At 58.1% G+C, this 230,686-nt stretch carries 207 protein-coding genes and 4 tRNA genes (2 of these 211 only partly in view); 126 read left to right on the forward strand and 85 right to left on the reverse strand.

The window, feature by feature from the left end; all coding sequences use genetic code 11:
- From HF945_RS06085 to HF945_RS06110, 6 genes are all read left to right on the forward strand, one after another.
- On the forward strand, positions 1-1,919 hold the 3' portion of the coding sequence (locus HF945_RS06085; protein ID WP_290524854.1) for an NAD-glutamate dehydrogenase. The gene continues 2,881 nt to the left of window position 1, outside the view; the window shows 1,919 of its 4,800 coding nt (coding positions 2,882-4,800); its start codon lies off the left edge, out of view; it ends in the stop codon at positions 1,917-1,919.
- 98 nt (positions 1,920-2,017) lie between these two features.
- Entirely contained in the window at positions 2,018-3,058 is a 1,041-nt protein-coding gene (locus HF945_RS06090; RefSeq protein WP_290524855.1) for a PA0069 family radical SAM protein, read from the forward strand.
- An 82-nt stretch (positions 3,059-3,140) separates the two neighbouring features.
- Complete coding sequence (locus HF945_RS06095) at positions 3,141-3,917, forward strand: SDR family oxidoreductase (RefSeq protein WP_290524856.1); 777 nt, start codon at positions 3,141-3,143, stop codon at positions 3,915-3,917.
- Complete coding sequence (locus HF945_RS06100) at positions 3,914-4,531, forward strand: TetR family transcriptional regulator (protein ID WP_290524857.1); 618 nt, start codon at positions 3,914-3,916, stop codon at positions 4,529-4,531. The genes HF945_RS06095 and HF945_RS06100 overlap by 4 nt, the downstream gene beginning before the upstream one ends.
- Positions 4,528-5,181 carry an alpha/beta family hydrolase gene (locus HF945_RS06105; RefSeq protein ID WP_290524858.1) on the forward strand — a complete coding sequence of 218 codons (654 nt, stop codon included), beginning with the start codon at positions 4,528-4,530 and terminating at the stop codon, positions 5,179-5,181. The genes HF945_RS06100 and HF945_RS06105 overlap by 4 nt, the downstream gene beginning before the upstream one ends.
- Before the next feature lie 21 nt (positions 5,182-5,202).
- Positions 5,203-6,600: a DUF4013 domain-containing protein gene (locus tag HF945_RS06110; RefSeq protein ID WP_290524859.1), complete on the forward strand. Its 1,398-nt coding sequence runs from the start codon at positions 5,203-5,205 to the stop codon at positions 6,598-6,600.
- Between the two features lie 202 nt (positions 6,601-6,802).
- On the opposite strand, the gene HF945_RS06115 is transcribed toward HF945_RS06110, so the two are convergent.
- Complete coding sequence (locus HF945_RS06115) at positions 6,803-8,149, reverse strand: rhomboid family intramembrane serine protease (RefSeq protein WP_290524860.1); 1,347 nt, start codon at positions 8,147-8,149, stop codon at positions 6,803-6,805.
- Between the two features lie 137 nt (positions 8,150-8,286).
- A complete protein-coding gene (locus tag HF945_RS06120) occupies positions 8,287-8,754 on the reverse strand; it encodes a hotdog fold domain-containing protein (protein WP_290524861.1) in 468 nt (155 codons plus the stop codon).
- A 148-nt stretch (positions 8,755-8,902) separates the two neighbouring features.
- Here HF945_RS06120 and HF945_RS06125 point away from each other — a divergent pair, with 148 nt between their 5' ends.
- Together HF945_RS06125 and HF945_RS06130 are read left to right on the forward strand one after the other, a co-directional pair.
- Positions 8,903-11,833 (forward strand): DUF748 domain-containing protein, encoded by a 2,931-nt coding sequence (locus HF945_RS06125; RefSeq protein ID WP_290524862.1) that lies wholly within the window; start codon positions 8,903-8,905, stop codon positions 11,831-11,833.
- Between the two features lies 1 nt (position 11,834).
- Complete coding sequence (locus HF945_RS06130; RefSeq protein WP_290524863.1) at positions 11,835-12,581, forward strand: hypothetical protein; 747 nt, start codon at positions 11,835-11,837, stop codon at positions 12,579-12,581.
- 99 nt (positions 12,582-12,680) lie between these two features.
- Here the strand turns inward: HF945_RS06130 and HF945_RS06135 are convergent, their stop codons facing one another.
- Positions 12,681-14,594 (reverse strand): transglycosylase SLT domain-containing protein, encoded by a 1,914-nt coding sequence (locus HF945_RS06135; RefSeq protein WP_290524864.1) that lies wholly within the window; start codon positions 14,592-14,594, stop codon positions 12,681-12,683.
- Between the two features lie 208 nt (positions 14,595-14,802).
- On the opposite strand from HF945_RS06135, the gene HF945_RS06140 reads away from it, so the two are divergent.
- Complete coding sequence (locus HF945_RS06140) at positions 14,803-15,777, forward strand: methyltransferase (protein WP_290524865.1); 975 nt, start codon at positions 14,803-14,805, stop codon at positions 15,775-15,777.
- Between the two features lie 69 nt (positions 15,778-15,846).
- Here the strand turns inward: HF945_RS06140 and HF945_RS06145 are convergent, their stop codons facing one another.
- Positions 15,847-16,827 (reverse strand): NAD-dependent epimerase/dehydratase family protein, encoded by a 981-nt coding sequence (locus HF945_RS06145; RefSeq protein ID WP_290524866.1) that lies wholly within the window; start codon positions 16,825-16,827, stop codon positions 15,847-15,849.
- A 116-nt stretch (positions 16,828-16,943) separates the two neighbouring features.
- On the opposite strand from HF945_RS06145, the gene HF945_RS06150 reads away from it, so the two are divergent.
- The 10 genes from HF945_RS06150 (at position 16,944) to HF945_RS06195 (ending at position 25,341) form a co-directional block, all read left to right on the forward strand.
- Positions 16,944-17,017 (forward strand) — tRNA-Gly (locus tag HF945_RS06150).
- A 104-nt stretch (positions 17,018-17,121) separates the two neighbouring features.
- Positions 17,122-17,592, forward strand: a complete 471-nt coding sequence (locus HF945_RS06155; protein WP_290524867.1) for a L,D-transpeptidase — start codon at positions 17,122-17,124, stop codon at positions 17,590-17,592.
- Positions 17,593-17,611: 19 nt separating this feature from the next.
- On the forward strand, positions 17,612-18,631 hold the full coding sequence (gene nagZ / locus HF945_RS06160) for a beta-N-acetylhexosaminidase (RefSeq protein WP_290524868.1): 1,020 nt from the start codon (positions 17,612-17,614) through the stop codon (positions 18,629-18,631).
- Entirely contained in the window at positions 18,628-19,785 is a 1,158-nt protein-coding gene (locus HF945_RS06165) for a mechanosensitive ion channel family protein (protein ID WP_290524869.1), read from the forward strand. The genes nagZ and HF945_RS06165 overlap by 4 nt, the downstream gene beginning before the upstream one ends.
- Complete coding sequence (locus HF945_RS06170) at positions 19,772-20,359, forward strand: hypoxanthine-guanine phosphoribosyltransferase (protein ID WP_290524870.1); 588 nt, start codon at positions 19,772-19,774, stop codon at positions 20,357-20,359. The genes HF945_RS06165 and HF945_RS06170 overlap by 14 nt, the downstream gene beginning before the upstream one ends.
- Position 20,360: 1 nt before the next feature.
- Positions 20,361-21,101 carry an S-methyl-5'-thioinosine phosphorylase gene (locus HF945_RS06175; protein WP_290525396.1) on the forward strand — a complete coding sequence of 247 codons (741 nt, stop codon included), beginning with the start codon at positions 20,361-20,363 and terminating at the stop codon, positions 21,099-21,101.
- Positions 21,102-21,155: 54 nt separating this feature from the next.
- Complete coding sequence (locus HF945_RS06180) at positions 21,156-22,199, forward strand: CNNM domain-containing protein (RefSeq protein ID WP_290524871.1); 1,044 nt, start codon at positions 21,156-21,158, stop codon at positions 22,197-22,199.
- A 32-nt stretch (positions 22,200-22,231) separates the two neighbouring features.
- Positions 22,232-23,200: a cysteine synthase A gene (gene cysK, locus HF945_RS06185; RefSeq protein WP_290524872.1), complete on the forward strand. Its 969-nt coding sequence runs from the start codon at positions 22,232-22,234 to the stop codon at positions 23,198-23,200.
- A 318-nt stretch (positions 23,201-23,518) separates the two neighbouring features.
- Positions 23,519-24,709, forward strand: coding sequence for an NAD(P)/FAD-dependent oxidoreductase (locus HF945_RS06190; protein ID WP_290524873.1), 1,191 nt, complete (start codon positions 23,519-23,521; stop codon positions 24,707-24,709).
- Between the two features lie 20 nt (positions 24,710-24,729).
- Positions 24,730-25,341 (forward strand): DNA-3-methyladenine glycosylase I, encoded by a 612-nt coding sequence (locus HF945_RS06195; protein ID WP_290524874.1) that lies wholly within the window; start codon positions 24,730-24,732, stop codon positions 25,339-25,341.
- Positions 25,342-25,353: 12 nt separating this feature from the next.
- On the opposite strand, the gene HF945_RS06200 is transcribed toward HF945_RS06195, so the two are convergent.
- Positions 25,354-25,644, reverse strand: coding sequence for a hypothetical protein (locus HF945_RS06200; RefSeq protein WP_290524875.1), 291 nt, complete (start codon positions 25,642-25,644; stop codon positions 25,354-25,356).
- A 326-nt stretch (positions 25,645-25,970) separates the two neighbouring features.
- Here HF945_RS06200 and umuD point away from each other — a divergent pair, with 326 nt between their 5' ends.
- Together umuD and HF945_RS06210 are read left to right on the forward strand one after the other, a co-directional pair.
- On the forward strand, positions 25,971-26,369 hold the full coding sequence (umuD, locus tag HF945_RS06205) for a translesion error-prone DNA polymerase V autoproteolytic subunit (protein ID WP_290524876.1): 399 nt from the start codon (positions 25,971-25,973) through the stop codon (positions 26,367-26,369).
- A 1-nt stretch (position 26,370) separates the two neighbouring features.
- On the forward strand, positions 26,371-27,633 hold the full coding sequence (locus HF945_RS06210) for a Y-family DNA polymerase (RefSeq protein ID WP_290524877.1): 1,263 nt from the start codon (positions 26,371-26,373) through the stop codon (positions 27,631-27,633).
- A 261-nt stretch (positions 27,634-27,894) separates the two neighbouring features.
- Here the strand turns inward: HF945_RS06210 and HF945_RS06215 are convergent, their stop codons facing one another.
- The 7 genes from HF945_RS06215 to HF945_RS06245 form a co-directional block, all read right to left on the reverse strand.
- On the reverse strand, positions 27,895-29,352 hold the full coding sequence (locus tag HF945_RS06215) for a DUF3336 domain-containing protein (protein ID WP_290524878.1): 1,458 nt from the start codon (positions 29,350-29,352) through the stop codon (positions 27,895-27,897).
- Positions 29,353-29,972: 620 nt separating this feature from the next.
- The gene (locus tag HF945_RS06220) at positions 29,973-30,332 is read right to left on the reverse strand and encodes a hypothetical protein (RefSeq protein WP_290524879.1); all 360 of its coding nucleotides are present in this window, start codon (positions 30,330-30,332) and stop codon (positions 29,973-29,975) included.
- A 91-nt stretch (positions 30,333-30,423) separates the two neighbouring features.
- Positions 30,424-30,831, reverse strand: a complete 408-nt coding sequence (locus HF945_RS06225; protein WP_290524880.1) for a roadblock/LC7 domain-containing protein — start codon at positions 30,829-30,831, stop codon at positions 30,424-30,426.
- Positions 30,828-31,385 carry an ATP-binding protein gene (locus HF945_RS06230; RefSeq protein WP_290524881.1) on the reverse strand — a complete coding sequence of 186 codons (558 nt, stop codon included), beginning with the start codon at positions 31,383-31,385 and terminating at the stop codon, positions 30,828-30,830. Before HF945_RS06230 ends, HF945_RS06225 begins: the two co-directional genes overlap by 4 nt.
- A gap of 2 nt (positions 31,386-31,387) precedes the next feature.
- Entirely contained in the window at positions 31,388-32,347 is a 960-nt protein-coding gene (locus tag HF945_RS06235) for a hypothetical protein (RefSeq protein ID WP_290524882.1), read from the reverse strand.
- Between the two features lie 266 nt (positions 32,348-32,613).
- The gene (locus HF945_RS06240; RefSeq protein ID WP_290524883.1) at positions 32,614-33,639 is read right to left on the reverse strand and encodes an AraC family transcriptional regulator ligand-binding domain-containing protein; all 1,026 of its coding nucleotides are present in this window, start codon (positions 33,637-33,639) and stop codon (positions 32,614-32,616) included.
- A gap of 7 nt (positions 33,640-33,646) precedes the next feature.
- A complete protein-coding gene (locus HF945_RS06245; protein WP_290524884.1) occupies positions 33,647-34,339 on the reverse strand; it encodes an SIMPL domain-containing protein in 693 nt (230 codons plus the stop codon).
- A gap of 169 nt (positions 34,340-34,508) precedes the next feature.
- Between HF945_RS06245 and apbC the strand changes: the two genes are divergently transcribed.
- Positions 34,509-35,594, forward strand: a complete 1,086-nt coding sequence (gene apbC / locus HF945_RS06250) for an iron-sulfur cluster carrier protein ApbC (protein ID WP_290524885.1) — start codon at positions 34,509-34,511, stop codon at positions 35,592-35,594.
- A 252-nt stretch (positions 35,595-35,846) separates the two neighbouring features.
- A complete protein-coding gene (gene dcd, locus HF945_RS06255; RefSeq protein WP_290524886.1) occupies positions 35,847-36,416 on the forward strand; it encodes a dCTP deaminase in 570 nt (189 codons plus the stop codon).
- Here the strand turns inward: dcd and HF945_RS06260 are convergent.
- From HF945_RS06260 to purM, 4 genes are all read right to left on the reverse strand, one after another.
- Positions 36,397-37,179 (reverse strand): DUF3108 domain-containing protein, encoded by a 783-nt coding sequence (locus HF945_RS06260; protein WP_290524887.1) that lies wholly within the window; start codon positions 37,177-37,179, stop codon positions 36,397-36,399. The genes dcd and HF945_RS06260 overlap by 20 nt on opposite strands.
- Positions 37,180-37,181: 2 nt before the next feature.
- Positions 37,182-37,907, reverse strand: a complete 726-nt coding sequence (locus HF945_RS06265) for a DUF3108 domain-containing protein (protein WP_290524888.1) — start codon at positions 37,905-37,907, stop codon at positions 37,182-37,184.
- Positions 37,867-38,523, reverse strand: coding sequence for a phosphoribosylglycinamide formyltransferase (purN, locus tag HF945_RS06270; protein ID WP_290524889.1), 657 nt, complete (start codon positions 38,521-38,523; stop codon positions 37,867-37,869). Before purN ends, HF945_RS06265 begins: the two co-directional genes overlap by 41 nt.
- Before the next feature lie 72 nt (positions 38,524-38,595).
- A complete protein-coding gene (gene purM / locus HF945_RS06275; protein WP_290524890.1) occupies positions 38,596-39,639 on the reverse strand; it encodes a phosphoribosylformylglycinamidine cyclo-ligase in 1,044 nt (347 codons plus the stop codon).
- Positions 39,640-39,846: 207 nt separating this feature from the next.
- On the opposite strand from purM, the gene HF945_RS06280 reads away from it, so the two are divergent.
- The 3 genes from HF945_RS06280 to HF945_RS06290 all read left to right on the forward strand — a co-directional run bounded on the left by HF945_RS06280 (position 39,847) and on the right by HF945_RS06290 (position 46,170).
- A complete protein-coding gene (locus tag HF945_RS06280; RefSeq protein WP_290524891.1) occupies positions 39,847-40,830 on the forward strand; it encodes a DUF2066 domain-containing protein in 984 nt (327 codons plus the stop codon).
- Positions 40,831-40,833: 3 nt separating this feature from the next.
- A complete protein-coding gene (gene hda, locus HF945_RS06285) occupies positions 40,834-41,523 on the forward strand; it encodes a DnaA regulatory inactivator Hda (protein ID WP_290524892.1) in 690 nt (229 codons plus the stop codon).
- Between the two features lie 156 nt (positions 41,524-41,679).
- Positions 41,680-46,170, forward strand: coding sequence for a choice-of-anchor Q domain-containing protein (locus HF945_RS06290; protein WP_290524893.1), 4,491 nt, complete (start codon positions 41,680-41,682; stop codon positions 46,168-46,170).
- Here HF945_RS06290 and HF945_RS06295 read toward each other — a convergent pair.
- Positions 46,141-46,431 (reverse strand): hypothetical protein, encoded by a 291-nt coding sequence (locus HF945_RS06295; protein WP_290524894.1) that lies wholly within the window; start codon positions 46,429-46,431, stop codon positions 46,141-46,143. The genes HF945_RS06290 and HF945_RS06295 overlap by 30 nt on opposite strands.
- A gap of 114 nt (positions 46,432-46,545) precedes the next feature.
- Here HF945_RS06295 and sthA point away from each other — a divergent pair, with 114 nt between their 5' ends.
- Positions 46,546-47,943: a Si-specific NAD(P)(+) transhydrogenase gene (gene sthA / locus HF945_RS06300; protein WP_290524895.1), complete on the forward strand. Its 1,398-nt coding sequence runs from the start codon at positions 46,546-46,548 to the stop codon at positions 47,941-47,943.
- 157 nt (positions 47,944-48,100) lie between these two features.
- Here sthA and smrA read toward each other — a convergent pair whose 3' ends face one another.
- Positions 48,101-48,694 carry a DNA endonuclease SmrA gene (gene smrA / locus HF945_RS06305; RefSeq protein WP_290524896.1) on the reverse strand — a complete coding sequence of 198 codons (594 nt, stop codon included), beginning with the start codon at positions 48,692-48,694 and terminating at the stop codon, positions 48,101-48,103.
- Between the two features lie 103 nt (positions 48,695-48,797).
- Between smrA and HF945_RS06310 the strand changes: the two genes are divergently transcribed.
- Complete coding sequence (locus HF945_RS06310; RefSeq protein ID WP_290524897.1) at positions 48,798-49,121, forward strand: hypothetical protein; 324 nt, start codon at positions 48,798-48,800, stop codon at positions 49,119-49,121.
- Between the two features lie 192 nt (positions 49,122-49,313).
- On the opposite strand, the gene HF945_RS06315 is transcribed toward HF945_RS06310, so the two are convergent.
- Together HF945_RS06315 and HF945_RS06320 are read right to left on the reverse strand one after the other, a co-directional pair.
- A complete protein-coding gene (locus tag HF945_RS06315; protein WP_290524898.1) occupies positions 49,314-49,472 on the reverse strand; it encodes a hypothetical protein in 159 nt (52 codons plus the stop codon).
- A 651-nt stretch (positions 49,473-50,123) separates the two neighbouring features.
- Positions 50,124-50,882, reverse strand: coding sequence for a glutathione S-transferase N-terminal domain-containing protein (locus tag HF945_RS06320; RefSeq protein ID WP_290524899.1), 759 nt, complete (start codon positions 50,880-50,882; stop codon positions 50,124-50,126).
- Between the two features lie 247 nt (positions 50,883-51,129).
- Here HF945_RS06320 and HF945_RS06325 point away from each other — a divergent pair, with 247 nt between their 5' ends.
- Both HF945_RS06325 and HF945_RS06330 read left to right on the forward strand, forming a co-directional pair.
- Positions 51,130-52,341: an acetyl-CoA C-acetyltransferase gene (locus tag HF945_RS06325; RefSeq protein ID WP_290524900.1), complete on the forward strand. Its 1,212-nt coding sequence runs from the start codon at positions 51,130-51,132 to the stop codon at positions 52,339-52,341.
- Between the two features lie 27 nt (positions 52,342-52,368).
- Positions 52,369-54,531 carry a 3-hydroxyacyl-CoA dehydrogenase NAD-binding domain-containing protein gene (locus HF945_RS06330; protein ID WP_290524901.1) on the forward strand — a complete coding sequence of 721 codons (2,163 nt, stop codon included), beginning with the start codon at positions 52,369-52,371 and terminating at the stop codon, positions 54,529-54,531.
- A 154-nt stretch (positions 54,532-54,685) separates the two neighbouring features.
- Here HF945_RS06330 and HF945_RS06335 read toward each other — a convergent pair whose 3' ends face one another.
- Both HF945_RS06335 and HF945_RS06340 read right to left on the reverse strand, forming a co-directional pair.
- On the reverse strand, positions 54,686-55,669 hold the full coding sequence (locus HF945_RS06335) for an IS110 family transposase (RefSeq protein ID WP_290522779.1): 984 nt from the start codon (positions 55,667-55,669) through the stop codon (positions 54,686-54,688).
- A 469-nt stretch (positions 55,670-56,138) separates the two neighbouring features.
- A complete protein-coding gene (locus HF945_RS06340) occupies positions 56,139-56,558 on the reverse strand; it encodes a VOC family protein (protein WP_366492714.1) in 420 nt (139 codons plus the stop codon).
- A gap of 68 nt (positions 56,559-56,626) precedes the next feature.
- On the opposite strand from HF945_RS06340, the gene HF945_RS06345 reads away from it, so the two are divergent.
- Positions 56,627-57,457 (forward strand): PPK2 family polyphosphate kinase, encoded by an 831-nt coding sequence (locus tag HF945_RS06345; protein WP_290524902.1) that lies wholly within the window; start codon positions 56,627-56,629, stop codon positions 57,455-57,457.
- A gap of 83 nt (positions 57,458-57,540) precedes the next feature.
- Here the strand turns inward: HF945_RS06345 and HF945_RS06350 are convergent, their stop codons facing one another.
- On the reverse strand, positions 57,541-57,903 hold the full coding sequence (locus tag HF945_RS06350) for a response regulator (RefSeq protein WP_290524903.1): 363 nt from the start codon (positions 57,901-57,903) through the stop codon (positions 57,541-57,543).
- Positions 57,904-58,169: 266 nt separating this feature from the next.
- Here HF945_RS06350 and HF945_RS06355 point away from each other — a divergent pair, with 266 nt between their 5' ends.
- Complete coding sequence (locus HF945_RS06355; protein ID WP_290524904.1) at positions 58,170-59,186, forward strand: AraC family transcriptional regulator; 1,017 nt, start codon at positions 58,170-58,172, stop codon at positions 59,184-59,186.
- Positions 59,187-59,219: 33 nt separating this feature from the next.
- Positions 59,220-60,092: a formyltetrahydrofolate deformylase gene (purU, locus tag HF945_RS06360; RefSeq protein WP_290524905.1), complete on the forward strand. Its 873-nt coding sequence runs from the start codon at positions 59,220-59,222 to the stop codon at positions 60,090-60,092.
- Positions 60,093-60,161: 69 nt separating this feature from the next.
- Here the strand turns inward: purU and HF945_RS06365 are convergent, their stop codons facing one another.
- The gene (locus HF945_RS06365) at positions 60,162-60,821 is read right to left on the reverse strand and encodes an outer membrane beta-barrel protein (protein WP_290524906.1); all 660 of its coding nucleotides are present in this window, start codon (positions 60,819-60,821) and stop codon (positions 60,162-60,164) included.
- A gap of 101 nt (positions 60,822-60,922) precedes the next feature.
- On the opposite strand from HF945_RS06365, the gene rlmM reads away from it, so the two are divergent.
- The 3 genes from rlmM to tusA all read left to right on the forward strand — a co-directional run bounded on the left by rlmM (position 60,923) and on the right by tusA (position 63,553).
- The gene (rlmM, locus tag HF945_RS06370) at positions 60,923-61,984 is read left to right on the forward strand and encodes a 23S rRNA (cytidine(2498)-2'-O)-methyltransferase RlmM (protein ID WP_290524907.1); all 1,062 of its coding nucleotides are present in this window, start codon (positions 60,923-60,925) and stop codon (positions 61,982-61,984) included.
- Positions 61,984-63,216, forward strand: coding sequence for an MFS transporter (locus HF945_RS06375; RefSeq protein ID WP_290524908.1), 1,233 nt, complete (start codon positions 61,984-61,986; stop codon positions 63,214-63,216). The genes rlmM and HF945_RS06375 overlap by 1 nt, the downstream gene beginning before the upstream one ends.
- Positions 63,217-63,322: 106 nt before the next feature.
- The gene (gene tusA, locus HF945_RS06380; RefSeq protein ID WP_290524909.1) at positions 63,323-63,553 is read left to right on the forward strand and encodes a sulfurtransferase TusA; all 231 of its coding nucleotides are present in this window, start codon (positions 63,323-63,325) and stop codon (positions 63,551-63,553) included.
- Positions 63,554-63,694: 141 nt separating this feature from the next.
- Here the strand turns inward: tusA and HF945_RS06385 are convergent, their stop codons facing one another.
- The 3 genes from HF945_RS06385 to HF945_RS06395 form a co-directional block, all read right to left on the reverse strand.
- Positions 63,695-65,179, reverse strand: coding sequence for an NAD(P)/FAD-dependent oxidoreductase (locus HF945_RS06385; protein WP_290524910.1), 1,485 nt, complete (start codon positions 65,177-65,179; stop codon positions 63,695-63,697).
- A 236-nt stretch (positions 65,180-65,415) separates the two neighbouring features.
- Positions 65,416-66,108: a hypothetical protein gene (locus HF945_RS06390; RefSeq protein ID WP_290524911.1), complete on the reverse strand. Its 693-nt coding sequence runs from the start codon at positions 66,106-66,108 to the stop codon at positions 65,416-65,418.
- Positions 66,109-66,386: 278 nt separating this feature from the next.
- Positions 66,387-67,775: an MATE family efflux transporter gene (locus HF945_RS06395; RefSeq protein WP_290524912.1), complete on the reverse strand. Its 1,389-nt coding sequence runs from the start codon at positions 67,773-67,775 to the stop codon at positions 66,387-66,389.
- Between the two features lie 73 nt (positions 67,776-67,848).
- Here HF945_RS06395 and HF945_RS06400 point away from each other — a divergent pair, with 73 nt between their 5' ends.
- Entirely contained in the window at positions 67,849-68,379 is a 531-nt protein-coding gene (locus HF945_RS06400) for an elongation factor P hydroxylase (RefSeq protein WP_290524913.1), read from the forward strand.
- Between the two features lie 468 nt (positions 68,380-68,847).
- Here HF945_RS06400 and betT read toward each other — a convergent pair whose 3' ends face one another.
- The 10 genes from betT to arsC all read right to left on the reverse strand — a co-directional run bounded on the left by betT (position 68,848) and on the right by arsC (position 80,110).
- Positions 68,848-70,887, reverse strand: coding sequence for a choline BCCT transporter BetT (gene betT / locus HF945_RS06405; RefSeq protein ID WP_290524914.1), 2,040 nt, complete (start codon positions 70,885-70,887; stop codon positions 68,848-68,850).
- Positions 70,888-72,005: 1,118 nt separating this feature from the next.
- Positions 72,006-73,313: a DUF58 domain-containing protein gene (locus HF945_RS06410; protein WP_290524915.1), complete on the reverse strand. Its 1,308-nt coding sequence runs from the start codon at positions 73,311-73,313 to the stop codon at positions 72,006-72,008.
- Positions 73,310-74,281, reverse strand: coding sequence for a MoxR family ATPase (locus tag HF945_RS06415; RefSeq protein ID WP_290524916.1), 972 nt, complete (start codon positions 74,279-74,281; stop codon positions 73,310-73,312). Before HF945_RS06415 ends, HF945_RS06410 begins: the two co-directional genes overlap by 4 nt.
- A complete protein-coding gene (locus HF945_RS06420; RefSeq protein ID WP_290524917.1) occupies positions 74,278-75,597 on the reverse strand; it encodes a DUF4350 domain-containing protein in 1,320 nt (439 codons plus the stop codon). Before HF945_RS06420 ends, HF945_RS06415 begins: the two co-directional genes overlap by 4 nt.
- Positions 75,590-77,098: a DUF4129 domain-containing protein gene (locus HF945_RS06425; RefSeq protein WP_290524918.1), complete on the reverse strand. Its 1,509-nt coding sequence runs from the start codon at positions 77,096-77,098 to the stop codon at positions 75,590-75,592. The genes HF945_RS06420 and HF945_RS06425 overlap by 8 nt, the downstream gene beginning before the upstream one ends.
- Positions 77,079-78,068: a stage II sporulation protein M gene (locus HF945_RS06430; RefSeq protein ID WP_290524919.1), complete on the reverse strand. Its 990-nt coding sequence runs from the start codon at positions 78,066-78,068 to the stop codon at positions 77,079-77,081. The genes HF945_RS06425 and HF945_RS06430 overlap by 20 nt, the downstream gene beginning before the upstream one ends.
- Complete coding sequence (locus tag HF945_RS06435; protein WP_290524920.1) at positions 78,065-78,745, reverse strand: RDD family protein; 681 nt, start codon at positions 78,743-78,745, stop codon at positions 78,065-78,067. The genes HF945_RS06430 and HF945_RS06435 overlap by 4 nt, the downstream gene beginning before the upstream one ends.
- On the reverse strand, positions 78,735-79,076 hold the full coding sequence (locus HF945_RS06440; RefSeq protein WP_290524921.1) for a DUF2069 domain-containing protein: 342 nt from the start codon (positions 79,074-79,076) through the stop codon (positions 78,735-78,737). The genes HF945_RS06435 and HF945_RS06440 overlap by 11 nt, the downstream gene beginning before the upstream one ends.
- The gene (gene wrbA / locus HF945_RS06445) at positions 79,076-79,672 is read right to left on the reverse strand and encodes an NAD(P)H:quinone oxidoreductase (RefSeq protein ID WP_290524922.1); all 597 of its coding nucleotides are present in this window, start codon (positions 79,670-79,672) and stop codon (positions 79,076-79,078) included. Before wrbA ends, HF945_RS06440 begins: the two co-directional genes overlap by 1 nt.
- An 81-nt stretch (positions 79,673-79,753) precedes the next feature.
- A complete protein-coding gene (arsC, locus tag HF945_RS06450; protein ID WP_290524923.1) occupies positions 79,754-80,110 on the reverse strand; it encodes an arsenate reductase (glutaredoxin) in 357 nt (118 codons plus the stop codon).
- A gap of 139 nt (positions 80,111-80,249) precedes the next feature.
- Between arsC and HF945_RS06455 the strand changes: the two genes are divergently transcribed.
- The 11 genes from HF945_RS06455 to HF945_RS06505 all read left to right on the forward strand — a co-directional run bounded on the left by HF945_RS06455 (position 80,250) and on the right by HF945_RS06505 (position 88,869).
- Positions 80,250-81,548, forward strand: coding sequence for a YihY family inner membrane protein (locus HF945_RS06455; protein WP_290524924.1), 1,299 nt, complete (start codon positions 80,250-80,252; stop codon positions 81,546-81,548).
- A complete protein-coding gene (locus tag HF945_RS06460; protein ID WP_290524925.1) occupies positions 81,538-81,807 on the forward strand; it encodes an acylphosphatase in 270 nt (89 codons plus the stop codon). The genes HF945_RS06455 and HF945_RS06460 overlap by 11 nt, the downstream gene beginning before the upstream one ends.
- A complete protein-coding gene (locus tag HF945_RS06465) occupies positions 81,804-82,688 on the forward strand; it encodes an alpha/beta hydrolase (RefSeq protein ID WP_290524926.1) in 885 nt (294 codons plus the stop codon). Before HF945_RS06460 ends, HF945_RS06465 begins: the two co-directional genes overlap by 4 nt.
- Before the next feature lie 297 nt (positions 82,689-82,985).
- Positions 82,986-84,509, forward strand: a complete 1,524-nt coding sequence (locus HF945_RS06470) for a fumarate hydratase (protein WP_290524927.1) — start codon at positions 82,986-82,988, stop codon at positions 84,507-84,509.
- Between the two features lie 486 nt (positions 84,510-84,995).
- Entirely contained in the window at positions 84,996-85,322 is a 327-nt protein-coding gene (locus HF945_RS06475; RefSeq protein WP_290524928.1) for a hypothetical protein, read from the forward strand.
- Positions 85,323-85,375: 53 nt separating this feature from the next.
- Complete coding sequence (locus HF945_RS06480; RefSeq protein ID WP_290524929.1) at positions 85,376-86,092, forward strand: DUF4304 domain-containing protein; 717 nt, start codon at positions 85,376-85,378, stop codon at positions 86,090-86,092.
- Positions 86,093-86,409: 317 nt separating this feature from the next.
- Complete coding sequence (locus HF945_RS06485) at positions 86,410-86,898, forward strand: hypothetical protein (RefSeq protein ID WP_290524930.1); 489 nt, start codon at positions 86,410-86,412, stop codon at positions 86,896-86,898.
- Between the two features lie 72 nt (positions 86,899-86,970).
- Positions 86,971-87,390 carry a hypothetical protein gene (locus HF945_RS06490; RefSeq protein WP_290524931.1) on the forward strand — a complete coding sequence of 140 codons (420 nt, stop codon included), beginning with the start codon at positions 86,971-86,973 and terminating at the stop codon, positions 87,388-87,390.
- Positions 87,391-87,678: 288 nt separating this feature from the next.
- Positions 87,679-88,080 (forward strand): DUF6713 family protein, encoded by a 402-nt coding sequence (locus HF945_RS06495; protein ID WP_290524932.1) that lies wholly within the window; start codon positions 87,679-87,681, stop codon positions 88,078-88,080.
- Between the two features lie 91 nt (positions 88,081-88,171).
- Positions 88,172-88,417, forward strand: coding sequence for a DUF2164 domain-containing protein (locus HF945_RS06500; RefSeq protein WP_290525397.1), 246 nt, complete (start codon positions 88,172-88,174; stop codon positions 88,415-88,417).
- Between the two features lie 158 nt (positions 88,418-88,575).
- Positions 88,576-88,869: a hypothetical protein gene (locus HF945_RS06505; protein ID WP_290524933.1), complete on the forward strand. Its 294-nt coding sequence runs from the start codon at positions 88,576-88,578 to the stop codon at positions 88,867-88,869.
- A gap of 316 nt (positions 88,870-89,185) precedes the next feature.
- Here the strand turns inward: HF945_RS06505 and HF945_RS06510 are convergent, their stop codons facing one another.
- The 3 genes from HF945_RS06510 to HF945_RS06520 all read right to left on the reverse strand — a co-directional run bounded on the left by HF945_RS06510 (position 89,186) and on the right by HF945_RS06520 (position 93,840).
- Positions 89,186-90,406 carry a hypothetical protein gene (locus tag HF945_RS06510; protein ID WP_290524934.1) on the reverse strand — a complete coding sequence of 407 codons (1,221 nt, stop codon included), beginning with the start codon at positions 90,404-90,406 and terminating at the stop codon, positions 89,186-89,188.
- 324 nt (positions 90,407-90,730) lie between these two features.
- Positions 90,731-93,376, reverse strand: a complete 2,646-nt coding sequence (locus tag HF945_RS06515) for an MMPL family transporter (protein ID WP_290524935.1) — start codon at positions 93,374-93,376, stop codon at positions 90,731-90,733.
- Between the two features lie 29 nt (positions 93,377-93,405).
- Complete coding sequence (locus tag HF945_RS06520) at positions 93,406-93,840, reverse strand: SRPBCC family protein (protein WP_290524936.1); 435 nt, start codon at positions 93,838-93,840, stop codon at positions 93,406-93,408.
- 162 nt (positions 93,841-94,002) lie between these two features.
- Here HF945_RS06520 and HF945_RS06525 point away from each other — a divergent pair, with 162 nt between their 5' ends.
- Entirely contained in the window at positions 94,003-95,028 is a 1,026-nt protein-coding gene (locus HF945_RS06525) for an AraC family transcriptional regulator (RefSeq protein WP_290524937.1), read from the forward strand.
- Between the two features lie 488 nt (positions 95,029-95,516).
- Positions 95,517-96,578 carry a transporter gene (locus HF945_RS06530; protein WP_290524938.1) on the forward strand — a complete coding sequence of 354 codons (1,062 nt, stop codon included), beginning with the start codon at positions 95,517-95,519 and terminating at the stop codon, positions 96,576-96,578.
- A gap of 413 nt (positions 96,579-96,991) precedes the next feature.
- Here HF945_RS06530 and HF945_RS06535 read toward each other — a convergent pair.
- From HF945_RS06535 to HF945_RS06560, 6 genes are all read right to left on the reverse strand, one after another.
- A tRNA-Thr gene (locus HF945_RS06535) sits at positions 96,992-97,067 on the reverse strand.
- 59 nt (positions 97,068-97,126) lie between these two features.
- Positions 97,127-98,638, reverse strand: coding sequence for a 4-hydroxyphenylacetate 3-hydroxylase N-terminal domain-containing protein (locus tag HF945_RS06540; protein ID WP_290524939.1), 1,512 nt, complete (start codon positions 98,636-98,638; stop codon positions 97,127-97,129).
- Between the two features lie 415 nt (positions 98,639-99,053).
- Positions 99,054-99,473, reverse strand: coding sequence for a peptide-methionine (R)-S-oxide reductase MsrB (gene msrB, locus HF945_RS06545; protein ID WP_290524940.1), 420 nt, complete (start codon positions 99,471-99,473; stop codon positions 99,054-99,056).
- Positions 99,473-100,096, reverse strand: a complete 624-nt coding sequence (gene msrA / locus HF945_RS06550; protein ID WP_290524941.1) for a peptide-methionine (S)-S-oxide reductase MsrA — start codon at positions 100,094-100,096, stop codon at positions 99,473-99,475. Before msrA ends, msrB begins: the two co-directional genes overlap by 1 nt.
- Before the next feature lie 68 nt (positions 100,097-100,164).
- Positions 100,165-101,307, reverse strand: a complete 1,143-nt coding sequence (locus tag HF945_RS06555; RefSeq protein ID WP_290524942.1) for a CaiB/BaiF CoA-transferase family protein — start codon at positions 101,305-101,307, stop codon at positions 100,165-100,167.
- 81 nt (positions 101,308-101,388) lie between these two features.
- Complete coding sequence (locus HF945_RS06560) at positions 101,389-101,994, reverse strand: hypothetical protein (protein WP_290524943.1); 606 nt, start codon at positions 101,992-101,994, stop codon at positions 101,389-101,391.
- Between the two features lie 411 nt (positions 101,995-102,405).
- Between HF945_RS06560 and HF945_RS06565 the strand changes: the two genes are divergently transcribed.
- The 4 genes from HF945_RS06565 (at position 102,406) to HF945_RS06580 (ending at position 107,933) form a co-directional block, all read left to right on the forward strand.
- On the forward strand, positions 102,406-103,500 hold the full coding sequence (locus HF945_RS06565; protein ID WP_290524944.1) for an OmpA family protein: 1,095 nt from the start codon (positions 102,406-102,408) through the stop codon (positions 103,498-103,500).
- An 11-nt stretch (positions 103,501-103,511) separates the two neighbouring features.
- Positions 103,512-104,954 carry a thrombospondin type 3 repeat-containing protein gene (locus HF945_RS06570; protein WP_290524945.1) on the forward strand — a complete coding sequence of 481 codons (1,443 nt, stop codon included), beginning with the start codon at positions 103,512-103,514 and terminating at the stop codon, positions 104,952-104,954.
- Positions 104,955-105,413: 459 nt separating this feature from the next.
- Positions 105,414-107,519 carry a transporter substrate-binding domain-containing protein gene (locus HF945_RS06575; protein ID WP_290524946.1) on the forward strand — a complete coding sequence of 702 codons (2,106 nt, stop codon included), beginning with the start codon at positions 105,414-105,416 and terminating at the stop codon, positions 107,517-107,519.
- Positions 107,520-107,645: 126 nt separating this feature from the next.
- Positions 107,646-107,933, forward strand: a complete 288-nt coding sequence (locus tag HF945_RS06580; protein WP_290524947.1) for a hypothetical protein — start codon at positions 107,646-107,648, stop codon at positions 107,931-107,933.
- A gap of 57 nt (positions 107,934-107,990) precedes the next feature.
- Here HF945_RS06580 and HF945_RS06585 read toward each other — a convergent pair whose 3' ends face one another.
- Positions 107,991-108,917: an alpha/beta fold hydrolase gene (locus HF945_RS06585; protein WP_290524948.1), complete on the reverse strand. Its 927-nt coding sequence runs from the start codon at positions 108,915-108,917 to the stop codon at positions 107,991-107,993.
- 65 nt (positions 108,918-108,982) lie between these two features.
- Here HF945_RS06585 and HF945_RS06590 point away from each other — a divergent pair, with 65 nt between their 5' ends.
- The 9 genes from HF945_RS06590 (at position 108,983) to HF945_RS06630 (ending at position 120,625) form a co-directional block, all read left to right on the forward strand.
- On the forward strand, positions 108,983-109,621 hold the full coding sequence (locus tag HF945_RS06590) for a hypothetical protein (protein ID WP_290524949.1): 639 nt from the start codon (positions 108,983-108,985) through the stop codon (positions 109,619-109,621).
- Positions 109,622-109,702: 81 nt separating this feature from the next.
- Complete coding sequence (locus HF945_RS06595) at positions 109,703-111,499, forward strand: PDZ domain-containing protein (RefSeq protein ID WP_290524950.1); 1,797 nt, start codon at positions 109,703-109,705, stop codon at positions 111,497-111,499.
- A gap of 117 nt (positions 111,500-111,616) precedes the next feature.
- The gene (gene hrpA / locus HF945_RS06600; protein WP_290524951.1) at positions 111,617-115,501 is read left to right on the forward strand and encodes an ATP-dependent RNA helicase HrpA; all 3,885 of its coding nucleotides are present in this window, start codon (positions 111,617-111,619) and stop codon (positions 115,499-115,501) included.
- A gap of 122 nt (positions 115,502-115,623) precedes the next feature.
- Positions 115,624-116,754, forward strand: a complete 1,131-nt coding sequence (locus HF945_RS06605) for a beta-ketoacyl-ACP synthase III (RefSeq protein WP_290524952.1) — start codon at positions 115,624-115,626, stop codon at positions 116,752-116,754.
- 227 nt (positions 116,755-116,981) lie between these two features.
- Positions 116,982-117,275 (forward strand): hypothetical protein, encoded by a 294-nt coding sequence (locus HF945_RS06610; protein ID WP_290524953.1) that lies wholly within the window; start codon positions 116,982-116,984, stop codon positions 117,273-117,275.
- Between the two features lie 12 nt (positions 117,276-117,287).
- The gene (locus tag HF945_RS06615) at positions 117,288-118,133 is read left to right on the forward strand and encodes a DUF692 domain-containing protein (protein ID WP_290524954.1); all 846 of its coding nucleotides are present in this window, start codon (positions 117,288-117,290) and stop codon (positions 118,131-118,133) included.
- Positions 118,130-118,897, forward strand: a complete 768-nt coding sequence (locus HF945_RS06620) for a putative DNA-binding domain-containing protein (protein WP_290524955.1) — start codon at positions 118,130-118,132, stop codon at positions 118,895-118,897. Before HF945_RS06615 ends, HF945_RS06620 begins: the two co-directional genes overlap by 4 nt.
- A gap of 187 nt (positions 118,898-119,084) precedes the next feature.
- Entirely contained in the window at positions 119,085-119,738 is a 654-nt protein-coding gene (locus HF945_RS06625; RefSeq protein ID WP_290524956.1) for a DoxX family protein, read from the forward strand.
- A gap of 119 nt (positions 119,739-119,857) precedes the next feature.
- On the forward strand, positions 119,858-120,625 hold the full coding sequence (locus tag HF945_RS06630; RefSeq protein ID WP_290524957.1) for a VacJ family lipoprotein: 768 nt from the start codon (positions 119,858-119,860) through the stop codon (positions 120,623-120,625).
- Between the two features lie 160 nt (positions 120,626-120,785).
- On the opposite strand, the gene HF945_RS06635 is transcribed toward HF945_RS06630, so the two are convergent.
- The 3 genes from HF945_RS06635 to dusA all read right to left on the reverse strand — a co-directional run bounded on the left by HF945_RS06635 (position 120,786) and on the right by dusA (position 123,465).
- Positions 120,786-121,229 (reverse strand): TerB family tellurite resistance protein, encoded by a 444-nt coding sequence (locus HF945_RS06635; RefSeq protein WP_290524958.1) that lies wholly within the window; start codon positions 121,227-121,229, stop codon positions 120,786-120,788.
- A gap of 9 nt (positions 121,230-121,238) precedes the next feature.
- Positions 121,239-122,198, reverse strand: coding sequence for a transaldolase (locus HF945_RS06640; protein ID WP_290524959.1), 960 nt, complete (start codon positions 122,196-122,198; stop codon positions 121,239-121,241).
- Positions 122,199-122,472: 274 nt separating this feature from the next.
- Positions 122,473-123,465, reverse strand: coding sequence for a tRNA dihydrouridine(20/20a) synthase DusA (gene dusA, locus HF945_RS06645; protein WP_290524960.1), 993 nt, complete (start codon positions 123,463-123,465; stop codon positions 122,473-122,475).
- 164 nt (positions 123,466-123,629) lie between these two features.
- Here dusA and HF945_RS06650 point away from each other — a divergent pair, with 164 nt between their 5' ends.
- Positions 123,630-125,111, forward strand: a complete 1,482-nt coding sequence (locus HF945_RS06650) for a SulP family inorganic anion transporter (protein WP_290524961.1) — start codon at positions 123,630-123,632, stop codon at positions 125,109-125,111.
- A gap of 16 nt (positions 125,112-125,127) precedes the next feature.
- On the forward strand, positions 125,128-125,964 hold the full coding sequence (locus HF945_RS06655; RefSeq protein ID WP_290524962.1) for a universal stress protein: 837 nt from the start codon (positions 125,128-125,130) through the stop codon (positions 125,962-125,964).
- 58 nt (positions 125,965-126,022) lie between these two features.
- On the opposite strand, the gene HF945_RS06660 is transcribed toward HF945_RS06655, so the two are convergent.
- Positions 126,023-126,556: a DUF4399 domain-containing protein gene (locus tag HF945_RS06660; RefSeq protein ID WP_290524963.1), complete on the reverse strand. Its 534-nt coding sequence runs from the start codon at positions 126,554-126,556 to the stop codon at positions 126,023-126,025.
- A gap of 180 nt (positions 126,557-126,736) precedes the next feature.
- Here HF945_RS06660 and gltX point away from each other — a divergent pair, with 180 nt between their 5' ends.
- From gltX to HF945_RS06675, 3 genes are all read left to right on the forward strand, one after another.
- Positions 126,737-128,221 (forward strand): glutamate--tRNA ligase, encoded by a 1,485-nt coding sequence (gene gltX / locus HF945_RS06665; RefSeq protein WP_290524964.1) that lies wholly within the window; start codon positions 126,737-126,739, stop codon positions 128,219-128,221.
- 303 nt (positions 128,222-128,524) lie between these two features.
- Positions 128,525-128,600: transfer RNA gene (locus tag HF945_RS06670), tRNA-Ala, on the forward strand.
- 5 nt (positions 128,601-128,605) lie between these two features.
- A tRNA-Glu gene (locus tag HF945_RS06675) sits at positions 128,606-128,681 on the forward strand.
- 590 nt (positions 128,682-129,271) lie between these two features.
- Here the strand turns inward: HF945_RS06675 and HF945_RS06680 are convergent.
- A complete protein-coding gene (locus HF945_RS06680) occupies positions 129,272-129,976 on the reverse strand; it encodes an RES family NAD+ phosphorylase (protein ID WP_290524965.1) in 705 nt (234 codons plus the stop codon).
- Positions 129,967-130,374 (reverse strand): MbcA/ParS/Xre antitoxin family protein, encoded by a 408-nt coding sequence (locus HF945_RS06685; protein ID WP_290524966.1) that lies wholly within the window; start codon positions 130,372-130,374, stop codon positions 129,967-129,969. Before HF945_RS06685 ends, HF945_RS06680 begins: the two co-directional genes overlap by 10 nt.
- A 172-nt stretch (positions 130,375-130,546) precedes the next feature.
- Here HF945_RS06685 and HF945_RS06690 point away from each other — a divergent pair, with 172 nt between their 5' ends.
- On the forward strand, positions 130,547-131,581 hold the full coding sequence (locus HF945_RS06690; RefSeq protein ID WP_290524967.1) for an amidohydrolase family protein: 1,035 nt from the start codon (positions 130,547-130,549) through the stop codon (positions 131,579-131,581).
- A 61-nt stretch (positions 131,582-131,642) separates the two neighbouring features.
- Here the strand turns inward: HF945_RS06690 and HF945_RS06695 are convergent, their stop codons facing one another.
- From HF945_RS06695 to gltA, 3 genes are all read right to left on the reverse strand, one after another.
- Positions 131,643-132,518: an NAD(P)-dependent oxidoreductase gene (locus tag HF945_RS06695; protein WP_290524968.1), complete on the reverse strand. Its 876-nt coding sequence runs from the start codon at positions 132,516-132,518 to the stop codon at positions 131,643-131,645.
- Positions 132,515-133,600: an SMP-30/gluconolactonase/LRE family protein gene (locus HF945_RS06700; protein WP_290524969.1), complete on the reverse strand. Its 1,086-nt coding sequence runs from the start codon at positions 133,598-133,600 to the stop codon at positions 132,515-132,517. The genes HF945_RS06695 and HF945_RS06700 overlap by 4 nt, the downstream gene beginning before the upstream one ends.
- A gap of 381 nt (positions 133,601-133,981) precedes the next feature.
- Entirely contained in the window at positions 133,982-135,265 is a 1,284-nt protein-coding gene (gene gltA / locus HF945_RS06705; protein ID WP_290524970.1) for a citrate synthase, read from the reverse strand.
- Positions 135,266-135,741: 476 nt separating this feature from the next.
- Between gltA and sdhC the strand changes: the two genes are divergently transcribed.
- From sdhC to sucD, 9 genes are all read left to right on the forward strand, one after another.
- On the forward strand, positions 135,742-136,116 hold the full coding sequence (gene sdhC / locus HF945_RS06710; RefSeq protein WP_035229153.1) for a succinate dehydrogenase, cytochrome b556 subunit: 375 nt from the start codon (positions 135,742-135,744) through the stop codon (positions 136,114-136,116).
- Positions 136,110-136,481, forward strand: coding sequence for a succinate dehydrogenase, hydrophobic membrane anchor protein (gene sdhD / locus HF945_RS06715; RefSeq protein WP_290524971.1), 372 nt, complete (start codon positions 136,110-136,112; stop codon positions 136,479-136,481). Before sdhC ends, sdhD begins: the two co-directional genes overlap by 7 nt.
- A 3-nt stretch (positions 136,482-136,484) precedes the next feature.
- Positions 136,485-138,260 (forward strand): succinate dehydrogenase flavoprotein subunit, encoded by a 1,776-nt coding sequence (gene sdhA, locus HF945_RS06720; RefSeq protein ID WP_290524972.1) that lies wholly within the window; start codon positions 136,485-136,487, stop codon positions 138,258-138,260.
- Between the two features lie 14 nt (positions 138,261-138,274).
- Positions 138,275-138,991 (forward strand): succinate dehydrogenase iron-sulfur subunit, encoded by a 717-nt coding sequence (locus tag HF945_RS06725; RefSeq protein WP_290524973.1) that lies wholly within the window; start codon positions 138,275-138,277, stop codon positions 138,989-138,991.
- Between the two features lie 385 nt (positions 138,992-139,376).
- On the forward strand, positions 139,377-142,211 hold the full coding sequence (locus HF945_RS06730) for a 2-oxoglutarate dehydrogenase E1 component (RefSeq protein WP_290524974.1): 2,835 nt from the start codon (positions 139,377-139,379) through the stop codon (positions 142,209-142,211).
- 13 nt (positions 142,212-142,224) lie between these two features.
- Complete coding sequence (gene odhB, locus HF945_RS06735; RefSeq protein ID WP_290524975.1) at positions 142,225-143,469, forward strand: 2-oxoglutarate dehydrogenase complex dihydrolipoyllysine-residue succinyltransferase; 1,245 nt, start codon at positions 142,225-142,227, stop codon at positions 143,467-143,469.
- A 67-nt stretch (positions 143,470-143,536) separates the two neighbouring features.
- On the forward strand, positions 143,537-144,979 hold the full coding sequence (lpdA, locus tag HF945_RS06740; protein WP_290524976.1) for a dihydrolipoyl dehydrogenase: 1,443 nt from the start codon (positions 143,537-143,539) through the stop codon (positions 144,977-144,979).
- A 66-nt stretch (positions 144,980-145,045) separates the two neighbouring features.
- Complete coding sequence (gene sucC / locus HF945_RS06745) at positions 145,046-146,215, forward strand: ADP-forming succinate--CoA ligase subunit beta (RefSeq protein ID WP_290524977.1); 1,170 nt, start codon at positions 145,046-145,048, stop codon at positions 146,213-146,215.
- Entirely contained in the window at positions 146,212-147,087 is an 876-nt protein-coding gene (gene sucD / locus HF945_RS06750; protein WP_290524978.1) for a succinate--CoA ligase subunit alpha, read from the forward strand. Before sucC ends, sucD begins: the two co-directional genes overlap by 4 nt.
- Positions 147,088-147,614: 527 nt before the next feature.
- Here the strand turns inward: sucD and HF945_RS06755 are convergent.
- On the reverse strand, positions 147,615-147,851 hold the full coding sequence (locus HF945_RS06755; RefSeq protein ID WP_290524979.1) for a PA3496 family putative envelope integrity protein: 237 nt from the start codon (positions 147,849-147,851) through the stop codon (positions 147,615-147,617).
- A 478-nt stretch (positions 147,852-148,329) separates the two neighbouring features.
- On the opposite strand from HF945_RS06755, the gene HF945_RS06760 reads away from it, so the two are divergent.
- The 5 genes from HF945_RS06760 (at position 148,330) to HF945_RS06780 (ending at position 154,784) form a co-directional block, all read left to right on the forward strand.
- On the forward strand, positions 148,330-149,952 hold the full coding sequence (locus tag HF945_RS06760) for a hypothetical protein (RefSeq protein WP_290524980.1): 1,623 nt from the start codon (positions 148,330-148,332) through the stop codon (positions 149,950-149,952).
- The gene (locus tag HF945_RS06765; protein WP_290524981.1) at positions 149,949-150,848 is read left to right on the forward strand and encodes a TIGR01777 family oxidoreductase; all 900 of its coding nucleotides are present in this window, start codon (positions 149,949-149,951) and stop codon (positions 150,846-150,848) included. Before HF945_RS06760 ends, HF945_RS06765 begins: the two co-directional genes overlap by 4 nt.
- 389 nt (positions 150,849-151,237) lie before the next feature.
- Positions 151,238-153,100 carry a molecular chaperone HtpG gene (gene htpG / locus HF945_RS06770; RefSeq protein ID WP_290524982.1) on the forward strand — a complete coding sequence of 621 codons (1,863 nt, stop codon included), beginning with the start codon at positions 151,238-151,240 and terminating at the stop codon, positions 153,098-153,100.
- A gap of 182 nt (positions 153,101-153,282) precedes the next feature.
- Positions 153,283-154,311, forward strand: coding sequence for an NAD(P)H-dependent glycerol-3-phosphate dehydrogenase (locus tag HF945_RS06775; RefSeq protein WP_290524983.1), 1,029 nt, complete (start codon positions 153,283-153,285; stop codon positions 154,309-154,311).
- The gene (locus tag HF945_RS06780; protein WP_290524984.1) at positions 154,308-154,784 is read left to right on the forward strand and encodes a histidine phosphatase family protein; all 477 of its coding nucleotides are present in this window, start codon (positions 154,308-154,310) and stop codon (positions 154,782-154,784) included. Before HF945_RS06775 ends, HF945_RS06780 begins: the two co-directional genes overlap by 4 nt.
- 267 nt (positions 154,785-155,051) lie before the next feature.
- Here HF945_RS06780 and HF945_RS06785 read toward each other — a convergent pair whose 3' ends face one another.
- From HF945_RS06785 to xthA, 4 genes are all read right to left on the reverse strand, one after another.
- The gene (locus tag HF945_RS06785; RefSeq protein ID WP_290524985.1) at positions 155,052-156,281 is read right to left on the reverse strand and encodes a serine/threonine-protein kinase; all 1,230 of its coding nucleotides are present in this window, start codon (positions 156,279-156,281) and stop codon (positions 155,052-155,054) included.
- A gap of 47 nt (positions 156,282-156,328) precedes the next feature.
- Positions 156,329-156,823, reverse strand: a complete 495-nt coding sequence (locus HF945_RS06790; RefSeq protein WP_290524986.1) for a response regulator — start codon at positions 156,821-156,823, stop codon at positions 156,329-156,331.
- A gap of 121 nt (positions 156,824-156,944) precedes the next feature.
- Positions 156,945-157,976 carry an ion transporter gene (locus tag HF945_RS06795; RefSeq protein WP_290524987.1) on the reverse strand — a complete coding sequence of 344 codons (1,032 nt, stop codon included), beginning with the start codon at positions 157,974-157,976 and terminating at the stop codon, positions 156,945-156,947.
- Positions 157,973-158,788 (reverse strand): exodeoxyribonuclease III, encoded by an 816-nt coding sequence (xthA, locus tag HF945_RS06800; protein ID WP_290524988.1) that lies wholly within the window; start codon positions 158,786-158,788, stop codon positions 157,973-157,975. The genes HF945_RS06795 and xthA overlap by 4 nt, the downstream gene beginning before the upstream one ends.
- A gap of 137 nt (positions 158,789-158,925) precedes the next feature.
- On the opposite strand from xthA, the gene HF945_RS06805 reads away from it, so the two are divergent.
- From HF945_RS06805 to HF945_RS06830, 6 genes are all read left to right on the forward strand, one after another.
- Entirely contained in the window at positions 158,926-159,741 is an 816-nt protein-coding gene (locus HF945_RS06805; RefSeq protein ID WP_290524989.1) for an alpha/beta hydrolase, read from the forward strand.
- Positions 159,738-160,589: an alpha/beta hydrolase gene (locus HF945_RS06810; RefSeq protein ID WP_290524990.1), complete on the forward strand. Its 852-nt coding sequence runs from the start codon at positions 159,738-159,740 to the stop codon at positions 160,587-160,589. The genes HF945_RS06805 and HF945_RS06810 overlap by 4 nt, the downstream gene beginning before the upstream one ends.
- A 136-nt stretch (positions 160,590-160,725) precedes the next feature.
- Entirely contained in the window at positions 160,726-161,187 is a 462-nt protein-coding gene (locus HF945_RS06815) for a MaoC family dehydratase (RefSeq protein WP_290524991.1), read from the forward strand.
- 367 nt (positions 161,188-161,554) lie between these two features.
- Positions 161,555-162,508, forward strand: a complete 954-nt coding sequence (locus HF945_RS06820) for a hypothetical protein (RefSeq protein ID WP_290524992.1) — start codon at positions 161,555-161,557, stop codon at positions 162,506-162,508.
- Positions 162,501-163,583: a diguanylate cyclase gene (locus tag HF945_RS06825; RefSeq protein ID WP_290524993.1), complete on the forward strand. Its 1,083-nt coding sequence runs from the start codon at positions 162,501-162,503 to the stop codon at positions 163,581-163,583. The genes HF945_RS06820 and HF945_RS06825 overlap by 8 nt, the downstream gene beginning before the upstream one ends.
- Entirely contained in the window at positions 163,580-164,089 is a 510-nt protein-coding gene (locus HF945_RS06830; protein ID WP_290524994.1) for a DUF2505 domain-containing protein, read from the forward strand. Before HF945_RS06825 ends, HF945_RS06830 begins: the two co-directional genes overlap by 4 nt.
- Positions 164,090-164,091: 2 nt before the next feature.
- Here HF945_RS06830 and HF945_RS06835 read toward each other — a convergent pair whose 3' ends face one another.
- Positions 164,092-164,895 carry an SDR family NAD(P)-dependent oxidoreductase gene (locus HF945_RS06835; protein WP_290524995.1) on the reverse strand — a complete coding sequence of 268 codons (804 nt, stop codon included), beginning with the start codon at positions 164,893-164,895 and terminating at the stop codon, positions 164,092-164,094.
- A gap of 111 nt (positions 164,896-165,006) precedes the next feature.
- Here HF945_RS06835 and HF945_RS06840 point away from each other — a divergent pair, with 111 nt between their 5' ends.
- Positions 165,007-165,207, forward strand: coding sequence for a hypothetical protein (locus HF945_RS06840; RefSeq protein WP_290524996.1), 201 nt, complete (start codon positions 165,007-165,009; stop codon positions 165,205-165,207).
- Here the strand turns inward: HF945_RS06840 and HF945_RS06845 are convergent.
- The 5 genes from HF945_RS06845 to HF945_RS06865 all read right to left on the reverse strand — a co-directional run bounded on the left by HF945_RS06845 (position 165,192) and on the right by HF945_RS06865 (position 169,598).
- The gene (locus HF945_RS06845) at positions 165,192-166,514 is read right to left on the reverse strand and encodes a dicarboxylate/amino acid:cation symporter (RefSeq protein WP_290524997.1); all 1,323 of its coding nucleotides are present in this window, start codon (positions 166,512-166,514) and stop codon (positions 165,192-165,194) included. The two genes, HF945_RS06840 and HF945_RS06845, sit on opposite strands and share 16 nt — an antisense overlap.
- Before the next feature lie 158 nt (positions 166,515-166,672).
- Positions 166,673-167,290 (reverse strand): hypothetical protein, encoded by a 618-nt coding sequence (locus tag HF945_RS06850; RefSeq protein WP_290524998.1) that lies wholly within the window; start codon positions 167,288-167,290, stop codon positions 166,673-166,675.
- Positions 167,287-168,582, reverse strand: coding sequence for an ammonium transporter (locus tag HF945_RS06855; protein ID WP_290524999.1), 1,296 nt, complete (start codon positions 168,580-168,582; stop codon positions 167,287-167,289). Before HF945_RS06855 ends, HF945_RS06850 begins: the two co-directional genes overlap by 4 nt.
- A gap of 153 nt (positions 168,583-168,735) precedes the next feature.
- Entirely contained in the window at positions 168,736-169,218 is a 483-nt protein-coding gene (locus HF945_RS06860; protein WP_290525000.1) for an EVE domain-containing protein, read from the reverse strand.
- Positions 169,215-169,598 carry a hypothetical protein gene (locus HF945_RS06865; protein WP_290525001.1) on the reverse strand — a complete coding sequence of 128 codons (384 nt, stop codon included), beginning with the start codon at positions 169,596-169,598 and terminating at the stop codon, positions 169,215-169,217. Before HF945_RS06865 ends, HF945_RS06860 begins: the two co-directional genes overlap by 4 nt.
- Before the next feature lie 83 nt (positions 169,599-169,681).
- Between HF945_RS06865 and prmB the strand changes: the two genes are divergently transcribed.
- From prmB to HF945_RS06885, 4 genes are all read left to right on the forward strand, one after another.
- A complete protein-coding gene (prmB, locus tag HF945_RS06870) occupies positions 169,682-170,608 on the forward strand; it encodes a 50S ribosomal protein L3 N(5)-glutamine methyltransferase (protein ID WP_290525002.1) in 927 nt (308 codons plus the stop codon).
- Between the two features lie 44 nt (positions 170,609-170,652).
- Positions 170,653-171,750, forward strand: coding sequence for a chorismate synthase (aroC, locus tag HF945_RS06875; RefSeq protein ID WP_290525003.1), 1,098 nt, complete (start codon positions 170,653-170,655; stop codon positions 171,748-171,750).
- Positions 171,747-172,928: an MFS transporter gene (locus tag HF945_RS06880; protein WP_290525004.1), complete on the forward strand. Its 1,182-nt coding sequence runs from the start codon at positions 171,747-171,749 to the stop codon at positions 172,926-172,928. The genes aroC and HF945_RS06880 overlap by 4 nt, the downstream gene beginning before the upstream one ends.
- Positions 172,929-173,130: 202 nt before the next feature.
- Positions 173,131-174,393 (forward strand): MHYT domain-containing protein, encoded by a 1,263-nt coding sequence (locus HF945_RS06885; protein ID WP_290525005.1) that lies wholly within the window; start codon positions 173,131-173,133, stop codon positions 174,391-174,393.
- Positions 174,394-174,564: 171 nt separating this feature from the next.
- On the opposite strand, the gene HF945_RS06890 is transcribed toward HF945_RS06885, so the two are convergent.
- Positions 174,565-175,434, reverse strand: a complete 870-nt coding sequence (locus HF945_RS06890; RefSeq protein WP_290525006.1) for a LysR family transcriptional regulator — start codon at positions 175,432-175,434, stop codon at positions 174,565-174,567.
- Positions 175,435-175,606: 172 nt separating this feature from the next.
- On the opposite strand from HF945_RS06890, the gene leuC reads away from it, so the two are divergent.
- The 21 genes from leuC (at position 175,607) to HF945_RS06995 (ending at position 200,360) form a co-directional block, all read left to right on the forward strand.
- Positions 175,607-177,025, forward strand: coding sequence for a 3-isopropylmalate dehydratase large subunit (gene leuC / locus HF945_RS06895; RefSeq protein WP_290525007.1), 1,419 nt, complete (start codon positions 175,607-175,609; stop codon positions 177,023-177,025).
- A gap of 21 nt (positions 177,026-177,046) precedes the next feature.
- The gene (gene leuD / locus HF945_RS06900; protein ID WP_290525008.1) at positions 177,047-177,685 is read left to right on the forward strand and encodes a 3-isopropylmalate dehydratase small subunit; all 639 of its coding nucleotides are present in this window, start codon (positions 177,047-177,049) and stop codon (positions 177,683-177,685) included.
- Positions 177,686-177,729: 44 nt separating this feature from the next.
- Complete coding sequence (locus HF945_RS06905) at positions 177,730-178,170, forward strand: hypothetical protein (protein ID WP_290525009.1); 441 nt, start codon at positions 177,730-177,732, stop codon at positions 178,168-178,170.
- 37 nt (positions 178,171-178,207) lie between these two features.
- Positions 178,208-179,284 carry a 3-isopropylmalate dehydrogenase gene (leuB, locus tag HF945_RS06910; protein WP_290525010.1) on the forward strand — a complete coding sequence of 359 codons (1,077 nt, stop codon included), beginning with the start codon at positions 178,208-178,210 and terminating at the stop codon, positions 179,282-179,284.
- A gap of 68 nt (positions 179,285-179,352) precedes the next feature.
- Positions 179,353-180,465, forward strand: a complete 1,113-nt coding sequence (asd, locus tag HF945_RS06915) for an aspartate-semialdehyde dehydrogenase (RefSeq protein WP_290525011.1) — start codon at positions 179,353-179,355, stop codon at positions 180,463-180,465.
- Between the two features lie 173 nt (positions 180,466-180,638).
- The gene (locus HF945_RS06920) at positions 180,639-181,652 is read left to right on the forward strand and encodes an aspartate-semialdehyde dehydrogenase (RefSeq protein WP_290525012.1); all 1,014 of its coding nucleotides are present in this window, start codon (positions 180,639-180,641) and stop codon (positions 181,650-181,652) included.
- A gap of 164 nt (positions 181,653-181,816) precedes the next feature.
- Entirely contained in the window at positions 181,817-185,005 is a 3,189-nt protein-coding gene (locus HF945_RS06925) for a FimV/HubP family polar landmark protein (protein ID WP_290525013.1), read from the forward strand.
- Between the two features lie 505 nt (positions 185,006-185,510).
- A complete protein-coding gene (gene truA / locus HF945_RS06930) occupies positions 185,511-186,317 on the forward strand; it encodes a tRNA pseudouridine(38-40) synthase TruA (protein WP_290525014.1) in 807 nt (268 codons plus the stop codon).
- A gap of 191 nt (positions 186,318-186,508) precedes the next feature.
- Positions 186,509-187,162: a phosphoribosylanthranilate isomerase gene (locus HF945_RS06935; RefSeq protein WP_290525015.1), complete on the forward strand. Its 654-nt coding sequence runs from the start codon at positions 186,509-186,511 to the stop codon at positions 187,160-187,162.
- A 13-nt stretch (positions 187,163-187,175) separates the two neighbouring features.
- Positions 187,176-188,387, forward strand: coding sequence for a tryptophan synthase subunit beta (gene trpB, locus HF945_RS06940; protein ID WP_290525016.1), 1,212 nt, complete (start codon positions 187,176-187,178; stop codon positions 188,385-188,387).
- A gap of 13 nt (positions 188,388-188,400) precedes the next feature.
- The gene (gene trpA / locus HF945_RS06945) at positions 188,401-189,204 is read left to right on the forward strand and encodes a tryptophan synthase subunit alpha (protein ID WP_290525017.1); all 804 of its coding nucleotides are present in this window, start codon (positions 188,401-188,403) and stop codon (positions 189,202-189,204) included.
- A 10-nt stretch (positions 189,205-189,214) separates the two neighbouring features.
- Positions 189,215-190,099, forward strand: a complete 885-nt coding sequence (gene accD / locus HF945_RS06950; protein ID WP_290525018.1) for an acetyl-CoA carboxylase, carboxyltransferase subunit beta — start codon at positions 189,215-189,217, stop codon at positions 190,097-190,099.
- Positions 190,086-191,339 (forward strand): Mur ligase family protein, encoded by a 1,254-nt coding sequence (locus HF945_RS06955; protein WP_290525019.1) that lies wholly within the window; start codon positions 190,086-190,088, stop codon positions 191,337-191,339. Before accD ends, HF945_RS06955 begins: the two co-directional genes overlap by 14 nt.
- Entirely contained in the window at positions 191,332-191,928 is a 597-nt protein-coding gene (locus tag HF945_RS06960) for an SPOR domain-containing protein (RefSeq protein ID WP_290525020.1), read from the forward strand. Before HF945_RS06955 ends, HF945_RS06960 begins: the two co-directional genes overlap by 8 nt.
- Before the next feature lie 274 nt (positions 191,929-192,202).
- A complete protein-coding gene (locus HF945_RS06965; protein ID WP_290525021.1) occupies positions 192,203-192,697 on the forward strand; it encodes a CvpA family protein in 495 nt (164 codons plus the stop codon).
- An 11-nt stretch (positions 192,698-192,708) separates the two neighbouring features.
- Positions 192,709-194,232 carry an amidophosphoribosyltransferase gene (gene purF, locus HF945_RS06970; protein WP_290525022.1) on the forward strand — a complete coding sequence of 508 codons (1,524 nt, stop codon included), beginning with the start codon at positions 192,709-192,711 and terminating at the stop codon, positions 194,230-194,232.
- Positions 194,233-194,389: 157 nt separating this feature from the next.
- Positions 194,390-195,601 carry an O-succinylhomoserine sulfhydrylase gene (locus HF945_RS06975; RefSeq protein ID WP_290525023.1) on the forward strand — a complete coding sequence of 404 codons (1,212 nt, stop codon included), beginning with the start codon at positions 194,390-194,392 and terminating at the stop codon, positions 195,599-195,601.
- 64 nt (positions 195,602-195,665) lie between these two features.
- The gene (locus tag HF945_RS06980; protein WP_290525024.1) at positions 195,666-196,577 is read left to right on the forward strand and encodes a MoxR family ATPase; all 912 of its coding nucleotides are present in this window, start codon (positions 195,666-195,668) and stop codon (positions 196,575-196,577) included.
- Between the two features lie 75 nt (positions 196,578-196,652).
- Positions 196,653-197,540 carry a DUF58 domain-containing protein gene (locus tag HF945_RS06985; RefSeq protein WP_290525398.1) on the forward strand — a complete coding sequence of 296 codons (888 nt, stop codon included), beginning with the start codon at positions 196,653-196,655 and terminating at the stop codon, positions 197,538-197,540.
- Positions 197,540-199,573 (forward strand): DUF3488 and transglutaminase-like domain-containing protein, encoded by a 2,034-nt coding sequence (locus tag HF945_RS06990; protein ID WP_290525025.1) that lies wholly within the window; start codon positions 197,540-197,542, stop codon positions 199,571-199,573. The genes HF945_RS06985 and HF945_RS06990 overlap by 1 nt, the downstream gene beginning before the upstream one ends.
- A gap of 52 nt (positions 199,574-199,625) precedes the next feature.
- Positions 199,626-200,360, forward strand: coding sequence for an iron-containing redox enzyme family protein (locus tag HF945_RS06995; RefSeq protein ID WP_290525026.1), 735 nt, complete (start codon positions 199,626-199,628; stop codon positions 200,358-200,360).
- A 49-nt stretch (positions 200,361-200,409) separates the two neighbouring features.
- Here HF945_RS06995 and HF945_RS07000 read toward each other — a convergent pair whose 3' ends face one another.
- Positions 200,410-200,976 (reverse strand): hypothetical protein, encoded by a 567-nt coding sequence (locus HF945_RS07000; protein ID WP_290525027.1) that lies wholly within the window; start codon positions 200,974-200,976, stop codon positions 200,410-200,412.
- A 135-nt stretch (positions 200,977-201,111) separates the two neighbouring features.
- Here HF945_RS07000 and hrpB point away from each other — a divergent pair, with 135 nt between their 5' ends.
- Positions 201,112-203,550, forward strand: a complete 2,439-nt coding sequence (gene hrpB / locus HF945_RS07005) for an ATP-dependent helicase HrpB (protein ID WP_290525028.1) — start codon at positions 201,112-201,114, stop codon at positions 203,548-203,550.
- 553 nt (positions 203,551-204,103) lie between these two features.
- Here the strand turns inward: hrpB and HF945_RS07010 are convergent.
- The 9 genes from HF945_RS07010 to HF945_RS07050 form a co-directional block, all read right to left on the reverse strand.
- Positions 204,104-205,075, reverse strand: coding sequence for an AgmX/PglI C-terminal domain-containing protein (locus tag HF945_RS07010; protein ID WP_290525029.1), 972 nt, complete (start codon positions 205,073-205,075; stop codon positions 204,104-204,106).
- Complete coding sequence (locus HF945_RS07015; RefSeq protein WP_290525030.1) at positions 205,072-205,572, reverse strand: biopolymer transporter ExbD; 501 nt, start codon at positions 205,570-205,572, stop codon at positions 205,072-205,074. Before HF945_RS07015 ends, HF945_RS07010 begins: the two co-directional genes overlap by 4 nt.
- Complete coding sequence (locus tag HF945_RS07020) at positions 205,569-206,099, reverse strand: biopolymer transporter ExbD (protein WP_290525031.1); 531 nt, start codon at positions 206,097-206,099, stop codon at positions 205,569-205,571. Before HF945_RS07020 ends, HF945_RS07015 begins: the two co-directional genes overlap by 4 nt.
- 41 nt (positions 206,100-206,140) lie before the next feature.
- Entirely contained in the window at positions 206,141-206,827 is a 687-nt protein-coding gene (locus tag HF945_RS07025; protein WP_290525032.1) for a MotA/TolQ/ExbB proton channel family protein, read from the reverse strand.
- 160 nt (positions 206,828-206,987) lie between these two features.
- Positions 206,988-207,284 carry a hypothetical protein gene (locus HF945_RS07030; RefSeq protein ID WP_290525033.1) on the reverse strand — a complete coding sequence of 99 codons (297 nt, stop codon included), beginning with the start codon at positions 207,282-207,284 and terminating at the stop codon, positions 206,988-206,990.
- Positions 207,284-208,048: a tetratricopeptide repeat protein gene (locus HF945_RS07035; protein ID WP_290525034.1), complete on the reverse strand. Its 765-nt coding sequence runs from the start codon at positions 208,046-208,048 to the stop codon at positions 207,284-207,286. Before HF945_RS07035 ends, HF945_RS07030 begins: the two co-directional genes overlap by 1 nt.
- Positions 208,029-210,977 (reverse strand): tetratricopeptide repeat protein, encoded by a 2,949-nt coding sequence (locus tag HF945_RS07040; RefSeq protein WP_290525035.1) that lies wholly within the window; start codon positions 210,975-210,977, stop codon positions 208,029-208,031. Before HF945_RS07040 ends, HF945_RS07035 begins: the two co-directional genes overlap by 20 nt.
- A complete protein-coding gene (locus tag HF945_RS07045; protein WP_290525036.1) occupies positions 210,974-212,890 on the reverse strand; it encodes a hypothetical protein in 1,917 nt (638 codons plus the stop codon). Before HF945_RS07045 ends, HF945_RS07040 begins: the two co-directional genes overlap by 4 nt.
- Positions 212,887-213,405, reverse strand: coding sequence for a hypothetical protein (locus tag HF945_RS07050; protein WP_290525037.1), 519 nt, complete (start codon positions 213,403-213,405; stop codon positions 212,887-212,889). The genes HF945_RS07045 and HF945_RS07050 overlap by 4 nt, the downstream gene beginning before the upstream one ends.
- A 171-nt stretch (positions 213,406-213,576) precedes the next feature.
- Between HF945_RS07050 and HF945_RS07055 the strand changes: the two genes are divergently transcribed.
- Both HF945_RS07055 and HF945_RS07060 read left to right on the forward strand, forming a co-directional pair.
- Positions 213,577-214,431 (forward strand): fructosamine kinase family protein, encoded by an 855-nt coding sequence (locus HF945_RS07055; RefSeq protein WP_290525038.1) that lies wholly within the window; start codon positions 213,577-213,579, stop codon positions 214,429-214,431.
- Between the two features lie 19 nt (positions 214,432-214,450).
- A complete protein-coding gene (locus HF945_RS07060; protein WP_290525039.1) occupies positions 214,451-215,566 on the forward strand; it encodes a 4-phosphoerythronate dehydrogenase in 1,116 nt (371 codons plus the stop codon).
- Here HF945_RS07060 and HF945_RS07065 read toward each other — a convergent pair.
- Positions 215,541-215,723, reverse strand: a complete 183-nt coding sequence (locus HF945_RS07065; protein WP_290525040.1) for a PA1571 family protein — start codon at positions 215,721-215,723, stop codon at positions 215,541-215,543. The two genes, HF945_RS07060 and HF945_RS07065, sit on opposite strands and share 26 nt — an antisense overlap.
- A gap of 92 nt (positions 215,724-215,815) precedes the next feature.
- Between HF945_RS07065 and HF945_RS07070 the strand changes: the two genes are divergently transcribed.
- The gene (locus tag HF945_RS07070; RefSeq protein ID WP_290525041.1) at positions 215,816-216,958 is read left to right on the forward strand and encodes an ATP-NAD kinase family protein; all 1,143 of its coding nucleotides are present in this window, start codon (positions 215,816-215,818) and stop codon (positions 216,956-216,958) included.
- 144 nt (positions 216,959-217,102) lie between these two features.
- Here the strand turns inward: HF945_RS07070 and htpX are convergent, their stop codons facing one another.
- Positions 217,103-217,990, reverse strand: a complete 888-nt coding sequence (gene htpX / locus HF945_RS07075) for a protease HtpX (RefSeq protein ID WP_290525042.1) — start codon at positions 217,988-217,990, stop codon at positions 217,103-217,105.
- A gap of 109 nt (positions 217,991-218,099) precedes the next feature.
- Between htpX and HF945_RS07080 the strand changes: the two genes are divergently transcribed.
- On the forward strand, positions 218,100-219,035 hold the full coding sequence (locus tag HF945_RS07080; RefSeq protein ID WP_290525043.1) for a class I SAM-dependent methyltransferase: 936 nt from the start codon (positions 218,100-218,102) through the stop codon (positions 219,033-219,035).
- Between the two features lie 236 nt (positions 219,036-219,271).
- Here HF945_RS07080 and HF945_RS07085 read toward each other — a convergent pair whose 3' ends face one another.
- Together HF945_RS07085 and HF945_RS07090 are read right to left on the reverse strand one after the other, a co-directional pair.
- Positions 219,272-219,781, reverse strand: a complete 510-nt coding sequence (locus HF945_RS07085; RefSeq protein WP_290525044.1) for a hypothetical protein — start codon at positions 219,779-219,781, stop codon at positions 219,272-219,274.
- 32 nt (positions 219,782-219,813) lie between these two features.
- A complete protein-coding gene (locus tag HF945_RS07090) occupies positions 219,814-221,043 on the reverse strand; it encodes a pyridoxal phosphate-dependent aminotransferase (protein ID WP_290525045.1) in 1,230 nt (409 codons plus the stop codon).
- A 156-nt stretch (positions 221,044-221,199) separates the two neighbouring features.
- Between HF945_RS07090 and HF945_RS07095 the strand changes: the two genes are divergently transcribed.
- From HF945_RS07095 to djlA, 5 genes are all read left to right on the forward strand, one after another.
- A complete protein-coding gene (locus HF945_RS07095) occupies positions 221,200-221,868 on the forward strand; it encodes a DNA-3-methyladenine glycosylase I (RefSeq protein ID WP_290525046.1) in 669 nt (222 codons plus the stop codon).
- A gap of 427 nt (positions 221,869-222,295) precedes the next feature.
- Positions 222,296-224,209: a cytochrome c/FTR1 family iron permease gene (locus HF945_RS07100; protein WP_290525047.1), complete on the forward strand. Its 1,914-nt coding sequence runs from the start codon at positions 222,296-222,298 to the stop codon at positions 224,207-224,209.
- A gap of 118 nt (positions 224,210-224,327) precedes the next feature.
- Positions 224,328-225,239 carry an NAD(P)-dependent oxidoreductase gene (locus tag HF945_RS07105; protein ID WP_290525048.1) on the forward strand — a complete coding sequence of 304 codons (912 nt, stop codon included), beginning with the start codon at positions 224,328-224,330 and terminating at the stop codon, positions 225,237-225,239.
- Positions 225,239-226,015, forward strand: coding sequence for a hydroxypyruvate isomerase (gene hyi / locus HF945_RS07110; protein ID WP_290525049.1), 777 nt, complete (start codon positions 225,239-225,241; stop codon positions 226,013-226,015). Before HF945_RS07105 ends, hyi begins: the two co-directional genes overlap by 1 nt.
- A gap of 49 nt (positions 226,016-226,064) precedes the next feature.
- Entirely contained in the window at positions 226,065-226,901 is an 837-nt protein-coding gene (gene djlA, locus HF945_RS07115; protein ID WP_290525050.1) for a co-chaperone DjlA, read from the forward strand.
- A gap of 410 nt (positions 226,902-227,311) precedes the next feature.
- Here the strand turns inward: djlA and HF945_RS07120 are convergent, their stop codons facing one another.
- On the reverse strand, positions 227,312-228,256 hold the full coding sequence (locus tag HF945_RS07120; protein WP_290525051.1) for an oxygenase MpaB family protein: 945 nt from the start codon (positions 228,254-228,256) through the stop codon (positions 227,312-227,314).
- A gap of 276 nt (positions 228,257-228,532) precedes the next feature.
- Between HF945_RS07120 and HF945_RS07125 the strand changes: the two genes are divergently transcribed.
- Complete coding sequence (locus tag HF945_RS07125; protein WP_290525052.1) at positions 228,533-228,775, forward strand: DUF465 domain-containing protein; 243 nt, start codon at positions 228,533-228,535, stop codon at positions 228,773-228,775.
- Between the two features lie 163 nt (positions 228,776-228,938).
- On the opposite strand, the gene HF945_RS07130 is transcribed toward HF945_RS07125, so the two are convergent.
- Positions 228,939-230,204, reverse strand: coding sequence for a hypothetical protein (locus HF945_RS07130; protein ID WP_290525053.1), 1,266 nt, complete (start codon positions 230,202-230,204; stop codon positions 228,939-228,941).
- A 79-nt stretch (positions 230,205-230,283) separates the two neighbouring features.
- A protein-coding gene (locus HF945_RS07135; RefSeq protein WP_290525054.1) for an acetoacetate--CoA ligase crosses the window boundary here: on the reverse strand, positions 230,284-230,686 show its 3' portion. 1,538 nt of this gene lie beyond the right edge of the window; only the last 403 of its 1,941 coding nucleotides appear in the window; its start codon lies off the right edge, out of view; the stop codon is at positions 230,284-230,286.

Below are 230,686 nucleotides of genomic sequence, written 5' to 3' on the forward strand. Positions count from 1 at the left end.
AAGGCAAGGATATCCAGCAGGCCCCCTTCACGGTGGTGGGTATTGGTGACATGGGCGGTGATGTGTTCGGCAACGGCATGTTGTTGTCATCACAGATTCGCCTGGTCGCCGCCTTCAACCACATGCATATCTTCGTTGATCCGGATCCGGATCCTGCCCGTACCTTCAAGGAGCGACAGCGGCTGTTCACCACCCGGGGCTCAACCTGGGACGATTTTGACCGTGACTGCCTCTCCGAAGGTGCGGAAATCTATTCCCGCTCGGCCAAGAATATCCGCCTCAGTTCCCAGGCCTGTGAGGCGCTGGGGGTCGAACACGACAGCCTGACCCCTGCCGAGCTGATACAGGCCATCCTCAAGGCGCCGGTGGAACTGCTCTGGAACGGTGGCATTGGCACCTACGTCAAGGGCAGCAATGAGAGTCATGCCCAGGTGGGAGACCGGGCCAATGATGCTATCCGTATCAATGGGCGTGAATTGCGTTGCCAGGTGGTCGGTGAGGGCGGCAACCTGGGCCTGACCCAGTTGGGGCGGGTGGAGTTTGCTCTGCAGGGTGGGCGCATTAATACCGATGCCATTGATAACTCCGGCGGTGTGCACAGTTCTGACCGGGAAGTAAATATCAAGATTCCGCTCAACCAGATGCTCAAGGCGGGAACCCTCACCCATTGCGAGCGGGACCCCCTGCTCGAAGCCATGACCGATAATGTGGCCGAGGCGGTGCTGCGAGATAACTATGTTCAAAGCCTGGCGCTGAGTTTGCTGGAATACGATGCGGCAAGTCGTCTTGAGGAGCACGCCAGCCATTTGCGCATGCTGGAGCGCCAGGGCGTGCTCACTCGTTCGGTGGAATTCCTGCCTGATGACGAGAGCCTTACCGAGCGGCGCTCCCGCGGCAAGGGATTGACCCGTCCCGAGCTGTCGGTGCTGCTGTCCTATACCAAGAATGCCCTGTTTGATGCCTTGCTGGCTTCCCGGGTGCCAGACGATCCATTCTTTGACCGGGATGTGCTTCACTACTTCCCGTCCATGCTGGTTGAACAATACAGCGAGGCATTGCTCAACCATGGCTTGCGGCGGGAATTGATTGCCACGGTGCTGGCCAATGCGGTGGTGAACCGGATGGGCTTTGCGTTCGTTCACCGTACCTGCGATGAGCATGGGCTCTCACCGCATAGACTGGTGAAGGCCTATGCCATGGCCCATGCCGTATTCGATGCGGATGGCTACTGGCAGACCGTGGATCAACTGGATGGTGTTGTCGATAGCCAGGTGCAGTTGCGCCTCTATGGCCGGGTAATTGGTTTGCTCAAACACATGACCACCTGGTTGCTGTTCTACAAGTGGGGACGCCGTCCGGTGGCGGAAGCCATGGAGCGTTTCCATGCCGCCATTGTCGAGCTGGAACAGCTGCTGCCGGACATCCTGCCAGGTGGTTACCGTGAGGATTGGCAGCAGGCAATCACAGGGATGGGCGACGATGGCATCCCCGAAAAGGAGGCCCGCATCCTGGCCAACACCATGGTGCTCGGAAGCGGGCCTGATATCGCGGAGCTTGCCTCCCAGGCCCAGGTACCCTTGAAGTTGGCGGCGCAGGTGTATTTCACGGTTGGCGATCGGCTCAACATTCTCTGGTTACTGTCTGCCATCGTTGATCTCAACGTGAATGGTAAATGGCAGGCCCTGGCAAGGGCCAATCTGCGCGAGGATTGTTATCGTCTCCATCGTCAGGTGGCGGCCAGGGTGCTGGAGCAGGACGGTGACAATGCAGAACAACGCTTTGCGGCCTGGCAGAACAATGCCAGCAACAAGGTGGAGTTCAGTATCCGGCGCCTGCACAGCCTTCAGGCTGACAGCCAGCATGACTTCATGACGTTGGCGGTGGGGGTGCGGGAACTTCGCAAATTAAGGCTGCTATAGCCTAATAACCGCCAGTGTCTGGTGGGCAGTCAAAATCATTGAGTCTGCAGGCCTGTTGATATACTGTACATAATGACAGTATATCAACAGGAGTCGGTATGCCTGCCGTAAACCGGGGAACGCTGAGCCAGATGCCAGGCCGCTTTGCCGTGTCGCACAGTGACATGCATGACGGCCCGGTGAATCGTCCCACCCGCTATCACCGTGAATTGGCACGAAGCATTATCGTGACCAACCGCAGCCCGGACTTGCCGTTTGCACAAAGTATCAATCCCTATCGGGGGTGTGAGCACGGCTGTATCTATTGTTACGCACGGCCCAACCATGCCTATGTGGATCTTTCCCCGGGCCAGGATTTCGAAAGCGAGATTTTCTGCAAGGAGAATGCAGCGGAGGTGTTGCGCGACAGTCTGCGCAAGCCCGGCTACCGCTGTCAGCCTGTGGTGCTTGGAACGGCCACGGACCCCTATCAACCGGCAGAGCGGGAACGCAAACTTACCCGGGAAGTCCTTCAGGTACTGGCGGATTGTCAGCACCCCTTCAGCCTGATTACCAAGAGCACGTTGGTGCTGCGGGATCTGGATCTGATCGTCCCCATGGCCCGGGCGGGGAGAGCCACCGTGACGGTATCGGTGACCACACTGGATAACCGGCTAAAGGGGCAACTTGAGCCCCGGGCCAGCGGCGGCAAGGAGCGCCTGCGCGCGGTTAGGGAGTTGAGCCGGGCAGGGGTGCCGGTGTCGGTGCTGGTGGCCCCGGTGATTCCCTTTATCAATGACCATGAGCTGGAGGACATTGTGGGGCAGGTGGCACAAGCCGGCGCTGAGCACGCCGGTTATGTGGTGTTGCGTTTGCCCCATGAAGTCGGGCCGCTGTGGCAGGAATGGCTGGATACTCACTATCCGGACCGGGCGGAGAAGGTGATGTCTGTGATGAGGGACCTGCACGGTGGTGCGATTTACAACAGTCGCTGGCATCAGCGTCAGAGCGGGCAGGGCGCCTGGTCCCATCTGTTACGCCAGCGTTTCGAGGGTGCCTGCCGGTCAGCGGGGTTGTCGGCCCGGGAAGGCCTGGCGTTGGATACCAGTGGTTTCGTCCCACCGGGACCCCACGGCCAGTTGGCGTTGTGGGACGCCTGAGACGTATTCGGCTTTTGCATATAGCCTGACCTTCCTGTCTTTGCTACTTTAGTGACCCTTGGTTACTTATATGGAGATAGGCATGGATTCAGCAGCGTTGCGTGCGGTTGTGGTGACCGGAGCCAGTGCAGGGATCGGTGAAGAATTTGCACGCCAACTGGCCGTTTCCGGGCACCATCTGGTGCTGGTCGCACGACGACTGGACCGGCTTGAAGCCCTGGCCAGCGAGTTGAAGGCCCGGCATAACATTCAGGCTCTCTGTATCGCATCCGATCTTGCCAGAACAGATGCTGCAGAGACGCTGGCCGCTGAACTGGAAGCGAAACAGGTACAGGTCACCGGGCTGGTGAATAATGCGGGCTTTGGAGACCGTGGCTCGGTACAGGCGTTGCCCCTGCAGCGCCAACTGGACATGATCCAGGTCAACGTGACGTCATTGGTGGATCTGACCTGGCGCTTGTTGCCGGGCCTGAAAGCGGTACCCAACAGCTTTGTTATCAATGTGGCTTCCACGGCAGCGTTTCAGGCTGGCCCGAACATGGCCGTGTATTACGCCAGCAAGGCCTTTGTGCTGTCCTTCTCTGAGGCGCTGCACGAGGAGGTAAAAGGGGATGGGGTGGCGGTCAGTGCCCTTTGCCCCGGTGCCACGGATTCTGAATTTGCCAGCGAAGCCAACATGACCAATACCCTGCTGTTCAAGGCCGGCACCATGACCCCCGAGGCGGTCGTCCGCAAGGCGCTGGATGCCCGGCGACGGGCGATTGTCATCCCCGGGCTGAAGAACCTGTTGCTGGTGTGGATGGGCAAGCTGTCGCCGCGAATGATCACCCGTCGACTGGCAGGCTGGCTGCAGGCATGACGTGCTGTTTTCAGCGCGCCCGCTCTCCGGAGCAAAAGGCTGAACGGCGGGCGCAGATTCTTGAGGCCGCCGCCGAGGCCATCGCAAAACAGCCCTTTCAGTCCATTGTCCTGGCAGATATCGCCCGTCAGAGCGGTGTCACCAAGGCTGCACTGTATCGGTACTTTCCTTCCAAGGAAGCACTGTTTCTGGCGCTTTACCTGGGTGAGCTGGAGCGCCTTACAGAGGGGATGGTGCTCGGTGATGGTCCCATGTGGGCGCAGCTGTCCAGCTTGTTGAGTGATCATCCGCTGTTCTGTCGCCTCACCGCCATCTTGCATTCGGTACTGGAACAGAATCTGGATGAGGAGCAGGCCATCGCATTCAAGCAGGCCCTGTTTCGTCACTTTGCACGGTTGAGTCAGCGGCTTCAGCAACATTACGGCCTCCCCGAAGAGCAGGTGTTGACCTACCTGTTACAGGTCCAGCAAAGCATTATCGGCTGCTGGATCATGAGCCATCCCGCGCCTCTGGTAGAGCGGGTCATTGCACGACCGCCGCTGGATGTCTTCAGGGTGGATTTTACCAAAGCGCTGGCCGCCCAGCTCAAAGCCCTGCAGGAGGCTCTGCCATGAGCGATGAAACTCCCTTGCCGCAACTGCTGTTGACCACCGCCAGCCAGCCCCGGTCATTGTTGCTGCTGGCCCATGGTGCAGGGGCCCCCATGGATAGCGACTTCATGAATACCATGGCAGAGGAGATTGCCCGCAGAGGAATCAGCGTGGCCCGTTTTGAGTTTCCCTACATGCAGCGGCGCCGAGAGGAAGAACGCAAGCTGCCTCCGGATCGTGCTCCAAAACTGTTGGCACATTTTCAGAAAGTGATTGCCCAGGCTGAAACACTGGGGTTGCCAATCTGGCTGGCAGGAAAGTCCATGGGGGGGCGTATGGCCTCAATGTTGGCGGCAGATAATGATTTGCGGCCTCGTTCCGTGCAGGGTGTCGTCGCGCTGGGGTACCCTTTTCATCCTCCGGGAAAGCCAGAGAAAACTCGCACACAGCATCTGGCAACAATCAATATGCCGATGCTGATTTGTCAGGGAACCCGGGACCCGTTCGGCAAACCGGATGAAGTTGCCAGTTACGGTTTGCCGGATTGTGTCCGGCTACACTGGCTGGAGGGGGGCGACCACGACTTCAAGCCGCTAAAACGCAGTGGCCGTACTCAGGGTGACCTGATAAGAGAAGCTGCAGAACAGCTTGGCGCTTTTATATTAGCTAGATAACAGGATTGATGTGGGGGATGCATGGAGGCATGTGGTTACCATGTTCGCAAACCGGCGAGCTGGGTGTGTGAAGGGTGCAGCAAACGCTACTGTACCCAGTGTGTGCCGGGGGGCGAGCGTAATTTCAAAGCCGGACAACCTCGTTGTCATCTTTGCAGCCAGCGCCTGGACTGGCGGGGTGACGGCTTGCCGCGTTTGCCGTTCTGGAAACGTTCGAAAGACATTCTGAGCTATCCGCTCAGGCATCCTGCCGTTTGGTTGTTGCTGACGTTCGGGGTGGCCAACGTCATTGTCAGCAACGTGATCACTCTGCTGTTTTTCCTGTTTATTTCTACCTTGCTTTCTGTGTATGGCATGTTGGTCATTGCGGAGGTGGCAAAGGATAACTGGGAACCCCCTTCACCCATGGAGGGTATTTCAGAGGGTGGCTTGTTGCTCCGACAGCTGGGGTTGATGTTTGTCCTTTTCGTGGGGCCTTTTGCCTTTGCCTCCACGTCACTGGTGATTTCTCTAGGGCTATTGGCTCTGGCAGCGTTCATTCTGCCCGCCGCGCTGATGATCCTTGCGGTGAGCCGTTCCTTGCTGGATGCGCTGAACCCCTTGCTCTGGTTGCAGCTGGTTGTAACAGTGGGGGCGTCTTATCTGTTGTTGTGGCTTGCCGTAATGGCGGTCACTGCTGCGCCGACGTTGCTGGGGTCCGCCAACGCCTTGCCCGCGCTGGTTTTTCTTGGGGCTGTGTTTTCTGCCTATACCACTCTGGTTGCTGCTGCGATGATGGGCGCCCTGCTGAACGAAAAAGCGCGCGAGCTAGGGCTTGGCGTGGATGAAGACCGCGGCCGCTCTTTGGCGGAGAATGAGTACGAGGTGGCTGAGGTGCTCGGTGCGGCGCATATCTATGCTCAGGAAGGGCGGCTGGAGGATGCCCTCCGGGTGGTAAACCGTGGGTTGGCGTCCGCGCCAGTACATATGGAACTCAACTGGCGCCGCTTGCGGTTACTGAAACTGCTGGGTAAGGACGCTGCCTGGCTGGATCATCTGGCAAAATTTACCCGACACCAGATCAGTAATGGTAATACGGGCACCGCTGTGCAGATCTGGCTGGAAGCGATTCAGCAACACCCGAATCTCCGCTTCGATGATGATCCTGCCCTGTGTCTCTCCCTGGCTCATGCCTTGTACGAAAGGGGCCGTATCCATGAAGCCCAAAAATTGCTGATAAATCTTCATCAGCGAGCTCCCCGGTTCAAGGGGTTGGGGGAGGCGTATCTGTTGCTGGCCAGACTCTACCTTGAGCAGGGGACGGCAGATGCTGCGACAAGACTGGTGAACTTTGTGAAGAAAAATTTTCCAGATGTTCATGATAGCGAGCAAGGCAGAGAGACATCCGCCTTGTTGGTCAGGCTGCAGGCCCGCAATTGATGCCAGGGAGCCTCTGAATAACGCCTTGGGTACTCAGCGTGGCCTGGACCGCCCTTCGGGTCTTCCAGGCTGACCCACACTCGTTGTTGCCTGTTCTTGAAGGTGTGAGCCTCGACAGGCAACCAGCATGCCTTGCAAAAGTGCGCCCCTCTTTACCTTTGTCCAGGGGGGGGGCAGCCTGAAAGACTGAGCATGCAGGGAGTTATTCAGAGGCTCCCAGGCCCAATGGATCCAATTGTTGTCGTAGCCTGTCCATACGAGGGTGTTGCCAGTTCTGAGACTCCAGACCGTTAATGATGCCACGGGCGATCTGTGTTCTTTGCTGGCGCATGGCCAGTTCGGCAAGTAACAGCCGGTAGGAGGGGGGCAATTGGGCGATGTTGCCACCCAGGGCCTCATATTCCTGCCATAGCCAGGCTAACAGGGCCGCTTTTTGGGGCTGGTTATTCAGGGTTTTCATGGCGTAGACCATGGCGTTGTCTATCCGTTTTTGCCGCAGCCCCATCTCCAGAAAAAAGCCCCACAACGGTTTGCTGGTCGGGTATCGCTCTAGCCATTGCTGGCAGCGTTGCTGAGCCTCGGCAAATCGTAATTCCTCTGCCAGCTTCTGGCAGGCTTCTGGCACGTCATGCTCTGCAGGCTTTTCCATGGCGTCGTGGCCAGAGTGTGCATTTGGCTTGCTGTAGGGAAGCAAGAACGCCAGCAGAAGGCCACTAATCAGGCCGCCGGCATGAGCCATGTAGGCAACATTGGTGTTAGTGGTGAACGCTTGCACCAGTTCCCAGCCAAGCCACACGGGGAACAGTACCAGTGCCGGTGCGCGAAAACTGCCGAAGACAAAACCCAGGGTATAAAAAAACTCCACCTTGCGAAGGCGATAGGTGCCCGCATAGAGTCCCATGATGCCGGAAATTGCACCGGATGCGCCCACCAGCGGCATTCCGCCGTCTGGATCCACAAGGATAAACAGCAGGCCGGCGCCCATGCCAGACAGCAGATAGCTGATGCTGAACCTCAGCGACCCCCAGTAGCGTTCCATGGCAATACCAAAAATGATCAGCCAGACCATGTTGCCGAGAAGATGGAACCAGTCACCGTGCATGAACAGGGAAGACACGAATGCAGTGGCCGTTGGCGAATCAGGTATCAACCCCCAGCGGTAGGAAGAGAAGCGGGCAATCCAGTCTTCCATGTTGCTGCGTAAAGAGACCCATTGTTGCGGTGGGGCATTCAGGGTCCATTGTTCATGGACGTGCTGGGCAAAGGCTTGATTGAACCAGCCGTAGGCGAACATGAAATCCTGACCGCGGTCGTCCATTGCCACGGCATCGGCATAGGTGTTGCTGTCCTGGCGGGACAGCCAATCCAGTAATAACGGGGCTTCGTACTCTGCCAGCAGCTCTAGCTGCTGGTCGGACAAGGGCACTTCAAGCTGGTTGTCGCGATGGGCATTGACCGCAAAGATGAGGGTATTGGCGATAATCAGAAGAATGCATACCCAGGGTGCCGTTCTTCGGCCGCTACTCTGCTCAACAGGTAGTATCAACATTGCGGTTTTCCTTGCCCCTTTGTCGTCCTGGTCTTTATTAGGCAGTTTGTTTCATTGAGATGTCGGGTGCAATGGAGAGAGAGAGGGAAGGCTGATCGGGAAAGCGGTGCCCGGCAAACCGGACACCGTTGTGTGAATTATTTTTGCGGTTTTTCACTGACCCACAGGTTGATGGTGCCCTCGACAACCACGGTGCCATCATCGCGCATGGCCTTCACGGTGACAGGCAGATCGCCGGGTTGCCAGTCCTCCGGGTTGACCTCGGCGGTGGCGGTAATATCGCTGGTCGCCTTGGCGGTGTAATTGACGCTCATGCCCTTGGGGATCCAGCGCAGATGTTTGGGAATTGAGGATTCCGCCATGGCGCCCATCGCGCATTCCAGGGCGTTACAGATTGCAATCACATGCACGGTCTGGATGTGATTTTCCACCCCTTTACGTTTCTTGAACTTGACCTCACAGAAATTGGGTCTCAGTTCAGTCACCACAGGCGTAATCGTGGCGAAGTAGGGGGCCTTGCGGCTGAACATCATGGAAAACAGCTTCCTGCCCGCAGGTAGTTTCAGGGCTTTCTGGTAGATGTTAAGCAGGTAGTTGTCACTCATGTGGGTGGCTCCTGATGGTGCGGTGTATAAAATCAGGGTTATTTTCCACGGCCACCGGAACCACGCAATGGGTTTGGGGCGCCAGTGTGCTGCGCAGCTGCTACCATGGCGTCAGGATGTGAACAGGCAAGAGGGATCAAGAGTGACAGTGTTGCAAACATGGAAGCGGATCAGTTGGAAACGCAAGACGCTGGTGATTCTGGCCGGCCTTTATCTGCTGTATGTGCTGTTGGGGTTCCTGGTTGCTCCCGGTCTGGTGCAGCGCAACGCCGTTGAGATACTGGCGGATCTGACTGGCCGTGAGGTGGTCATCGAGGAAGTGAAGATCAATCCTCTTACCCTGAGTGCCAAGGTCAATGGGTTCGCCATCAAGGATGAACAGACCGAGGTGCTGGCTGCATTTGAGTCCCTGTATGTGAACTTCCAGCTGTCGTCGCTGTTCCGCTGGACCTGGTATTTCGATCAGGTTGCTATGGATGGTCTTACCGTCCGTGCCCGCCGTAACCCCGGTTCCGAGTTCAATTTCGATGACATTCTGGCGCATATCGAGGCCCAGTCGGAGGCGGAACCTGAGCCCGAAACAGATCCCGCTGCGCCTGGCAGTGATGCGGCATTGCCCAGCGTAGCGGTGGGCGAGCTGGTGCTGACCAACGGCGATTTGCGTTATACCGAAGCCGCTGGCAAGGAGCCCCACGAACTGATCCTGCCGATCGGCTTCGACATCAACAACTTTTCCACGGTGGCCAAGGACAAGGACGCCAACGATTATGCCATCCGTCTGGAAGGACCGGATGGCGGTGCGTTCGAATGGGCCGGCCACTTTGAATTCAGCCCTTTTGTGGCCAATGGCCGCCTGCTGGTTGAGCGGGTAGACCTGGTGTCACTGGCCAAGCTCAGCCAGGAACAGGTGCGCTTCACTGTGCCCTCCGGGGAGCTGGACCTGGAGGCGGAATATGCGTTTTCCGAGACGCCGGAACCGCGGCTACAGCTTTCCCAGGGGCGTCTGACGCTGCGCAATGTTGCCCTTCAGAAACCGGGGGAAGAGGCTCCCAGTGTACTGCTGCCGGGTATCGAGGTTTCCGGTATTGGAGTGGATACCCAGGCCCAGACGGTATCCGTGCCGGAGGTCATGGTGAACAAGCCGGAAATCAGTGCAGTGCTGGAACAGACGGGCGTGGACCTTGCCACCCTGTTCCTGCCCCCGGACGAGGAAAAGGCCGACCAGTTCAAGGAGCAGGTCAAGGAAAAGGCCCAGCAAGCCGCAGAGCGGATTGTGGAGGCTGAAACGCTCTGGAAAGTGACACTGGATAAGGTGGATGTGAAGGGCAGCACGCTGAAGTTTTCCGACCGTACGCTGTCTCCGGCGCAAACCGTTGCGCTGACGGAAGGCCAGTTCACCCTGACGAACCTGGTGGTCGGTGAGGAGGCGCCATTTCAGTGGCAGGGGAGTGGCAAAGTGGCTGGCGAAGGCGCCCTGACCCATTCCGGTGAGGGCAATCTGGCGCCGCTCAATATTTCCAGCAAGGCCAGTGTGACGGGCTTGCCGCTGGCAACCTTCTCCCCCTGGCTGGAGCGGGAAATGCCCCTCTCGATCGCTGCGGGAGTGCTCAGTATTGATGCTGATGCCAATGTGGCCGGCGAGGCTCCGGATGTCACGGTGGCAGCCAGCGCCAACATGCAGGGGCTGAATCTTCTGGAAAATGGGCAGCCGCTGCTCAAAGCCAACAAGACCCGCTTGCAGGGACTGAATGTGTCCACTGTCACCCAGCAAGTGCAGATTGATGAAATCGGCCTAACGGGTCTGGATCTGGTGAGCCAGATCGACAGCCAGGGGCGTGATCTGGCTACCCGGCTGGAGACAGACAATGCCGGTACTGCATCCGGTAGCGGCAGCGCTGGCACTGAGGATGCGGATCCGTGGCAGGTCGGGATCAAGCGGGTGCGTTTTATTGGCAGTCAGGTGCGCCATGAAGATCTCACGCTGACGCCGAATTTCCGCATTGGGCTATATCAGCTGTCCGGGCTGATATCCAACCTGAACAGCCGCCCGGGTAGCCGAGCCAATCTGAACATGCAGGCACAGGTCGACCGCTATGCGCCCTTTACGATCAAGGGAGAGATTGCGGCACAGCCGCTTTATTCGGATCTGACCGTATCGCTGAAGAATTACGAAATGACCAGCCTGACGCCCTACACCGGGCTGTACCTGGGCTACCAAGTGGAGAAAGGGCAGCTGGGCGTGGAAAGCGGGGTCAACATCGAGAATAACCTCCTTCAAAGCAAATCCGATATCCGTGCGGACCAGTTCTATCTGGGAGAAAAGGTGGAGAGCGATGAAGCGGTGAAGGTGCCCATCAAGCTGGGGCTGTCGGTACTGCGCTCCCGGGCGGGTGAAATTCATTTGCCGGTGACCATGTCCGGGGAATTGGACGATCCCAACTTCAGTGTGGCGGGCATGATCCTCAAGGTGCTGACCAATATCGTGGTGAAAGCAGCGACTGCGCCGTTCTCGGTGTTGGCAGGGCTGGCCGGTGGCGAGAATCTTGAGAATATTGCCTTTACGCCAGGTAGTGCCACGGTGGGGCCGGACACCGCGGGTTCTCTCGCCGCACTGGCCAACGTGCTGAATGAAAAAACCGAATTACAGATTGGGTTGATTGGCACCACCAGCGCCGCGGATCGCCGCGCACTGGCAGAGCAGGTCATTGGTGAAGCGGTGGCCGGCGATGACTGGGCAGGAATCGAGCAGGCCCTGGAAAACACTTCCCAGCGGCGCAAGTTGAAGCGGCGTTATGAGTCGGTCTCCGAGCAGAAGGTAGAAGCCCTGCTCAACGAACCCCTTCCAGAAGATGACGAGGCCGCTGACAAGCAGCTGGCCAGAGCGGCCTGGGATTCACTGTTGGCGCTGGAGGCCGGAGCCATCAGCAAAGACCAACTGATTGAGTTGGCACGGCTTCGCTCCGAGAATGCCAAGGCACAACTGGTCGGGGAGTTGGGGATCGCCCAGTCACGTATCTACCTGAACGAGTCAACACTGGATGGTGATGTGGCAGGTTTGACCCTGACCCTGGGTAAATAATATGGCCGTTGTGTGGAGTGCAGACCGGGACGGTGTGCGCTATGAAGTCCACCGCAAGGGAAAGAAACTGGAGCTGTACGCCAATGGCGTACAGCACTCGGAATTTCACCCCGGGCGTCTGCTCACTGGCAGCGTATGGGACCTGCTGTGGTTGCCCGCCCTGTTGCAGGACCCGGGGCGATATCGCCGAGTATTGGTGCTGGGGTTGGGTGGCGGCTCGCTGGTCCCGCCTATCCGCACCCTGCTGAACCCGGATACCTTTGTGGCCGTTGAACTGGATGCGCCCCATCTGGAAGTGGCCAGGGACGTGTTCGGGGTTGCTGCCATGGGGGTGGACACCCAGCTTGCGGATGCCTGTCAGTGGCTTTCAGAGTATCAGGGCCCCCCTTTTGATCTGATCATCGAAGACCTGTTTTCCCCCAGTAACCAACAGGTCACCCGCGCCGTGCCGGCGACCCTGGAATGGCAGCGGCAGCTGGCCAGCCATGTGTCCGAACAAGGCATGTTGGTGATGAACTTTGGCGATTGGCCGGAATACCGGGACAGTGCGCTGTCCAGCGATGCGCCCATGGCAGGGTTTGCCAGCCGCTTTCGTCTGTCTTGCAGCGACTGCCACAACGCGGTGATCGCTTTCTCCCGTACCGAGGCTCGCAGCATTCAGCTGCGCCGGCGACTGGCTGGCATTCCCGAATTGAACAGTCGCGATGCCCGCGGGCGACTGGACTATCACATCCGCCAGCTTGACTAGGAAAGCTGCGAGCTTTGAGCCGCGAGCTACGAGGAAATTCAAAAGCGAAAAGCTTTAGGGGTTTTTCTCGTAGCTCACAGCTGATAGCTCGCAGCTGGTTTACTCCAGCATGGACAGTGAGTAGAGGCTATCGCTTTCCTTGTCACTGATCAGCTGTGCGGTGCGCGGCTGATCGTCGTGCAGGCCGATGAATAACACCCGATAAGTGAGCACGGCCTGAACATAATCCCGGGTTTCCCGGAAAGGGATCGATTCAATCCAGACATCCGCAGGCACGCCCTTGTCATCTTCGTCCTCCAGCCAGTTGTCAATCCGGTGTGGGCCGGCGTTGTAGGCGGCCAGCGCCAGCAGGCGATTGCCGTTGAACTGTTCAAGCAGTTCAGCCAGGTAGCGGCTGCCCAGCCCGATATTCACATTCTGGTCAAACAGCATGGCTTGGTTTGGCCGCTGCTGGCCGTGGTCCCGGGCCACCTTGCGGGCGGTGGCGGGCATCAATTGCATCAGGCCACTGGCGCCAACGTGGGACCGGGCGCGAGGATTGAAGGCGCTTTCCCGGCGGGATACCGACATGGCCAGCCACGGATCAATATCATTTTCCCGTGCTTCTTTTTCGAACTGGCTGCGGTAGGCCGGCGGGAAACGCCAGGCCAGTGTATTCCACGACTTGGACTGGATAGAGGCTTCCACCGCAAGGCTGTACCACTGTTTTTTGAGAGCGTATTCGGCAAGCGCCCGTTGTTGCTCCCGGTCGCTGTGCCAGAGTAGCCACAGCCACTCCCGGTGGGCGGCACTGTCTTCTTCCATGTCCTGCAGCAGCTTCACTCGCTGCACCGCTGCGGGGGCTTCGAACGCAATGCTGCTCGTATAGGGCTCGTTGGAAAACCGGTAGGGCTCGCCCAGGCGGTCGGCGGCCATGAACGCAAAAAAGTTTCGTCCCTGGGCCGCCTGCTGAAACAGTTCCCGGGCCCGGTCTTCCGAGCCTGTCACTTCCAGTGAGCGGGCCAGCCAGTACTGCCAGCGGGATTCGGCTTGTTCATCGGCAGGCAGCTTGCCGATCCAGTGGGCAGCGGCTTCCCAGTCCTGTTCAATCACCGCGCGACGGGCTCGCTGGCTCAGCAGCTCCACATCGCTGTGGGTTTCCAGCCAGCTATCCAGCCAGGATCGATTTTCTTCAATGCCACGAATGGTGGAATACCAGGCAAGCCGGCGCCCCAGGGTTTGCCGTGCGTCTTCATCCTCTATCCGTGAGGGCTGTTTCTCGAACCACTGTCGGGCGGCTACCGTATCAGTGTAGATCCAGCGGTAAAAACCGGCTTCCCGTAGTGCCGCCTGCTGTGATGCGGGCAGGTTGTCGGGGAGGGCATCCAGTTCTGTGGGCGTGCGATAGAGTTTTTTCAGCCAGTCCCCTGCGGTTTCAAACTCACTGTCCTCCAGTGCGCGATCCAGATAGCGCATCAGGCTGTAATTGCCTGCTTCAAAGGCGAGACGCTGACGCTGCCAAATGCTCTGCGCATCAATGACATTGGCGTCGCGGGCGGCGTCGAACAAGGGGTCACAGGCGCCCGGACGGGAGCTGCCGTGGGCCCACAGGCGGGCGGCTTCCTGCAGTGCGCTGTCATCGCCAGTGGCGAGTCTGGCCCGGTAGTAGTAGCACTGCAGAACGGCGGCGCGGGGTGGCGTATCGCTGACTGCCAGCAGTGCATCCCAGCGCTTTGCCTTGCCATAGGCAACGATGGCCAGTTCCCGGATGTCGTCGGGCAGGGGAGAGTCGTTGTAGGTGTCTGCATAGGCGAGGATCTTCTCTGCAGGCAGCTGGGGCAAGGCGGCGCGCAGACGGTGGAACTGCAGATACTCTGCCAGCGGATGATTATCATCCAGTTCGGTTTCGAGCCGGGACAGGGTTTCCCAGTCATTATTGCGGGCGGCATCCAGTGCCCGGTGGAATGTGCTTGTCTCGGCCGTGGCCAGTGTGGCCAGCAGGCAACAGGCAATCAGTACTGCGGCGCGAACCATCTGAGCCTCCATGTCAGTCGCCAATCGTGGGCAGGTTTCGTCTGATTCTACCGGCTGGAATCGTCACAGGGATGGGGATTATGTAAAACTTTCCCGAAAGTCACCTAACAAGCCATCGCGATCACCACAGGGCTGGGGTCGCGGGGGGACTGCGGTATACTGCCAGCTTAGCCTCCGGGCTATTCTTCTGACTTTTATATGGATCGAAATGGAAAACACCACGCAAATATTGCTGCGTCAGCGCGAGGCCATGAGCGGGCGCAACGTGCTGGTTGTCGACGCCAATGACAGTGCACTGACCTCGCTGGATGTGGATGCGCAAATTCATGTGCATGCAGATGACTACGCCATTGGGGCCCAGCAGTGGTCTCCGGCGCCTTCCATACCTGAAGGGGTGAATCTACTGGTTCTGCCACTGCCGAAATCCGGAGACCGATTACGTTTTTTGCTCAACTGGTTGGCAGGCAAGATCGAGCAGCCGGTAGAAATCTGGCTCACCGGCCCGGCCAAGGGTGGCATAAAAGGGGCACTCAAGCATTTCGATCATCATGTGGAGCATCGTGAGCTGGTGGACAGCGCACGGCACTGCAAACTCTACAGTGGAATGTTGCAGCCCGGGGCGTCCCAGAATCTCTCCGCCTGGGGAGAAGTGATAGCGGTGGACTTGCTTGAGGCAGAGAGTTATCCGGGGGTGTTCAGTCACGGGCGTCTGGACGAGGGGTCCCGACTGCTGCTCGATGCCATGGCAAATCATAATCTGCCCAAACCCGGCAAGGTGGTTGATGTGGGTTGCGGGGCGGGGGTGTTGAGTATCGTACTGGCGCGGCAGGGCTGGCAGGTGCAGGCCATGGATGTGAGTGCGACAGCAGTGGCGGCCTGCAAGGCGAGCCTGGAACGTAATGACCTGCAGGGGCAGGTGTGTGGGGGCGATCTGTTTTCCCCGGTGTCCAGCAAGGTGGACATGATTGTCACCAACCCGCCGTTTCATGAACGTCGCCAGCGGACTACCGACATCAGCCGCCGGTTGATTCAGGAGGCGCCCCAGCACCTCAAGGACGGCGGTGAAATGTGGCTGGTTGCCAATCGGGAATTACCCTATGTGCAGTGGCTGGATGAGGCTTTCCAGCATGTGCAGGTGGCGGCGGAAACCAATCGCTTCCGGGTGTATCGGGCGGTGGTCTAGCGACGGAAGGAAGCCGGTTACGTTCCTTGGTGTCAGACGTCCGACCTCAGACGTCTGACATTATCCTCGCTACAACAGGTTCTCTCGTGCCATCCAGGTAATGCAGTTTTCCAGCATGGTGGCCAGGGGGATCTTGTCATTGAAATCCAGTTGCGCCACCGCCTTGCTGCTGTCGGCATGCACCCGGTGGGTGATTAGCGCCACCTTTTCCGGTGTCAGCCGAGGCTCATTACCCGTGAACAGGCTGCCGATGGGGGACAGCTGCCCGGCCAGGCGCAGCACGAAGGGCGGCACGGTTTTGTTGGGTACCTTGCGGTCCAGTTGGCGGGCAATGGTCTGAACCAGTTCCAGAAAACTTGCTTCAATGCCGGCGAGAATATAGCGCTCTCCGCAGATGCCTTTCTCAAAGGCGGTCAGATGTGCGCGGGCCACTTCTTCCACAGCACAGAAGTTTCCTCCTCCCGGTGGCACCCCGGGCAGCTTGCCGTCGTTGATCAGCTTGATCATCTGGGACCAGTTATGGGTGTCACCGGCGCCAATGATGCCGCAGGGGTTGAGAATCACCGCATCCAGCCCCTGACGGATACCGTTCTCCACTTCCTGTTCTGCCAGATACTTGGTGCGGTTGTAGCTGATCCAGTCGTTGGCGGCATTAGAGGGGGTCAGCTCGTTAATGGGGGCATCCTGTATGCCCCAGGCGGAGATCGATGAGGTATGAATGAAGCGCCCGGCCACATTCTTCTGGGCGGCACTGACCATGGCCCGTGTGCCCATGACATTATCCGTGTACTGCTGGGCATTGCCGCGTCGCCACATGCTGGTGTTGCCGGCTACATGGAACACGGCGTCAGGGGCGGGAGGCATCACCAGGGTCAGTTCGGTGGCGTTGTCCAGCGGTGCCTGGACCACCGAGACTCCTTTGGCCTGAAGCTGTGAGGCATCACTGCGCGGGCGAATCACGGCGGTGACATCCCAGCCCTTTGCGAGCAGCTGATCCACGATATGCCCGCCCAGGAACCCGCGGGCGCCACTGACAAATGCCGTTGGCATGATGCTCTCCTCGTTGCATTAACTCCATCAGTGTACCGAGAAGCGCAGACGGGTAAATAAAGATCTGATCGGACTGGCCAAGGTGCAGGGTTTTGTCTATATTGCCGTTTCGTGATGCGGGTGTAGTTCAATGGTAGAACGGCAGCTTCCCAAGCTGCATACGAGAGTTCGATTCTCTTCACCCGCTCCAGCTATGACAAGGCCGCCCCCGGGCGGCCTTGTGCGTTGTGGGTAACCCCCGGAACTGTGGCAAAGTCCGTTGCATCTTTCCCCCAACCCCCGGACACTTCGTCCATGGAACTGATTATCAACCTGTCCGACCAGTCTCTCGAACTGCGCGGTGAACATACGGAACGCTTTGCCATTTCCTCTGCCTGTAATGGTGCCGGTGAGGCCATGGGATCCGAATCCACCCCCCGGGGACGCCATGTGGTGCGTGCCCGTTTCGGTGCCGGCCTGCCACAGGGGGCGGTGCTCTCCGGGCGAAAGTTCTCAGGAGAGATTCACGATGCGGCGCTGGCCGAGCAATATCCCGAGCGGGACTGGGTGCTCACCCGTATTCTCTGGCTGGGAGGGTTGGATGCCGGCCGGAATCTGGGCGGGGACGTGGATAGTTTCCGGCGCTTTATCTATATTCACGGCACACCAGACAGTGAGCCCATGGGCCGCCCGGCGTCCCATGGCTGCATCCGTATGCGTAATGCGGAGCTCATTCGTCTTTTTGACCAGGTACCGGTGGGTACGCTGGTGACAATCACCGAATAATTGTCTCTTCAGGGTAGTCATGTCTGACACAATTTCCCCCTTGCTCATGCTGGACCTGGAAGGCCTCACCGTTGCCGATTCGGAAAAGGATTTGCTGCGTCATCCGGGGGCCGGTGGTCTGATCCTGTTTGCCCGTAACTACGAAAGCCGTGAGCAACTGCGTGAGCTGGTCAGGCAGATTCGCGCCGAGCGTCCCGAAATCCTTATTGCTGTGGATCAGGAGGGGGGACGCGTGCAACGCTTTCGTGATGAATTTGTTCGCCTGCCGCCGATGGCCGCTCTTGGTCGCCGCTATGACCAGGACGCTGATGCCGGCATCCGTGAAGCGGCGCTGTTGGGTGAGCTAATGGCATCGGAGCTTACCGAACTGGATATTGATATCAGCTTTGCCCCGGTGCTGGATCTGGATTACGGCAATAGCACGGTGATTGGCGATCGCAGTTTTCACGGTGACGCCGATGCCATGATTGCCTTGGCTGGCAGCTTCATCGATGGCATGCATGCCGCTGGCATGGCGGCTACCGGCAAGCACTTTCCGGGGCATGGTCATGTGGTGGCAGATTCCCATTTGGAACTCCCGGTGGACCCACGCCCCCTGGCGGAGATCGAGGCAGCGGATATGCGCCCTTTCATGGCGCTGGCGCGGCGGCTGGATGGCATCATGCCGGCCCATGTGATTTACAGCGCGGTAGAGAACCAGACGGCAGGTTTCTCCCGGTACTGGTTGCAGACCCAGTTGCGCGAGAAGCTGGGTTTCCGTGGCGTGATTTTCTCGGATGACATGTCCATGGCGGGAGCCCAGTGCGCGGGTGGCTATCCCGAGCGTGCTGAAGCGGCTCTCAAGGCCGGCTGCGATATGGTGCTGGCATGTAATAACCGTGAAGGGGCAGAACAGATGCTGGCCTGGTTGGAGGGGCAGCGTTTTGCTGGTCAGGTCCCCGCTGGCGGTCTGCGGGCGCGCCCACGCTGCGCTATGGAATCGGGTCGTCGCCGTGAGGCGCAGGCCCTGGCACAAACACTGATTGAGGAAAACACATGAACTGGGACTGGAGCCAGCTGCTGAATTGGCCAACGCTGGAAACGCCTTCTGATATTTGGTTGACGCAACTGTTTCTGTTGGTGGTGTGCACCGTGGCAGTGAACTTCACAATGATGCGTGCCATCGATGTGGCGGAGCGGCTGATCAGCAAGACCGATACCCTTTGGGATGATGCCCTTCTTGAAGCCGCGAGAATTCCGTTACGGTTGGTGTTCTGGGTTATCGGGCTGTCGGTCTGTGTCGAGCTGCTGCAAGCGGTAAGCGATGATGAGAATATGATATTCGATCTGGTGCCTCAGGCACGCCGGATCGGGTTCATCGTGATTATTGCCATGTTCCTGAACCGGTTCATTTCCTACACGGAAAAGAACCTCATTGATCCGTCGCGGATGCGCAAGCCCATGGATCATTCCACCGCGGCGGCTATTGCCAAGTTGCTGCGCGTATCGGTGATTATCACAGCCCTGCTGATTATCCTGCAGACGTTGGGATACAGTATTTCCGGCGTGCTGGCTTTTGGTGGTATCGGCGGCATGGCCGTGGCGTTTGCGGCCAAGGATCTACTCGCCAACTTCTTTGGCGGGATGATGGTTTATCTGGACAAACCGTTCCGGGTGGGGGACTGGGTGCGCTCGCCGGATCGTTCCATTGAGGGCACAGTAGAAAATATCGGCTGGCGCTTGACCCGTATCCGCACCTTCGATCAGCGGCCGCTTTATATCCCCAATGCCATGTTTACCTCCATCGTGCTGGAGAACCCGTCGCGGATGTTCAACCGCCGTATCAATGAAAAGATCGGCATCCGCTACGATGATTGGCAAAAGATGCCGGCCATTGTGGAGGCGGTAAAAGTCATGCTGGTGGCTCATGAAGAACTGGAAACGGAACAAAAGACCCTGATCGTCAACTTTGACAGTTACGGTGCCTCTCACCTGGAATTCTTCATCTACACCTTCACGAAGACCACTGACTGGGTGCGTTATCATCAAGTGAAGCAGGATGTACTGATGAAAATCATGGCCATTGTGGACGAGCATGGTGCAGAGTTTGCCTTCCCAACCCGTACCCTGCATTTGGTCAGTAACAATAACGATGATCCCTCAACCGGTCTTGAGGATGACAACGTAGAGGAACCGCAACATGTCCATCGCTGATGATGTACAGCAGGAGTTGATGAAGGTACGCCGTGAGGCCATCGAGCTGCATTCTTCTGACCAGGTGCAGGAGGCGATTGCCAAGCTGGCCTTTGCGGTGACGGAAGCCTACAGCGGCAAGGTACCGGTGTTTGTCACCATCATGAATGGCGGCATGATCTTCGCAGCAGAGCTGGTCAAACGCCTGGATTTCCCGCTGGAGATGGATTACTTGCACGCCAGCCGTTATCTCGGTGATACCACCGGCGGCGAGGTGGAATGGGTGGTAACCCCCAACGCCAGCCTGGCAGGCCGTCATGTACTGATCGTGGATGATATCCTCGATGTGGGTACCACCTTGCTGTCCATTATCCGTGCCTGTGAAGCGCAGGGCGCCGCATCGGTGAAAACCTGTGTGTTGGTGGACAAGCAGCATGACCGTAAGGCGGAGCCCGGCCTGAAAGCGGATTTCACCGCGCTGGAGGCCGCGGATTACTACCTGTTCGGGATGGGGATGGACTACAAGGGCTTCTGGCGAAATGCGCCGGGCATCTACGCGGTGAAGGACGATGCTGTGAAAGAGGATGACAACTAGCATGCTCGCGTTTATTGGCGGAACCGGTCTCACCCGGATGGACAATCTGGACATCGTTCAGCGCCATGACATAACCACCCGTTATGGCAAGCCCTCAGCACCAGTGGTGGAAGGGCAACTGGATGGACAGCGGGTGCTGTTCCTGGCCCGTCATGGCGACCCTCACGTGCTATTGCCCCACCAGGTGAACTACCGGGCCAATCTGTCTGCACTGAAAGCGGTCGGAGCTACCGCGGTGGTGGCTGCCAATGCGGTGGGCGGCATTACTGCCCAGGCGCCTACCGGCGCGCTGGTGCTGCCAGACCAGATCATCGATTACACCTGGGGTCGTGAAATGACCCTGTTCGACGATCCTGATGAGCCGCTGGTGCACGTGGATTTCAGCTGGCCATTTGATGTGAACCTGCGCAATGCGCTCAAGACACGGTTGGCCGCCTCCGAGTTGCAGTGGAATGATGGCGGCTGCTATGCCGCCACTCAGGGGCCGCGTCTGGAAACGGCTGCAGAGATCCAGCGGCTGGAACGGGATGGCTGTGACATTGTCGGAATGACAGGCATGCCTGAAGCGGTGCTTGCCCGGGAGCTGGAGCTTCCCTATGCCATGCTTTCGCTGGTGGTGAACCCGGCAGCCGGCAAGTCTACCCATGAAATTACCATGGCGGAGATCGAAGCGGTGATCCATGACGGGATGGCCAGCGTCTGCCAGCTATTGGCGGATTTTGCGCGTCACTATACTGCCTGATACTTGAGAGGACCGTCGCAGTGTCTGCGACTGTCCCGGAAGGAGTCTGCAACCTTGACCTTGCTGATCGTTTTCGCCGCCATCTCCATTGGCTTTTCCTTTATCTGCTCGGTACTGGAGGCGGCGTTGCTGTCCATCACGCCCAGTTATATTGCCGGGCTGCGTGAAGTCCGCCCGGGTTTGTACAAGACCCTACGGGGGTTCAAGGATGATATCGACAAGCCCCTGTCTGCGATTCTGACTCTCAATACTGTGGCGCATACCGTGGGGGCCACCGGGGTGGGAGCCCAGGTGGCGGTGGTATTCGGTGAAGCGTGGCTGGGTGCCGCTTCCGGGGTAATGACTCTGGCCATCCTGATTCTGTCCGAGATCATCCCGAAAACCATTGGCGCCAAGTACTGGCGCTCCCTGGCCCCGATGCTGCCGCCCGTGTTAAAGGTGATCATGATATCGCTGGCGCCATTTGTGTGGCTGTCCAAGCTGATTACCAGCCAGATCGGTGGTAACGAACATGACGTGGATGTGCGGGCCGAGATCCGTGCGCTTGCCGATATGGGCAAGGATCAACAGGCGCTGGAAGATGACGAACACAAGGTCATTCAGAACATTCTCCATCTGCACGATGTAAAGGTGGGGGCCATCATGACCCCCCGCACTGTATGTCGCACAGTGCGCCCGGAGATGACCGTCTCCGAGTTTCTGGAGCAGGAAAAAGGGCAGCCGTTCTCCCGTTTTCCGGTAATGAATGAGCGCGGTGAATGTACCGGTTACATCCACAAGTCCGACTTGCTGGGTGTCTCGCTGGAGCAGACCATGAAGGCGCTGGCCCTCGAGGTTTCCATGATCAGCACCCGCATGAGCATTGAGGACCTGTTCCATGCCATGCTCAGCCAACGCCAGCACATGGCGGTGGTCTATGACGAACACGGTACCTGGGTGGGGCTGGTTACCCTGGAAGATATTCTGGAAACCATTCTGGGCCGGGAAATCATGGATGAGACCGATAGCGTGGCAGATCTGCGGCTTTACGCGCGCCAGCGCTGGAGCCGAAAGCTCAAGAAGCAGGGTAGTGGCGATCGTCATTCGGATAAATCCTGACCCGATTCCCCCTGACAACAAGGAGGCAAACCATGGCACAGATTTACAAGGACAACAGCGAAACCATTGGCATGACGCCGCTGGTAAAGATCAACCGTATCAGCCAGGGCAATATTCTCGCCAAACTGGAATCCCGTAACCCGGCGGGGAGTGTGAAGTGCCGGATCGGTGCTTCCATGATCTGGGATGCGGAGCAGAGCGGCAAGCTCAAGCCTGGCATGACCCTGGTGGAGCCCACCAGCGGTAACACCGGCATTGCGCTGGCCTATGTGGCCGCCGCCCGTGGCTATGATCTGGTGCTGACCATGCCGGATTCCATGAGCCTGGAGCGACGCAAGATTCTCAAGGCACTGGGTGCAAAACTGGTACTGACGCCGGGGCCGAAAGGCATGCCCGGGGCGATTGCCCGGGCGGCGGAGCTGGTGGAAGAGAATCCTGAAACCCACCTGATGCTGCAACAGTTCGAGAACCCGGCCAACCCGGCCATTCATGAAAAGACCACCGGGCCGGAAATCTGGGACGCCACCGACGGCGAGATTGATGTTCTGGTGGCCGGTGTGGGCACTGGGGGCACCATCACCGGGGTATCGCGCTATATCAAGAACGCCAAAGGCAAGGCGATCACAGCGGTGGCTGTGGAGCCGGATTCTTCCACCATGATCACCGCCGGCCTGAGTGGCGATGAGCCTACCCATGGGCCCCACAAGATCCAGGGCATCGGTGCCGGTTTCGTGCCGAAGAATCTGGATCTGTCCGTGGTCGATCGTGCCGAGCAGGTGAGCAACGAAGAGGCCATGGCCTGGGCTCACAAGCTGATGCAGGAGGAAGGTATCCTTGCGGGTATTTCCTGTGGCGCGGCAATGTGTGTGGCAGACCGCATCAGCCAGCTGCCGGAGTTTGCCGGCAAGACCATCGTCGTTGTGCTGCCGGATTCCGGTGAGCGCTACCTGACGTCGCCCCTTTTCGCAGACATGTTCAGTGAGCAGGAGCTGAATCAGTAAGCGACGCAGCACGCTTCACGCAGCACGTAACACGCGGAAGGGCCTTGCCGGTTGGTGAGGCCTTGCCTGCGGGGTTGAGTTGAAAGTTTAAAGTTTAAAGTTGAAAGAGGAGAACACTCGCTCAATTCTCTGCTGTGCGTTCTGCAAGCTGACTGGATCAAGTGCCGTTAATCGCGGGCACTACGTTGCCGCGCTCTCCGGCCGGTTTCGCGCTTTTCAACTTTGAACTTTAAACTTTCAACTCGTCCTCCACCGTCCCGTCGTCTCAAGCTTGCAGCGGTCTTTTTTGGTATCCTTGCTGCCCGATCAGGAGGGGCCATGGCAGCCACTACAGAGACAGACATTGTTGTCATCGGTGCCGGTGCGGCCGGGCTGATGTGTGCGGCCACGGCGGCGTACCAGGGGCACCGGGTGCAGGTGCTGGACCATGCCAACAAGGCCGGCAAGAAGATCCTCATGTCAGGCGGTGGCCGCTGCAACTTCACCAACCTGAATACCACGCCTGAGCACTTCGTTTCCGCCAATCCCCATTTCTGCAAATCTGCCCTCAAGCGCTACTCTCCCTGGCATTTCGTCGAGCTGGTGGAGCGTCACGGTATCGAGCATGTGGAAAAGGCGCCGGGGCAGCTGTTCTGTGCCGAGTCCTCAAAGGAGATTCTGGCTGTCCTGCTGACAGAATGTGAGTGGGCGGGGGCCGATATCGCCCTGAACACCTCGATCAAGCGGGTAACGAAGTCGGACAAGGGGTTCACTCTCACTACCAGCAGCGGCACGGTGCTTTGCCAGAAGCTGGTGGTGGCCTGTGGCGGGCTGTCCATTCCCACCATGGGCGCTACCGGTTTTGGTTATCAGCTGGCGGAACAGTTCGGCCTGACGGTGCTGCCCACCCGTGCCGGACTGGTGCCGTTCACCCTGCAGCCGGAAGACAAGGCATGGTTGGCCGAGCTGTCTGGTATCAGTACTGACGTGGTGGCTCGCACGGGGCAAGCCCGCTTCGCTGAACCCATGTTGATCACCCATCGCGGCCTGTCGGGCCCGGCCATGCTGCAGGTTTCCAGCTTCTGGGCGCCGGGACAGGCGGTAACCGTGGACTGGTTGCCCCAGGTGGATGACCCGGTGGCGGCGTTGGCAGCGGAACGGCAGCAACATCCCAACCGCAGTCTGGAACGTTGGCTCAGACAGTACTTTTCCCAGCGGTTGGCCGCGGCGCTGGTGGAGCAGTTCGGCTGGCAAGGCAATCTTCAGCAGTTTAGCAATGAGCGCCTGGCCAGTGTGGCGGCGATATTGAAAGGATGGTCGTTCAAACCCGCCGGCACCGAAGGCTACCGCACTGCCGAAGTGACCCTGGGTGGGGTAGATACCGATGCCATCTCCTCAAAGAATTTCGAAGTGAAATCCGTGCCCGGATTGCACTTCATTGGTGAAGTTCTGGATGTGACCGGGCAGCTGGGGGGATTCAACTTCCAGTGGGCCTGGGCCAGTGGCTGGTGTACCGGTCTGGCGCTCTAGGCCGGTCAGGGAGCGGTGTCATGGATGAAGTCATCATCGCAGAAGACGGCCTGTGCCGGTGTGCCTGGAGCCAGACGGCACCGGATTACCCCCGCTATCACGATGAAGAATGGGGCTTTCCGGTGGGCGATGATATCCGCCTGTTTGAAAAGGTATGCCTGGAAGGATTTCAGGCGGGCCTGAGCTGGCGCACCATCCTGGAAAAGCGCGACGCCTTCCGTGATGCCTTTGCCGGTTTTGACTTCCATCGGCTGGCCGCATTCGACGATAGCCAGGTGAATACCCTGATGGACAATGCCGCCATTGTCCGTAACCGCCGCAAAATCCAGTCCGTGATCAATAACGCCCGCCGGGCACAGGAAATGGTTGCAGAGGAAGGCTCCCTTGCCGCCTTTTTCTGGTCCTACGAACCCGATCCAGCCAGCCTGCCACCTCCCCAGTCGGTCACCACCTCCGCTGAATCCGTCGCGCTTTCCATAGCCCTCAAGCAACGTGGCTGGAGCTTTGTCGGCCCGACCACTTGCTATGCCTTCATGCAAGCCATGGGGCTGATCAATGATCATCAGCACCAGTGTGTCATCAGGGAAAAGGTGGAACTGGCGCGGTCGCATTTTATGCGACCGCCCAGGTAATCGAGATGTGGTTTAGACGGTGAAGGCCATGAAACGTTTGCCAATCAGGAACAGGGCCTGAATCTCAACCGGTTCGTCCAGATTGCGTACGGCATCGCTGGCCAGCTGGATATAGGGATAACGGTGTGCCCAGGCGCTGGGACTGACATAGTGAATACGCGGCTGGTTGGTGTGCCTGTTAATGGCCATAAAACCGTCCTGCTCGTCATTGTAAAGGACGTAGCCCTGGAAAACGGCGCTGGCCGGTAGCCCCAGCTCCTCTACAAAGTCGGAGAACCAGCCCGGATTGGACTCTATGCTCATACTTCTCCTTGCCCGCCTCTTTTATCCGGCATTGGTCAATTTCATGAGACTAAGTTACGCGATAAGTTGCACCGGTCCGGTAGCGTTTATGGCGGGCTTTTGTGAGGGAGGGTGAGGTCTGTAGAAGTTTGGTATCCGTGTCACGCCCCATTCTAATGCTGTACATACGAACAGTATTTGGGTAGCCTGAAGTTCTCCTGTTCGTGTGTTCGTGAGCGTGCGTTGTGCACAGCCGGATCCGGATTAAGGGACGTCTGTTCCCGGACGCCTTGGGGCTGTTTCCCTGCGACACACGAAGACCTTTCCTCTGATCATTCAGGTGTGACATGGCTGCATTACCGATGTTTAGCGAAGCCGTGCGGGCCGGGTTTCCGTCGCCGGCCCAGGGCTACATGGAAGAACCACTGGACCTGAACCGGCTCTGTATCCGTCAGGAAGCGGCCACCTTTCTGTTACGGGTAGAGGGAGATTCCATGATTGAGGCGGGTATCCATGCGGGTGATATTCTGGTGGTGGACCGTTCCCTGAACGCGGTCCATGGCGATATCGTCGTGGCCGCGGTAGCGGGCGAGTTCACCGTCAAGGAACTGGCTTTGAAGCCGTCTCCCCGCTTGTTACCCCGTAACCCGGACTATGCTCCCATTGTGTTGGAAGAGGGGGGGTGGGAGCTATTTGGCGTGGTGACTTTTGCGCTGCATACCCTGCGTGGAAACGCCGGGGGCTGAGATGTTTGCGTTGGTGGATTGCAACAGCTTCTATGCGTCCTGTGAGCGGGTGTTCCGCCCGGATCTGCGTGGCCGCCCTGTGGTGGTACTTTCCAATAATGATGGTTGTGTGGTGGCCGGTTCCACGGAGGCCAAGGCGCTGGGGATTCGCACCGGTGTGCCGCTGTTCCAGGTCCGGGATCTGGTGCAAGAGCATGGTGTTGCCGTATTTTCCTCCAACTATACGCTGTACGGAGACCTTTCCCGACGGGTCATGGCGGCCCTGGGGACCCTGGTGCCCAGGGTGGAAGTGTATTCCATTGATGAAGCGTTTCTGGACCTGTCCATGGTGCCGGAGAGGGAGCTTCAGGCGCTGGGTGAGCAGCTGCGGGAACGGGTGGGGCGCTGGGTGGGAGTGCCGGTCTGTGTGGGGATCGCACCGACCAAGACCCTGGCCAAGCTGGCCAATCATCGTGCCAAACGATGCGGTACCGGGGTGGAAGTCTGGGTCACGGCAGATGACTGGCAAGCCCCTCTACAGGAGACGCCACTGGATGACATCTGGGGTGTTGGCCGGCGGCTGGCGGCTCGGTTAAAGGCAATGGGGCTGGGTAATGCTGCCGCGTTGGCCGAACTGGAGCCAGGCTGGGTTCGCCAGCACTTTTCCGTGGTCCAGGCACGCATGGTCCGGGAGCTGAAAGGCGAGCCCTGTCTGACTCTGGAGCTGCAGCCCCCGCCGCGTCAGCAGGTCATCTATTCCCGCTCTTTTGGCCAGGCGGTGGTGTCCCTGCCGCCGCTGCGCCAGGCGGTCAACGATTATACCGCCCGGGCCGCCGAGAAGATGCGCGCAGAGGGAATGTTGGCCGGGCGCATCAGCGTGTGGCTGCGTACGGCCCCCATGGGCAAGCCGCAGCAGCTGTGGCCGGACTCCTTCAGCACCTGTTTGCCCCAGGCCAGTGCCGACACCCGCGAGCTGGCACGGTTGGCGTTGCAGTTGCTGGAACGGTTGTGGAAGCCGGGGCTGCGCTACGGCAAGGTGGGGGTGCTGCTCACGGAGTTGTGCCCGGCGGGGCAGGCCCAGGGCGGGTTGTTCGAGGCAGAGCAGACGCAGCGAGGCGACGCCCTGATGGCAGTGATGGACAGCATCAACCGCAGTGGCAAGGGGCGCGTCTGGCTGGCCGGGAGAGGCATGAAAACCGGTAAGGAGTGTGTGTGGAGCATGCGTCGGGCGTATCTGTCGCCGGCCTATACCACGCGGTTGGGAGACTTGCCGCGGGTGCGGTGAAAGGCAGCGGCAAGCTACAAGCCTCAAGCTACAAGGAAAGACAAAAGCCGGGATGGTTGCCTCTGGTTTGTTGTGGGAGCTTGCCTGCAAGCGATGAGGCAATCTCCGCAGCACCATCGTCTGCAGGCAGACTCCCACAAAGGGGAGCCGGCCTGTTGCAGCCGCAGAGCGGCCAATAAAAAGGCGGAGATTGGCATTCGCCAATTTCCGCCCTACGGGGTGGTACCTGAGCCTCTGGCGTCAGGCATCGAGCATCCGGCGTTACACCACCGACATGGGTACCTGATCCAGCATGCGTTCCTCGATGCGGTCCAGGCGGGCACGGCAGTCGCGGAAGGTGCGGCTGATCATGGTGGTGTTGGCCACCATTTCCACTTTCGGCCAGGTGGCCTGTTCGCCCTTGCGGATGTAGTTACGCACATCCTGCAGGGTCGGGTTGCTGAGCACCTTGAGGGCGTTCATGGGTTGGCGTGGGGGGATCATGTTGATATCGCCCACGTACTTCTGTGTCACCATGCTCTTGGCCTTGTCGATCATCAGCCCTACATCGTTGGACGCCACCCGTTTCTGCACCAGTTTGAGCGCGTAACGCACGTTCATGGAGGCGTTGCGCAGGGCCCAGTCGCCCAGCACGCTGAGCGAGTTGCCGGTGTCGCTTCGCGACAGGAACGGCACCACATGGGGGTTGGTCTGGCTGACAATGGAGTGGTTGACCCCATAGAGTCGAGACAGTCGGCGGATCGGCAGATCGTCAACGATGGAGCCGTCCACGAACTTGCGGCCAGGGATATAGGGGACGCGCTCACCATCAATGTTCTTGGCCCACAGGGATACCGGCGGATAGATGCCCGGGATCGCACAGGACGCCAGCGAGGCCTTGCGAATCAGCACGTTGGGTGAGGTGCGCCAGTTGAGAAGGCGGGCGTGCTGGTTGCGATCATACGGGCTGACGGTGATGTTGATTTCCCGCCCGGTGTGGCGATAAGCCTCTTCAAAAGTCATGTCGGAAATGTTCTCTTCCAGACAGGCTTCCAGGTGGTCGCCATCCAGCACCGGGGTGCCACGAATCAGGCCTTTCCAGCCGAGTACCTTGAAGGCTTCCAGGTAGATATTTTCCGGCTCCAGCTTGAGCTTGAGCTCTTCGTCGTTATGGGTACCCACAACAGAGGCGATGATACTGCCGGCACTGGAGCCGGAGATCACCGAGGGCAATAGATCCTGTTCCCACAGGCAGCGGGCCACCCCAATATGGAACAGACCCAGCGCGGCACCGCCGGACAGCATCAGGCAGCTCTGGCCGAAGGCCTGGCCGGTGGTTTCAAAGAAATCCAGCTTTTCCTTGAGGCCGAACTCCTTGAAGTTGGTGTCGCAGAGGTAGTTGAGGGCGGTGGTGACTTCAGTCAGATAGTTTTCGATCAGGTGTTTGGTGCCGACCCGGCTGTGCTGATAAAGGTGCGGGTTGGAGATGTTGCCAAGATTGCCATGCAGGCCTTCATGCAGATGGAAGACCAGCTTGTTCACATCACCGCGCTCACGGGCCTGGCGGATCTGCCACAGGCGGTTGCGGATCAGTTCGTAATCGTAATGGGGGGAACGGTCGATTTCCTTCCACTCATCTGCGCCGGACAGGCGGTCGTGTTCCTGGCTGGCTTCATACCACTCACTGTAAGTCTGGGCGTGGTCAATGGCGCGTTCCAGTTGCTTGAGCGTGCCTTTCATGACGTGTCTCCGTCAGATTCATTATTGTCATTGGTTGATGTCAGTATAGCCATAAGACTCAGGAATAAAGAAGCAATTGTCAGACAAAAGGTAAAGAGTTCCTGCTGACAGTAACAGGATATATCTGCATGCCGGATAGCGAGCGGTAAAAGAAAGGTTCTGTGCGGGTTAGTGGGGTTTGCTGCTACCGAGGCCTTCCCGTAGGCGCGTCGCTCGCGGCGCGATTCCAGACCTGGATCAAAAACGATTTCACCAGGGGCGAATAATGCGCTGAAATCGCGCCGCCACCGAGCGGAGCGAAGGAACGTCTGACAGGCGGCCCCGCAGGGGGGAACGGAGCAAATAACCGACGCTCCTGCGTAAAGATGGGGTTGGGGGCCGCTAAACCGCGATGAACCAAAAGAAAGCTGTATCGTGGATTGAAGGTAGGGGAGATAGCAACGGGACGGATGTCTGGGGGCTGAAGCTAAACCCAAAACCTCGAGGTCAAATGATCGTGGGTGCCGAACTTGAGCTGTGTTGTTGCCTGGGTTTCTTTCGCGTCTGACGCCCGACCCATTAGCCGGTATGAAGCAAAGAAATAGCAGGGTAGTGGCCGCTGGCCACTACCCTGATGCACCTTAAACGGCGAGGTTGGATTCCACTTCCTGACAGGCACGTCGGGCCAGTGCCAGGTTGGATTTGGATTTATCCAGTACCAGGTAGATGAACAGGCCGTCGTGAGCGGCCACGGGGCGGATGATGTGATACTGGGTGCCGAGGGTGATGAGGATGTCCTCGATGGCATCGTTCAGGCCCAGTGATTTCATGGTCTTCATTTTGGCGCGGACCACTTCGGTGTTACCGGCGGCAGCCAGTTCCAGATCCAGACCGGTACCTTCCTGGCCCAGGACCATGCCGCTGTTGGCATCCACGATGGCGGTGCACATGGCACCATCGGGTTGCAATAGTGCCGCCATGCTTTCTTTAACGTTAGCCATGTTGTTCTCCTTGCGTTTACTTCCTTGAGGGTGTGATTTTTATCTATGGATACACAGTGGTTGTTGCTTGACCGGTTTTGTCAGGCACATTTCAGTGTTTTCCGAGTTGCTCTGCGAGGCTGCGGCAGCACTCTTTCGAGGCCCACAGTAACTGTCCGAGGATAGAGGCATCATTGGCGACAACGGCCAGTGACATGGGCGGGGATACGCCACGCACTTCCATCACCGTCACCACGCCGGTTTCCGATTCCACAATCATGCGACTGCATTCTTTCAAGCTGGCTTCCTTGGCGATGGCCTGGCCGATGGCGGCCAGGGAGCTGCCCATGGCGGCCAGCTTGCTGGCACTTTCATCATTCAGGTGCAGTGAGGCCACCTGAAACCCATCGTTGGTGAGCAGTACCGCGGAAGTGACGCCCTTGGTTTCCTGTCCGAACTTCTCCAGCTGCTTTGAGGCAATGCTGGTACCTACTTTTCCCAGGGGGGATTGTGCTGTCATGCTTCCATGCTCCTGCAATCATCGGCTTCTATTTGGCAAAGCAGGGCGTCAACCAGCAGCAGTACATCGTCCTGCTGGCGGACATCTGCATCAAAAATCGGTAGCGCGATGCCGCGCTCTTCCAGGCGCATGGCAAGCGCTTCCAGGCGGCTAAGGTCCTCCGCCGGCAGCCGGCCAACGCCGATTACCATGGGCACCTTGCCGGCGCCAAAGGCATCCACGTAATGCTCGAGGTGTTCAACCAGTTCCGGGTGTTCACCATTGAGCAGAAGGATCACACCCGCCGCGTTATTAAGCAGGATGGGCCACATGAAACGAAAACGCTCTTGGCCGGGAGTGCCATACAGACGAACGCAACTGTTATCGGGTAAAACGATCTGGCCGTAGTCCAGTGCGGCAGTGGTCAGTTCCTTGTTGCATTGGGCCAGATCCGTATTGACCACATCCGTGGAGACGGCTTCATGGTCACTGATGGCGGTAATGGCGGTGGTTTTCCCCGCGCCCATGGGGCCGGTGAAGAGAATCTTGAATTCGTTGGCGGCGACTGCATTCATGATCAGCTACTCAGTCCAAGGCGGTGTCTCAATCCCTGAATAAACGAACCGCGGCGGCGTGGCTCATCAGGCATGGCCGTGCGGGCAGGGGCGGCGGAGCCGGCCTCGCAGACCAGCAGATTGCTCATGGCGCAGGCAGAAAGAAAACGATCGACCTGCTGCTGGGCACAGCCTGCATGGGCCGCCAGCTGTTCCCGGCGGCAGGGCTGTTTGGTCATTAATGCACTCATGGACAGATAGGCACGGTCACTCTTGGCCGAGCGCACATTGGGCCAGCGTTTGAGGCGGAAACTGCCGTCTTTGGGCAGCCATTCCGGCAAGGTGCTGGCCAGCTGGGCGGTCATCCAGGCGAGCTCCGCAATCGGGCGGCGGATGTAGGCGCTCAGGTCGGTGTCGTTGGCGGGTTTGAGGGCCGACAGTGAGGCGGTCTTCTGGCGCACTTCGTTGAACAGCGGTTCCTGAATGAAATAAGCGCCGGCAGCCGGGGAAACAAACAGGGAGCCCTGGGGGCTCTCGGACTGGTAAAGCGTCCTGGCTTCCTTGCTGGTGACGGCCTGGAACAGGGATTCGCTGAAATCGGTTTGTGTGCTTGGCGCGCCATGGGGGCGGCTCTGTGAACGCGAAGCCGGGGACCGGGTGCTGTCAGTACCGCTATCGTCCCCAAGCGTTCGGGAAATATCGTCCAGCACAGAGATCAGCTGCATTACCCGAAACGGGTGGGAAAGCGTATAGGGCGCAGCGGGTTTGGTCTCATTGTTATGGTAGATGACAATGCAGGGCTTGTTGCTGTCCCGCCACTGACTGGTGTCGCCGTCGTTGGCCAGCATCAGCACATCTGCCTCGTCGGGATCGGCCTGCATCCATTCCACGCTGGAGCGTCCATTCATGATCTTGAGCATGGACAGGCAGGCACTGGTGGTATCTGCTTCGAGTCCAATAAAGGCAAGCTTTCTGTTGTCCATTGCCGCTCTCCGTGCGGTCTGCGTTTTCCGGGGAAAACGCGATGATGTGTCATTCTCTGTGTCGATGCCGGTCACTGGTGAGTGACGGTGGCGTGAATAACCTTTCCTCCATTTTTAGGGATTAAGTGATCCAGTTGGCAAAGGGATGGCGATGAACGGCACGTATGAGTGGCTGAAGAATCTCCATTTTGGTCATCTGATGGGACGCCTGTCCAAAATTCGGAAAGCCGGGTAAGCAAAAGGCGAATTTCTTTGTAGGAAAAGGCTTACAAATCGTGGCCGTTTTTACGGAATTGACCGGGCGTTTGTCCGGTGTGGCGCTTGAAGCTGCGCTGGAAGGAACGAATATCCGAGTAGCCCAACGCATCGGCAATACAGGTCTGGGCCTGATCGGTGGTTCGAAGCAGCTGTTTGGCCTGATCCAGGCGGATCTCATCCAGCAGTTTCTGCCAGCTTTGTCCTTCATCTGCCAGGTGGCGGTGCAGGGTGCGGATATTCATGCCCAGTCGTTCGGCCACTGACTCCTTGCGGGGCAGGGTGTGTCCAATGGCGTCCTTGATGCACTGTCGTACCCGCTGGCTGAGACTGGTTTCGATACCCAGCTGTGCCAGTTGGGCGGTGGCATGGGCTTCCAGTGTTGAAAGTAGAAGGGGGTCGGGTTGCCGGATGGGGAGCATCAGCAGGTCAGGCGCGCCGACCAGGGCGGAGTGAGATTGTTCAAAGTGCACCGGACAATGAAACACCTGTTCATACTCGGCAACCAGTTCGTCGGACGGGCGGGGGTGCTCCAGTAATACTTCTGCCGGTGCAAGATCGTCATTGCCGGTCAGCCATTGGGCATAGCACAACCAGGAACTGAGCACGTTGTCGATCAGGTGACGACGCACCGGCTGCTCCGGGTAGCGGCAGTGCCAGCGAATTTGTGCCTGGGCGCTCTCCATATTGATATCCGTGGTGCCCATATCGCCCACCAGCCGTTCATACAGCATGACCTTGGCCAGGGCTTCATGGAGCGTATGCACGCTCATGGCGATGTAACCCATTACGTGATAAGAGCCGGGCTGAATAAAGGCAGAGGTGTGCAGACCGAACAACGGGTCGCCGGACTGTTCGATCAGTCGTTCCAGCAGCCGCTGGAAATCCCGGCCAGCTACCCGGGCCTCCGGGCGCAGTGGCTGGTCCGGCTTGAGGCCGGCCCAGGTCAGGGCTGCAGGGGTGTCCAGGCCCAGCTTGTCGGCATGGGCCAGGTACTGTTGCAAGGCGCCGCTGCTGATTTCCCCCAACTCAGTCATGGGTGACTTAATCCAGCTCGAAGGTGATCTGTACCTGGGCGCTGATATCCGTTTCGCCGGGGCGGAAGCTTTCCGCCGCACCGTCCTTGGCGCGGGACATCATCATCACCGGGCGCACAGTGTTGCTGTTGTGGAATTCGATGCGAATGGCTTCGCCCACATCGCGACCGGCAGCAGAGGCAAGAATTTCCGCCTTTTCACGGGCATCGTTTACCGCATTGCGGAGCGCGGTGGCGGCCAGTTCGTCGGCGTTGCTCACGTCACTGCCCGCAGGCTGAATGTCGCGGATGCTGAGCCTGGCCAGGCCATCAAGCAGTTCAGCATAGCGTTCCAGCCCGTTGACCCGGAAGTGCACATCACGGGACACCTGGTGGCCAACCAGCTTGCGTTCAGGTTGATACTGCCACTGGGGGGTGACCCGGAAGGCAGTGGCCCGGGTTTGTGCCTCCGGGATATCCAGATCGTCGGCCAGCTCCAGCATGGCGTCTACCTGGTCATCGACCCGGGATTTGAGGGTCTCAATGTCATTGCCGTTTTCGCGGGCAGTCGCATTGACGGAGAAGACATCCGGTATGGCGGTGACGTCGCCCTGGCCCGATACCGTGATGCTGTCGCGTTCCTGGGGCAGGGAGGGCTGGCCACAGGCGGTCAGTAGCAATGCAGAGAGGCCGGTCAGACAGAGGGCAGAAAAGCCTTTCATGATGTCTCCTTGTTGTTTGTATACCGCAAACGTTCTTTGTCTATTGTGCGAATTTCATCGTGGATAGCCAGACCCGGTTGGGGATTTTGTCGAAGACATTCCTGATCACCCTTGGTTGGTCCGGCGATAGTCCCTATCATCCCACCGTCCGACGAGGGAGTAATGACGCATGAGTACAGCAGAGCAGGTGATACGCGAGCAACTGGGGCGCTTTGTGCCCGAGGATCTGGGGGTATCGCTGGATCAGGCCGATGCCGGGATTGAAATTGCCCTCAGCGACAAGGCGGTCACGGCGACCGTGACGCTGGGTTATCACTGTGCCGGTGAAGAAGTCGCCTTGCAGTCTCAGATGGCAGCGCATCTTGCCGACGCGCTGGATGGGCGCCACTTTGAGCTTGTGCTCAACAGCCAGGTCGTGCCACACCGTGCCCAGTCGGACATGCCCGCCCTGGATCAGGTGGGCAATGTCATTGCTGTGGCCTCGGGCAAGGGCGGGGTGGGCAAATCCACCACGGCGGTGAATCTGGCCCTGGCACTCAGTGCGGAAGGCGCCCGGGTCGGGTTGCTGGATGCGGATGTGTTCGGGCCCAGCCAGCCGCTCATGTTGGGCATGCCTGACGGCACCCGCCCGGATGTGCTGGAGGGGAATACCTTTGTGCCGGTGGAAGCGTGGGGACTGCAGACCATGTCCATGGGGTACCTGACCACCCAGCAGACACCGGTGGTATGGCGCGGCCCCAAGGCCAGTGGGGCCCTTGTGCAGATGATGGAGCAGACCCGCTGGCAGGGGCTGGACTATCTGCTGGTGGATCTTCCCCCGGGCACGGGCGATATCCAGCTGACGCTGGCACAGAAAATTCCCGTGGCGGGCGCTGTGGTGATCACCACTCCCCAGGATATTGCCCTGCTGGATGCCATCAAGGGAGTGGAAATGTTCCGCAAGGTGGATATCAAGGTGCTGGGGATCATTGAGAACATGGCGGTACACATCTGCAGCAACTGTGGCCATCAGGAGCACGTGTTCGGTCAGGGGGGCGGCGAGCGCATGGCAAAGGACTACGACACCGAGGTGCTGGCCGCATTGCCGCTGTCGCTGAAAATCCGCGAGCAAGCCGACAGCGGCAAACCGGTGGTGGCCGCCTGCCCGGACAGCGAGGAAGCCGCTCTCTACCGCAAGGCGGCGCGACGCCTGGCGGCCAGACTGTCACTGACCAGCAAGGGCAAACGCGCCTTCCCGAAGGTGACGCAGCATTAGAAGAAGCTTCAAGCCACAAGCCACAAGCTACAAGCTGCAACGCGGAGCAGGGGAGAGGGGTGTCAGAGGTTGTGTCCGCGCAGAAGCTGCGTGCGCGGCGGCAGGCCTGGAACCTGGTATCGCCTGGCTGCGCGTTGTAGCTTGCAGCTTGAAGCTTGTAGCTGGTGTTACGTCTGGCGTCCGGCGTCCGGCGTCTATACCATTAAGCGCTTGAAATTACTGGTCACCCCATTTCGGAACCGAGAGGCAGGAATGAGTATTAAATCGGATCGCTGGATTACCCGCATGGCGAATGAACACGGCATGATCGAGCCCTTCCAGGCCGAACAGGTGCGGGCAGATGCCGAGGGCAACAAGCTGATTTCCTACGGGGTGTCCAGCTACGGTTACGATGTGCGCTGTGCGGATGAATTCAAGGTATTCACCAATATTCATTCCGCCACTGTGGACCCCAAGCACTTCGACGAGCGCAGTTTTGTGGATATCAAGGGCGAGTATTGCATCATCCCGCCGAATTCCTTTGCACTGGCGCGTACGGTGGAATATTTCCGGATTCCCCGCAATGTACTCACCGTCTGCCTGGGTAAGTCCACCTACGCCCGTTGCGGGATCATTGTGAACGTGACCCCGCTTGAGCCGGAGTGGGAGGGGCATGTGACCCTGGAATTTTCCAATACCACTACCTTGCCCGCGCGCATCTACGCCAACGAAGGGGTGGCGCAAATGCTGTTTTTCGAGTCCGATGAGGTGTGTGCGACCTCCTACGGGGATCGGGGCGGTAAATACCAGGGCCAGAAAGGCGTTACCCTGCCTCGGGCATGACCGGTTTCGCCTGCGTGGCGGTGGCGTTATCGTCGCTGCTGGCGGCCTGGGGCTGGCGGTCAGGATCAGGCCCCTTGTAGTCGGTCATGATCAGTTCGGCCTTCAGGAAGGTGCTCTCAATGTGTTTGGCCTTGACCACCATGTAATCCAGAGACGGCGCTACCCAGAACAGGGTGCGCCGTTTTTTCTTGCTGTCCCCTTCACGCTTTTTCTCCACCAGCAGGGTGTCCAGCTCACCCAGCGGTGTCTTGATGGTCTCCCGGTCGACCACGGCAAAATGGTGGGTGCGCACCCGGTCGCCGTACACACTGGTCACGGAATATTGGTCTGCACCGGTGGAAAACACACAGCGTCCACGTAGCAGGATGGTCAGTTCATCCAGGGCGTTGTCAGGAATATCCAGGCTTTCCTTGTCGTCCTCGGAGACGTTGTGAACCCGGGGTGGCGCCCACTGGAAGCTCATTCGGTGGTAACGATGCTGGCCAAAGCCCTCAAACTCGTGCAGATAGCGGCTGGTGCGAGGCTGGCAGTCTCTCCACTGGAAGAAACTTTCTTCGGTATTGGTCAGCAGGAAGGATTTGGCCTTCAGGAGCATGTGGTAGTTGTCTTCCCCTTCCGCAGGTTCCAGCACCAGATCCGCTTTCACCGGCGTGGGCAGTTTGTTCACATAGATGCGAAATTCGGCGGCGAAGGGGGCAAGGGTGTCGGCCAGTGCCTGGCTGCAGAGGAAAATCAGACTGAAGCAAAGTACCAGTTGGCGCACGGCTATTGTCCCTCCAGGGATTGCAGAGTCATGACATGCTCTCCGTCATTGTTCTTTTGCTGCAACTGTACCAGAAGATAATGATGTTTCGGTGCAAACCACATGAAGGTTTGGCGCGGACTGTTTGCACCGCGTACCCGCTGCACCTTGACGGTCTTCATGCGTTCGCCGTCAATTCTGAGAGTGTCCTCGCCAACAACCCGGAAGCGTTGTTTTTCCAGGGACTTTTCATCTGCCACATCCAGCTCGATGTCCCGGGCGCCGTCAGCCAGTGCACATTGCAGCGCGAGGCTCACCGAGAGTTCATCCGTAGCCGTGTCGGAGATGGGGTAGCTGAATGCGGCCTTGCCGGTGCGGGCGCTGTCAGCCATGCCGGTATCCCTGTCCAGATGCAGTGTGGCTTCCTTGACGCGGCCAAGCCCCTTGCGCAGATAGGCGTAGTAGCTGCTTTGTGGTGTACAGGATTGCCAGTTAAACAGGGCGGTTTCACGAATTTCGCCCAGCCAGTTCTTTGCGCTGACTTCCATTTCCCACAGGCCACCCTGAACCTGGCGCAGGGTGCGGGTGGCAGTAATCGAGAAGGGGATGCCTTCGCTCTTGAGGCGATAATCCAGGGTGAAAGGCATGATAGGCGGTTGGGCTGTGGCAAGCGGTGCCACGGTCAGAGACGCCAGAAAGAAGAGGACCTTAAGGGACCTGATAACCCTGTTCCGGTAACGGCTTTCCATCCAGCATCACTCCCTGCTCACCCAACCACAGGCGCTGTTCTGCGCGCCACTCCAGCACCAGCGGATACAGCTGGTGTTCCCGTACTTGTACACGGTTGGACAAGGAATCCGGGGTATCGTTCGATTCGATTTCAACCCGGGCCTGGGCGATCAGGGGGCCGCCGTCCAGTTCTTCGGTGACAAAGTGGATGGAGCAACCGTGGTGACTGTCACCGGCTTCGAGAGCGCGGGCGTGGGTATGCAGCCCCCGGTATTTGGGAAGCAGTGACGGGTGGATATTGATCAGCCTGCCCGTGTAATGGCGCACAAACAGGGGCGACAGGATGCGCATGAACCCAGCCAGTACTACCGTATCCGGCTGGTAAGGGGTGAGTTTGTCGATCATGGCCTGATCGAAGTGCTCGCGACTGTCGAACTGGCGGTGGTCCAGTACTTCAGTGGGGATGCCTGCCTGGCTGGCTCGCGCCAATCCACCGGCATCCGCCTTGTTGGACAGGACCACCGCGATTTGCGCGTGCAGAGCGCCACTGCTGATAGCGTTAAGGATAGCCTGCAGATTGGTCCCCGAACCACTGATCAGGACGGCAAGGCGGTGTGGTGCGGCAGAGGCTGTCATCAGGCGAGTATCCGGTACTGGCAGGTGAAAAATGTGAATGGGGCTGCCGGCGGTCCGGCAGCCCTGAACGGGTCAGTCCTGCAGGCCTTCAAGGATGACCTCGGGCTCGCCTTCACCGGCGGTGATCTCGCCCATCAGGAAGGCCTCTTCGCCTTCGGCTTCCATCAGTGCCAGGGTGGCATCCACCTGGTCCGCGGGCACCGCGATGACCATGCCCACACCGCAGTTAAAGGTGCGGTACATTTCGAAGGCGGGTACCTGGCCTTCCTGCTGGAGCCACTTGAACACGGCCGGGAATTCCCAGCTGGCAGTGTCGATAACGGCGCGGGTGTTATCAGGCAGTACCCGGGGCAGGTTCTCGGGCAGGCCGCCACCGGTGATATGAGCCAGGGCATGCACCTCTACCTGCTCAATCAGCTTGAGCAGCGGCTTCACGTAAATGCGGGTGGGGGCCAGCAGGTGTTCCATGAGCGGTTTGCCGTCCAGCGCGATGTCGGTTTCAGCCTGGGCCATGATACGGCGGACCAGGGAGTAACCGTTGGAGTGGGGGCCACTGGAAGCCAGGCCAATCAACTTGTCGCCGGGCTTGACCTTGCTACCGTCAAGCACGCCGTCTTTCTCGACCACGCCCACGCAGAATCCGGCCAGATCATAGTCTTCGCCTTCGTACATGCCGGGCATTTCTGCGGTTTCCCCGCCGATCAGGGCGCAGCCGGCCAGTTCGCAGCCCTCACCGATGCCGGTGACAACACTGGTGGCGGTTTCCACATCCAGCTTGCCGGTGGCGTAATAATCCAGGAAGAACAGGGGTTCCGCGCCCCCCACGATCAGGTCGTTGACGCACATGGCGACCAGGTCGATACCCACCTTGTCGTGACGGCCGGTATCAATGGCCAGACGCAGCTTGGTGCCCACACCATCAGTGCCTGCGACCAGAACCGGATTCTTGTAACGGGAGGGCAGTTCACAGAGGGCGCCAAATCCGCCCAGGCCACCCAGGACCTCGGGGCGACGGGTACGCTTGGCCACAGGGGCAATGCGCTTTACCAGCTCGTTTCCGGCATCGATGTCGACGCCAGCGTCACGGTAGGTCAGTGGCCGTTTCTGTTCGGTCATGGGGGGCTCCGGATTGATGAAGGCGCGTATTTTAAGAGTCCGGGGGCGATCTTTCCACCGCTGCGTGGCAGAGAGTTTCAGCCTGTCGGCGAACAGAAGGAGTTTTGTCGCGGCTCCTTAATAGGTGATAATACCGCGCTTTGAAGGACTTGGTTGGATTTGCCGCTCATGCGTGGATACGGAAAGCAGGTTTTAGCAGCATTGTTGATGTCGCTGCTGATGGTGTCGATGGCGCCATCCGCACTGGCCGGAACACTGGACACCGTTGAGGTGGCGGTGGAAAACCGCACCCCGGAAGAGCAGGAGCGGGCGCTGGCAGAGGCGCTGGATCAGGTGCTGGTGCGGCTCAGTGGCAAGCCCTCGGTGCTGGAATTGCCGGTGGCGAAGGAGGCGGCAGAGCAGCTGCAGCGCTGGGTGATCCGGCAGGATTATCGTGACGGCCTGCTGGTGGCGCGGTTCGATACCGAGGGGCTGATGGATTTGTTGTCCTCCCGGCGCGCGCCGGTATGGGGCGTGCCAAGACCCCGTGTGCTGGTCTGGCTGGTGGACCAGGGCGCGGGCAAGGGCAGTATGGTCAATCCGGGGCACCCGGATTTCGCTACGCTGAAACAGGAAGCGGACCGGCGCGGGCTGGATGTGGTGATACCTGAATGGGATGCCGCTGACCGTGACGTGTTGGCTGTGGCGGATATTCGTGGCCGTTTCGATAACCAGATTCTGGACGCCTCGGCCCGTTACCCCCATGAAATGGTGCTGGCTGCCGTGCTCTACAGCGGTTCACCTGCCACCGTCAGCTGGCGGGTCCTGCAAGGGCGAAAGACCCTGGATGATGGGCGGCTGAAGGCAGATTCCACCGGCCAGGCCATCACAGCGCTGGTCGACAAGGTGACCGATCAGCTGGCAGACCGCTTTGCGGTCACGGGGGGCGCCACCGACCAACGCACCCTGCTTACGGTCGAGTCCGTGGGCGCGCTGGGAGACTGGAAAGCGCTGCGTGATTTCCTGTCCGGCCTGGGTGGCGTGCAGAGTGTTTCGCTGGTGCAGGTGTCCGGGGATTCGCTGATTTACGGGCTGGATTTTTCTGGCAGTGATGCCCAGTTACGGGATCTGCTGTCCCTGTCTGCGGCGTTGAAGCCCTGTCCGGATCAGGCGGTCGCCGGTCCGCAGTGGCGATACTGCTGGCGCCGCTGATAGATGGTGGCGCAATTACCGCTTGCCCTGCAGTTGCGCGAGGGCAATGACCTTTCCAATTTCGTTGCGGGCCAGAACGGGGCGCTGTTTCAGGGCATCCGTGAAACCGTGGTAGGGACAGACCGGCAGGCCTGTATCTGGGGGCCGGAGGGGCAGGGCAAGAGCCACCTGCTGGAAGGCGCCGTTCGTCTTGCCCAGCAGCATGGTATGAATGCCTGTTTGCTGCCGGCGGAAGAATTGCTGCCGCTGAGCCCGGACGTACTGGAATCCATGGAGCAGTTTGCCCTGCTGGCCATTGATGACTGCCAGCATTTCGCCGGGGAACCGCGCTGGGAAGAAGCCCTGTTTCATCTCTATAACCGGCTGATGGCCCGGGGAGGGCGCTTGCTGGTTACCGCCAATGCTTCCCCTTCAGCTATGGGGTTGATGCTGCCGGATCTGGCCACCCGGTTGGCGGCCGGCCCTGTCTATCGTCTCCAGCCACTGGAGGATGACGGCCTGGAAACCTTGCTGGTGGAGCGTGCGCGAGCCCGCGGCCTGCGCCTGGAGCCGGAAGTGGCGCATTTCATCGTACTGCGCAGTGAGCGAAGCCCCGGGGGACTGGTGAGCTTGCTCAATCGTCTGGACCGACTGGCGCTAGCGCAACAACGCTCCGTCACTATTCCCTTTGTCAAGGATGCGCTGGGGTGGTAAAAAGAGCCGATTACATACCAACAACAGTTTGATACCGATATCGGCGGTATTATTGCTCGTGATTACATAGGGTTACATATACCGCCCCCTCTGCGGGCTCCGAAAGACCTATTAGAACAATAATGCCAGGCGAACTGACGCCTGCAGGAGAACACAATGCGCCACCCCGGGCCTTGGCAGTGCCTTGCTGGCTGTACCCTGCTTTTTGCAGCCGCTTCCCATGCAACGGTTTATGAGATCAACAGCACAACGGATCCTGAAGTCACCGTGGTGGCGGTGGATAATGTTGATGAATCGCCTGCTGCCCAGGAGTGGGATAAAGATACCGAATGGCAGGTGACCTCCACGCCTTCAGATGGCTTCTGCTCTATCCGGGAAGCGATCTACGCCAGCAATTATCGAATTGCCGTGGATGGCTGCGAAGCCGGTTCCGGTAGCGACACCCTCAGGCTGGTGGCGGGCAAGACCTATCAGCTGCAGCATGGCAGCCTGCCCGTCGGTATTGGCGAAAAGGTGGTTGTCACCTCCGAGGAAGTCCCCGATCCGAGTACCACCGATCCGGACGACACCAAGACCGAGTACACCGTAACGTTTGAACCGCTCTCCAACCAGATCGCCTTGACGCTTCAGCTGGATGCGTTTGAAGAAGCCGAAGACAAGGTGCGCCCTGTTATCACCGCAGACAACCAGTATCGTGTGTTCACGATCCATGATCGCGGCGCCATATCGCTGGCCAATCTGGAGCTCAGGGACGGCGACGCCACGGTGCCGGACCTGATGGATGCGGAGGTTGCCGAGCGGGAACTCGACAGCAATGGCGGCCTGATTCGCGCTGCCGGTACGGTCATCGTCAACAGCAACACGGTGCTGGCCGGCGGGACTGCCGATCAGGGTGGCGCGGTGTACATGACAGAAGGCAGTGGTATCGCGTTCCGCAACGGTGGCCTGTTTGAAGACAATGTGGCTCAGCAGGGCGCGGTGATTGCCACCTCCGACACCTTTGATGGCAACATCATCGGCTACGACTTCTACATGGCCAACAATGAGGCCACGGGCGGTGCTGATGCCGGTGTCATCTATCTGGATGGGGGTGACCCGGGGGCGGAGGCAGTGCCCGAGGATACCTCAGTGGTTCCGCCGATTCCGGCTGTACCGGCAGTGCCCGCGGTGCGCATTGGCGTGGAACTGGGTAATGGCACCATTACCAACAATATCGGCGGTGCCATCAACGTGGTGTCGGAAAACTATGCCTCGGTGCTGGTCAACATGACCATCGCTTTCAATGATGGTGTGGCGTTGACGTTGGCGGAGACCGTGTTTGACGACCCGGCTGACGCCGAGACCACCGACCATATTCTGCACACGGTACTGGTGGGCAACGATGGCGGCGCCTGCGCCGGTGCCGGTCTGGATGGCACAGCAGTGAACGCAGCGGCAGCGGCCCGCTTGCTGTTCACGATCACTGATGATTCTAACTGTCCGCTGCCTGAAGAACAGACGCTGGGTACGCCTGTGACCAGCAATCCCAATGGCGCCCAGGAGGATGTGTTCCTGGGCGAAGGCCGTGAACCCTGTGAAATTGGGCTAAAGGGTGCCGGTGTCTGTTTACCCATGTCCGCTGATGCCATTGGAGGCCCTTACCCCGCCTTTTTGCCCAACCCGCTCCCTGATGCAGTGGCGGCAGACCCGTTGGCATCCCCCGGTTTCGCCAGCTTGTTTGATCGTGGCAATCCTGAAAACTCCACCGTGGATCCTTGTGAAAGCACGGATAACCGGGGCAATGCCCGCGGTGGTGCGGGCGGCCGTTGTGATGTGGGTGCCGTCGAATTTCTGCGCGCCCAGGCGCAACCGGAAGAGATCGACATGATCAGCGGTCAGAGTGTGCTGGGGGATGTGGTTGCCAATGATCTGAATGACACGGTGATCGACTGCCGCTTGCTCGATGATGAGATCATTGGCGATGGGGTGTGCGTATTGGGCGACGACGCCTGTCTGGATCAGGCTCGCCTGGATCGGTGCCTCACTATTATCGAGTTCCCGGAACTGGGGGCAGCCGTGCCGGTAATTGATGACAACGGCTACCCGAAAATTCGTTACACACCGTCGTCCAACTTCCACGGTGTGGACCAGATCCGCTACAAGGTGGACAAGGACGCCTTCGATGGCGGCACGGATCTGGGGCAGGACCAGGACGAAATTGCCAACTTCTTTGCCGAACCTGCCAGTGGCCTCTCTGAAAGCGACAGCATTGGTTCGCTGGGCGGCGTGATGATGGCGATGTTGCTGTGCGCCGGGTTGATGCGGCGCTTTGGCCGCGCTGGCCGTCAACTGCTGGCTGTTGCAGCATTGCTGGTCAGCGGTCAGGCCCTGGCGGTGGATATCACCGTGAACTCCCTGGAAGACCGGATCCCCTCCATCCCCAATGATGGCAAATGTACCCTGCGAGAGGCGCTGCTGAACGCGGGGGCGGCGGCCAGCACGGATTGTGAGTATGGCGGCAATTCCACAGATACCATCCTGCTGCCGGCAGGCGACATCCAGCTTGCCGGCACCCTGATTATCGAGGGCGGGGGTGTTGAGATCATTGGCAAGGGCGCGCGGGATGAAGACACCAGTGATGATGACGATACCCTGACACGTATTCTTGGTGATGGCAGCTTTCGTCTGTTTGAAGTGCAGCCGCCAGGACCGAATCTGGGTTACCCGTCAGTACGATTCCAGTACCTGACGCTGGAAGATGGCTATGCGGCAGGCGCCGGCGATGCCGGTTCCGGCGCCGTTGTGGTGACCGGGGGCACGGTGATTTTTGACCGGGTGCGCATCCTCAATAACGAGGCGGAAGCCAATGGCGGGGTAGCGTTCGTTCGTGCCAATGCGGGGAATGAGAAACTGCTCACCTTCAACCGCAGCTTTGTCAGTGGCAATACCGCGGGTGTGTCAGGCGGGGTAATGGCCAGCACGGCGCAGAATGGTGAAACCTTCCGGGTCGCCATCGTGGACAGCACCTTCGAGGGTAACACTGCGGCGGTGGAAGGCGGTGTGCTGGATGCCAATATCCGCGCGGGTGAAGTACAGATTTCCAACAGCACCTTTGTGAACAACAGCGCCCCGAAAGGTTCTGCGCTGGACTTCAGCGGGCTGGATATCAACGCCAACATCATGAATAGCACCTTCCTCAATAATACCGGTGGGTTGGGGTTGGAGCTGGGTGATGCGAGCACGGAAACCCGCATGGGCAATTCGGCCTATTTCAATAGTGGTGCCGCCTGTAGCAGTGGCGCCACCCTGCTGCTGGACAGTGCGTATAACGCGTATTCCGACATGGCCTGTGAGGCCACCAATGCCAGCACCACGGATCAGGCCTCCACCGGCGCGGCCTCCCTTGAAACCTCACTGAGCAGTGTGGAAGGGGAAGGCAGCAGCGATGATTACGTGCCTCCTTACCTGGCCATTGCGAATGCGGAGACCGACATGGTGCTGGTGAACATGGGCAATGATCAGGCCTCCCTGGTCAGTGGCACGGGAACGCCTCTGGCATGCCGAGCCACCGACTTGCGCGGTGTTGACCGGACCTCTGGTGGTGTGTGCGATGTGGGTGCGTTCGAGTATCAGCAGATCACTGCGGAAGATGATGAAGGCAATAACCAGAATACGCCGTCACGTCAGGTGCCGGTGGATATTCTGGATAATGACCTGCCAAGTGACGGTGGCGAATTTGTACTACTGGATGAAATGGATCCAGGCATGTTTGCACAGGGTTACTTCACTTTCGAGCATGCTGAGCTCTACGCCGGCTCGGACCCGGAAAAGTATGAGGGTACGGGTGACACCTATTTGCAAGACCCCGACAATAACGACGATTGGACCCTGTTCCGGCTGGATATTCCCTCTCCTGCGACGCCCTCCGAAGTTTCCATGAAGGGTGCCGAGCTTCGTTTTGTCTGGCTCTACTACAACGAAGAGCGAGACGGCTACGACCTCAAGTGTGGTGACCCGATCCCCCAGCGAATTATTGACGACAACTCGAGCCTGTTCGAGGACGGCGATATCGCCGATGAGTGTGTCGTACTGTTTACCCCTCCGGCGCTGCCTGAGTTTGATGACCGTATGTGTGCCAGCACCAGCGAAGATCCGGTGGAGGTGGCATTTCTCTATACCTTCACCGATGACCAGGGTGCCACTTCCTTGCCGGCCACGGTGGTGATGACACTCAAAGACAAGGCGCCAACCCTGGAAGGGAAATCGGTGGTGAATCAGCCGGGCAAAAAAGTGGTGTTCAAACTGGAAGTCAGTGATCCGGACGAACCGGATGCCCTGATCGACTGGACCAGTGGACGCTATGACGTCTCCATCGCCAACGAACCCAGTTTCGCGAAGAAGAATGCCAACGGGGATGTGCTGGGTACCGGTATTGTTATTGATGATGACAATGCGGGTACCGTGACTTATGTGCCAGACAGCAACTTCAACACCTTCAAGGATTCGTTCACCCTCAAGGTGGAAGATACCCTGTGTGACACCACCTCCCAGCAGGTGCGCTATACCGTCAGCTACGTCAACGAAGAAACTTCTGCCGGTTCCGGCAGCATGGGCTGGATGCTGCTGGGAACCGTGATGTTACTGCTGCGCCGGCGGTTTGCGGCGTAGCAGGGTGCGTTTGGCCAGTTCCCACACCAGGGCGCCCGCCACCATGCTGATCAGCAGCAACAGTAATTTGGGGATGTCCACCAGGGTCCAGAACAGGATGTCGATACTGGTGGGCTCCAGATTCTGCATCACGATAACCACCAACAGAATCAGCCCCAGGATCTGAAGGGCTCCCAGCGGATGGCTGATCAGCCACTGGCCGGATTTTTTGCTGCCACGCGCCAGTGCAGACGGTTTCTTGACGCTGTTTTCCTGTTCCATATCGCGCTCTCCCTGTTGTCGCGTTGCCGTGCTCTTATCATTCTCACCTTAGTCTAACTCGTCGTGCTACTGCCAGCCCTCTATACTGTGTGGATTAACGAGAGGGAGGTGTGAATGGACATCAGTGCCGGTTGGGATCTTGTGGTGATTGGGAGCGGCCCGGCAGGGGAGGCGGCGGCCATGCAGGCAGCCAAGAAGGACCTGCGGGTAGCCATTGTGGAAGATCAGCGAGCCATGGGCGGTAACTGCACCCACTGGGGCACCATTCCTTCCAAGGCGCTGCGCCATCAGGTGCGGCAGGTGATTCGAACCCAGCGCAATCCTTTACTGCGCGGTATCATCAACCCCCGGGATGTGCGCTGGCAGGATCTGATTACCCGAACCCAGGAAGTGATTGATTCCCAGGTACAGGTGCGCACCGACTTTTACATCCGCAACCGGGTGACCATCTTTGCCGGCCGAGGGCGTATCGCCAACCCCCATGAAGTTCAGGTAGACGACACGGAAGGGCGTACACATCTTCTGGAAACAAAGCATATCCTGATTGCCACCGGCTCTCGGCCATATCATCCGGCGGATGTGGATTTCGATCATCCCCGTGTTTATGACTCCGACACTATCCTCACCATGAACCACACCCCCCGTCATATCATTATCTATGGCGCCGGTGTGATCGGTTCCGAATACGCCTGCATCTTTACCGGCCTGGGTATTCGCGTGGATCTGGTCAACTCCCGTGATCATCTGATGGACTTTCTGGATACGGAAATTTCCGATGCGCTCAGCTATCACCTGCGTGACCAGGGCTGCACTATCCGCCAGGGGGAAGAATACAAGAGAGTGAGTGCAGACGACGACGGGGTGACGCTGGAGCTCAAGTCTGGCAAGAAGCTGCGCGCCGATGCCCTGTTGTGGTGTAACGGTCGCTCCGGGAACACCACCAACATGGGGCTGGAAATGGTTGGCCTGGAGCCAAATGGCCGGGGCCAGCTTGCTGTCAATGAGCGTTACCAGACCGAAGTAGAAAATATCTATGCGGTGGGCGATGTGGTGGGCTGGCCGTCACTGGCCAGCGCCTCCTACGATCAGGGTCGCTTCTGCGCGGCGGCCATTGCTGGCGACGAGATCAAGCAAGTGAAAGATGTGCCCACGGGCATCTACACCATTCCCGGCATCAGTAGCGTGGGGCAGAGTGAACAGGAACTTACCGAAGCAAAAGTTCCTTATGAGGTCGGACAGGCCTTCTTCCGCAATCTGGCCCGGGCACAGATTACCGGTGAGCGGGTAGGGATGCTGAAAATCCTGTTCCACCGCGATACCCTGGCTATCCTCGGTATCCACTGTTTTGGTTACCAGGCCATGGAAATCGTCCATGTCGGCCAGGCCATCATGCGCCAGCCCGGCGAGCAGAACACCCTGGAATACTTCATCGACACCACCTTCAACTACCCGACCATGGCGGAGGCGTATCGGGTGGCGGCGATCAATGGGATCAACAGAATCAAGAGATAATGAATAGTTAATAATGAATAATTAATAGCTGCGCGAGAGCGCCTTGCTTTGATCTGAAACGCATGAGGCCGCGCCCGTAGGATGGGCGCGGCCTCATGCGTTTCAAGACCCTAATTCGCTTATCGCGAATTATTCATTATTAACTATTCATTATTAATTAGCGGTTATTTTTCCCCGCCTCCATAAAAAACTCCCGATTCCGCTGCCTCGCCTGACTGTTCTTGCGGATCAGTACATAGGTGGCGCCGGTGCCGCCGCGGTTGGCGGGGGCGGTGTGGTAGGCGAGGACCAGGTGGCTCTCGTGCAGCCAGTGCATCACGTAGCTCTTGAGGAAGCCGGGGCGTTCGCTGTGCAGGCCCTTGCCGTGGCTGATCAGTACCGCTCGCAGGCTGTTCTCGTGGGCACGGGTGAGGAACTGGTGCACAAGGTTGCGAGCATCCATCAGGCGCACGCGGTGTAGATCGAGCACGTCCTGGGCTTCGTATTTGCCGAGCCGGAGTTTGCGATACACCCCTTCCTGCACACCGTTTTTCTTAACGCCTATGATGTCGAGTGGGGCGATAGGTTCTACCTGTTCCGGGACCGTCAGCGGGTTGCTGTCGCGCTTGTCATCCACGGCAGCGGCGCGGCGCAATTGCTCGCGAATACTGTCTTTGCGGGGGGCGCGACCGGTTTCAACGCGTCCATCCTGCTTGATGGGAGTCACATCCGCCATTTCACGTCGGAAAAGATCATCATCATTGCTGGCCATGGAACTGCTCCACAAAACTACATTCCGAAACGATTACTCTTCTTGCATGGTACAGAAGGCGGGAGGAAACTGGCAGTTGAACCGGCATGAAAGAGGACTCGTTATGGAACGTCGTCGTTTTCGAAGGCCCCGGTTACGCCTGAACGTGAAGGCCTGCATCGGTAGTCAGCCTATTGGTCATGTTCTCAATCTCACCGACGAAGGCATCTGCCTGACCGGTCGGGGAGTGCCTCCCTCCCAGATGCAATCCTTGCGTCTGGATCTTCCCATACCCTTGTATGGCCAGCGTGAAGTGGCAGTGATGGCCACGCCTTGTTGGCACGATTATCTGCCCAATGGTCACTGGCGGGGCGGCTTTCATCTGGACGTGGATGATCACGCCGCCTCCATTCTTACCACCCTGGCGGGGCGCTACGGCGATACCTGAATGCTGGCCCGGTAAAACGTTCATCGCGGAGTGTCAGGCGAGGCGTGGTGTCGAACAGCAACGGACCAGGTGTTGCTGCAGGTTGCCTGCTACGGCTGCAGGTCGGCACAGTGAAAGACAAAAAGGCCCATGCACCGAAAGCCGGGGAGACAGGCTTTCGGCGAGGTGAAAGCGGGTAATACCGTTCAGGGTTCAGGAAAAACGTGAATCCCGGGATTCACGGTTCCCGTTGTTTTCATCACCGTGATGACGTTGCCGTTTGGCTTCACGTTTGCGACGTTCCCGGTCGGCGCGCTTGTGTTCTTCTTCCCACTCTTCCGGTTCATAGTCATCAAAGTGTCGACGACCCATGGTGCTGCTCACTGTCCGCTGTTAATAGAAGGGACACTGTCGGTCGCCCTCAGAGGCGCTCGAGACAACGTCTTAAGCGATATATAGCACTAAAGCGGATGCGGGAGAAGTGCCCGGAACGGCATTTGTTGCCGTTCCGGATAACTGGCTTCCCGTGGACTGTCGCCGGGGTGCGGAAATGGGGCGGGGCAGTTCATTGTTGTCCTGTAGCTTGTATCTACTTGACGAGGCTCTGCAGGGCTGATCATTTCGGCAGAGTCTTTCGTGATATGAAGGCATGCATTGGCGACGAGCCAATTTCCACCCAGCTTCTGCAGGTTCTTTCTGGCCAGGATCTTCCTTCCAGGGAGCGAAGTGAGCTACGCGATGGACCGTAGGGAGGGGCTCTGGTCGTAGCCAGACAAGGGCAAAGATGCGAGTGAAGAGTTTCGAAAGGCCAAACAGGGCGGGTCGAAGGGTTTGCGGGGGCGAAACTCGCGTCGCGTGGCTTGTAACCGTCTTTTTCTCGCCAGGGCTCGGATCGCTTGCAGGCAAGCTCCCACAAAGGAAGAGGCTCATACCCCGGAAAATATGGGAAGCAGTGCGGGGCAGCTTGCCTTGGCTGGCGATTTTCACTGCCCCGTGACTGGGTCTCTGCCTTACCTGTGCCCCTTAGCGGGCGTAGGTTCGTTCCAGATAATCCAGAATGACAGAGGATTCAAACATTTCGGTACCGGTGTTGGGATCTACCAGATAGGGCACCGCAATCCTGCCGGCGCGGTCCATCAGGTCCACCCGGTTGCGCTGGCTGGGTGCGTAATCCGGTACCAGTTGTTTGCGCAGGGGGGGGAGTACCCAATCCTGCCACTGGTCCCGGCCACACTGGCGCAGGATGTAGGGTATCTGCAGTTCGGTCAGGCGCTCACGCACCAGCCGGGCAAACGGACTGGCTTCAAAGGAATACAGTTCCAGCGGCTGCTCTGGTGGCAGCGAGTTATCGCAGTAGACGCCACGGCGGGCCCGGGGCAGGGAGGCCGCCACGGATGCTGCCGTGCGCAGGCTGCGAACCAGCCAGCGTTTCGGGGCCGGCCGACCGCCGTATTCCTGATACAGGTATTCGATGATGTCCGCCGACTCGTAAAGTTCAGCACCGGTGTTGGGGTCCATCAGGTAGGGAAACTGCTGCTTGCCACCCAGACGCTCCACCAGCGGACGATAGCGGTCGCCGTCCTTGGGGCAGGGAAAGATCAGCGCATCCAGGTCCAGATCGGTGAGGGCTTCACGGACCAGACGGCAGAACGGGCACCCTTCCATGTCATAGAGTTCAAGCGGTTCTTCCGGTTGACGGACATGCCCGGCGGTACCAATACCCCGGCCCTGTTGAAGGGCAGACGAGGCCAATGACTGTAAAACATCCAGAGTATGGGACATCAACTATCTCCTTGAGCGAATGGCAAGCACCATAGCAGGTCAACATCACCGCGCAATGACTGTACAGACTGGGCGAAAGTGTTTGCCCTTTCCGCTCAACCCCCCTGTTAACTCATGTCATTGAGTGACGGGACGCTGGCAGGCACTCTTACCGTCTTTCCATCGTGGGTAGATTGCCTGTTATCGCACTGCCCTCATAACCCGTCAGCACAACGCTGACATCTGCCTGAGGCAAGAGGAAGGTTCCATGACCGAAGCCTATATTTACGACGCGATTCGTACGCCCCGAGGCCGGGGCAAGAAAGACGGCTCGCTGCATACCGTGAAGCCGATTTCCCTGGTGGTTGGCCTGATTAATGAACTCAAGGCCCGCTTCCCGAACATGGACCCGGCGATGATCGACGACATCGTCATGGGCATCGTGTCCCCGCTGGGTGATCAGGGTGGTGTACTGCCCAAGATTGCTGCACTGGCTGCCGGTCTGCCGGAAACCGTTTCCGGTCTGCAGATCAACCGTTTCTGCGCATCTGGTCTGGAAGCGGTCAATCTGGGTGCCATGAAAGTACGTTCCGGTTTTGAAGACCTGGTACTGGCTGGTGGTGTGGAGGTCATGAGCCGTGTTCCCATGGGCTCTGACGGTACCCCCTGGGCGCTGGATCCGGAAACCAACTACGACACCGGCTTTATCCCGCAGGGCATCGGTGCTGACCTGATTGCCACCGTGGAAGGCTTCACCCGCAAGGACGTTGACGAGTACGCAGCCAACTCCCAGGCCCGTGCAGCTGAAGCCTGGGACAAGGGCTACTTCGCCAAGTCCGTTGTGCCGGTTAAAGACATGAACGGCTTGGTGGTTCTGGACCGTGACGAGCACGTCCGCAAGGGCACCACTGCTGAAGCACTGGGCAACCTGAACCCGTCCTTCGCCATGATGGGCGAGATGGGCGGTTTCGATGCTGTGGCCCTGCAGAAGTACCACTGGCTGGAAGAGATCAACCACGTTCATACCCCGGGTAACTCCTCCGGTATCGTGGATGGCGCCACCCTGCTGCTGATGGGTAACAAGGACGCCGGTGACAAGATCGGTGCCAAGCCCCGCGGCCGTATCGTTGCTACCGCAGTGAGCGGTGCTGATCCCACCATCATGCTGACCGGCCCGGCGCCGGCTGCCCGCAAGGCCCTGGCCAAGGCCGGCATGACCGCCGACCAGATCGACCTGTGGGAAATCAACGAAGCCTTCGCGTCCGTTGCCATGCGTTTCATGAAGGACATGGAGATCAGCTACGACATCACCAACGTGAACGGTGGTGCCATCGCCATGGGTCACCCGCTGGGTGCTACCGGTGCCATGATCGTCGGCACCGTGCTCGACGAACTGGAGCGTCGCGACCAGAAATTCGGCCTCTGTACCCTGTGTGTGGGTGCAGGTATGGGTATCGCCACCATTGTTGAGCGCCTGTAAGCGGCCACCGGAATTGGAGATATTGAAATGACAGAATCGACTATTCGCTGGGAAAAGGGTGCGGACAACATTGTTACCCTGACCCTGGACGATCCGCAGCAGTCTGCGAATACCATGAACGACCGTTACACCAAGTCCATGCATGACACGGTGGAGCGTCTGGAAAAAGAGAAGGATGACATCGCCGGTGTCATTATCACTTCTGCCAAGAAGACCTTCTTCGCCGGTGGCGACCTGCGTGACCTGATTCAGGTTAAGCCGGAAAACGCCCAGGAAATGGCTGACGGCGGCAAGCTGCTGAAAGGCGACCTGCGCAAGCTGGAAACCCTGGGAATCCCGGTTGTTTGTGCCCTGAACGGCACGGCGCTGGGGGGCGGCCTGGAAATCGCACTGGCCTGTCACCGTCGTGTGGCCCTGAACAACCCGAAAGCCCAGTTTGGTCTGCCGGAAGTGTCCCTGGGCCTGCTGCCGGGAGCCGGTGGTATCGTGCGTACCGTGCGTATGCTGGGTATCCAGGACGCACTGATGAACGTGCTGATGCAGGGTCAGCGCATGAAAGTGGCCAAGGCTCAGAAAGTCGGCCTGATCGACGAAGTGGTCGACAGCGAAGAAGAGATGATTGCCAAGGCCAAGGAATTCATCCTTGCCAACCCGAAATCCCAGCAGCCATGGGATGCCAAGGGTTACAAGATTCCGGGCGGCACGCCGTCTACGCCGAAGTTCGCTGCCAATCTGCCGGCCTTCCCGGCTAACCTGCGCAAGCAGCTGAAGGGCGCCAACTACCCGGCACCGAAGAACATCATGGCGGCTGCCGTGGAATCAGCCCAGGTGGACGTGGACAACGCCTTCCTGATCGAGGAGCGCTACTTCATTGATCTGGTAACCGGTCAGGTTGCCAAGAACATGATCAACGCCTTCTTCTTCAACCTGCAGGCTATCAACGGTGGCGCCAGCCGTCCTAAGGATGTGCCCAAGTTCACCGCCAAGAAAGTGGGTGTACTGGGTGCAGGCATGATGGGCGCAGGCATTGCCTACGTGACCGCCATGACCGGCTCCGAAGTGGTACTGAAAGACATCTCCCAGGAAAATGCCGAGAAGGGCAAGGACTACTCCCGCAAACTGCTGGACAAGGCCATCTCCCGCGGCAAGATGACCGAAGAGAAGAAAGAGCAGGTACTGTCCCTGATCACTGCGACTGCGGATGCCAAGGATCTGGAAGGCGTGGACTTCGTGATCGAAGCCGTGTTCGAGAACACCGAGCTGAAGCACAAGGTTTTCCAGGAAATCGAAGACGTGGTACTGCCCGACGCAGTGCTGGGTTCCAATACTTCCTCCCTGCCGATCACTGGTCTGGCCAAGGGTGTGAAGAAGCAGGACAACTTCATCGGTATCCACTTCTTCAGCCCGGTCGACAAGATGCCGCTGGTGGAAATCATCTGTGGTAAAGACACGTCTCCGGAAGTGCTGGCCAAGACCTACGACTACTGCCTGCAGATCCGCAAGACCCCGATCGTGGTCAATGATTCCCGCGGCTTCTTCACCACCCGCGTGATCGGCACCTTCGCCAACGAAGGTATCGCCATGCTGGGGGAAGGCGTTTCCGCCGCGTCCGTAGAGCAAGCTGCACAGCAGGCTGGCTACCCGGTAGGTACCCTGAAGCTGATCGATGAAATCAACATGGGCACTGCCCTGAAGATCGGTAAAGCTGCTGAGGACGATGCCAAGCGTGACGGGACTCCGCCGCCGCCGCATCACCCTGCCCAGGACGTGATGAAGAAGATGGTCGAAGAGCTGGATCGTCCTGGCAAGCTGCAGGGCAAAGGCTTCTATGACTATCCGGAAGGTGGCAAGGCCAAGCTGTGGCCAGGCCTGAAAGATGCCTTTGGTGACTCCACCGAGATTCCCATGGAAGACATGAAAGAGCGTATGCTCTTCATCGAAGCCATGGAAGCGGTGAAGTGCTTCGAAGAGGGCGTTATCGAGTCTGTAGCCGATGCCAATATCGGTTCCATCTTCGGTATCGGCTTCCCGGGCTGGACCGGTGGTGTGATCCAGTACATCAACCAGTACGAGGGGGGGCTGAAAGGCTTTGTGGCCCGCGCCCAGGAACTGGCTGCCAAGTACGGCGATCGCTTCAACCCGCCGGCACTGCTGGTAGAGAAAGCCGAGAAGGGCGAAATCTTCAAGTAAGATTCGCTTTTCCCGACACAAAAAAGCCCGGCCATGTGCCGGGCTTTTTTGTGGCCGCTCTGCGGCTGCATCACGCAACACGCAAGTTTTCAACCTCCGCATTTCTTCGAAGCCGCTGTAGATACCGTCTCTCTCCATACCCTGCAAGCCGTCTCTATGCGACTTGTGGGGTATATTTCTTTTGGTGCTTGATTACCCCATAGGCGATTTGCACCAGCTTGCGCATTGCTGCCACCACAATCACTTTACCTGTCTTCCCCCTGTCTTCCATGCGCCGTCTCAGTGCCCGGATATCGGGGTTGTGGGTGCATGCTGTGACTGCTGCCATGAACAATTTTCCCCGTACGTTGGCGCGGCCACCTTTGCGGATCTTTGTCGGCTTTCTGGAGTCGCCGGATTCATTGTGCACCGGCGTAATGCCCAGGAAGGCGGCACATTGCTTGGCTGACCGGAAGTCCCGACTGTGTATTAGCGACAGCAGCTCTCGGGACATCACATCGCCTACCGCAGTGATGCTCTCCAGCAGTGAGCGGTCCTGTTTCAGTTCAGGATGGCCATCAATGTGGTCATCGATGTCCTTTTTGAGCTTGCGGATCTCCTCATTCAGTGTCGCGATCATGTCCTGTATAGAGGCAATGACTCGCTCGCTTGACTGGTTGAATTCCGCTTTCTCAAGCCGGTTTTCTTCCCGCTGACGGTCTTTCTCCAAGGCCTCCAGACGAGCACCAAGCGCTCGTAACTGCCTGATCTCTGGCGCTTCCGGCTGCCATTTATGTAGTCGCTCATGCTTCTCTTTCACGTAGAGAGCCAGGCACAGCGAGTCGAGCTTGTCTGTCTTGCTTGAGAACCCTTCACTCTTGGCGAAGTCCCTGGTGCGCGCCGGATTGGCCACATACACCTGCAACCCAGCTTCATGGAGTGCGTAGGTCAGGTTCTCGTGATAAATACAGGTGGCTTCCAGCACCACATGAATCTCGGACGGCTCAGCACCGGTCTGCTTGAGCAGCCACTGCGCAACCTCGTGCTCCTTCCCGCGCCGATTCTGGAAAACCCGTGTTTTTACCTTCCGGGGATTGGCCTGGCGCAGCCAAAGTGTATCGAGGCTCTTTTTGCTGACATCAATTCCAACGAAGTGCATCTCTCGTGTCTTCCCTTGCTTATACGGCTTCATCCCGCGGAGGGGAGAGCCCGGATACCGTTCAGATTTAAGAGAATGGGTCGGAGCCAGGATCTACGTCACAGGGTCTATGCCCTCAGGAGCTTGTCAGGCTTTAACCCGACCCGTGAGTGCTGGTAGCTAATCAGCACTCGTGGAGAGATACAAGGAGCTTGCCTGCAAGCGATCCGAGCCCTGGCGAGGTAAGGATGCCAGAGACGGCTTTATTTGCAGGAGGCTCAACCCGCACGGCGATCCTGTTTTCATTCTGGAAGGTTTGAAGAAACTCCCTTCGGTCGCCTCGCTGCGCTCGGTTCGTCCCCTGGAAGGGAACTCCTACAGCACGGTCCAGCTGTGTGGCCAAAATTCAAACGCTAACTCAAAAGCCATGCTATCAGGCCCGGGCTGTTTTTGATTTTCGAAACCCGGTACCCGAAACCCGCTTCTGGAATCATTTCTTCACCGCGGCCCCACCCAGAAGTGCGGATTGCAGGCCACCTCCCACAGGTGCCCGTCTGGATCCGCAAAGTGCCCTGAATAGCCCCCCCCAGTCCGTGGCCTGGGCAGGTTTGATGATGTTGGCACCGGCGGCCTCTGCCTGTTGCAGCAGAGCATCCACCTCGGCAGGGGAGTCCAGGTTATGGGCCATGGCGACACCCCGGAAGCCACTGCCATCTGCGGATACACCAGCATCCTGTGCCAGCGCATCGTGGCCGAACAGCCCAAGCCAGGTGCCGTTAAGTTCGAAAAACGCCACGGGAGAATCGTCTGGCATGGCGCGGCGGGGAAGGCCCAGCCCTTGTTCGTAAAAGGTGATGGCGGTGCCCAGATCGCGGACACCCAGGGTGATCATGCTGATGCGTGGTTGCATGACAATCTCCGGTTTTCTACCTGGTAAGGTTCCCATTATGCTGAAGGAGAGTTTGCCGGGGAGGGAATATGGACAGCAAACAGTTTGCCGATGTAGTTGCACCCGGCATGGATGTCGAGGCACTGGACAGTGTGCTGCCAGAAGACCAGAAACCTGACCTGGCCGCAGCGCAGCGAGATATCAACGAGCATCAGCGTCGCCTGTTTGCCAATCAGCGCAATGCTGTGCTGCTGGTGCTGCAGGGTCTGGATGCGTCCGGAAAGGACAGCCTGATTCGCACCCTCGGTCAGGCCATGGATCCCGCCGCCTTCCGAGCCCACAGCTTCGGTCGACCCCAGAGAGAGGAGGTTCACCATGATTTCCTCTGGCGGGTGTGGCGACACCTGCCGGCCCGGGGCGAGGTGGTGGCCTTCAACCGCAGCCACTACGAAGCGGTTTTGGCGGAGCGTTTGTGGCCGGTGAGTGAAAATGCCAGCGATGACTGGGAGCGCAAGTACGAGGCGATCAATGGCTTTGAGCAGCATCTGACGCGGGAAGGTACCCGGATCATCAAGGTGTGGCTGCAGACTTCAGAGGAGGAGCAGCGTCAACGGTTGCTCAAGCGCCTGGATAGCCCCCGCAAGCGCTGGAAGTTTGATCACGCTGATGTGCTGGCCTGGCAAGCGCGGGGCGATTATCTCCATCTGGTCAATCAGGTATTGCCCGCGACCCATACCTCCTGGGCGCCCTGGCACGTGATTCCCAATGACGACAAGAAGGCGGCGCGGGCCGTAGTGGCCAGTCTGCTGTCTGATGCGTTGAAGGCACTGGCGCCGGAGTATCCTGCAGAGGATGACGGAAGCATCCCCGAGTATCGTGAGCTGCTTTCAGGCAAAAGGCCGGAGAACAAGGGGGGGTAGGGGCGCTCTATCCCTGTTTCGTGCGAATGATGTCACTCTCTTGTTGGGCACCAGGGCCCCTGAGATGGTGGGCAGATGGGCGATCAGCTGGCTTTGGCCAGATAGCCATTCAGCCAGCGGCGCAATTCACTTGGGCGCAGGGGTTTGGCCATGAGGGCGTCGCCACCCGCATCCAGGCTTTGTTGCTGGTAGGCTTCGCTACTGTTGCCGGAGATGAACAGAATAGGGAGGTTCTGGTCGTCATTGCGGACTTCCCGGGCCACGGTAAAGCCGTCCAGTACCGGTAGTTCCACGTCCAGAATTAACAAATCGATGTCCCGCTGCCTGAACAGACGCAACGCCGCCTCACCATCGGCGGCCAGCACATACTCGTGCTCCAGTTCCTCGATGATGCGACAGATGATCAGGCTCACGGCCTTGTTGTCTTCCACTACCAGAATGCGCATGCCTCGTTTTTATCTGAAGGCGCGATTGAGCACAAGGGCGCATAATGATGATCGCGGTAATTAGTGTGACAAGGTGCAACAAGTACGGTCAAAACAGGCCCCGAAATTGATACAATTGGTATGCAAAGGGGTGATTTTCGCAAGAGTATGTCAATTATCCGCATTTTCTTTATTATTGGCGTTCCAAGGCTCCGCACAGGGGCTCGGCAGCCCGGCTGACAATAATGCTGAACGGGCGGATCAGACGGTAGAGGACAGACTGATCGATGTACCATCGTAGAACGATCAATATCAATCGAGTGGTCAAGCTGTTGCAGGGGGCCGCCCGATCCGGGGCCAGTATTCCTGAATTGCTCGACAAATGTGGTATTCCACGTCAGCTACTGGAAGACCCGGATGGCACGATCGAGCGTGATACGTTTATCAAGATGATGCTCCTGATCATGGAGCAGACCCAGGACGAATTCCTTGGCTTTGGTCAGGGGCGCAAGTCCAAGCCGGGCACCTTCTCCATGATGGCCCACGCGGTGATCAACTGCCCCAATCTGGGGGCGGCTATCGAACGGGGTATCCGCTTCTACGACCTGTTTGAGCTGAGTACCCGCACCGGCATCCAGCGCGAAGGCGATGTGGCCCGGCTGGTGGTCAATGCTGACTCTCGCCTGGATTTCCGTGAAGTCATTATCGAAGCCTCCCTGTTCATCTGGCTGCGGTTCATGAGCTGGCTGGTGGGTAAGGCCATCGAGCCCCAGGAAGTCCGTCTTGATTATTCCGATACCAAGAACGATGAAGAGCACCGTTTCCTGTTCGATTGCCTGATTGAGTACGGCACCGACGAGAATTCCGTTACCTTCAAGTCCGAGTTTCTGGAGTTGCCGCTGGTTCAGAATGAGCTGTCCCTGTCCAAGTTCCTGAAGGACTCGCTGGCTCAGCTTTTCGACGGCAATATCCATAATGTGGGCCTGCCGGCCCAGATCCGGGCCATCATTTCCAATGAATACGGCAACAGTTTCCCGGACTTCACCGAGATCTGCGGCAAGCTGAACATGACGCCGCAGACCCTGCGCCGTCGTCTCAAGGAAGCCAATACCAGCTACCAGGAGATCAAGGACTCCATCCGCAAGGATGCCTCGGTCTATTACCTGTCCAAGCCGGAGCTGAGCATCGATGAGATTGCGCTGCTAATGGGCTTCAGTGAAGCAAGCTCCTTTCATCGTGCTTTCAAGAAGTGGACCGGGAAAACCCCGTCCAGCTATCGCAAGGAACACTTTGGTGTCAGCTAGTGATCCTGGCTGACACCCGTATCAGGATCTGAGATGACCATGACCGACGCCACTACGGCGCGACTGCTGGTAACCTGCCCGGACAAGCCGGGCATCATCAGTGCAGTCAGTACCTTTCTGTTCAATCACGGCGCCAACATTACCGATTTTGACCAGCATTCCAGTGATGCTCAGGGTGGCACCTTCTTTTTGCGTCTGGAATTCCAGACACCGGATCTGGACTGCTCCCGTGACGCCCTGAGAAACAACTTTGCCACCGCCGTGGCCGAACCCTATGACATGCAGTGGCAGATCAGTTATGCCAGTGAGAAGAAGCGCATGGCGGTGTTGGTGTCCAAACACGATCATGTGCTCATGGACCTGCTGTGGCGTACCTCCCGCGGGGATATGCCCGCCACCATCCCATTGGTGATCAGCAATCATGATGACCTGCGTGACGAAGTGGAGCGGTTCGGTATCGAATACCATCACATCCCGGTGACCGCGGACAACAAGGCGGAAGCGGAGGCCCAGGCGCTCAAGCTGCTGGAAGGGCGGGTGGATGTGATTGTGCTGGCCCGATATATGCAGATTCTCAGCCCGGATTTCGTCTCGCACTATCCCCACCGGGTGATCAATATTCATCACTCCTTCCTGCCGGCGTTCGTGGGGGCTAATCCCTACAAGCAGGCCCACGACAAGGGGGTGAAGCTGATCGGTGCCACCAGTCATTATGTGACCGCGGATCTGGATCAGGGGCCGATCATTGAGCAGAACGTACAGCGTGTGAGCCACCGCCATTCTGCCGATGAGCTCAAGGCATTGGGTCAGGACGTGGAACGGCAGGTCATGCTGCGTGCGGTACGCTGGCACCTGGAAGACCGGGTGATCGTCGATGGCAACAAGACAGTAGTGTTCGTTAAATAACGCTATATGCATCACGCAACAGGCAACACGCCAGATCCGGCGTGAAGCGTGTTGCTGAGCATGTTGCGTTTAATTCGTAAAGCGCAGACCGATACCCAGGGTACCGAAATTTTCGGATTCCATATTGGTGTACTGGTATTGGGCGGTGAGCGACAGGCTGTCGAGAAGCGGGATCGCCAGACCGGCGGTGGCATAGGGGGCCAGCCCAGATTGGCTTTCGCTTTGCGGGGCGTCGTTGACAGTGGTGACCGTGTCACCGTTAACATCCAGCAGAATGCGTTGCTGGCGTGTTTCCAGCTTCAGGTCATAGAGGTAGCCGCCGGCCTTCAGATAAAGCCAATAGGGGCTTTGCCAGACCACGCCAGCGGTAAAGCCTCCCAATTCCAGGGAGTCTTCCTGTTGAACCCGCACGCTGGTGGCGCCGGCACCGGTTTCGGAGACACTGGGCGCACGGGTAAAATCAGTCAGCTCATCCACATCACCCTGGGTGACAAAGCCACCTTCCAGCCCGAAACGGGAATTTTCGCCCAGCGTTACGCTGTTCAGCCACATCCCCACATTGATGGTGAGGCCATCCGCAGTATCAAAGCCATAGGGATCCATGTCGGCCTTGCTCATCTGGGCCTGGACGAAAAAATCCACGTCCGGTGGGGCAAGCTCTTCTTCGGCGTGTAGTGGGGTGATCAGGGCGCCAGTCAACGCCAAACTCAGCGGCAGTGTTGTTTTCATTATTGATCCAGCCGTTGTGATAAGGACAATGTAGCCATCTTCAGGCCCGCACCCCTGGGTGTGGGCAAAAGCCATCGTATTGTAACCAGCGTGAGACCGACATGCCCAGCGACTTCTTGAACACCGGCACGGAAACCCTTCTGGCACTGTGCCGCCCGGGCTTTGAAGCGGATCTCGCCGCCGAACTGAACTTCCATGCGGCGGAACAGATGGTGGCCGGGTATCCGCGGACGTCTGCCAACAGTGGTTATGTGCTGTGGCACAGCCAGCAGGGCAGCATGGCATCACTGCTGCAGAGCGGACTGATCTTTGCCCGCAGTCTGAGCATGGGCATTGGGGAGTTTATTGATATCGGTGATGACCGCATCGGCGCCCTGTGGCCCTTGTTGGAAGAGGCTGCGCCGTTCAGTGAGGTCTATCTGGACCACAGTGATACCAATGAAGGGCGTGAACTACAGCGTTTCCTCAAGGGGTTTCGCAAGGCCCTGGAGCCCCGCCTGAAGAAAGCCGGTCTGCTGCGACGCAAGGCCGCCAACCGCCTGCACCTGTTTTTCAGTGACTCCCACAATGGCTGGGCGACCATCAGCCCTGCCCAGGTGCCACTGGCGGAAGGCGGGGTGCGCCGTCTCAAGTTGCCGGCCGAGGCGCCCAGTCGCTCAGCGCTGAAAGTGGAAGAGGCCCTGCTACGCTTTTTCGGCACCACTGATGCGCTGTCGGCGAAAACGGCGGTGGATCTGGGGGCGGCGCCGGGTGGCTGGAGCTGGCAGCTGGCACGCCGCGGGATCAAGGTGCAGGCGGTGGATCACGGCAAACTGGATGCCCGGTTGCTGGATGAATACCCGGTGGAGCATATCTACGGTGATGCCTTCACCTGGCGGCCGCGCAGCAGTGTGGATCTGGTGGTGTGTGATGTGGTGGACAAGCCGGCAAGAACCCTGCAGCAAATGGAAAAATGGCTTGAGCAGGGCTGGAGTCGCGCGGCCCTGTTCAATTTGAAACTGCCCATGAAGCGCCGCTTTCAGGAAGTCTGGCAATTGCTGGAGAAGCTGGCCACCGCCATGGAACGTCATCCCGAGCGGGGCGAGGTGATCATCAAGGCTGCGCACCTTTATTACGACCGGGAAGAGATTACCGTCTGGGCTGCCTACCACCGGGATTACTGATGACGACATCCAGACCTGGGCCGGCGCTGTTCGCGACCCTCGGTGCCCTCTATTTTGCCCAGGCGCTGCCTGTGAGCATGTTGGGCAAGGCGCTACCTGCGCTGGCCCGGGATGCGGGCCTGCCCACCGAATGGATCGGTTTTCTGGCCCTGCCGGCCTTGCCCTGGGCGTTCAAGTTTATCTGGGCTCCGTGGGTGGATCGCTGGGGGGCAGGGCGTCCCAATCATCGCAAGCGCTGGATCCAGTGCTGTCTGCTGGCCGTGATGGCGGTGTTGTTCGTGGTCTCCCTGTTTCCCCAGAAGTGGTTACTGGGACCGGGCTTTGTGGTGCTGCTGGGCCTGCTGTTTCTGCTCAACCTGTTCAGTGCCACCCAGGATATTGCCACCGATGGGCTGGCGACCCGCATGTTGCCGCCCTCGCTGCGGGGGCTGGGCAACAGTATCCAGGTCAACGGCTACAAGATCGGCATGATGGTGGGTAGTAGTGCCTTGCTGATCCTTGTGGGCTGGTGGGGCTGGCAAACTACCCTGGGGCTGGTGATCACCGGCATGATGCTGGTGCTGGTTCAGGTGACCCGGTTCCGCGAACCGGTAGAGCCGCCGCGGCCCCGGGAGCATGTGAGTTTTCGCTGGTGGCGTCAGGAGCTGGCGCGCTTCTGGAAGCGTCCCGGCATGGGCCTGTGGCTGTTCCTGCTGCTGTTCTACAAAGTGGGTGACGGCTTTGGTACGCGCATGATTAACCCCTTTCTGGTCGACAGTGGCTGGAGCCTGGTGGAAATCGGCACCCTGGACCTGATCATTTCCTTCGCCGGTCTGGCGGGGGCCGCCATGGCGGGCCTACTGATGATCCGCATGGCTCACCGAACGGCCCTGTTTGCCTTTGCTGTGTTGCAGACCCTGGCCTTTGCCGCCTGGGCGGCGCTGGCACACTACCAGGCGCTGGAGTGGATCTGGCCGGTGGCGTTGTTTGAGCAGTTTACCGATGGCCTGTCCACGGTGGCGTTCTTCACGTTGATGATGGATTACTGCCGGGACGGACATGAGGGGAGTGACTACACCATGCAGGCCTCGGTGCGGTTGTTTGCGGTGGGGATTTTTACCCTGAGCAGTGGTTTCAGTGCAGCCTGGCTGGGCTATGACGGCCACTTCCTGCTGGCGGCAGCACTGGTGGCGGTGGTGATTCCTCTGGCGTGGCGCTGGCAGCCGCCGGCTACCGCGCAAACACCTCATTGAGGCACCGTCAAAGTGATCAAACAGGCCTGGTTTAGCGGCGGCATTTCCGTGCCAGCGTGATGGTGCCTATAATGGCCGCCCCCAGCCGTACACGCCGGAGTTTTCCATGGAAGCCCAACACCACCTCGATGCCACCGGTCTGCTATGCCCGGAACCGGTGATGATGCTGCACAACAAGGTCCGCGACATGGCCCCCGGCGATCTATTGGAAGTGCGCGCCACCGACCCCTCCACCGAGCGCGACATTCCCAAATTCTGCCAGTTTCTGGGTCATACCCTGGAAGGGCAGGAGGTTGAGGGGGAGGTTTATCGGTACTGGATACGTAAAAAGCAGTGAACAGTGAATAGTGAATAGTTAACAGTTGCGCGAGCAACGCTCTCGGTTTTGAAACGTATGAGGCCGCGCCCGAACTTCGGGCGCGGCCTCATAGGTTGGAGAACAGACAAGGCAAAACCGTGCGCTGTTCACTATTCACTGTTAACTGTTCACTGAAACGCTGGTCGATCTGTAAACATCAAAGTCTGCGAGATTCGGCTCCCTCATCTCCTCCACCCACTGCCCGAACGTGAACGGCCACAGGGCCGGTGTGCCGGTGGGGTCCAGGTACCAGCTTTGGCAGCCGCCGGTCCAGACGGTGCCGGTCATGTTGGCCTTGATGCGGGACAGGAAGCTATCCGCGGCGTCGGGGCGCGGTTCGATGGCGTCGAATTCGCCCTGCTGCCAGCGGCGGATGAGCTTCATCATGTAGTCTGCCTGCACCTCTGCGACGCGGGTTACCGAGAAATTGCCCACCGGGCTGTTGGGGCCGGTCATCAGGAAAAAATTGGGGAAGCCGGGGATAGTGACCGAGCGGTAACTGAGGCACTGCTGCTGCCAGGCGGTCTCGATATGAATGCCATCGCGGCCGGTCAGGTCCATGGGGCGCATGAAGTTCAGGTGGTGGAACCCGGTGGCCAGTACCAGCACGTCCAGTGGATGCTTGTTGCCATCCCGGGTCACGATGCCGTCGGGCTCGACATGGTCGACATCATCGGTGATCAGCTCACAGTGGGGTTGCTGCACCGCTTCAAAAAAATCCGAGGCGAGCACCAGCCGCTTGCAGCCCACCCGGTAATCCGGGGTGAGCTTGGCGCGCAGCTCCGGATTGGCCACCGCTTTTTCCAGATTGCGGCGCACGATTCGGTCGGTAATCCAGAACTGTAGCGGCTTGCCGATCACCATCTTGGCGAACATCTGGGCGTAGTACCACGCCCACAGCCGGCCAATAAGGGTGGCCAGGAACGGTAAGCGGGCGAGGGTCTTCTTGTACAGGGGAGAGTAGTGAGCATCCGGGCGCGGGAACATCCACTGCGGGGTGCGCTGGAAGATTGATACTGGCACGCCCTGATTCACCAGTGCCGGGATGACCTGAGCGGCGGTGGACCCGGTACCGATCACGCCAACCCGTTTGCCGCTGAAATCCAGTTTGTGATCCCAGCGGGCAGTATGGAAAGCCGTGCCGGCAAAGTCGGAGAGCCCGGGAATATCCGGAACCGAGGGGTGATGGAGGATGCCGGTGGCCGCGACAATGAAATCCACACTAAGCGCATCGCCTTTGCTGGTGGTCACCTGCCAGCGACCGTCCCGGTATTGGGCGGCCGTAACTTCCTCATTGAAGCGCACCAGTTCAGTAATGCCGTATTTGTCGGCGGTCTGCTCGAAATACTGGCGAATCTGGGCGCCTTCGGCAAAGCGGTCATCCCAGCCTACAAAGGGTTCGAAGCTATAGGCGTACATGTGGGCGGGCACATCACAGCTCACGCCGGGGTAGGTGTTCTCCCGCCAGGTGCCGCCCACACCATCGCCTTTTTCCACAATGGTGATGTCAGTGATGCCTGCCTCGCGCAGCTTGATGCCTAGCAGAATGCCGCTCATGCCGGCACCGATCACCAGAACAGCGGGATTACGGGTCTGTTTCTCCATGCTGGGCTCCGTCTCGCCGGGTTGTCGTTGTTATTGAGACAAAGCTAGAGGATTGTATCGGGGGTGGCGATGTCAGGAAGTGACAAAAAGATAGTGAATAGTGAACAGTTAACAGTGAATAGCGTCGCGAGTGACGGGGTTTGGGTTTATAACGTTAGAGGCCGCGCCCGGAATCCGGGCGCGGCCTCAAGCCTCCACGTAAAGAATGCGTTGCTCGCGCAACTGTTCACTGCCTTTCACCGTTCGGTTGCCAGCATTGCCACCGCCGCCAGGGCCTCCGGGTCCCGTTCCTTGAGTTTATTGGCGATGCCGTGTTGGAAGAAGTAGCGGAAATCCGCTTTTTCCTGGGCGGGAACCAGACATTGGGCGCCGGGTAAAACCGGGGTTTCAACCGGGTCGGATTCCTCGGCCACCATGGCAGTGAGGGTGCCATCGGCATGCAGGCGCCAGCTGACCACCTCCATCAGGCTGATGGTGTGGAATTCATCCGCGGAAAACACCGCATGGGTACCGATGGTATCGGGGATTTCCTGTATGGACTGCCCGCCGGGCTGGGGTTTGCCGAAGAAGCGTATCGCCGCATCCAGCTCCTGTACCTTGTGTTCCGGGGCGTCCACAAACAGGTAATCACTGCCGGGCAAGCGGTAGCCCTCCCAGCGACCATTAAGCGGATCGGCCAGCGCCATAGCGGTAACCGGTGTTTTCAGCCACGGCACCATGGCGACGGTGTCGCCATTGGCGAGACGGGCCCAGGCCAGAATCTTCAGAGAGAAAAGGGTGTCCGGGTGGTGATCATTGGCGTACAGCAGCTCAATGCCATCGTATTCCGGTGACAGACGAAGTATAGGGGGCTGTGCCGCTTGGCGGCGTGGAGAGAAAGGAACAACGTTGCTGTTCCCGCCAGGGTGTTGCCGGTGAGCCGAAGTCATGGGCACCTCCCGGTACGTGTCCTAGAGGATCGCCATTATGAGTACACCCGGCAGGGTGCTGGCACGATCACATGCCATGGCGACCGTTAACTCAAGTTAACTTTTACTTGGAATCCATGCAAGTCTTCGTGAAAGCGTCATGAAGAAAGGTCGGATGGCGGGATAAATGGCAGAGGCCACGGTGAGGGGATGAGTTGCGAGTTGCGTAAGGCAATAACCTTGTACTCGCGCAGAGGAGAAAGGTTTTCGAAACTCGCTTCTCGTAGCTTGTTCTTCCCTCAAGCTGCCTGCTGCGGTTCAGCAGAGGTATTGTCCGTTTTTTCCGGCAGGGGTTGCTGCATGCGCCAGTACAGGCGCCAGCCCAGCAGAATCGCGGCGGTGGTCAGGCCCGCCACCAGGCCGATCCAGAAGCCGGCGGGGCCCATGGGCTCGACGATGAGGGAGGTAAGACCAAGTACATAACCCAGTGGCAGGCCCACGCCCCAGTAGGCGAACAGGGTCATGACCATGGGCCAGCCAGTGTCTTCGAAACCTCGCAGGCAGCCATTGGCACACACCTGCAGGGCATCGGAAATCTGGTAAAGGGCGGCAAACAGCAGCAGGTAGCTGGCCAGCTCGATGACGTCGCGGTTATCGGTATAGATGTGAGGAATCCAGTGGCGGGCCAGCACCAGCGCCAGTGACGCGACCACACCGACCACCAGGGTGATCATGTGGGCCACCTGCACGGCGTGCCTGAGGCGGGTGAAATCATGCCGGCCACGGGCATGACCGACTCGGACAGTGGCGGCGATGGCAAAGCTCAACGGAATCATGAAAATCAGCGAGGTGAAGTTCAGTGCGATCTGGTGGCTGGCCACAATCTGCGCCCCCAGGCTGCCAATCAGCAGGGCGATGATGGCGAAGATGCTGACCTCGAAGAAGATGGTCAGCCCCACCGGCAGCCCCAGGCGCAGCATGTAGCCCAGGCTGGGTATCTCGAAATGCCGCTGGCGCAGGTTGAGCGGAGCATGCTGATAGACTGGATGCCGATGGGTATAGAACAGCATCATCAGGGCCATGGACCACATCACCAGGGAGGTGGCCCAGCCGCAGCCCACGCCGCCCATGGCCGGCAAGCCCAGCTTGCCGTAGATCAGCACATAGTTGCTGGGGATATTGATCAGCAAGCCGATCACGCTGAACAGCAACACCGGGCGGGTGTGATTCATGGCTTCGGTATAGCTGCGCATGGCCAGCATCAGTGCGGCACCGGGCATGCCCCAGCTCAATGCATCCAGATAGCCGGACACCATGGGCCGGATAGCCGGATCGACCTCCATCCATACCAGTACCGGCGCAATACTGCGCAGGATCAGGGCGCTGAGCACTCCCAGGCCCATGGCCAGCCAGATACCCTGCTGGGCTAGCGGGTTGATACGATGGTAAGCTTCGCCGCCAAGATGGCGTGACAGGATCGGGGTAGCACTCATCAACACCCCGGTCATGAACAGGTACAGGGGCACCCAGATACTGGCGCCCACGGCCACCGCGGCCAGATCATTGGCGCTGACACGGCCTGCCATTAGTGTATCCACAAAGCCGTTGGCGGTCTGCGCCAGCTGGCCGCCAAGAATGGGCAGGGCAAGCGTAAGCTGGGCAACAAATTCCTGACGGCGGGAAGACATAGGCGCGACGAATCTTATGGGTGAGAACCGGGAGCGGAGAAAGGCCGCTACCATACCGCAAAGCGAGGGACAGGTGCACCGTAGTGCAGACCTGGAATCGCTATTTCGGGCCACTTTTTTTGCCGATTTCGCCACCGTGCTGGAGGGTGGAGCCCCGGAGCCGGTGTATCTGCCAGGCAACCCCCATCGAATCTGTTATACCCACGACTATTTCCGCAGTGCGCTCCATGAGATTGCCCACTGGTGTGTGGCAGGCGCAGAGCGGCGCCTGCAGGAAGATTACGGCTACTGGTACGCCCCCGATGGCCGCGATGCCGACCAGCAGGCGCAATTTGCCCGTGTGGAAATCCTGCCGCAGGCCTATGAGGCCTTGTTCTGTGCAGCCTGTGGCCATGATTTCCGGGTCTCAATGGATAACCTCAATGGTGATGGCGGGGATGAAAGGGGGTTTGCCGAAAAGGTTCACACCCGCGCCAACGCACTGTTAAAGCTGGGCCTCCCTGAGCGGGTGGCGCGATGGTGTGATGCCCTGGCGGGCGACTATGGCCGCCAGAGCGTTCCGCTTCCTGAAGCTCTGCAACAAACCTTCCAGCTACCGTTGTAGGAGCGGTGGTTCCAAAGCTCCTACAAAAACAGGACAGCCTTCCCCTGTGGGAGCTTGCCTGCAAGCGATGCCGGGTTGGCCAGGCGGTATTCGCTTGCAAGCAAGCTCCCACAGTAGGTTCTCCCGGTTCTCCGTGCTTCATGTTGCGTGATGCAGCCGCAGAGCGGCCACAAAATCGTGGTGGCAAGCCACCGCGCCTCCAAAACCCGGGGAGCCCCATTGTGGGAGCTTGCTTGCAAGCGAATGGCCAACCTATCGTCTGCAGGCAGACTCCCACAAAAAGATTTGCCCTTGGACTACACCCCTGGCTTGGCCTTTGATTTTCCTCACAGCTCACAGCTCACAGCTCGCAGCTCGCAGCTCGCAGCAAAAAAAAGACCGCACCCCATGTCCGGGCGCGGCCTCCTTGTCTTCAGCCAGCAACAACCTTAAAACGCGTTGTTGCGTGAAGCGTGCTGCGTGTAGCGTCTATCGCAGCATATGCAGGAAGTGCATGTGTTTCTCGTACTGGTCCAGTACGTCCACAATTACCTGCTCCTTGGTGTAGCCCATCAGGTCATAGTCCTGACCCCCTTCCTGGAGGAACACTTCAGCACGGTAGTAAGTGTCCTTGTCCGCGTGCTTCTTGGCGTGGTCCAGCTGACGGATGGTGAGCGAAGGACGGGTGTAGCCACGTACTCGTACACCGTAGATGAAGTCGGTTTCCTGACCATGGCTCACTTCCAGGTAGGCGCGATCGTCCTCGTGGCGGATGTCCACTTTGAGACCGTAGCTTTCCAGCTCTTCGGCCACCGTTTCCAGCGCGGGCTTCACCGTGACTTCCAGGAATTCCAGCACTTTGACCCGTAGCGGGAAGTTGACCATGTTCTTCAGGCGCGACTTCCAGCCACCGCCACCCTGTGGCCGCTGATGGCCCACATTCACTTCCGGCGGCGGTGCCACGGCGGCGGCCAGACTGCGTTGGCGAATGTTCTCCACACGCAGCGAGCGCAGCAGACCGTAGGCAGCCACCAGCAGGACCGCGGAGAAGGGCAGCGCCGCGGCAATGGTGGCGGACTGCAAGGCACCCAGCCCGCCGGCGAGCATCAGAGCAATGGCCACCAGCCCTTCGGAACTGGCCCAAAACACCCGCTGCCATACCGGGGTGTCGTCATGGCCACCGGAGGCCAGCATGTCCACCACCATGGAGCCGGAGTCCGAGGAGGTCACGAAGAACACGATCACCATCAAGGTGGCGACACCGGAAATAAAGCCGGAGAACGGAAACTGTTCCAGGAAGTGGAACAGGGCCACCGACATGTCTTCGCTGACCAGGCGTCCCAGATCGGCAAACGACTCGGACATGATCATGTGAATGCCGGAATCCCCAAAGACAGTCATCCAGAACAGGGTGAAGCCAGCCGGAACAAACATCACGCCCATGGCAAATTCACGGATGGTACGACCGCGGGAAATGCGCGCAATGAACAGCCCCACAAACGGTGACCAGGCGATCCACCAGCCCCAGTAGAAGATGGTCCAGCCGCCGACCCAGGCCTGCGGGCCACCATCCACCTTGGGCTGGTAGGCGTACAGGTTGAAGGTCATGCTGACCAGTTCGGACAGATAGCTACCCACATTCTGCATATAGGCTTTCAGCAGGAAGATGGTTGGACCCAGCAGCAGAACAAAGGCCAGCAGCAGGAAGGCCAGGCCCAGGTTCAGTTCGGAGAGTCGACGGATACCCGCATCCAGACCGGTGACCACGGAGATGGTGGCCAGACCGGTGATCACCACAATCAGGGTAACCTGCATAGTGTCGCTTACCGGCATGCCGAACAGATAGTTCAGCCCCGCATTCACCTGCTGTACACCAAAGCCCAGCGAGGTAGCCACACCCAGTACGGTACCGACCACGGCAAAGATATCCACGGCGTGCCCGATGGGGCCGTAAATCTTTTTGCCAATGATAGGGTATAGCGCCGAACGCAAGGTCAGGGGCAGGCCCCGGCGGAAACTGAAGTAGGCGAGAATCAGGCCAACGATAGCGTAGATGGACCAGGCATGTAGACCCCAGTGGAAAAAGGTGACACGCATGGCTTCCTTGGCCGCTTCAATACCGCCAGGTTCCGCCATGGGCGGGCTGGTGAAGTGCATCACCGGCTCGGCCACACCAAAGAACATCAGGCCGATGCCCATACCCGCCGAGAACAGCATGGCAAACCAGGAGCCGTAGCTGTAATCCGGCTCGGAGTGATCCGGACCGAGCTTGATTTCGCCATAGCGACTGATGCCAAGAAAGGCGACGAGAGAAATGATGATCGCGACGGTTAAGACATAGAACCAGCTGGCTTCTTCAATGACCGCGAGTTTGAGACCGTTGAAGAAAGAGCCGGCGGTTTCCGGGACGATCACGGAGAACAGTACCAGGCCCACGATGATGGCGAGAGAGCCATAGAATACGGGGGGATTGATCTTGCTTTTCATGCCCGAGGTAGGCGAAGTGTCCTGCTCGGCAGACTCTGACATTGGAAGCTCCTTGTCCGGATTGAGGGTGCCGTTTCCGGGAACCGTAGCTTCTTCGCTGCGCACTGACTGGCAAGGCCAGACCTTGAAAGACAAGGGGCGCAATACAAGCAGATGACGCCTGCTGTCTTACACCGCGGAGTACTACAGACCTGTATTCAGTGGTTCCCTTGTTGTCCCACCTTAACATACGGCCCTCTTTTATCACCCCCCACACGGTTATTGTTGCGTAAGCGAAGGTCGACCGGATCAAGGGAAAGGGGGGGTTAGGTGCTGTAGGTTTGCCTGTTATTCGCTACGCTCACCCCTTCGGGGCGTTTCTTTGCTTCGCTAGGCGAAGTGCGAATCCGGCGGTGATGGTGGCTCCTACCTGAATGGCTCGATGTCAGCTGATATGTCATCGCATCATGACACGTGCGTGTCCTCGCCGGACGGGCCCAAAGGGGTGTAACGCGACACCCCTCTGGACTCCCCCGCGCCCCGACTCCGTTCGGCCCGCTCCGCGGGCACACTCCGGTACTCGCCCTGTGACGGACGCAAAAAAGACTCGCTCCGCTCAGACAGGTTTTTTGCTCTGCGCCGTCACAGGGCTGCGTTCCTCGACTCACTCTAACGGGGAAGGTGCCGTGCTGATGGCATTGGAGTTCTTTTCTCGCACAAACGCTGAGGGTTGCTGTAGGAGCTCCCTTCCAGGGGGCGAATCGAGCGACAGCGAGTGACGGGGTTCGAGTAACGAGTTGCGAAAGGCAAAGGCGCAAACCTTGCCGGTTAGCGGTTTTTGATTTTCTTAAGGAGCCTCTGAATAACTCCTTGCGTACTCAGCGTGGCCTGGAGCGTGCAGCTGTTGTGTCTTGTCTCGATGGTCAGGGTGGTTCCCTTTCCGAGAGGCAATGCGCAGCAGATGGGCGCTCCAGGCCGCGCCTTTATGCCCGAACGGGTGCTCCCGGGTCTTCCAGGCTGACTCACACTCGTTGTTGCACTTTTTCGACAGGCAACCAGCATGCCATCAAAAGTGCGCCCCTCTTTACCTTTGCCGAGGGGGCGAGCCAGCCTGAAAGACTGAGTATGTAAGGAGTTATTCAGAGGCTCCTTAACTCGCTCTTCGCAACTCGAAACGGTCTTTACAACCGCCCACTGCGCTTGAGCATCAGGTACAGGTGATTGAGCTGTGCCGGCATGTTTTGCGGTGTGGTGGCGGTGACCAGGGCGCCGGCATGGCGCAGGCGGGTGTGTAGCTGCTGACGTTCCTGCTGTTCCTGGGCATCGGCACAGACCTGCAGGGCACTATCGAAATCTTTTACTTCACTGCGGGCCAGCTGTTGCTGTTCCGGCAATAGCATATCCGCCACCAGCACCAGGTGATGTTTGCGCAACAGGGTCACGGCGCTCAACAGATCATCCCGGTCTTCCTGCTGTAGCCGTGTAACCAGGACCACAAGGGCACGGCGGCGGCTGTGTTTGAGCAGTTGGCGTGCGGCAAGGATAAAGTCGCTGGCATGTTCGCTGGGATGCAGGTCATAAAGACCGTTAAGCAGATGGTTGATGCCATGTTGCCCCTGGACGGGGGGCAGCCAGCGGGGTTGATCAGCGGAGAACAACATGGCCCCCGCTTTGTCTTTCTGCTTCAGGGCGCTCCAGGCCAGCAGCAGGGCGGCATTAAGCGCGTGATCAAAACCGGTCAGATTGCCCACCGGCATGGCCAAACGGCGACCACCATCGAGCATCAACAGGATCTGTTGGTTCTGCTCATCCTGGTATTCGCGGCTGATCAGGGTCCGGCGGCGTGCGGTGGCCTTCCAGTCAATCTGTCGCAGGCTGTCGCCGGCGTGGTATTCGCGAAGCTGATGGAATTCCATGCCCTCGCCACGACGTGGCTGCAGGCGGGTGCCACTGAATAGAAAGGTATGGCTGGCATCGAGCCCACTGGCGTTGAGCCGGGAGAAGTCGGGATATACCGGGACATTGCAGGTTGCAGGCACCACCTTGCGTGCCTGCCACAGCCCCAGGCGTCCGGGAAGCCAGAATTCCAGGTCACCAAAGCGGGTCGGACCACGTCGGCTGGGTCGGTAGGTATAGGTGAGTTCGGTGAGCTCCTGGTCACTGGGTGTGAGCAGGCAGGGCAAACCTGTGTGAGGATCATCACCGGGGTGGTGATCGGCCAGCAGGGTGCCTGCAGGCAGGCTGTCAGAGCGGACCTGGATGCGTACCGGGTGCGGCTGCTGTACTGATAATGCGCTGGGCAATAGCCGCCGGGCGGCGGGGGGCGGTTGACGGTGTAGATACCAGCCATCCAGCAGGGCAATGCACAGCACCAGCGCACCCAGTGCCCACCACAATGCGTTCAGGGCGCTTGAGTCCAGCCAGATCAGGGGCAGGGCCAGGGCGGCCCAGAGGGCCGCCAGTTGCAGCAGTCGGCGGGCCGGTTTCATTGACGCGGCGCTTCCACCTGCTCAAGCAGTCGGCCGAGCACGGTTTCCGGTGTCTGCCCTTCGATCTCGGCATCGGCACTGAGCTGAATGCGGTGACGCAACACCGGCCGCGCCACTTGCTGGATGTCATCCGGGGTAACGAAATCCCGGCCCTCCACCAGTGCCTGCACACGGCCGGCGCGGGCAAGGGCAATACTGGCACGGGGACTGGCGCCATGACTCAACCCGCTGAAGTCCCGGGTGGTACGCACAATACGCAAAGCGTAATCCAGGACTTCGGCATCAATGAGCACACTATCACTGAGTGCGCGAATCGCCATCAGGCCGGCGCCGTCCGTGGCCGGGGTCAGGCTGTCCACATCCAGGCTGGCGCGGATCGTGCCATCCAGCACCATATTCACCAGCCGGGTTTCATCGCCGTGGTCCGGATAATCAATCATCACCTTGAACAGGAAACGATCCAGTTCGGCTTCGGGCAGCGGATAGGTCCCCTCCTGGTCCAGCGGGTTCTGGGTGGCCAGTACCATGTAGGGTTCGTTAAGCGTGAAGGCTTTGCCCTCGATAGTGATCTGGCGTTCCTGCATCACTTCCAGCAAGGCGGCCTGAGTCTTGGCGGGTGCCCGGTTGATCTCATCAGCCAGCAACAACTGGGTAAAGGCCGGACCGCGGCGGATACGGAATTGTTCGGTCTTCTGGTCATACATGGCGTGGCCGGTCACATCCGTGGGCATCAGGTCCGGGGTGAATTGGATGCGGTTAAAATCCAGTTCCAGCACCTTGCCCAGGCTCCTTACCAGCAGGGTCTTGCCAAGACCGGGAACCCCTTCGATCAACACATGGCCACCTGCGATCAGGGCGATCAGCACTTCTCGGACCACCTGCTGCTGGCCGATCAGCACTTGATTGAGGCGCTGCTCGATGTCACTGGCCAGGGCTGCGGCTTCCTGCAGGGTGTTGGGTTGGCTCATGTGTTACTCCTTAACGCTTGTAGCAGCCGTACCTGCTCCATCAGCTGGTCACGGCTCTGCGGGGTGTCATTGAGGGCACTGTGCAAGTCGCGGCTGGGGCAATTCAGGTCCCGGGCGGCCAACGACAGTGCCTTGTCGTCATCGGTGTGATAGCCGCGCAGACGAGCGCTGGCCTGTTGGCGCAGGGCAGAGAGCAATGCGTCCTGCTGCTCCGTGCGCCATTGAAAATAGCCACTGGCATGCAGATGCTGAAGATAGTCATGGTGCTGGTCTTCGTCCGCGGGCTGCAGCGGGCCCTGACGGGGGATACGCAGCCACAACCACAGGGCGAGCAGTATCAGCAATGCCAGTATCAGTTCCGGGGTACGTTGCCACAGCCATTGCAGCAAAGGGGGCATGGCCACGGAGCGAATAAACCAGACGCCGTCCTCGCCGGTGAGCCAACCCAGCAGCCAGGCGTGATCGAAGTAGAGAATGTGGTCGTTGTCCCACAGGCTGAGATCGGTGAGTACGGTGATCTGGCCGTCGCCCAGGGACAGCTGAATCAGTTGACTGCCCGCATCATTGTCCGCGTAGGCCATCACTTCGGTGTCCCATTGCCGGTGTGGTTCGATGCCGTCTTCTTCATCCCAGCTGTCGTGCCACAACACATGGTCGCTGTAGAGCTGAATATGCCGGGGCCGGGTGTCTTCATCAGTATGCAGCACCAGGGTCTGCGGTTGTTCTGGCGCCTCACACAGCAGTGCCTCACAGCTGGCACGCAACTCCGCGTTGTCACTTTCCATGCAATAGTGCAGCGGATCACCGGCAAAGGCTGGCAGCATGGCCAGCACCGCGATCAGGGGATCTTCCTCCAGTTCCTGAAACTCGCTGGCGTCTTCGATTTCCCAGACCGTGATACCCAGGGGATAGAGCAGTGGGTCATTGTCTTGCCATTGTGCGTGGGTGGCTATCTGCTCATCCCGGGACGACGGCAAGGGGCGGGCGGCCACAATCAGGTCGCCGCCGGCCATGACCCAGTTGATCAGGGTGTTTACCTGTTCATCGCTCATCAACCCCCGCTGTTTATCGAAAATCAGGGTGGTGTCGGTGTCTGGAAGGGGAAACAGCGCGGCGGCACTGAGGATGCGCCGGGTGGGCTGCTCACGTTGCGCCAGCCAGCGCTGTGCGGCATGGAAGGGATCCCGCTGTACGCTCACGTCTGGTGCCACCCGGTGTACAGTGGTGACTGGCTCGGTGAGGGCATAGTAGCTGGCGGTCAGCGCCAGAATTACTGCCGCGAGCAAGGCCGGAAGCCATCTGCGCAGACTAGCCATGGGCCACCTCCACAAAGCGGACGGCCTGCCATTGTGTGAGTAATGCGCGCACCTCATCTGCACTGACCGGGCGATGGGCCCAGGCGGTACGCACCCAGGCATCCACCACGGGCTTGAGTACCGGTATGCCGGCGGCGTCGCCGTGAACTTGCTGCAAGGTGCGCAGGCATTGTTGCTCCGTGCTGCCGGCCGCCAGCGGCACCGGGTATTCGCGCAGCAGGGTGGCCAGGCTGACCCGCAACAACAATGCCAGGGCTGTTCGGATGTCTTGCTGTTCAAGCGCCTTGTCCACCGCCTGGCCCACATCGTCTGGCAGGCTGTGGTGGCGGATATCCAGCCCGGCCACATGGGTGGGGATGGCATGACTGTGGCGGGAGGCGTTACGGGTGAAGCCCATCCGGGAGGCCACGGTCAGCAGCAGCCACAGGGCAATGCCCGCAAACAGGGCCCAGAAGACCGCCCAGATCAGATTGTCGGGTAGGGAAATCGGTTTGTCCGGGGTGTCCGGTGTGTCATCTGCATTGTCGAAGAACGTCTTCCAGAAGGTTTCCCACCAGCTTTCACCACCGTCCTCATCATTATCCCGATCCTTCCATTCCCGCTGGGTACGGGTTTCGAAGGGCATATAATCCTCGCCAGCCAACAGCTCGATCACCTGCTCCTGCTCGGTGAGCCCGGCGTCTGTGTTGCTGGCATGGGCGGGTTCACTGAATGGAACGCTGATGAGCCCCATCAACAGCAAGGCTGTTGCAATGCCGCTTGGGCGGCGGCGCTTGCCGATGCGGGTGAGCCCCAGTTGCAGGTCCCAGCCTTCCAGCCAGGTGCGCTTGTTGAGGTAGAGGGCAAAGCCACAGGCCACATACAGCGGCTCGGTAATACACAGTGCCAGATACATGCAGCTGCTGGCGATGGCGGTCTGCAGCACGCTCTGGTCCATAAACCAGTCGCTCATTTCCAGATTGAACTGCCAGGGCACCAGCAGGTAGGCCAACGCCAGCACCCCGTAGCCCATGAACTGTTCGATGTGGAACATGACAATGGTGAGCAGCCCGGAGCGGTTGGATGGGGAGCGATGGAGTACCTGATGACGCTGGCCAACCTGGTCCCCTCGGGCGCCTTCCAGTTGCCAGATTGCGGTATTGAAACTGCGTGAAGGGCTCAGCCGTCGCCAGGTCAGCTGTGCCAACAGGCCGGGCAGGGCGTAGTGCTTCCAGCGCCGGAACAGGTCTTTGAGACTGAGCTCTTCCGCAAACAGGGCATGGCTGTACCAGGCCAGCAGCGGGCGTTCCCAGGCTGGCTTGAGCCACCAGAACAGGATCAATGGCCACCAGCTTTCCAGCTGGCTGGCCAGGGCCAGTAGCAGGGTGAAGGGCAGCAGGGTAAAGGTCAGCCAGATGCGCACCGTGGGCCAGGCCCAGCGCTGAAACATCTGGGTGCCCAGATCCACTGCCTGCCAGGGGCTGCGGGGAGCCAGTCGGGCGCTAGCCTTTTCCAGTTCCATGACGGCCCCCGAACAACAGATAAAGATAGAGCAGGGCCCAGCAGGCCGCGCCCACGCTGTATTTCACCACTGGCTCAAAATCCCGTGGTGACCAGAACGCCTCGATAAAGGCCGCCAGCAGTAGCAGGGCAAATACCCCGTACATCACCGGCAGGCTGTCCTTCGCCGCCAGTCGCAATGCGTTCAGACGGGTATAGGGCCCCGGTGCAATAATGGCCCAGCCCAGCCGCAAGCCGGCCCCGCCTGCCAGCACAATGGCGGTGAGTTCCGGCGCACCGTGGGCGATGACGAAAGTAAAGAAGGGCTGGTCGCCGCCCACATTGATCAGATGCCCGGCAATGGCCCCGAAGAAACTGCCGTTGAACAACATCACGATAATGGCGCCCACACCCAACAACAGCCCGCCGGCAAAGGTTCGGAAGGCGATACCGATATTGTTCTTGATGTAATAGCCGAACATCAGCACGTCATCGTCGCCGCCACGACCTTCATGGATGTCCCCGCCGCCGTCCTCGCCGGGCTGGTACATCATCTCGATATCCGTCAGGGACTGCTCATCCAGCACGGTGTAGACCATGTCCGGTTGCTGGTGAACCAGAATCCAGGCCAGGGCAATGGACAGCAAAAAGCTCAATGCACTGATCATATGCCAGCGCCACTGACGACGAACGGCCTGGGGAAAGCCACGGGCCAGAAAATCACCGATACGGTCGCCCAGTGAGGGGTTGTAACGGTACAGCTGGCGGTGAGCGCGCAGCACCAGATTGTTCAGGTACTGCTGCAATTCCACGCTGTAGCCCCGCTCACGGGTCAACGCCAGTTGATGGCAGAGCTGACGATAATCGGTAACAAAGTGATCCAGTGGCAGCGCCTTGCGGCGGCTGACCCGCACCGCTTCCAGTTGCGTGAGTTGCGCTTCCAGGGATTCCCATACCGGCCGATAACGCTGTTCAAACTGGATCTGTTTCACCGGGCCCCCTCCATCAGGTAGCGGGTCACGGCACGTAATCGTTGCAGTGCCAGGGGGGGAGACAGCTCCGGATACGCCAGTTGCGCCAGCTCCTGTTGCCGAGGTTCGGAGAACTGTGCCTGACGTTCCTGAAAGGCCAGCAGGGCCAGCTGATCTTCCCGGCGCAATGGCCAGTCAGGGGGCGTGGCGTCGCCGTCGTCGGCCTTGATGGCGGTGGCGGTATTCTCCACATGGATCACCACGGAGTTGGCGGCCATATCGCCCAGCCGTTGAAAGCGTGGGCTGATCAATGTGGACACGAAGCCCAGCAGGTAGAACATGGGAAAGGCATCGGCGGTGCGCAGCAGGTTGCGGATCAGGCTGCCATTGAAGCTCAGCGGGGTGCCATTGCTGTGAACCACGGCAATCCCCATGTATTTCTTGCCGGGTGTCTGGCCGTTGCGCAGGGCTTCGAACAGGGTGGGGTAAAACCACTCCAGCAGAAACAGGGAAATGAGAATGACGCCGGTGCCCACATTGCCGAACACGGCCGCCGCCATGGCGATGACGACGAACACCAGTAAACGAATCAGCAGATCGATGCCGTAGGCAAGGGCCCGGGTAACCGGGCCCGCCAGGGACAGGGTCAGGCGTGTCCCTTCCGGTGTTTCGATTTCCAGCCGTTCATCAATCAGCATGCTGGCCCTGACGGATCTGCATGGCGGCCAGTACAAACAGCACCACGGTGAGCGTGGTCTTGGCCACGGCCAGGGTGAAGACCGGCGCAGGATCCAGCAGTTGCACCGCATAACCACAGAAGTAGAACAACAGCATGAAGCATAGCCAGGTGCACTGGCGCTTGTTGCCATCCACCACTGCGGGGGCCATGACCAGCAACGGGATATAGAGCACCAGTGCAATGATCACCGTGGAAACGAGATGGGTATCGGGCGGGGCAAGCGTGAACAGGCCGCTGATGCCCACCAGTAACAGGAGGGCATAGCTCAGTCGCAGGAGAACAAGAATCATCAGGATGCCTTGAGTTGTCTGGCCAGTGTGCCCAGGCGTTTGCCCAGGGCCCTTGCCAGTGAAATTTCATGGTCGGTGAGCGCAGGGTCCCCCTTGCTGCCGGACACATGGGTGGGGCCGTAGGGGGTGCCGCCGCTGTGAGTATCAATCAGGGCCTGCTCGGTATAGGGGACACCGGTAATCACCATGCCGTGGTGCAGCAGTGGCGTGATCATGGAGAGCAAGGTGCTTTCCTGACCGCCGTGCAGGCTGCTACTGGCGGAGAAGACCCCTGCCGGCTTGTCGACCAGCGCGCCCTGCATCCACAGTTCGCTGGTCTGGTCGATGAAATACTTCATCGGCGCGGCCATGTTGCCAAAGCGGGTCGGGGAGCCCAGTGCCAGGCCGGCACACTGGCGCAGATCCTCAAGGGTGGCATAGGGCGCCCCCTTGTCGGGCACTGCCTGGCCGGTGGCTTCATGGTCGGCAGACACCGAGGGAACAGTGCGCAGCCGGGCTTCCATTCCGGTACTTTCAATACCGCGGGCGATCTGTGTCGCCAGATTGGCAACGCTGCCATTGCGGCTGTAATACAACACCAGCACGTAATCCGTCATTGTTTTTGGCCTTGTTGATGGACGCCACGCCGGGCGCCAGATCCCTGGTGCCTGATTGACGTGGACGGGCGGTCAGTGGGCTTACTTGCCCAGCAGTGTCAGCACATTCTCGGGAGGACGCCCCAAAACGGCCTTGTCGCCACGGACCACGATGGGGCGCTCGATCAGTTTGGGGTACTGCACCAAGGCATTGATGACGTCCTCATCGCTGCTGTCCTTGCTGAGGCCGGCGCTCTTGTAATCGTCTTCCTTGTTGCGCACCAGATCATGGGCCTTGTCCAGGCCGAGTTTGTCGATCAGCGCTTTCAGGGATGTCGCATCTGGCGTGTCTTCCAGATACTTTATGATGGTGGGCGTAACGCCGTTGTCTTCCAGCAGCGCCAGGGTCTGGCGAGACTTGGAGCAGCGGGGATTATGGAAAATAGTGTAGTCCGTCATGGCTTTGCATAGTCTGTGGATTCGCCGACATTGTAAGCTGCCCGCACCCTGTGGCAAGGGAGACGCTAAAAATCACCCGGGTTGTCTGTCACCGTCACAGGGCTGCACGTGAGTCTTTTCAGGAGAGGATGCCTTTTCTATGCACAACCCCATGGACATGGAGGATGCACTGATCCCGGTGCGACCACGGTATGATTCCGTGCGTGCCTTTTTGGGCTTGCTGGTGCGACAGTTCAATGAGGATGGTTGCCGGCAGAGTGCAGCCGCGCTCACCTATACCACCCTGTTCGCCATCGTGCCGGTGATGACAGTGAGTTTCGCGGTGCTGGCTTCGGTTCCGGCACTGAAGGACAAGGGAGTGCAATTCCAGCAGTGGGCATTTGATTATTTTGTCCCCTCGGCGGGCAACATGCTGCTGGACCATCTGCAGTCGTTTGCCAAACAGGCCAGTAACCTCACCGGGCTTGGCATTGCCTTTCTGGTAATTACCTCGGTGTTGATGCTGCGCACTATCGAGCAGACCCTGAATCGTATGTGGAAAGTGCCCACTGCCCGCAAGGGGCTGACCAGTCTGCTCACCTACTGGGCGGTGCTCTCTCTGGGGCCCATATTCCTTGGGGCAGGGCTGGCGATCAGCTCCTATCTCACTTCCATGAGTGTGTTCAATGAAACCATGAGCTTTCTGGGCGGTGCCCGCATGTGGCTCACGATCCTGCCGTTCGTGTTTACCACCCTGATGCTGACCCTGTTGTATACCGTGGTGCCCAATACCAGTGTGCCGATTCGCCAGGGGGTGCTGGGCGCGGCGTTTGCGGCCCTGTTGTTCGAACTGGCCAAGGGGGCGTTTACCTTTTTCATCAAACAGGCGCCCAGCTATCAGGTGGTCTATGGCGCCTTTGCTGCCGTACCGGTGTTTCTGCTGTGGTTGTATATCTCCTGGACCATTGTGCTGGGGGGGGCGGAGCTGGTGCGGGCACTGGTGGTGTTTCAGGAGCATCGCAGCAGAGTTCCCCGCATGCACGCGCTCTTGAGGTTGCTACACGTATTCTGGGAACGTCAGCAACATGGCAAGACGCTGCGCAGCAAGGACGTTCGCAAGGTGATGCGTCAGTCCGGGATTTCCCAATGGGATGAGTTTCGTAACCTGCTGCTGGATGCGCGCGTGATACAGCGTACCGATGAAGGGGGTTATATCCTGTCACGGGATTTGCGTAACCTGACGCTGGCACAGTTGCTGGCGGCGCTGCCGTGGCCCCTGCATACCCAGTTGCGCATTCGCCACCAGCAGGAGCTGCAGCCCTGGGAAGGGCGGCTCAAGACACGCATGGACGACGCCCGCACTGAATTGATGGGCACACTGAACGTGCCGCTGGATGAACTGTTCCGGGGCGAGCTCCCGGAACAGAAAGGCGACGAGGAGGGTAACCGTGCTGACTAGACATGTACTGGTAACGGGCCGTGTCCAGGGAGTAGGCTATCGCGCCTGGACCCGTCAGGCCGCCGTGCAGCGCCGTCTGGTGGGGTGGGTCCGCAACCTGGACGATGGTCGGGTGGAAGCGGTACTGCACGGGGATGACGAAGACGTGCTCGACATGCTGGACGCCATGCTCCAGGGGCCTGCCATGGCGCAGGTCGACGATTTACAGAGCCGTGCCGAAGAGGCGCAGCCAAGCAATCATTTCGAGGTGAGGGGATGAAACAGGTTGAGCTGGTTAACGGTGATCTGCGCTTTCCGGCCCTGATGGCGGGGGAGGGCGAGCCGGTAATCCTGCTGCACGGTTTTCCGGATACCCATGAAAACTGGGCGGTACAGATCAACGCCATTGCCAAGGCCGGTTACACCGCCATTGCCCCGGCCCTGCGAGGCTATGCACCAGGCTGTCAGCCCGGCAATGGTGATTATTCCCTGTATGCCGCCGTGGACGACCTGATGGTGTTCGCGGCCCAGTTGGGTGGCCGGGTCCATCTGGTTGGTCATGACTGGGGCGCCGTGGTGGGGTATCTGGCCTGTGCCCAGGCTCCGGATACCTTCTGTTCGTTCAGTGCCCTGGCGATCCCGCCGGTGCGTCGCATTCCCCAGGCGCTGCTGAAAGTGCCGGAGCAGGTGCGGCTCAGTGGCTACATGCAGTTTTTCCAGCTGCCACTGGTGCCGGAAGCCTGGCTCGGCAAGGGGGATCTGAATGGGGTGGAAACCCTGTGGCGGCGCTGGTCTCCCCAGTGGGAGCCGGAAATCTATCTGGACAATGCCAAGTTCACCCTGGCCCAGCCTGGTGTGCTCAGCGGGGCCCTGTCCTGGTACCGTTCCCTGTTCCGCCTGTGGACCCGTGAAAATCGCAAGACGCTGCCCTGGTTGAGCCGTGACATTGCCACCCCCACCCAGATCCTGATTGGCGAGAACGATGGCTGCATGAGCCCCAAACTGCTTGAGCATACGCTGGTAGACAGTGATTTCAGTGCCGGCATGGAACTGCTGCGTATCCAGAACGCCGGCCATTTCCTGCATCTGGAGAAGCCGGACGAAGTCAACGGCCACCTGATCCGCCACCTCAAAGCCACCGAATGCGAGTGCGCCCTCTGATTGCCACTTCCCACCCACACCTGTGGGAGCGTGCTTGCACGCGAACAGGCCTTGGTCGGACGTCTGAAGTCAGACGTCTGCCGCCAATCCCGTCCTCATCCTGGCGCTTTGAGGTTCTGTCCTGAGCGTCAGACCTCCGACCGACCTCCGACCATCATGCCAACACATCCACGACGGCCGCGTCCCCAATCCCCCCTGACCAAACCGCTTGCTGAGGCAATCAGCCCGGCAGATGCAAGTTTGCCGGGCGCTACGCTATACTACCGCCCCCAAATTCAGTCCCAGCAGGAGTTCCCCATGACGGTGATTCGCCAGGATGACCTCATCCAGAGCGTGGCAGATGCCTTGCAGTACATTTCCTACTACCACCCGGTCGATTTCATCCGTGCGGTGAAAGAAGCCTACGAGAAGGAAGAGAGCAAGGCAGCCAAGGACGCCATGGCGCAGATCCTGGTCAACTCCCGCATGGCGGCCATGGGCCATCGCCCCATCTGCCAGGACACTGGCATCGTCACCGTGTTTGCCAAGGTGGGCATGAATGTCACTTTCGAAGCGTCCCCTGAAGGTGAAAGTATGAGCCTGGATGACATGATCAACGAAGGTGTGCGTCGCGCCTACAACCACCCGGACAATGTTCTGCGCGCCTCGGTGCTGGCGGACCCGGACGGCAAGCGTGCCAACACCAAGGACAACACCCCGGCGGTGATCAACTACTCCATCGTCCCCGGCGATACCCTGGAAATCGACGTGGCGGCCAAAGGCGGCGGTTCCGAAGCCAAATCCAAGTTCGCCATGCTCAACCCGTCCGATTCCGTGGTGGACTGGGTGCTGGAACAGATTCCGAAGATGGGCGCCGGCTGGTGCCCGCCGGGCATGCTGGGTATCGGCATCGGCGGTACCGCCGAAAAAGCCATGCTGATCGCCAAGGAAGCACTGATGGATCCCATCGACATCCACGAGCTGCAGGCCCGTGGTGCCCAGACCCGTTCTGAAGAACTGCGTCTGGAACTGTTCGAGAAAGTGAATGCACTGGGCGTCGGTGCACAGGGCCTGGGTGGCCTGACCACCGTGCTGGACGTGAAAGTGGTGGATTACCCCACCCACGCCGCCAACAAGCCGGTAGCGTTGATCCCCAACTGTGCCGCCACCCGCCACGCCCACTTCATCCTCGACGGCACCGGCCCGGCCGACCTGAAAGCACCGGATCTGGAAGAGTGGCCCGAGATTGCCTGGGGCAACGACGAAGGCGCCAAGCGCGTCAACCTTGATACCGTCACCCCGGAAGAAGTACAGACCTGGCAGCCCGGGGACACCCTGCTGCTGTCCGGCAAACTCCTCACCGGCCGTGATGCTGCCCACAAACGCATGGTCGACATGATTTCCAAAGGCGAGAAACTGCCGGTGGACTTCACCAACCGCTTTATCTACTACGTAGGGCCGGTCGATCCGGTGCGCGAAGAAGTGGTCGGCCCGGCAGGCCCCACCACCGCCACCCGCATGGACAAGTTCACCCGCACCATGCTGGAAGAAACCGGCCTGATCGGCATGGTGGGTAAAGCCGAGCGTGGTGATGCGGCCATCGAAGCCATCAAGGACAACAAGGCCGTGTACCTCATGGCCGTCGGCGGCGCTGCCTACCTGGTTTCCAAAGCCATCCGCAAATCCCGCGTGGCGGCCTTTGAAGACCTGGGCATGGAAGCCATCTACGAATTCGAAGTGGAAGACATGCCCGTCACCGTGGCCGTGGACTCCGAAGGCGAATCCGTCCACAAGACCGGCCCGGTGATCTGGAAGCAGAAGATCGCGGAGAAGAGCGCGTAGTAACGCCGTTCTTTGAACCACAAAAAAAGCCGCGAAACACACGCGGCTTTTTTTGTGGTTCAAAGAACGGCCGCTTCACGCAACAAGCAACACGCTTAACCCAAACCGATCATCCGTAGGAGCCTGCCTGCAGGCGATCCGAGCCAAGGCGAGGTACGATTTCACCCCCAACTCGCATTCAAAACTCCCTGTTTTCACCCGCACGCAAGTTGAATTTGTAGGATATGGCTTACATATTTTTGTAAGTGATTGAGATAAGGTGGTTTTTCAAAAAAGAGGATGCAAGAAAAGTCCGAGTAAAAATTCCCGTTCAACACGCAAGTGCAAGAAAGTTCTGTTGAGAGTGATTCCTGGATGAGGGATAAGTCACTGATTGGTAGATGGTTTGGTGCGACTCTTGGGTGAGCTTGGATCGGGGATATACAGCAAAGTGTTATATCGCATCTGCGATTGAATAAACTGTTATGCCTGAAAAAGGGAGGGGTTGTGCAATTACTTAATGGTCTTATTACGGCCGCATTCTTTGGGTCTGTGGTTTATTTTCTTGTGACGCTTAATCAGATAGCGAATATGTCCGGAGATGCGGGTAGAAAGACACTTAAAAGTGCGCTGTTATTCTTGGTTGTGATTCCGACGGTTTCTGGGTTTATTACTGGGTTCTATGGCATGTCTAATAAGACTGCTCTTGGCCTTTATATCGGTTATTTCGCATATATCTCTGGTATTGCCGGTGTGTTCTATCTGGCAAAGGGGTTGAAGCAGGCCTTTAATGAGGCGGCGAAGGGAAAAGAGAGCAAAGCAGAAGAAGCATAACAAGGCGCTGCTGCCGACAAGCGGCAGAGCGCGGCGTTAGGAGGTCTGATCCGGTGGACTACTCGAGCTTCTCTAGTGTGGCAAAGTCTCGCTTTCGCCCCGTCGCGAAAGAGTTAGGCTTTGAGCAAGTATCTGGAACTATCTATCAAAGAAAGCGCAATGATTGGATCGAGGGCTTTAACTTACAAGCTTCTTCCGGGAATACTTTTTTCTATGTCAATTATGGTGTGATTATCCCTAATCTGTGGGAGCCATTCAAAACAGAGATTGATTCGGAAAGCCTTGGCGGCTACACACTCCATAGACGGCTGAACAGCGGTAAAGGCTCTGGCTTTGACAGGGCAACGAAGGACCAGGTCAAGCAAAGCGCAGAGCTCGTTCTGCGAAAGTTCAAGGAGCAAGCAGAACCATGGTTCTCTAGCATAAGTGATATGAGGGATATAGCTGAAAGAGACCTCCTATCTAGCGGGATAAAGAAGAGCGATATTGGCAAACTCAATTATTTTCAACAGCTTGGCGTGGCCAGCTACGGCTTTCTACTCGCCAAGGCCGGTGACGCAGAAAATGCTCTTAAGTGGCTTCTGGAAGCTGATAGATTGTTCAGCCTTCCGCTTTACTCAGCCAAAGATGGTCGCTGGGTTCATGAGAAGGAAAAAGGTGCCAGGCTTATGAAGCCACAAGACTATGAGGTCGAGCAGCATCAACAAATAAAGGCAGCCATTCAGGAGCTAAAAACTCCTAACAAGGCCAAGCAAGCAGGGACCCGCTAACGCGGGCCCCTGTTGGCAACGTTAGGCTCGGTCAGGTTCCTGATTCGGGGTCAGGTCTTGCATCGTGCATGGAGGCGCACGATGCAAGACCTGACCCCGAATCACTACCCCGAATCACGAATCACCCCTACACCGAACAGTTAGGACAGAGGTATAGGCTTGGTCGCTTGGCGTAGTTACAAAGACTGGGAAAGCACGTTCCCTTGACTAATATTTGGTGTGATATTGGCTGGCCATTGATTGATGGCATACCACATTCTGATAGGTTGAAAATCGTAAGCCACGTTCTGACCGGGGCTAATATATCAGGAGTGAATGTGATGAATCTTGCCAGGATAAGTGAGCTAACAAAAGAAGCCCAACTGGAGATGTACAAATCAGTCATTGATCGTCAAAAGATGTGTAGCGAGTTTAGCCATTACAGCTTCCTGTTCTTTATCAAGTTTATCGCATGGGTTTGTGTTGCCCTTGGAGCACTGGTGTCCTTTGTATCAAAGATAGGCAGCACAGTCCCTACTGAAAAGGAAACATCATCAAATATTGTCGTTTTAACTAAGGATCATTTGTCGCTGATTCTGGACGGTAGTAGCTCTTTGGTTTGGGTTTTGGGTGTTCTTACAAGTGTGCAAATCGTGTTTTGCCTATGCCGCTGGACCCAGTATAGACGCATCGAATCCCGATTAAGTAATGGGGTGGTTAAGGCCGAGTACGGTGCATGGATATTTGAAGTGCTCTATGTGATTGCGATTCTAGTGACTTGTTATTACTACAACAGCGGCGTTGATAGGTTCTCTGCGACGCTTTAATGGCAATCCTGGTCTGGATCGATACAGCTGATTGGGGTTGTGCGGTGAAAAGTGCCAAGAGGAAATCATGTCATGTTGAAGAAGTTGCCGATAGTTTTTTTAGTGTTGTTGTCTGGCGGATGTTCAGATGATGCTTTGATAGACATTCCCGAGTTGGCTGGTAAAAGCAAGTCGGAGGTCGAAAGTTTAATTGGCTCGCCAGTATCCTGCGGGCAGTCTACCTTGACGAAAGGTGAGCAATGCAAATTCGATAAGGCAGATACCGATATAGTTTTTGTAGATGGAAAAGCGGATTGGTTTCTTGTGGACGGGATGAATCACCTGGAATTTTCAGAATCTACTATTGAGTTGTTGGGTTTTGAACCTCAGGCTCCAAATTTTAGCTTAAGCGTTGCAATGACCTGGAAGCCAATCCAAGGGTTGGCTTATGCCGCTTTGTATAAGGGGGGCGAAAGCGCTGATTACGCCCTTGTCAAAGCATTTACGGAGTAAAACTTTCTTCGATGACATGGAAGCATTGGACAGCTCGTTGAGATATGTGGCTATCCCGCTGTGGTTCTTTACCTCATTTGGCCGCTTTCCTGTGGGACACTCGGGGAAGCGATTCGGGGTCAGGTCGTGTATCGTACGCCTCGATGAACGATGTAAGACCTGCCCCCGAATCACCGAAACAATAACGTACTCCTTATAGATTTCAGACACGCCTCCACACACGTTTATTTCCCTTTAGGCTGAAACCACAGTAAAACAGGGGGAACTTAACTCCAGGTTTGACCCGCGATGACTGCGACTCCCCAACCTCTTTGGCAACGAACCCTGTTCCTTGTCGGGGTGAGCATGCTGTTTACCCATGAGCTGGATGCCATGACCCATAGCGAGTGGCGGGTGCTGCCGCTGACCAGTTGGTTGGCGCCGGAGACCGGGCGAGTGGTGTTTGTTGCCCTGCATGTGCCGTTATTCGCGCTGGTATTGGGCTGGCTGACCAGTCAGTTGCCTGAGCGGGTTCTAAGGGCTCAGTTCTGGGTGTCCGTGTTTCTGGTGGTGCATGCGGGGTTGCATGTGGCGTTTAGCGGGCAGCCGCATTACACCTTCGAGGGCATTCTCTCCAATACGCTGATCTTTGGTGCGGCGATGTTTGGAGCGTTATATTTGGCGGCAAATTATTGGCTGGGGCGGGCCTGACCCGGCTGCTTCCTGGAGGAAAATCGCGGTGGAACCACCGCTCCTACGGAAACGACATCTCATAGTCGGGAAGAATCAAGAAGAGAGGATGATGACGGACATGACTTTCAACCAGGACCAGAAAGCCCGCATGGTCAGCAAGATCAAGCGTTACTTCGAAGACGAGTTGCAGCAGGAGATCGGCGGCTTCGAAGCGGAGTTCCTGATTGATTTCTTTGCCAAAGAGATTGGCCCGCACTTTTATAATCGCGGGCTGTCTGATGCCCAGCAGGTGCTCACGGAAAAGATGGAAGAGGTGGGGTATGTGATGGCTGAGTTGGAGAAGCCGGAGGTGTGATCGACCTTCAGAGGGCCTTCCTCCTGCCTTTTGAGTAAACAAATTCCTTACGCTTCTTGCGAGATGGCTTACAGCCAGATTTGCCCACGCCTTATAGAATCCCGCCCACAGACCGGCAAGGAGGCCGGTGAAGATGTGGTTTTGCTAAAGGGATTGTTGTGACGTTATTACTGGTTTCCATCATTGAGATTCTGGTGGGTGGCGCGGTGCTGTATGCCGCGGCGACGGTAGTGCGGGTGGATCTGACGTTCAAGGAAACGGTGATTGCGGCGGTGGTCGCGGCGGGGTTGGCTCTGATTCCCGTAGTGGGCTGGTTGTTGTCGCTGATTGGCTTGTTCTATGTGCTTTACCATTTCAGCCTGGCTGCGTTTCCCAATTTGGTCCTGCTGGTATTGGTGAGCCGACTGTTCGTCGTGTTCCTGGGTATGGGGTTAACCAGCGCGTTATCGTGATGGTCGGGCTTGAGGTTCGTTCAGCAAGCTGAATCTCTCACAGGGCGGCCTGGGCCGGCTACTTCGCCCAGGCAAGCAGGGCTTCTGCCTGGGTGAAGAGCGGGGAATGAGTCCGGGAGCCCGGCCCCGTCCCTGGGGCGCGGAGATCAATCAGCAGGCTTTCCTGGGGTCACAGTAATGAAGGCCTGTGGGCTACCCGGACGATCAATATACTGTCCATTTGGTCAGTGGTCAAATGTGGCGTCTGGGCCCGGCCATACCCGGTAACAGAACCGCGTAAATGTACCGACGCCACAATCTACAATCCACAAGCGCCTTACTGAATCAGCTCACAGGCGATATGGGAATATTTCTTTTTCACCTGGCTGCGGCAAACATTGGCACCGAAGGACGGCACCTGGTCACAGGCCTTCATGGCCGCGTACCGTTTGGCGCATTGGGCCGCGATATCAGCCATGCCGGGCTGGGCAGGGACTTCGGCTGGTGAGGGGGCGCCCGGACCCGCTGTGGCGCTGGTGACGGTAGTCGCCGCGGCGGCTGGTTTGGCCGGTGCGGGGTTGGCGCTGGCATCAATCATGGCGGCGATCAGGCCGGGTGACAATCCGCCTTCCTTGAGCAGGGCAATTTCGTCGCCGTTGAACACCTTGTAGGGCTGATTGGCGGCGCGGATGCGTGAGACCAGCAAGGTTTCGTCTTCATCCCGGGACAGTCTCAGCACGTCATAGACTTTCATGTCCTGGGGGCCGAGAAACCAGATGTCGTATTCATCCGGCAGATAAACGATGTAGGCGTTGTCCAGGGCGACATTTTCACGATGGAAGGGCAGTGCGTGGGTCGCAGGCGCCAGTTCAGACAGGCGTCGCAGGGTTTCCATACGGAAGAAGGATTCCGGGTTGTCCTGGAGGTACTGGCGATAGGCCTGCACCGTGCCCGCTGAGACGGCCGCTTCATAGCCTTTCTGTTGTGACTGAATGTACTGCTGAAGTGCCTGCTTGTGACGATTGAGCTGGTCGTTGGCCATCAGCTGGTACTGGCTGGTGCCGGGGCTGCCAAGCAGATAGGCAGAAGGCAGCAGCATGGACAGCGAGGAACGGTAAGCGACGGGTTCGCGGTTCTGGAACAGCACTTCGTCGCCACTTTTTACCTCCATCACGGTTTCCCCCTCGGTGTTCAGCCAGGTGGGCAGAATCCCCAGCGTCAGTATGTAGGGCAGCATGCTCAGCCAGCCACTGTCCTTGATGTTGTCATTGCGCACCGCAACCGTCAGGTCATCTCCGTTATCGGCAAACCAGCTTTGGATATCCTCGCTGGCCAGCTGTGTCGGATAGGCGCGGTCGCCTGGGGAGGCATAGCCTCCAGGGAGATTCAGTTCCACCCTGGCATTACCGTCGAAGCCTTTCAGTGCTTGCGGTGGGGGTGTGGGGCTGGCGAGTTGCCCCTGCGAGGGGATGTAGCGTGTACCGGTACAGCCGGTTATCAGCAGGCAAGTGAGAAGCGTAGTCCAGAGTGTGGCTCTGGTGGTAACAGAGTAAGTCATGGTGATCGTTCCCTTCCCTTGTGGTTTCGGGCCCCCCGGCCCGCTAGTGCTTAATGGCATTGTGCCATGAAATATCAGGAAATGGCGTTGCGTAAGCGTTAAAGCGGTTCTAAGCCGGTGTGTGTCAGCATGGCGTGAGAGGAGAGAGCAAGGCGCCCTACATCGCCAGCAGCGGACCATCGAAAGGCGCAAGGGACCTGGCGGTGGTGTGAAGGTGGGTGTGGTAATCGTAGGGCGGAAATGGGCGAGCGCCCATCTCCGCCAACATTGTCTACGGCTGACGGCGAAGATCGGCTCACGCCCATTTCAGCCCTGCGATTGGGTTTATCCTGCTCTCAGTTTCGGTTTGACGGTGATCAGCAGGGCCGGTAGCAGGGTCAGGTTGCTGAGCAGGGCCACCAGCATGGCCAGGCCGGTGAGCAGGCCGAAGTACACTGTCGGGTTGAAGCTGGACAGGGCCAGGATGGAGAAGCCTGCGATGATGGTGAGCGAGGTGTAGTACATCGCCTTACCAATAGAGCCATGACAGCGCTTCATGGTGGCCACGTAGTCGTTGTCATTGGGCAGCTCTTCATGGAACCGATGGATGTAGTGAATGGTGTCGTCCACGGCAATACCGATACTGATGGCCGTGATAGTGATGGTCATCAGATCCAGCGGCAGGCCGATCCAGCCCATCAGGCCCAGTACCAGGGCTGCAGACACCAGGCTGGGCACCATGCTGATCAGGGCCACGGGCAGGCTGCGGAACAGGATCAGCAGCATGATCAGAATAGCCGCGAATACGTAGCCCAGGGTCTTTATCTGGGAATCGAAAAGACTCTGCAGCATGTTGTTGTACAGCACCATGGCGCCGGTGAGATGAACCTGACCTGGCTCCAGGTCAAAGTTGTTTTCCAGATCGTGTCGGATCTTGGCGAGCAGATCGTTGCGGTTCAGGTTCTCATCGGAATCAATCACTCTCACGCTAATGCGGATCTGGTTGCCATCATCGGACAGGTAGGGAGTGACCAGCTGCTTCTGCAGGTCCTCGGGAATAAAACGGGCCAGCAGCATGAGTTGTACATAGGAAAGCGGGCCATTGTTCAGCTTCTCTGCCACTTCATAGGTGGTCGCCAGGGACAACACCTTGCCGGTTTCCGGCAGGCTTTCCACATAGTTCTGGATTTCCACCAGCTTGCCCAGTCGGGCCGGGGTGAACCAGTAGGCATCCTTCAGGTTGAGCCCGGGTGTGCTCTGTTCGGCGAAAGGGGCCTGGCTGCCTGACTCACTGGCGAACGGGTCTTCCACCGGGCCGCCGGACGCTAACGGATCACTGTCGGCAAACGGATCTTCATCAGCAAACGGGTCGGCCGTGTCATTGGCGAAGGGATCGTTGGCGGCATTGCTCAGCGCTTCACCGTCCCAGCCCTGGCCGGCAGTGTCGCGGGTGGACGTCGGTGTGGACGTGCTGCGGGGGGCATCGATAACGATATCCAGAGGGGTGGTGCCGCCCAGCTTGCGGTCGATCTGCACCATACCTTTGTAGATTTCCGTTTCTTCCTGAAAGTAATCGATAAACCGGTTTTCCACGGTGAGCTTGCTGATGCCCCACAGGGATGCGCCCAGCGCGAACAGGGCTACCATCAGCAGGGTAGGGCGATGGCGCTCAGTGAAACCGGCGAAGGCCAGCGTAAGCTGACGGCTGATGTCCTTGCCCTGGCGCGGCTTGCCGGGGGGCAGCGGCGACAGCAGGGCAGGAAAGACAAGAAAACAGACAATCAGGGCCACGCCCAGCCCCAGGGTCATCATCCAGCCGAAATCGATGACCGGACGGATGCCGCTGATCACCAAGGAGGAAAAACCCACCATGGTGGTCAGGATCATGTAGATGCTGGGGCGCATCATATGGGCGGCAGTTTCCCTGATCAGCCAGGCCTGGCTGGCGTCCGGGTTTTCCTGATGCAGTTCCCGAAAGCGTACGGTGAGGTGGATGGTGATCGACATGGTGATGATCAGCAGCAGCGAGATGTAGTTGCTACTGATGACGGAGACTTTCCAGTCCATCAGACCAAGCAGGCCGGTGACGAGCAGCACGGTGACCGCGCAGCAGGCCAGCGGCACCACCACCCAGCGGGGGCGCCGGAAGATGACGAACAGGGCGAGGATCAGGAACACCAGAACGCCGGCACCGAAGGTCTTCAGATCGGAACGGATAAAGCTCACCACATCCGTGGTGATCATGGGGACACCGCCCAGGAACAGATCGGCGTGATTCCGGTAGTTATCCATGATGTCGCGCACGTGCTGTATTTCGTCAGCGGTGCGCGCCTGAATCTGGCTGTTGTACTCACTGAAGGCCTGGCTGGCCTGTTCCAGCTCTGCGCTGCCTTCAGCATCCAGCTCACCGTTACGCTGCATGTCGCGCAGGTCGTTACGGCGGTTGAGAAGCCGGAAGTAGGTTTCATCGCGCTCGAAGTTCACCAGCAGGGCGGTGGTGCCACCGTCGTCACTGACCAGCAGATCCTCGTACAGGGGATTGACGTCAGTGAACTCATCCTTTGCCATCTGCAGGTCCACATCAGGGTCTGCCAGGGTGCGGAAGTTATTGGCCAGCTCGCTGAATTCCACCTTGGGGCTGAACAACAGGGGTACATCCATCATGCTGTAGACGGATTTCACCCGCTCGATGCCTTTCAGATCCTGTTGCAGGGCCTGCAGGCGCTCCAGGCTGTCACGCTGAAACAACGGAGACTGCGTTGGGGTATAGGTAATGACCAGAAAATCGCTGCCGCCATACTGCTTGGAGACCTTGCGGTAATACTCCAGGTCCTTGTCGTTCTCCAGCACCAGGGAATCGGTGGAGGCATCGATCTTGAAGTGACGGGCCTGCCAGCCGGCAAACCCGCACACCAGCACCAGGATCACGAGCCAGAACACAGGGTGGCCAAGCACCGTGCGGCAGTAGGCGTTAAACAGCCGATGAGTCATGAATCAATCCGTTGTTGTGTTCGCGACAATCAGAACATGGCCGCATATTCTGCGGCAAAGCGGGTGTCGAAGCGGTGAATAACCTTGCCCAGCGGCCAGCCGACCAACGGGGTGAGCAGGCCTTCGGTCCACTCTTCTTGGTGTACACGGCAGTTGCCGCTGTCGTCATCCATGAAGGTGAATCGATGGAGAATGCGACCCACCGGGGTATCCAGCCCCCAGGTGATACGCTTGTTCTCTTCGTATTCATACACTTTGACCACCACCGGTGCCGGTGGCATGCCGGGCAGGTCAACGACGAATAACAGGAATGCACCGGGGCGCCATTCGCCATTGAGCAGACGGGCATGGCGGACAACGGAGCACCAGCTTTGCCAGTTACTGGCTTCGGCAAACAGTTTGAAAGCTTGCTTGCGGGGGGCAAGGGTGTCGGTGACCTCGTCGACCAGATAACGTTTCAGCATGTGGGTGTCCTGTTGAGACTCTTGTTGAGAGTCTGTTGTTGTGATCATCAAGCGAGGGCATAGCTTACCGTTGCAGCAGGCGGCATAACAGGCCAATCAGCCAGTGCCGGTTGACCAGATCCGTCCGGTTTTCTAGCTTGTCAGAATCAGCGAGGATGGCCTATGACAACAACATTGCTTCCTGCCTCGATTCTGCCCGGTTTGCTGGAAGTTTCCCTGCGCAGCCAGCTGGATATTCCGGCGCTGTTCGAACGGCTGGGTATCGATGTGGAGATTGTTGGGCGCAGTGACCGGTTCATCAGCCTCAGTCAGCTTGATGAACTGTTATATACCGCTTTCATGGAAAGTCGGGATCCGCTGTTTGGCCTGCGTATCGGTGCAGACAACCATTACGGTAATCTGGATTTGCTGGGCAACCTGATGGCCACGGCACAGACCCTGGCAGCGGGGATGGCCATTCTTTTTCAGTACAAGGATTTACTGGTGCCCTACCTGGATTTCGCATTAACCGAGGTGGACGGGCAGGCGCGGCTAACGGTGCAGCCCGCTGGTGGGCCGTTGCGTTTCACCGGTACCCGCATTCACAACGATCTGGTGGTGGCGACCATGGTGGCGATCGGTCGTTCCCTGCTGGCTGGCCCGTTGCCGTTATCGCAGGTGTGGTTGCAGCATTCACCGGCGGACAACAGCGAGCTGGCTCACTACAAAGACTTCTTTCAGTGTCCTGTGCGGTTTTCGGCGCCGGCCAATGCCATCGAATTTCCCGCCTCCTTGCTGTCGTCTGCCTTGCCGCGTGCTTTCCCCAAATACCATGATCGATTGAAGCGCTCTGCAGACCAGGTGCTGTCCGGTTTGTCACGGGCGGGAGGAATATCGGGCAAGGTTTTGCTGCGCATGCAGGAGATGCTCGGCCACAGCGATATCACCATTGATGCCGTGGCGGCATTGCTGGCCATGAGCCCGCGCACCCTGCAACGCCGGCTGCATGAGGAAGGTACCCGGTTTGCCGTGCTACGGGACCAGGTCAAACATCGTTATGCCTGCCAGATGCTCATTGATGGCGAGGACGACATGGGGGCCCTGGCCCAGCATCTGGGGTTCTCCGATACTGCCAACTTCTACCACGCCTTCAAGCGTTGGCAGGGCTGTGCGCCCGGGGAGTACCGGCGCCGCAACCGCGCAGGCTAGCCAGTTAATCACAGGCGTTATTTTCCATAGAGAGCACAGAGCGCACAGAGATAAAACCCGTGATTGCCTCAGTGGCCCCTGTGATCTCTGTGGTAGGCAAGCTTTCGTGGTTTGGGTCTCAAGAGGGAGTCTGACTGCAGACGAAGGGCGGGGTATTCGCGTGCAGGCACGCTCCCACAGCGGGTATGGGGTGTGGGGTTTCCGGTTTCTTCCTCAGTGGACTCAGTGGGCTCTGTGGAAAACCGGCTTTCAGGGTTTTGGGGTTGATGTGGGAGTCTGCCTGCAGACGAAGGGTTGGGGTATTCGCGTGCAGGCACGCTCCCACAGTGGCTATGGGGTGTTGGGTTTCCGGATTCTTCCTCAGTGAACTCGGTGAGCTCTGTGGTAAACCGACTCCTGTTTTGGGGTGAGGTGCGGCATTTTGCCACATTGGATTTTCCCGCCTGGCCGGTAGGCTTGCCGCCCAAGAGTCACAACCGGATTCAATCATGTCCCAACGTCTTCTTTCTGTTGCTGTTTCTGCCGCCATTTCCGCCTTTCCCGCCGTTTCCCAAGCCCATTATGAGGGTGGCCGCGTGGATAGCCATGCGCCTATTTCCGTCATGGGCGACCATACCCATGCCAAGGGCGAGTGGATGCTGTCCTACCGGTACATGGGCATGGCCATGAGCGGCGCCAAATCAGGTAGTGAGTCACTGAGCACCAACGAGGCGTTCGCTGAGATTCCCGGCATGGGCCCCATGAACATGAAGGCGCTGCCGTACGATATGACCATGGAAATGCATATGCTGGGGGCCATGTATGCGCCCACGGACAACCTGACCCTGCTGGCCATGTTGCCGTACACCACCAATGAGATGACCACCAAAACCCGCATGACCATGATGATGAATACCATGGAAGGCGAGTTTGATACGGAAACATCCGGTATAGGTGATGCCAGCCTGGGCGGCCTGTACAAGTTCTACGACCAGGACGGCTACCGCTTGCACCTGAATCTGGTGGTGGGTCTGCCCACTGGCTCCATTGAGGAAGAGGACTTTATTCCCATGGCGGGCCGGGAGCTGCAGTTGCCTTACCCCATGCAGCTGGGTTCAGGCAGTTACGAGGCGCGCCCGGGGATTACCCTGAACAAGCAGTACGCGAGCTGGAGCTGGGGCGCCCAGGCCAGCGCCAAGATTGCCCTGGATGAGAACGACCAGGGCTATAAATTGGGTTCGCGAAAGTACCTGACCGCCTGGGCCGCCAAGCCGCTTTCTCCCTGGGCATCCGTGTCACTGGCCGCCTACAAGAGCTGGTGGTCTGATATTCAGGGTGAGGCAGAAGACCTGACCATCTCTCCCATGATGAATCCGGCAGCTGACCCGGAAGCGAAAGGCGGTCAGCGGCTGGACATCGGTGTGGGCCTGAACCTGCTGGGCAAAAACGGCGCCTTGAAAGGCCACCGTCTGGCCATGGAGTACAAGGCACCTGTGCAGGAATCGCTGCACGGTATCCAGATGGAAACGGATTACACTTTCACCGTTGGATGGCAGAAAGCCTTTAAATAGACCGCGAAAGGCGGGGCTGTAACGACGGTAGGGCGGAAATTGGCGAGAGCCGATCTCCGCCTTTTTCGTTGTTTCGCCTATGTGGCGGAGATGGGCTTTCGCCCATTTCCGCCCTACTCAAGCAGGAAGGGCCTCCAGCGCTTTTCATCGCCCTGGGAGAGACGATGTCTGGCAGGAGATTCAGCTTGCTGAACTCCCTACACAAGCAGCTCGAAGCTCAACACCCAAACCCCTTTCCATGAGAACGGTTTTGCCTTTCGGAACGCGTATCTCGACACTCGCGTCTTCCCCCCTCGCTGTCGTTCCGGTCGCCTGCAGGCAGCCTCCTGCGGAAAGGTGGAGGGCTTTCCCGGAAATTTGCGATGCCCCACAAAAAAGCCGCGCCAGAGAGGGCGCGGCTTTTTTGATGAAGATGGTGCCGGAACGCGGAATCGAACCGCGGACCTACTGATTACGAATCAGTTGCTCTACCGACTGAGCTATCCCGGCGCAGCCCTGAACAGGGCGCGCGCCATTCTAGCAGGACGTCCGGTGCAGGCAAGCAGGAATCAGCCCTCCTGCTTGATACCTGCCAGTTTACGGGCATGCCACTTCTTCTTCTCCACCTCCATGCCGCGGAGAATCTGGATACGCTGGGCCTGGGGGCTGCCGGCACCATGCATGGACTCAGTGAGGTAACCCACGGCATTGCGGCCCAGGGTCATGTTCTCGATCAGTCGCAGGATGCGCATGCGATCTTCCGTGGGGATATCTTCCCGACCTTTCAGAAAGCGGCGGATGATCTCGCCGGCTTCTTCGTTTTCCAGGTCCTGCTCGCTGGGCATGGTGACCATGATGCCACCGGCCAGGTCCTGGGCGAGGCGGGAAATCTCGTAGGGGAAGCGGGTGACGTTGTGCTTGCACACATTGGCCAGCATGGTGTCGTTCATGAAGATGCCGCTGGGCATCTTCTTCGCTTCGTGGGAGCTGGCGATACCGGAGGAGTAGATGGTCTCGTTCAGGTGGGTCATTTCTACCAGCTTGTCCCGGATGTGGCTGACCTTTTCCAGGCCGTTGTATTCCACGATGGAAGCGGCAGCACCCACCATCACGTCGCCCAGGCCGGTTTTACATACATAGCTGGCGCGGTGGTAGGCGGTAAAGCGGGTGACCAGTTCCTGGGCGAATTCGTATTCGCCGTCCATGAATACGTGCTCGTGGGGAATGAACACATCGTCGAAGTAGACCAGTACTTCCTGGCCGCCGTACTGGGCGTTCCCCTGGTCGATATCGCCGCCTTCCATGGCGCGGGTGTCGCAGCTCTGGCGGCCGTAGATGTAGGTGATGCCTTCGGCGTCGCCGGGTATCATGCCGACAACAGCGTAGTCCTTGTCATCTTCACCCAGGTTCATGGTGGGCAGTACGCAGATCCAGTGCTGGTTCCAGCCGCCGGTCATGTGGGCCTTCACACCTTTCACGTAGATGCCCTTGTCGGTGCGACGGGTGACACGCATGAACATATCCGGATCAGCCTGCTCGGAGGGCCGCTTGCTGCGGTCACCTTTCGGATCGGTCATGCCTGCGGCAATAAGGATGTTCTTGCGCTGGGCTTCCTTGAGGAATTCCAGGTAGCGCTGGTGGTAATGGGTGCCGTGCTTCTCGTCGATTTCGTAGGTGACGGAGTGCAGCACGCTGATGGTGTCCAGACCGGTACAGCGCTGGAAACAGGTGCCGGTAATCTGGCCCATGCGACGCTGCATCTTGTTCTTCATCACCAGATCATCGGGAGATTCCACGATGTGCAGAAAACGGTTCACCTGTTGCTCGATCAAGGGTGACCAGGCAGTGGCCAGTTCCGGATCCTCGATGGCCAGGTCATAGCTGGCACGCAGGGCATTGATGCTGGGCTTGATAATCGGATGGTCAGCCGGCTCGTCAATCAGCTCGCCGAACAGGAACAGGCGGGTGCCACGGTTACGCAGGCTGGCCAGATAGTCCTCGCCGGTTTTGAGAACGGGGATACGGTCCCAGCGGTCCTGGGCGGATTCTTCGCGTGACGGGGCAGGGGTTGCGGCGTTCATGGAGAGCCTCCTGTGATCTTGCCTTAATCGGGCCCGGCTGTGTGGCAGCGGGGCATTTATTCTTGGGGTCTGACTTTGATGGTATACACCGTGTTGCAGGAGGCAATGACAGATTAGGACGATGTTCCCAACGGTCAAGTCAGGGAGACGCAGTGGTGGTGGGGGAGGGGCAGGGGGAGTTGAAAGTTCAAAGTTTAAAGTTGAAACGCGCGGATGAGACTGTACCAGCGCAGACCATCGTGCCTCGCGCTGCATGGGTAGGTGCGCGGGCACGGCTTTCCAGTTTGGTCGCCTCCCATGGCGCGCTTTGCAACTTTAAACTTTCAACTGTCTTGCCCCCCCTCGAATTGCAGTCTTATGGTTGCAAGATAATCGCGTGCAGTCACGATCTCACAGAGCGGGTAGTCTGCGATGTTCAGGCCTTGAAGTTCATGGAGGCTGAATTGAGGCAGTAGCGCAGGCCTGTGGGCGCGGGGCCGTCGGGGAACACGTGGCCAAGATGGCCGTCGCAGCGGGCACAGCGGATTTCCACCCGCACCATGCCGTGGCTGGTATCGCGCAATTCGCGGATATGATCGTTGTCGAACGGCTCATAAAAACTGGGCCAGCCGGTGCCGGACTCGAACTTGCTGGACGAACTGAACAGGGGCAGGTCACACAGCTTGCAGTGATAGACGCCGTCTTCCTTGTTATCCAGCAGCCCGCCACAAAAGGGCGGCTCGGTGCCCTGGTTGAGCAGGATGCGCCGCTCTTCATCCGTCAGGTTGGCGGCATTGCTGTGTTTTTCGGCATCACTCAGCGGGGTCAGGTCGTAGCCGCTTGAAGACGTGGCCATCAGGCATCTCCTTTGAGTTTGTCCGGGAAGGATTGGATGAGTTTTTCTACTTTGGGTTGTGCCACCACGCGAATATAGCCTTGCTGTGGATTCCGGCGTGCGAAGTTCTGATGGTAGTCCTCACCCGGGAAGAATTCGTCAAGGGGTTCTAAGGTGGTCACGATCGGAGCAGTAAAGGCGCCCGCGTTTTCCAGCTGCTGCATGTAGGCTTCAGCCACACTTTTCTGCTCTTCACTGGCATAAAAGATAGAAGAGCGATATTGCGGGCCGCGGTCGTTGCCCTGGCGGTCTTTCTGGGTGGGGTCATGGGCCACAGAGAAGAACACTTTGAGCAGGTCGCCGTAGCTAATCAGGTTGCTGTCATAGGCGATTTCCACCACTTCCGCATGGCCGGATTGACCGGTGCAGACGGCCTCGTAATTGGCCTTGTCGGGCTCGCCACCAGTATAGCCGGACACCACACTCTGGACCCCTTCCAGGTTCTGGTACACGGCCTCCACACACCAGAAGCAGCCCCCGCCCAACACGGCTTTCTGCAGGCCGTTGGCAGGCAAGTCGATGGCGGCATCGGGGAAGCGTTCAGGGTGAATGGCGAGGGTGGTGCCGGGGATAACCGCTGTCATGTTGCCTCCTTCCGAGATAGGGGATGCCCCGGCGAACCGGGGCGAGCCAGTAGAGGGGGGCAGAACGGTCAGTCCTGTTTTATCGCCCCACTGGCGATCAGTTTGTCGATGGCCTCGTCACTGAAACCGGCAGTACGCAGCACAGCGGTGCTGTCGGCGCCGGCGGTGCTGGCCGGCTTGACCTCACCACTGCCAGTTCGGGAAAAGCGCGGTGTGGGCGCAGGCTGGACGCCGCCATTCACGGTGACAAAAGACTCTCTGGCTACGTTATGAGGGTGCGAAGGGGCTTCTTCAATGCTCAGCACCGGCGCAAAGCACACATCGGTGCCTTCCATCAGCTCGCACCACTGGTCACGGGTCTTCCGTTTGATGACGTCAGCCAGCTTTTGTTTCATTTCCGGCCATTTGGGCGGGTTCATCTGGTGGCCGAAGTCTTCTGCCGGCAGCTCGGCAATGCGGCACAGTTCGGCATAGAACTGGGGTTCGATACTGCCAATAGAGACGTATTTCCCATCGGCGGTTTCATACACCTCATAGAAGTGGGCACCGGAATCCAGCATGTGGGTGCCGCGTTGGTCGGTAAACAACCCCTGGGACTTGAGACCATAGAACATGGCCATCAGCGCCGCGGAACCTTCTACCATGGAGGTGTCGACCTCCTGGCCTTCGCCGGAGCGTTGAGCTTCCAGCGCGGCGCAGACCATGCCGAAGGCGAGCATCATGCCGCCGCCACCAAAGTCGCCTACCAAGTTCAGGGGAATGGCTGGCTTTTCGCCGGCGCGGCCCATGGCATGCAAGGCACCAGACAGAGAGATGTAGTTCATGTCGTGGCCGGCGGCCTGGGCCAGCGGGCCGGTCTGGCCCCAACCGGTCATACGACCGTAAACCAGTTTGGGATTACGGGCCATGCAGTCTTCCGGGCCAATGCCCAATCGCTCGGTGACACCGGGGCGGAAGCCTTCGAAGATACCGTCGGCGGTTTCGCACAGCTTGAGGACGGTTTCGATGCCTTCCGGCTTCTTCAGGTCCAGCGCCAGGTTCTGGCGGTTGCGAAACAGGACGGTGTGGCCGATGGCAGAGTGGGGATTGCCACCGGGGCGATCAACGCGAATCACGGTGGCGCCCATGTCGGCAAGCATCATGCCGCAGAAGGGGCCGGGGCCAATGCCGGCCAGCTCGATGAAAGTCAGTCCGTGAAGTGGGCCTGTCATAGAGAGTTTTCCGTTGTCAGGTGTTGGTTCGGATACCGGCAACGGGTGCTGCGCCCAAGCCGGACGCAAGGCATGCCTGCGCTACAGGTACCCCTGTTCTCGTAGTGTCTTGCGCAGGGCCTGGCACTGACTCTTGGCGATGGCGACCATGTTATTGGCTTCATGAGTGGTCGCCACCCCGGTCCAGATCGGGCTGCCCTGGGCATTGATCAGCTCGGCGCCATGCTGGCGAAGGGCTTCCGGAACGTCAGCCTGCTTCAGATCGCCGCCAATCCCCATCTCCCAGGTGGGAGGCGGGCTGCCGGGCGGCTGATTCATGGCGTTGAGCTGATTTACCGGTTGCGGTGGCTCGGCAGCATCAATCAGTAAATGGGTCAGTTCCACGACCAGAACCCGGTCTACGCCGGTGTTCTGCGCCCAGTCGAGAATGCGTTGTTTTCCGCCTTCATACCATAACGGTAATTCTTGATGGCTGAGCAAAATGGTCAACGAATCGGATGAAAATATATCCCTGCAGGTCAGTTCCCAGGTTTCCCGGACGCCACCTTCCGGGGTGTGGGCCACCAACAGCATGCGATCGGTGGCGGGGAAGCTCTCTTCGCTGGTGAAGCGGGTCGTGACTTCCGTGGTGCTGGCGCAACCTGCTAGCAGCAGGGTGGGCAACAGCACAATCAATAGTGAGCGCATGGCAGATCTCCGTCTTCAGAGATATGCAGTGTAGCAGCGCCATGCGGGTGTCACATCCTGTTCAGCATGGGATTAGCAAAGTGGCGGGTCAGTAAAAAAGGCAGCCCCCTCCGACAGGCGAGTGCAAATTAACGCCTATCGGTGGGCTCGGGAGTCCGGTATCGGGGTATCTTGGATCTGACAGGGAAAGGGAAAAGCTCAGCTATGCCTTTGGATAACGTAGGGGAAGCTGACCGCAGGATGCGTGACGTTGCGGCGTGTAACGGAAATTCACAAGATGCTTACCTAAAAGCAAAGTTTGAACTCCGTCACAACATTTAAGTAACGCAAAGCCACCGTAATTCAATTTTTTTTGCCCCTGCCTCCTATTCTAATGATTGCACTGTTCATTCATACCCAAGGGGGGTAGTCATGAAAGGATGCATGCGCATCAGCACATTGGCCGCCAGTGTCATGTTGGCATCGAATGCCATGGCCGCTGAGGACAATGCTGAACCGACTCGCCAATATCTGGCACCGATGCTTCATTACCTGATTCTCGACGAGGACCGGGATCTTGCCCGTAATGGTTTGGGTGGTGGTCTGATTTACGGCCGCCAGCTTTCTGATCATGTGTGGTGGGAAACGGAAGGCAATGCCTTCGGCCTGGATTCCGGTATCGAGGGAGCCACGGATTTTTACCAGTACTCCGTGAGCACAGGTCTGGCCTACGCGTTTGGTGATCGCGAAGGGTTTACGCCTTTTGTACTGGCCCAAATCGGCGGCATCTACGAAGACGTGGTGCCCGATGATGACGACGGGATCAACCTGCACGCCAATGTGGGGTTGGGCGCAGTCACGGGTCCGCTCTTCGATAATGGCCTCAAGCTGCGCGTGGAAGGCCGTTACATGTATGACGATTTCGACGGCGTGTCAGGTACCGCTTCCGATGGCGAAGGTGGTTTCAATGACTGGCGTGTTTCTTTGGGTCTGGAAATTCCGCTGGGCGTCACACGCACTGTGGAAGTAGAAAAGATTGTCTACGAGACCCGTGAAGTGGAAAAAGTGGTCGAGAAAGTGGTTGCTGAAGCCGACAGCGATAATGACGGCATTCCGGACAGCCGCGACAAGTGCCCAAATACGCTTGCCGGAGGCAAGGTGGATGGTCAGGGCTGTCTTCTCAAGAATCAGACCATTTCCTTTAACAATATTGGCTTTGAGCTGAACTCAGCGAAGATTACCGCTACATCTCGTCCGACCCTGGACAAACTGGCCCAATCTCTGCTGTCCCAAACGGATTTCAACGTGGAAATTGCCGGCCATACCGACAGCAGCGGTTCCGCCGAATACAACGAAACGTTGTCTGATAAACGTGCCAATTCCGTCCGTGAATACCTGATTGAAAAAGGTGTTTCCGGTGATCGTCTGACGTCCCGTGGATATGGCGAAGTGGATCCGGTTGCCAGCAATGAAACAGCATCCGGTCGCGCAATGAACCGTCGTGTTGAATTCCGCGTCAGCGAATAAGGAGACAGATCATGAATAGTGCAATGAGAGCTTTATTTTCAATACTGATGGCTGCCTCCCTGGCGCTGGTGCTGAGCGGTTGTGAAGCCGAAGGCGACGGCAGCAGTGGTGGTAACGGTAACAACAATCCCAACACCCGCTCTTTGGATACAGACGGTGACGGGATCCCGGACAACGTGGATAACTGCCCGCTGAATGCCAATGCCATGCAGGAAGACCAGGATGGTGATGGTGTCGGTGACGTCTGCGACGATGACCGTGACGGCGATGGCGAAGACAACCCCACCGATAACTGTCCGCTGGTGGCCAACCCGAATCAGGAAGACACTGACGGTGATGGCATCGGCGACGCCTGTGACATGGACAATGACCAGGACAAAGACGGCATCGATGACGGTGTAGACAACTGTCCGACTACCTTCAACCCGGAGCAGGGTGATGTGGACGGCGATGGTATTGGCGATGTCTGTGATGACGACGCCGATGGCGATGGCGTTGACAACACGAATGATAACTGTGTCTACACCGCTAACGCGGATCAAGCAGATACCGATACCGACGGTATTGGTGATGCCTGCGAAGATGACCGTGACGGTGACACCATTCTTGACCCGAACGACAACTGTATGAACCTGCCCAACACGGATCAGGCTGACCAGGACCTGGACGGCATCGGGGATGTGTGTGACGACGACCGCGATGGCGATGGCGTGGATAACGACACCGACAACTGCCCGCTGGTTGCCAATGCAGATCAAGCTGACAGCGACGGTAACGGTATTGGTGATGTGTGTGACGGTGGCGGCGGTGGCGATCCCACTGACACTGACGGTGACGGCGTGCCGGATGCCACCGACAACTGCCCGCTGATTGCGAACCACGACCAGGCAGACGGCGATGGCGATGGCAAGGGTGATGTGTGTGATGACGATGGCTTTACGTGTTCCGCCACCTCCACTTACCAGTCCATCGGTAACACTGACTACACTGCATTTGGTTCGCCTTCTGGACTGTGCCTTGGTTGTAGTGTCACTGATCAAGCCAACATTATTGATGGTAACAATGCGACCTTTGCATCCATGAATATTGGTGTGGGTTTGCTTGCTGGTTTCACGAGCGTTGGTGTGGAAGCCACTGTTCCCGCAAATGATTTCACTGCTGATGTTGTCGGCTTTGTGGTGAGTGATCCCACCTCGGCGTTGCTGAACCTGGAGCTGCTGGGTAACTTCATCACCGTTCGTTACTATGACGATGGAACCGAAGTGGAGAGCGCCACTGTGGGCGGTGGTCTGCTGGATCTGGACCTGTTGGGTCTCGGCGCCAACTCTGATCAGCGCTTTATCTCAGCACCGGATCCGGGTGTAGATTTCGACGCCATCGAGTTGCGGTATGGTGGTCTTCTGAACGCGAACAAGACGTTCCGTGTACATGAAGTGTGTGCCGGTACGCCCTGATGCTTGATCAGTGGTAGCGAAAAAGGGGCCTTCGGGCCCCTTTTTTTGGGTTCATCGCGGCTTGCCGGGAAGTTGCTGCTACCGAGGTTTTCCCGTAGGAGCGTCGCTCGCGGCGCGATTGCCAACTTATCTAAAGACAGAATGATCACACAGGACACAGAGAGTACTGAGGGGTGGGGAGTCATTTTCTCTGCGAACTTCGTTTTATCTGTGGTGAATAAGCTTTTTGATCATGGTCTCGAATCGGGCTTCCCCCGCAACTGCACGATGAAGCCTTTTCAAGCCCGTGAACCGGTAATCCCCACGATCCCGCTGTCCGATTCCCTTGCTCTATAAAGTAAGGCGGAGAGAGGGTGTGGAGTCGATAAAGGAGTCCGGGTACTTTCGTCGGATTTGAGTATACAGGGGGGATGTGGGTACCTTAGGCTCAAGCGATAAGGCATAAGACTGGGGAATGTTATGCGATCTGTAGCGACTGTCTGGCTGATGTTCTGTTTGGCCCTGATGGTGGGCTGTGACTCCAACAGTGGTGACGCAGTGCCGGAGGTCGGCGAGGCCGTCAGTACGTTCGAAAACTATGAAGAAACGGGGGATCTGTCTGATCTGCGCGAGCGAGGCTACATCCGCCTGTTGGCCCCCCGCTTCGATGAGCCTTCCGGATTGCCTCGGGACGGGATTCCCAGGGTGGATTATCAAGTACAGGCGGAAGCCTTTGTGCGTTCCCTGGATATGGAGCCGCGCTGGGTGTATGCGGATGATTTTGGTGAGCTGGATGATCTGCTCAATGCCGGCAGCGCCGATATCATCGTTACCAACTATTCGGTAACGGCTGCCCGCAGAAAGAATTTGTCTTTTTCCACACCGGTAAATTCCGTCCAGGAGAAGCTGGTGTTGCCTGCTGCGCTGGCAGACACCCCATTGTCGGAAATGGAGACGCTGGTCATTTCCGTACCGGAGGGAACCGCTTATCTGGAAACCGCAGAAAAATTGGCGCGCCGTCACGAGCATGTGAGTGTGGAGGTGCTGCATGACGACCTCTCCGACGAGGAACTGGTGCAGGCAGTGGCGATGGGGGAGCTGAAAGCCACCATCATCGACAGCAACATGCTGAGCATCCTGTTGGATCCCAATGATGCGGACAGTCCTGTTGTTGCCGGGCCGGTGGTGAACCGCAAGCGCCGCATCGCGTGGGCGGTGCGCAAGAACAGTAGCGAACTGCTGGACAGGATCAATCAATACATCACCAGCGAGCGGGTGATTACCTCGGTGGATGATCCCGAGTTGAGGGACTGGGCGGCGATCAAGGAAAGCGGCGTCCTGCGAGTGATTACCTCCAACAACCCGGCCAGCTATTTCATGTGGCGGGGCGAGCTGATGGGCTTCGATTACGACCTTATTCGCCACTTTGCCAAACAGCACCACCTGCGCGTGAGCGTACGGGTGGAAGAGTCGCCCACCGCCATGTTTGCTGCGTTGAACAGTGGCGAGGGAGACGTGATTGCGGCTTCCATGACCCGCACGGATGAGCGGGAGAAGCTGGGCTGGATGTTCAGCAAGCGATATCTGGAAATCAACGAGCAGCTAATCGGCCGCGCCGATGAGTCCCCGTTTACAAGTCTGGATGATCTGGCGGGCCGTTCCGTGGCGGTGGGGCCGGACAGCGCCTTTCTGGAGACGCTTCAGGACCTCAAGCGTGGCGGGCTGGAATTCGACATCGTTCAGGTTGACGGAGTGACCACCGAACAGCTGATCGATGCGGTGGCCCACGGCATCTACGATCTGACCATGGCAGACAGCCATCTGGCGGCGATGGAATCCACTTACCGAGATGATATTGCCGTGCTGTATCAGTATGAACCGGCCAAGGAAATTGCCTGGGGACTCCGGCCAGAGCAGGGCACTCTCAAGGAGCAGTTGGACAACTATATTTCCCGCCAGTACCGCGGCTTGTTCTATAACGTGACGTTTAACCGCTACTTCAAGGAAAAGAAAACCATTGCCACCCATGTGGAATACCGGGTAACCGCAGGCAAGGCAATCTCGCCGTACGATGGGCTGGTAAAGGATGAATCCCTTAAATACGGGCTCGACTGGCGTCTGATTACGTCGCAGATGTACCAGGAGAGTCGATTCAACCCCAATGCCCGCTCTTTTGCCGGTGCTCAGGGGTTGCTGCAGGTAATGCCGCGCACCGGGCGGCAATTTGGTTACAGTAATCTGACCAATCCCCAGAATGGTGTGGAGGCGGGGTTGGCCTACATGGATTGGCTGGAGCAGCGTTTCCCTGCGCGACTTGATCTGGCCGAGAAACTGTATTTCACCCTGGCGGCCTACAATGCCGGCCATGGTCACGTGGAAGATGCACGGCGCCTGGCTCAGCGTATTGGCAAGGATCCGGACAAGTGGTTCGGTAATGTGGAGGAAGCCATGTTGCTGTTGGCCAAGCCCCAATATGCGCGGCAGGCACGTTATGGCTACGTCCGTGGCTCAGAACCGGTGAAGTACGTTCGGGAAATCAAGAATCGTTATCTGGGCTATGTGGAAGCGCTGGGGGAAAGCTCCTGAGATAGCGCTTGTGATGAGAGTGATATAGGTGCTTTCCGGTTTAACGGAGGTTTTACATTCCTGTGGTGGAATTTGCGCTTGAGGCCCTCACGTCTAGGGGTGTCCTAAACTGAAAAGGAGCATGAAATGGATCGCAAGCAGCTTATTGAGCGTCTTAAAGGAATGCTGGACGAACTGGACAACGATTTCGAGCAATACCAGATCAAGGCTGAACAGGCTGGAGAGCGGGCTCGTCACGAATGGGAGCGCCGTAAACTGGAATTGAAAGAGCATCAGGCGGAGCTGAAAGCCCAGCTGGAAAGTGCCCGCAACGAAAGCAATGCTCACTGGGAAGAAGTGAAAGCCAACGCGGAAAAGACCTGGGAAAGCACCAAAGCCGGTCTGAAAGATATCCGCGACAACCTTTTCAAGTAAGTGTCATCGACAGGGGTGGGAGGGGCATGCCCCTCCCGCCCGTGATTGTGTTCCGGCTCAGGCAAGCCGCTTGCCAAGCCAGCTGGATATCACCTTCTGTACTTCATCACGGCATTGGTCATTGAGGATTTCATGACGTCCGTCTGGCCAAAAATGCGCTTCCACAGGCTGCTCCATGGCATGAAGTACACTTTCCAGCGCCATCATTCCCTTGCCCATGTTGCTCATGGGATCGGATTCCCCGCCAACCAGCAGGACCGGGAGTGTTTCCGGTAATTCAGACAGCTGCGTAACGCTGTGCACCTGACGTAAGCCCTGAATCAACTGAAACCAGGTCTCGGTGGTGCAGTCGAAGCCGCACAGCGGATCATCTATGTACTGCTTTACTTGTTCAGGGTCGGTGCTGAGCCAGTCAAAATCGGTGGCCGGGTCGGGTACCTGTTTGGCCCATGCGCCAAAGGTCATCTTGCGCAGCAGTCCACTGGTGCCCCGTTTGCCGTTTTTCATCCGCACCATGCCAACAGGAAGCTGCATCATCCGGTAGTAGGAGCCCGGGTGGTAGTCACTGCCACACAGGATCAGGCCATCCAGACTGCCTCCTGCACATTGTGCGGTGCCAAGGGCGATGAAAGAGCCCATGCTGTGGCCACCCAGCACGCAGGGCAGTTGCGGGTGGCGATCCTTCACCCAGGCAAGTACGGCGTGGGTGTCAGCCTGCACCCGTTGCCACCCGTCGGCATCGCCAAAATGCCCCTGAGGTGCCTGATCATCAATACTGGTGCCGTGGCCGCGGTGATCGGGACAGTAGAGATGCCATCCCAGACCGTTCAGATGCTCGGCCAGAGCAGCATAGCGCCCCCCATGCTCGGCCATGCCGTGCAGCCAGACCAGCACACCACGGCTGTCCTGTTCTGGCGCTGCCCAGTAATGGACGCCCACGCTATGCTGGTCATCGGTGGTGAGATGGAGGCGTTCTTCGGTCATAATGGTCTCCCGGCGGTATCGCGTCCTGCGTTCGCCGATGCAAGCTGTGTTCAAGAGGATGAGCAATGATAGCAAGAATAAAGGTAATCCTGACGGCCCTGGCAGCACTATTCATGCTGAGCGCCTGTGCCAGCAACCATAATACGGATGTTACCAGCTCTTCACGAGTGAAGGGGCATGCCCCGGGTGATCATGTGAACAAGATAATGGTCATCGCACTGGTGAATGACAAGAGCATTCGCAATGCCCTGGAAACGCGCGTGGTCAGTGCCTTGCAGGAGCGCAAGGTGGAGGCCTCACCGTCACTGCCGGTGTTGGGCGAAAATTATGGTGAAGGCAAGGCGCGAAGTGAAATGGCCGCCGATATCGCCAGCCGTGGCTATGAGGCGGCACTGGTGATTACCCTGGTGGATGTGAAAGAGGAAATGCATTACACCCAGGGCGGCATGAACTATGCCCCTGATATCGCCGTGCAGGGGGCCATGGGGCAGACCTACTACGTACGCCAGAACGCGGTTTATGAACCGGGTTACTTCAGCAACGACAAGAAGTTTTTCCTGGAATCCAACCTGTACCGTCTGCAGCCCGAAGCGATACTATGGTCGGCCAAGTCCACCACGGTGAATCCGGCAGACATCGAAGCCGGCACGGCGGGTGTCGCCGATGCTGTGGTTAGTCGCATGGCCAAGGACGACATGATCTGATCCCTGATTTGCCATGATACTGCGGGGGCTGAGGCCCCCGTTTTTGGTTTTGTCTTTCTTGTTACGCTGTCTGGAGCCCTCATGATTGAATACCGGATTCGCCCCTTGCGTCCCGAAGCACACCTGTTTGAAGTCAGTCTGACCGTGGCGAACCCGACTCCGGAGGGGCAGGCGTTTTCCATGCCGGCCTGGATTCCGGGCAGCTACATGATCCGTGATTTTGCCCGGCATCTGGTGCATATCGAAGCCGACAGCCATGGCGAGAGTCTGGCCGTGGCCAAAATTGACAAGCAGACCTGGCAGCTGCCTCCCTGTGATGGACCGGTACATATTCAGTACCAGGTCTATGCATGGGACCTTTCCGTGCGTGGCGCTCATCTGGATACCACCCATGGCTACTTTAACGGCACCTGTGTTTTTCTTGCGCCTATGGGGCATGAAGATCTTCCCTGTGAGGTGGAGATCGAGGCACCACAGGGGCGCGCCTATGAAGACTGGCGTGTGGCCACGGGGCTGACGCGATTGTCCGGGTCCGATCTGGCGTTTGGGCGTTTCCGTGCGGACAATTACGATGCGCTGATTGATCACCCGGTGGAAATGGGGCCGTTTGACTATGCCCAGTTTGAAGCCTGCGGGGTGCCTCACTGGGTGGTTTTGTCTGGCCGTCATCACACCGACATGGCCCGGCTTTGTCGTGATCTGAAACCCATCTGTGAACACCATATTCGTATGTTCGGCGAACCGGCACCTATGGACCGCTATGTGTTCATGACACTGGTGACCGGCAATGGTTACGGGGGGCTTGAACACCGTAACTCCACCAGTCTGATGTGCGCCCGCGATGACTTGCCCAAGCGCACGGATGACCTGCAAAAAGTGCGCGACGGGTACCGCAATTATCTGGGGCTGTGCAGCCATGAATACTTTCATACCTGGAATGTGAAACGTATCAAGCCGGCAGCCTTCACCCCTTTTGATCTGAGTCAGGAAGTGCACACCGAGCTGCTGTGGGCCTTTGAGGGGATTACCAGCTACTACGACGACCTGTCCCTGACCCGCACCGGGCTGATTAAACCGCAAAGCTATCTGGAACTGCTTGGCCAGACCCTGACTCGTGTTTACCGTGGCCAGGGGCGTCACAAGCAGACCGTGACCGAATCCAGCTTTGATGCATGGACCCGCTTTTACAAGCAGGATGAGAATGCTCCCAACGGCATAGTCAGCTATTACACCAAGGGGTCTCTGGTTGCCCTGGCACTGGATTTGACCCTGCGCAATCTCACCGCTGAGCAGAAATCCCTGGATGATCTGATGCGCGTACTATGGGCGCGCTACGGAGAAACCGGTGAAGGCGTGCCGGAGCAGGGCATCCAGCCCATTGCTGAGGAGATTGCCGGTTGTGACCTTTCAGAGTTTTTCAATCAGGCACTGTACAGCACCGAAGACCTGCCGCTGGCCGAGCTGCTGGCCGAGCGAGGTGTTGAACTGAATTGGCGTAGCGCCGCCGGCCATGCTGACAATGGTGGCAAACCCGGCAAGGATGGCATTCCCAATCTGGGCGTACGGGTCGTTGCTGATCCGATGGGGGCGAAGATCGCTGTGGCCTTCGAGCAAGGCGCCGCCATGGCTGCAGGTCTGTCTGCAGGGGACATCATCATTGCGGTGGATGGCCTGCAGGCGACCGTCGCCAACCTGGATAACCAGCTGGCCAATTTCCTGCCCGGTGAGACCGTGGAGCTTCACGCCTTCCGTCGCGATGAGCTAATGACCTTCAAGGTCAAGGTGGCCCCCAGTGAACCCAGCACCGCGTACCTGACCATCGCCAAGGGCGGGCTGACCGAGAAAGGGAAGGCGTGGCTGCATGTTAGTGAAAAGTGAACAGTTAACAGTGAATAGTGAACAGCAAAATCAAAAGCTACATTCGCGGGCTCTGCCGTGCGTTTTCAACATGGCGTGCTCGCGCGCTGTTAACTGTTAACTATTCACTGTTCACTCATGCCGCTGAAGTCTTTATACAACCAGTTAAAAAACGTCCGCCAGGCGGATCGCTTTCGTTTGAAGAAACGCGTCGACGGCCTGGCGCGGTTGCCTGAGGAAAAGCGTAGCCAGGGTGCGGTGGACAAGGTGGCCACTGCCATGGCCGCGTCCATCGCCAATCGCGAACAGCGGCTGGCATCCGTGCCCTCGCTGGAATGGCCGGATCTGCCTGTGGTGGCCAGCCGGGAGGAGATCAAGACTGCTATCCGTGATCATCAGGTGGTGGTGATTGCCGGGGAAACGGGGTCGGGAAAGACCACCCAGCTGCCGAAGATCTGCCTGGAGCTGGGGCGGGGTATCGAAGGCACCATCGGGCATACCCAGCCCCGTCGTCTTGCCGCTCGCGCGGTGGCCAGTCGGGTGGCAGAGGAGCTGCATAGTCCGCTGGGCAGTACCGTGGGCTTCAAGGTGCGTTTCGCCGAGCAGGTGAGCGACACTTCTCTGATCAAGGTGCTCACCGATGGCATGTTGCTCAATGAAATCCAGCAGGACCGTTTTCTCAATCATTACGACACCCTGATCATCGATGAGGCCCATGAGCGCAGTCTCAACATCGACTTTCTGCTCGGCTATCTTAAACAGTTGCTGCCGCGACGCCCGGATCTGAAGGTGATTATCACCTCGGCCACCATCGACCATGAGCGTTTTGCCGAACACTTCAACGGGGCTCCGGTGCTGGAAGTCTCAGGGCGTACCTATCCGGTGGAGATGCGTTATCGGCCGCCTGTTGAAGGGCAGGAATTGTCCCGTCAGATTGAAGATGTACTGCGCGAGATTCAGCGTGATGAACGGCAACAGGGGCTGCCTGCAGCACGGGATGTATTGGTGTTTCTTGCCGGTGAGCGTGACATCCGCGATGTCCATCATCATCTCAAGCATTGCGATCTGAGGGATACGGAAATTCTTCCTCTCTACGCACGACTGAGTCAGGCAGAGCAACATCGTATTTTCTCCCCCCATCGTGGTCGTCGCGTAGTGCTGAGTACCAATGTGGCAGAAACGTCCCTGACCGTTCCGGGTATTCGCTACGTGATCGACGCCGGCACCGCCCGCATCAGTCGCTACAGTGTTCACTCCAAGGTGCAGCGGTTGCCGGTGGAGCCAGTGAGTCAAGCCAGCGCCAACCAGCGGGCCGGGCGAAGCGGACGGATCATGCCGGGGATCTGTTACCGGCTTTACGATGAAGACGATTTCATCAATCGATCCGAATTCACCGACCCTGAAATCCAGCGCACCAATCTGGCCGCGGTGATTCTGCAAATGGCGGACCTGCGTCTTGGCAAGGTGGAAGACTTTCCCTTTATCGAGCCACCGGACGGTCGCCTGATACGAGACGGCTACCGCTTGCTGGACGAACTGGGCGCGCTCACCGAGAAGCAGACGTTGACGGCCATGGGGCGGCAGCTGGCGCGTTTCCCGCTGGATCCCACCCTGGGCCGGATGCTGGTGGCCGCGGCGGAACGCAATGTGCTCCACGAAACCCTGATTGTGGTCTCTGCACTGGCCGCACAGGACCCGCGCGAACGTCCCCATGACAAGCAGCAACAGGCAGATCAGGCACATCAACCCTTCACCGACAAGCAATCGGACTTCCTGTTTTTTGTCAAACTGTGGCAATGGGCCGAGCAACAGCGCGAGGCGCTAAGCCGTAACCAGTATGAAAAACGCTTGAAGAAAACGTTCCTGTCGCCTACCCGGATGCGCGAATGGCGGGATACTCACCGTCAGTTGCTGCTGTTGTGCAAGGAGCAGGGCTGGGCACTCAACAAACCTGCCGCCAATGCTGAAGGTGTGGCAGAAGGCAATTTTGCCCCCCTGCATCAGTGTCTGCTCACCGGGCTGGTGACCAATGTGATGCAGCGGACGGAGGAGGGCGAGTGGCTCTCAACACGAAACCGCAAGCCCCTGGTCTGGCCAGGCTCCAGCCTGTCGAAGACCAAGGCGCGCTGGCTGATGGCGGCTGAACAGGTTGAAACCAGTCGGTTGTTTGCCCGCACGGTGGCAAAAGTGGAGCCTGAGTGGGTCGAAGCCGCCGCGGGGCACCTGATCAAGCGACAGTATTTCGAGCCGCACTGGTCAAAGAAACGTGGCTGTGCCATGGCCAAGGAACAGGTCAACCTGTTTGGTCTTATTCTTGCCAGTGGCCGGCGGGTCAACTATGGCCCCATCAATCCACAGGAATCCCGTGAACTGATGATTCGTGAGGGCCTGGTCATGGGGCAGCTCAACCGAGAGCCTCCTTTTGTAAAAGCCAACCGCGAACTGTATCAGTCGCTGGAGGCCATGGAGCACAAGCTGCGCCGCCGCGACATCCTGGTGGATGAGGAAGCCCAGGTGGCATTCTACGAGGAAAGACTGCCTGAAGACCTGAACACGGTGGCCGGCCTGATGAGCTGGTACAACAGGAAAGCAGGTAAGGAACAGCAGCAGTCCCTGTTCATGGACAAGGATTTTCTGCTCTCGCGCAGCCCGGATGTGGCCGGGGGGCAGTTCCCGGATACCCTGCGGCTGGGTGATCTGACGCTGCCGCTGGAATACAGTTTCGACCCCACCGGAGACCGTGACGGGGTATCACTTCTGGTGCCGCTGGCGGTACTCAATCAGGTGCCGGAGCCGCGTCTGGACTGGCTGGTGCCGGGGCTGCTCAAGGAGAAACTGGAAGCCCTGATTCGGGCCTTGCCCAAGGCCCGTCGTCGCCACTTCGTGCCGGTGCCGGATTATGTTGCTGCCTTGCTCGATACCCTGTCTCCGGATGAGCCCCTGTTGCCGGCCATGACCCGGGAGCTGCAGCGTATGACCGGTGTGCGTATCGAAAGGGAGGAATGGCAGGACGGCGAGCTGCCCGATCACCTGCGCATGAATATCCGCGTGGTGGAGCGGCTGGATGGCAAGCCGAAAGTGCTTGCCCAGGCGCGCAGCCTGGTTGAGGTGAAGGAGCGTCTGGCCGGTGTGCAGGCAGAGATGCCGGAACCTGAAGCACCCGCGGAGATCATCGAGGGGCAGGAATGGGTGTTCGGCTCCCTGCCGGAAACTGATGAGCATGATATCGGCGGCATGCGCCTGCGTCGCTATCCGGCCCTGCAGGACAATGGTGACCGGGTCACTCTGGTTTACAAGGATGAAGCCGGGGAAGCGGCTTGGCTGCACCGCTGGGGTTCGGCGCGGTTGCTGGCCTTCAATTTGTCGGTACAGCTGCGGGATCTGCGCAAACTGGCCTCGCAGATGCCCGGCTTTCAGAAGTTGAAGAGTGAAAAGGGCGCCATGGCCCGGCATGCCCTGGACTACACCCTGTTGCGGCTGCTGGCTGAGCACTTTGAATTGGCGCAGCCGGTTCGGGATGCCGCGGCTTTCAAGACGCGGCTGGACGCCCATCGGGGTGATTTTGTGCCCTGGGCCAGCACGCAACTGAAACAGGTAGCGGACTGGTTCAACCTCTATCGCCAACTGATGGGCAAGCTGGAGAAGAACTTCCCGCTGGCCTGGGCCCATGCCCATCGGGATCTCAAGCAGCAGTTTTCTGTACTTTTTTGTGAAGATTTCCTGCTGCAAATGCCCTGGCCGTGGTTGCAGGAGTACCCACGATATCTGGCAGCCATTGAGAACCGTCTGGACAAGCTCGGCGGACAAATCGGCAAGGACCGCACCCTCACCGCCGAGCTGGAAGCCTACGACAAACAGTATGCGACACGGGCAGCAGGTCTGCCGCTGTGGCAGCAGCCAGAGGCACTGCAGACCTTTTTCTGGATGCTGCAGGAGTACCGGGTGAGCCTGTTTGCCCAGCAACTGGGTACGAAAGTACAGGTTTCTGCCAAGCGGCTGAACAAACAATGGGAGAGCTGTTGACCTGATCAGGCAGGGAAAAGGCGGATACGCCCTTTGCGCCCACGGCCCCGAATCCGGATAATCGCTCCATTGACCTTTTTTAGGCTGGCATTGCCTGCCAAATCGAGTGCGAGGACTCGCTTGTGACCTATTCTGTCGTGATTTCCGGCACCGGGCTGTGGAACCCGGAACAGACCATAACCAATGATGAGCTGGTAGCGTCTTTCAATCAGTATGTGGAGCAATTCAACGCCGATAACGCCGATGCCATTGCGGCCGGTGAGGTAACGGCCCTGGAGGCGTCCAATTCTGCCTTTATCGAGAAAGCGTCCGGTATCAAGCAGCGTTATGTGATTAACAAATCCGGGGTGCTGGACCCGGCCCGCCTGGCTCCGTCCATTCCGGAGCGAGGGGATGACGAAGTGTCGATCCAGGCCGAGATTGCCGTCAAGGCAGCCAAACAGGCCCTGGAGAATGCCAATCTCACGGCCAACGACCTGGACGCGGTGCTGGTGGCCTGTTCCAACATGCAGCGTCCGTATCCGGCCATGGCGGTGGAAGTGCAGGCCGCACTGGGTATGGAGCACGGTTGGGGCTATGACATGAACGTGGCCTGTTCCAGTGCCACTTTTGGCATTCAGGCCGGCGTTGATGCGATCCGCAACGGCAGCGCCCGGCGGGTGTTGATGGTGAATCCGGAGATTTGCTCGGCCCACCTGGCCTGGCAAGACCGGGATTGCCACTTCATCTTCGGCGATGTGGCCACCGCAGTGATTCTGGAACGCCAGGACGACGCCACGTCCGATAACCAGTGGGAAGTGCTGGGTACCCGTCTTCAGACCAAATTCTCCAACAATATTCGCAACAACTTCGGTTTCTTGAATCGCTGTGACGAAAGTGGTGTTGGTGCCCGTGACAAGCTGTTCCGCCAGGAGGGCCGCAAGGTATTCAAGGAAGTCTGCCCCATGGTGGCCGAGCAGATCAGCTCACACCTGGCCGATAACGAAATTCCGGTAGAAGCGCTCAGTCGCATGTGGCTACATCAGGCAAATCTGAGCATGAATGAGCTGATTTCCAAGCGTGTTCTGGGCCGCCAGGCAAGCCGTGAAGAGGCTCCGGTGATCCTGGATGATTACGCCAATACCAGCTCCGCAGGCTCTATTATCGCCTTCCACAAGAACAACAGCGATCTGCCAGCTGGCAGCAATGGCGTCATCTGTTCCTTTGGTGCGGGTTATTCCATTGGTAGCGTGATCGTTAAGCGCATCAAGTAATAACGCTTGATGCCTGACGCCGGATGATTGACGGCCTGTAACCAGCAGGTATCGTCACATCCGACGTCTGACTCAACTTTTTCTCATCTTTCTCGTAACGTTTACCTCACAGCCGCATCTCTATATTGTCTGAACAAGGCGCTACGAAAAAAACGTGGTTGCCTGAACTGTTGTCCTTTTGGGCCAACGGTTTCGGACACCCAAATAATGACGTATGGAGACACAACATGGCTAAGCAGACCAAACTGAACCCTCTCGCCGCCACCGTAGGCGCTGCCGTTGTTGCCACTGCCATGGCAGCCCCGGTAACCGCCAGTGCCGCTGAAAACCCGTTCGCTGTTTCTGACCTGAAAGCCGGTTATCAGCTGGCTGGAGACCACGCTGAAGGCAAGTGTGGGGAAGGCAAATGCGGTGACAAGAAAGGTGAAGGTAGCTGCGGTGAGAAAGGCGGCGAAGGTAAATGCGGTGAAGACAAGGGTGGTGAAGGCAAATGTGGCGAAGGCAAGTGCGGTAGCGCATAAGGCCGGCCTGTCATGAACCACAAGACACCAGTGTCCGGCGTGGGCCTGGGTCTTCGGCGGGCCCTGATGGGCCCGCTTTCCCATGCCGAATCACCGCCATTTGATTTCATGGAAGTCGCCCCTGAAAACTGGATTCCCATGGGCGGACGCCTGGGCAGGGAATTCCGGAAATTCACGGAGCGATTCCCGTTTGTCACCCATGGTCTAAGCCTTTCATTGGGCGGGCCTGAACCGCTTGATTTCGAGTTGCTGGCTGACATCAAGCGGTTTCTGCGCGAGCATGATATCCGCCGCTACACCGAACACCTGAGTTACTGCAGTGACCATGGCCATCTCTATGACCTGATGCCGATCCCGTTTACTGAAGAGGCCGTGCACTATGTGGCCGACAGGGTTCGCCAGGTACAGGATTTTCTTGAACAACCTATCGGTATCGAGCATGTCAGTTACTATGCCGCGCCCGGTGCCGAAATGTCGGAGATTGATTTCGTCAATGCGGTGCTCCAGGAGGCAGACTGCGAGTTACTGCTGGACGTCAACAACGCTTACGTAAACAGCATTAACCACGGTTATGATCCCAAGGCATTCATCAGTGCCTTGCCTGGTGAGCGCATCTGCTATGTGCATATCGCCGGGCACTTTGATGAGGCCGAGGATCTCAAGGTGGATACCCATGGTGCGGCGGTCATTGATCCTGTCTGGGGGCTTTTGCAGCATGCCTACAGCGAGTTTGGTGTACTGCCCACCTTACTGGAACGTGACTTCAACTTTCCCGGCGAAGACGAGCTGTTCGCTGAATTAAGACAGATTGGCCGTCACCAGAAACAGTATTCTGCCAGGGAGCGTAAACTGGGATGAGCGATGCGGACTTTCAGCGCTTGCAACGCGCTTTCGCTGGTCATTTACGCAACCCTGAAACCCGGCCCGCTCCGGATGGCATTGAAGAGCGCCGCCTGGACATCTACCGTAATCTGTTTTTCAACAATGTGAATGGCTTTATCGAACAGGGCTTTCCTGTTCTTTTCTCCTTGTTGAGTGCCGACCGATGGCAGCGGCTGGTGCGGGGCTTCTTTGAGCACCATGCCTGCCAAAGCCCTTATTTTCTTGAGATCCCTCAGGAGTTTGTCAGCTATCTGGCCACGGGGGAGGGGCTTGAAGCGGGTGATCCACCGTTTCTTCTCGAGCTTGCCCATTATGAATGGATGGAGTTGGTGCTGGACGCGTCCACCGAGTCGTTTCCAGACGCCGGTTTTCATCCAGAAGGGGACTTGCTACGCGCCATTCCACAACTCAGTCCGCTCCATGCGGTGCTGACCTATCATTTTCCCGTGCATGAAATCTGCGCGGATTATCAGCCAGATACGCCGTTGCCGGAACCGGTCTGGTTACTGGTTTACCGCAATCGCGAGGACCAGGTGCGGTTCATGGAGATCAACGCGCCTACCGCCAGATTACTGCAACTGGTTGAGGAGAATCCTTCATTGACCGGTGCCGAAGTGGTTAGTCTGCTGGCCGCAGAAATGCAGTTTGATGAAGAAAAACTGGCGGAATTTTCTCTTGGCATTCTGCAACAAATGCGCGAGAGGGACATCCTTATAGGGACAACACTGAAAAGCTGTTAACCGCTGCAGACCTATTGGCTGAATCTGACCGGTTTCGGGTGGGCAAACACGATTTCAGGGTGGGGAGAGGAAAAGCATGGGTGGTTATGGTGCTTGGCCTTTACCAATCCGTTATTCGTGATGGGGCCTGACCGTTAACGGGCAAACGAATTTTTCTGCGGCATTTCCCCTATGGAGTGTCCTTCTAATGCGAGCCTTTCTTCTTGGAATTCATCAATTATTGAATGTCACACGCAAGGCAGACTTCCTGGCGCCACTGGCGCTGCGTTTGTTTCTCGCGCCGGTGATGATCAGCGCAGGCTATAACAAGGCTGTGAGTTTCGACAATACAGTCGCCTGGTTTGGGAACCCCGATTGGGGGCTTGGGTTACCGTTTCCCGCACTACTTGCGTTTCTGGCGACAGCCACCGAGTTGGCAGGTGGGTTGATGCTGCTGATTGGACTGTTAACCCGGTATGTTGCGGTGCCGCTCATGTTTACCATGCTCGTGGCGATGACCACCGTGCATTGGCAGCATGGCTGGTTCGCCATAGCACCAGGGAACCCGGCTACCAGTACTGCGCTTCCGCTGGCGAGTCTGGGGATCCCGGCGGCCAGGGCCAGCCTGGAGAACAGCGAGGAAGTTGGGGTTCGATTGCGCCGTGCCAAAGCCATACTCAAGGAACATGGCAACTATGACTGGTTGACCGCTAAAGGCAGCCTGGTTGTGCTGAACAACGGTATCGAGTTCGCCATGACCTATTTCATCATGCTGTTGGTGCTGTTTTTCCATGGGGCGGGGCGTTATCTGAGTGTGGACTACTGGGTGGCTTTGCGTTTGAGCCGGGAAAGGAATGTGTAAACCTGTCGGAGTTGCGTAACCCGACAAGGCACACCCTGTTCCCTGACTGGGCAGCATGGCTATAATGCCACGTTTGAACCTATTGCCGGAGGCTGTGCTTCCGGGCCACCGGGGTGTTTGTGCGCTACCTGCTACTGACAATAATACTGATTGTGCCCGCGCTGGTCTCTGCCGAGGAAGATTGGGGAGAGGCCACCACAGCCTTTGATGCCCCCGCCGGGCAGGATCAGTATGCTGACCCATGGCAGGACTTCAATCGCAAGATCTTTGCGTTCAACCAGCTGATGGATCGTTATGGTCTCAAGCCGGTAGCACAGGGATACCGCAAGGCCACGCCGCAATGGATGGATGACACCATCACCCGCTTTTATGAGAATCTGCGCGACTTTCGAAGTGGGCTAAACAGTGTGTTGCAATGGCGGTGGGGGCATGTGGGGCAGAACTGGGGGCGTTTTGCAGTCAACAGCACCTTGGGTATCGGTGGCTTGTTTGATGTGGCCACCAAGGTCAACCTGCGCAAGCATAATACTGATCTCGGACTGACCTTTGCTCGCTGGGGCATTCCTGAAGGCCCGTATCTGGTCCTGCCTTTCTTTGGGCCCTCAACCGGCCGTGATGCGGCGGCCATTATCCCCGAAGACTTCATGCGCCTGCGGCACTATATCGATCATGATCTGACGCGCCACAGCTTTAGTGCTGTTTATGTGGTGGATTTGCGTGCAGACCTGCTGGATCTCGAGCGCAACATCGTCGGTGATCGCTATACCTTCCTGCGTAATGCCTACCTCCAACGCCGCCGCTTCGAAACCGGCGACATGCCTTCGTTGCGCTTCCCGGACATTGAAGCCCGGGACAGTGAGCTGGAGGAGGAGTATGAGGACTGGTGAGGCAGTGAACAGTTAACAGTGAATAGTGAACAGCTGCGCGAGCAGCGCTTTTCTTGATTTGTAAGCAATGAGGCCGCGCCCAACTCTTGGACGCGGCCTCATACGTTTAAAAACCTGAATGCGCTAACCGCGCAGCTGTTCACTATTCACTATTCACTGTTCACTGTTCACTGTTAACTGCTTTCATCTTCGCCCGAATATAGTCCCCATGTGACACATAAAGCAGATCGCTGACTCGGCGGATCATGTGCTCTTCATGGGCGTCTGCGTTGCCGTCGGAGGCGGCCATGGCCCACATGTCCTCAATCAGGGCCACACGGGTTTCCGGGTCCCAGTGTTCGCGCAGTGGCGCGGTGAATTCAAACAGGTCGGTGGCCTGATTCAGGCGCGACTCGATCTCGCCGAGGATGTCCTGCATCTCTTCCGGGTCAAGATGCCATCGGGTCTGCACTGTCTCGATCAGGTGACGGGTTTCGTTCTCGTCCACTTCACCATCGCTGCGTGCCACTTCCAGTAACAGGGCCGCCGCAGCACGATGGAGGTCGTGCTGGGTGGTTTCTGGTGTGTGGTTGTCGGTGCCAAACAGTTGGTTTAACCAGCGCAAATCGGCTCCTTATTTCAGTAGGGTTTCCAGGGCCTCTTGATCCCTGGCAAAGCGTCGAATGCCATCCGAAAGCAGGTCGCAGGCCATGGGATCATCATTGAGCTGCCAGCGGAAGCGGGCTTCGTTGACCGGGGTCCAGTCCTTTTCCATGTTGACCAGTTCCGGATCAAGTACACGGGTGAGACTGCCATCCCGGCCGGCAAGTTCCTCAAGTAGGGCAGGGCTGATGGTGAGCTTGTCACAACCCGCCAGGGCTTCAATCTGATCCACATTCCGGAAGCTGGCGCCCATCACGATGGTGTCCAGCCCCCGCGCCTTGAAGGTGTTGAAGATCTCTCGCACCGATTGCACACCGGGATCCTGTTCGGGACTGTTGATCTCCATACCGTTCTTGCGGTGCCAGTCATAGATGCGGCCCACGAAGGGCGAGATCAAGGTGGCTCCAGCCTCTGCGGCTGCCAGGGCCTGGGTCTGGTTGAAAACCAGGGTCAGGTTGCAGCGTGTGCCTTCTTCTTCAAGGATGCGGGCAGCGAGAATGCCTTCCCAGGTGGCGGCAATCTTGATCAGGATCCGTGATGGATCAACCTCCAGTTCCCGGTAGATGCTGATCAACCGGCGGGCTTTTTCCACGGTGGCCCGGGTATCGAACGACAGTCGGGCATCCACTTCGGTGGATACCAGGCCCGGAACCCGTTCAAGGATAGCCTGACCGGCCAGGCAGGCGCTGGTGTCGGTGAGCCAGTCCATTTCGCCGGCATGGCCCAGTGTGGCGGTCAGTTCTGCGGCCTGATCCAGCAACTCCCGGTAACGCGCATCGCGGGCGGCGGCGAGCAAGAGGGAAGGGTTGGTGGTGGCATCTTCCGGGGCCAGTGCGGCGATCATGTCGAGATCGCCGGTATCGGCAACCAGGGAGGTCCATTGGGCAAGCTGTTCGCGTTTATTCACGGTTTCCGTTCCTTGTGTTGTCATGGCGCGCACGTTACTGGCTCGGTATGACAGAATGCTGACTCGTAGTGCCATAAAGGCACTGAGTTGAAAGTTTAAAGTTCAAAGTTGAAAAGCGCGGTAAAGTTCAATGCAAGTTTTGAACCGACGGAGCCGCGATTCAAGGTGCATGCAGCGCGATGGTGAAGCGTTGATGTTCCCGCCAGGCCTTCGCCTCGCGTTTCAACTTTGAACTTTAAACTTTCAACTGATTCCCGCGCATGACGTTCTGTACAGCGCGGTAGTCGATGCCTACAGGCTAAGGCAGTTGCGCCAGAGCGTCCATCAGCACGTCGGGGGTGGTGCCGGGTTTGTGCATGTTCTCGCTCAGATGACGGCGGAACTTGCGGGCACCGGGTTCGCCCTGGAACAGATTGAGGATGTGGCGCAGAGCGTGTTTGGGGGCATGGCCCAGGGCATAGCGGCGTTCGATATAGGGGAGAAACTGTTCGGCGATGTCGCGGCGGCTGGGGACGGGACGATCATCGGCGAATACCACGCGATCCGCATCAGCAAGAAAATACGGGTTCTGGTAGGCCTCGCGGCCAATCATCACCCCGTCGACCTCACCCATGTGCTCATGCACATCCTGCAGGGTCTTCACGCCGCCGTTGAGGATGATTTCCAGGTCTGGAAAGGCTTGCTTGATGGCATAGGCTCGCTGGTAGATCAGTGGCGGAATTTCCCTGTTCTCCTTGGGGGAGAGGCCGGAGAGGACGGCCTTGCGAGCATGGATGGTCAGGCTGGTGCAGCCGGCCTGTTTCATGTGGTCCACAAACCGGAACAGGAAGTCGTAGTCGTCCTGATCATCAATACCGATGCGGGTCTTCACCGTGACGGGGACCGACACAGCAGCCTGCATGGCTGTCACACACTGCGCCACCAGCGCGGGCTCGGCCATGAGAATGGCGCCGATCTTGCCCTGTTGCACCCGGTCCGACGGGCAGCCCACGTTCAGGTTGATCTCGTCATAGCCGTACTGCTCACTGATGCGAGCCGCTTCTGCCAGCAGTTGGGGATCACTGCCTCCCAGTTGCAGGGCCACCGGGTGCTCTTCCTCATTGAATGACAGAAAACGGTCACGGTCGCCATGAACAATGGCCTGGGCGACCACCATTTCCGTATAGAGGAGGGTGTGTCGCGTGATCAGCCGAGCCAGATAGCGGTAGTCCCGGGTGGTCCAGTCCATCATCGGCGCCACGCTGAGGCGTCGGTCCAGGGGCTGACGGGATGGGGTATCGCTGGCAGACATGATGTTCTGGGAGACGGTTAACGGGCGCGCATTGTCGCATGTTGTGCCCGCGGGGCGTAGCCCCTCCGACCACTTGCCTGTCTCAGAGGGGGCGAATCTGCTAGACTCCGCGCCCTTTCCCGGCCCGCCAAGGGCCGACATCACCAGTATTACAGGGTTTGACCATGCTTCGTACTATTCAGCAGGAATGGTTCAGCAATCTTCGTGGTGATCTGCTGGCCGGCACCGTGGTGGCGTTGGCGCTGATTCCCGAGGCCATTGCCTTTTCCATTATCGCCGGGGTGGACCCGAAAGTGGGTCTTTACGCCTCCTTCTGCATTGCCGCCGTCACGGCGTTCTTTGGCGGCCGCCCGGGAATGATCTCGGCTGCCACCGGGGCCATGGCACTGGTGATGGTCACGCTGGTGAAAGACCATGGCCTGCAGTACTTGCTGGCCGCCACGGTGCTCACCGGCGGTCTCCAGATTGTCGCCGGATTCCTCAAGCTGGGCAGCCTGATGCGGTTTGTCTCACGTTCGGTGGTCACCGGTTTCGTCAACGCCCTGGCGATACTGATCTTCATGGCGCAGCTGCCTGAACTGGAAGGAGTGACCTGGCATGTCTATGTCATGGTGGCCGCAGGGCTGGGCATTATCTACCTCTTGCCGCTACTGACCACCGCTGTGCCCTCACCGCTGATCTGTATCGTGGTGATTACCGGTGTTGCCATGTATCTGGGCCTGGATGTGCCCACTGTGGGCGACAAGGGTGAATTGCCGGACAGCCTGCCCATGTTCCTGTTGCCGGATATCCCGCTGAATCTGGAAACCCTGCAGATTATCCTGCCATATTCCCTTGCACTGGCCGTCGTTGGCCTGCTGGAATCCATGATGACGGCCACTATCGTGGATGATCTGACCGATACCGAGAGTGACAAGAACCGTGAGTGCAAGGGGCAGGGCGTCGCCAATATTGCCTCCGGTTTTCTGGGCGGCATGGCCGGTTGTGCCATGATTGGACAGTCCGTGATCAACGTGAAGTCCGGTGGCCGCAAGCGGCTTTCTACCCTGTTTGCCGGCTGTTTCCTGCTGGTGCTGGTGGTGTTCCTGGGCAAGTGGGTATCCCAGATTCCCATGGCGGCCCTGGTGGCGGTCATGGTGATGGTATCCATCGGCACGTTCAGCTGGGAGTCCATCACCAACATGGCAAAACACCCGCCCAGCAGCACCGTAGTCATGCTGGCCACCGTTATTGCCACCGTGGCCACCCATAATCTGGCCATCGGGGTGGGTATCGGAGTGGTTCTCAGTGCCCTTTTCTATGCCAACAAGGTGGGCCGCATCTTCTATGTGAAGGCCTCTGAGAGTGAACAGGATGGCCACCGGGTGTATGAAGTGGTGGGGCAGGTTTTCTTCACTTCCGCTGAACAATTCGTGGCATCCTTTGACTTCAAGGAAGCCATCGAAAAGGTCACCATTGATCTGCATCGCGCCCATTTCTGGGATATCACCGCCATTGGCGCACTGGACAAGGTGGTGATCAAGTTCCGTCGTGAAGGTACAGAGGTGGATATCATTGGCCTCAACGAAGCGAGTGCCACACTGGTGGACAAGTTTGGCGTGCACGACAAGCCTGCCGAAGTCGAAAAACTGATGGGTGGCCACTGAGCCAGGGAGAGAGACGATGACGAACGTAATCGCCTGTATTGACGGTTCAGCGGCAACTGCGTCGATCTGTGACTATGCCGCCTGGTCGGCCCAGCGTCTGGATGCCCCGCTGACCTTGCTGCACGTACTGGATCATTCCCGTTACCCTGTAGCGGCAGACTTCAGTGGCAATCTGTCCATGGGCGGACGTGAGCACCTGATGCAGGAACTGGCGGATCTGGATGCACAGCGTAACCGGGTGGCGCTGGAGCAAGGCAAACTGATGCTGGAAGCCGCCCGTGAGCGCGTGGTGGCGGATGGCATCGCAAGCCCGAAAGAGCGCCAGCGTCACGGGGATCTGGTAGATACCCTTACCGGTCTCGAGGATGAGATGCGTTTGCTGGTGATTGGCAAGCAGGGTGAGGAGCATGGCGGCATTGGTGCCCAGCTGGGGGATAATGTGGAGCGGGTGATTCGTGCTGTTCACCGTCCCATTCTGGTCGCTGTGGGGCAGTTCAAGGCGCCACAGACCATCATGCTGGCCTATGACGACAGTGAGACCACCCGCAAGGGCGTGAGCATGTTGTCCGACAGCCCCCTGTTCAAGGGGCTGGATTGCCATTTGGTTACGGTGGGCAAATCCCGGGATCTGCAATGGGCCGCGGATAAGCTGAGTGGGGCGGGGCATCAGGTAACGACCGCGCAGCTGGAGGGCGAGGTGGAGCCCGCTCTTCACGATTACCAGCAGAACCATGCCGTGGACCTGGTAGTGATGGGGGCCTACGGTCACTCCCGCATTCGTGAATTCTTTGTGGGGAGTACCACCAACAAGATGATTCGCGAGGCCAGGGTGCCGCACCTGTTGTTGCGATAGCGGTTGATACAAAAAAAGGGCCTCATTGGAGGCCCTTTTTTGTTACCCGTGGAGGGGGTTATTCCACGGTGATGGTGATTTCCTGGGACAGCACGGCAGGGTCGTGGGGGATGTGACGCCAGTCGCCCAGCAGCAACTGCAGGGTGTGCTCGCCGGGTTCCAGTTCCAGTGTGGTGGACGTCTGGCCCTTGCCGAAGTGGACCACATGCTCGGTGGCGGGCAGTGGCATATCCATGGCGGGCTTCTCATCCAGATCAATGAGCAGATGGTGGTGACCACTGTTGTCCTGCTCGGTCCCTGCCGGTACCACGTCCATACCCTCCACACCAAATTCGATGGTGACCGGGCTGGTGACGGTAGCGCCATCCTGCGGCGCGACAAAGAAGACCTTGGCGCCTTCAGGGGCGCTGCTGCGAGTGATGCCGTTGCCCTCGGGCGCCGCGGCGTCATGCGCTGCATGCTGCTCAGTGGCATCTGCCTTCATTGCCTGATTGTCGTCGCTGGCAGGTTCCTGTTGCTCAGAGCAGGCCTGCAGCAGGGTAGTGCTGGCCACCAGTGCTACCAGAACAGAACGTTGGAAAGGGATACGCATGGTCATTTCCTTGATGTAAGTGAATCCAGTGAATGAATTGCTGCTCAGAAAGGAGAGGGCAGCAATGTGAACAGGAATCATTAAAGTGTCACAACCATATCAGAAAGGGCGGGTGACGTGTCTACATAGCGAAGGATTAGACAGGTATAATCCGCGCCAGTTTGCATTATTGGAGTCAGCATGACCGTTCGCACCCGCGTTGCCCCTTCTCCCACCGGGGACCCCCACGTAGGCACCGCCTATATCGCCCTTTTTAACCGCTGCTTTGCCCAACAGCATGGGGGGCAGTTCATTCTGCGGATCGAGGATACGGACCAGACCCGTTCCACCGGCGAATCCGAGCAGATGATCCTGGATTCTCTCAAATGGCTGGGGTTGACCTGGGATGAGGGTCCGGACGTGGGTGGCCCTCACGGTCCTTACCGCCAGAGTGAGCGCAAGGACATGTACCGGGACTATGCCGAGACGCTGATCGAGAAGGGCCATGCGTTCAAGTGCTACCGCACCAGCGAAGAGCTGGATGCCCTGCGTGCCGAGCTGAAAGAGAAGGGCGAAAACCGGGCCCTGAAACCCCAGGATCTGGAGCTGCCGGCGCAAGAGCAGGCGAAACGCGAAGCGGACAATGCGCCCTATGTGATTCGTATGCGCGTGCCCTTTGATGGCCGTTGCGAAATTGAAGACATGCTGCGCGGAACAGTGGAGCTGGACTGGGCGCTGGTGGATGCGCAGATTCTGCTCAAGTCCGATGGCATGCCCACCTATCACCTGGCCAACATCGTGGATGATCACCTGATGGAGATTACCCATGTTATTCGCGGTGAGGAATGGCTTAACTCGGCGCCCAAGCACAAGCTGTTGTACGAGTACTTCGGCTGGGACATGCCGACACTTTGCCACATGCCTCTGTTGCGTAACCCGGACAAATCCAAGCTCAGCAAGCGCAAGAATCCTACCAGTATCCTGTTCTACCAGCGTATGGGCTACCTGCCTGAAGCGCTGGTGAATTACCTGGGACGCATGGGCTGGTCCATGCCGGATGAGAGTGAAAAATTCTCACTGGCCCAGATGCAGGATGCCTTCGACATACAGCGCGTTTCCCTGGGTGGTCCGGTGTTTGATGTGGAGAAGCTGAGCTGGCTCAACGGCCAGTGGCTGCGCGAGCAGAGTGATGAGCAATTCCTTGATTCCCTGCTCAACTGGGCCTACAACCGCGATTACGCCATGAAGATCATTCCCCACCTGCGCCAGCGGGTGGAAACCCTGTCGGAAGTGGCGGACAAGGCAGCATTCTGCTTCAACGGCATGCCGGCGATCACTGAGGCCAGTTTCGAGCACAAGCAATACGCAGCGGATGATATCAAGGTCTGGCTCCAGTACTTGCTGTGGACCTACGAGGCGCGCAGTGACTGGAATCGAGATGGCCTGTTTGCTGACGCCAAGGCCATTGCCGATGCGCTGGAGGTGAAGATCAAGGACTTCCTGTTCCCGGTATTCATTGCCATTGCGGGCACCAGTGCCAGCTTCTCGGTGGTGGATTCCATGGAAATCATCGGCTCCGACGTCAGCCGCGCCCGCATCCGCCATGCCATCGAGGTACTGGGCGGGGTGTCCAAGAAGCAGATGAAGAAGCTGGAAAAAGCCTACCGGGATCTTCCGGTGGGCTGAGTTGAAAGTTAAAAGTTCAAAGTTGAAAGGCGCGGGTGAGGCAGAGGTGGCCGGAAGGCTTTGCCCGCGTCCAAGCGGTGAATCGCGGCGGTAAGGCTGAAAATCAGTAAGGCCTCCTCCGCGTTTGAACTTTAAACTTTCAACTTTAAACTGATTTTCGCCCAGTTTTTCAGCAACTTGCCCAGAATGTAAGCAAATAGACTTCATTCTGAAAAAAACCGCTCACTGGCGCTTGACAGGTTGGGGGTGGCCGGTAGAATACGCCGCACCAACCGAGACGGACATCGTCTCACGGGTGACTTTGGGGCTATAGCTCAGCTGGGAGAGCGCAACACTGGCAGTGTTGAGGTCAGCGGTTCGATCCCGCTTAGCTCCACCAAACACGTCCCCTTCGTCTAGTGGCCCAGGACACCGCCCTTTCACGGCGGTAACAGGGGTTCGACTCCCCTAGGGGACGCCACATAAAGAAGCCTCACTCGAAAGAGTGGGGCTTTTTTATTGGCCGCTCCGCGGCTGCAGCACGCTCCACGCAACAGGCAACACGCAGAAGCGGCACACCATGACGATGTTGGAGGCTGGAACCTGTAGGAGTTTGCCTGCAGACGATTTTCTTTTTCATGCCTGCGGGCATGCTCAAGCAGATCCTGTTTGCCATGGGCCGAAAGCACCTCTCCTTGTTTTATCTCGGTGAACTCAGTGACCTCTGTGGTAAACCCGTCTTTGGTTTGCGGGGTTTGATGTGGGAGTCTGCCTGCAGACGAAGGGTTGGGGCATTCGCTTGCAAGCAAGCTCCCACAGTGGGGCCGGGGCTTGCTGGAATTTCCTCAGTGAACTCGGTGACCTCTGTGGTAAACCCGTCTTCGGTTTGTGGGGTTTGATGTGGGAGTCTGCTTGCAGACGAAGGGGCTGGGGCATTCGCTTGCAGGGAAGCTCCCACATGGAGCGGCCTGTCCCTACAGGACGTCTGAGATTTTTTTTGCCAGGGCGAGGATGTCAGGCTACACGCTGATGGCCTCCATGGAGAGATCCAGAATAGGCCTGTTGCCGGGATCAGCTCAAGCGGCGGATGGTCAGGGTGTGTGCGATCCGTTCACCATCCCAGACGTATTCGTAGTGACGGGTGGGGATGACCGAGTGTATGACAGCGGGACTGAACAGGGCGTAACAGTGCTGTCCGGGGGCGCGAACGGATTCATAGTGCAGCCCGCATAGCTGCTGCTGCCGGAGCCTGGATCCCAGCTCACGGGAAGGGCTGTAGTCGTCGGCATCGTGCCACCCGGGATGTTTTGACGCAGGGGTGATGTCGACCAGTTCAGCGCTGAACAGGGTCTGCAATCCGCACATCACAATGCGGTCGTATTTCAGACCTTCCACGTTCTGAAAGTAACGCTGCTGGTGGTAACGGGTCTCTGCAATGGCGGTGTTGATGTGATCGGCGCAGTAATAAACGCCAACATCACCATTGGAAAACCGCGACCCTGCCGGATTGACGTGCACAAAGGGTCCAAGGGCATAGTTGCAACCGGGTATTCCCCAGGGGCGTTCTTCCTTTGGTACCCGCTTCAACTGGCCGACCTCCTGCTGGAGGCGAGGGTTGGTGAGGGCCTGTACGGCAAACAGGGCGTCGAAGTCGGCCTGGTCTGCCACATCGTCGAAGATATGGATGGGGGGATACTTGCTGTTGACCAGCCGGTAGGCCGTTTGCTCGCTGAACTCACGCCGGGGCAGGGCATCGATGTCGTGTTCTAGCCCCATTGCCCGCCCCGCAAGCTGTCCAGCTGGCGATGGACTTCGTAGAGTCCTGCCACGGTGCCGCCAGTCATCACGTCCATGGGTGTGGTGCCATTGAAGAACGGGTTGTGGTTGGCCATGCGCACAAAGCCATAGACGTTTTCACGGTTGCCAAACAGGGTGCGCAGGGCCTGGTGGATGTTGAGCAGGTAGCTCAGCCTTTCCAGTAGATCCTGACTGACCCGGGCGCTATCCGGCTGGGACTGGTACTTGTGCAGGGTGGAGCGGCCTACCCCCAACAGGGCCATTTTTTCTTTCTCGCTACATTGCCAGTGATCCAGCAGATTCAACACCGCGCGAAGTGCGGCATGCCGGGCGTTGTCGTCGATCGGTTGTGGGCTGGCCTGTGTATGCGGTTGCATGGGGGCTCCTGCGGGCAGTCATGGTGACTTGCTAATATTCTTAATATAGACTAAACATCAAAAAATGTCTATAAATGGACGGTCTGTAAAATCTTCTCTTGTCACCGCTGTTTCCCAGAACCCAGACGCTTGCAGGGGGTCTTTTGGTCATCGGCAACGACAAGGACCCGTTATGTTTCCAGTCATTCGATTCGCCCTGTTGGTGGTTTTCCTGGCCATGCTGTTGCTGCCTGGCGCCTGGGCAGGTTCCCGGCAGCTCATGGTAGACGCCCACCTGCATTACGTGGATTTCATGCAGGACAGCGAAGGCATGGATGCGCTCATGGAGGCCATGGACCGGGCGGAGGTCAAGCAGGCGTGGTTGTTCGGGTTACCGGTTATGAAGAAATGGCAGGCCCAGGCGCCCCGGCAACCGCGCTACTATCTTGGCGATGAGGCGCCGCTGTATTACTACAGTGCCACGGATGACATCCTGGCAGGAGCTGTGCTGGCGCTGCCCGCTGACCAGCAGGCGAGAATTCGCGCCTTTATCAGTGGCTTCAATCCCACGGATATGCATGCTGCCAGCCAGATCGAGGCGCTGATCGAGCGCTATCCGGGCATGTGGTATGGCATCGGCGAGATCCTGACGCGCCATGATCAATTGACGGCACTGACTGAAGGCGAGACGCCAAGGGCAAATCATCCTGCGCTGATGAAGGTGTATCAGCTAGCTGCCAGCTACGACCTGCCGGTATTGCTGCACAGTAATCTCAGTTCCCTGCGAGAAGAGACTCCCATCTTTCTGCCGGAGCTGGAAGAGGCGCTGGAGGCTCACCCCCAAACCCGCTTTGTGCTGGCACATGCCGGTACCAGTGGCGGTGTGGAAGATCAGCAGTCGCCCCTGAAAACCCTGGTGCCGATCCTGCGAGCCTTGCTGGAGCGTTACGACAACCTTCATGTGGACCTGTCATGGAGCGTGAAAGAGCACTACCTGCTGGATGAAAAGGGGGTGAGTGAGGAGTGGCTGTCTCTGATCGAGGACTTTCCGGACCGGTTTGTGTTGGGAAGCGACCTGGTTGGGCATTTTGACAGTCTGGAAAAGCAGCTGGGAGCCTTTCAGCCACTGCTGGATGCGTTGCCCAAAAAAGTGGCAGAGCAGTTGGCCAGTGGCAATGCCGGCCGGCTTGTGCCCAAGAGCGGTGCAGTGAAATCAGCCCGGGAGTGACCAGGAGTGCCGCCGAGGTGGCCGGTATGGCCAGCTGGCAGGGTGGGCTCCTGGTCGCATCTCAGTCCTTTTTCAGTCGGCGGAGCAGGGAAGAGGTGTCCCAGCGGCCACCGCCCATGGCCTGAATCTCCTTGTAGAAGCCGTTAACCTGTTCGGTGACAGGCAGCAGGGAGCCATTGCGACTGGCTTCATCCAGACAGATATCCAGGTCCTTGCGCATCCAGTCCACAGCAAAGCCGTGCTCGAACTCGTCGGCTAGCATGCTCTTGTGGCGGTTGATCATCTGCCAGGAGGATGCTGCGCCCTGGCCGAGCGTTTCGAAAACCTTCTCCGCATCCAGACCGGCGTTTTTGGCGAAGGCGACGCCTTCCGCCAGGGCTTCCACCAGACCGGCCACGCAGATCTGATTGACCATCTTGGTGAGCTGGCCGCTGCCGGCAGGCCCGAGAAGATTGCTGGCCCTGGCGTAATGCTGAATCACCGGCAGGACTCGCTGGTAGATATCGGGTTCGCCACCACACATGACAGATAACTGGCCATTCTCGGCACCCTGTTGCCCGCCGGACACCGGGGCGTCCATGAAGTGGCTGCCGCGTTCGCGGCATGCGCTATCCAGTTCACGGGCCATGGCGGCACTGGCTGTGGTGTGGTCCACCAGGACGGCGTCTGCGGCGAGGGTGTTGAGGGCCCCCTCCGGTCCCAGTGTGACCTGACGCAAGTCGTCATCGTTTCCCACGCAGATAAACACCAGGTCTGCCCCTGCAGCGGCGTCTGCAGGGGTGTCGGCAAGGGTGCCGGAATGCTGTTGTTGCCATTGCTGAGCCCGGGCTACGGTGCGGTTGTAGACACTCATGGCAATACCGGCGCTGGCAAGATGGCCGGCCATGGGAAACCCCATGGTGCCGAGGCCGATAAACGCTGCGCGTAGCTGGCTCATTGTTGGGTATCCTGGGTGGCGGCAGGCAGGGCGAAAGAGGCAAAGGCCGGGGCGGTCAGGCTGCCAAGATAAAGGGTGTTGCCGGTCTGCTCTACGCTGGTGATGGGGGCAAACGCCTGTTCGCCGGTTGCCTGCAGGTTATGAGTGACCTGGCCCTGTTCATTCAGGCCCAGCACAAAGGCGTGATGGGCAGGCTGGGGTTGCAGGAATTGCGGCAGTCGAAAGGCAACCTTGCGCAGCAGGGGTTTGTCAGACATGGCGTCGAGCGCGGCATTGCGTGGGCTGAACAGGGCGACCCAGAAGGTGCCGTCACCATTGGCACTGATGCCATCCGGGATGCCGGGCAGGTTCTCGAAAAAGCGATCGTGAGTGCCGGCTTTTTTGCCCTTGAGCCAGTATCGCACCACGCTGTAATTGCCGGTTTCGGTCACCAGCACAAAGTCTTCGTTCTCTGACAGGGCGACGCCGTTGGCAAATTGCAGCCCGTCCAGCAGCACCTCCGTGGTGCCTGTCGCCGGATCGTAACGCAGGAAGCGGCCATGGCCGCCATGTTCCAGTACATCATCGCGGGCCTTCATGGCCGGGCCAAACTTACTGGAGGCATCGGTGAAATAGGCGACGCCCTGACTGTCCACATCCACATCGTCAGTGAATGCAAAGGGAACCCCGTCAGCTTCGCGGGCCAGGATGGTGATGGCCCCGCTCGGGGCGATGCTCAACAGGCCCTGGTAGCCGTCGGCAACGATCAGGTTGCCGTCCGGGTCGAAATCCAGGCCCAGTGGGCGCCCTTCGGTGTTGGCGATAAGGTCCGGATTCTCTCCTTTCTGATCGAAGCGTACGATGCGGCCGTCTTCATAACCCACGTAAAGATTACCTTGGGTATCGATGGCCACATCCTCCGGGCCGATGCCATGCCCTTCGCCCAGCCGCTGAGCGTCAGAGAGGGTTTCATTGGTTGCATACGGGCCTTCCAGTGCCGGGGCTTGCGGAGCATCCCAGGCAACCGGTTCGATGGGAACAGGCCAGAACAACAGGTAGGCGGTGATGCCGACGAGCACCAGCAAGGCGATGATTTTTTTCATGACATCCAGGTCCTTAACAAGCGAAAGGGGGATGCTTGCATGAGGGGGAAGCGTTGGCAAACTCTGGCGAGCTACGAGCTACGAGCTACGAGCTACGAGCTACGAGCTATGAGCTATGAGCTATGAGCTATGAGCTAAGAGAGGGAAAACCCAAATCGTTCCCGGGTTTTTCGAAGAACGGAAAAGACTTCCAGATCGTTGAGTTCGGCGGGCTGTGGACCTGATAAGCCGCTGTAGGAGCGGTCGTTCGACCGCGATCCGAGCCTAAGCGAGGTAAGGATTCCAGAAACGATGTCTGAGCTGCAGGAAAGAAACATACAGCCTCAGAGCGCCCATAAAAAAACCGCCCGAAGGCGGTTTTTTTAGGCGATAACGAGGCAATTACTTGCGTTCGTTGACCGGTACGAATGAACGTTCGGCTTCGCCGGTGTACAGCTGACGCGGACGGCCAATCTTGTACGGGTTGGAGATCATTTCGTTCCAGTGTGCAATCCAGCCCACGGTACGGGACAGGGCGAAGATTACCGTGAACATGGACGTCGGGATCCCGATTGCCTTCAGGATGATGCCTGAGTAGAAGTCCACGTTCGGGAACAGCTTCTTCTCTTTGAAGTAGGGGTCGCTCAGGGCGATCTCTTCCAGCTTCATGGCCAGTTCCAGTTGCGGATCATTCACGCCCAGCTCAGCCAGTACTTCGTGGCAGGACTCACGCATTACCGTGGCACGCGGGTCGTAGTTTTTGTAGACGCGGTGACCGAAGCCCATCAGCTTGAACGGGTCGCTCTTGTCCTTGGCCTTGGCGATGTAGGTATCGATGTTATCCAGGGAGCCGATCTCGTCCAGCATGTTCAGCACGGCTTCGTTGGCGCCACCGTGTGCCGGGCCCCACAGGGCAGAGATGCCGGCTGCGATACAGGCGAACGGGTTGGCTCCGGAGGAGCCGGCCAGACGCACGGTAGACGTGGAGGCGTTCTGCTCGTGGTCCGCGTGCAGGATGAAGATGCGATCCATGGCCTTGGCCAGGGTCGGGCTGATCTTGGACTCTTCGCAGGGGTTGCCGAACATCATGTGCAGGAAGTTTTCTGCGTAACCCAGGTCGTTGCGCGGGTACATGAAGGGCTGGCCCAGGGCGTACTTGTAGCACATGGCCGCGATGGTGGGCATCTTGGCGATCAGGCGGTACGCAGTGATTTCGCGGTGCTGCGGGTTATTGATGTCCAGGGAGTCGTGATAGAACGCAGACAGTGCGCCTACGACGCCACACATGATGGCCATGGGGTGAGCATCACGGCGGAAGCCGTTGAAGAAGTTGCGGATCTGCTCGTGAACCATGGTGTGGTTCTTGACGGTGCTGACGAACTCTTCTTTCTGCTCGGCAGTGGGCAGCTCGCCGTAGAGCAGGGTGTAGCACACTTCCAGGTAATCGGATTTGCCTGCCAGCTCCTCGATGGAGTAGCCCCGATGCAGCAGCTTGCCCACTTCACCGTCGATAAAGGTGATCTTGGATTCGCAGGAAGCGGTGGAGGTGAAGCCGGGGTCGAAGGTAAAGACGCCGTTGGCTACCAGTTTGGACACGTCGATTACGTCGCGGCCCAGAGTCGGGGTATAGATGGGAAGGTCTAGATCCTTGCCCTCTACGTTAAGAGTGGCTTTCTTCTCGGTCATGGGAATCTCTCCATTGGCGGACAGGGAACGTTCCTCTGGAAGTCTCAGCGCGACTCCGTAGGGCAGGAAGGTCCTCCAAAGCGCGGTGGAAGGTAAAGTTTTGACACACCTTTGTCAACGCGAAGCCGGGAACTGACGAGTCAGACTTTTGTAGGGTAAACAGCGTGTTACATCCGTGCGACAATATTGCGCCAGCTTGGTGCGTGGCGAAAATTAACGCTCCCTTGATGTGCAGCATTATAAAACAAGGCGTTAGGTAAACGGTTGCGTACATAAATGGTGCGCACCGTTTGTTTTGCGCAAGTTGCGGCGATATACTGCCGCCCGTCAGAACGCCTGGTGGCATTCTGATGGATGGGCCCACCCCGGCCCTGGCAGCTTGTTGAGATCAGAGTCAGCTTTTTGATCTCAGCGATCCTGCCAAGTTCCCGACAACCGCCCTGTTTAATATGGGGCCCGGCTATAAGTAGGCTACCGTGAACGACAAGCGACCCGTTAACCTCGATCTGAGCACGATCAAGTTCCCGGTCACGGCTATAGCATCTATCACCCACCGTGTAACCGGCGTTGCCATTTTCCTGGCGCTGCCGATTCTGCTGTGGATGCTGGATCGCTCCCTGGCGTCTCCCGAGAGCTTTGCGGACCTGAAAGAACTGATGACCTCCCCGCTGGTGAAGCTGGTGGTATGGGCCATTCTGGCCGTATTGCTGTATCACCTGGTGGCAGGTATCCGCCACCTTATTATGGACACCGGTGTTGGTGAAACCCTGGAAGGCGGCCGACGCGGCGCCAAGCTGGTTTTCATCATCTCTGCGGTACTGATTCTGCTGGTAGGAGGTTGGATATGGTAACCCCTGTAACGAGTCTGGGCCGTAACGGTCTGTACGACTGGCTCATTCAGCGCGTTTCCGCTGTCATTATTGGCGTGTACCTGATCTTCATGCTGGGCTATCTGATGACCGCTGGCGATCTGGATTACGGCAGCTGGAAAGCCTTCATGGGCTCTATCTGCATGCAAATTGCCAACACCCTGATGGTGGTTGCTGTTGCTGCACACACCTGGGTAGGCCTGTGGGGCGTAACCACTGACTACCTGACCAGCCTGACCTTTGGCAAGGCTGCTACCGGCGTACGCCTGATTGCCCAGTTGGCAATTGCTCTGGCGCTGGTGGTTTACCTGTTGTGGGGTCTGGTTCTGATCTGGGGAGGGGCGTAATCCATGTCCATTCGCACTATTACATTTGACGCTATCGTCGTAGGTGGTGGTGGTGCCGGTATGCGCGCCTCACTGCAGATGGCCCAGTCCGGCTTCAAGACTGCGCTGATTTCCAAAGTATTTCCGACCCGTTCGCACACCGTATCCGCCCAGGGCGGTATCACCTGTGCGATCGCGTCTGCCGATCCCAACGATGATTGGCGCTGGCACATGTACGATACCGTTAAAGGTTCCGATTACATCGGTGACCAGGACGCTATCGAATACATGTGTAATGTGGGCCCGGAAGCGGTGTTCGAGCTGGACCACATGGGTCTGCCGTTCTCCCGTACCGAAGAAGGCCGTATCTACCAGCGTCCGTTTGGTGGTCAGTCCAAGAACTTCGGTGAGGGCGGCCAGGCAGCCCGTACCTGTGCGGCGGCTGACCGTACCGGTCATGCGCTGCTGCACACTCTGTACCAGCAGAACCTGAAGAACGGCACCCAGTTCTACAACGAGTGGTATGCCTCTGAACTGGTGAAGGACGATGAAGGTAATGTTTGTGGCGTGATCGCCATCGACATCGAGTCCGGCGAAACCGTGTTCTTCAAGGCCAAGGCAACCGTGTTTGCCACCGGTGGTTCCGGCCGTATCTACGCCTCCACCACCAACGCCCTGATCAATACTGGCGACGGCGTGGGCATGGCCCTGCGTGCGGGTCTGCCGGTGCAGGACATTGAGATGTGGCAGTTCCACCCCACCGGCATCGCTGGCGCTGGTGTACTGGTAACCGAAGGGTGCCGGGGTGAGGGTGGCTACCTGATCAACAAGGACGGCGAGCGCTTCATGGAGCGTTACGCGCCGAACGCAAAAGATCTGGCCTCCCGTGACGTTGTTGCCCGTTCCATGATGATGGAAATTCTGGATGGCCGTGGTGCCGGTCCGGATGGCGATCACGTATTCCTGAAGCTGGATCATCTGGGTGAAGAAGTGCTGCACAGCCGCCTGCCGGGTATCTGTGAGCTGGCCATTACCTTCGCCCAGACCGACCCGGTGAAAGAGCCGATCCCGGTTGTGCCGACCTGTCACTACATGATGGGTGGTATCCCCACCAACGTTCACGGTCAGGCGATCAAGCTGTCTGGCGGCCATGAAGGTGAAGACCAGTTCGTTAACGGTCTCTTCGCGGTAGGTGAAGTAGCCTGTGTATCGGTACACGGTGCGAACCGTCTGGGCGGTAACTCGCTGTTGGATCTGGTGGTGTTCGGTCGTGCGGCCGGTCTCTACATCGAAGACCAGTTGCGCCAGGGCATGACTCAGTACGAGCCCACCGATGCCAACATCGATGAGGCCATGGCGCGTCTGAACCGCTGGGAGTCTTCTACCGGTGGTGAATCCGTTCCTGCCCTGCGCAAGGAACTGCAGAGCGTGATGCAGAACCACTTCGGTGTATTCCGCAAGGGTGACCTGATGGCGGAAGGTGTGGCCAAGCTGGCTGACCTGCGCAAGCGTATTGCCAACGCTCATCTGGAAGACAAGAGCAAGCCGTTCAACACCGCGCGTATCGAGGCGCTGGAGCTGGACAACCTGCTGGAAGTGGCGGAAGCGACTGCCATTGCTGCGGAAGGTCGTACCGAGAGCCGTGGTGCCCATTCCCGTTACGACTACCCGGATCGTGACGATGAGAACTGGCTGTGCCACTCCATCTTCGACCCGAAAGCCAAAAAGCTGGGCAAGCGTGACGTGAACTTCGAACCGAAGACTGTCGACACCTTCCAGCCCAAGGCTCGGACCTACTAACGGAGAGTATTACGATGAAAGTTAGTATCTATCGCTACAATCCGGAAACGGACCGCGAGCCGAGCATGAAGGAGTATGAGGTTGATACCCAGGGTAAAGACCTCATGGTTCTGGATATCCTCGCTCTGGTGAAAGAGCAGGATCAGTCCATGGCCTACCGTCGCTCCTGTCGTGAGGGTGTGTGTGGCTCCGACGGCATGAACATGAACGGCAAGAACGGCCTGGCCTGTATCACTCCGCTGTCCCAGGTGGCACCGGGTGTTCTGGAAGGCAAGAAGCCGCTGGTACTGCGCCCGCTGCCGGGCCTGCCAGTCATTCGTGACCTGGTAGTGGACATGGGCATGTTCTACAACCAGTACGAGAAGGTGCAGCCGTACCTGCAGAACAACACGCCGGCTCCGGCCATCGAGCGTCTGCAGTCTCCGGAAGAGCGTGCCAAGATCGACGGTCTGTACGAATGTATCCTGTGTGCCTGTTGTTCAACCAGCTGCCCGAGCTTCTGGTGGAACCCGGACAAGTTCCTGGGGCCGGCGGCGCTGCTGCAGAGTTACCGCTTCCTGGCGGATAGTCGCGACAACGCCACGGAAGAGCGTCTGTCCAATCTGGACGACCCCTTCAGCCTGTTCCGTTGTCACGGCATCATGAACTGTGTCAGCGTGTGTCCGAAAGGGCTCAACCCCACTCGGGCCATTGGCCATATCCGTTCCATGCTTCTGGAACGGGGCATCTGACCCATCAGGAAAGGCGGCCAATTGGCCGCCTTTTTTGTTTGTAAATAGCAGCAAGTTGTCCCTTTTTTTCTGTCTATTCGACGTTTTGCCAATTGTGGTCAGTCGTAAAGAGGCGGATAACGTGTTTTATGATTTCGGTGTCTAACAAAACCGTATTAAAAGGGCTACACTAGACGCCGTTCGAGGTAATCCCTCGGTACGAGTCAGCACCGGGCCGTAACCCGCACCAGGGTTGTGGTTTTTGCTGTACTCACGGGTGGAGCAGGGCTTAAAAGGCGTTGCTCCTGACAAATCAGAAGCGTACGGGAACAGGGTCATCACCCCTGTGGTCGCAGTGCACCAACCACAGTTGTGTGACAAATTCCCGCGAAAGGAACGAGCTAAAATGCAAGACAGTTCCATGCAGCGACAATGGCAGTCCTCGCACATTGGAGGAGCCAATGCTGCCTATGTCGATGAACTGTACGAATCCTATCTGACCGATCCCAATTCCGTGCCGGAAGATTGGCGCGTTTATTTCGAAAAGCTCCCCAGCGTTGATGCCGCCGTCGAATCCGACGTTCCCCATGCGGCTGTTCGTGAATATTTCCTGCTTCAGGCCAAGAATCGCTCTCGCGTACAGAAGTTCGGTGCCAGTGCTGTCAGTACTGAGCATGAACGTCGTCAGGTACGAGTGCTGCATCTTATCGCGGCCTACCGTAACCGGGGCCATCAGGTGGCCAGGCTGGATCCGCTGGGCATCATGGAACGTGAGACCGTTCCTGATCTGGAGCTTGCGCATCACGGCTTGAGCCCGGCAGACCTGGATACCGTTTTTCAGACCGGTAACCTCTTTATCGGCAAACCCGAAGCGACATTGCGGGAAATTGTCGATTGTCTGCAGGGAACCTACTGTTCCAGTGTTGGCGCTGAGTACATGCACATCGTCAACACCGCCGAGAAGCGCTGGTTGCAACAGCGTATGGAAGGGGTGCGTAGCCATCCCGAGTACGGCAAGGAAATCAAAACCCATATCCTTGAGCGCCTTTCAGCAGCGGAAGGGCTTGAGAAGTACCTGGGCAGCAAGTACCCCGGTACCAAGCGTTTCGGTCTTGAAGGCGGCGAATCCCTGATTCCGCTGATGGACGAAATGATCCAGCGTGTGGGCAGCTACGGGGCCAAGGAAATGGTCATCGGTATGGCTCACCGTGGCCGGCTGAATGTGCTGGTGAACACCCTGGGCAAGAGCCCCAAGGATCTGTTCGAAGAATTCGATGGCAAGAGCTTCATCGAATCCGGCTCCGGTGATGTGAAGTATCACCAGGGCTTCTCCTCCAATGTATTGACCTCCGGTGGCGAAGTGCACCTGGCCATGGCGTTCAATCCATCGCACCTGGAGATTGTCTCTCCGGTGGTGGAGGGCTCGGTACGTGCCCGTCAGGACCGTCGTGATGATGTTGCCGGTGAGCAGGTGGTTCCCATCCTGATTCACGGTGACGCCGCTTTTGCGGGGCAGGGCGTGGTAATGGAAACATTCCAGATGTCCCAGACCCGCGGCTTCTACACCGGTGGCAGCCTGCACATTGTGATCAACAACCAGGTGGGTTTTACCACCTCCCGTCGTGAAGATGCACGTTCCACCGAGTACTGCACCGATGTGGCGAAGATGGTCCAGGCGCCGATCTTCCACGTGAATGCGGACGACCCGGAAGCTGTCTACTTTGTCACGCAGCTGGCGGTGGATTACCGCATGCAGTTCAAGAAAGACGTGGTCATCGACCTGATCTGCTATCGCCGTCTGGGTCACAATGAGGCGGATGAGCCGTCCGGCACCCAGCCGCTGATGTACAAGAAGATCAAGTCTCATCCGACCACGCGTACCCTGTACGCCGAGCGCCTGATCAATGAAGGTGTGGTCAGCGAGCAGGAAGCGCAGAAGACGGCCGATGATTACCGCGACATGCTTGATGCGGGAAATCACGTTGTGAAGTCTCTGGTGCGTGAGCCCAACAAGGCATTGTTTGTGGACTGGTCTCCCTACCTTGGCCACAAGGTCGAGGATGACTGGGATACAGGCTATCCGTTGAAGAAACTGCAGGCTTTGGCCACCCGCATGGAGACATTGCCGGAAGGCTTTGTGGCCCAGCGTCAGGTGAAGAAGATCCTGGAAGACCGTCACAAGATGACTGCCGGTGCCATGCCGCTGAACTGGGGCTACGGGGAAACCCTGGCCTATGCGTCTCTGCTGGATCAGGGGTTCAATGTGCGCCTGACCGGGCAGGACTGTGGTCGGGGTACTTTCTCACACCGCCATGCGGTGCTGCACAACCAGAAGGATGCAGCACAGCATGTGCCGCTGCAGCACCTCCATGATGAGCAGCCTCGTTTCGACATCTATGATTCGCTGTTGTCGGAAGAAGCGGTGCTTGGCTTCGAATACGGTTACGCCACCACCACGCCCAAGTCATTGGTGATCTGGGAAGCCCAGTTTGGTGATTTCGCCAACGGTGCCCAGGTAGTGATCGACCAGTTCATTTCCTCCGGGGAAGCCAAGTGGGCGCGCTTGTGTGGTCTGACCATGCTGCTGCCCCACGGTTATGAAGGGCAGGGCCCGGAGCATTCCTCCGCTCGCCTGGAGCGTTTCCTGCAGCTGTGCGCTGAGCACAACATGCAGGTGTGTGTGCCCAGTAACCCCTCGCAGATTTTCCACCTGCTGCGTCGGCAGGCCATTCGCCCGCTGCGCAAACCGCTGGTGATAATGAGCCCGAAGAGTCTGTTGCGTCACAAGAAGGCGGTCTCCTCCCTGGATGATTTGGCCACGGGCAAGTTCGAGACCGTGCTGGATGATTCTGCAGATCTGGATCCGAACGGGGTTGACCGGGTAGTGATGTGCTCTGGCAAGGTCTACTACGACCTGCTGGAGAAGCGTGAGTCTGATGAGCGCAAGAACACCGTCCTGGTCCGCATCGAGCAGCTGTACCCGTTCCCGGAACAGCGTCTGGCCGAGGTACTGTCCCGCTATCCGAACCTGAAGCATCTGGTCTGGTGTCAGGAAGAGCCGATGAATCAGGGTGCCTGGTATTGCTCACAGCATCATATGTACCGGGTGGCCTACAAGGTGGGTGCCGCGCAGGTCCATTACGCAGGTCGAGAGATGGCCGCCGCTCCGGCTGCCGGGTCCATGGCCCTGCATATCGAACAACAGCAGCGTCTGGTTCAGGACGCCTTCGAGATCAAGTGAATAAGGATTAGTCATGGCGACTGACATTAAAGCCCCGCAGTTTCCCGAATCCGTAGCCGATGGCACTGTAGCCACCTGGCACAAGCAGGAAGGCGAAGCGGTAAAACGTGATGAACTGCTGGTAGATATTGAAACCGACAAGGTAGTACTGGAAGTGGTAGCCCCTGCCGATGGCGTGATCAGCAAGATCCTGGCCGGCGAGGGCGACACCGTGGAAAGCCAGCAGGTGCTGGCCAACTTCGAGGAAGGTGCCTCTGGTTCTGCTCCCGCCCCGGCGTCAGAGAGCAAGGATGAGCCGGAGCCCGAATCGGCGCCGGCAGAAGCGCAAAGCGCCCCCGCCAGTGATGACAGCAGTGCTTCCGGTCAGGCCGGCCCGGCCGCGCGCAAGCTGATGAGCGAGCATGGTGTCGCCGCCAGCCAGGTTTCCGGCACCGGCAAGGGTGGCCGTATTACCAAGCAGGACGTGGAAAAGGCGATCAGCGAGAAAGCCGAACAACGTGCCAGCCAGCCGGCACCGCAGCAGCCTGCTACCCTGGACGTACCGGCTGCACCGGGCGAGCGTGAAGAGCGTCGTGTGCCGATGACCCGTCTGCGCAAGCGTATCGCCGAGCGCCTGGTATCCGCCCAGCACGACGCCGCCATGTTGACCACCTTCAATGAGGTCAACATGAAACCGATCATGGAGATGCGCAAGAACTACAAGGACGCCTTCGAAAAAGCCCACGGTGTCCGTCTTGGTTTCATGGGCTTCTTTACCCGCGCCTGTGTGGAAGCGCTCAAGCGTCACCCGGAAGTGAATGCCTCCATTGATGGTGATGACGTGGTTTATCACGGCTACTACGACATCGGCGTTGCGGTTTCCACTGATCGTGGCCTGGTGGTTCCTGTGCTGCGTGATTCTGACCAGAAGGGCTTGGCAGAAGTCGAGTCCCAGATCATCGATTACGGGCAGAAAGCCCAGAAAGGCAAGCTCTCCATCGAGGAAATGACCGGTGGCACCTTCACTATTTCCAATGGCGGTGTTTTTGGTTCCCTGATGTCCATGCCGATTCTGAATCCGCCGCAAACAGCGATTCTTGGCATGCACAAGATCCAGGAGCGTCCCATGGCAGTGGATGGCAAGGTGGAAATCCTGCCGATGATGTATCTGGCCCTGTCTTATGACCACCGTCTGATCGATGGCAAGCAGGCCGTACAGTTCCTGGTGACCGTGAAGAACTTCATCGAAGATCCGGCCCGACTGTTGCTGGATATCTGATTAACGCCGCACGCAACACGCTCCATGCTGCTGATGCAGTGTGGGGCGGTTCCCGAGAGGAAAGAACATGTCTGATAAATACGACGTTATTGTTATCGGTGGTGGACCTGGCGGCTATGTGGCCGCGATTCGCTGCGCGCAGCTTGGCCTGAATACCGCCTGTATTGAAAAACGGATCAACAAGCAGGACGAGCCGGCACTGGGCGGTACCTGCCTGAATGTGGGCTGCATTCCATCCAAGGCGTTGCTGGATTCATCGTGGAAGTATCACGAGACCGAGTCGGCTCTGGCCGAGCACGGTGTGAAGATCAAGGGTGCAGACCTGGATCTGGACACCATGCTGCAGCGCAAGGACACCATCGTGAAGAACCTCACCGGTGGTATTGCCCAGTTGTTCAAGGCCAACAAGGTGACCTGGTTGCAGGGTACGGGCCAGTTGAAGGCCGGCAAGCAGGTGGAATTCCAGCCGCTGGACGGCGGCGATGCCCAGACCCTGCAGGCCGAGAACGTGATTCTGGCCGCTGGTTCTGTGCCGGTGGATATCCCCGTGGCCCCGGTTGACCAGAATCTGATCCTGGACTCCACCGGCGCTCTGGATATCAACAAGGTGCCAAAGAAGCTGGGTGTGATTGGTGCGGGCGTGATTGGTCTGGAGCTGGGCAGTGTCTGGAACCGCCTCGGCAGTGAAGTGGTGGTGCTGGAAGCGGTGGATACTTTCCTGCCCATGATCGACAAGCAGATCGCCAAAGATACCCAGAAGCAAATGGAAAAGCAGGGCCTGGATATTCGTCTGGGTGCGCGGGTCACCGGTTCCGAAACCACCAAGACCAAGGTCAAGGTGACTTACACGGACAAGGATGGTGAACATACCGAGAGCTTCGACAAGCTGATCGTTGCAGTTGGCCGTCGTCCTTATACCGAAGGTCTGCTCAGCGCCGATGCCGGTGTCAGCCTGGATGAGCGTAACTTCATCTACGTGGATAGCCAGTGCCGTACTGATGTCCCGGGGGTGTATGCCATTGGTGATCTGGTACGTGGCCCTGCCTTGGCTCACAAAGCCATTGAAGAGGGCGTGATGGTGGCGGAAGTCATCATGGAAGAGCCCACCCAGGTGAACTATGACGCTGTACCTGGCGTGATTTATACCCACCCGGAAGTGGCGTGGGTAGGCAAGACCGAAGAAGAAGTGAAGGAATCCGGCGACGCCTACAAGACCGGTGTTGTGCCTTTTGCAGCCAACGGCCGTGCCATGGCAGCGGGCGAAACCGGTGGCATGGTCAAGTTTGTGGCGGACGAGAAGACCGACCGCATTCTGGGTATGCATATCGTTGGTCCGCAGGCCTCCGAGCTTATTCAGCAGGGCGTAATTGCCATGGAGTTTGGCGCGACCGCTGAAGATTTGCAGTTGATGGTGTTCGGACACCCGAGCCTGTCAGAAACCGTTCATGAAGCTGCATTGGCGGTGGATTACAAAGCTATCCATGTGGCTCAGCGTCGTCGCAAGAAGTAACGGCGCAGAACGGCTAGAAAGGGCGCTCAAAAGGCGCCAAATCATTCAACAGATGGAAGTATTGGCATGAATCTCCATGAGTATCAGTCAAAGCAGCTTTTCGCTGATTATGGCCTGCCAGTCTCTACCGGTTTCGCTTGCGACACTCCAGAAGAGGTCGCAGCCAAAACCAAAGAGATCGGCGGCGACAAGTGGGTGGTAAAAGCCCAGGTACACGCCGGCGGCCGTGGTAAGGCGGGCGGTGTAAAGCTGGTAGACAGCGCTGAAGAAGCGGCTGCTTTTGCCGAGCAGTGGCTGGGCAAGAACCTGGTGACTTTCCAGACCGATGAGAAAGGTCAGCCGGTTACCAAGATTTTGGTCGAAACCTGCACCGATATCGCCAAGGAACTGTACCTGAGTGCAGTACTGGATCGTGCCAGCCGTCGTGTCGTTTTCATGGCCTCCACCGAAGGTGGTATGGACATTGAGACCGTGGCTGAAGAAACCCCGGAAAAGATTCTTCGTGCCGAGATCGATCCGCTGGTCGGTGCGCAGCCCTACCAGGCGCGCGAAATCGCTTTCCAGTTGGGTCTGGAAGGCAAGCAGGTGAACCAGTTCGCCAAGATCTTTGTGGGTCTGGCCCAGCTGTTCATCGACAAGGATCTGGCCCTGATCGAAGTGAACCCGCTGGTGATCACTGAAGCAGGCGATCTGCACTGTCTGGATGCCAAGATCAACGTGGATGGTTCTGCCCTGTACCGTCACGCCGATATCAAGGCTCTGGAAGATCCTACCCAGGAAGATGCCCGTGAGCGTCGTGCTGCCGAGTGGGAGCTGAACTATGTGGCCCTGGACGGCAATATCGGTTGCATGGTTAACGGTGCTGGCCTGGCCATGGGGACCATGGATCTGGTGCAGTTGAAGGGTGGCTCACCGGCCAACTTCCTGGACGTGGGCGGTGGCGCTACCAAGGAGCGTGTTACCGAAGCCTTCAAGATCATCCTGTCTGACGACAAGGTGAAAGGCGTTCTGGTGAATATCTTCGGCGGTATCGTACGTTGTGACCTGATTGCCGACGGTATCATTGGTGCCGTTCAGGAAGTCGGTGTGACCGTACCGGTTGTGGTTCGTCTGGAAGGTAACAATGCCGAGCTGGGTGCTCAGAAGCTGGCCGAGAGTGGCATGAACATCATCGCCGCACAAAGTTTTGAAGACGCTGCCGAGCAGGTAGTGAAAGCTGTTGGAGGTGCCGCATGAGCGTACTGATCGACAAGAACACCAAGGTTATCTGCCAGGGTTTCACTGGTAGCCAGGGCACCTTCCATTCCGAGCAGGCCATCGAGTATGGCACGCAGATGGTGGGTGGTGTGACCCCGGGCAAGGGTGGCCAGACTCACCTGGGCCTGCCGGTATTCAACACCGTGGCCGAAGCTGTTGCTGAAACTGGCGCCACTGCCAGCGTGATCTACGTGCCGGCCGCATTCTGCAAGGACTCTATTCTGGAAGCCGCGGATGCCGGTATCGAGCTGATCGTATGTATTACCGAAGGTATTCCGGCGCTGGATATGCTGTACGTGAAGGAATACATCACCCGCAAGGGCGGTGTGCGCCTGATCGGTCCGAACTGCCCGGGTGTGATCACTCCTGGCCAGTGCAAGATCGGCATCATGCCCGGTCACATCCATCAGCCGGGTAAAGTGGGCATCGTATCCCGTTCCGGTACCCTGACTTATGAAGCAGTAAACCAGACCACCAAGCTGGGCTTCGGTCAGTCTACCTGCATCGGTATCGGTGGTGATCCGATCCCGGGCATGACCTTCATCGACGCGCTGGAACTTTTCCAGAACGATCCGCAAACCGAAGCCATTGTGATGGTGGGTGAGATTGGCGGTACCGCGGAAGATGAAGCCGCTGCGTACATCAAGGAAAACGTGACCAAACCGGTGGTCAGCTACATCGCGGGTGTCACTGCGCCTCCAGGCAAGCGCATGGGCCATGCCGGTGCCATCATCGCCGGCGGCAAGGGCACTGCAGACGAAAAGTTTGCAGCCCTGGAAGCGGCTGGTGTGAAGACTACCCGTAACCCTGCGGGTATCGGTCAGGCGGTGAAAGAACTGACTGGCTGGTAACAGCGGGCAGTGATAAAAAAGGCCGGCATTATGCCGGCCTTTTTTTATGCTTCATCGCGGATTTCCGGGAAAGCCGCACCTTTCCGTAGGAGCGTCGCTGGCGGCGCGATTTCAGACCAAGATCAAGAACGTTTTCACCACAGAGATCACGGAGACCATGAAGGAAAGCGATTGTTTTAACTCCGTGATCTCTGCGAACTCTGTGGTAAAACTGGCTTTGCTGCTTGTGTGGGAAGTTCAGCTTGCTGAACGAATGCTGATGCAGACCAGGGCACGCTACCAGAATCTTCGTTCAGCAAGCTGAATCTCCTACCAGAACTCGATTTCACCGGGCGAAGAAAAACGCCGGGATTGCGCCTCGAGCGACGCGGGTACGGGATGGGATTGGAAGCAGCAACGTCCTGCCAATCCGCCTGAGGGCGGGTACTACACAAAAGGGACTGACTGTTGAGCATCGTCAGAGCGTGCGGTAACGCCTGGCCCCGGGATGCTCAACACCCCTGTCCCCTTAATGTCTGTAAACAGCCTTAGTGAAGGACATCATCGTCCAGCTCAAAGAACTCGTACTCATTGAGTTCCTTGCGCAGGCGACGTTCCTCCAGTCGATCTTCGATGCGGTGACGCATGTCCATATTGAATGAGCGGCTGCGGGCGTTGCCCGATTCCTGCTCTTCGTTGTCCATATCGTCGTCCAGGATATCGAAATCTTCGTTCATCAGCAGATCTTCCGAATCAAGGTCTTGCTCATTACGACGGTTACTCATGGTGGCCTCCTGTGTTGACCTCCTCAAACAACCTGTGTCCGGTTGCCGTATCCTTGCGGGCGCGGCATGCCAACTGTGATGACTGCTTTCCCGACTGTTCTGCTCTGACGGGAAGGTGCACCCCCATGAACATCAGGTTAACGACATGGGTGTGAAGCAGTTCACTACGCCTATATATCGCCTGTTTTTCGTCGGTACAAGTTTTTTTTGCGGGGTGTAGGACCGGCGGTTGCAAGGCAGTGAAAAGCGGGCTGTCCGGCCCGCTTTTTGGCTTGAGTAACGGGATTGACCAGTGACGATTCTGTGAAGCAGGTCATGATGCCCCGTGATTCAGAAAAATCAGTCACTTAAGTGCTGGAATGCCTGACGCTGGCTTTGTAAAGTGAGTCCACAGAGGTTGGGCTTGCAGTGGCAGGCCGGGAATCAGGGCCGGCGGATATCGTGGGGATGGCCGCAGGCACGTGGAGAGAATAAGAACATGGCTGAATTGCTGATCATCATCGGGATAAGCACCATTATCGTGACCACTTTGGGGCTCATGAACGAGGCCGGTCACCGGGGCCACAGTGCATTGTTTTTCATGATACCGCTGGCCAGTCTTGGCCAGGTGCAACGCGGCTGGGAACATTACCGTTGGTGGGCGCTGGCGCGGGTGGCCGGGGTGTTGACAGCAGCCGTGGGGGTGGCGTTGTTTATCATGGCTCAAAGACTTGCCTCCACAGCCGCAGCGCCCGCCAGCGGTCAGACCGGTCAGGTACAGCGGGGCGAACAAATGGCCACTACCACCACCTTCGTCAGCTCGGAGGAGGCGGCGCTGGCAGTGGTCAAAGGTCAGGGCAAACCCCTTTCCGGGCGCATCCATGGCCGCCAGTTCCGCTACGACCGCGTTGCCCTGATTGATGGCGTGCTCACGGCCAGCCAGGGGGAAGGGTTCCTGCCCGACCTGGAAGTGCGGGTCTTGATTGGCTGGAAGCCAGAACAGATCGTCGAGCGTACCCATCTCCATGTGACGCCCTCGGATACCAACTCGCCGGTGGTGCACCTGTCCTGGAAACCGGAAGGCAAGGATTACCCTGAAACCCGTATTTTCAAGGGCGGCTACCGTATGGAACTGGCACTGGCGCCACTGGATACCGGGCAACTTTCTGGCTCACTGGTACTGGTGGTGCCTGACAGTTTCAAGAGTTATTTGAGCGGGGATTTCACTGCTTACACCAACCACCTTCGTTATCGCGGTGATAGTGTGGATCTGCACTTTGACCATGAGGACACGCTGGCCTACGTGGCGCGCCAATATCTGTTGACCCAGTTTCCCGAGGGGGCGCTTGAGTCCGTGACGCCGCGTCAGGTGGTCATGCGCAGGGTTGAGTCCAGCGGCCAGGTGACGGCACAGGTGTTGCTGACCAATGGTGCGGAAGAAGAGCGTTCTGTCAGACTGGAAAAAAGTGATGTGGGCTGGTCCGTTGAGCCCGGTTCCATGGTGAGCCGCGTGGTCAAAGAGCCAGACCAGAACAGCATGGTACTGCATAACCCTGGGCAACAAACGGACGTTGAGCCTGCTGAAGTCTTGCCGCCGATAACGCTGACGTTCCCGGAGCTGGTAGAGTTTGTGGACCGGGCAGTGCTGCTGGAAATGACCAGCGGACGCAAGATTGACGGAATCTTGAGGAAGGTTTCGGTAAATAGATTGTGGCTTGAGATCAATGTGGGGAGTGGGGTTGTCGAACGCAGTTTCCCGGAAGATGAATTGCACTCCTTGCAGCTTGAAAATGGTCAACACGTTATCGTGAATGGGGAGGCGGATGCCGCTGATGCCCCTTCCACTGTTGAACCGGTTGCACCCAGCGCGGAATCAGAGGGCAGCAAGGTTAGCAATGAAGATGATTCTGTGACCGAAACGCAGGACAGCCCACAGTTGGAAGCATTCCGTGCACTGGTCGGGCAGTCTGTTACGGTAACCGCGGATGAGGGCCCGGCCCGCACCGGCCTGCTGCAATCAGTTGAACCGGATCATATTACGCTCAGCGTTCCAATGGGGTCGGGTAACATGGAATACTTTTACGATCTGAACAGCATTCGCAGTATTGAGGCAGCGCGTTGAAGATACTTGTCACAGGTGGCACCGGATTTATTGGCCAGCACCTTTGTCGCCGGTTGGCGGCCCATGGCCACGACCTGATCGTCCTGACTCGGCGTCCCAGACGCACCGCACGGCTGTTGCCCGAGGAGGCCCGGGTGATTGATAGCCTGAGTGCCATCGGCAATGACGAAAAACTGGATGGTATCGTCAATCTGGCCGGGGAAAGCTTGTTTGCAGGGCGCTGGAGTGACAAGCGCAAACAGGTGCTGTTTGATTCCAGAGTCGGGGTAACCCAGTCTCTGGTTAACCTGATATCGCGCCTGGAGCGCAAGCCGGCGGTGCTGGTTTCCGGGTCTGCCGTGGGTTTCTACGGCGACGCAGGGAATGCGGAACTCACCGAGGACAGCCCGGCACGCAGAAAGGACTTTGGGTATCTATTGTGCGATGCCTGGGAGCAGGCGGCCCGCCCGGTTTCCCGTCAGGGAGTGCGGCTTTGCCTTGTCCGCACCGGCATCGTGCTGGGCCGTGATGGTGGCATGCTGGGCAAGTTATGGCCGGTCTATCGTGCCGGCCTGGGCGCCATGATCGGTGATGGCAGCCAGTGGCTGAGCTGGATCCACATTGATGACATGGTCGCCATCCTGGTCCGTGCAGTAGAGACCCCGGGCATTGAAGGTGTGTTCAACGCCTGTGCACCGGCACCGGTAACCCAGCGGGAATTTCACCATTCCTTGTGTCGGCAACTGCACCGTCCTGCCATTCTCAAGGTGCCTTCCGTTTTCCTCAAGGCTGGGCTGGGTGAGATGTCCGCCATGCTGCTCGGTGGTCAACGTGTTTATCCCAGGCGGCTGGAGCAGCAGGGTTTCGTGTTTCGTTATCCCGACCTGACATCTGCACTTTCACATCTTGGCGCCTGAATGTTTGGTTCAGCGCGGATTAGCGGGAAGAGTCCACCGGAAGAATGCCCCACCTTAATCCAGCACAATGGTCGCCAGACGCCTGACGCTGTTATCACAACACGGGTTGCGTCATTCGACAGTGCTTCTGGATACTGTTCTTCATGCGAGCCTTTCATTGGGGCGGGCAGCCGTTAAGGTTCTGGGCTGCCTTGCCATGTGCATTCTTTTCAAGCGTCAGGCATCCGGCGTCGACCGTCTGGCATGAAAGCACAGAGGCTCAATAAGCAGGAAGCCCCGGGAGTGGATTTCGCGTAATTCAGTGATGCACCAACTTTTTTGGACGCCTGCCTGCTTTTTCTGACTTGAAAAAAAACTGACCAACCCTATCTCTAGCGCAGCAATGACTGATGCAGGAGCATGTTGTGTCTACAGAAAAACAAACCCATGGTTTTCAGGCAGAAGTATCCCGCTTGTTACACCTGATGATTCACTCGTTGTACAGCAATCGTGAGATCTTTCTGCGCGAGCTGATTTCCAACGCCTCGGACGCCTGTGACAAACTGCGGTTCAGTGCGCTGGATAATCCGGGTCTGGCTGAGGCGGCAGGGGAGCCTGCCATTTCTCTCAGTGTGGACAAGGAAGCGGGTACGCTGGCTATTACCGATAATGGTATCGGTATGGACGAGGCTGACGTGATCGAGAACCTTGGCACTATTGCCCGGTCCGGCACAGAGAAGTTTCTCGCGTCCCTGAGTGGTGATCAGAAACAGGATTCCCAGCTTATCGGCCAGTTCGGTGTGGGCTTCTATTCTGCTTTCATTGTGGCGGACAAGGTCACCGTTGAAACCCGAAAGGCCGGGGCTGATGACAGCGGTGGAGTCCGTTGGGAAAGTGACGGCAAGGGTGAGTTCACGGTGGAGCCGGTGCAGCGTGATCAACCCGGTACATCCGTAATCCTGCATCTTCGCGAGGATGCGCAGGAATTCCTGGATCCGTTCAAGCTGCGCCAGGTGGTTAATCAGTACTCAGACCATGTGGCGTTTCCCATTCGTCTGTTGACTCCGGCGGAAGGGGACCAGGACGCCAGTGAAGAGACCCTGAACTCTGCCACGGCTCTCTGGCAGCGCCCGAAAGCGGATATCAGCGATGAAGAATATCAGGGCTTCTACAAGCATATCAGCCATGATTTTCAGGATGCCCTGACCTGGAGCCACAACAAGGTAGAAGGCAAGCTGGAGTACACCAGCCTGCTGTACATCCCTGCCCAGGCGCCCTTTGACCTTTATCACCGTGATGCCAGCCGGGGACTGAAACTGTATGTACAGCGTGTCTTCATCATGGATGATGCTGAACAATTCCTGCCCCAGTACCTGCGCTTCATCAAGGGGGTAGTCGATGCGCCCAATCTGCCACTCAATGTGAGTCGCGAGTTACTGCAGGATTACGGGCCAGTGAAAAAGATCCGCGCAGCGTTGACCAAGCGTGTCCTGCAGATGCTGAAAAAGCTCGGCAATGATCAGGAGCAGTATGCCACCTTCTGGGCGCAGTTCGGCCAGGTGTTGAAGGAGGGGATTGGCGAAGACCCGGACAACCGTGATGCCATTGCGGCACTGTTACGATTTGCCAGCAGCCGCGAGGAAAGCGGACTCACCAGCCTTGATGAGTATCTGGAGCGAAAGCCGGCCGAGCAGGACAAGATCTATTATCTGTTGGCCGATACCGCTTCTGCCGCACGTCAGAGCCCGCACCTTGAAGTATTCCGCAAGAAGGGCATCGAGGTACTTCTGCTCAGTGATCCGGTTGACGAGTGGATGATCAGTTACCTGGACAGCTACAAGGACGTGCAGCTGGTCAATGCTGCCCGTGGTGAACTGGATCTGGATGAGACCACCCGGGAGGATCAGGATAACCCACTGGTTGGTCGCCTCAAGGCGAGCCTGGGCGAGCATGTGGAAAATGTACGTGCAACTGGGCGACTGGTCGACTCGCCGAGTTGCCTGGTGCTTGCCGAAGACCAGCTCGGCCCACAGATGCGCCGCATGCTGGAAGCCGCCGGCCAGCCGGTACCGGAGAACAAGCCGGTACTGGAAGTGAACCTGGACCATGATCTGCTTCGCGCATTGGATAGCGTTGAGGAAGGTGACAAGTTCAATGATCTGGCGTTTCTGCTGCTGGACCAGGCCATGCTGGCTGAGGGGCAGCTGCCGAAAGATCCTGCGGCTACGGCACGACGCATGCATCAGATGCTTGTCACTGCAGTGAACAATTAACAGTTAACAGTGAACAGCTGCGCGAATCAGGCTTGCATCTGAGTCGCGATTTGAGGCCGCGCCCGGGCTTGGGTGCGGCCTCATTCGTTATTCGAAAGGAAAAAATACAGGAAGCTGTTAACGGTTCACTATTCACTGTTAACTGCTTTATGATGCCCAAAAGCAGTAAATAAGGCGTTCTTATGTCGGAGCAGACATACAATGCCGCCATTCTTGGTGGCGGTAGCTTCGGGACGGCCATGGCCAGCATTCTGGCTGCCAATGGTCATGGGGTGAATCTTTGGGTGCGGGACCCGGAAACCGCTGCCGCGATCAATCTTGACCGGGAAAACAGCCGTTATATGCCGGGTAAGGAATTGCCCGAGGGGGTCAACGCCACAGACAGTCTGGAAGATGCCCTGGCAGATGCCACCATGGTCTTCGTTGCCATTCCCAGCAAGGCGTTTGCCGACGTACTGTCGCAAGCCCGTGAATGGGTGCCGGAAGGAACTTTGGTGATCAGCTGCACCAAAGGGATCTATGCGGACGGGTTCCTGCTGATGAGTGAACTGTTGCATCAGTACTGGCCCCATACCCGTATCGGTGTGCTCAGCGGCCCGAATCTGGCCAAGGAAATCGTGGAGCAGAAGTTCACCGGTACCGTGATTGCCAGCGCCGACAGCGAACTGTGTCAGACGGTACAGACGGCGCTCAGTTGCGACTACTTCCGGGTCTATGACAACCCGGATATCTACGGTGTGGAGCTGGGCGGTGCTTTGAAGAATATCTACGCGGTAGCGTCCGGCATGGCAGCCGCCATCGGCGTGGGTGAGAACAGCCGCAGCTTCCTGATTACCCGGGCTCTGGCGGAAATGAGCCGCTTTGCCGTGGAGCTGGGGGCCAACCCCATGACCTTTCTGGGCTTGTCGGGAGTTGGCGATCTTATTGCCACCTGTACTTCCAGTTTGTCACGAAACTACCAGGTGGGTTTCCAGCTGGGGCAGGGCAAGACGCTGGAAGAAGCGGTAGAGACCCTCGGCCAGACAGCAGAAGGGATCAATACCATTAAGCTGGTGGCCGACAAGGCTGCCGAGTTGGATGTCTACATGCCACTGGCCACTGCGCTCTATCAGGTGGTGTACCACCAGCAACCGCTGGAAATCGTTATTCATCAGTTGATGAGTGGCGAATACAAACATGACGTGGAATTCCAGTTGGGAGTCAGCGCATGAAGGTCTACATCAGTCGGCATGGCGAAGCCGTCGGGACGGCTCCCACGGATGCCCTTCGTCCATTGACTGAGCGGGGCCGTGAGGCGTTGCTGGCCCATTGGCAGACACTGAAAGACAGTGGCGTCATGCTCTCGGCACTGGTGGTCAGCCCCTATTTGCGCGCCCAGCAAACCGCAGATTGTATCGACCAGGTCTATGGTGGACTCAAGCGGGTGGAATGCGACGCGCTGGTGCCGGATGCTTCACCGCTGGTGTTGCTTGAGTGGCTAATGCGAAACCCGGTGGCCGACAATAGCGTACTGGTCAGCCATATGCCGCTGGTGGCCCAGCTTACCGCGGTCTGGACCGGTACTACCGACCGTATCGGCTATAACGTGGGTACGGTGGCCAGTCTGGATGTGGATGTGGCCGCCGCTGCCGGCGCCCGCTTGCTATGGCTTCGTAGCCCCGGCGAAAGTGCCGCAGGCCGCTAGTCGGCGAAAACCTACCCCCCGGAAACAGAATCCTACCGTTCGCCGTTTGCCGCTGGGCAATGGCTGTGGGGCTGTCCTATCTTGAACTCGATGGCGCTTGAACGCATGGCAGACTCCTGACGGCGCCATCAGCTCCCTGAGGGGGGATACGATGACTCCTTGCATCGTGATTCAGGCAGATTGAAAGCACTGGCTTCGGCTAGTGCTTTTTTTTGCGCGCGATGCGGGTGCAACAGGCTCTACGCAACCTGCAACACGCGAAACCTGCTAGTCGTCTGGCGTTTCTGCCTTGGTCGTTTTTTCCGGTTCCATGAGCAGTTGCTCAATGGGTTCGCCGTCGGCGGCCACCAGGTTTACCGAGATGGGAATGCGGTTGAGGTATTCCAGCCCTTCAATGCGCCTTAAATCGCGCAGATATTGTTTAACCCGGCCCGATATCCAGGGGTGCAGCGTGGCTTTAATGGACACACCCTTACAGCGACTGCCTCGCTGTGAGTGCCAGTCCAGCAGTGCGGAGCGCAGTACCGGAAAGTGTCCCTGGAATTGCTCAAAGTCATCGGCGACCAGATACACATCGTATTGATACAGCTTGCCGCGCCAGCTCAGCCCCAGTGGCACTTCCTTGAGTCGCAGGCGTGGTGCCAACGCTGTGGCCGGGCCTTGTTGCTGTGGGCGGTAGGCAGAGCGGGCCTTGTGGTAATGATCCGGCGATTCCAGTCCTTCCAGCAGGGTGACAGCGGCATTACCGTTTTCCGGGCGATCCGCGGGGTCTTTGGCGAGCAGGGCGCGGAGGAGAGGCTGGTAATGGCGTTGTTTGACTGGCAGAAGGGGGATTGGCTCGCGCAGATGGGCGTTGGCCATGGCGCTCACATCCTTGCCTTTGAAAGGCGCCTCCCCGGTGAGCATTTCGTAGAACACGCAACCCAGAGAATACAGGTCTGACTGCGGGGTCAGCGGCTGGTTTCGATGTTGCTCAGGGCTCATGTACTTTGGTGTGCCCATCTGCTTGCCTTTGCCCAGGCCGGAATCGTTAATCATGCTGGAGGCAATGCCGAAATCCATCAGCAGGGCAGAGCCATCGGCCCGGAACATTACATTGTCCGGTTTGACGTCCCGGTGGATGAAGTGATGCTCGCCGGCATAATGCAGGGCACTGGCCAACTGCCGAAGCACAGTTTCCGCGTCGGCTTCACTCATGCCATTGCGGATACGCTCCTTGAGGCTGCCCCCGGTCACGTACTCCATGGTCAGATAGCGATACCCCTCGTACTCACCCACGTCATATACCGGCACGATATGGGGATGGTTGAGGCTGGCGACGGTCCGGGCTTCACGCATGAATTGCTCAGCGAAGCGAGGCTCCAAGGCAAGCCCGGGGCTGAGAATCTTGATGGCAACAGGGCGCTCGAACGAGTTCTGTGTGGCCAGGAAGACATGGGCCATGCCGCCTTTGCCAAGACGTTCGGTAATGCGGTAGCCGGGTAGTCTGATTGCCATGATGTCAGTTATGCGTTGTTCTGTTTATCAACGCAGTTTTACAGGGTTCATTCTTTCCCGTACAGCGCTTTCATCTCGGCTTCGGAACGCCGGGCCTGCGCCACCTTGGCTTCAAGCCGTTTCTTCTGGCGATCCAGGCCGAGAAAGAAGTTGACCTTGCTTTGTAGCAGCATGGGGTCAATGGGTTTGAACAGGTAATCCACGGCACCGGTACGGTACCCTTCCTGCACGAAACGGGTTTCTTTGGAAATAGCAGTGACAAAGATGATTGGTACGTGCTCGGTGCGCTTGTTGGAACGCATCAGCTTGGCCACTTCAAAACCGTCCATTTCCGGCATTTGCACATCCAGCAGCACCAGCGCGTAGTCATGTTTGAGCAGTTTGGCCAGGGCCGCGTTACCGTTGGTCACACTGTCCAGTTCACACTCCAGGTCCTCCAGCACGACTTCCAGGGCAACCAGGTTCTGGGGGGTATCGTCGACCATCAGGACACGGGAAACGGGCAGTGTCGGTTCGTCGTTGAGTTGTTCGCTGGATGACATGGCTAAATCCGCTGCTGGTGTCGTGTTCTTCGATGTTGTGACCAGTGAGCCTCTGAATGAAGCCTGGCACGCTGAGTGCGCAAGGTGTTGTTCAGGGTGGCACCGTTATTTTTTGATAGTATCAGTATTTATTATCAGGGTCTTGGGCCTGTTCTTCCAACTTCCAGCGCTGAACGGCCACCTGCTGCTTGATTTGTTCCAGGATATCCAGAAGTGTATCGCGTAACAGTTCATCGAGCTGTTCGCCGTCCCCACGGCTGGCATCCAGTACATCGTGGAACAGTTGTTCCAGCTGTGCCCTGTTGGCCTGGGAAGACAGGTCCTCTACCAGCTGATCCACAAAGGCACTGCCGGTTTCTCGCACGGCGTCACCAACCAGGGCGATGGCCCGAGGCCCCGCTACCGGAATGGCCGCCAGCCGCTTGCCGGCCGGGGTACGGGTGATGGCTTCGTCGGTGAGATGCGCGAAATATCCGGCCAGCTCATCACGGTATTCGCTGTGGGTCTTGCGAGTGGCTGCAGCAATGCGCTCCGCCACGAAGGCCACCAGCTTTTCCTGGCGGGGTGCCAGCACATCCTTTTCGATACGATGCAGTAGTGGGCTGCCACCGCCCACTTCTCGCTGAGCACCACTGAGTACCTGCAAAACAACCCGGTCGGATATTTCTTCCACCAGAATGTTGTAGTACTTGATCAGGGTCTGGCCCAGCCAGGTTTGGGACAGATCGATGATGCCCATCCGTTGCAGGCGGAACAGCAGGTTGACCACCCGCAGAATCCGTAACCAGCGGAAACTGCCCACCGGGATACAACCGAGCAGGTCGTACCAGTGGGCAAAGGGATAGAAAAACCACCGGTGGTAAGTACCCCGGGCGATTGCTACGGCCCAGCGCACGGCAAATTCGGTGAGGTAGACCGCCACAAAGCAGAGGTCGTAGAACAGAAAATCGGCGTGAATGGTGTCGCGGTAGAAATTGTGGAACGCCGGCGTGTGGTTGGCCAGTAACTGGGCAAAAGGCGGCACCTGGAAAAGCCAGTCGAACAGGATCAGTGCCAGATTGGCAATCACCAGGGTGATCATGAACAGATCGACCAGGAAACCCAGACTATCCAGATTGGGTTTCAGCTTTTCCGGGTGCAGCTTTATCTTCATACCTTGAATCTTGCCCACACAGGACAGTGATCGGAAGGCTTTTCCATTGCGCGCAGTTCGTAATCCACGCCGGTCTGGTCAAGCTTTTCCATCAAGGGCGCGGTGGCCAGCAGGGTGTCAATGCGCAGGCCGCGGCGCGGATCCCGTTCGAACCCTTTGGAGCGGTAGTCAAACCAAGAAAAAACATCATCGGTGTCCGGGTTCTGATGGCGGAATGTGTCCGTCAGGCCCCAGCCAGTCAGGCGTTCCCACCACTCACGTTCCTCCGGCAGAAAGCTGGTCTTGCCTTCACGCAGCCAGCGTTTGCGGTTGGCCTCGCCGATACCGATGTCCAGGTCCGTGGAAGAGATGTTGAAGTCGCCCATGACCACCACTTGCTGATCCGGTTGGTGGGCCTGTTCCAGATAGCTCTGAAGGTCCTCGTAGAACTTTTTCTTGGCTGGAAACTTGGTGGGGTGCTCACGGTTTTCACCTTGGGGGAAATAACCGTTGAGTACGGTGGTCGTGGACCCGTCCTTGTGACGCAAGGTACCCATGATCATGCGCCGCTGGGCCTCCTCGTCATCGCCGGGGAAACCACAGGTCACCGATTCCAGTGGCTCCCGGGTAATAAGGGCCACGCCGTAGTGGCCTTTCTGGCCATGGTAATAGGGGTGGTAGCCCATATCGCGAACCGCCTGTTCGGGAAACTCCGGGTCATGGACCTTGGTTTCCTGAAGGCCGATCAGGGCCGGTTGGTACTTGTCGATTACGGCCTGCAACTGGTGCAGACGCGCGCGAATTCCGTTGATGTTGAAAGAAATCAGGGTCATGGCGCCTCCTTGGTGAACGCATTGTACACGAACCCTTGTCCGTGACAGGCCCGCATCTGGCGTTATCAGACATGGTATGGGGTGAATGGACTTGGCTATCATGTTTCCTTTGCTTGCTGCTATGTTCGGGAGAGACCATGTCTGCAGTACCTGAAGAGAAACCGGTTCTGGCCTTTGCCCATGCCAATGGCATTCCCGGCCACAGCTACGACACCTTTCTGGCGCCCTTCGAAGCACGCTATCAGTTATATGTGGTGGACCGGATTGGCCATGACCCGGCCTATCCGGTGGATGCACAGTGGCGCAGCCTGAGCCAGGAGCTGGAAGCACAACTGGCACCCTTGCCCAAACCCATTGTCGGTGTCGGCCACTCACTGGGATCGGTGCTGATGTATCTGGTCGCTCAGCGGCACCCTGACTGGTTCTCCGCCCTGGTCATGCTTGATCCGCCCATGATGAACGGTGTGCATGGTTTCATGATCAACGTGGCCAAGATGATGGGGCAGATCGACAAGGTCACCCCCGCAGGAAAAAGCAGCGGCAGGCTGGATTACTGGCCCGACTGGGAGGCGGTGGAGAGTTATTTTGGCTCCCGTGGGTTGTTCCGTGCCTTCGATCCGCGTTGTCTGAAAGATTACCTCAAGGCCGGACTGGAGCCCTGGCAGGATGGCTGGCGGTTGCGGTTCCGGCCTGAAACGGAAGTGGCTATTTTCCGTGAAACGCCCACTGCCGCTACGGGCATGCCCCGATTGAATGTTCCGGCGGCGGTGGTTACCGGGAAGCATTCTCCGTCGCCTTTTCTGCACAGCGCACGACGAATCGCACGGCGTCATCACATGATTCATCGTATCGCCGAGGGCAGTCATATGTATCCGCTGGAGAAGCCGGAAGAAACCCGCGCACTGTGTGATGAACTGCTTGAGCTACTTCTCGCGGACGGGGGGCGCGGATGAAGCCCACAGAAATCCAGTTTCAGGTGTATGGGCAAACCCTGGCTGCACTGCGCTGGGAAGGAGAGGGTGAGCCCATCCTGGCTCTTCACGGCTGGCTGGATAATGCGGCCTCCTTTTTGCCTCTGGCCGAGCATCTGGGCAGACCGCTGGTGGCGCTGGATTTTTCCGGCCATGGCCACTCGGAGCATCGCCCGGATGAGGCCGCCACACACCTGGTTGATCATGTCCGGGACGTCAGGGCGGTGGCTGACCAGCTGGGCTGGGGGCGATTCACATTGATGGGGCATTCCATGGGGGCAGGGGTGGCTTGTCTTTTCTCGGCGGCGTGCCCGGAATATGTGTCACGTCTGGTACTTATCGAGGGACTGGGCCCGCCCACCACCCAGCCGGAAGAGGTGGCCTCCACATTACGCAAGGCCCTGGATGACATGAATGCCCACGCCAGCAAGCGTAAACCGGTGTATGCCGACATTGCCGATGCTATTGAAGCCCGAACCCGTGGCTTTGGCGGCTTGAGTCATGAAGCGTCTGCGTTACTGGTGGAGCGGGGGGTGGTGCCGGTATCCGGTGGCTGGACCTGGCGCTCCGACAGCCGGCTCAGACTCACCTCTTCATTGCGCCTCACGGAGCAGCAGGTAGAGGGGTTCCTCCGCGCCATTGAGGCGCCGGTCTGCCTGGTTATGGGGGGGCAGGGGATGGGTGGCAGCGGCATGTTCGAGCACCGACTGGAATGGCTTAACCGTGTGGAGGTGGTGCGGTTACCCGGACGTCACCATTTGCATATGGAGTCGCCGGCGGACGTTGCCAGCAGCATCCATCGATTTCTTTGCGCTGAACCCCCTCTCTGATACCGCCGGTCCGGGGCACGACTGGTTCACTGACCAAAAGCATCAGCCCAATGGTTGGCAAAGTGCAAAGTGTCATGGTGCAGCGTGGTGGCTCCTCGCTAAGCTGAATTGGAAATGACATCGAGGAGCTTCAAAGATGAAAGTGGTAGAGGCGGCATCACTGGCCGAGTACGTTGGCAAGGAACTGGGTGCATCGGAATGGTTTGAAATTGACCAGGACCGAATCAACGCGTTTGCCGATGCCACTCTGGATCATCAGTTCATCCACGTGGATCCAGAGCAGGCCAAGAATACCCCGTTTGGATCCACCATTGCCCACGGTTATCTGACCCTGTCACTGTTGCCTTACCTGCAGAGCACCATTGATGGCTTCCTGCAGCCCAAGGGCATGAAAATGGCCATGAACTACGGCTTCGACAAGTTGCGCTTCATGGCGCCAGTGAAGGTGGGCAAGCGGGTACGTGCAGTGGCCACCCTGATGGAAGCGACTGAAAAGCGTGAAGGCCAGTGGCTGCTCAAGTTCGGTTTCAATGTGGAGATTGAAGGTGAAGAGAAGCCGGCACTGGCTGCCGAATGGCTGCTCATGTACTTCATCTGAATTCACTCTCTTCCTCTCCTGGTCAGGCCCGTGATGTGTGCATTGCGGGCCTGATTTTTTTTATGCCGCTCCGCCGCCGCATCAGGCTTCTACAAGCGAGATTGAGCTTTATCTTCGGCTTGCCGATGCCCGATATTGTCGCCAATCCCTCCCTCAGATTCTGCAGAAACACCCATGATTTCTGTCTGCAAGCGCTCAAAGTTTAGCCGGTTTGTTAATATATGTAGCCAAGCGGCTGATTTAAAAGAAGTTAATTTCCCATAATGCCCGCTGGGCAGGCTGGTAAATCTGCGTCGATAATCGTAATGTAAGCCTAACGTCTTAGTGCTGGTGACATGGGTGACCGGCGGGCTAATCAGGAACGATCATGTGGCACCGTACCCGACAGTGGTTACGTCGTGTGGTGGATAACCGCTCGGCGATTCGACGCGATCTGAGGCTGGGGCTGTCCCACGCTGCAGATTTGCCTCGCCTGTTCCTGCCACTGGGCGAAGAGCCCGGAGCCCGTTCGGAATTGTCCCTGTCCTCCTATTCCAGTACCAGTGATGCCCTGGTGTCATTGCTGCAACTGATCGTGCCAGCCACGCGGGAGTCTATTAGCCAGGGCTCTCTGGTTTGCCACCCGCCACGATCTGCAGGCCCCAGGGAAAACGTGCGCTGGTTTTTCATCAATGGGATGGGGACCGCCCCTGCTGTGGCGCTGCTGAATGCCAGCGAAATTGCACGCCATTTCCAGCGGCCGGTTACCTTGATTCATACGCCGACCTGGGGCTTGCTGCGAGATATTGCCGAGTCCATTACGGCTCGCACCTTGCGCAAGGACGGTAAACTGTCGCGCCCGGCGCTGAATGTGCTGATTGATGCCCTGGAAAAGCAGGACCAGGTTGTCCTGGTCTGTCATTCCCAGGGCACCATTGTTGCCAGTTATATCGTGCGCAAGCTGTTGCGCAATCCGGCTACGCGTCAGCTGGTGCGCAAACTGGAAATCTATTGCATTGGCGGGGTGGCGGACAGTCTGGAGATTGATCCCCAGCTGACATTGTCTGCCGGCCATCCAGTGCCTTATGTCGAGCATTTTGCCAATGGGCGTGATTACCTGGCAGAAGTGGGGATACTGGCGCACCTGGACAGCACGGCGGGCACGGTCTATTGCCTGTCCGAGCGATCGGGCCATCTGCTCAACCAGCACTATTTGCCCGCCATTGTGCGGGGGGATTTCTGCCAGCGACGTTCCCGGCTCTATCGTTATGCGCGTGGGCGGGTTCCTGGACCCAAGGGCGCATTGTCTGTAGCGAAAACTTCAATGGGGCAGCATGGATAACAAAAAGAAACCGCTGCTGCTGTTCGTTGACGATTCCAAAGTCATGCGACTGGCAGCCGACAAGATGCTTGGCCGGGAATTCCGGGTGGATGTGGCTGAAGACGGGGCGGCAGCCTGGAGCATGATCGAGAAGAATCCGGATTACAGCGTGGTGTTTTCTGACCTGGCCATGCCGGAAATGGATGGCTATGCCTTGCTGGGAAAGATCCGCAATAACCCGGATGAGGGCATTGCCAAGTTGCCGGTGATTATCGTCACTGGTGCAGAAAACGATGATGAGGCCCGCTCCCGTGCGCTGAGCCTGGGGGGCACGGATTTTATCAGTAAGCCGTTCAATTCAACGGATCTGTTGGCCCGGGCACGGGCCCATGCGAATTATCAGGAAGAGCGCAAGGCGCTGGCTCGTCAGGCCATGATGGACCCGTTGACGGGACTGGGGAATCAACGCTATCTGAAACACCGGCTGGGCCAGGAGCTGGCCCTGTCTGCCCGTCAGCAGACACCGTTGTCCGTGGTTCAACTGGAGATTCACCAGTTCAACCAGTTCTTCCTGCAGCTCGGCAAACGGCGTGCGGATATGGTAATGATGAAGCTGGCGCAGCTTTTGAAAAGTGTCGTGCGCAAGGAAGATTCGCTGGCACGGACTAAAGTGGATCAATTCACCGTGCTGCTTCCTTCTGCGGATATCCATGGGGCCCGCCGTTTCGTGGAGCGGGCTATCAAGGTATGCGAGAAACTCTCTTTCCAGCACCGCGGCAGGCCGCAACGGCTGCCTGTTACCGTGGCAGTACATAGCCCGGGTAGCAGCAATGACCGTTCACCTGACGCTATCCAGAAGGTGCTCAGTGATTACATGGCCCGTGCCGCTGACGCGGGTGCAGGTACCGTGGTGGGGGATGATGATGAGGTGTCTGCCGCAGGTACTGCGCCGGTAATGGGTGTCGAGCAGGCGCTGGCGCTGATTCAGGCAGGCAAGCAGCGCGTGGTCATTAATGCGCTACCCGATTTGAAACGTCAGTTGATGCCTTTGCTCAAGCTGATGCAGCAGGCATCTTCTGGTCAGGAGACAGCATGAAAGTAAAAGTAGACCGGGAGTACCCGGTCAGTGTGGAGAAACTCTACGACATCATGACCAGCCGGGCGTTCTTCGAACAGCGCTTTGAGTGGGGTCGGGTGAAGGGGTACCGCTTTGAGGGTTTCGAAGAGACCGACAAGGGCCTGTTGTTACGTATTTTTCAGCCGGTCAGGATAAGGTCCGACAAGATACCCGGCTTTGCCCGCCGGTTTCTTCCGGAGCAGGCCGATTTGATGACGGAATTCCTCTGGACATCCCTGCCGGGCGAGGAGGGCTATCAGGCCAATTACCGTTTCCAGCTGGGCAATGTGCCGGTACACGTTGAAGGGAAAATGGTGTTGAGTCGAGATGGCGAAGCCCATGCCTTGCAGTGCACCGAAGTTGAGGTGTCTTCCTCGGTGCCTATTGTCGGCAAGAAACTGGTGTCCCTGCTTGCGGACAAGGTGGATGACGCCCTTGCGGGGGACTACCGCCAGACTTTGCGTTACGTGGAAGAGTGTGGCTGAGACTACAGGTGTGACCGGTAGCGCTTGCCCAGCTGCTTGAGGGCGTCTTCCCAGCGACGCCTGAACCAGCGTTTCTGCCGCCACTGGCTGCGGATTTCCGGCGTGGCAATCTGTAAGGGGCGATCATTGGGGATGGCGTCTACGATAGCGCCAGAGACTTCCTCCAGCGATGCGGCGGTCTGGCTGGCGCGGCGCTGAAACCGGGCCGAGCTCAGCGGGTCGCTGGCTTCGACAAGTGCGTCATATTCTGACAGCAGGGGTATGGCGATGGCAGAGACGCTGACGGCATTTTCATGCTGTTCCGCATAAAGGCTATCACTCAGCGCCTTGATGGCCGCACTCATGGCACTCTGGCACGCCGTCATGGGGGCGGGAAGCAGACCAAATTCCAGGATCACATTAAGAATGCGCCCACGGTCCTGCTGGCGCAGTGCGCTCAGGCTGCTCTGGCAGAGGTGCACCGTATCCATCAGCTGAGCCTGAAGCTGATACTCCCACTGACTTGCCGACGTGGCTTCAAATGGCCCGACGCTGATATGGCGTGGCAGGTTGATCACCACATCCAGTTGCTGCCAACGACGCAGGATACGCTCCACATTGCGGCGATGGTCCTGACTCTGATGTCGGCGGGTTTCCAGAAACATGGCCTGCCGACCTTCGGCGTGGAGCTGTGAACACAGCTGATTGCCTGTAAAGCTGTCCTCGCCGGCGATCGCGATACGGTACTGCTCGCTCGCCAGCCACGCCACGGCCTCACCAAGGGGCGTGTCTCCGTGATGTATCAGCAGGACAGGGGCGTGTTTCAAGTGGACTCCGATACCCCGGAAAGGGGCAGAAAAAAATTAATGTGAACAAGTGTTGACTTGGCTGATTGATAAGTTAACATGTGTTCACAACCTGAATAAAGGAGTCATCCAATGGCATCTTACGAGCAGATTTTCAAAGATATTATTGCCCTGGTCGCGGCAGTGTTCTGCGCCATTGTTCTGGTCGCAGGTCTCTCCCAAGTGAGTGAAACGCTGTTTCCCGCACTGCTGGCACTGGCCGTGATGGTCCCGGTGGTTTGCAGCAGCGCGGTGAGCCTGAAAAACGATCTCAGCGATCAGTTTACCGCCTGATGATGGTCACGGGCAGCTTTGGCTGCCCGTTCTTCCATTTCGTTAACGGGCAGCTTCAGCACCTGATCTTCCCCTTCGCTGCGCGCCAGCAGTACCGTTACCACGCTGTCCCCCCAAATATTTACTGCGGTGCGACACATATCCAGAATCCGGTCGGTGACCAAAATCAGGCCGATTGCCTCGGCTGGCAGTCCGATCGCGCCCAGAATCACGGTGATAGCCACCAGTGATGCGGCCGGAATGCTGGCCACGCCAATGGAGGTGAGCAGCGCGGTAACCACAATCATGAACTGCATGCCAAACGACAGATCCATGCCGTAGGCCTGGGCAATGAAAATGGCCGCCACACATTCATAGAGTGCGGTACCGTCCATATTGACCGTGGCCCCCAGGGGAAGCACAAAACTGCTGGTCTTGCGGGAAACACCGGAGCGGTCTTGTACACATTCCATGGTCAGGGGCAGGGTGGCCGCCGAGCTGGCAGAGGAAAACGCGGTAAGCAGGGCGGGCATCATGGCCTGGATGTGCCGTATTGGTGAGCGTTTGGCCATCAGCAGTATCAAGGCCGGCATAAACACAAAGGCATGGAACACCAGCGCCAGAATCACGGTGAGGAAGAACCAGGCCAGTGGCTCGATGGCGTCCATGCCGGTGCGGGTCACCGTGGCAGCGATCAGGGCAAATACCCCGATCGGGGTAAACCGTATGATCAGCATGGTGATGCTGATCATGACTTGATAAATGCCATCAATCATTTGCCGGACGGTTTCGCCTCCCGAGCTCTTTTCCACACGTAGGTAGAAACCGAATAGCAGGGCAAAAATGATCAGCCCCAGCATCTGACCTTCAGCGGCCGCCGCGATCAGGTTCGGAGGCAGCATCTGACGAAGGATTTCCGTGAAATCACCGGCACCACGCCCTTCGATCTTGGCAAGAACGTTATCGGTTTCCGTCGACAGCCCGAGCAACCCCTTGGCGGGTTCGCCATCAATGATGCCGGGAGTCAGCAGGTTGACCAGCACAAGGCCGATGAGAATGGCCACCAGAGAGGTGGCCATATAGAAGAGGACGGTCTTGATACCCATGCGGCCCAGATTGTCGCCGCCGCCGACGCCAACCATGCCGGAAATGATGGCGGTCACGATTAGCGGCACCACCAGCATTTTCAAGGCATTGATGAAGAGACTGCCAACCAGATCATACCCGGCAAGCACCGAGACCCCGAACAGGGTACTGGTCTCTCCGGTCATGGCGCCCAGGCCGGCCCCGGCCAGCATGGCAATGAAAATCTGGTGATGAAGCTTCATGGCTACCCCTGCGCTATTCCCTGGATACTGCAATGAATGGGCCCCAGGGTCTCCGGTGGAGTCGTTCAATCCTTGAGGGCGCCGATTCAGTAATCAGGCTACAGCGTACCTTATCTGCACTGCAGGGGCAGGGGCTGTTTGTGTTTTTCTTGCCCGTGTCACATCAGTTTTTTCAACGAAGGAGCCAGTGACGGATCTTGACGGACACGGTCGTAGGCCATCTTCAGTTGATGGTCTGCTTCCACCGGGCCGAGCCGTTCACAAAGCAGCACGTAGGCATTATTCAGTTGATTGCGAAGCACGCTCAAGGGCAGGCCACCGAGAACGCGACCCGGCGATTGCAGCCAGTGCTCCATGGTCAGTCGGGTTTCCGGTGTGACCTTGGGACCTCTGAGTTGCGCCACCATGTCCAGCTGTAGTTGTGAGGCCACCGTAATCGGAAGATTGCCCCACAGGGTCTCTAACAGAGATTGCAGAGCCGCCGTACATGGGTGGCTATGTTGACCCTGTTCGCTATTGTGGGCCAACGGATCACTGGCCAGTTCCTGTTCGGACATGGACATGGCCTGCACCAGACTCATGTGAATGTGATGGCGGCGCTCACCCAGGTCGAACAGTTTGCACAAATCGCTCACGAAGCCCTGCAGGGAGTAGCGTGGACGTTCCGAGTAGTGTTCCTGCCAGTGGCTGACGGCCTCCATGAGTACCGCTTCATTCATGTAAGGGGTCAATCCTGTGACTACCGCCCGGCGCCGGCGTTGCAATTCCTGACTCATCGACCACCCTCCGCCTGGCGGGTCATCTCGGCGTTGTACAGGCTGTTCTGCGGGAATTCCGGATAGCCGGTCTCGTCGTGCTCACTCAGATCCAGACCCCGCTGTTCATGGATAGCGGGGGCGCGTAGCCCGGCGAAGGTGGCCACCCCGAGATACATGATCAGGGCTGCAAAGAAGGCCCAGCAGAACGCCACCACGATGCCCAGCAGCTGCACGGTAATGCGCTCCGGATTAAACAGGTCGCCCTCATAGAACAGCCCGGCCGCCAGGGTGCCCCAGGCACCCGCAAAGGCATGTACAGGCACGGCCCCGACCACATCGTCCAGGCGCAAGGCCAGTAACAGACGGGCGCCGGCAGCCGCAAGGGCGCCGGCGATCAGCCCTGTCAGCAGGGCAAAGCCTGGAGTCATCACTGCGCAACCGGCGGTGACCGCGACCAAACCCGCCAGGCTGCCATTGACGGTTTCCGTGAGGAGTACGGGGCGGCGAGTGATGAGACGCAGCAGAGTGCTGCCCACGGCACCTGCCGCGGCGGCGAGCTGGGTATTCAGGTTGACCTTGGCAATGTCGACGCTGGCGGAGAGGGTGGAGCCGCCATTGAATCCAAACCAGCCGAACCAGAGTATGAAGCCCCCCAGTGCCACATAGGACAGGTTGTGGCCGGGTATGGTCCGGGGCTGGCCCTGTTTGTCAAAGCGGCCCAGACGTGGGCCGACCACCATGATGCCGGCGAGGGCGCACCAGCCCCCGATACTGTGAACGACGGTGGAACCGGCAAAGTCGATGAAACCCAGCTGGGCAAGCCAGCCGTCACTGTTCCATGCCCAGTTACCGTAGAGCGGATAAATGATGCCAGTGATGACGATGGCGCCACACAGGTAACCGGCATAACGGGTTCGTTCTGCCATGGCCCCGGAGGCAATGGTGGCCGCGGTGGCGGCGAACATGATCTGAAACAGCAGCATGGCCCAGGTGCCGGGATCCGCCTTGCTAAGAGCAAACTGGTCCTCGCCAAACCACCCGGACGGGGTGCTGCCAAACATTAGCCCAAACCCTACGGCCCAGAACACCAGAGTACCGACGCAGAGGTCCATATAGTTTTTCATGACCACATTGAGGGCATTTTTGGCCCGGCTCAATCCGCTCTCCAGCAAGGCGAAACCGGCCTGCATGAAGAATACCAGTGCTGCAGCGACTGCGATCCAGACGGTGTCGGTGGCTGTCAGGGTATCGGCGTGCGCAAAGGCAGGCAGGGCAAGCAATAAAGCAAGAAAACGTGGATGCAATTTCATAGGGTGAACCCAATTCGTAAGGTGAGGGACGAGTTGGGGACTGCAACGCATGTGCCAAATACAAAAGGCCCGTTATTGTGGAGGGAGGTGGGCCTTTTGTACTAGCTTGTGATCCGAGATGGTGCGTGATTCAGATCTGGGGCGCCTTGTGCACTATGCAGGTACATCCATGGGCTGGCATAGCGTCTGGATGAGTTGATACTGGCGGTCCGTAACCTTCTGAACAGACAGGCGAGGGCGGACAATCAATTCCATATCGGCAAACTCCGGATCCTGTTTCAGTTGTTTCAGGGTGACAGGGTTGGGGTAATGGCGAATAAAACGGATATCCACCTGAAACCAGCGCGGAGATTCGCGTGTGCTGCGATCATCATAGGCCGGGTGTTCGGGAAGGAATTGGGTGGGGTCCGGATAGCCGGCCCGGGTGATCAGTGCTTCACCAACAATGGCTGGGGTGGCACAGCTGGAATGATAAAAAAGTACCCTGTCGCCTTCCCGCATGTCGTCACGCAGCCGGTTGCGGGCCTGGTAATTTCTCACTCCGTCCCAGCCGGTGGTCTGCTCCGCTGCATTTTCCAGATCATGCAGGCTGAAGGTGTCGGGTTCTGTCTTGAGTAACCAGATGGCGTGGTTCAAGTGAGCTCCGGGTTGAGGTGTTGGGAAAGCCGTTGTCGAGCCTGCTGGACACTGGCACAGATGTAAACAGGAAAAGCCGGGCGGTTCATTTTCAGCATCATGTTGGCGAAGGTGCGGTTGAGAGTGTTATCCAGCACCATGGCCTTGGCCTGCGTAATCACGGCAAAGTCTTCCCCGCAGGCATAGCGCGATGCGGCAAAGTCCAGCGCTTCGATCCTGCCCATGTAGATAGCCAGCTGCTTACGTTGATCCTGTTGCTGGTAGAGGACCTGGCGCTGACGGTAAATGGACAGCTCCTGAGCCATGTCGATGACGGTGCCATCCTTGATGTCCACCATGGTAAAGCTGTCTTCCTGATAAACCCGGATTGCTGCGCTCATGGGGAGCCCTCTGGCTTGCATTGAACAGGCTTTTATACAGCAATTTGTGCTAACCTTCAGCGCCTGTTGACTGGAGAGTGGCCTTGATATCATCGGCAATCAGGAATGAAGCGGTAACGTCCCTGCAAACGGTGCGTGATTGTCTGCGTTTCGGGGAGTCCCGGTTGCGTGCGGGCGACGTGTACTTTGGCCATGGCAGTGATGACCCCTGGGACGAGGCGCTGGCCCTGTTGATGCATGTGCTGGCGCTGCCAGTGAACAGCGATCCCCGTATCCTTGATGCCCGGTTGCTGCCCAGTGAGACCGAGGCGTATGTGGACTTGCTCATGCAGCGTATCAATGAGCGGGTGCCGGTTCCCTATCTCACGGGGGAAGCCTGGTTCTGTGGTCTGCCGTTCAAAGTGGATGAGCGGGTGTTGATACCCCGGTCTCCGCTGGCGGAGCTGATCGAGCAGTCGTTCACGCCCTGGATCGACCCAGAGCAGGTGCATGCGGTGCTGGATCTGTGTACCGGCAGTGGCTGCATCGCCATTGCTTGCGCCTACGCCTTCGAGCAGGCCCGTGTTGACGGCAGTGATATCAGTGATGACGCACTGGCAGTGTTTGCCGAGAATATTGCCTTGCATGGGGTCGATGATCAGGTGCAGGCGCTGAAATCGGATGGTCTGACGGCGGTGAATGGCCCCTATGACCTGATCGTTTCCAATCCTCCCTATGTAGACGCCATGGATATGGCCTCCCTGCCGGAGGAATACCGTCATGAGCCAGAGCTGGCCCTGGCCTCGGGTGACGATGGGCTGGACTTTACCCGTCGCTTGCTCCGCGATGCGCCGGATCACCTCACCGAGCAGGGGGTGCTGATTGTGGAAGTGGGCAACAGTATGGAAGCGATGATGGCGCTGTGGTCTGAAGTGCCGTTCTTCTGGTTTGAATTCGAGCGAGGGGGGCATGGGGTGTTCATGCTCACCCGCCAACAGCTGCTAGAATACCGCAGCGCGTTTGACGTTTAGAATAGTCGAGTAGATACGGTCAGCCTGACCGGTTGAGGAGTCGCATGTCCGGCAACAGTTTTGGTGAGCGCTTTCGCATCACCACCTTTGGTGAAAGTCACGGTCTGGCCCTGGGGGCCATTGTGGATGGCTGTCCCCCTGGCCTGGAGATCAGCGAGGAAGATCTGCAGGTGGAGCTGGATCGCCGCAAACCCGGCACCAGCAAGTACACCACCCAGCGCCGTGAACCGGACCAGGTGAAGATCCTGTCCGGTGTTTTCGAGGGCAAGACCACCGGCACGTCCATTGGTCTGCTGATCGAAAATACCGACCAGAAATCCAAGGACTATTCCAATATCGCCGGCACCTTCCGCCCCGGGCATGCGGATTACACCTATACCCAGAAGTATGGCTTCCGGGATTACCGGGGCGGTGGCCGTTCTTCCGCCCGGGAAACCGCCATGCGTGTGGCGGCCGGCGCTATCGCCCGGAAATTCCTGGAAAGCCGGCTGGGTATTCGTATCTACGGTGGCTGTACCCAGATCGGGGACGTCAAAGCCGAGCAATTCGACTGGTCCGTGGTCAACAGCAATCCGTTCTTTTTCCCGGACGAAGGGAAGGTGGGCGAGCTTGAAGCGCTTATCAATGCGCTGCGCAAGGAGGGCTCGTCCATTGGGGCCCGTGTGGAAGTATTTGCCGAGGGGGTGCCTCCCGGCTGGGGCGAACCCGTGTTCGACCGTATTGATGCGGATCTGGCCAAGGCCATGATGTCTATCAATGCGGTGAAGGGAGTGGAAGTGGGTGATGGCTTTGAGGTGGTCAACCAGCGTGGCGAGCAGCATCGTGACGAGATGAGCCCGGAAGGCTTCCTCAGCAACCATTCCGGTGGCGTGCTGGGCGGTATCAGCTCCGGCCAGCCTATCCGCGTGGCCATGGCGCTCAAGGCTACCTCCAGCATTCTGATCCCCGGCAAAAGTATCAACCTGGAAGGGCAGCCTTCCGAGGTGGTTACCAAAGGGCGTCATGATCCCTGTGTAGGTGTTCGTGCCACCCCCATCGCAGAAGCCATGTTGGCACTGGTGTTGATGGATCATTACCTGCGCCACCGCGGTCAGAACGCTGACGTGGCTGTGCCGTTCGCGCCGATTCCGGGGCAGGCATGACCCGGCGCCCTCTCTCGGAGAGGGCGTCGCCACTTCCTTACTACTGGCGCCTCTCCGGGTTCTATTTCTTCTACTTTGGGCTGCTGGGGGCGCTGGTGCCTTACTGGTCCCTGTATCTGAAGGACCTGGGTTTCAGTGCGGCGGGCATCGGCGCACTCATGGCCATTCCCCAGCTGACCAAGATCGGTGCCCCCAATCTGTGGGGCTGGCTGGCTGATCGCAGTGGTCAGCGCCTGCGTATCATTCGTGCCGGTAATTTGCTGGCTGCACTGGCGTTCATGCCGGTGTTCTGGGTCGATACCTTTTGGAACATGGCGTTCCTGCTGATCGCCTTCAGTTTTTTCTGGAATGCCGTGCTTGCCCAGTTCGAAGTGCTCACGCTGCAGTCACTGGGTGATCAGGCTCACCGCTACAGCCATGTGCGCCTGTGGGGTTCGGTGGGGTTCATCGTTTCCGTGCTGGTGTTGGGGGAAGTGCTGGATCGTGCCGGTACGGCATTTCTGCCGTGGGTGTTGAGTGGTTTCCTGTGGCTGCTGTGGCTGGGCACGCTCACCTTACCCGCTGGCGCCAGCGGGACAGGAACCCGTGGCGGGGAAGCTCCGTCTCTGTGGTCTGTGCTGGCGCGCCGGGAGGTTTCGCTGTTTCTGGTGGCGTCGTTCCTGATGCAGATGTCCCACGGACCCTATTACACCTTCTTCAGTATTCATCTGGAGAACATGGGATTCAGCAAGATGGTGACCGGTGCCCTGTGGGCATTGGGGGTGCTGGCCGAGGTTGGGCTGTTCCTGATCATGCACCAGTTGATGCGGCGCTTCTCCATTCCGTGGATTCTCACGGCCAGTCTGTTGATGGCCGCGCTGCGCTGGCTGGTGATTGGTGCCTGTGGTGATTCCATGCCGTGGTTGATTCTGGCTCAGTGTCTGCACGCTGCCAGTTTTGGCAGCTTCCATGCAGCCAGTATTGCCTGGGTGCATCGGCAGTTCGGCGCGCCTTTGGCAGGGCAGGGGCAGGCGCTGTACTCCAGTCTTGGCTTTGGCGCTGGCTGGGCGGCAGGTGCGGGGATCTCTGGTCTGCTCTGGCCTGTCTGGGGTGTGTCCCTGTTTTTCGGCGCCGCCGCTATCGCCGTGCTTGCTGCGCTGTTGCTCTTCACTGGTGTGATCGGGGCGGCGTCCCGCTGAGAAAGGCACTGCTGTCGGGTTTCTGCGCAATGCCCGATCACCTGTCTGCGTACATGCTTGCTTGCGATCAAAAAAAACAACAAGAGTGATGGTAGTGTGAAGATTTTGATTTCGATTCGCTATCACTCTCATTGCTAATTGCGATTGTTGCTATTTGTATCCGGTTGTTATCTTGCGCCCCTCATAATGGGGAGAAGGTTTCATGCAGGGTAGTTATGATCCGGTGCTGGTGGCGTTGTCTTATGGCGTGGCCGTGATTGCCTCCTATATTGCGCTCTACTTTGGTACCCGCCTGTTTGTGATTGAGGGCAGGGCAAGAAAATTCTGGCTCGCCATGGGCGGGTTGTGCCTTGGCTCGGGCATTTGGTCCATGCACTTTGTCGGCATGAGTGCCTATACCATGCCCATGGATATGGAGATGAGCTTTGACGGCGGGTTGACCCTGCTTTCCTGGGTGCCAGCTGTTCTGGCTTCCACCCTTGCGCTTTATGTGATTACCCGACCCACGGTGAAGGTGCGTAGTATTGTTGCCAGTTCCCTGATCATGGGGGCCGGCATCTGTGCCATGCACTATGGCGGCATGTATGCCATGCAGATGCAGCCGCAGATCAGCTATGACCCACTGCTTTTCTGGCTCTCGGTTCTGATTGCGGTCGGTGCATCCGGCGCAGCCATGGTGATTTGCCGGGCGGTGCGTCTGGTGCCGGATAACCTGGTGTTTGTCACCAAGAGCGGCGCAGCCCTGGTCATGGGGGCAGCCATTTGTGGCATGCACTACACCGGTATGGCTGCTGCCATCTATAACCCGGATTCAGCCATTCCCGGCGAGAATCTGCTACGCGGCGACTGGATGGGCATCCCCATGGCGGTGATTTCAGCCGTATTCCTGCTGATCGCCTTGATTGTTGCCTTGCAGGACTTCCGCGAAATCGAGCGGGAGAAACAGGTTCGCGAGCAGCGGGCGGCCTGGGTAGAAAAACGGGCCCACAACGACCAGGTTACCGGTTTGGCTACGCGGCATCATTTCGATCAGGCTTTGCTGAAACGACTGACGGAAAGTGGTGAGTCATTCTCTCTGGTGTATATGGAGCTGCAGGGCTATCAGCCCTTGTTCAACCAGCAAGGGGAAGTTCAGGCTAACAACCTGGTCAGGCATGCGGCGGATGCTTTTGCGGCTGCGTTTTCAGGGGATAGCCTTGTGGCCCGGTTCTCCCGTCATGGTTTTATCGCCATGATTCCGCCTGTTACCGAGGATGAATTGAAAGTGGTGGCTGAAGCCATTAGGCCTGCCATTGCCCATCATGACCAGGCCCGGGAATTTGGCGCCTGGACCATGGGCTGTTCCAGCTTCCCTCGCTCGGCAAGCAGCACCCGAATGCTGGTGATCCGTGCCCGGGAGCCGCGGGTAGCGGTTCGTTATGATGGCGCCCTGGCCGAGTTGGGTGGCAGCCTGATGGCCACCTGAACAGGTGCCTCCCTACCTCAAAGACGGTAGGCCATGTTGATGTAAATCGGTGTCACGTGGTCTATCCGCTCAGTGTTTCCGCGGCGAGTTTGAGGAACGTCGTGGATCAACTGGCGGTTGGCCATATCCCTGCGCTTGCTCTGTAAGCGGTTTTCAAGAAAACAGCATGGATTATTGATTGCGCAGGGCGCGGAGGAAGGCGCGGGCCGCATTGGACTGACTGCGCGCAGGATGGGTGACTACCCCCAGCTGGCGCTCGGGCAGTGGCGCATCCACCGGAAGCTGCACCACGCCCTGATCCACCATAGTGGCGGGCAATACGCTCCAGCCCAGACCAATGGAGACCATCATGTGGATCGTCTCCAGATAGTTGGTGGACATGGCGATATCCAGCTTCAGGTTGTGTTCGTCGAACAATCTTTCCACGATCCCGCGGGTAAAGGTCACGGGGGAGGGCAGAATGGCGCTGTGCCCGGTCAGGGCCTCCAGGGTCAGGTTGTCCTGTTTGGCCAGCGGATGTTCCGGCGCGCACATGAATACCAGGGGGTCTTGCCAGATCACTTCACTGTGCAGGCGCTCGTCCGGCTGTGGCGGCAGGGTGACCACCCCCATTTCCAGCTCGCCATGAAGCACGCCTTCCCAGGCTTCTTCTGAATCAATGAAATGAATGTCCAGGGTGACCTTTGGATAGTCCCGGGAGAACTGACGCAGCACCGGGGGAAGGCGATGCAGGCCGATATGATGGCTGGTGCCTATTCTCAGTTTGCCGGAGACCTCACCGGATAAATCGTGGATTGCCCTGGCCATGTCCTCCACGTCCATCAACACCTGCCGCGCCCGTGGCATCAGCGCATTACCGGCCTCAGTGAGCTTGATCTGACGCCCCACCCGGTCAAACAAGCGAGCATCCAGTTGCTGTTCGAGCAGCGCGATGCGTTTACTGATGGCGGGCTGGGTTATATACAGCCTTTCAGCGGCAGCGGAGAAAGACCCGGTTTCGGCAACGGCCATGAAGGCGGTGAGAGTCGGCGTGTCTATCATTCCCGGTGATCCTGAATTCGTCTCTGGTGGGGATAATAATTGGTTATCTTAAAAATGAAAAATATGAATTGGATTTATTGATGGCCGAACCCTACATTAATAGTCAGTGATAGACCAGTTGAATTTGTGGTCTCAGCCAGAAGCGGCCCCGTTCAGGCCCAGGGAGAAACAGATGGCCGGCAAGACACTCTACGACAAGCTTTGGAACGCCCACCTCGTCACTGCGCGTGAGGACGGTTCTGCACTGATCTACATCGATCGCCAGATCATTCATGAAGTGACCTCGCCGCAGGCCTTTGAGGGTCTGCGTCTGGCCGGGCGCCAGCCCTGGCGGACCAGCGCCAGCGTGGCCACCATCGACCATAACGTACCCACCACACCGTTCAAGTCTGCCGCCGAAATTGAAGACGAGACGTCTCGAATTCAGGTGCAGACACTGCAGGACAATACCCGTGAATTCGGCATCACCGAATTTGGCATTGGTGATGTTCGCCAGGGGATTGTCCACGTGATGGCGCCGGAGCAGGGCGCGGTGGTACCCGGTATGACCGTCGTCTGCGGCGACTCCCACACATCCACCAATGGCGCACTGGCCTGTCTGGCCCACGGTATTGGTACCAGCGAAGTGGAGCACGTTCTGGCCACCCAGACCCTGGTGGCCAAGAAAATGAAGAACATGCGTGTCAGTGTGGAAGGCGAGCTGGGCCCGGGAGTAACCGCCAAGGATGTGGTGCTGCATATCATCGGCATCATCGGCACCGCCGGCGGCACGGGTTATGCGCTGGAGTATGCCGGTAGCGCTATCCGTGGCTTGTCCATGGAAGGGCGTATGACCATCTGCAACATGTCCATCGAGGCGGGTGCCCGTGCCGGCATGGTGGCGGTGGATGACGTGACCCTGGATTACGTGAAGGGCCGTCCGTTCGCGCCCAGCGGCGCAGACTGGGACAAGGCAGTGGAATACTGGCGTGGCCTGGTCTCCGACGACGATGCGGTATTCGATGAGGATATCACCATTGATGCAGCGGATATCCGTCCTCAGGTGTCCTGGGGAACCAGCCCGGAAATGGTCATTGGCGTGGACGCCAATCTGCCGGACCCTGCTGCTGAAAGCGACGAGGTGAAACGTTCAGGCATGCAGCGTGCTTACGAATACATGGGCCTCAAACCGGGTATGCCGGTCACTGATATTCCTGTGGACCGGGTATTTATCGGTTCCTGCACCAACTCCCGTATTGAAGATCTGCGTGCAGCGGCGGAAGTGGCCAAGGGACGACGCAAGGCCGATTCCGTCAAACAGGTGCTGGTGGTGCCGGGCTCCGGGCTGGTCAAGCAGCAGGCCGAGAAAGAAGGACTGGACAAGATCTTTGTGGAGGCCGGTTTCGAGTGGCGGGAGCCGGGGTGTTCCATGTGTCTGGCCATGAATCCGGACCGTCTGGAGCCGGGTGAACACTGTGCGTCCACCTCCAACCGTAACTTCGAGGGCCGTCAGGGCAATGGTGGGCGTACCCACCTGGTCAGTCCGGCCATGGCAGCTGCCGCGGCGGTGGCCGGTCATTTCGTCGATATTCGCGAGCTGCAACCGGCCTGAGGCCGTAACGAGGTAGTCATCATGGAAAAATTTGTTCGTCTCGATGGTCTGGTTGCGCCTCTGGATCGTGCCAATGTGGACACTGACCAGATCATCCCCAAGCAGTTTCTCAAGTCCATCAAACGCACGGGCTTTGGTCCGAATCTGTTTGATGAATGGCGCTATCTTGATGAAGGCTTTCCCGGCCAGGACAACAGCAAGCGCCCTTTGAATGAAGACTTTGTGCTTAATTTTGACCGCTATGAGGGAGCCAGCATTCTGCTGACCCGGCGCAATTTCGGTTGCGGTTCCAGCCGTGAACACGCGCCCTGGGCCCTGATGGATTATGGGTTTCGGGTCATCATCGCACCAAGCTTTGCTGACATTTTCTACAACAACTGCTTCAAGAACGGGTTGTTGCCGATTGTGTTGTCGGAAGATAACGTGGAAAGCCTGTTCAAGGCAGTTGAAGGCAAGGAAGGCTTCCGGATCACTATTGATCTGGAAAACCAGCAGGTGATTCCGCAAGAAGGGACGCCACTGGCATTCGACATTGATGAGTTCCGCAAGCACTGCTTGCTGAACGGTCTTGATGAAATTGGTCTGACCCTTAATGAGGCGGACGCCATCCGAGACTATGAACAACGCCGTGCTGAACAGGAGCCCTGGATCTTTCAATAACGGAAGCCAGGTTGATTAAAAGAAGAACACTCCAAGGAGGCGTTATGTTGAGAGTTTTGTCATTGTGTTCGGTGCTGGTGTTGGCTGGTTGTGCGTCCACCGGTATGTACGATGCCCCGGGAGGCGATCAGGTCGCCACCCTGCGTGTCGATAACCAGTTGTCCGTGCCTGCTGATGACGGTGCAGACGCAGGTTGGCAGATGCCCACCAGTAGTGAGGCGAAAGCTTCCCTGTTCAAGGTGGATGGTGAACGCATTTCTGAACAGGCTGGCGCGGAATCCGTGCAGCTGGACGCGGGCAAGCATTCCATCGAGGTGTTTGCCGATCAGGGCGGTATCCTCCGCTTTGGCAAGTTCCGTTATAACTTTGTTGAAAATGGCGCCTATCAGCTGCGCATCAAGGCAGCAGATGGCAAAGAGGACTACACGCTGGAGCTGATCGAAAGCAGTGATCCTGATGTGGTACTGAAAACCAAAAACTTTTAAGGCCCATAGCGGCTGGCAGTAGAACAGGAAGCAGTCAATGAGCAAGGTACTGGTGTTGCCCGGTGATGGTATCGGCCCGGAAATCGTCAATGAAGCGGTGAAGGTGCTGAATGTCGCCAAAGAGAAGTTTGGCCTTGAAGTAGAGCTGGACGAGGCCCTGGTGGGTGGCGCGGCAGTGGATGCAGAGAATGATCCTCTCCCTGACAGTACGCTTGAGAAGGCCCGCGCGGCGGATGCCATTCTGTTCGGCTCCATTGGTGGCCCCAAGTGGGACACCATTGAGCGGGACAAGCGTCCGGAACGTGGCCTTCTGCGACTGCGCTCTTCCCTTGGTCTGTTCGCCAACTTGCGACCAGCTATCCTGTTCCCCCAGCTGGCGGATGCGTCCAGTCTCAAGCCGGAAGTGGTATCCGGCCTGGATATTCTGATAGTTCGTGAGTTGACCGGCGGCATCTATTTCGGTCAACCCCGAGGTATCAAGGAAGAAAATGGCGAGCGGGTAGGCTTCAACACCTATGTGTATTCCGAATCGGAAATGCGCCGTATTGCCAAGGTGGCGTTTGAATTGGCCATGAAGCGTGACAAGCGTGTGTTGTCCGTGGACAAGGCCAATGTGCTTGAAGTGACCGAGTTGTGGAAAGAAGTGGTCACCGAAGAAGCAAAGCAATACCCGGAAATTGAGTTGTCCCACATGTATGTGGACAACGCGGCCATGCAATTGGTGCGTGCGCCGAAACAGTTTGATGTGATTGTCACTGGCAACCTGTTTGGTGACATTCTCTCCGATGAAGCCGCCATGCTCACCGGCTCCATTGGAATGTTGCCCTCTGCGTCTCTGGATGAGAACCGCAAGGGTCTGTATGAACCCTGTCATGGCTCTGCACCGGATATTGCCGGTCAGGGCATTGCCAATCCGCTGGCTACCATCATGTCCCTGGCGATGTTGATGCGTTACAGCCTGGAGCGGGGTGATGTGGCAGATGCGATCGAGTCTGCGGTGGAAACCGTTCTTGATCAGGGGTTGCGTACAGCGGATATCTACACGCAAGGCACTCGCAAAGTGGGCACCGAAGAAATGGGTAACGCCGTGGCCGAGGCTCTGGCGAAGGCGTAAACAACCGCACCGGTTTCCCGTTTATTCACTGAAAAGAAAGGGCAATCCTTTCAGGAGACAAGTTTCCAATGAAGAAAGTCGGTTTTGTCGGCTGGCGTGGCATGGTGGGTTCCGTACTGATGGAGCGCATGATTGCCGAAAATGATTTTGCAGATATCGAACCGGTCTTTTTCTCGACCTCCCAGGTCGGTCAGGCTGGCCCGGATGTAGGCAAGGATATTCCTGCTCTGGGTGATGCCAAGAACATTGACGAGCTGAAAGCGCTCGACGTGATCGTTACCTGTCAGGGTGGCGATTACACCAATGCGGTTTATACCAAACTGCGTGAGTCTGGTTGGGATGGCTACTGGATTGATGCGGCGTCCACTCTGCGTATGGCAGACAACAGTGTCATCGTGCTTGACCCGGTAAACCGTCAGGTGATTGATGAGGCGCTGGACAAGGGCGTGAAGGACTATGTGGGCGGCAACTGCACCGTGAGCCTGATGCTCATGGCCATCGGCGGGCTGTTTAACGAAGGTCTGGTGGAGTGGACCAGCTCCCAGACTTATCAGGCTGCCTCGGGCGCGGGCGCGCAGAACATGCGTGAACTGATCTCCCAGATGGGCAAGATTCATGATGACGTCTCCGGCAAACTGGCCGATCCGGCCAGTGCGATCCTGGATATCGATCGACAGGTGGCGGCAACCATGCGCAGCAGCGACATGCCCGTGGAACACTTTGGCCATTCACTGGCCGGCTCTCTGCTTCCCTGGATCGACAAGGAAATGGAAAACGGGCAGAGCAAGGAAGAGTGGAAGGCGCAGGCTGAAACCAACAAAATCCTGGGCCGTTCTGCCAACCCGATCGCTCTGGACGGCACCTGTGTGCGCATCGGTGCCATGCGTTGTCATGCTCAGGCGCTGACCGTGAAGCTGACCAAAGATGTCCCCATGGATGAGATCAACGACATCATTGCCCGTTCCAATGATTGGGTGAAAGTGGTGCCCAACAGCAAGGAAGAGACCCTGCGTGATCTGACTCCCACCGCGGTGACCGGTACCCTGGGTATTCCGGTAGGGCGCCTGCGCAAGCTGAACATGGGGAATGATTTCCTCAATGCGTTCACTGTGGGTGACCAGTTGCTGTGGGGCGCGGCTGAACCGCTGCGTCGTATGCTGCGTATCCTGATGGAGCGTTAAGCGCTGTTTCACTACTGGCCTGAGTGCTGGTTAACGCGGGTTTGGCCCTTTAGAGGGGCCTTGCCCGCGTTTGTGTTTCTGGATCATGAATGCAGGGAGCCTGGCGCATGTGGGCCGGGTTCTGAAACAGGAGAGGGCAGGCCCCGTTCGAGCCTGTCCGGCTGAGGTAAGTCATGCGAAGTATCAATCTGGCGGTTGTAGGTGCTACCGGTCTGGTGGGTGAGGCTATTATCAAGCTGCTGGCCGAGCGGGGAGTGCCCGTGGGCGAGCTGCATGTTCTGGCGTCCAGTAACAGTGGGGGGGCGCGCATCTCCTTCGCGGGCCGCTCCCTGACAGTGGGTGAGGCAGAGCAGTTCGACTTTTCCCGTGTGGAAGTCGCGATTTTTGCCGCTGGTGCGCCGGCCACTCAGGCGCTGGCTCCGTTGGCCGCCGATGCCGGGGCATTGGTGGTGGATCTGTCACCGGCTTATCGCTACGACGATGCGGTACCCCTTGTGGTAGCTGACGTGAACGACGAGCTGCTCGCCCAGGCGCGGGAAACCAACATGGTGGCCTGTGCGGATGCCAGTACCGTGCAATTACTTCAGGTTCTCAAGCCGCTCAATGAGTTGGCCCCTGTCCAGGAGGTAGTGGTCACCCAGTTGCAAGCGGCGTCAGCCACGGGTCGAGCCGGGGTAGATCAACTGGCTCAGCAGAGCGTCCGCCTGCTCAATGGCATGACCCCCAGCGAGGATGCCAAGGCCCAGATAGCCTTCAATGCGCTGCCGGTGAGTGGCCAGCTGCAGGAAAACGGGTATTCCAGTGAAGAGCTCAAGTTGGTACTGGAGACTCGGCGCATACTGGCGGGCCAGCCCCTGTCAGTTCAAGTCACTACCGTGCGGGTGCCAGTGTTCTATGGGCATGGGCAGAGCGTGACGGTGAGAGCGGTGCAACCCTTGTCCGCAGGGCAGGCCATGACCGTATGGGAGGGGGTGCAAGATATTGATATGCAGGAAAATGAGGATCCTCAGGCCATGTCTCCGGTGGCGATGGTGGAAGGTGAGCCCAGGGTTCGGCTATCAAGAATTCGTGAAGATATGGAAGGCACCGGCGCGATAAGCTATTTTAGCGTCGCTGACAATGTGCGCTGGGGGGCAGCCCTCAACGCGGTCAAAATTGTTGAGAAGTTGCTAAAAGACTATCTGTAATGGATACTTACTGACATTATGTGACGCGGTTTCTAGGTTTTGACTCCAACCGGAGGCAGAATAGGGAAATAGTGTCATGGAACTGCTTGCCGCCTGGGGGCTATCCGGAAGCACCCGGAGGAAGGGGCAGAGCGCGGGAAACATAATAAATAAAGGGTTCGACCATGCTGCGAAAACTTGGGTTTGGCTTTACCGCACTGGCGATGATGACGCCTGCCATGGCGGTGGCGCTTGGGGTTGGGGATTACGAGCTTAACTCCTACCTGAACCAACCTCTGGATATGGAGGTGTCCCTGCACGAAGTGGGAGACCTGTCCGCAGAGGAAATTCTGGTGAATCTGGCGCCGCAGTCAGAATTTGATGCTGCCGGCGTCGAGCGCAGCTATTTCCTCAATCGTCTGGAATTCGCGGTTGAGATGACCGGTAAGGACGAAGCCACCCTGCATGTGACTACCGACCAGCCGGTCCGCGAGCCCTACCTGAACTTTCTGGTTGAATTCCTGTGGCCCACCGGCCGCCTGATGCGTGAATACACCGTGCTGCTGGACCCGCCCAGCTTCTCTGACAGTGTAACCACCTCTGTACCTGCCGTTACCCGAGCGCCTGAACCGGTCACCACCACACAACCTGCGACACCCGCGCAGCCTGCTCCGGCTCCAGCTCAAGCGCCGGCCCCCGCACCCGCGCCAGTCGCAACCCCGGCACCTGCCAGCGCCTCAGCTTCAACCGGCGGTAGCCGTGAAACCTACACGGTAAAGGCCTCTGACACCATGTGGCGCGTTGCGCTGAACACCCGGCCGGCGAGCAGCGTGTCCGTGCAGCAAATGCTGGTAGCCATTCAGGACATGAATCCGGATGCCTTCATTGATGACAATGTAAACCTGGTGCGTGAAGGCACAGTACTTCGCATTCCCAACGAGCAGGAAGTGCGCTCCGTTTCTACCCGCAATGCCCTGGTGCAAGTGGCGGACCAAAATCGCAAATGGCGTGACATGCTCGAGGAGCGTGGTATCCAGACCGCGCCCCAGCAGCGAGCTCAGCTTGATGGCTCTCGTGAAGTGGCCGATAGCGACGATGAAGAGGCAGGTCCGGAAACCGGGCAGGTGAAGCTGGTTTCGCCGGAGTCCACGGACAGCGTCAGCGATGGTGACAGTACCGGTTCTGCCGAGCAGGGTTCCGCCAATACCGCGGTACTGGAAAATGAACTTGCCATCCGTGATGAAAATCTGGATCGGCTGGACCGTGAAAATGCGGAGTTGAAGTCTCGCCTTGCGGACCTCGAGTCCCAGAGCAAGACCAGTGAACAACTGCTGCAACTGCGCAATGATCAGATCACCCAGTTGCAGGAAGAGCTGCGCAAGCTGCGTGAAGCCCAGGGCGTTGAAGCCCCTGAAGATGATCCTCTCACTGCACCGGTAGAAGAAGCGGTGGCTGAAGAGTCTGCTGAGTCAGAAGAGGCTCCTGCCACAACGGCCGATGCCTCCGTAGACGGGGCAGAAGAGCAAGACGCTTCGGCGGACGCGGTTAACGAAGATGCCCCGGTTGAAGAGACCGTCGAAGCGACAGGTGAAGAGGCCGTCGCTGAAGATGCACCTGCCGAGAGCATTGTTGAGGGTGAAAAGGTGGCCGATGCTGCAGCAGACGAAGCTGCGGATGTCCAATCTGAACCTGCCACGGTCACCAAGGCACCTGAAGTTGCCAAGCCCAAGCCGGCACCGGCAGAACCGGCTCCCCAGCCCCAGGCTGGCATTGTTGAACTGCTGATGGAAAACCTGCTCTACATTGCACTGGGCGCGTTGGCGATCCTTTTGCTGGTGTTCCTGCTGCTGCGTCGCAAAAAACAGGATGATGAGCCGGAAGAGAGTGGTGCCCTGTTTGATGAGTTCAATGACGAAGGCCAGGACGATTTCGGTCTGCACCTGGATGACGAAGATGGCCAGGACGGCGCTGCTGCTGCTGAGCTTGAAGAGGGTGATGATGACGGTCACCAGCCGCAAGACAGCAACCTTGATCCCATGGAAGATGTGGAGGTCTATGTTGCCTATGGCCAGTACCCACAGGCTGTAGACTTCCTGCGTAACGAGATTAACAAGAATCCGCAGCGCGATGACCTGAAGGTGCGCCTGCTGGAGCTGCTCAAGGAATCCAATGACGAAGCCGGCTTCAATCAGCAGGTGACGGTGTTGTCCGGTGTGTCTCCTGCTGTGGATGACGCCATTGCCCGCCTGGGTGGTGATGCGCCTTCCGTTGGCGCATCTGACGACGAAGAGCTCTCCCTGGATGATCTGGAAATGGGGCTGTCCTCTGAGATGGACGAAACCAGCATCCCGACCATGGAAGCGGACGAAGACGGCTCCCAGCCGGAAGAGGCGTCCCGTGGCAATGTGGCAGACGAACTGTCCGATTTTGATTTCGAGCTGGACGGTACTGATGAGCTGAGTGGTGACGAGACCCTGCTGCTGGATGACGATGAGGTCGCTAATGACGCCCCATCCGCTGATCAGGGCGACAGCAGCGATGTGGAAATGTCTGATGAAGACCGCAATTCGCTGGGTGCGTCTCCGGTACTGGATCTGGATGACGTCAGCAGTGCCACCCTGGACGATAGCGATACCGACTACGGTGAACTCGACCTCAATGACATGAGCGCCGAATTTACCGATGTGGGAGAGGATTCCTCCACCAGCGCTGCTGATGAAGAGCTGGATCTGTCCCTGGACGATCTGGACCTGGACGGTGACAGCGAGACCGCTGCGCCTGCCGAGTCCGCTAGTGACGATACCCTGGCGGATCTGAACCTGGAAATTGATGAGCCTGAGGCGACGAGCCCTGAAACGGCACCCGCCAGTGACTCGCTGGATGATATTACCTCTTTCGAGCTTGATAGCAGTGAAGAAGAGGCGCCGGCTTCTGAAGATGCTTCTCTGGAAGATCTGGTTTCCGAAGATGACCTTGACCTGGATCTGGACAGCGACCTTGATGCGGGTGAAGCAGTCGGCGAGTCCGAGCAAGCCAGTGACGATACCCTGGATCTCGATTCACTGGTGAACGAGGCTGACACGACTGACTCTGATGAAAGTGTGGAGCTGGAGCTGCCGGAGCCGGAAGTGGCACAGCCCGAGCCCAGCACCGAGTCTGCGGTGGCGCCAAGTGGGGATGACCTGCTATCTGATGAGGACGACTTTGATTTCCTGGGTGAAACCGACGAGAACGCCACCAAGCTTGATCTGGCCAAGGCGTATATCGACATGGGTGATGCCGAGGGCGCCAAGGATATCCTTGATGAAGTGATCTCCGAAGGTAATGACCAACAGCAGGCAGAAGCCCGCGAACTGTTGGGGCAGGTTGGTTAATCTCGCCTTGCCGCTGGAACTGGAAAAGGCGTTACTTCGGTAACGCCTTTTTTGTGGCCGCTCCGCGGCGGCATCACGCTTCACGCATCATGCAACACGCGAAAGGCAAAACCGGGAGCACGGAACCGTGGGAATGGGCTTGCGCGCGAAACGGTTTTGTTGAGGTTGGGAAAGGCTTCGTTTGCAAGCAAACGCCTGCAACAAGATCGAAACTTGCCTTCGGCCAATCCTGATCAGCCCCTGTTCCCTGCTAATTGGCGACGAACCATTTGGGGGCACTTCCTGAAGCGCCTTACTGTGGGAGCTTGCTTGCAAGCGAAGGGTTTTAGGGTTGCCCGCCAAACGAGCAGCCGTAGCTTTTTTCAGAGGTCATTGGTGTTACGAGGGCAGGGCAATCCGGTGCTGTGACCTTTCGTTTTTGTTCTGACAAGGCTACATTGCGCGGCTGAAGAAACGGTCCCCGGTTGCAACAGGGCTGGAGACTGTCAGGTTCGACGAGGTTGAAATGACTAGAATTGCCCTGGGTATCGAGTACGACGGCACCGATTTTCGTGGCTGGCAGACACAGCAGGATGGGGTGCGCACCGTGCAGGAATGCCTGGAGATGGCGCTTTCAAAGGTGGCAAACCATCCTGTTGCAGTGGTGTGCGCGGGGCGTACGGATGCCGGGGTGCATGGTACCGGGCAGGTGGTGCACTTTGATTCGGATGCCCCGCGGGAAATGAAAAGCTGGATCATGGGTGGAAATACCAATCTGCCCTATGACATCACCATTCGCTGGGCTACGCCGGTCAGTGATGATTTTCATGCCCGTTTTTCGGCAATGAGTCGTCGCTACCGGTATGTGATCTACAACCATTCCAGGCCGCCAGCCCTGTATCGCAACCAGGTGACCTGGAACCACCGCCCGTTGAACATTGAAGCCATGCGCGCCGCAGCGAATCTGCTTGAAGGCAGTCATGACTTTACCTCTTACCGCAGCGTGCATTGCCAGGCCAAGTCGCCACACAAGACCCTGCACAGCCTGAAGCTGTATGAGCATGGCAAAGTGATTGTCATTGAGGCCCACGCTAACGCATTTCTGATGCATATGGTGCGTAATATGGCAGGGGTTTTAATGACTATTGGTGCGGGCAAACAATCACCGCAATGGGCGGCCGAGGTGCTTGCTGCCAAAGACCGCCGGGTCGGTGCGGCCACGGCCCATCCCTACGGCCTGTATCTCGTAGAGATTGAATACCCAGAGGAATTCTCCTTGCCGAAGGAGCCGCTGGGACCGCTCTGGCTGCCTGACCGCCTTGATGCGGGTTAAGCACCATAATTCACCCGTTTAGGCGCTGGATTTGCTACACTACAGCGCTTCGTGTCAGCCTGATACGGCGAGTTTCAGGCGCTGTCAGACCCTCGGGGTGGGACAGAGGTAACCTGGCCGCAAATGTGGACCGCGGTCCGGGATGATGCAGTACCGTTTATCAGGATACATCACCGGTGACAGAGGCGAGCATGAACCGTCAGCAGACCCTTCCGAGCGTTCCGCGGGTCAAGATTTGTGGCATTACCCGCGTCGAGGATGCACTATCCGCTGCCCTCGCTGGGGTAGATGCTATCGGGCTGGTGTTCTATTCACGCAGCCCTCGCTTTGTTACCCGCAAGGTAGCTGCCGAGATCTGCGCGGCACTGCCACCGTTTGTGACCACGGTAGGCCTGTTTGTTAATGCCGGGCGGGCCGAGATCGCGGAGATACTGGAAACCGTGCCACTGGATCTGCTGCAATTTCACGGTGATGAATCCCCGGCGCAGTGCGAAGGCCATGGCCGCAACTGGATCAAGGCCGTACGCATGAAAGACGATGTGGATCTTTATGCCTGTGCTCGCCAGTATCACCGTGCCGCCGGCCTGCTGGTGGACAGCTATGTGCCGGGTGTGCCCGGTGGTACAGGAGAAACGTTTAACTGGGGCCGGTTGCCTGATGACCTGTCCCTTCCGCTGGTGCTGGCAGGTGGCCTGCACGCGGGCAATGTGGCTGAGGCCGTGACACAGGTTCGGCCGTGGGCGGTGGATGTGAGTGGTGGTGTTGAGCTGGATACGCTTCAGGGCCGCCAGGGTGGCATCAAGGATGCTGCGAAGATTCGCGCCTTTATCAACAGTGTCAAATAACGAGGAGTAGCTGGTGTCTGAACGCCCTGATTTTTCTGCTTTTCCTGACGCACGTGGCCATTTCGGCCAGTTTGGTGGCTGCTTTGTCTCCGAGACCCTGATGGGGGCTCTGGATGAACTCAAGGCCATGTACGAGCGTCTCAAGGACGATCCGCAATTCCGCGCGGATTTCGACTATGACCTGGCCCATTATGTGGGCCGCCCGTCACCCCTGTATCTGGCGGAGCGATGGTCCAAGCAGATCGGTGGCGCAAAGATCTGGCTCAAGCGTGAAGATCTGAACCATACCGGTGCCCACAAGGTGAACAACACCATTGGCCAGGCGTTGCTGGCCAAGCATATGGGCAAGCCCCGTGTGATCGCAGAGACCGGTGCCGGCCAGCATGGTGTGGCCACTGCCACCGTGGCTGCCCGTCTGGGGCTCAAGTGCCAGGTGTACATGGGTGCCGAGGATGTGGAGCGCCAGAAGCTCAACGTCTACCGCATGAAGTTGCTGGGGGCCGAAGTGATTCCGGTGACCTCCGGTTCCAGAACGCTCAAGGACGCCATGAACGAGGCCATGCGTGACTGGGTGACCAATGTGGATGATACCTTCTACATCATTGGTACTGTTGCGGGGCCGCACCCGTACCCGCAGCTGGTGCGTGATTTCCAGTGCATCATTGGCCGTGAAGCCCGTGAGCAGAGCCTCAAGCAGGCCGGCCAGCTGCCGGATGCGCTGGTGGCCTGTGTGGGTGGCGGTTCCAATGCCATTGGCCTTTTTCATCCGTTCCTGAACGATGAATCCGTGGCCATGTACGGCGTGGAAGCAGCGGGCGATGGCATCGAGACCGGCCGTCATGCAGCGCCACTTTCCGCAGGACGCCCCGGTGTGCTGCATGGCAACCGCACCTACCTGATGGAAGATGACAATGGCCAGATTATCGAGACCCACTCGGTGTCTGCCGGCCTGGATTATCCGGGGGTGGGTCCTGAGCATGCCTGGCTAAAGGATGTTGGTCGGGTGCAGTACGTGGCTGCCGATGATAACGAGTCCCTGGCTGCGTTTCGTGAGCTGACCCAGGTTGAAGGCATTATGCCTGCGCTGGAGTCTTCTCACGCGCTCGCCTATGCACGCAAGCTGGCCAAGACCATGAGCCCTGATCAGAACATTGTGGTCAACCTGTCTGGCCGTGGTGACAAGGATATTCTCACCGTTGCCGCCATTGACGGTATCGAGTTTTAAGGAGTTATCGTTAATGAGTCGTATCGAAAACTGTTTCGCCAGCCTGTCAGAAAAGAACCGCAAGGCGCTGATTCCTTATGTTACCGCCGGCGACTCCAGCAAGGATGTCACCGTGCCGCTGATGCATGCCATGGTCGAGGCGGGGGCCGATATCATCGAGCTGGGGGTGCCGTTCTCCGACCCCATGGCGGATGGTCCGGTCATCCAGCAGGCCTGTGAACGAGCCCTGGTCCATGGCACCTCCACCCGTGATGTGCTGAATATGGTCAAGCAATTCCGGGAAACCAATACGGACACACCGGTGGTGCTAATGGGTTACCTGAACCCGGTGGAAGTGATGGGGTATGAGGCGTTCGCCAAGGCGGCGGCGGAGGCGGGCGTTGACGGTGTGCTGTTGGTGGACCTGCCCCCTGAGGAGGCGCTGGAGGTGAAGCCGGTGATGGATGCACAGGGGCTTGACCTGATCTTCCTGGTGGCACCGACCACGTCGGATGAGCGGATCAAGCTGATTGGCGAGGCGGGCTCAGGTTACCTGTACTACGTTTCTCTCAAAGGGGTAACGGGCTCCGCCACCCTGAATGTGGACGAAGTGGCCGGGCGCGTTGAAACAATTCGCAAACTTGCCAAATTGCCCATTGGCGTTGGCTTTGGTATCAAAGACGCTGAATCTGCACAGGCGGTCAGCCGGGTAGCAGATGGCGTTGTGGTGGGCAGTGCTCTGGTGAATCAGGTAGACAAGCACCAGAATGACCCTGCTGCCATCAACAGTGCCATCAGCGACATTCTGTCCGCCATGCGCAACGCCATGGACACGTAAGGACCTTTGCATGAGCAGCAGCAACTGGCTGGAGAAAATCCTACCCGCCGTACGGCGCCCCCAGGAAACCCGCAAGACCAACATTCCTGAGGGTCTGTGGCGCAAGTGTCCACGTTGCGACGGGGTCATGTACAAGCCGGAGTTGGACCGCAATCTGGATGTGTGCCCGAAGTGCGATCATCACATGCGCATCGGTGCCCGCAAGCGTTTGAAGATGTTCCTGGATGAAGGGTCGCTGACCGAGATCGGCACCAGTCTTGCCCCGGTGGACCGCCTCAAGTTCAAGGACTCCAAGAAGTACAAGGATCGCCTGGTTGCTGCACAGAAGAGCACGGAAGAGAAGGATGCCCTGATCGCCATGAAGGGCAAACTCAAGGGCGAGGCGTTGGTCGCGGTTGCCTTTGAGTTCAACTTCATGGGGGGCTCCATGGGCTCTGTCGTGGGTGAACGCTTTGTGCGGGCAGTGAATGTGTGCCTTGAGCACAAGTTGCCGCTGGTTTGCTTTGCGGCCAGTGGTGGTGCCCGTATGCAGGAAGCGCTGTTCTCCCTGATGCAGATGGCCAAGACCTCCGCCGCACTGGAGAAGTTGCGTCAGGCCGGGCTGCCGTTCATCTCGGTTCTCACAGATCCGGTTTACGGCGGGGTCTCTGCGTCACTGGCCATGCTGGGTGATGTGAACGTGGCTGAGCCCAATGCGCTGATCGGCTTTGCCGGCCCCCGGGTCATTGAGCAGACCGTACGCCAGAAGTTGCCTGAAGGGTTTCAGCGCAGCGAGTTTCTTCTCGAGCATGGCGCCATCGACATGATCGTTTCCCGTCATGAGATGCGCGACACCCTGCACCGCTTGCTTGCCAACATGCTGGCCTGGCCACTGGAAGTGAATGAGGCAGATTGACCACGCGGCAGCCCTTGCCGCCTGGCTCACCCGGATAGAAGCCATGCATCCGGCCGAGATCGAACTGGGTCTCGATCGGTTGCGCACCGTGGCTGAACGTCTTGCCGTCAGCACCTTGCCGATCCCCGTTATCACCGTGGCGGGGACCAACGGCAAAGGCTCCACCCTGCGATTGATGACTGAGCTGGCCTGCCATGCGGGGCGCAAGGTCTGCGTTTATACCTCTCCCCATCTGCTGGAATTCAACGAACGGATCCGGCTGCCTGACGGGCTCGCCAGCGATGCGGCCATCTGCGAGGCCTTTGAAAAGGTGGAAACGGCCCGCGGTGATACCCCGTTGACCTATTTCGAGTTCACCACGCTGGCAGCATTGTGGCTGTTTGCAGGCAGCGGAGCGGATCTGGTGTTGCTTGAGGTGGGCCTGGGCGGTCGTCTTGATGCGGTGAATGTGGTGGACCCGGATGTGGCTGTCGTAACCTCGGTGGGGTTGGATCACCAGGACTGGCTGGGGAATACCCGTGAGGCTATTTGTGCTGAGAAATGTGGTATTGCCCGTGCCCAGCGCCCGCTGGTGTTCGGTGAACAGGACTGGCCTGACAATCTGGCGTCGGAAGCGGCTTCCCGAGGGGTCCTGGACGTGTTTGCCGGCCGCGATTTTTCAGCGTTGCCCGGGGAGGGGAGACTGTGTTTTGCCGACGGCACCAGCTTGCCCTGTCCGGACAGCGTCACCCTGGGGGCTGACAATCTGGCGACGGCCTGTCAGGCACTGATGCTGGCTGATGTACCCGTCAGCGCAGCTGCTGTGGAAGCTGCGGCACAGCTGACCTTGATGGGGCGTTGCGAGCATCAGCGCCTGCAGGGTGTCGATTGCTGGTTTGATGTGGGACACAACCTGGCGGCGGTATCCCGCTTTCGGGCTTTGTTGCCAAGGTGTGAGGGTGTTCGACATCTGGTATTCGGGATGATGGCAGATAAGCCGGTAAAGGCGGTAGCCGCCGAGTTTGCTTGTGACGCTGCCAGCTGGTACCTGTGTGCGCCGCAGATGGCGCGAGCGGCAGCGCCTCAGCAGCTTGTCGCAGCCCTGCCTGAGGCTGCCCGTTACCAGCGTTGTGAATCTGTTGCAGATGCCATGCGCTGTGCGCTGGACGCTGCCAATCCCGGCGATCAGGTGGTAGTCTTCGGGTCGTTCTATACGGTGGCAGAAGCCTGGCAGGCTGTGGAGGAGCAGGGCAGTGAATAAACAGACACGACAGCGCCTGATTGGCGCCGCCTTGCTGCTGATACTGGCTGCGGTGCTGTCCCCCCTGGTGTTCCGCACCCCCGCCCAGATCCGCACTGCACTGAATATGGAAATTCCCCCCGCCCCGGATTATCAGGCGGTATCCGTTGAGCCCGTGGTCAGTGAAGAGGTGGAGCAAGCTGCGGCTGAACGTATCGAATCCGACCATGAGCAGGTGCGGGCCTCTGCCTCGCAGCCCGGCACTGCGCTAGCGGATGATGACAAGTCCCGTCAGAGCGAACCGGTCCTTGAGACCCTCTCCACGCCTCCGGCGCCGGCGCTGAGTGCAGAGGATGATCCGGTGCTTGCCGGATTCATTGTTCAGGTAGGCAGTTTCAGTAACCCCGACAGCGCAGTGAACCTGGTCAAGCGCCTCAAGGACGCCGGGTTTCGTGCCTATACCGAGACCGAGAGCCGTGACGGCAAGCTGTTGCACCGGGTCATGGTCGGTCCGGAGATTCGTAAGGAAGATGCTGAGCAGACCCGAGAGCGACTCGCGAACGATTCCCGTTTCAAGCTGGATGGGCTGGTGCGCATTTATGCGCCGTGACCCCGGGGCATTGCCGGGTAACGCCGTGTTTTTTGCAGAGTAACAGTCCCTGTCACCGCGACACGCGCAACGGTGCCTTCTCCAGCGAAGGTGGCGAGCATTTTCCCTGCCCGGGCAGATCAGCGGCTTTCCTGTCCCCTCTGTTTCGGCATGCATCGCCAGACAGCCTCTGATAAACTTCGCCGTCTGAATTCAGTCGCCCCCGGCATGGCTTCGCGTGCCGGGGGCGACACCATCCACTCAAGCGCATATTGCCCGCGAGAGCACGTTTTTAATGAATCTGGCTGACGGCATCATTCTGGTCCTAATTGCAATCTCTGCACTGCTGAGTGTGCGCCGGGGCTTTACTCGCGAAGCCTTTTCATTGCTCACCTGGGTGGCGGCCTTTATCATCGCGCGCCTGTTCAGCCCGGCCTTTGAACTGGTGCTGGAAAACCAGATCAGTACTCCCAGCCTGCGTTTCATCGTTGCCTTCGGTTCCCTGTTTGCCCTGACTTTGATTGTCGGAGCCTTGATCAATCACCTGCTCGGCGAATTGATTCGGGTGACGGGGCTAAGCAGTACCGATCGTCTGTTGGGTATGGTGTTTGGCGCATTGCGCGGTATTTTGCTTATGGTAGTGCTGGTGGCGCTGGGCCGTCAGATATTCGCCGCTGACAGGTGGTGGCAGGAATCCGTTCTGGTTCCTCATCTTGTGATGATGGAAACCTGGACCCGGGAAATGGGTGAGAGCTTGCTCTCCTTTGTTATGAATGTAAGCGGCAGCTAGAGGAAAGAACCATGTGCGGCATTGTGGGCATTGTCGGCCATAGCTATGTGAATCAGGGGATCTATGATGCCTTGACCGTTCTGCAGCATCGCGGCCAGGACGCTGCGGGTATTGTTACCTGCGATGGAGACCGACTCTATCTGCGCAAGGACAATGGTATGGTGCGTGATGTATTTCGCACTCGTCACATGCGTCGTCTGGTCGGCAATATGGGCATTGGCCATGTGCGTTATCCTACCGCTGGCAGCTCCAGCTCCGCGGAGGCGCAGCCGTTTTATGTGAACTCTCCGTACGGGATTACCCTTGCCCACAACGGTAACCTGACCAACGCGGAAGAACTGGCCGAGCACATTTTCCGGGCAGACCTGCGCCACATCAATACCAACTCTGACTCTGAAGTGCTGCTCAATGTATTCGCGCATGAACTTCAGAGCCGTGGCAAGCTTCAGCCTGAAGCGGATGATATTTTCGATGCAGTAGCTGCGGTCCACAAACGGGTTGAAGGCGCTTATGCGGTTGTCGCCATGATTACCGGTTATGGCATTCTCGCCTTCCGTGACCCCCACGGTATCCGCCCGGTTTGTTTCGGTCGCAAGGACACCCCGCAGGGCCCGGAGTACATGGTGGCGTCGGAGTCAGTTGCGCTGTCCTCACTGGGCTTCCACCTGGTTCGGGACCTGGCACCGGGTGAAGCGATCTATATTACTGCTGAAGGTGAAATGTGCACTCGCCAGTGCGCGGAAAGCCCCAGCCTGCACCCGTGTATTTTCGAGCAGGTCTATCTGGCGCGTCCCGATTCCATCATCGATGGCATTTCCGTTTACAAGGCCCGTTTGCGGATGGGGGAAAAACTGGCGGAAAAAGTGGAGCGTGAGTGGCCGGATCACGACATTGACGTGGTTATTCCGATCCCGGATACCAGTCGCACATCAGCGCTGCAGATGGCCAACCACCTGGGGGTGAAATTCCGTGAGGGCTTCATCAAAAACCGCTATATCGGCCGGACCTTCATCATGCCGGGCCAGCAACAGCGGAAGAAGTCCGTCCGCCAGAAGCTCAACCCCATCGAGCTGGAATTCCAGGGCAAGAATGTATTGTTGGTGGATGACTCCATCGTGCGTGGTACCACCTGTAACGAGATCATTCAGATGGCCCGTGAGGCCGGAGCCCGTAACGTGTATTTCGCGTCGGCGGCACCGGCGGTGAAGTATCCCAATGTGTATGGCATCGATATGCCGGCTGCCGGGGAACTGATCGCCCATGACCGCACCACTGAGGATATCTGCACCTTGATCGGTGCAGACCGGCTTATCTATCAGGACCTGGACGACCTGGTGGATACCTGTCGTGAAGGCAACCCCGATGTGGCGTCTTTCGATTGTTCCGTGTTCAATGGGGAGTATCTGGCAGGCAATATCACGCTGGACTATCTGTCTGAGCTGGAGGCCCGGCGCAACGATGATGCCAAGGGCTCGTCGGAAAAGAAGCAGGCCCTGGCCGACAACGAAATTATCGATCTGCACAATACTAACTGACGCAACAGGCACCACGCTTCACGCAACAACGCGACAGGGCTTTGTTGATCCTGCCGTTCTCTCACCGCGATTCAGCGGATTGAGCAGGTTCGCGTGCAGTGAAGTGCCACCATCATAGACTTATAAGCGCGTGTTGCGTGAAGCATGAGGCGTACTAATGAAGGAACTGGATCCGAACGAGTTTGATGTGGAAACCCTTGCCATTCGGACGGCGCAATTGCGCACGGATGAAATGGCTCATTCGGATCCGATTTTCCTGACATCCAGTTTCGTCTATGAAAGCGCCGCCCAGGCAGCCGCCCGTTTTGGCGGGGAAGAGCCGGGTAATATCTACTCCCGCTTTACCAATCCCACTGTGCGTGCCTTCGAACAGCGTCTGGCCGCACTGGAGGGCGGGGAAGCGTGCGTGGCGTTTGCCTCCGGGATGGCCGCCATCAGCGGCACCTTCTTCTCACTGTTGTCGCCCGGTGACCATGTGCTCAGCTCACGCAGTGTGTTCGGCACGACCAATGTGATCTTTGACCGTTACCTGAAGAAGTTCGGTATCGAGTCCACCATGGTTGATCTCAAGGATGTGTCTGCGTGGCAGGATGCTATCCGCCCGGAGACAAAGATCCTTTTCCTGGAAACGCCTTCCAACCCGCTCTCCGAGATCGGCGATATTGCCGCGTTGGCCGAGCTGGCCCATGACAATGATGCCTTGCTGGTGGTGGATAATTGCTTCTGTACACCGGCGCTGCAAAAGCCGTTGGAAATGGGCGCAGACATTATCATTCACAGTGCGACCAAGTACCTGGATGGTCAGGGCCGTTGTCTTGGTGGCGCGGTTGTAGGGCCAAAGGCGCAAATGGATGAGGTGTTGGGCTTCGTGCGTTCTGCGGGAGCCTGCATGAGCCCGTTCAACGCCTGGGTCTTTCTCAAGGGCCTGGAAACCCTGAGTCTTCGCATGGAGGCCCAGAGTGCCCGTACGCTGGAATTGGCCCAGTGGCTGGAAACCCAGCCAGGTATCGTCAAGGTTCATTATGCCGGGTTGTCTTCCCACCCCCAGCATTCGTTGGCCGACAAGCAACAATCCGCTTTCGGTGCGGTCATGTCCATCGAGGTTGAAGATGCTGCAGGCAACCGCGACCGACAGGCCGCATGGCGGTTTATTGATGCCACCCGACTGATTTCCATTACCGCCAATCTGGGGGATGTGAAAACTACCGTGACCCATCCAGCGTCCACCACCCATGGGCGGGTGGCCGAGGAGGAAAAGCGTCGTGCCGGTGTGACGGAAAATCTGATCCGGCTGGCCGTGGGGCTGGAGTCAGTCAAAGACCTCAAAGCGGACCTGGCCCGCGGTCTCAACGCGCTTGCCAGTAACTGACAGGGTCTTTACCGTCTGACAGCTACGCTGACCTCATAACAATAAACCGTACAAAAGGGATCGCATGCAGGCACTGACAAATGCTCTTGCTGAAGTCGGGAAAGTGGTTCTCGGCAAGGAAGACCAGCTTAAGCTGGCACTGACCTGCCTGATGGCCAATGGGCACCTGCTGATTGAAGATCTGCCCGGCATGGGCAAGACCACACTGGCCCATGCGCTGGCAAGGGTATTCCAGTTGCAATACCGCCGTGTGCAGTTCACCAGTGACATGTTGCCAGCGGATATTCTCGGCGTTTCCGTTTTTGATCCCAATACCCAGAATTTCACCCTCCGTGAGGGCCCGGTCTTTACCCAGCTGTTACTGGCTGACGAGATCAACCGTGCCACGCCCAAGACCCAGGGGGCATTGCTGGAAGCCATGGAAGAGCGACAGGTCACCCTGGACGGGGTGACCCGGCCGCTTCCCAGGCCCTTCTTTGTGGTGGCTACCCAGAACCCCTCTGATCAGGCCGGCACCTTCGTGTTGCCGGAGTCCCAGTTGGACCGCTTCCTGATGCGGATCTCCCTGGGCTATCCCGCCCCGGAGGTGGAGCTGAACTTGTTGGCTGGTGGGGATCTGCGTGAACAGGCCCGCAACCTGAAGCCGGTAATCAGCAGCGAGGGGCTGATAAAACTCAGTGGTATGGTCGACAAGGTTCGCGCCAGCCATGAGTTGCTGGACTATGTGCAGCGATTGCTCGAAGCCACTCGCACCGACGATCGTTTTGTGGCCGGGCTTTCTCCCCGGGCGGGCTTGGGCTTGCTCAAGGCTGCCCGTGCCTGGGCGCTGATTGGCAACCGTGATTATGTACTCCCGGAAGATATTCAGGCGGTGTGGGCAGCAGTGGCAGAGCATCGCTTGAGTGCCCGACAGGGCGGAAGTGTGGCAGCCATGACCCAGTCGTTGCTGCAATCCGTGCCGGTGGTACGGCGCTAGCCAATGCGCTTGCCGGCTCCCATCCGGAATCTCTATCAGCGCTGGTTAGCGCGCAGATTGCCGCGCGCCCCATTGGTGATACTGAACCAGCGACGCATCTTCATCTTTCCTACCGGTTACGGTTTCTTTTATATGGGCGTTGCCAGCCTGTTGTTCATTGGTGGCATCAACTACGAGAACAATCTGATCCTGTCACTCAGTTTTCTGCTGGCCAGCCTGTTTCTTGTCGCTATTTTGCACACCTACCGGAATCTCTCCGGGCTGGGTGTGCGCAATGGTGGCAGCGATTCCGGCTTCGCTGGCGAGCATGGCGCATTAGGCGTGACGCTGTTCAGCGAGCGCCGTGACCATTACTGCATTTGGCTCAAGTGGGAAGGGCAGCCGCCGCAGCAGATTACCGTTCCGGCAGGAGAAGAAAGCGCTCTGTGGCTTAACCTGGACCTGCCTCGCCGAGGGCGCGTTCTCGCTCCCCGTATGAAAGTGGAAAGCTATTTCCCCCTGGGCCTGTTACGCACCTGGTCTTATGTCAGTCTGGATCATTACTGCCTGGCCTGGCCATCGCCTCAGGAAAGCCGTGAGTGTCCGGCTGACGGGGGCAGCGAAGTGACCCAGTCTGCGCCGGCGGGGAAGGCCGGAAATGAAGAGTTTCAAGGGCTGCGTGCCTATGTGGCTGGCGATTCACTGCGGCGCATCGACTGGAAGGGATTTGCCCGCGGCAGTGGACTGAACACCAAGTTATTCGAAGAGCCTGCCGGTGGCAGGCTGTGGCTGGACTGGGACCTGCTGGAGGGGCGGCCTGCGGAGCAGCGACTGTCGATCCTTTGTTACTGGGTGTTGGTGTTGGACAAGAAACAACAGCCCTATGGCATGAAGTTGCCCGGTCTTACTCTGCCGCCGGATACCGGCGATACCCACCGGCTGCGAGCGCTGGATGCGTTGGCCGCCTGGCCGGAGTTTGGCTAATGCGGGTCTATCAGGTTCCCACTCACACGCGCTTCTGGCTTGTCCTGACGGTGATCGCTTGTTCACTGCCGCAGCTGATTCGTGGCCCTGCCTGGCAGGCGGGCCTGCTGGTGTTGGTGCTGGTGCTTAGGGCACTGGCTGACCGGCAGCGAATCCGGGTAACCGGCAAGCTGCTACGGGGCGCGTTGATGGTCGGGGTGGTGGGGCTGACCTGGTTTACCTTCGGCCGGATATACGGCCCCGAAGCGGGGGTCGCCTTGCTGGTGAGCCTGTTTGCGCTCAAGTTTCTGGAAGTGGTGCGCCAGCGTGACGCCTATGTGGTGATCGTTTTGGGGTACTTCGTCTGTGCCACCGCGCTGCTGTTTGCTCGCGGGCCGGGCATCTTCAGCTATGTGCTGCTCTGTATGCTGTTGCTGACCACCTGTCTGGTGGGCATCAACCACAGTGATACCGGGGCTCGCCCCATGGGACACATGCGGCGAGGCGGGGTCATGGTCCTGCAGGCAGTGCCGGTCATGCTGGTGTTGTTTGTGCTGGTTCCCCGGGTGCCGCCACTGTGGAACATGCGTCTGGATTCCGGTCAGGCCCGCACCGGGATGTCCGACAGCATGGCTCCGGGAGAAATCAGTGAATTGTCGCAATCTTCCGAGCCCGCATTCCGGATTGCCTTCGATGGGGCGATGCCGCCCAAGCACGAACGCTACTGGCGGGGGCTGACCCTGAGCCATTTCGATGGCCGCACCTGGCAGCAGGCCATGCCCCGTGGGATGCAGCGCAAGGATTACCTTTATGAAGCCGGCCAGGCGGCGCCAGGCTGGTATCAGTCCTTGATGGCCGCGGAGCGGGGCGAAGGATACCGCTATCAGGTGATCATGGAGCCCACACAACGGCAATGGTTGTTTGCCATGAAGGTGCCAGTGCTGGAGCAGGGAGAGGCCGGGCTGGCCCGTGACCTTCGTCTGGTGGCCAGAGAGCCGGTAGCCGACAATTTTGGCTACAGGGTAAGCAGCTATCCGGCATTGTCATCTTCGATTACGCTGGAGCCAAGCGAACGAGAGTTGATGCTCTCCCTGCCGGATGAGGGGGTGGGCAGACGGGCCAGGGGGCTGGCGCAACAGTGGCAGCTGGACGCGGGCAGCGGCGCTGAGGTGGTGCAGACCGCGCTGCGCTTCTTTCGTCAGCAACCGTTCTATTACACCCTCAAGCCACCGCCGCTTCCTGTTGACCCCATCGATGAATTCCTTTTCGTGACCCGTCGCGGCTTCTGTGAACATTATGCCTCCAGCTTCACCTTCATGATGCGGGCGGCAGGGATCCCGGCCCGTGTGGTGGCCGGGTATCAGGGGGGCGAGCCCAACGCGCTTGGTTCCCACCTGATGGTTCGCCAGTATGATGCTCACGCCTGGAGCGAGGTTTGGCTGGAGGGCCAAGGCTGGGTCCGGGTTGATCCCACCGCCGCCGTGGCACCGGATCGTATCGAAGATGGCCTGAGAGCGGCATTGTCAGACAGCGAATTCGATATCGGTGCACTGGAAGGTCTGCAGAGCTTCGCCGATTCCGGTCTGATGGGCCGACTGAGGCAATGGGGCGACTATGTGGATTTTCAGTGGCAGACCTGGGTTCTCGGTTACAACAGCCAGTCACAGGGGAACCTGCTTCGTCAGTTGTTGGGCTCCGCCAGTCCGATGCGCATTGCACTGGCGCTACTGGGCGGGATTACCCTGTTACTCGCCCTCTACATGATTGTCTTGCTGCGGCAGGACAAAGGCCACCGCCAGAACCCCATGGAGCGGGAATTCTGGCGCCTGCATGCACGCGTGGGGCGTCAACAGGGGGTAACACTGGAACCCGGGTTGAGTCCACAGCAGTTGGCAGAATGCATTGCCAGGTATTGGCCAGATGCGGCGGAGGCGGCCCGGCAGTGGGCCTTGCAGTACCAGCAGGCGCTCTATAATCCATCGGTTGCCGCTGACAGAAAGCGAATTCGTCATTTACGCCGCCTGCGAAATAGATTATACAAATTATTGAACTAGCGTACTGATACGCGCTGGTCTGCTTCATTGACTGTTGTGACGGAGAACAACTATGCGCGCCGCTAATTACAAGAAAGCGCTGGAGTTAACTGAACATTCCCCCTGGGCACGTCAGTTCTGGGACGACTTGGTGCCACTCAAGGATAAAGTGGTTCACCATCCGCTGTTTATGGAAATGGGCAGCGGCGCACTGAGCCTGGCACGTTTTCGTTCTGCACTGCTGAACTTCTATCCGCTGGTGGAGAACTTCCCCAAGTACATGGGCCTGAATCTGGCGAAAACCCGGCCCGGCCGCCATGCGGGACATGAAGAGGCCAAGAACTGGCTGATAGGTAACATCAAGATTGAACAGCGCCACGCCTACTGGTACCAGGATTGGGCCATGGGGTTTGGCCTGACCCTGCATGATCTCGAATTTGTCGATCCACCTGCTGCCATGGACGCCGTCAATCACTATCTCTGGAGTATCGGTCGCCAGGCCACTCTGGAGGAGGGGATTGCCGCCACCAACCTGGCCATCGAATGGGCCACCGGGGAGTGGAGCCAGAGTGTGGTGAAAGGCATGAAAGCCTATGAAGAGCAGGGGGTTGCTACCATTAACCGTCATTCCATGGCCTGGTTGCGGGCCCACGCATCCTACGATGACGACCACCCCCATGAAGCCATGGAGCTGATCAAGTTGATCTGTGTGGATGAGGATAGTCGTGAGCGCGCTCACAAGGCGGCTTTCAAGGGGCTGGAATACTACGTGCACGCGCTGGATTATTGCTACGACAGCGCTGACTGATCAGCGGCTGTCGCACGCGTTCTGCTGTCGGGTATACCCGGCAGCAGAGCTACATATACACCTGCAGTTTGTCACGGATTACCCTCTGAATCGCCTTGATCTCCATCGGCGAACGATCAGTCAGTTTGGACGGCATGATGCGATTGAGGTGGAGACAGGGAAAGTCCTTACGGAAGGCACGCAGGTCCCCTTTGGTAATAACAGGCAGAAAAGGCACCGACTCGGTTTCCTTTTTCATCAATGCCCACAAGCCAACTTTCAACGGTACCGGCTTGACCACACGCTTGCCGGATTTGAGCAGCCGCAATGTGAGAAACAACCCCTCTTTGCCAAACAGATCACCGGGTACGATGTACATGCCACTGGCGTGAACGCTCTCTTCGACAATGCCGTTGAAGGTATCGTGGTAGGCATAGGGATTGGGAAGAATAATCAGTGAGCGCTCATCATTTTCCGGTAGTGATATCTCGTAATTGGTATAGAGTTGCTCTACTGGGCCACTGTACACACACAACGTATCCTGAAACTGCTTGATGAAGTTGACCGCCCGTTGGTGGTTGTCGAATTCGTTCAGTTTCCAGATGAGATGTTCAGGTATCCCCAAGTCGTTCATCATAGCGGATGGATCACCTAGTTATATTTTATTAGTGATACTCAGAATATAGCATAGGTCATCGGCTTCAACAGTCCTCATTGAATCACATTCTTGTTTACTTATGAGTAATTTGTCTCAATCCAGACAGAATATGTCATGACCCATCCCTTTCCTGTAGATGCCGTGATGGCGTCACTGTTTTCCACGCTTTCCGAGCACGGCGGTGCCATTCTTGAAGCACCGACCGGCGCCGGTAAATCCACCCGAGTGCCGCTGGGTCTTCTGGAAACCCACTGGGCCAGCAAGGGCCGTATCCTCATGCTCGAGCCTCGTCGGGTGGCTGCCCGTTCTGTGGCAAGCTTCATGGCGTCACAGCGACAGGAAAAACCCGGCGAGACGATTGGTTACCGGACCAGGACCGATACCCGGGTCAGTGACAATACACGGGTGGAAGTGGTCACCGAAGGGGTGTTGACCCGCATGCTACTTGCCGACCCGGAGCTGAATGGCATCAGTCTGGTGATCTTCGATGAATTTCACGAGCGTTCCTTGCAAGGGGATCTGGGACTGGCACTGATCTGTGAAACACGGGAAGCTTTTCGTGAGGACCTGGGCTTGCTGGTCATGTCGGCAACGTTGAACTGCGGGCCGCTGATGGAGCGTCTTGGCTTGCCACTGGTGAAGAGTGAAGGGCGCTGTTACCCGGTTGATGTGCGTTATGCTCCGGTACCTGCCAATCAACACTGGGAACGGCATGTGGCCAGTCAGATCGCGGCAGTGGAGCACCAGGCAACGGTCATGCTGGTTTTTCTGCCCGGTCAGGCAGCCATTCGCCGGGTACGGCAGCATCTCGATAGCCAGCAGCTTTCAGGCTCTGTGAGGGAGCTGCACGGTGGCTTGTCCCTGGATGATCAGCAACAGGTTCTCAAGCAGGCCAGTGAAGGGCGTCCGCTCATTATCCTGGCCACTAACGTGGCGGAAACCAGTCTTACCATCGACAACGTCACCCATGTCATCGACAGTGGCCTGGCCCGGGAACCAGTCTACGATCCCGGCCGTCACCGCAGCCGGCTGGTGACTCGTCGTATCAGTGAAGCCAGTGCAAGGCAGCGTGCCGGCCGAGCAGGGCGACTGGGGCCTGGGGTCTGCATTCGTTGCTGGTCCGCTGAAGAGGTGTTGGCCCAGCACCCGGTACCCGAGATTTGTCGTGTGGGTCTCGATCAGCTGGTGCTGGATCTGGCCCGTTGGGGCTGTCTGGATCCTGCTCAGATGCAGTGGCTGGACGCACCGCCTGAGGCGGCATGGCAATCGGCGGTATCGAGACTCACCCTGATGGGGGCCCTGGAAAAGGGCGGCGCGATCACCGGGTTTGGACTGGATATCGCCAAACTGGGGCTGGAACCTTCCCTGGCGGCGCTGGTGATGTCAGGTCACAAGGCCGGTTTGCCCAAGACCGCCGCTCGAGTGGCGGCGTTATTGTCCGAGCGGGATATTCTGCAAGGGCAGGGTGTCGACTTGCGCACTCGGTTGCAAGCCCTGGCCCGACAACCGCAGCGCTACGCTCATGTGCTGAGTGAGGCATCCAGAATCGTCGCTGGCGCCGGTGAGTATGAGGAAGACTGGCAGGGAAGGCTGGACAGACTGCTGGCTGATGCAATGCCCATGCAGCTGGCGAAAAAGCGGAACAACCAGCAACACCGTTACCAGATGGCAGACGGTCCTGGTCTGGCGCTGCCACAGCGAGATGCGCTTGAAGAGGAAGAATGGCTGCTGGTTCTTGATACGGATGGGAATCCACGGGACGCGAGAATCAGGCTGGCATTACCGGTCAGCGCAGACACCATGGAAATGCTGTTGTCTCAGCGGGCCCGCAATCGTGAAATTGTCGCATGGGATTCAGAGCGGCAGCGGGTCACAGGCCGACGCCTGCGTTGCCTGGGGGAGATTGAGCTGGAATCCCTGCCGTTGTCCAGATTGAATCCTGAACAGGTGAGCGAGGCCTTGCTGGACGGCATTCGTCAGGAAGGGCTTGAGCTGTTGCCCTGGACCCCCCGCCTGCGTCAGTGGCAGGCCAGGGTCATGCGTTTGGCCCAGCTGGATGAGCAATGGCCCGATCTCAGTGATGAATGTTTACTGGCCCGGCTGGAGCAGTGGCTGGCGCCTTATCTTGCGGGCATGCGCACCGCGGAGGATCTGAAATCCTTACCCCTGGGCAGTGCCCTGGCGGGTTTGTTGGATCCTTCTCGCCAACAGTTGCTGGACCAGCTGATGCCGGAGGCCGTTACCATACCCACTGGGCGTCAGGTAGCCCTGGACTACCGCGGCGAGCATGTGGTGCTGGCCGTAAAGCTTCAGGAATTGTTTGGCATGAAGACCTTGCCGGTACTGGCTGGCGGTAAATTGAGGATCACCGCGCATTTGCTGACGCCGGCGGGTAGACCGGCAGCCATCACCGATAACCTGGCCCGGTTCTGGTCTGAAAATTATCAGGCCGTGCGCAAGGACCTGCGTGGCCGCTACCCGAAACACCCCTGGCCTGAAGATCCTCTGACCGCCCAGGCTACCGCCTGGACCAAGAAGCGGGCAGGGCAGTGAGCTACGAGCTACGAGCTACGAGCTACGAGCTACGAGCTACGAGCTACGAGCTACGAGCTACGAGCTACGAGCTACGAGCTACGAGCTACGAGCTACGCTCGATTGGAATAAGAAAGGCCAATAAGTTCCCGGGGCTGGGTGGTTTTTTTAGCTACCCGATTCGCCCAGGCAAGCTGGGCTCCTACAACGGAACCGGTGTTTCTACGAAGCCACTGTAGGAACGTAGCGAAGCGGAGTAACGCACGGAGTGCGGCCCCGAAGGGGTGAGCGAAGCGAATAACGAGCTTGTCTGGGCGATCCGAGCTCAAGCGAGGCAAGGATTCCAGATGCGAGTTTCGAGTTACGAGGTTCGAAAAGCGAATCAGGGCAGTTTGCCGTTTTATGCTTTCGAAACTCGCTTCCCGAAACTCGAAACTGTCTCTCGCCGTCGCTCGCATCGTCTGCAGGCAGACTCCTGCAGTAGGGGGCATCCACCGGCGTGTTGCCGTGTTTGCAGCCCCAGAGCGGCAAAAAAAACGCCCCGAAGGGCGTTTTATTCTTTCCGAAGGTGGGATCAATTCGGGAAGAAGTTCAGCTTGTAGTCACCTTTCCAGGTTTCCACGTTCATGGCGCCAAAATTCATACCCTTGGCAATCAACAGGATACGCCGTTCAAGCTTGGCATCGTTAAGCTGACTGGACTTGATCTTGGCGTCAGTCACATCCCCGTTGGGGGCAATGACCAGTGACAGCACGACGGTGCCCTGCAAGGCCGGGTTGCTGCGCAGTGCACGCTGGTACTGACTGTTGAACTTGCCAGCATAGCGGTCGAATACGCGGCGCAACTGTTCCTGGGTACGTCGGCTCTTGCCATCGCTGCCCTTGCGGGTAGTGCTCGCTGCCTGGCCAGATTCGGCGATCTTGCTGTCCACCTTGCCACTGCCCACACTCCCGGAGGAGAGTGTGCCGCCGCCACCGCCACCACTGGAGGCCTTGGCTACAGCCACACCACCAGACCCTGCGCTGGCACGCTTGCCAATCAGGTCACGTTCCGCCTTGGCTTCACTGCTGCCGCCAGTGCGCAGATCGTTACCCGAGCTGACAAGGGGGCCAATATCGTCCAACCCAGACAGGGAATCACCCAGGTCTTCTTCCAGCTTGGCCTTGGCAGTTTCCCGGGCTTCATCGCGCTGCTCAGGGGTCGGATCAGGACGCGGTTCAGGCTCAGGTTCGGGCTCGGGTTCTGGCTCAGGCTCTTCTTCCTTGGGCTGTTCCTCTTCCTCGGGTTCCGGTTCTGGCTCGGGTTCCGGGGGCGGTGGCTCTTTCTGTTTCTCAAGCACCATCTGCGCCAGCCGTTCGGGAATCTCTTGCTGTTCTCTATCCGGCTTCTCGATGGTGATGGATTCCACCAGCACCATGAGAATCAAACAGAGAACCAGAAAGATGATGACGAAGCCGTACAGTCGGCGGTTTTCCCCCTCCTGTTTATCCCAAGGCAGAGTGCCGTCGATCAGGATTCGCAGCTTGTTGTTATTGTTCTGCGTCATTCGCTGTCCTCCTCTGCCACTTTCAGCACAGCGAAGGACACTTTGGTGTATGGCGTTTCCATACAACTACGCATCAGCTTCTTGATAACAACATAGGGAACATCCCGGTCTGCAAGGATCATGATCTCGCGATCCTCCTCCGGGTTTACAGACAGCGCCTGGGAGGCACGGAACTGCAGCTCGTCGATCAACGCCTGCACGGTGCGCTCTTCCTGTTCGCGAACCGCTTCCGTCTTCGCGATGGGCTGACCTTCCACAATGATGTCGCTGGGGCTGATCTGTACCGTCAGCACTTCATTGGGGAGTTCCTGGGCAACCGACTCGGGCAGTTGAATGTCCTTGTTGTCGGGCAGTTTGGCCGCGTTGTTGTTATTCACCAGCAGAAAGATCAGCAGAATGGTGAAAATGTCCATCAACGAGGTCAGGTTCAATGCCGCAACGGTCTTGTGCTTGCCGTGATGGCGCGCCATACGGCGGGCGCGACTGGATTTCTTCACGCGTCACCTCCGTTTCCGGCGGCCTTGTCAGCAGGTGCAGAGCCGATATTGATGTTGGGGAACAGTTCTTTCTTGATAGTCTGTCCGTTGATTTCGGTGTTGTAGAGACGCACCACATCCATGGTCTTGATCATGACCCGGTAGGGGGTGTCATCTTCACATAACAAGGTGACTGCCGTTTCGTCGGGGAACTTCTTCTTTAGTTCAACCAGGTAGTCATGCAACGCATCACTGTCGTGCGCGTCATCCTTGTTTTCCAGAATTTTAAGTACAGCACTGGTATTTCGATCTACTACCTCATAGCGGTTCTCGTAGATCAATACTTCCAGCACCAGTTTGTCTTTTTCATCGTCTTCCGAGGGCGTACTGCTGTCGCTAATAGCTGGCAGGTTCAGCTGCAGGATGGAAACCTGCGCAAACACTGCGTTGATCAGCAGAAAAGGAATCAACACTACCATCAGGTTGAGGAAGGCAGTGATGTTCAGTTCCGCCTCGGTGTCGTGCGAACGTCGTCTGCGAAATCGCATACCAGATCCTTACACCAGGTTGGCGAAAACAAGAAGTCAGCTTATTGGGCTTCGCTCTTGCGCTCAGATACCTGGCGGAAGACATTCACGAATTTCACCGAGGCCATTTCCATGCTGTCTACCATCTTGCCGGTCATGGAATTGATGAAGGCAAAGGCCAGCAGCATCGGAATTGCAGCGATCAGGCCGAAGGCGGTGGTGTTCATGGCCACGGAAATGGACGCAGAAAGAAGATCTGCCTTCTGGGCCGGGTCTGCGCTTGCTACCGCGGTAAATGCGCTGATCAGACCAAGAATGGTACCCAACAGGCCGAGCAGGGTGGCAATGTTGGCGAACGTGGCAATGTAGGGAGTACGGGTTTCCAGGCGCGGGATCACTTCCATCAGGCCTTCTTCCATGGCCAGTTCGATATCGTCATGGCGCTTGGCAGTTTTGGCGCGTTCGAGACCGTAGCCGATGATCTTGGCCATGCCGGTATCGCTGGTGCTGACCACATCCAGCGCCTGACGGAACTGGCCTTTGGCGATCAGTGGATACACATCCTTCCAGGTTTTCTGGTTGCGCGCCTTGGTGGCCTGCAGATAGATGATGCGTTCCAGAGACAGCGCCAGCCCCAGGGCCAGAACAATCAGAATGGGATACATGAAAAAGCCGCCGTCCTGAATAAAAGAGATGGCGGTATCAACAATACCTGCGCTCTGTGCGGCAGAGGTGGCAGTGGTGGGCATGGACTTCTCCTGCGGTGTTACTGGTTTGTGTTGTTGTGTGGCAGACAGCAGTGGGCTGGTTTGCTAACGCTGTTGCCTTCCCCAAAAGGTCATTATCAATCAGAAACAAGGTTGTACGCATCCAGAGAATTACCGGGGCAGGGTGCGCTGCCCCGACGCTTCAATCGAGGAACAGTCCCTCATCTTCCGGTGAGCTGGTAAGCAGCTGATGGTATTCGATTTCACGCATCAGGACTTCCTGGTCCAGCGGTTCGAGTACCCTGTTAAGCAGTGATGAAGTGGGGTCCTTTTTCTCCAGCTTCACTTCACGGTCTTTCCAGGGCACCACGTTCAAAACGGTGGGGGCTTCCTGGGTGCCAATCACATTGGTCACCCCCGTTTCTTCATTGCCATCGGCGCCATGGGCTGCCGCTGTGAAAGCGAGTACAAGGCTGCCTGCGAGTGTGCTTACACGCATTAGTTGACACCTCCTGTGTTATTTCCGTCGCCACTGCCAGCCACTGGCTGACTGGGGGCGTCCGGCGCGCGGTTTTCCAGATCAACGATCCAGTTGGCCACATTACTGTCGGCCTGCTTCTGCAGATTCTGATAGGCCCGGAAGTGGGTCAGGGCCAGATTCAGATCCTGCAAATATAACTCACCCAGTACGGCCAGATTGAAATGGGCGCGGGCGTATTTCGGGTCCAGCGTCAGAGCCTGCTCATAGTGGCTGCGAGACTCATCAAACTGACCCTGTTCCCGCAATGCCAGGCCCAGGCCGTTATGGGCGTAGGGATTGGCATCGTTAATGGCCAGACATTCACGGAAGGCCTTTTCGGCTTCCGGGAATTTTTCCTGTTCCATGTAGATCAGACCCACATTCAATTTTGGACCTGATAACTGAGGATACCTTTCTGCAAGCGACTGAAACATGACAAGTGCCTGCTGGTCATTTCCTGCCATGCGAGTTTGCAGGGCACGGGCGTATTCTGCCATGGCCTGTTGGGCTACTTTTTCCGCCTCCGGTGAATGGGGGACGGGGGGGATATGCACCGCATCGCTGTCTGAGGCTGCGCCCCCGGCCTTCTGGCCTTCATATTTGCTGGTATGCCCCTCCGGCGTGCCCTCAAGACCACCACCGGTATTGGTGGCACAGCCAGACATGACTAGCGCAAGGCTCAGGGAGAGGGCGGCCAGCGGCAGACGCCGGGGTGCCGGAGAATCAGTAAATAATGTCCACATGGCTCTCAACCTGTTCAAATTTCGCGTAGCGACCGGGGATCAGTTCGGCCAGTGCACCAAAGCTCTTTTTAACCCACTGGTCATAAATGTCATCAGTGACCAGGTCGGCATTGGCGATCAGGATATCAATGGCCTGATCCTCATAGGGCAGGGCCTTGTCTTCAAGGAGCATGGTGTACTCCTCAAGCTCCAGTTCGTCCAGACCTTGAGGGCGTTCGGAGGCAATCAGATCCTTGGCCAGCACCCGGTACATCTCGCCAATCTTGTAATTGGCAGCGGTGGCATATTCTGCCACGCCGATGTCGGCAACCGCCTGGTAGTCTGCCAGTGCAGTCTTCATGACGGAGGTTTTCTCTGCCAGGGAGGTCTTCAGAGGCTGCTCGAGCTTGATGCTGTTAAACCGCTGGAAGTCCGGCTCGGCCAGGGTGAAGCTGGCATAGGCCGCCAACCAGGCCACGCGATCAGAGGCATTGCTGCCGGCATCACGGTAGCTGGTGACAAGCTGCTCGAGCCAGTAGGTTTCCTGTGCTGTATTGCCGGTTTTGCGGTTCAGCTCTACCAGGCGGTACTGCGCCTCGGAGCGGAAATCATAGGGCTGCGGCCATTCCTGCAGGTATTGCTTGTACATGGCAATGGATTGCGCCGGTTGTTCAGCACGGTCCTGCATCTCAGCCGCTTTCCACAATGCCTGGCGTGACAGCTCGTCGTCTTCACCCTTGTAATTGGCTGCAATCAACGCCAGTTCGCCAGCGGCGGCGGTGTAATTGCCCTGTTTTTCGTAAGCCACGGCCAGCTTGTCCGGGATGGTTTCGGTCAAGGGGTCATTCGGATAGCGGGTACGGAAGGCCTCGAGAACCGGGATAGCCTCCGCTCCACGCCCCTGGTTGATGTAAAGCGTGGCCGCATCGAATTCCGCGTTCTTGCGTACAGCCGCTTCAGGCACGGTCTGGCCCACACGCAGGAAGGTGGCGGCTGCCAGGTCCACATCCCCGGCGCTCTGTGCCGTTTCAGCCTGCCGGTAGATGCTTACCGCCAGCTTTTCGCGATACGTGGCGCGTTCTTCGGCGGGCATTTCCAGTGCCAGCAGTTGCCCATAGGCAAACTCCGCCACGGGGTAGTTGGCCAGGTCAAACTCGCCATTGGCGATAGTTGCCCAGCCATAACGGAGCAAGTCATTGGGCGGTGGTGGCTCACGATTGACGAGGATGCCAGCAGTCTTGACCGCACCGGGGATATCATTAAGTGCAAGCTGGTCTTCGGCGGTGTTGCGCAACACGTTCGGCACTTCCGGATGCTCCGGGAAGGTCTCACCAAACTTCTGTGAGCTGGCGATTTTCCGGGTTCGCCACTGGGTCGCTTCCTCTTCGCTCAGGTTCTCGTCATTGAGGACTTGCTGATAGGCCACCAGTGCAGAATAGGCCGACGCAGAAGCCTGCGGGTAATTGGGGTGCTGATAGGCAGTGCGTTCGAATTCTGCCACCGAGGTGGAGTAATCCTGTGCGGCAAACAGCACGTCAGCATAACGGTGGTTCACCTCGCCACGGTTCTCGCTGGCTGGCGGCGTGTCAAGGTACTGCTTGTACCAGCTGGCCGGCACAAGATAATCGGCGGGTTCGCCGGATTTCCGGGCCAGCACATGGTGGTACTCAGCCAGGTCCAGAATATGGCCTTTCAACAGTGCCACGTACTGCTCACGAATCTCCGGGTGACGCTGCCAGTATTCGCTGGCGACACCGTAACGCTGTACAAATTTTTCCTTGGCGGGCAGTACCAGGGTCGGAAATCCGCCTTCCTGGTAGGATTCGATCTGCAGACTGGAAAATTCCGGGGCCAGATCTGAATCCGGGTAGACAGTGACAAACATGTCGAAGGTTTCTGCGGCATCACGGAAACGCTCCTGGCCAAGGTAGACATTACCCAGGGTGCGGTAGATCTCGGGCTCGTAATCACGCTGGCCGTTGCGGGCAAACCATTTGCGTACTGATTTGGCGCCATCCTGATTGGAGAACGCCAGCCCGGCCACGCGCTGGGTATCCTTGAACAGCTTGTTTTCCATGCTGGTGTCGTTGTCCAGCTCGGCATGGCCGTCCAGCGTGTCCAGCAGGGTGAAGAAGCTGCCCAGGGCAGGGGTGTAGTCACCCAGTTTGTAGTGGCTCCAGCCCTGCTTGTACAGCGCCTGATTATAGAATTCGTTTCCTTTCCCGCGGCGAATCACATCCGCATAGGCCTGTTCTGCATACTCGTAGTCGCCAGCGGAAAACAGCATTTCTGCGCGGCGGAACTGGGCTTCCAACGCCCATTCACTGTCCGGATACTCTGCAACAAGGGAATCCAGGCTTTCCTGGGCTTTATCAAGATCACCATCCATGGCGTATGCCTTGGACAGCAGGTAGTAGGCTTCTGCCCGTTCTTCCGGATCGTTGGTGTTGCTCAGGAGCTCTTCGTAGAGGCCGATAGCGGTGGTGTAGTCCACGTTTTCGTCAGCCATGGTAGGGGCCATGTAGCCGGCCTGGTCGAGGAGCGCCAGCTTGCGCTCCGCGTCGTCCGTGTTCTCCACCTGTTCCATGGTGTTCTTGTACACCATCTCGTCCACTTCCCGCTCCAGCCGTTCATTTTCTGCCTGGAACTCGGCCATGTCCTGTTCAGTGGCGGAGGAGAGCGCAAGATCAGCCATGCGTCGCAGTGTTCTGGCACGGCGTTCGGGGTCGTCAAACAGTTCCGCCGCCTGGCGGTAGCTGTCGAGTGCGTCCTTGGTAGTGGCGTTGTCGAGCTGTTGCTCTTCAATGACGATATCGGTGCTTTCCAGATCTGCCAGGGTGGTACCACCAAACCTGGCCTGTTGATCCAGAGTGCCACCGGTCGGGGCGCTGGCACAGCCGCTGATGGCAATTACTGCAGCGGCAAGACTGTGCAGGCGAAAACGGTTCACGATCCTTTCCTCTGTTTACTTTCCCCGGAGACCGAGGTGTCCTGTAATCGTGCTACGGCCAGATGGGCCTCAGCCAGCTGGTCAGCGAGCTTTTTCTGGTTGGCACGCAGCAGCGCAAGTGCATCAGCTTGCATGCTTTTTTCCAGCGCTGCCAGTGTGTCTTCTGACATTCGCTTGATCTCGGCGATACGGGGCTGCTGCTGTGCCAGTCTCTGTCCCAGATCATCCCGGGTACGCAGGGTGGCATCACGGATCTGGGCGCCGACCGCCGCCACGCGTTCTGCCAGAATACGGCTTTCTTCTTCCAGCTCGGTTGCAGCTTGAATCTGTTTCTCGCGTTGTTCCACCGACTGGTGGGCAATATCCCAAAGAAGCAGCCCGCGGACCCGGCGAAGACGCAGGGCGTTGGCATGGGTTGAGCCCGGCAGCATGCCAAACTGGTTCGCCAGGTTGTCGACCTTGTCCCACATGATGGCCTGCTCGGCGGTGGCCACGTCGGCCGGGCGGCTCATGTCCACGAAATTGGGGATGTTCAGGCCCAGCTTGTCACTGGCCAGCATGAGCTGTTCCTGGGTTTTCTGATGTTGGCTGATTTGCCGGCGCACATTGGGCAGGTTGCGGGTCAGTGTCTGCTGCTGGATCTGGTAGGTTTCACGCAGTGCCGGCAGAGACTGTTCCCAATGCTCAACCATACTCTTGATCTGGTGGATCTGACGATAGTGCTGGAAGCGTTGTGCGAAGGCATTACTGGAAAACAGCTTGTACAGATAGGAGAGCTCACCACCCTTGGCCAGATCCTCACTGTTCGCGGGCAGAAAGCCCACTTCATTGATGTCTTCCGGCAACAGATTATCCGCCCAACCGGTCTGGCCAATGTTTTCGATGGCCCTTTGCAGGTCCTTCAATGCTTCACGGTATTGCTCAGCGGCATATTTGTACCCTGCCAGCGCCTGGGGCATCCCTCCCAACTCTTCATAGGCACGGGGAGCAAGCAGCAGGGCTTCCTGCACGGATGGGTGACTGCTGTTCCTGCCAACGGCCTCCAGCCACAGCGGCAAGGCGCGCTTTACCGCGCCGGCCCGGTAATTGGTAAGCCCCAAAGCCAGCAGGGCGTCTTCGGAGAAGGGGCCGTCGCTTCTGACCTGGCGCAGTGCGGACTGGGCGCCTGCCAATTCGCCACTGCGCAGCTGGGTCAGGCCGGCTGCCAGTGCGGCCCGGTCTCGCAAGGCAAGCGCCTGGTCGGTGCTGGCATCCAGCGTCAACAGTGAATTGAGCAACTGCAGGCCCTGGGATTCATGGCCACCACGAATCAGAGCGACGCCCATATTGTAGGTGGCGTAGCGTCCCTCATTGGTCTCAATGGGCACGCCGTCCAGGTAACCCAGGGCACCACTGAAGTCGCCCTCCGCCATGAAGATATTGGCCAGCATGAGTTTGCGGCGTGCTTCATCGGCAGGTTCCAGACCCTCCACCTTCTTGTCATCAAGGATCATCGCCGCTTCAGTCAGGTTGCCTTCGCGGTAATGCAAAGCGGCCTTGTGTAACCAGGTCTGCGCGCGGGTATGGCTGAGGATGTCCTTTTTGAGAAGACGGTTGAAGATGGTTTCAGCGTTACCCGGCAGGCCGTAGGTCACATAGAGATCGCCGAGCAATAATTCGGCGTAGTCGGTGTCTTCATTGAACAGCGATTGTTCCTGGTTGACCAGCAACTGGTTAATGGCGTCAAAGGTGGCATGCCGATAGAAGTCGTACATCACCTCGCCAAAGGCCAGGTAGCGGTGCTGTTCAAGGCTGAGCGGGGTGGGGCCAGTATCGATTTCGTCAAAGAACTCGACCTTGGCCGCCTGAATCGATGCACTGGACGCGGCGATGCATGCTGCAAGCAGCCACTTTTTCAGTGGTCCTTGCTTCATTGCTGATTCCATTCACGGAATTCAAACTTGTGTTGCTGGTTATTGAGGTCGTCCACCACCTGCATTTCCAGCATTTTTTTCCCGGCGCCCTTGGTAAAGGCATAACTGGTGGTCTTCTGGTAATCCTTGCCCTGGGGGTCATAGCCGGTAATGGTGGCTTCGAGCAGATGACGGCCACTGGTCAGATTACCGGTGTAAAGGCGCTGAATGCCGCCTTTTGTCAGGGCTTCAAATTCCTGATCGGTGTAAAAGTGGTAGCCCACATGCTCGCCATCAATGGTGAGGTTGATATCAACCAGTCGGATGGGGGTACCCACATCAACGGATACATAAATGCTGGTTTGCGGCGTCGCATAGAGTAATTCACGCTCCAGCAGGGTCAGATCCCGGTTCAGGTCCAAGGCTTGATTCTTGAGCTGTCGAATCTGCTCGGAAAGACCATCATCACTGGCAGCACCAAGCGGCGAGTACAGGGCCACAATCAGGGCGCTGCACAGGGAAAGGAATGCTTTCATGGGTTTGCGATCGCTTGTTTTGTTGTTATGAGCCGGATATCCGGCAGTTGCCCTAGTTGTAATTCAGAAGAACGGCGTAAATCAAGGCCGAAGAGCCGGTATAATTGACCCTGAGAGCAATTTTATACGCTTCGGTTGTCAATTATTCGCATAGGGAGAGTACGGTAGCGCATGGATGTAGAGCAAATTCTGGAAAGTGCCCTGGCGCAAACAGGGGTTGAGGGGCCGTTTCAATTTTCAGCAACCGGGGGAGGGGATACGGCAATCTCGGTGAAGATTGCAACGAAAAAACGGCATCTGTTCGCTAAATTACATGAAAATGCGGACATTCTTAAGAAAGAGGCGGCTGGGTTAGGGGCCTTGTCGGCCTTCGTTCTGGTGCCGAGTGTGGCGTTTTGCGGTCAAATCAATGGAACAGGGGTGTTGCTGATGGCCTTTGTGCCGATCTCGCCCCCTGTCACCCGGGAGGATTGGCAAGAACTTGGCGACGCCCTGGCGCAACTACACACACGCAGCCGGCGCGAGGGACCTTACGGCTTCGATCATGATAATTTCATTGGCGCCATGCCCCAGCGCAATCAGGAAATGTCTGCCTGGCGGGCATTTTTTGTGCGCCAGCGACTTGCGCCGCAATTGGCCATGGCCAGTGACTTGTCGCCCGCCGTACGAGAGAGGGTGGCTGCCGTAATGACCGACATTGACCGGTTTCTGCCCGAGGCGCCACCAGCGGCGCTGCTCCATGGTGATCTGTGGTCCGGAAACCTTGGGCTCAACAGCGGGGCGCCCGTCTTTTACGATCCTGCCTGTTATTATGGTGATCCGCAGGTGGATCTGGCCATGATGGCCCTGTTTGGGAAGGTGCCCGACAATTTTTATATGGCTTACCAGGGACGATTGCCCAATAGCCAAGAGCGGCTATCCTGGGGCGTTTATGATCTTTACCACCTGTTGAATCACTACAACCTGTTTGGTGCTGGCTACGCCGATGCGGTGGGCCGGATTGCCGACCAGCTGTTGAAATACTGAGCTGGAGTTGTCTCTCGAGATGAAAATCATTGCTGATGCCAATATGCCGGGTCTTGACGCTTTTGCAGCGCATGGCGAGTTGCAAAGGGTGGAGGGGCGTCAGATCAACCCGCAGACGGTGGCGGATGCGGATGTCTTGTTGGTTCGATCCGTGACCAGGGTGGATGCGACACTACTGGCAAACAGTCCGGTGCGCTTTGTGGGCTCCGCCACTATTGGAACGGACCATGTGGATCGCGCCTGGCTGGCTGACACCGGCAGAGTGTTTGCCCATGCGCCGGGCTGTAATGCCCGTGCGGTAGCGGAATATGTGCTGCAGGCCCTGTTGTTGGCCTGCCAGTCCCGTGGCCGGCCGGCCCGGGGGCTGACGGCGGCCGTAATTGGGATGGGCAATGTGGGTAGTCGGGTTGCCCAGTGGTTATCCGCGTTGGGGCTGTCCGTCAGGTGTTGTGATCCGCCTTTGCAAGTCACCGGCAAGGCGCTGGGATTTCCCGGTGAGCCGCTTGATGCGCTGCTGGACAGTGATGTCCTGACTCTGCATGTGCCACTCACGGCGAGCGGTGCCCATCCCACCCTGCATCTACTGGATGAACGGCGCCTTGCGGCTATGGGGCCGGAGCGGATTCTGATCAATACCTGCCGTGGTCCCGTGGTGGATAATCAGGCGTTGGAACAACTGCTGCGTGCCGGTAAGGGGCCATTAAGTGTGCTGGATGTATGGGAAACTGAGCCCTTGGTGCCGGCGCGGCTGTTGTCTTTGGTGGAGCAGGGTAGTCCCCACATTGCAGGTTACAGTGTTCAGGGCAAGTTGAACGGCACGCGAAGGGTGTATGACGCTTTTTGCCAGTGGCTGAATGTGCCTCCACTTGTCGCTGCCGACCAGACGGTGTTGCCACCGCTGGAAAAGGATGTGGAGAGTGAGGAGGACTTGCTGGCCCTTTTGCAGGCTGCTTACTGCCTGCCCGAGGATGATCGCCGTCTCAAGGAGAGCCTGGAGGAGGCGAACCCGGCGGCGGCGTTTGATCAGTTGAGAAAGCAGTATCCGCTGCGCCAGGAAATGCATTGCCGGGACTGGCAAGGCAAGGCCAGTCCCGAGTTTGAGCCGATACTTAACGCGTTGTTTGCGCAGGAGTAGGCTGACTGCGCTGCGGCAACGGGTAATGCCACTCACGGGCCAGATTTTCGCAGGCACGTTGAATCATGGCTTCTGTGATAGGGATTTCCCGCCCCTGATCATCAATCACTGCGGCGCCGTTGAATTGGGTATTGGGCTGCTGGCTATTCATGTTCATGGCTGATGGCCCTCGACTGATTCACAATACATATGGTTGCCTGACCTCGTGTAGTCAGCAACGCCATTTTTGTTTCCGGATATGACCCTTTTATGAAAGACGCAGAAACCCTTGTTGTCGGCGTACTGGTGAATCCCTATGCCGGGATTGGCGGCAGTGTGGCCCTGAAGGGCAGTGATGGTGCGAACACCCGTGAAGAGGCCCTGCGCCGGGGTGCCACCCAGCAGGCGCCAGCCCGCATGACGCGTGCCCTGGCGTCTCTTGCCGGGCTTGGGAACGTGAAGCTGTTCACCTGGGCGGGAGCCATGGGGGAGCAAAGTTGTGTGGAGGCCGGCCTGCCCTGTGAGGTGGTAGGTGAATCCTCCATGCCCAGCAGCCCGGATGACACGCGCATGGCGGCCAAAGCGTTGCAGCAGGCTGGCGTGGAGCTGCTTCTGTTTGCCGGTGGCGATGGCACGGCACGGGATCTGGTAGATGCGGTTGGCTTATCCTTGCCGGTGCTGGGCGTGCCGGCCGGTTGCAAGATGCATTCAGCGGTCTATGCGGTTAATCCTGAAGCGGCAGGCGGCCTGCTCCATGAACTGGCCACTGGTCATCTGGTCGCCTTGCAACATGCGGAAGTCCGCGATATTGACGAAGAGGCGTTTCGGCGGGGAGAAGTGCGAGCCAGGCACTATGGTGAACTTCAGGTACCCGCAGAGGCTCGTTATCTTCAGCAGGTGAAATGTGGTGGCCGTGAAGTGGAAGATCTCGTGGTCACGGAAGTGGCCGCCTGGGTGGCCGATGCCATGGAGGACGACACCTGGTACCTGATGGGGTCCGGTTCCACTGTGGCCCTGGTGATGGAGCAGCTTGGTCTGGAGAACACGCTGCTGGGTGTGGATGCGGTCTTCAATCACGAAGTGGTCGCTGCGGATCTGGGAGCAACGGAATTAATGGACTTGATCGGGGATCAGCCGGCCAGAGCGGTGATTACGGTGATCGGTGGGCAGGGGCACCTGTTTGGCCGGGGTAATCAGCAATTCAGCCCTGAACTGATTCGCCGACTGGGCAAGGAGAATGTGCAGATCCTTGCCACGCGCACCAAACTCAACACCCTGGAGGGCCGCCCATTGCTGGTGGACACCGGCGATGCGGCACTGGATGCCTCTCTGTGCGGGTTATGGCCGGTGACGACAGGCTATGAGGACCAGATTTTGTATCGGGTGGCCACTGACGGATCAGTTAACAGTTAACAGTGAATAGTGAACAGCGGCGCGCGCCGGGTTTGTTGTTAACAGAAACGAACGAGGCCGCGCCCAGAGTCTGGACGCGGCCTCTTACGCTTAAATCCGGTATATCCAGGATCGCGCCGCTGTTCACTGTTAACTATTCATTGTTCACTGCTTCTGCAGGGCGCGAATGCGATCATCCAGCGGCGGGTGGGAGGAGAACAGGGCTTTCATGCCTTGCTTCAGGCCCGAGTTGATACCGAAGGCCACCAGGGTGTCTGGCATCTGGTTTGGCACTTCGTATTCGGCCTTGAGACGCTGCAGGGCGGCGATCATGCTGTTGCGATCCGCCAGGTTGGCACCGGCCTCGTCGGCACGGTATTCCCGGAAGCGGGAGAACCACATGACGATGGCACTGGCTGCAATCCCGAAGATGATCTCGGCCACAATGACCACAATGTAATAGCCAAAACCCAAGCCACCGCCGCCATCACGGCGCATGAAACTGTCCACGGCATAGCCCACTACCCGTGCGGCAAAGATGACAAAGGTGTTCACTACCCCCTGGATCAGGCTCAGGGTCACCATGTCGCCGTTGGCCACATGGCCGATTTCATGAGCCAGTACCGCTCGGGCCTCTTCCGGGCGAAACCGTTGCAGCAATCCCTGTGAAACGGCCACCAGAGCATCATTACGGTTCCAGCCGGTTGCGAAGGCGTTGGATTGCTGGGCGGGAAAAATGCCCACCTCTGGCGTCTTGATACCTGCCTTCTGTGACAGTTCTTCCACCGTTTCCAGCAACCAGCGCTCCGCTGGAGTAGAGGGCTCCTTGATCACCTTGACCCTGGCAGACCACTTGGCCATTGGCTTGGAAATGAACAGGGAAATCAACGAGCCTGCAAACCCGAAGACTGCACTGAAGATTAGCAGGCTGGTCAGATCAAGACCGCCGCCGCTCTGGGCGAAATAGGTGTTTACCCCGAGCAGGCTCAGGGTAATGCTGGCGACAACAATGACCGCCAGGTTGGTAAGAAGATAAAGCGCGATGCGCATCATCGTTGGTTTTCTCCGTGTATATGGGATCTCTGATAATGGGGGCGAGGCGAGCGGGTACAAGGTATGCGATACTTCGCATCCTTTTGTTGGCCCGATCGAACTGCACGTTATGCCCGCTTCCCCTCTTTCAGACCTGTTGTCCCCTTATCTGGTTCCCGGTGAAACCGCAAAAATCCGTTATTTCCACGGTCGTGGCAAGACGGTGCCGGAGCTCGAATGGCTCACCGTTGACCGTTTTCCGCCGGTGCTGGTGGCCACTGTGTTCCGGGAGCAGGATGCGGCCACCCTGGACGCACTGAGAGACTGTCTTCGTCAGGCCATGGTCGGGCTGCAGTGCTCGTCGCTGGTGATTCAGCACCGCTATGATGGCAAGGCAGACAATGAGCGGGTATGTGGTGATTTGCCTGATGACGTGGTGGCCCTGGAGCAGGGATTGCGCTACAAGCTTGATTTTCAGCGTGGCCAGAACCTGGGATTCTTTGCCGATATGGCAGAAGGTCGGCAGTGGATTCGCGAGCGCGCTGAGGGCAAGAAGGTGCTCAACCTGTTCAGTTTTACCTGCAGCTTTTCCGTGGCGGCCCTGGCCGGTGGCGCTGAATCGGTGGTGAATATCGACCTTTCCGATGCGGCACTCACCCTGGGCAAGCAGAACCATGCGCTGAATGGGTTCCAGCAAGCGAAGGTGCATTATCTGCCCCACAACATCTTCCGCAGCTGGAAGAAGCTGCACAGCCTGGGCCGTTACGACATCATTGTCATCGATCCTCCCAGTGCCCAGAAGGGCAGTTTCATGGTGGAGAAGGATTACCCGAAGGTGCTGCGCAAGTTGCACAAGTTACTGGCCCCGGAAGCAGAGATTCTCGCCTGCGTGAATGCCCCCTGGCTGGACTACGACTGGCTGGAGAAGTGCGTGGCGGTCAATCTGCCGGGTGCGGAGAAGGTGTCACGTCTGCCGGGCGCTGCAGGCTTTGACGAGGCAGGTGAGCCGGCCCTGAAGACCATCCATTACCGCTACACCCGTCCTGAAGAACTTGATAACGGTTGAGCAAGGCTGTGGCAGGAGCACCTCTTGAGGTACTCCAAGAGTGGGGGTGTCGTCGGGCGGATGAGTTGAAAGTTTAAAGTTCAAAGTTGAAACGCGAAGCAAGGTTGAGCGAGGCTTTCTTGTGATTTGCTTCGCGCTGTTAAGTCTTGTACGCGGGCACGGCCCAAGATGATACGAAAAGCCATTCCGCGCTTTTCAACTTTGGACTTTGAACTTTCAACTGAGCCCTGCAGAATTTATAACCATTCCTCATCGCTGCCCGGACTTTCCGGTTTGATCAGTTCGGCGAACTCTTCCGCGGGGACCGGTTGTGGCTGCCGTGATAGCAAATATCGCACAACGGCGGTGGTGCGAACGGAATCCTGCGCACGGATGGCTTGCATAAACTGTTCAGCCAGCGTGGCTTTTTCGTGTTGCACCGTGGGCGGGAGTTGCGGGTCGGTGTTGTCCAGCCGCAAGTCACTCAGTGCCGTGAGCAGCACAAACGCCTTGTTGGTGAGTACCGCCTGTTCCAGCCCTTCATGAAAGATGGTGGCGTCGTAGCGGATGAAGCCTTCATCCGCCAGCCAGATCATGGCGCCCAGACAGGCCATGTGTCGGTGACTATGCAGCCCCACATCATCCACTTCCGTGGGGCCGATGATGTCCTCCACATACAACGCCCCGGGACGGGGGAAGGTCGTGTAGGCCTGCATCAGAATGCGGGCTACGTCATGGCTGAAATCATCAATGTGGAGATGGGACATAAAATCAGTTAACAGTTAACAGTGAAAAAACGCTATTTTTTGCGGACCCGGTCCAGGTAGCGGGCGATGCGGCCGATGGAATCTTCCAGATCATCCACCCGTGGCAGGAACACCACCCGGAAATGATCCGGGTCAGGCCAGTTAAAGGCCGTGCCCTGAACGATCAGGACCTTCTCTTCGCGGAGCAGATCCAGAGCGAAGGCTTCGTCGTCCTCGAACGGAAATACCTTGGGATCCAGTTTCGGAAACAGGTACAGGGCTGACTTGGGCTTTACGCAGCTGACGCCGGGGATGGAATCCAGCATTTCCCAGGCGATATCCCGCTGGCGGCCGAGACGGCCGGTGGGCAATACCAGATCGTCAATGCTCTGATAGCCGCCCAGTGCCGTCTGGATAGCATGCTGGCTTGGCACGTTGGCACACAGTCGCATGCTGGCCAGCATGTCCAGCCCTTCGATATAGCTTTCAGCACGGTGCTTGGCGCCGGAAATTACCATCCAGCCGGCACGGAAACCGGCCGCGCGATAGTTCTTGGACAGCCCGTTAAAGGTGATGAACAGCAAATCATCAGCCATGGAGGCAATGGAGGTGTGCTCTTCACCGTCATAGAGAATCTTGTCGTAGATCTCGTCGGCAAACACGATCAGGTTGTTTTCCCGGGCAATTTGCAGCAGCTCCCGCAGCATGGCCGGTTCATAATTGGCGCCGGTGGGGTTGTTCGGATTGATGATGACCAGCGCCTTGGTGTTTTCATTGACCTTGGCTCGAATGTCTTCCAGGGAAGGCTGCCAGTCCTGTTGCTCGTCGCACAGGTAATGTACCGGGGTGCCGCCAGAGAGGCGTACGGAAGCGGTCCACAGCGGATAGTCCGGCGCGGGTAGCAGGACTTCATCGCCTGGATTGAGCAGCGCCTGCATGGCCATGACAATCAGTTCGGACACCCCGTTACCGATGATGACGTCGTCCACTGTCACGCCGTCGATACCCTTGGTCTGGGTATATTGCATTACGGCCTTTCGTGCAGGGAAGAGCCCCTTGGAATGGCAATAACCGGTGGACTCGGGCAGGTTGGCGATCACGTCCTGCAGCAGCTCTTCCGGGGCATCAAAGCCGAATGGCGCCGGGTTGCCGATATTCAGCTTGATCACCCGGTGGCCCTCATCTTCCAGACGATGCGCCTCACGCAACACCGGGCCACGGATGTCATAGCAGACACCCTTGAGTTTGTCGGATTTGGTGACGTGGTACTGATCGCTGCTCATGCGCTTCCCATGGTTTGTGCAAGTGTGATGCAAGTAGGCCAAACAGCGATTCTACAACGCTGCTAAAATACTGTATACGCAGCCCGGAAGTTTGATCCATGGTCGCTTGTGGGTAGTGGGTGCCCGTTCAGGGATAAATGGAAAACGGAGTAGTGCATGACCCCCTTCAAGGACCTTCTTTCCCTTGCGGTAAATCGCAAGGGGAGCCTGAAAATGGTAAAGGCCCAATTACCTGACGTGGCAGATGCCGAGACGCTGAGAAGCCGGGATGATTCCTGGTACCTGTCAGTGATGACCCGCCGTATCTTCCGTGCCGGGCTCAATCACTCTCTGGTGGACAGCAAATGGCCGGCTTTTGAGCAGGCCTTCTTTGGTTTTGACCCCGAGAAGCTGGTGTTGATGCCTGACAGCATGCTCGATGAGCGCATGCAGGATACCCGGTTGATCCGACACTGGGGCAAGATGAAAGCGATCCGCCATAACGCCCAGTTTGTGAGGGACCTTGCTGAAGAATACGGCAGCGTTGGGGAGTGGCTTGCTGGCTGGCCCGCCGAAGATACGGTGGGGATGTGGATGCTGCTCAAGAAGCGGGGCAAGCAGCTTGGCGGCAACTCCGGTGCGGCCTTTCTGCGTATGACAGGACGGGATACCTGGTACCCCACCAATGATGTGGTGGCGGCGTTGAAGGCCCAGAACATCATCGACAAACCGCCGGCCAGTCAGCGTGATCAGCGGGCGGCGCAGCAGGCTTTCAACCAATGGCAACAACAAAGTGGTTGGCCCCAGGCGCATATCAGCAAGGTGTTGGCCTTTACCATCGGTTAGGGAGTCTCTGAATAACCCCTTGCGCAGCCTGCGGAGCATAAATACCTGGCGTGGCCTGAACGGGGCCCCCGGGTCTTTCAGGCTGATACGCTCAGGTTGTTGCCTGTGCTTGAAGGTATGAGCCTCAACAGGCAACCCGCATGCCTTCAAAAGCCCCCCCCTCTTTACCTTGGCCGCGGGGGTGAATCAGCCTGAAAGAAGGTTCATTGCGGATTTGAGGGAATAGCTCGCAGCACGACCCATGCCGTAGGAGCAACTTCCCGCAATTGCGCGATGAACTTGAAACAATGGGCATGCAAGGCGTTATTCAGAACCTGTCTGGCGCCTTAACTGCGGGAAAGTTGTCCTGGGACAAGGTTTTGGCCTTGCAGGGCAGGGTGGTCAAAATGATAATGAGTCGCCTTATCAGTACCCGATTGGATTTCCCATGTTGTCACTTTCCCTCCAAGGGCGCCTTTTTTTCGCCCTGATTCTTCTTTTTTGCTCCATCCAGTCCGCCAATGCCAATGAGCAGACCGCCCTGGTTCAGCTGGTGGAATACGTGGGTGCGGATTACGTCAATGCGGTGTCAGAGGGTGAGATTGTCAGTGCCGCTGAATTTGCCGAGATGGAAGAGTTCTCCGCGTTGCTGGTGGAAGGGGTCGCTGGCCTGCCTGACGCCAACGGCAAAGCCCGGTTGACGTCACAGGCGGAGAGCCTGAAGCAGGCGGTTAGCCAGCGTGCCGCAGTGTCGGTGATCAAGTCACTGGCGCAGTCCATTCGGGCATCGCTGGTTGAGGTGTATGGCATTCCGGTGAGTCCGGCCCAGTCTCCGGACAGGGCGGCGGCTGCCAGCCTTTATCAGGCACAATGTGCAGCCTGTCATGGCCAGAACGGAGCCGGTGACGGGCCTGCCGGTGTGGCGCTTGAGCCTGCACCGACAGACTTTACCGAGCGGACTCGTTATAACGGCCGCTCATTGCTGGGCCTGTTTACCACGATCACACAGGGTGTGGATGGCACCGGCATGGCGGCCTATGAATCACAGCTAACCGAGCAACAGCGCTGGGGCCTGGCGTTCTATGTGGGAGGGATGGCTGTGGACGATGAGCTGTCTGAGGCCGGTGAGCACGCTTACCAGTCCGTACCCGGTCTTGAAGCCGCGCTGACACTGGATAGCCTGGTGGCACAGGCACCGGAGGATGTGCTCGATAACAGCGGTTCCCAGGCCTATGCCGCCCTGGGCTATCTGCGAGCCAACCCTGATGTGCTGTTCAGCAAGAACCGATTCGTGTCGCTGAGCCATGCCCGGTTGGACGCCGCCGATAGTGCTTATCAGCAGGGTGAGAGAGGTGCTGCAAGATCCGCTGCCCTGTCTGCGTATCTGGACGGGTTTGAAATGATTGAGCAGCAAATTGCTGCCGTGGATCCTGAGTTGATGCGCCAGGCTGAGGCGCGCTTTATGGCGGTGAGAGAGGCCATTGACCGTGATCACGGTGCTGAAGCGGTTTCCCGAGCTGTGGCGCAAGCCCATCAAGCCCTTGATCAGGCTGCGGCCGTTCTGGAGGGGGACGGGTTGAGTCCGGTTGCCACGCTGTCAGCCAGTTTCTTCATTCTGTTCCGCGAAGGTCTGGAAGCCTTGCTGGTGGTGGCGGCCTTGCTCACCTTTACCCGCAAGGCCAATGCCCGTCAGGCAACGCGTCATGTGCACCTGGGGTGGATCGCCGCGCTGGTGGCCGGTGGCCTGACCTGGTATGTGGCCAGCACCCTGGTGACATTCAGTGGTGCTTCCCGGGAAATGACGGAAGGGATTGCGGGGGTTGTGGCTGCGCTGATCCTGTTTTATGTGGGCTTCTGGATGCACAGCAACAGCAACAGCCAGAAATGGCTGGGCTATATCCGCAGCAAGGTGGATGATGCGCTGGGCAAGGGAACGGTGTGGGCGTTGACCTTTGTGTCGTTTATTTCGGTGTATCGGGAAATCTTTGAAACCATCCTGTTCTATCAGGCGCTGTGGAGCCAGGTTACGGTACAGACCAAGCCGTTTCTTTTTTACGGTATTGCCGCCGCCGTGGCGGCCCTTGCCGTGGTCTGTGTGCTGTTTTTCCGTATTGGCATGAAGCTCCCGCTCAGCCTGTTTTTCCGTACCACCAGCATCGTGCTGCTGGTGCTGTCGGTGATTCTGCTTGGCAAAGGCATTGCCGCCTTGCAAGAAGCCGGCGTAATCAGTGCTTTCTACCTGAATGTGCCTACCATCGACTGGTTGGGGCTGTATCCCACTATGCAGGGGGTGGCCGCCCAGGTCATTGCGGTCATGCTGGGTTGCGTACTGTGGATGCGAGGCCAACGCCACTCAGGCTGAGAGGCAAGCATCGACACAGGTAATGGCGGAATGATTTAATTCCTGCACCCGACGGCAGGGCTGACATGGTCCTGCCGTTGCTGTTTTGTTGAACCCGTGCGGAGCAGGACCCACTGCCATGTCATCACCTCTCTCTCTCTGTTTCCTCGGTGTCGGCCTGATGGGGGCGCCCATGGTGGAGCGTCTGCTGAAGGCCGGTTTCGATCTCTCCCTTTGGAATCGCACTGCAACGAAGATGGATCCTTTCTCCGGGCGGGCCCATATCGCCAGCTCTCCCGCTCAGGCCGTCGCTGGTGCCGATGTGGTGATCACCATGCTGGAGAATGGCGACATTGTGGATCAGGTGCTTTATGGCAGCGGTGCCCTCAGTCACCTTGCCAGGGGTGCACTGGTGATCGATATGAGCTCCATCCAGCCCGGCCAGGCCCGCCAGCATGCCAGCCAGGTGAAAAACCTGGGAGGCGACTATCTGGATGCGCCGGTATCCGGCGGTACAAGAGGGGCTGAATCAGGCACTTTGTCGATCATGGCTGGGGGAGAAGAGGCCGCATTCGATCGGGCTCGGGCGGTATTCGAGGCCATGGGCAAGGCGACCCATATCGGACCGGTGGGGAGTGGCCAGCTGGCCAAGCTCGCCAATCAGGCCATTGTGGGCATCACCATTGGAGCGGTATCCGAAGCCCTGTTACTGGCAGCCCGGGGCGGAGCCCGGCCCGACAGGGTGCGTGAAGCCCTGCTGGGTGGCTTTGCCGGTAGCAAGATTCTCGAACAACACGGGGAACGTATGTTGCAGCGTAATTTCACTCCGGGGGCCCCTGCGCGGATCCAGCTCAAGGATCTGCGAATGATTCTGGATGAAGCACGGGCCGAAGGTCTGAGCCTGCCGCTGAGTCAACGGGTCTTCGAGCAATACCGTGGTTTGCTGGCCAGTGGCCATGGGGAAGTGGACCACAGCGGCCTGTTGCTGGAACTGGAGCGCCTCAATGGCGTCGAACTGGAGAGCGCCATAACCGACCACGAGGACCTGTGATGCCCCGTTTTGCAGCCAACCTGTCCATGCTGTTTACGGAGCTGCCTTTTATGGACAGGTTCGCGGCGGCGTCCAAAGCGGGCTTCAAGGGCGTGGAGTTTCTGTTTCCCTATGCCTGGAATGAGGCCGAGCTGGACGCACAGTTGATTGAACACGATCTGCAGCAGGTGCTTTTCAACCTGCCACCCGGTGATTGGGAGAAGGGGGAGCGTGGCATTGCCTGTCTGCCGGACCGGGTTGAGGAATTCCATGAAGGGGTATTCGAGGCGTTGGCGTATGCTCGCCAGTTACGTTGTACGAGAATCAACTGTCTTGCCGGCCTGAAACCGGACACCGTGCCTGATGCGGTTGCTTTCGAAACGCTGGTCAGCAATCTCCGGTTTGCCGCCGATATCCTGGCACCAGAGGGCATTACACTGACGCTGGAGGCGATCAATTCCCGAGTGGACATGCCCGGGTTTCTTGTGGACCGTTCCGACGCTGCCGTGGCCGCGATAGAGGCTGCCGGGCGTGAGAATATTCGCCTCCAATTCGATATTTACCACATGCAGATCATGGAAGGGGACCTGTGCCGTTCCCTTTCACGATTGTGTCCCCATATAGGACATATCCAGTTTGCCGATAACCCGGGCCGCCATGAGCCGGGCACAGGGGAAATCTGCTTCGAGAACCTGTTTCGCCATATCGACACACTGGACTACGACGGCTGGGTGAGTGCGGAATATCGCCCGCAAGTCGATACGCTTTCCAGCCTGGGCTGGCTCACACGCCGCTGATGCACTGTATCGCCTGCGGCTGACATTCATTCAAGGTAACGGATTCGCAATGCAATTCAATTGGGGTGGCAAGATCATTCTGGGCCTGCTGGGTATGTTGGTAGGTGGGCCTGTCGGACTGGGTATCGGTCTGTTGATCGGCCACATGCTGGACCGGGGGGCAGAGCAGGTGCGCAGCTTCAATCCCTTCCGTCCCTATGGTCCCGGAGAGCAGGCATCGGTTCACAAGGCCCTGTTTGACACGGTATTTGCTGTAATGGGGCATCTGGCCAAGGCCGATGGCCGCGTCAGTGAGGACGAGATTGCCCAGGCCCGGGCGGTGATGGACCGCATGCAGCTTGATGATGAGCAACGCAAGGCGGCCATCGGGCTTTTCAATGAAGGCAAAGCGGCAGATTTCCCCCTGGAGGCGACCATCCAGCGGTTTGCGGCCTCGGTGCGGCATCGCAAACAGCTAATCCTGGTGTTTCTGGAAATTCTGCTGCAGATCGCGCTGGCAGACGGCACCTTGCACAAGGAAGAGGAGGCGATTCTGCTCAAGGTTGCCGAGGGCCTTGGGGTACCGCCCCAGCAATTTCGCCAGATTCTCAACATGTTGCTGGCCCAGGCCCAGTTCAGCACCGGGGCTGGCGCCGGTGGACACCAACAGCGTACGGCTGGTCCGTCCAGACCTTCACTTTCACAGGCCTTCCAGGTCCTTGGGGTTAGTGAGTCTGCGTCCAATCAGGAGATCAAGAAGGCCTATCGAAAGCTGATGAGCGAACATCACCCGGACAAACTGTCTGCCCGGGGCGTGCCTGACGAGATGATTCGGTTGGCCACGGAAAAGACCGCGGAGATCAGTAAGGCCTACGAAATGATCAAGGAGCATCGCGGCTTTCGTTAACGATCCTGTCTCGGGACCGAAAACAGCGAGACACGAGTTGCGATAACCCGCTGCTATGGGTTTGGTCTTTGCAGCTCGTTGTGGCTCTAGGGAACCTCTGAATAACTCCTTGCGTACTCAGTCTTTCAGGCTGGTTCGCCCCCTCGGCAAAGGTAAAGAGGGGCGCGCTTTTGAAGGTGTATGTCCATCCATCGGCTCTTCACCTTCAAAGGAAGCGCAACAACGAGAGCGGGCCAGCCTGGAAGACCCGAGAGCACCCGTTCAGGCATAAAGGCGCGGCCTGAAGCGCACATCTGCTGCGCCTTGCCTCTCGGAAAGGGAATCACCCTGACCATCGAGACAAGACACAACAGCTGCACGCTTCAGGCCACGCTGAGCATGCAAGGAGTTATTCAGAGGTTCCCTAGCGCTTAAAGCGTCATACCGGGATGACGATCGCCCTTGGGAAGGGACCAGCCACTGCTCACCAGTTCAGCTTCTCCACTCCACCAGCGATTCAGCAGACGGGTCGCCAGGCCAGCACGGGCGCGGCCTTGAAGCCGTTGTCTGGCTTCGTGATAAACCGGTTGATAGCGCAGCGGTTCCGGCAGCCGCCGGGTGAGCTCCATCAGGCGACGGATCTGGCGTTGATAGTGCCGGTGTGTATCCAGGTTGACCGGCTTCAGATCAAAGGCGTTCACCAGTGGCTCCGGCACGGTGAAGCTGGCGATGTTGGCAAAGCTGCCATAGGGCAACCGGTCCGGGAACCCCTGTTGGCGGATCAATGAATGGCCCAGTTCCCGGCGTTGCGGATGCACTGAATCCCGCGTATCCAGTTGTTGTTGCCACCACTGCCGATGGGCGTGCCAATGGCCGGGCAATCGGTGGTCGGGTACACCCAGCGCCCGGGCGAGCAACTGGGTCTCTTCGAACAGCCGCTCCTCCAGTGCCGTAGTCAGCGGTCCGATAACGGTACGATAGATCGCCAGGCTGGAATCCATCCAGGCGCTGATGGCATAGAGCAATGAGTCGCTGTCATGCACGTCAAACAGGGTCTTGCGGCGTTGCGAAGGGTCAGCCAGTGTCATCATCGCCTGTTCCTGGTTGCCGAAGATCACTTTCATCAGATAACGCTGACTGTGCTGTAGCCGTTGAATGGCATGGTGTTGATTGACGAGCAGTTGGGACAGCCGGCTGTGCGCCAATGCCAGCACAAGAATGCGTCCCTGGGCGAGGATCGTGATGGATTCCCGCAGAATCTGCCAGCTGACCGAACCCGGCCCCAGTAGACCCGCATCAGGGTGAGTGCATTGCTGGCTGGCTTGCTGAATACCGGACTCCCTGTCCAGCCGGGTGATGAGGTGTGGTAATGCCATCGTGCACGCCTCCCTGTGCGGGTTGATGGAGCCCCCGGTCTTGCCGGGCGGAGAGTGACTACCACCGAAGAGCAGGTGACTGCGTAGCGATTGATGTTCATCAATGGTACGGCGAACCCGGTTTGAATCTAATCAGGAATTGTGGTGATTTAGTGAGGCAAGGGGATGACAGGGTAACGCCTTGCGGCGTCCTGGTTTCCCCGGATACTTTTTGTTCCCGGAGTGGGGCTGGCATGCTCCGGCAACCCCCGGAACAAGCCGACAGGAGTCAACAACATGTTGGGCGAAAATCACAGCATTCACCATGAATTTCCCGACCTGCACGAGAAGATCGACCACCTGAGCCGGGAGGATCCGGCCTTCCGTGAACAGGTACTGCAGCATGACAAGCTCGACAAGCAGATCCGGGGGCTGGAGATGCGGGAGAGTCCACTGGGAGATGCAGAGATGGAGTCCCTCAAGCATCAGCGTCTGCAACTTAAGGATCATATTTATCAGCGTCTTACACGGAGTGATTAATCCCGGGTGTAAGCAAAAAAAGGCCTGCAAAGCAGGCCTTTTTGTATTCATTTCAACAACACAGAAAGTATGACCTGTGTTGAGCGACGGTCTTTTTTTTGTGTCTTTGTCTGTTTCGGTTTGTGCCTTTCTGGTGATTGGATGATCGCGGTAGACAGCGCCGTTATCGGGGGGAGAGTTGGGCGCGCGGTTGCGACAGGGTACTTTCTGCATACTGGCCCGGCCCAAGGCCCTCGCTATCCTTGCTGTAGTAAAGACGCGTAATGAAATAGAACTCTTGCCCGAACGGCAGATCGCTCAACGAGAACCCCACGTTGGGAAGCTGGCCGGGGAACCGCTCTGGCTCATTGATCTGCTCCGCATCATCCTGGTATAGCAGGTGCACTGGGGTATCAAACCCTTTGACAAAGGCCAGTTGCGCGAGCAAGTCGAAGCCTCTGCCGGTGCCAAACCAGATCCAGTTGTCGCCTTGCAACGGCATAGAGAGCATTTTTTGTTCTGATCGGGAGAGAGTGCCGTCGGTAATCGCCACATTGTTACCGGTCCAGCTGGTCATCAGCTTGCTGTTGTAGAGATCATTGCCATCCAGCGAAATATCCAGCGCCGGTCGTTTCAGCACCGATTCTGCCAGGCCAGGCAGGGTAAATCGGCTGTGTATCTCGAACTGTCGTGGCATCACCAGAAAGTAGTTGTCGATGCGCAGAACGGGCACACGGGCGACTTTCACGGAGGTTGAGGCGTAAATCAGCGTGGCCAGAGGCCCACTGATGATCTCCTGGACTTTGGGGTCGAGATTATTGTTGTTGAGAGTGAGGCGATTGTTCTCGCCGAACACGCCGGCACTGAGCCGCAATTTCAGGGTGTCAAGAATGCTTTGCGGTTTGCCTCCCTTGCCTTCGAATCCGCGAAAATAAAAATTGTTCCACTTGAACAGGTTGTTGTCTGCCATGGTGAGCGCGAAGTCCGTGCTCTTGATGGTGAGCGTGTCCGGATCAAACTGCACATAGCGTTCGGTGCTTTGCAGGTAGGCGTTCTTGGCCACATAGAAGAGGCGGGTCTCATCGCCTTGTTGCACGGCGAGCTCGGCGACGATCTGTTCAGCGGTATTACCGGTGAGTGAGCCGCCGCCATCCTCAAAACGCAGCAGCAGACGGTCTGCGGGGTCGATGCGCAACGGATCACCGGACAGTGTGGTGCTGCTGTCCTCTTCAAAGAAAGGGTAACCCTCTTCGGACCATTGCAGCCACTGATGAGGCACCGGTTGCAGTTTTCCATCACTGACGGCGAAGAACGAGTAAAGCCCGCTCTGTTTGCCTTGCAGCGCTTTGAAGTCATCACCGGTGAGGGTGATGATCTGTGCCTGCAGGGTAAATGGAACGGCCAGGAGCCAGAGGAAAAGGGCGCACCGCCAGGTAGTCGTTATTTTCATGTGTTCTGGGTCACAAAACTGCTGTTTTAACCCATGATGCGCCTTTCTGCCTGATCGTCAATGACTGTGAAGACTGTCGCTAGTCGCCAAGCTCACTCCGGTTGGCAAAGTGACTCAGCGCGTCTGGATTGGCGAGGGCATTGCGGTTGGTTACCTCGCGACCATGAATCACTTCGCGAACGGCCAGCTCCACAATCTTGCCGCTCACCGTACGCGGGATTTCCGGTACGGTGGTAATCACGGCCGGCACATGGCGGGGGCTGGCACCGTGGCGGATGGCCTTGCGGATCCGGGCCTGCAGGTCATCGGTCAGACTTTCGCTATCCGCCAGCACCACAAACAGCACCACGCGAACATCCCCTTGCCATTCCTGACCCACCACGATGGCTTCGCGGATTTCCTGCAGGGTCTCTACCTGGCGGTAGATCTCTGCAGTGCCAATACGTACGCCACCGGGGTTGAGTACAGCGTCGGAGCGGCCA

Source organism: Alcanivorax sp. (assembly GCF_017794965.1).
Lineage (GTDB): Bacteria > Pseudomonadota > Gammaproteobacteria > Pseudomonadales > Alcanivoracaceae > Alcanivorax.

Bases quoted from the DNA above. Each gene is read 5' to 3' on its own strand.
- HF945_RS06090 (WP_290524855.1), top strand. From the start codon at position 2,018: ATGCCTGCCGTAAACCGGGGAACGCTGAGCCAGATGCCAGGCCGCTTT.
- HF945_RS06095 (WP_290524856.1), top strand. From the start codon at position 3,141: ATGGATTCAGCAGCGTTGCGTGCGGTTGTGGTGACCGGAGCCAGTGCA.
- HF945_RS06100 (WP_290524857.1), top strand. From the start codon at position 3,914: ATGACGTGCTGTTTTCAGCGCGCCCGCTCTCCGGAGCAAAAGGCTGAA.
- HF945_RS06105 (WP_290524858.1), top strand. From the start codon at position 4,528: ATGAGCGATGAAACTCCCTTGCCGCAACTGCTGTTGACCACCGCCAGC.
- HF945_RS06110 (WP_290524859.1), top strand. From the start codon at position 5,203: ATGGAGGCATGTGGTTACCATGTTCGCAAACCGGCGAGCTGGGTGTGT.
- HF945_RS06115 (WP_290524860.1), bottom strand. From the start codon at position 8,149: ATGTTGATACTACCTGTTGAGCAGAGTAGCGGCCGAAGAACGGCACCC.
- HF945_RS06120 (WP_290524861.1), bottom strand. From the start codon at position 8,754: ATGAGTGACAACTACCTGCTTAACATCTACCAGAAAGCCCTGAAACTA.
- HF945_RS06130 (WP_290524863.1), top strand. From the start codon at position 11,835: ATGGCCGTTGTGTGGAGTGCAGACCGGGACGGTGTGCGCTATGAAGTC.
- HF945_RS06135 (WP_290524864.1), bottom strand. From the start codon at position 14,594: ATGGTTCGCGCCGCAGTACTGATTGCCTGTTGCCTGCTGGCCACACTG.
- HF945_RS06140 (WP_290524865.1), top strand. From the start codon at position 14,803: ATGGAAAACACCACGCAAATATTGCTGCGTCAGCGCGAGGCCATGAGC.
- HF945_RS06145 (WP_290524866.1), bottom strand. From the start codon at position 16,827: ATGCCAACGGCATTTGTCAGTGGCGCCCGCGGGTTCCTGGGCGGGCAT.
- HF945_RS06155 (WP_290524867.1), top strand. From the start codon at position 17,122: ATGGAACTGATTATCAACCTGTCCGACCAGTCTCTCGAACTGCGCGGT.
- nagZ (WP_290524868.1), top strand. From the start codon at position 17,612: ATGTCTGACACAATTTCCCCCTTGCTCATGCTGGACCTGGAAGGCCTC.
- HF945_RS06165 (WP_290524869.1), top strand. From the start codon at position 18,628: ATGAACTGGGACTGGAGCCAGCTGCTGAATTGGCCAACGCTGGAAACG.
- HF945_RS06170 (WP_290524870.1), top strand. From the start codon at position 19,772: ATGTCCATCGCTGATGATGTACAGCAGGAGTTGATGAAGGTACGCCGT.
- HF945_RS06175 (WP_290525396.1), top strand. From the start codon at position 20,361: ATGCTCGCGTTTATTGGCGGAACCGGTCTCACCCGGATGGACAATCTG.
- cysK (WP_290524872.1), top strand. From the start codon at position 22,232: ATGGCACAGATTTACAAGGACAACAGCGAAACCATTGGCATGACGCCG.
- HF945_RS06190 (WP_290524873.1), top strand. From the start codon at position 23,519: ATGGCAGCCACTACAGAGACAGACATTGTTGTCATCGGTGCCGGTGCG.
- HF945_RS06195 (WP_290524874.1), top strand. From the start codon at position 24,730: ATGGATGAAGTCATCATCGCAGAAGACGGCCTGTGCCGGTGTGCCTGG.
- HF945_RS06200 (WP_290524875.1), bottom strand. From the start codon at position 25,644: ATGAGCATAGAGTCCAATCCGGGCTGGTTCTCCGACTTTGTAGAGGAG.
- umuD (WP_290524876.1), top strand. From the start codon at position 25,971: ATGGCTGCATTACCGATGTTTAGCGAAGCCGTGCGGGCCGGGTTTCCG.
- HF945_RS06210 (WP_290524877.1), top strand. From the start codon at position 26,371: ATGTTTGCGTTGGTGGATTGCAACAGCTTCTATGCGTCCTGTGAGCGG.
- HF945_RS06215 (WP_290524878.1), bottom strand. From the start codon at position 29,352: ATGAAAGGCACGCTCAAGCAACTGGAACGCGCCATTGACCACGCCCAG.
- HF945_RS06220 (WP_290524879.1), bottom strand. From the start codon at position 30,332: ATGGCTAACGTTAAAGAAAGCATGGCGGCACTATTGCAACCCGATGGT.
- HF945_RS06225 (WP_290524880.1), bottom strand. From the start codon at position 30,831: ATGACAGCACAATCCCCCCTGGGAAAAGTAGGTACCAGCATTGCCTCA.
- HF945_RS06230 (WP_290524881.1), bottom strand. From the start codon at position 31,385: ATGAATGCAGTCGCCGCCAACGAATTCAAGATTCTCTTCACCGGCCCC.
- HF945_RS06235 (WP_290524882.1), bottom strand. From the start codon at position 32,347: ATGGACAACAGAAAGCTTGCCTTTATTGGACTCGAAGCAGATACCACC.
- HF945_RS06240 (WP_290524883.1), bottom strand. From the start codon at position 33,639: ATGACTGAGTTGGGGGAAATCAGCAGCGGCGCCTTGCAACAGTACCTG.
- HF945_RS06245 (WP_290524884.1), bottom strand. From the start codon at position 34,339: ATGAAAGGCTTTTCTGCCCTCTGTCTGACCGGCCTCTCTGCATTGCTA.
- apbC (WP_290524885.1), top strand. From the start codon at position 34,509: ATGAGTACAGCAGAGCAGGTGATACGCGAGCAACTGGGGCGCTTTGTG.
- dcd (WP_290524886.1), top strand. From the start codon at position 35,847: ATGAGTATTAAATCGGATCGCTGGATTACCCGCATGGCGAATGAACAC.
- HF945_RS06265 (WP_290524888.1), bottom strand. From the start codon at position 37,907: ATGGAAAGCCGTTACCGGAACAGGGTTATCAGGTCCCTTAAGGTCCTC.
- purN (WP_290524889.1), bottom strand. From the start codon at position 38,523: ATGACAGCCTCTGCCGCACCACACCGCCTTGCCGTCCTGATCAGTGGT.
- purM (WP_290524890.1), bottom strand. From the start codon at position 39,639: ATGACCGAACAGAAACGGCCACTGACCTACCGTGACGCTGGCGTCGAC.
- HF945_RS06280 (WP_290524891.1), top strand. From the start codon at position 39,847: ATGTCGCTGCTGATGGTGTCGATGGCGCCATCCGCACTGGCCGGAACA.
- hda (WP_290524892.1), top strand. From the start codon at position 40,834: ATGGTGGCGCAATTACCGCTTGCCCTGCAGTTGCGCGAGGGCAATGAC.
- HF945_RS06290 (WP_290524893.1), top strand. From the start codon at position 41,680: ATGCGCCACCCCGGGCCTTGGCAGTGCCTTGCTGGCTGTACCCTGCTT.
- HF945_RS06295 (WP_290524894.1), bottom strand. From the start codon at position 46,431: ATGGAACAGGAAAACAGCGTCAAGAAACCGTCTGCACTGGCGCGTGGC.
- sthA (WP_290524895.1), top strand. From the start codon at position 46,546: ATGGACATCAGTGCCGGTTGGGATCTTGTGGTGATTGGGAGCGGCCCG.
- smrA (WP_290524896.1), bottom strand. From the start codon at position 48,694: ATGGCCAGCAATGATGATGATCTTTTCCGACGTGAAATGGCGGATGTG.
- HF945_RS06310 (WP_290524897.1), top strand. From the start codon at position 48,798: ATGGAACGTCGTCGTTTTCGAAGGCCCCGGTTACGCCTGAACGTGAAG.
- HF945_RS06315 (WP_290524898.1), bottom strand. From the start codon at position 49,472: ATGGGTCGTCGACACTTTGATGACTATGAACCGGAAGAGTGGGAAGAA.
- HF945_RS06320 (WP_290524899.1), bottom strand. From the start codon at position 50,882: ATGTCCCATACTCTGGATGTTTTACAGTCATTGGCCTCGTCTGCCCTT.
- HF945_RS06325 (WP_290524900.1), top strand. From the start codon at position 51,130: ATGACCGAAGCCTATATTTACGACGCGATTCGTACGCCCCGAGGCCGG.
- HF945_RS06330 (WP_290524901.1), top strand. From the start codon at position 52,369: ATGACAGAATCGACTATTCGCTGGGAAAAGGGTGCGGACAACATTGTT.
- HF945_RS06335 (WP_290522779.1), bottom strand. From the start codon at position 55,669: ATGCACTTCGTTGGAATTGATGTCAGCAAAAAGAGCCTCGATACACTT.
- HF945_RS06340 (WP_366492714.1), bottom strand. From the start codon at position 56,558: ATGCAACCACGCATCAGCATGATCACCCTGGGTGTCCGCGATCTGGGC.
- HF945_RS06345 (WP_290524902.1), top strand. From the start codon at position 56,627: ATGGACAGCAAACAGTTTGCCGATGTAGTTGCACCCGGCATGGATGTC.
- HF945_RS06350 (WP_290524903.1), bottom strand. From the start codon at position 57,903: ATGCGCATTCTGGTAGTGGAAGACAACAAGGCCGTGAGCCTGATCATC.
- HF945_RS06355 (WP_290524904.1), top strand. From the start codon at position 58,170: ATGTACCATCGTAGAACGATCAATATCAATCGAGTGGTCAAGCTGTTG.
- purU (WP_290524905.1), top strand. From the start codon at position 59,220: ATGACCATGACCGACGCCACTACGGCGCGACTGCTGGTAACCTGCCCG.
- HF945_RS06365 (WP_290524906.1), bottom strand. From the start codon at position 60,821: ATGAAAACAACACTGCCGCTGAGTTTGGCGTTGACTGGCGCCCTGATC.
- rlmM (WP_290524907.1), top strand. From the start codon at position 60,923: ATGCCCAGCGACTTCTTGAACACCGGCACGGAAACCCTTCTGGCACTG.
- HF945_RS06375 (WP_290524908.1), top strand. From the start codon at position 61,984: ATGACGACATCCAGACCTGGGCCGGCGCTGTTCGCGACCCTCGGTGCC.
- tusA (WP_290524909.1), top strand. From the start codon at position 63,323: ATGGAAGCCCAACACCACCTCGATGCCACCGGTCTGCTATGCCCGGAA.
- HF945_RS06385 (WP_290524910.1), bottom strand. From the start codon at position 65,179: ATGGAGAAACAGACCCGTAATCCCGCTGTTCTGGTGATCGGTGCCGGC.
- HF945_RS06390 (WP_290524911.1), bottom strand. From the start codon at position 66,108: ATGACTTCGGCTCACCGGCAACACCCTGGCGGGAACAGCAACGTTGTT.
- HF945_RS06395 (WP_290524912.1), bottom strand. From the start codon at position 67,775: ATGTCTTCCCGCCGTCAGGAATTTGTTGCCCAGCTTACGCTTGCCCTG.
- betT (WP_290524914.1), bottom strand. From the start codon at position 70,887: ATGTCAGAGTCTGCCGAGCAGGACACTTCGCCTACCTCGGGCATGAAA.
- HF945_RS06410 (WP_290524915.1), bottom strand. From the start codon at position 73,313: ATGAAACCGGCCCGCCGACTGCTGCAACTGGCGGCCCTCTGGGCCGCC.
- HF945_RS06415 (WP_290524916.1), bottom strand. From the start codon at position 74,281: ATGAGCCAACCCAACACCCTGCAGGAAGCCGCAGCCCTGGCCAGTGAC.
- HF945_RS06420 (WP_290524917.1), bottom strand. From the start codon at position 75,597: ATGGCTAGTCTGCGCAGATGGCTTCCGGCCTTGCTCGCGGCAGTAATT.
- HF945_RS06425 (WP_290524918.1), bottom strand. From the start codon at position 77,098: ATGGAACTGGAAAAGGCTAGCGCCCGACTGGCTCCCCGCAGCCCCTGG.
- HF945_RS06435 (WP_290524920.1), bottom strand. From the start codon at position 78,745: ATGCTGATTGATGAACGGCTGGAAATCGAAACACCGGAAGGGACACGC.
- HF945_RS06440 (WP_290524921.1), bottom strand. From the start codon at position 79,076: ATGATTCTTGTTCTCCTGCGACTGAGCTATGCCCTCCTGTTACTGGTG.
- wrbA (WP_290524922.1), bottom strand. From the start codon at position 79,672: ATGACGGATTACGTGCTGGTGTTGTATTACAGCCGCAATGGCAGCGTT.
- arsC (WP_290524923.1), bottom strand. From the start codon at position 80,110: ATGACGGACTACACTATTTTCCATAATCCCCGCTGCTCCAAGTCTCGC.
- HF945_RS06455 (WP_290524924.1), top strand. From the start codon at position 80,250: ATGCACAACCCCATGGACATGGAGGATGCACTGATCCCGGTGCGACCA.
- HF945_RS06465 (WP_290524926.1), top strand. From the start codon at position 81,804: ATGAAACAGGTTGAGCTGGTTAACGGTGATCTGCGCTTTCCGGCCCTG.
- HF945_RS06470 (WP_290524927.1), top strand. From the start codon at position 82,986: ATGACGGTGATTCGCCAGGATGACCTCATCCAGAGCGTGGCAGATGCC.
- HF945_RS06490 (WP_290524931.1), top strand. From the start codon at position 86,971: ATGTTGAAGAAGTTGCCGATAGTTTTTTTAGTGTTGTTGTCTGGCGGA.
- HF945_RS06495 (WP_290524932.1), top strand. From the start codon at position 87,679: ATGACTGCGACTCCCCAACCTCTTTGGCAACGAACCCTGTTCCTTGTC.
- HF945_RS06500 (WP_290525397.1), top strand. From the start codon at position 88,172: ATGACGGACATGACTTTCAACCAGGACCAGAAAGCCCGCATGGTCAGC.
- HF945_RS06510 (WP_290524934.1), bottom strand. From the start codon at position 90,406: ATGACTTACTCTGTTACCACCAGAGCCACACTCTGGACTACGCTTCTC.
- HF945_RS06515 (WP_290524935.1), bottom strand. From the start codon at position 93,376: ATGACTCATCGGCTGTTTAACGCCTACTGCCGCACGGTGCTTGGCCAC.
- HF945_RS06520 (WP_290524936.1), bottom strand. From the start codon at position 93,840: ATGCTGAAACGTTATCTGGTCGACGAGGTCACCGACACCCTTGCCCCC.
- HF945_RS06525 (WP_290524937.1), top strand. From the start codon at position 94,003: ATGACAACAACATTGCTTCCTGCCTCGATTCTGCCCGGTTTGCTGGAA.
- HF945_RS06530 (WP_290524938.1), top strand. From the start codon at position 95,517: ATGTCCCAACGTCTTCTTTCTGTTGCTGTTTCTGCCGCCATTTCCGCC.
- HF945_RS06540 (WP_290524939.1), bottom strand. From the start codon at position 98,638: ATGAACGCCGCAACCCCTGCCCCGTCACGCGAAGAATCCGCCCAGGAC.
- msrB (WP_290524940.1), bottom strand. From the start codon at position 99,473: ATGGCCACGTCTTCAAGCGGCTACGACCTGACCCCGCTGAGTGATGCC.
- msrA (WP_290524941.1), bottom strand. From the start codon at position 100,096: ATGACAGCGGTTATCCCCGGCACCACCCTCGCCATTCACCCTGAACGC.
- HF945_RS06555 (WP_290524942.1), bottom strand. From the start codon at position 101,307: ATGACAGGCCCACTTCACGGACTGACTTTCATCGAGCTGGCCGGCATT.
- HF945_RS06560 (WP_290524943.1), bottom strand. From the start codon at position 101,994: ATGCGCTCACTATTGATTGTGCTGTTGCCCACCCTGCTGCTAGCAGGT.
- HF945_RS06565 (WP_290524944.1), top strand. From the start codon at position 102,406: ATGAAAGGATGCATGCGCATCAGCACATTGGCCGCCAGTGTCATGTTG.
- HF945_RS06570 (WP_290524945.1), top strand. From the start codon at position 103,512: ATGAATAGTGCAATGAGAGCTTTATTTTCAATACTGATGGCTGCCTCC.
- HF945_RS06575 (WP_290524946.1), top strand. From the start codon at position 105,414: ATGCGATCTGTAGCGACTGTCTGGCTGATGTTCTGTTTGGCCCTGATG.
- HF945_RS06580 (WP_290524947.1), top strand. From the start codon at position 107,646: ATGGATCGCAAGCAGCTTATTGAGCGTCTTAAAGGAATGCTGGACGAA.
- HF945_RS06585 (WP_290524948.1), bottom strand. From the start codon at position 108,917: ATGACCGAAGAACGCCTCCATCTCACCACCGATGACCAGCATAGCGTG.
- HF945_RS06590 (WP_290524949.1), top strand. From the start codon at position 108,983: ATGATAGCAAGAATAAAGGTAATCCTGACGGCCCTGGCAGCACTATTC.
- HF945_RS06595 (WP_290524950.1), top strand. From the start codon at position 109,703: ATGATTGAATACCGGATTCGCCCCTTGCGTCCCGAAGCACACCTGTTT.
- hrpA (WP_290524951.1), top strand. From the start codon at position 111,617: ATGCCGCTGAAGTCTTTATACAACCAGTTAAAAAACGTCCGCCAGGCG.
- HF945_RS06610 (WP_290524953.1), top strand. From the start codon at position 116,982: ATGGCTAAGCAGACCAAACTGAACCCTCTCGCCGCCACCGTAGGCGCT.
- HF945_RS06615 (WP_290524954.1), top strand. From the start codon at position 117,288: ATGAACCACAAGACACCAGTGTCCGGCGTGGGCCTGGGTCTTCGGCGG.
- HF945_RS06620 (WP_290524955.1), top strand. From the start codon at position 118,130: ATGAGCGATGCGGACTTTCAGCGCTTGCAACGCGCTTTCGCTGGTCAT.
- HF945_RS06625 (WP_290524956.1), top strand. From the start codon at position 119,085: ATGCGAGCCTTTCTTCTTGGAATTCATCAATTATTGAATGTCACACGC.
- HF945_RS06640 (WP_290524959.1), bottom strand. From the start codon at position 122,198: ATGACAACACAAGGAACGGAAACCGTGAATAAACGCGAACAGCTTGCC.
- dusA (WP_290524960.1), bottom strand. From the start codon at position 123,465: ATGTCTGCCAGCGATACCCCATCCCGTCAGCCCCTGGACCGACGCCTC.
- HF945_RS06650 (WP_290524961.1), top strand. From the start codon at position 123,630: ATGCTTCGTACTATTCAGCAGGAATGGTTCAGCAATCTTCGTGGTGAT.
- HF945_RS06655 (WP_290524962.1), top strand. From the start codon at position 125,128: ATGACGAACGTAATCGCCTGTATTGACGGTTCAGCGGCAACTGCGTCG.
- HF945_RS06660 (WP_290524963.1), bottom strand. From the start codon at position 126,556: ATGCGTATCCCTTTCCAACGTTCTGTTCTGGTAGCACTGGTGGCCAGC.
- gltX (WP_290524964.1), top strand. From the start codon at position 126,737: ATGACCGTTCGCACCCGCGTTGCCCCTTCTCCCACCGGGGACCCCCAC.
- HF945_RS06680 (WP_290524965.1), bottom strand. From the start codon at position 129,976: ATGGGGCTAGAACACGACATCGATGCCCTGCCCCGGCGTGAGTTCAGC.
- HF945_RS06685 (WP_290524966.1), bottom strand. From the start codon at position 130,374: ATGCAACCGCATACACAGGCCAGCCCACAACCGATCGACGACAACGCC.
- HF945_RS06690 (WP_290524967.1), top strand. From the start codon at position 130,547: ATGTTTCCAGTCATTCGATTCGCCCTGTTGGTGGTTTTCCTGGCCATG.
- HF945_RS06695 (WP_290524968.1), bottom strand. From the start codon at position 132,518: ATGAGCCAGCTACGCGCAGCGTTTATCGGCCTCGGCACCATGGGGTTT.
- HF945_RS06700 (WP_290524969.1), bottom strand. From the start codon at position 133,600: ATGAAAAAAATCATCGCCTTGCTGGTGCTCGTCGGCATCACCGCCTAC.
- gltA (WP_290524970.1), bottom strand. From the start codon at position 135,265: ATGACCGAGAAGAAAGCCACTCTTAACGTAGAGGGCAAGGATCTAGAC.
- sdhD (WP_290524971.1), top strand. From the start codon at position 136,110: ATGGTAACCCCTGTAACGAGTCTGGGCCGTAACGGTCTGTACGACTGG.
- sdhA (WP_290524972.1), top strand. From the start codon at position 136,485: ATGTCCATTCGCACTATTACATTTGACGCTATCGTCGTAGGTGGTGGT.
- HF945_RS06725 (WP_290524973.1), top strand. From the start codon at position 138,275: ATGAAAGTTAGTATCTATCGCTACAATCCGGAAACGGACCGCGAGCCG.
- HF945_RS06730 (WP_290524974.1), top strand. From the start codon at position 139,377: ATGCAAGACAGTTCCATGCAGCGACAATGGCAGTCCTCGCACATTGGA.
- odhB (WP_290524975.1), top strand. From the start codon at position 142,225: ATGGCGACTGACATTAAAGCCCCGCAGTTTCCCGAATCCGTAGCCGAT.
- lpdA (WP_290524976.1), top strand. From the start codon at position 143,537: ATGTCTGATAAATACGACGTTATTGTTATCGGTGGTGGACCTGGCGGC.
- sucC (WP_290524977.1), top strand. From the start codon at position 145,046: ATGAATCTCCATGAGTATCAGTCAAAGCAGCTTTTCGCTGATTATGGC.
- sucD (WP_290524978.1), top strand. From the start codon at position 146,212: ATGAGCGTACTGATCGACAAGAACACCAAGGTTATCTGCCAGGGTTTC.
- HF945_RS06755 (WP_290524979.1), bottom strand. From the start codon at position 147,851: ATGAGTAACCGTCGTAATGAGCAAGACCTTGATTCGGAAGATCTGCTG.
- HF945_RS06760 (WP_290524980.1), top strand. From the start codon at position 148,330: ATGGCTGAATTGCTGATCATCATCGGGATAAGCACCATTATCGTGACC.
- htpG (WP_290524982.1), top strand. From the start codon at position 151,238: ATGCAGGAGCATGTTGTGTCTACAGAAAAACAAACCCATGGTTTTCAG.
- HF945_RS06775 (WP_290524983.1), top strand. From the start codon at position 153,283: ATGTCGGAGCAGACATACAATGCCGCCATTCTTGGTGGCGGTAGCTTC.
- HF945_RS06780 (WP_290524984.1), top strand. From the start codon at position 154,308: ATGAAGGTCTACATCAGTCGGCATGGCGAAGCCGTCGGGACGGCTCCC.
- HF945_RS06785 (WP_290524985.1), bottom strand. From the start codon at position 156,281: ATGGCAATCAGACTACCCGGCTACCGCATTACCGAACGTCTTGGCAAA.
- HF945_RS06790 (WP_290524986.1), bottom strand. From the start codon at position 156,823: ATGTCATCCAGCGAACAACTCAACGACGAACCGACACTGCCCGTTTCC.
- HF945_RS06795 (WP_290524987.1), bottom strand. From the start codon at position 157,976: ATGAAGATAAAGCTGCACCCGGAAAAGCTGAAACCCAATCTGGATAGT.
- xthA (WP_290524988.1), bottom strand. From the start codon at position 158,788: ATGACCCTGATTTCTTTCAACATCAACGGAATTCGCGCGCGTCTGCAC.
- HF945_RS06805 (WP_290524989.1), top strand. From the start codon at position 158,926: ATGTCTGCAGTACCTGAAGAGAAACCGGTTCTGGCCTTTGCCCATGCC.
- HF945_RS06810 (WP_290524990.1), top strand. From the start codon at position 159,738: ATGAAGCCCACAGAAATCCAGTTTCAGGTGTATGGGCAAACCCTGGCT.
- HF945_RS06815 (WP_290524991.1), top strand. From the start codon at position 160,726: ATGAAAGTGGTAGAGGCGGCATCACTGGCCGAGTACGTTGGCAAGGAA.
- HF945_RS06820 (WP_290524992.1), top strand. From the start codon at position 161,555: ATGTGGCACCGTACCCGACAGTGGTTACGTCGTGTGGTGGATAACCGC.
- HF945_RS06825 (WP_290524993.1), top strand. From the start codon at position 162,501: ATGGATAACAAAAAGAAACCGCTGCTGCTGTTCGTTGACGATTCCAAA.
- HF945_RS06830 (WP_290524994.1), top strand. From the start codon at position 163,580: ATGAAAGTAAAAGTAGACCGGGAGTACCCGGTCAGTGTGGAGAAACTC.
- HF945_RS06840 (WP_290524996.1), top strand. From the start codon at position 165,007: ATGGCATCTTACGAGCAGATTTTCAAAGATATTATTGCCCTGGTCGCG.
- HF945_RS06845 (WP_290524997.1), bottom strand. From the start codon at position 166,514: ATGAAGCTTCATCACCAGATTTTCATTGCCATGCTGGCCGGGGCCGGC.
- HF945_RS06850 (WP_290524998.1), bottom strand. From the start codon at position 167,290: ATGAGTCAGGAATTGCAACGCCGGCGCCGGGCGGTAGTCACAGGATTG.
- HF945_RS06855 (WP_290524999.1), bottom strand. From the start codon at position 168,582: ATGAAATTGCATCCACGTTTTCTTGCTTTATTGCTTGCCCTGCCTGCC.
- HF945_RS06865 (WP_290525001.1), bottom strand. From the start codon at position 169,598: ATGAGCGCAGCAATCCGGGTTTATCAGGAAGACAGCTTTACCATGGTG.
- aroC (WP_290525003.1), top strand. From the start codon at position 170,653: ATGTCCGGCAACAGTTTTGGTGAGCGCTTTCGCATCACCACCTTTGGT.
- HF945_RS06880 (WP_290525004.1), top strand. From the start codon at position 171,747: ATGACCCGGCGCCCTCTCTCGGAGAGGGCGTCGCCACTTCCTTACTAC.
- HF945_RS06885 (WP_290525005.1), top strand. From the start codon at position 173,131: ATGCAGGGTAGTTATGATCCGGTGCTGGTGGCGTTGTCTTATGGCGTG.
- HF945_RS06890 (WP_290525006.1), bottom strand. From the start codon at position 175,434: ATGATAGACACGCCGACTCTCACCGCCTTCATGGCCGTTGCCGAAACC.
- leuC (WP_290525007.1), top strand. From the start codon at position 175,607: ATGGCCGGCAAGACACTCTACGACAAGCTTTGGAACGCCCACCTCGTC.
- leuD (WP_290525008.1), top strand. From the start codon at position 177,047: ATGGAAAAATTTGTTCGTCTCGATGGTCTGGTTGCGCCTCTGGATCGT.
- HF945_RS06905 (WP_290525009.1), top strand. From the start codon at position 177,730: ATGTTGAGAGTTTTGTCATTGTGTTCGGTGCTGGTGTTGGCTGGTTGT.
- leuB (WP_290525010.1), top strand. From the start codon at position 178,208: ATGAGCAAGGTACTGGTGTTGCCCGGTGATGGTATCGGCCCGGAAATC.
- asd (WP_290525011.1), top strand. From the start codon at position 179,353: ATGAAGAAAGTCGGTTTTGTCGGCTGGCGTGGCATGGTGGGTTCCGTA.
- HF945_RS06920 (WP_290525012.1), top strand. From the start codon at position 180,639: ATGCGAAGTATCAATCTGGCGGTTGTAGGTGCTACCGGTCTGGTGGGT.
- HF945_RS06925 (WP_290525013.1), top strand. From the start codon at position 181,817: ATGCTGCGAAAACTTGGGTTTGGCTTTACCGCACTGGCGATGATGACG.
- truA (WP_290525014.1), top strand. From the start codon at position 185,511: ATGACTAGAATTGCCCTGGGTATCGAGTACGACGGCACCGATTTTCGT.
- HF945_RS06935 (WP_290525015.1), top strand. From the start codon at position 186,509: ATGAACCGTCAGCAGACCCTTCCGAGCGTTCCGCGGGTCAAGATTTGT.
- trpA (WP_290525017.1), top strand. From the start codon at position 188,401: ATGAGTCGTATCGAAAACTGTTTCGCCAGCCTGTCAGAAAAGAACCGC.
- accD (WP_290525018.1), top strand. From the start codon at position 189,215: ATGAGCAGCAGCAACTGGCTGGAGAAAATCCTACCCGCCGTACGGCGC.
- HF945_RS06955 (WP_290525019.1), top strand. From the start codon at position 190,086: ATGAGGCAGATTGACCACGCGGCAGCCCTTGCCGCCTGGCTCACCCGG.
- HF945_RS06965 (WP_290525021.1), top strand. From the start codon at position 192,203: ATGAATCTGGCTGACGGCATCATTCTGGTCCTAATTGCAATCTCTGCA.
- purF (WP_290525022.1), top strand. From the start codon at position 192,709: ATGTGCGGCATTGTGGGCATTGTCGGCCATAGCTATGTGAATCAGGGG.
- HF945_RS06975 (WP_290525023.1), top strand. From the start codon at position 194,390: ATGAAGGAACTGGATCCGAACGAGTTTGATGTGGAAACCCTTGCCATT.
- HF945_RS06980 (WP_290525024.1), top strand. From the start codon at position 195,666: ATGCAGGCACTGACAAATGCTCTTGCTGAAGTCGGGAAAGTGGTTCTC.
- HF945_RS06990 (WP_290525025.1), top strand. From the start codon at position 197,540: ATGCGGGTCTATCAGGTTCCCACTCACACGCGCTTCTGGCTTGTCCTG.
- HF945_RS06995 (WP_290525026.1), top strand. From the start codon at position 199,626: ATGCGCGCCGCTAATTACAAGAAAGCGCTGGAGTTAACTGAACATTCC.
- HF945_RS07000 (WP_290525027.1), bottom strand. From the start codon at position 200,976: ATGATGAACGACTTGGGGATACCTGAACATCTCATCTGGAAACTGAAC.
- hrpB (WP_290525028.1), top strand. From the start codon at position 201,112: ATGACCCATCCCTTTCCTGTAGATGCCGTGATGGCGTCACTGTTTTCC.
- HF945_RS07010 (WP_290525029.1), bottom strand. From the start codon at position 205,075: ATGACGCAGAACAATAACAACAAGCTGCGAATCCTGATCGACGGCACT.
- HF945_RS07020 (WP_290525031.1), bottom strand. From the start codon at position 206,099: ATGCGATTTCGCAGACGACGTTCGCACGACACCGAGGCGGAACTGAAC.
- HF945_RS07025 (WP_290525032.1), bottom strand. From the start codon at position 206,827: ATGCCCACCACTGCCACCTCTGCCGCACAGAGCGCAGGTATTGTTGAT.
- HF945_RS07030 (WP_290525033.1), bottom strand. From the start codon at position 207,284: ATGCGTGTAAGCACACTCGCAGGCAGCCTTGTACTCGCTTTCACAGCG.
- HF945_RS07035 (WP_290525034.1), bottom strand. From the start codon at position 208,048: ATGTGGACATTATTTACTGATTCTCCGGCACCCCGGCGTCTGCCGCTG.
- HF945_RS07045 (WP_290525036.1), bottom strand. From the start codon at position 212,890: ATGAAGCAAGGACCACTGAAAAAGTGGCTGCTTGCAGCATGCATCGCC.
- HF945_RS07050 (WP_290525037.1), bottom strand. From the start codon at position 213,405: ATGAAAGCATTCCTTTCCCTGTGCAGCGCCCTGATTGTGGCCCTGTAC.
- HF945_RS07055 (WP_290525038.1), top strand. From the start codon at position 213,577: ATGGATGTAGAGCAAATTCTGGAAAGTGCCCTGGCGCAAACAGGGGTT.
- HF945_RS07060 (WP_290525039.1), top strand. From the start codon at position 214,451: ATGAAAATCATTGCTGATGCCAATATGCCGGGTCTTGACGCTTTTGCA.
- HF945_RS07065 (WP_290525040.1), bottom strand. From the start codon at position 215,723: ATGAACATGAATAGCCAGCAGCCCAATACCCAATTCAACGGCGCCGCA.
- HF945_RS07070 (WP_290525041.1), top strand. From the start codon at position 215,816: ATGAAAGACGCAGAAACCCTTGTTGTCGGCGTACTGGTGAATCCCTAT.
- htpX (WP_290525042.1), bottom strand. From the start codon at position 217,990: ATGATGCGCATCGCGCTTTATCTTCTTACCAACCTGGCGGTCATTGTT.
- HF945_RS07080 (WP_290525043.1), top strand. From the start codon at position 218,100: ATGCCCGCTTCCCCTCTTTCAGACCTGTTGTCCCCTTATCTGGTTCCC.
- HF945_RS07085 (WP_290525044.1), bottom strand. From the start codon at position 219,781: ATGTCCCATCTCCACATTGATGATTTCAGCCATGACGTAGCCCGCATT.
- HF945_RS07090 (WP_290525045.1), bottom strand. From the start codon at position 221,043: ATGAGCAGCGATCAGTACCACGTCACCAAATCCGACAAACTCAAGGGT.
- HF945_RS07095 (WP_290525046.1), top strand. From the start codon at position 221,200: ATGACCCCCTTCAAGGACCTTCTTTCCCTTGCGGTAAATCGCAAGGGG.
- HF945_RS07100 (WP_290525047.1), top strand. From the start codon at position 222,296: ATGTTGTCACTTTCCCTCCAAGGGCGCCTTTTTTTCGCCCTGATTCTT.
- HF945_RS07105 (WP_290525048.1), top strand. From the start codon at position 224,328: ATGTCATCACCTCTCTCTCTCTGTTTCCTCGGTGTCGGCCTGATGGGG.
- hyi (WP_290525049.1), top strand. From the start codon at position 225,239: ATGCCCCGTTTTGCAGCCAACCTGTCCATGCTGTTTACGGAGCTGCCT.
- djlA (WP_290525050.1), top strand. From the start codon at position 226,065: ATGCAATTCAATTGGGGTGGCAAGATCATTCTGGGCCTGCTGGGTATG.
- HF945_RS07120 (WP_290525051.1), bottom strand. From the start codon at position 228,256: ATGGCATTACCACACCTCATCACCCGGCTGGACAGGGAGTCCGGTATT.
- HF945_RS07125 (WP_290525052.1), top strand. From the start codon at position 228,533: ATGTTGGGCGAAAATCACAGCATTCACCATGAATTTCCCGACCTGCAC.
- HF945_RS07130 (WP_290525053.1), bottom strand. From the start codon at position 230,204: ATGAAAATAACGACTACCTGGCGGTGCGCCCTTTTCCTCTGGCTCCTG.